Raw genomic sequence first — 172,372 nt, forward strand, 5'->3', positions numbered from 1 at the left:
ATTTTAAACTAACTCCTGTCTATTGACTGTTAAATGCTTACTTATTAACATTATCATCTAGCTTCTCTCCCTGCTCCCTGCTCCCGACTCCCGACTCCCGTCTCCCGACTCCCGACTCCCGTCTCCCGACTCCCGACTCCCGACTCCCGACTCCCGACTCCCGACTCCCGACTCCCGACTCCCTATTCCCTATTCCCTATTCCCTTTGCTATCATGACCCAAATATCCTTAATTATTCCAGTTAGAAATAGGCAACACTATACTCAGAATATTCTGAGTCAAATTTTTCAGCAAATTCCTCAAGCAAATACCGATAATACCTTAGTTATCTCAGTCATCATAGTAGATGATGATTCCACAGATGGCACCCGAGACATGATTAGACGTCAATTTACCAATGTTTACTTAATTGAAGGAGATGGCAATCTTTGGTGGACAGGTGGGATTTGTCTCGGGATGAACTATGCCATAGATAAATTAGACTCCGATTACCTAGTCTGGCTAAATGATGATATTTCTCTGTCAGACAATTTCCTTAACAACCTGATTGATATTTGTCAGTCTCCACTGTACAATAATACAATTGTTGGGGGTATTGTCCGGGATAAAACCTATTCCGATTGGATTGTGTTCAGTGGAATGCATCAAAAACAGCCAATTCGGAGTATGGATTATTTTGCTACAGCAGAAGCTAGGTCAGTCGATACCCTAAATGGTAATATAGCTATCATCCCCAGAGTAGTCGTCGATAAAATTGGGTTTCCAGATGCTGATAGATTCCGGCATTACGGCGGTGACTTTGAGTTTGTTAGTCGTGCTAATAAATCAGGATTTAATGTAATTTTGTCAAGTAAACTCCAAGCCACTACTGATTATAATTTAAATGACTTGATTCGTTATATGCCCCCTTTACTACAATGGTATCTCCAACCGAATACAGCCAAAAGAATCAAAATTTTGAAAGGATTCACTAATTTAAAGTCAAATTATAATATCTGGCATATGGTCAATATAATTTATCAAGACTCACAACATGTCCCTTTCTGGAGGTATGCTATTTTATATGTTAGGCAAGTTATTAAACTGTTAGTCAGCGATTTTTTATTAAAAAATCAAACCGAAACAACTCTCAAAACCTATTTGAAGCAGCAAAATGCTCCAGAAGAAACTATTAAGGTGCTAATGAACCATATAAATAATTCAGGATAATATGGTTTTAATATCTATAATTATACCAGTTTATAATGACGAAAAAACTATCAAACAGACTATTCAATCTGTTTTAAATCAGACATTTGCGGATTTTGAAATAATTGTTATTGATGATGGGTCCCAAGACTCGACATGGCAAATAATTTCTACCATCAAAGATGCTCGCTTAAAAATTTTTTCCTATCCCAATGCTGGCGTCAACCGAGCCCGTAATCGTGGATTATCCCATGCTTCAGGGGACTATATTGCTTTCCTAGATGCCGATGATCTCTGGCATCCGGATAAATTAGAGTTCCAGTTAAACGCTTTACAGGCAAACCCCCAAGCCGCCGTTGCCTATAGTTGGACAGATTATATCGATGAATCAGGTCAGTTTTTGCGGCGAGGTAACCATATCACTCTCAATGGTAATGTTTATCCTCAGCTGTTGCTAACGGATTTTTTGGAAAATGGTTCTAACGTCCTGATTCGTAGGAAAGCATTTGACACAGTTGGTCAATTTGATGAGTCCCTGAGCCAGGCAGAAGATTGGAATATGTGGCTGCGGCTCGCAGCTCATTATCCCTTTGTAGCTGTACCATACCCACACATTTTATATCGAGTCTCGGCTAATTCAGTCTCTTCTGATACTGCCAAGATGGAAGCAGGTTGCTTACAAGTAATTGAACGAGCCTTTGCTGCTGCTCCTGATTCTCTACAATATCTAAAAAAGCACAGCCTAGCTAACCTGTATAAGTACTTAATTTTCAAGGCTCTTGAATCCTTTCCACAACGACCCCAAACCCTAGCCGCACTCCGATTTCTTGGCCATGCCCTCAGACATGATCCAACTTTATTACTGGCAAAGGTGACCTTAAAAGTATTGCTGAAAATTATCCTATTACTTATATTACCTGCTCCTCAGTATACTGCTTTACTGAATCGATTTCCAAGATTGTCGAATACTAGCACTATTCTCGGATACCTACGAACAGAACCTTAGAGCATCTTAGTTTTAGGGAGCTTCGGAGCAGGCAAGTGTGGGGAGATGGGGAGATGGGGAGATGGGGCAGATTTTTATTAAGGGTAATGTAAGCATTCAGCCATCAGCATTCAGCTATCAGCATTCAGCTATCAGCATTCAGCTATCAGCATTCAGCTATCAGCATTCAGCTATCAGCATTCAGCTATCAGCATTCAGCTATCAGCATTCAGCTATCAGCATTCAGCTATCAGCATTCAGCCGAAGGCCAAGGTCTTTGGCTGAATGCTGATGGCTAACCTTCAACACTACTAACCTTAAACCTGCTAACCTTCAACACTACTAACCTTCAACACTACTAACCTTAAACCTGCTAACCTTCAACACTACTAACCTTCAACACTACTAACCTTCAACACTACTAACCTTAAACCTACTAACCTTCAACACTACTAACCTTCAACCTGCTAACCTTCAACACTACTAACCTTCAACCTGCTAACCTTAAACCTGCTAACCTTCAACCTGCTAACCCAAAAAAATAGCCGCAGAAATACTTTCCACGGCTAGGAATTTTCGCTTATGCACTCAATTTTCTTACCAATCCGTTCGCTACGCGAACAGACCGGAGCCTTTGCTCTGGGGGGTTTCCCCCCAGAAATTTAAGGTGTTAACGCCAAATCCAGTATCTCCTCATGATCGTAATAAATTGCCCTGGAATTCCAGTGGGCTGAAGAGGACTCCACTCCGAAAGCTGTGCATAGCCCATGGCATTAAGGATATGCATTGTATGGCTTATTTGCTGGCGAGTTCCCTTCAGAATATACGGAACAAGGAATTCTTTTTCGGAAAACTCCTCAGGAGTAATCTTCGCAGTGATATCCTCTGGATTGTTGTCTGAATTTGGCAGAAAATTGTGATGCATAGTCGAAAAAATCTTTTTAGGTTTATAACTATAATCATAATGATTACAAAATAAATTGTCAAGGGTTTTTATAAATTTTTTTTGAGGGATAATTTAAAGGAAACGAGGGAATTTAGAATTTAGAATTTAGAATTTAGAATTGGGAATTTAGAATTTAGCGTAGGGTGCGTTAGGGGCGGGCTATCCCTAATTTTCCACTTCGTAGCCAGTATTGGGATAGCCCGCCCCGTAACGCACCACCAAGTAGAATTGAGAATTGGGAATTGAGAATTGAGAATTGAGAATTGAGAATAGGGAATAGGGAATCGGGAATCGGTAAAAGGGAATAGGGAATAGGGAATAGGGAACAGGGAATAGGGAAAATATCGGAAGCAATCGCGTTTTTTTTAGGAGTAATATTACCGATAAAATCGGTTAGCTAAAATTGTCATAACAAGTTAGCGATCGCGTAGCGTGACCTTTGGTCAATCGCGTTTTTTTTTCGGAGTAATATTACTGAAAGCTTCAACAACAGTAAATTTGTAAAATCCGAAGTTATCTACTCCCGACTCCCGACTCCCGACTCCCGACTCCCGACTCCCGACTCCCGACTCCCGACTCCCTTTTCTATTAATCTACACCGTTCAATCATATCAACATAGGCGGTCGATAACTCCTGCCAACTAAACCGATCATAGACCGTACGATGACAATTTTCGCGCTTACTCTGATTATACCCTTCCCCCAAGACTTGAGTAATTAAATTAGCTAAACTTCCAGTTAATTCAAAATTAGCGAAATAGCCTTCATTGCCTAAAACAAAGTGAGTAATGTCATAATCATGAGCTAAACAAGGTAAACCATGGGACATCGCCTCGACAATTACTCGTGGTAATCCTTCATGGAGAGAAGCTAAGACGAAAAGATCAGCAACCTGATAGTAATCCGTTACTTGCTCACGAGCAACAGTTCGCACTTGAAACTGATTAAGCCCTAATAGCTCTTGGCCAAGCTGAATAATTTCTGCTGATTCAGCATCCTGTTGACCTAATAATAATAGGAATGGTCTAGGTTTTGGTAAACTCGCTACTTCATGAATGATGTAATCCATGCGTTTATGAGACTTGTTAATTGCTGCCACAGAAAGAATTAACGGTTGCTGTTTCGGTAGTCCTAGTTTTTCTCGTAACCCCTCTCGTTCTACTCGTGACAGTATCTGTAATTTGGCAGGGATAAAGAATCCAGAGGGCAGTAGACTTTGTTGATCAGCAGGCTCTCCATAAGTTAACGCCTGTTTCAAGTGAATTGGGGTTAACTGCTGTACATGATCCCAACGGGAAAAAGGAGGGGATAAGGCTCCTCCATTACGGAAAAGTAGCTTATAATTCTGTTTTGTCAAACGCCGCCAGTGCCACAGTAGATAGCCTAAGCCATCATCACTGAAGTAAATTACCTCTGGACGTTCACGATATATATGTGATAATAAACTTAAGATAAATGACGCTTGTTCAATAAAGTAGCCTTCTTGTCTGACAAAGTAGTCACCTTTTTTTAAAAATTCACTTAATTGCTTAACCAATCTTCCCAGTTGACCTGCCATCCAACTATACCGTGGCAGATTCCATAATGTAATCATTTTTTGATCAGACTTACCTCCTCCTTTAAACAGGGTGATATCAAGAGACGATTCCTGAGATAAAGCGGCAAAGCACTCTTGGGCAAATGATTCATACCCCCGCTGGATATGACCCAGACCAGAACAGATTAGAAAAACTTTAGTCATGGTATGGCGGATTGATTTATTCTCGGTATATAGTTGTATAGGGGAGGGAATAGGGAACAGGGAACAGGGAATAGGGAATAGGGAATAACAAAAAATTAATGTATCTGTTTAGCTGCTAATTATCATAATATACTATTTAAAATTAATTTATTTTGGCAAGTTAATCAAGGGAAGGAAAAATTACTATTGCCTTTCCTTAAAGGAGTATGTTCACAACTAAAATAAAAGGTTCTTCAGTACCTACTATGCTAAATTTATATTTAAGAACCACCAAAAAGCTTACTGTGTAAGGGTTATGAGGCTATTTAACCATAAATTTTTCCAATATAGCTGCCTCTTCCTCCTGCTCCCTGCTCCCTGCTCCCTGCTCCCTTTGGCAAAGTGTTAATTTAGCATAACAATTACGGAAGAGCCAAATAAAAATGCTATATTATCTATTCGTCTATCAAAAATGATTCTTAACCAAAACTTCCAGGTAATTGAGAATGCTGCCCAAATTGATGACCACTTTTGTTTAAAATTAGGACCGCAAGCTAAGGCAAAAGTCTACCGAGTATTGATTAACGATACAGGACAAATCCTACTCGACCCAATTCCAGAAGAAGAACAGTGGTTATGGCAAAATCCCGAAACCCTGGCGCAGGTGAAACGGGGTATCCACCAAGCAGCAGAAGGTCAAGGAAAATATTTAGCTACCCCGGCGAGAAGCCCCGCACCATAATCTTTGATTTGGTGTCGGGATGATAGCCGGGACAGGGTTTATGTAAATTAACAGTTATCATTCACCTGGTTTGTGTTAAGATATTTTCATGGTACTAATCATGAACTACACTTATCGAATTTATCCAGATACAGCTCAACAGGAATTAATGTTAAGTTGGCTAGAAACTTGCCGACGACTTTATAACCGTTGCCTGGGAGACTTAAAGGACTGGATGAATAGTCGGAAGTGTGCAGTTGATCGGTGCTCGCTTAATAGGGAATATATCATGTCGCCTGACATTCCATTCCCCGGATACAGGTCACAGAAGCGACAGTTAACGCAGTGGAAAAAGACTGAATCTGACTTGAAAGAAGTTCACTCTCAAGTCACTCAAGATGTAATTAAGCGATTACATACTTCTTGGGAGTCGTTCAGACAAAGAGGAAGAGGTTTTCCAAGATTTAAAAAGTACGGTCGCTATCAATCGTTTTTGTTTCCTCAGTTTGCGACTAATCCAATTAAGGGCGATCAAATCAAACTACCCAAGATTGGGCTTGTAGATCTGAAATTACATCGAGAAATCCCTGAAGGATTTCAAATCAAGGGTGTACGAGTTGTATCAAGATGTAGAGGAACAAAATGGTTTGTTGTTATCACAATTCAAGCTGATATTTCTGTTCCGGACAACCCTCATTTTGGACGAGCAATCGGAGTAGATGTCGGGTTGATTGATTTCCTAGCTACATCAGATAATTTAACGATTCCTAGACCGAGGTTTTTCATAGACCTACAACGCGAGCTGAAATTGCTGCAACGTAGAGCATCTCGAAAAAAGAAACGGTCTAAGAATTACGAAAAAGCACAAATCAAGGTAGCACGGTTACATCATAAAATTGGTAATACCCGTAAAGATTTTCACCTTAAAGTTGCACATCAACTTTGTGACCAGGCTGATTCAATTGTCTTGATGCAGTCGCTCATGGGGGAAACCCCCAAGACCGCGCTGCATCGCTTTTTGTTGAAGACATTGATTACAGAGTAATGGCAAAGGGCTTTCTGGGTAAGCATTCTCTTGATGCTGGCTTTGGTCAGTTCAGAGAATTATTGAAATGGGTATGTTGGAAACGAGGAAAGTTTTTCGCACAAGTTGACCATAAAGGGACATCAAAGCAATGTCCTGAATGTGGAACCGAGTGGGATAATAACCTTTCAATCCGTTGGCATACCTGTGATGAATGCGGGTATTCCAACCATATAATGTCGCTTCAGCGGAAGTAATGCGTAATCGTGGAATCAATAAGTACCCAAGGACAATTGGGGAAAGGAAACTGTCTGCTGACAGCGTACTGTCGGGGGTTTTGTACCTAGATAAGTGCTACGCAGAAACTCTTAATCGTGAGGTTAAGAAGCCCGCGCCGTAATCAAAGATTCGGCGTCGGGAGTATGTCACGTGATTTCGCTCAATATGCTAACCTGGAGATTGATGACTAGTGGATTTTCAATAATTAAACTATCAGCGATTAGCGCTACTTGAGGTGCGATCGCGTTCACCTATCAGCGATCAGCCTATGGGCTAGGGGCATGCTACACGGAACAGCTAAAGGCGAAAAGCCACACTAAACCGAACAGCTGTTGAATAAAATAGCTGACCGCTGACCGCTGACCGCTGACTGCTGACCGCACCTCAAGTAGCGTGGGCGTAGCGCATAGGCTTACAAATTCATTAGTATTCCCCAAAATACGGAAATCCGAATCCCTATCGGTGGACAACCCTATCTGTCGTATCAAAAATAATCCCTCAAAATCGTTAAAGGGACATTCATCATATTAATGTAGCTATACCAACAATGACTGTACTGGAACAAGGCACAATCACGATTCATACTGAGAATATCTTCCCGATTATCAAGAAGTCTCTCTACACGGATCACGAAATCTTCTTGCGGGAGCTGATCTCCAACTCAGTGGATGCCATCCAGAAGTTGAAGATGGTCTCTTATTCTGGGGAGATTGACGGGGATGTGGGAGACCCGGAAATTAAAATTACCATTGATAAGGATAAAAAAACTCTCTCCATCTCGGATAACGGCATTGGGATGACTGCCGATGAGGTGAAAAAGTATATTAATCAAGTTGCTTTTTCTAGCGCTGAAGAATTTATCCAGCAGTACCAAAAGCAAGCTGACCAACAGATTATCGGTCACTTCGGATTGGGTTTCTACTCTGCTTTCATGGTGGCTCAGAAGGTAGAAATTGATACCCTCTCTTATAAATCAGGGGAAACAGCCGTTCATTGGAGCTGTGATGGTTCTCCAGCCTTTGAACTATCGGATTCAGAGCGGACGGAACGGGGTACTACTGTTACCCTCACCATGCAAGAGGAGGAACAGGAGTACTTAGAACCCTCACGGATTCGCCAGCTAGTGAAATCCTACTGTGATTTCATGGCAGTGCCCATCAAGCTTGAGGAGGAGGTGATCAACAAGCATGAGGCACTGTGGAAGAAATCCTCAAGGGACCTGACCAAAGAAGACTATCTAGAATTCTATCGCTATCTTTACCCCTTCCAAGATGAACCCTTGCTGTGGGTACATCTAAACACAGATTATCCTTTCTTGCTTGATGGCATTCTCTATTTCCCGAAACTGAAGCCAGATGTGGATGTGACTAAGGGGCAAATCAAGCTTTTCTGTAATCAAGTGTTTGTCAGTGACAACTGTGAAGAAGTAATTCCTAACTTCCTAATGCCACTGCGAGGGGTGATTGATAGTCCTGATATTCCCCTGAATGTTTCCCGTTCTGCTCTGACCAAAGACCGGACAGTGGCTCGGATTGGTGACTTTATTGCTAAAAAAGTTGGCGATCGCTTAAAGCAACAGTACCAGGATGAGCGGGATGAGTACATCCGTTCTTGGCAAGATGTGGGTACATTCGTTAAGTTTGGCTGCCTCAATAGCGATAAGTTTAAGAAACAAGTGGAAGATATTGTGATCTTCCGCACCACCTATCAACCGGTGGAAAGTTCGGAAGCTCCAAGCACTGACACCCCTAAGGTAGAAGTGCAATCCCAAGATGGGGATGCTTGGGAGGATGTCACCCCGGATGAGGGCACCGAACAGGGCAAGTCTTCCTCTTCTCAACCCTACACTACTATCAAAGAGTATCTAGAGCGCAATAAAGAAAATCACGAAAATCGGGTATTCTATTGCACTGATGAGGCTAGCCAAGCCACTTATGTAGAACTGCACAAAAATCAAGGGTTAGAAGTCCTATTTATGGACTCCTTTATCGACACCCACTACATTAGCTTCTTGGAACGGGAATATACAGAAGCTAAATTCTCTCGGGTGGATTCGGACTTGGATGATACCCTGGTTGATAAGGAGCAGGAAAAAGAGATTGTTGACCCGAAGACCAACAAAACTCGTTCTGACCTGATTAAGGAACTGTTTGAGCAAGCGATTAATAAGCCTAAGGTTAATATCCGGACTCAAGCCCTCAAGTCTGATGACCCCCAAGGCACCCCACCGGCAATGGTATTGTTACCGGAAGCCATGCGCCGTCTACAGGAAATGACTGCCATGATGCAGCAGGAGTCGGTGCAGTTCCCAGAGGAACATATTTTAGTAGTGAATACTACCCACCCACTGATTCAGAATCTAGTCAACCTCAGTCAAGGCAGTATTATTCAGAGTGGCGGTCAGTCTCCCTCAGCGGAATTGGCTAGCATGATTTGTCAGCATGTCTATGACCTGGCACTGATGGCTCAGAAAGGCTTTGATGCCGAAGGCATGAAGGCGTTTGTGGAACGGTCCAATAAGGTTATGACGCGCTTGACGCAATAGTAAAGGCTCGGTTGAAGGTTGAAGGTTGAAGGTTGAAGGTTGAAGGTTCGAGGTTGAAGGTTCGAGGTTGGAGATGTAGAAGATGTAGGGTGGGCAGTGGCTCAGACCGATTCACCAAGCTCGTCATCGGGTGACTAGGCACTGCCCACCAAAGAAGGTAGAAGATGTAGGGTGGGCAGTGGCTCAGACCGATTCACCAAGCTCGTCATCGGGTGACTAGGCACTGCCCACCTACGATTAATCACTCCCCCTACCTCCCCATCTCCCCGCGCCCCCGCCCCACACTACCCACACCTCCCGACTCCCGACTCCCCACTCCCGACTCCCCACTCCCCGCGCCATCTGCGAGATATGATCAAGAACAGATGTGAATCAAGAGGTACCCCATGTCCCGTAGATGTCAGTTGACTGGTAAAAAGGCCAATAACGGCTATGCTGTTTCTCACTCCCACCGTCGGACTAAGCGCTTACAAAACGTTAACTTACAGGTTAAAAGAGTTTGGTGGGAAGAAGGGAAACGCTGGGTGAAGCTGCGGATTTCCACTAAGGCGATTAAGACCTTGCAGAAGAAGGGCCTGCAAGCTATGGCTAAGGAAGCTGGGATTAATCTGAATCATTATTAAATCAGGGAGCAGGGAGTCGGGAGTCGGGAGTCGGGAGCGGTGGGACCCGTGGCGAATTTAATTCGACGACTGTAAGCGCACCGAGGGAGTCGGGAGTCGGGAACATTTTAAATCGGGAACATTTTAAAACAGATTATGATATAATAACCCGATAATTCATCATATCCCTATCTCCCCATCTCCCCATCTCCCCGCGCCCCCGCCCCACACTACCCACACTACCCACACTACCCACACTTCCTACACTCCCCATCTCCCCAAGTTTTTCTCTGGGGATGATGGTTTTTTGGCTTAATGTGGGTAGGTTAAATCTATGAGTTTTTGGTAAAGGGCAATAGTCTGCCTGTAAGCTATCAGCTATCAGCTATCAGCTATCAGCTATCAGCTATCAGCTATCAGCTATCAGCTATAAGCTATCAGCTATCAGCTATTTGCCTTAGGCCACGCTACTAGATCGGTGCTTTTGAATAAAATAAGCTGACGGCTGACGGCTGACGGCTGAATGCTTACGTATGCATTGAGAGGAGGTAGGTGAGTAGGGTGGGCAAAGTAAGATAACCTAGAATACTCAAAACCTCCAAAGGGTTTTTGCCCACCCTACAAGCTGATGATCAGAAATTCTGGCCACAGTTATCCACCATAAGAGGAGGCAAAGTAAGATAACCTAGAATACTCAAAACCTCCAAAGGGTTTTTGCCCACCCTACAAGCTGATGATCAGAAATTCTGGCCACAGTTATCCACCATAAGAGGAGGTAGGAAAATCCTAGGTTAGGTAAACTGTTAACAAATCGTTGTATTTTTCGTAAATCTCGATAGTATAATGAAATATTTATTATTCTCTATTCGTAGGTAGAGGTAACGCTATGGGGTTGACCGTTGATGGGTAACCCTTGGCTTCGTTGAAGCATATTGAACAATTTGGCTCAGGACTTAGGGATTGCCCCCTAAATCCCCCAATAATGGGGGACTTTAAGTACATTACCCCCCAAAATGGGGGGGTTAGGGGGGCAAAAGCAACTAAACTTCGTAAGTCCTATTAATATCATCTAGGGTGCTTGAACTAGTTCGTCTTTAGGAATCTACTCAGGAAATGTGACAGGAAAATCCCTATGTCAACCAGGAAGTCAACCAGGAAGAAGTTAGCGAATGCGATCGCAAAACTACTCAAACAGGTAGTCAAGCTCTCTCAAGCCATCACCAAACCCTTGATGCGTTGGCTGTTGCGTAGCTTATTTATTTTACACCGTCGCTCCCGGGTGACAACAGCAGGGTTTGTGTTGCCTACCGCGATTATGGTGACCTTGGTGGTAACCTTGCTGGTAACTGCCATTGTGTTGCGCTCCTTTGACCGGGTCAAAAATGCCAGTAATTATCGCGTCAATCAAGCGGTGTTCAATGCTGCTGCTCCAGCCATTGAGCGGGCTCAAGCCAAATTGGAAGCCTTGTTTGAGGACCCCACCCTGCCCCGCTCCACCCCATCAGAGGAAGCCTTGGAAAATGCCTTCAATAGTAGCAAATATAACTTTGGTGATGAAACCCGTTTGCTCCTCAAAGACGAAGACAGTCAAGGCAACGAAAGCACCATAAACACTGCCTGGAGGTTTCCGGTTGATACGGATAACAATGGCCTATTTGATAGCTACACCCTCTACGGAATTTACTTCAAAAGTCCAAATCCATTATTAGACGAAAAAGAACGAACCCCTCTACAAGCGAGAACCCCACCTATGGGGGAGTCGAACAACAACAAGGGATGTGAAGCAGCTGCTAGCACTAGCGCTAGCCTAGTAGATAATTCCGGGTGGTTTAGATCTGGGTCAAAGTTAAAGAAAAGTATATTTGTTTACACCGCAACCGTTCCGATTGTGGCTGGGGATACACTACCAGATAATAACACCTATGAAACTTACAAGGGTGAGGCGGGATTTTCAGCTCTAGAGTATCAGCAAGACCGAGCCAGAATTCCCCTAGCCAACAATGCCATTGTCTACGAGGATGATTTACAAATCACTCCTGGAAGTGGCATCCAGATTAATGGCCGGGTTTTTACTAACGGGAATTTTCTCACCGGTAATGGTAACAATCAGTATTTTCAAGTCAGTAGCCCGGAATCTTGCTACTACACGGAAGAAAACAGCAAGATCGTTGTCGGGGGCAATATGGCCTTTGGTCGTGTAGATCAGGAGGAAGATCAAGACGGAGGAGAAATACATCTGTTCAATGGGGAGGGAGCACCGGCAGTCGTCGAGTTAAACAATAATGATAGATCGGTTAATCAACCACCCAATGAGATTGGCAATAACAGCCAAGCCTTCACCGCACGAATTAATGCTCTGGTCACCGATCAGTTAAACAATGGTGAGGATACTGACCCAGAGGAAGTAAAGGAAAGGTACAAAAAGTTTACAGGTGATGAGCGTGAGAAACAACGGAACAAAGCTCTAGAGACATACTTCAAAGACCGCACCCGTCGTGTTCCTTATGGTGAAGTTGGGCCTGAAGTTGACCTGACTGCAAATCCTCCAAAGGCAACTCCACAAGGCAAGGGTGACGAGCTCCGACCCCAGGATGACTGGATATTTCCCTATGACCCAGGTACTAGCAACAGTAACAATGGCCTGACTCTCAATATCAGGGGAAACACCCTCAGTCCTGCAGCAACGGAACCAAGCAAACAACAGGGAGAAGGTAAGGAACTAAAAATTGGCGATCGCGTTTTGATCGGTCATGGTTTACCGGCTCAATGGTGGGATGACACAGCAGGGGCAGGGGACTTCCAGGGTGCCAGAGCTCCACAAGAAATAGATGGGGATAACGTTAAGTGGAATGACAGCGAGGAGAATCGCTTCCGCACTACCCAAGTCACTCCCTTGTCTGACTTAGGGGATACTGACCGCAATGGTTTCTGGGAAATAGCAGCGGCCAGGCAACCAGTTCAACCTCTAGAAGGGTATGGGGGATTGCGGGTAGTCACCGGTGCTGGGATTTATGTGGATGATGATGAGTCTGATCTGTTGCCGAGAACCAAAGGAATTCCTAACTTCAGGCGCAATAATCCTACTAATCCTGACTTAGAGTCTTATTTGCCACCTCCTGGTTGGGATATTAGGTTTGTGGATCCCGCAAGTCAGAGGATTGATGACAGAATACAGCTAAATGACATAACAACCCAATTGAGAGGATTCCCCATACTTGTCTGGCCAGATACCATGCCCATGCATGGTGGGGTAGGTGGTGATTTAAGTGATAATAATGATTTTCCTCCTCCTGGTAATGACATTACTGATTTTGACCAGAAAAGTGACCTATTGATGAGGGCAAGTGCCGTTTATCACTACACCGAAAACCCAGGAAAGAAACCAGAAGAAGAAAATTTTGACCAATTACCGATTGCCTGTGTCAGTAGCTACTATGACCCCACAGATGAACAATCAGCTGAAAATAATGTTGACTATTATCTTAATCCATTGGGGGAGGTAGGACGAAATGAAAATGGCAGGTCTAACAATGGCATCGTTTACACCTTTCCTGGTAGAACTTTTGATAGACCAACACTAGAACGACAAGCCCGATTAGTATTTCCCAATGGGCGTCTTGCCAATGAACCCTTGAAAATAGCCTTAGACAAAGCAGACAATGACCGCACCTTAGCTGATAATTCAGCCATTGATACCGCAATTTGCGCCCTACAAATCTTAGAAAACCCTACAGCTAATCAAAGTGAGGCAGCGATCCCTAATGGGGCAATCTACGAACAGTCCTTTTTGAATGCCAGACAAATCCAGGAAATTGAGGATCCTAACACTGCCGAGCTCTATGACCTAGCCATAGAAGACCGTCAGCCTCTGGAAATCCGGGCGACGGTGTTGGATCTCAATCTGCTCAGAACAAGAGAAACTGGGACATCACCCAACGGTCCGAGCCCAGAATTTCTGCTACCGGATAGTGGGATTATCTACGCCACCCGTGATGATGCGTTACCAGACCTCAGTAATAATGACCCTAATGCTAGCGATGAGGAAAATCTAAGCTTAAGTAGCGTAGACTTTGAGCTTGACCCCACCCGCCGTCCCAATGGAATTATTTTACGCAATGGCACAGTGCTAGCCCGGGGAGGCCAAGGTAACTCATTTGAATTGACCACTCCTGCAGGAGCAGAGAAAGGGTTAATTTTAGCTACCAATGTGCCAGTGTATATCCAAGCAGCGGAAAACGAGATTGGAAATGGGACAACATCTGGCTTTAATTTGCACCAAACCCCTGGGGGAGCTTTGGTGGAAGAGTTTACGGATACACTGGAAAATCAGAAATGGGATGATAATGCAGGTGGCAATTTCTACGGTCGTGACACTCTCGACAGAAACTTTGCTTGTCGCCAAGATGATGATAGATTGCCCGATTGTCAACAGGGGGATTTGTGGCGACCAGCAGTAGTGATTGCTGATAGCGTTACCCTACTGTCTAAGGATTTTAACTTTGGTTACCGCTCCGATGGGGACTATGACCTGAGGGGAATACCAATGGGTATTGACTGGGACAATAATGGTAACTTAATAGACACTGTAAATGAGGCAGAGCCGGGTATTGCTGCTGACCTGAATGGCGATGGTGATGCAACTGACATGGTTCTAGAGTCTCAAATTGTCAAGGGTTATAACTTGAACGGGAATAATACCTTATTCGAGACTGTCAGTGTGAATGGGCAAGCCATTAAGGAGGAAGACATTAACGTTGACCTGAATAGTGATGGTGATAAAATCGACCCTGAAACTTTTGAGTTTGACATAACTGTTGCGGCAAAACTAAAACTTAATGGCATATTTGACAATAATTTTGTCACTAGTGCCAACTGGTGGGATGTAAACGAGGACGGTAATATTGATAATCGAGATAATTTGAGGAACAACCCTCGACCTAGTCTTGAATTAAATCCGAACGGTAGAACTGTAAACAGTTCCTACCTAAGTAATTTTGTGACTCCGATTCAGCGACGGGTGCTATTTCCAGAGTATGTGATGGAAATCTGTCGCAGAGTGCCGGTTTCAGCCTGTAATCCCGGTGATTGGGTGGTTGGCATTGATGATGGTAATCGTCAATTTGATCCAGGAGAAGATGAACCGGCTAGTGACCCTAGGATTTTGACAACTAATGTCAATCTACTTTTGTCCGGCACAACCGCAAGACCTGCCATAGATCCAGCAGATCGACGCTATCCCCGTCGCATTGCTTTCCAACGGGATCCTGCTAATAACTTGGATCTAACTAATGGCGGTCTTCCAACTCTTCTGGGAATCGACGGAACGGATGGAATAGTAGATAATTCAAGGACGGTCGCAGAATACCCATACACTACTTTCAGTAGCACCAACAGACCTCGATTACAAGCACATGCTCTGTGGTACAGAACAGCTAGAAATCCAAATAACCCTACCAATACCGCTCCAAGCTTCGGTACTGACAAACCACTGTTTTACCAAAAGCCATTACAGCAAACAGCTCCAAGCGTAGGAACAACAGAGCAACCGATGTTGGTACCAGTCCTACAAGTTCACTCCCTGACTGCTCAACCCCGAGGAAGAGAGAACAGATTCCCGATAGAAAAAGGGGAATGTGTGGAAATGGAAGATGGCTGGACACAGCGAGCCAATGAAGACGGAGCAACCTTCAATGTAGTGATTGCTTCGGGTGATAGTCCCCCAAGGCCAGAGGAATATAACGGTAGTTTAGAGAACTTCGTACGCTTCCTAGAAAACTGGCGGCAAGCTGGCGGAACCTGCAGAAACAATCAGGGTATCCCGGTGCGGATCAGCGGCTCCCTAATCCAGTTCAAGCGTGCCGCCTATGATACAGCTCCATTCGTCCATGCCAATCAGGACGCTGGTGCACAATCAGTCCCCACTCGATTTGGATACGACATAGATGGTGGAGATCGAGGCGCTGCGACTTCCATGCCCTATGCCACTGCTAGTGGTGAACTGCCCTATTACATGGCACCCACACGTCGATATGGTTTCGATGTCGCTCTGCTGACTCAGTTACCAGACCTGTTCTCCTCCAGGTTTACCACTCCCTCAGCGGGAGACCCCGATGAGTTTTTCCGGGAAGTTTCCCGAGATGACAGCTGGGTGGAAACCTTACTGTGTGCTAAGGAGGAGGACGATGGAGCTGATGCGGTTAACCAGCGCTATTGCCGGAAATAAAAGGTTTTCAGGTTTTCAAGTTGAAGGTTGAAGGTTGTTTGGTTGAAAGTTGAACTATGAATAATCAAGCACTATTGTGATTAATTTGAGGGTGGTGGGCAGTGCCTACCACCCTGATTTGCCAGGAAATGAATTGGTCTGATGCACTGCCCACCCTACATCTATATCTGGTTCCGGTTCCCCCCTTATTAAGGGGGGTTAGGGGGGATCTGTTACTCCCTGGTTGGTGGGCAGTGCCAACCCAAGCTTATGGCAAGCATATGAATCTAACTCCAGCACTGCCCACCCTACATCTACATCTGGTTCCCCCCTTATTAAGGGGGGTGAGGGGGGATCTCTCACTTCCTGGTTGGTGGGCAGTGCCAACCCCAGCCTACGGCAAGCAGATCAATCTAACTCCAGCACTGCCCACCCTACATCTACATCTGGTTCCCCCCTTGTTAAGGGGGGTGAGGGGGGATCTCTCACTCCCTGGTTGGTGGGCAGTGCCAACCCCAGCTTATGGCAAGCAGATCAATCTAACTCCAGCACTGCCCACCCTACATCTACATCTGGTTCCCCCCTTATTAAGGGGGGTTAGGGGGGATCTGTTACTCCCTGGTTGGTGGGCAGTGCCAACCCCAGCTTATGGCAAGCAGATCAATCTCACTCCAGCACTGCCCACCCTACATCTACATCTGGTTCCCCCCTTGTTAAGGGGGGTGAGGGGGGATCTCTCACTTCCTGGTTGGTGGGCAGTGCCAACCCCAGCTTATGGCAAGCAGATCAATCTCACTCCAGCACTGCCCACCCTACATCTACATCTGGTTCCCCCCTTATTAAGGGGGGTGAGGGGGGATCTCTCACTCCCTGGTTGGTGGGCAGTGCCAACCCCAGCTTATGGCAAGCAGATCAATCTCACTCCAGCACTGCCCACCCTACATCTACATCTGGTTCCCCCCTTATTAAGGGGGGTGAGGGGGGATCTCTCACTCCCTGGTTGGTGGGCAGTGCCAACCCCAGCTTATGGCAAGCAGATCAATCTCACTCCAGCACTGCCCACCCTACATCTACATCTGGTTCCCCCCTTGTTAAGGGGGGTGAGGGGGGATCTGTTACTCCCTGGTTGGTGGGCAGTGCCAACCCCAGCCTACGGCAAGCATATGAATCTCACTCCAGCACTGCCCACCCTACATCTACATCTGGTTCCCCCCTTGTTAAGGGGGGTGAGGGGGGATCTCTCACTTCCTGGTTGGTGGGCAGTGCCAACCCCAGCCTACGGCAAGCAGATCAATCTCACTCCAGCACTGCCCACCCTACATCTACATCTGGTTCCCCCCTTGTTAAGGGGGGTGAGGGGGGATCTCTCACTCCCTGGTTGGTGGGCAGTGCCAACCCCAGCCTACGGCAAGCATATGAATCTCACTCCAGCACTGCCCACCCTACATCTACATCTGGTTCCCCCCTTGTTAAGGGGGGTGAGGGGGGATCTCTCACTTCCTGGTTGGTGGGCAGTGCCAACCCCAGCCTACGGCAAGCAGATCAATCTCACTCCAGCACTGCCCACCCTACATCTACATCTGGTTCCCCCCTTGTTAAGGGGGGTGAGGGGGGATCTCTCACTCCCTGGTTGGTGGGCAGTGCCAACCCCAGCCTACGGCAAGCAGATCAATCTCACTCCAGCACTGCCCACCCTACATCTCTCCCGACTCCCTTAATAATTAATAGTTAAATCATGATCAATCCCCAGAAGCAACAACCCCTTTCCCAATCATCAGATGCCGGTTTCACCATCATGGAATCTTTGATGGCAATGATGATAATTACAATTCTGATGCTTGGCATCTCACCCATGATTGTCTTAGGAGTGGCCAATCGAGTCCAGTCGCGACGAGTAGAAATAGGAGTGCAAGCGGCTAGGGCCTACATCGATGGTGTGCGGAGTGAAGCGATTGCTCGTCCGGAAGAGGAGGTAATCATGGACGCAAAAGATATCTTAACAGAAAGAAAGAAATTGGCTGAGGTTGGCGCTCCTGAACCACAGTTGAATTGTCAAACAAATAATAAAAATTATCCCTATTGCAACAAGAACAAGAGTCTCTACTGCGTAGACCTTGATGAAGAGGCGGGCTGTAGCAAGAACAGTTCAAGAGACTTAATCATCCAGGCATTTCGGAGTATCCCGGCAGACGAAAAGGCCATAAATCCTGAGAAAACCTACTTTCTGGGGGTGCGGGTTTACCGAGCGGATGCCTTTAAGGATACAGGTGAATTGACAAGAAAAAAGGATGAGGAGAAGAAGGAGAAGGGTAAGGTGTATAAGGCGAAAGCCGGGGGACCTGGATTAAGCGATCGCAAAGCACCCCTAGTGGAAATGACTACAGAAATTACCACAGGTATACCGAGTTATAGCCGTTTTTGCGATCGCCTAGGTTGTAAATAATCTTGTAACTAATACGGTCACTATGATGAGTTTGACCTGGTGGTGTGTTACGGGACGGACTGTCCCAACACTTGCTACCAGGCGGAAAATCCCCTAACACACCCTACGCAAATATTACTGATATAAATCACAAGCAAAAACCCCAACCATGATTAACTCACTCAGAACCTTACTCATCCATCAACTTAAAAACAATAAGCCTAAGCTCAACCATGGGGGCTTCACCTTAATTGAACTCCTGGTAGCCATGATTGTGGCGGTGCTAATCATCGCACCACTATTGAGATTTATGATTACTATCGTCGATACCGACCGTAAAGAGCAAGCCAAAACTACTTCAGAACAAGAAATCCAAGCGGCTATGGACTACATCGCCAGAGACTTGGAGCAAGCAGTCTATATCTACGATAACTCTGGAGTAGAAAGAGACCATAAGGAAAAAGATGCTAATAATTCTGGAATCAAAAACCAAATCCCACCATTTGCTAAAACAACGGGTTGTGATGATGCAAATACCTGTACACCTGTGCTGGTATTCTGGAAGCGGAAGTATTTTGATAGAACAGACGAGGTCAAGGTCCAGGGCAAAGATAGAAACATTGAGGAGTTAACCAATGGAAATGATACCTTTGTCTATGCTTTGGTTGCCTATTACTTAATTGATGATGAAAATCAGACTTGGTCAAATATTGCTAGAATTGGTCGGTTTGAAATTCACGATAAAGTTGTCAGTGAAAATGACAATATAGGTGATTCCGAGCCTAGCCCAGGCTTTAAAGACTTTAATCTCAACGAGCCAGGAAGCAAGCTGAAGCAAAAATTAAATCAGTGGACAAAAGAGGGTAATTACGATACTCCAGTTCAAATTTTGGTAGATTACATTGACAACAAGCAAACAACGCAAATAACACCAGATTGTCCAAGTGTCTTTCCCAAATCAGATGACAAGGATGATTTGCAAGTTCCAAAGGAGATAAAAGCTGGGTTCTATGCCTGTGTGGATGCAGACAAAAAAATAGCCCAATTATCTTTGAGAGGAAATGCTTTAGCTCGGCTCAAGACTAATCCAAAAGACTATGAATACAAACCAGCACGGTCTAGCTATTTCCCGACCGTAACCATGCAAATTGAAGGACGGGGTTTCCTTAATATTAAATAATAGAGCAGTTTTAATTGGGTGAGGTACGTTTTTTTGAGGGAGTCGGGAGTCGGGAGTAGGGAGTAGGTAAAAGGTAAGATAAAAAAATATTGTGTCTCTGATAGTTATGAAAAAGGTTGTATCATAAATAGTATAGCATTTGTTTAATGTAGCTATCTTGTTTTATTAATTATATGTTGGTTGAAATTTTACAGAAAAATGGAAGATAATAAAACACTAAACCAGAAACTAAATAATGATGCTGGATTCACGTTGATCGAATTAATAATAGTCATCTTACTAGTAGGAATTTTATCCTCAATTGCTGCTCCCAGCTGGCTGGCGTTTGTGAATCGACAACGAGTGGGTAAAGTCAATGAGAGAGTATTAAGTGTTATCCAAGAAGCCCAGCGACAAGCTAAAAATAAGAAACTCAGCTATAGCGTTAGTTTTAGGATGAACGGCAATGATCCACAAGCTGCTGTTCATCAGGCTAAGGATAATCAGGGCAATGCTCAAACACCTGAGACCTTTCAATGGCAGAGTTTAGTTGGTGATTTAGGGGTCAAACCAGACCAAGTTTGGGTGGGGACAAACCTAATTGATGACAACAAATCTGGCGGAACATTATCGAGTTTAAGTGACGATAAAACCATTACCTTTGATAACCAGGGCGTTCTAGAGGATCCAGACATTGGAAATGGCTTAGCTATCGTAGTAGCTGTTCCTGATTCTAAGGATAAAGATAACCCTATTGAAGCTACCAAGCGATGTGTAATAGTAAAAACTATCTTGGGTGCCCTAGAAACTGACAGAAAAGAGGGATGTCCTTAGTCAACATAGTGCTGAGTTTTGCCTAGATGGTCAAGAATTAACTATACCAGTATTAGCTGGTACAGAAATTACTGAAGTTTTGTTGGGTTTACCCTGGCTAGAGGAAAGACCCTTAGTGGTAGACAAAAAAGCTGGTTTGTTGAGTCTGGGAGACTAGCTTATAGACCCGGTGGTGCGTTACGGGGCGGGCTGTGCAAAGGCTGACGACGAGGCGGAAAATGAGTGCCAGCCCGTCTGATCACGCACCCTACGCAACTACTCCCTACTCCCTAATCCCTTCCCAATAACAATAAAGCTAAACTAAAGACAACCGAAAAAGTTCTGAAATCGCTATTTCAGGTCTTTTTTTTTCAGAACATTCTCCCTGTTAGTCGTTCAAAAAATTAAATTAAATCGAACTATATCAAGCAACAATTGTAAGTATTCAGCCGTCAGCCGTGGCCTTTGGCCACGCTACTTGAGGTGCCGTCAGCCGTCAGCCTTAAGCTGATAGCTGATACGCGACACGCTGATAGCTAATAGCTGATAGCTTAGGCACAATTAAACCAAAGGTCAAACTTAAAATCAGGGTGATAGTCCATGCAATTCAATAGCCAACAGGGCGATCAATCCCGAGCTGATGCGATCGCTGGATTCACTCTACTGGAAACTATTCTGATAGTGTTAGTAGTTGGACTATTGGCTGCGATCGCAACCCCCAGCTGGCTTACCTTTATCAATCATCTGCAGCTCAACATAGCCCAAGACGAAATCTACCGAGCCATGCGGATTGCCCAAAGCAACGCCAAACGAGACAAAGCGACCTGGCAAACTAGCTTTCGAGAACAAGATGGTATTGTCCAGTGGTCAATTCACCGAGCGATGGGAAAAACATGCATCTTAGATCAAGTCCATTGGCATAGCCTAAGCCCTACCATTGCCATCTACAAAGACAAAAATAAGAAAGGTAAATCCGAAACTACCCTAGCCAAACCAAAGGGAGACTGTTCAAATACTGGACCATGGCGAGTCCAGTTTAACCACAAAGGAAACACCAACGGACAACTGGGACAAATCACCCTAATCACCAAGAATAATAATAACAATATCACCACCCAACGTTGCGTTTACGTATCCACCCTAATCGGAGCCCTGCGCAAGGGTAGATATCATCCTAAACCGAATAACAGTAAGAAATATTGTTATTGAGGGCAGCAGGGAATTGGGAATTGAGAATTGAGAATTTAGAATTTAGAATCGGGAATCGGGAGTAGCCATACAGGAAAGTTTTGAAAAGTTGTTGATCTGGCTCCCCATCTCCCCATCTCCCCACACTTCCAGAAGTTCCCCACTACTGCAACTCTGCTTGAGTCTTCTGATCATCAAGCTTTAAAATTAACACTCCCAGGGGTGGCAAACACAAATCTAGGGAATAGTAATGATTGTGGAAGAACCATTCATCTGTCCACTTACCCCCTAGATTCCCCATATTACTACCACCGTATTGGCGAGCATCACTATTGAGCAATTCCTTGTAGAATCCCATCTCTGGCACTCCTACTCGATAATGACTATGGGGCTGAGGGGTAAAATTGCACACTGTGACAATAAACTCCTCAGAATCGTAAGCATAGCGAATGAATGACACCACACTATGGCGATTGTCACTACAATCAATCCATTCAAACCCGTCCTGGTCAAAATCCTGAGTATAAAGCGCTGGTTCCCTACGATACAAATAATTCAGGTCAGTAATAAACTGCTTCAAATTTTTATGGGGTTGATATTGCAACAAATCCCACTCCAAATCTCCCCAGACATTCCACTCACTCCACTGACCGAACTCCATACTCATAAATAGAGTTTTCTTACCTGGGTGAGCAAACATATAAGCATACAGACAGCGGAGATTAGCAAACTTGAGCCACTCATCCCCGGGAATTTTCCCGAGCATATTACTCTTGCCATGAACCACCTCATCATGAGATAGGGCAAGCATATAATTCTCAGCATGGTTGTACCACATGCTGAAGGTAACATTATTCTGGTGGAACTGGCGAAACCAGGGATCCATGCTAAAATAATCTAGTGTATCATGCATCCAGCCCATATTCCACTTCAGATTAAATCCCAAACCTCCTAAATAATTTGGCCAAGACACCATCGGCCAATCCGTTGACTCTTCGGCAATGGAGAGAACACCAGGATAATAACCAAAAATTACGTGATGAGTTTGCCTGAGGAAATCCACCGCTTCAAGATTTTCCCGACCCCCATACTGGTTTGGTATCCATTGTCTATCCCCACGTAAATAGTCTAGATAGAGCATAGATGCTACGGCATCCACCCGCATCCCATCAATGTGGTACTTATCAAACCAGAACAAAGCGTTAGCTACCAGAAAATTCCGCACTTCGTTACGGCCATAGTTGAAGACTAAGGTTCCCCACTCCTGATGTTCACCCTGACGGGGATCCGCGTATTCATAGAGATGAGTACCATCAAAGAAAGCCAAACCATGAGCATCTTTGGGGAAATGACCGGGGACCCAATCCAAAATTACCCCAATCCCATTTTGGTGGCACTGGTCGATCAAAAACATCAAGTCTTGTGGGCTACCATAGCGCGAGGTACAAGCATAGTAACCGGTAAGCTGATAGCCCCAAGACCCATCAAAGGGATGCTCCGCCAAAGGCAAGATTTCGATATGGGTGAAGCCCAATTCTTTGATATAAGGAATTAATTTTTGGGCTAGTTCTCGGTAAGTCAGGAAACGGGCTCCTGGTTTGAGGTCTGAAACGGTTACCACCGTTAGGGTTTCACCATTTGCTCCCTGAGGAAGTTCAGCTGAGGACCCATGAAGCCAAGAGCCCAGATGTATCTCATAGACAGAAATCGGTTGCCTCAAGGGGTCAGTGTGACGCCGATGCTCCATCCAGTCATGATCATGCCACTCATAGCCATCCAAGTCGGTAACAATAGAAGCAGTTTTCGGTCTGACCTCTTGTTGGAAACCATAGGGGTCAGATTTTTGATAGATATGACCTTCGGAATTTTTAATCTCGTACTTGTAGGCTGCTCCTACTCCCAGTTCAGGAATAAATAGTTCCCAGATACCGGTGGCTCCTTTGCGCATCTGATGTTGACGCCCATCCCAATCATTAAAATCTCCGATGACTGAAACATTACGAGCATTAGGTGCCCAAACGGCAAAATAGACTCCCTCAACTCGATCAATTTCTGTAGGATGAGCCCCCAGTTTCTCGTAGATGCGGTGATGATTCCCTTCGGCAAATAAGTGCAAATCAAACTCGGTTAGTTTGGCAGAACGGAAGCCATAGGGGTCATAGCTAACCCATTCGCGTCCGCCTTTTTGAATCCGCAGTTGGTAATTAGCCAGCCGAGGTATTTCAATTTCCACCTCAAAGAAGTGAGGATGGTGTACCGATTGCATGGGGTAAGACTTCCTTTCCGTTGGCAGAAGTACCCATGCTGCTTCTGCATTTGGTAGATAAGCCCGCACTACCCAACAAACCTTACCATCCTGCTCAAATTTATGGGAACCAAGCACCTCAAAGGGGTTATGATGTTGGTTTCCTACGATCCGGTCAATTTGTTCGGGAGTAATTCTTGAAGACATTAAGGGTATACAGGTCTGGCAATATCACCGTTAGAAGGGAAGGATTGTCCGAAACAAATCGCTCAGTTGCAGCAGAAAAATCAATTCTCTAATCTTGGGGTCAAGGCCAGGTTTGGTTGAGCGTTGTGCTATGGCATCTTGCAGTTGGGCGTATTCAGCGGCACTAAGTGGCTTGCCATCAAGAGGCGATCGCGCTTCAATAATAATCTCAGTTCTCAACACCTCTTCCGGTACATCCTCCGGAGGTGGTAAACACCAAGCTGGTCTAACTAGAAGTATAGCGATAGTTAATTCTAGGCCAATTCCTAACAATTTCAACAATTTAGCCATGACCAACAGGATTGAGTCGTTAATCAAATCCTATCTCAACCGATTCACGAGTGGGTGTGGCGTCTGGATTTATAAGCTTGGCTGTGTGATTTATTTACAGGGATTTCCATTGATGGGATTGGCCTACGGCCACGCTACCTGAGCGCACACTTTGCGCATTTGTTTCCTGTTTTGGTCTAACCTGAGGGTGATGGCTAGGGTTATGGGTTTTCTCAGGGGTTTGTTTGTGATTTTTACTAATAATTCCTAGGGTATCACAAATCCCCGTCTGTCGCTAACTAAGGATTCCTCCTGAATCTGAGCTGATGCTAAGATAGTTGCGTTCTAGCATCATCTTTCTAGCTAGTAATAACTGCTACCAAGTTAATCCTGGTTAGCAGCGCTTCTTGAGTTAGCTGACCAGCCTAAGACCTCAGAGGTCTAGGTTACTGGTAAGGGTTAAGGTTCCTAGCTTAGGGTCAAATATCCACTTCTTTGCTCTAGAACTAGGTCTTTAAACGGGGAGGAATCTACCGCCAGTAACTTTAGCATGGGCATTGGTTACGTCTTGCTTCAACGGCAAAGGATAGGCATTGTCACGGGCTCAAACCCCGAAACAGTTAAGAACTGCACCTGTTCTGGTTCACCATCAGAAAGTCAGTCAGTAGTCTCGGCCATCAGATAGTTTTCCTGCCCTGATTAAAAGTTACCGGTTTGCCATAGGTGTTTCCAATAACTAAGGAGTTTTTTATGAATGCTGTTCCTCCCTCTGCTCGCACTCAAAGAAATCGGTCTCAGCAATCATTGGCTATTTCAAAAGACAAACGTTCCAGGATAGCACGACCTCCCACACATACTATGATGTCACCGAAAAACCCTAAGCCAAAGGTTGAAAACCTGAGTGTTTTGCAGCAGCAAACACCATTTTTGTTGAAAGCCTTACTATTATTAAAACGTGGCTCAGATCTAGTAACATTTACACTAATTGCTACTGCGGTCACGGTTTATTCTTGGACAGTTTACAGCCAGCAACAATGGAGCCAAGAGTATCGTAAGCTAGAGGAGCTGCAAAGAGATGAGCGCAATATGACAGCAACAACGGAAGTGATCAAAGATCAACTCGCTCAACAGGCTGAAAATCCAGCTACAGGGCTGGTTACTCCCAATCCAAGTAATACAATTTTTATGAAACGAGCTCCTGAACGTCCTCAGCGCCAGCCATTTACCGCTTTCACCAAACCTCCTGAGCCAAAACCCAAGAAAATAACACCCCTGGGTTACTAGTTTTGTGCCTAGGCATAGGGTCTAATGTGATAGACTAGAGATGGTAGGGAAGATAAATTAAGAGCTAACCGCCACCTGCCAACTAAAAGCAAGACTTTTTGTATTGTTCCGGCGCGGAGGGGCATCCCGTGTCGTTAATAAAGCTTACCGAGTAACCGTTCGCGCAGCGTCGGCGAAAGCCGATACCTTTGGGTGGTGTTGGTAAGAAGCCCGCACTGTGCCGATAGGCCAGTGTCGGGAGTATGTCACTTAAGTGTGTCTGTTTAAGTATATTTATTTAGGTATATTTGTTAAACAATGATAGTCACGTAAACCCCTATGAAACCCGGTAAGTCACTGGGAAACAACCGTTTGAGACTGCTAATGATATGGGTAATAATGATGGCAGGCGGCAGTGGGCTGTTGCTAAATTTATACCGTTTGCAAGTTTCAGAGGGATCGTCCCTAGAGGAAAAAGCACGGCGGCAGCAAATGGTATATATGCGGCCGTTTGTACCTCGCCGTCCTATTGTTGACCGGAAGGGGAATGTTTTAGCCATCGACCGACCTGTCTATACATTGTATGCTCACCCGAAGTTGTTCAAAAAATCCTTACAGGAAATTGCTGCTTTGCTGGCTCCGATGATCAAAAAAACACCAACAGATTTGGAGGAGCGGTTCGGTAAACGCAAGAGTGGTATTCGCTTGGGCAATACGATCCCAGAAGCGATCGCTGACCAAATTTCTCGGTTGAACTTAGATGGTTTAGAGTTGATTCGACAATACTCCCGCTTTTATCCCCAAAATGAATTGGCATCGGATGTGGTGGGTTATGTAAACATTTTCGATCATCGGGGTCAAGCGGGTCTAGAATACACCCAAGAAAAGTTCCTAGAACGGGAGATCCGAAACATCCGACTGAGCCGTGCTGGGAATGGAGCCTTGATGCCAGGTCATGTGCCAGAAGGATTCATGCACCTTGATGACCTGCGGCTACAACTAACTATCGATACTCGCCTGCAACGAGCGGCTCGCTCTGCCCTCAAGCAAACCATCAAGAAGTTTAATGCAGAGCGTGGCAGTATCATAGTGATGAATGTACACAATGGTTCCTTGTTAGCCCTAGTTTGTGAGCCAACCTACAACCCCAATCAGTACTCCAAATTCGATGTGAGTTTGTTTAAAAATTGGGCGCTGTCAGACTTGTATGAGCCTGGTTCTACATTCAAACCCCTAAACGTTGCGATCGCATTAGAAACTGGTACCATTACAGCCCAAAGCTTGTTCAACGACACTGGCAAGATTCAAATTGGCGAATGGCCGATTCTCAACCATGACTATAAATCAGTAGGCGCTCGGGGCATGATCAATCCCAGCAAGATTCTGCAACATTCCAGCAATGTGGGCATGGTGCGGATGATCAGAAAGATGAAACCTGAGGTTTACTATGACTGGTTAGAGAAGCTAGGCTTAAAGCAAAAAGTAGGAATTGAGTTACCAGCTGAGACCGCTGGACAGCTCAAAAGTAAGTACAAGTTTAAAGTTTCGCCAATTGAACCAGCTACGGCTTCCTTTGGTCAAGGTTTTTCCTTAACCCCAATTCAGCTAACTCAGATGCTAGGTGCCCTTGCCAATGGTGGTAAGCTAGTGACTCCCCATGTGGTTCGGGGATTGTTTGACACCAAAGGGAATCCCCACTGGCAACCACGGCGTCCGGTACCGAGACGAGTATTTTCCCCCAACACTACTCGGACAGTGGTGGAAATGATGGAAACTGTAGTAACCGATGGTTCTGGAAAGGCATCCCGCATTCCTGGTTATCGGATTGCTGGTAAGACCGGTACGGCTCAGAAAGCCAGTCCTACTGGCGGCTATTACAGCGATGCCAAGATAACTAGCTTTGTGGGAATTTTGCCCGTAGAATCTCCCCGCTATGTAATCTTAGCAGTAGTCGATGAACCCCAAGGCATTGCCTTTGGTTCTACCGTAGCTGCACCATTAGTCAAATCAGTTATAGAAGCACTGATTTCCATTGAGCGAATTCCACCATCATCTCAAAACTTCCGCCAGTAGGTAAACTCTGTCTCTATCCTGCTCCGAAGTTCCCTACTCCCTACTCCCTACTCCCTACTCCCTACTCCCTCCAGGGCGAAGTACCTCACTCAATTGATAAATGCTAGAGAATTCAAGCTCTAGTTTGACTTGTCCGCACCTGTGCTAATAACTGATCAGTGTTAGTTGCTGCTGGTTTACAACTAAGTCCCTGACAAACTAAACCAATAACTGAATCTGGCAGATGGGTATCTAATTGATAAACACTGACGGGGAAATACCCACAGATCAGGGAGGTAAGTTGGTCAGCGCCAGCGCGAATCAGAGTGCAATTGCGGTACCAATCTAAAGCAGTAAATATACTGGGACAGGATTGAGGGGATTTGTTGAGCACGCTACTAAATGCTTTCAAGGCTTGCTCTGCTCGGTCAAGGTATCGGAGATCTTCAGTAAGTAAAGCCAGACGTACTAGGTTTGCGATCGCTACCCCATTGGCAGATGGTGTGGCATTATCGGTATAACTACGCTCGTGTACTAACAGTTGATCACTAGCATCACTGGCAGCATTATAGTAACCACCATTATCGACACTCCACAGCAATTCATCAAACTCCTCCTGAACCTTAATAGCTTTCTCTAGCCAACTGGCCGGTGACAGGTTGGTCGGTTGCAGGTTGGTCGGTTGAAGGTTGGTCGGTTGAAGGTTGGTCGGTGGCAGGTTTGAACGTTCAACTGTTGTTTGCGTAGCGTGGCCTTTTGGCCAAGGTTGTTTAACTGGTGAAGCGTGTTCTACTGACAAACTTGCCTGATGTAAATCCAGTAGAGCTTTGATAAACAAGGCATAATCCTCAGACTGAGCCAGCACTGCCGGTTGACCATCATAGTTTAGTCGGTGGAATCGTCCTGCTACCCATTGATTGTTGAGGATGAATTGAGCAGCAACTGTTGCTAGTTGCCAATAGTCCGGTTCATGGAACACACTATAGCCTCGCCCTAGACCAGAAATCATTAAGCTATTCCAGGCAACAATCATTTTGGTGTCTGTTACTGGTGGAATTCTACCGAGCCAGTTCCGGGTTTTTGCCTCTTGATTAGTCTTGGCTGGTGGAAAGGTTTCCAGAAGATCCGGTTTGGCACCATAACGTGCTTCAAACAGTTTAGCCAAAGCAGCTTCAGTGTTCTGGGAAAACTGATCTGGGTAACGGCGCTGCAACACATTCTTGCCTTCAAAGTTGCCCTCTTTGGTGAGAGTAAATTCCTCCTCAATTGCTTTCAACTCCGATGGGGTTAGCAGTTGTTCTAGTTCTGAATAACTCCAGACATAAAACGCCCCTTCTTCAGGTTCAGTGTCTGCTGGGGTCGCGAAATTATCTGCATCTTGAGCAGCATAAAAGAAACCTTCTGGAGCGGTCATTTCGCGCTTGAGCCATTGAACTGTTCCTGCGATCGCTCGTTTAAAAGCGGCTTCCTGAATCCCTGCACTCCACAAATCTACCAAGTACTCCATAATCTGCCCATTGTCATAGAGCATTTTTTCAAAGTGGGGTACTGTCCAAGTGGGGTCAACTGTGTAGCGATGAAAACCCCCAGCGACATGATCGTAAATACCGCCCTGAGCTAAGTCTAATCCCCGCTTTGCACAAGCCTGCTCTGGGTTATACTCCGATGCCCAATCAAAGCGAGTAACCCGTAGTGCCATACTCGCATAGGGAATCATGGGGAAACGTGGACCTGGATTGAGAGCATTAACGACACCCACACTAACTTGACCACCGATAAAGAGCAAATCATCACCAAGCTGCTCTGATTCGGGTAGTACTGCTGCCTGTTGGAGGTATCCCAGGATGTCTTCTTTGAAAGTGTTAAGCTTGCCTTTTTCTAAATCATAGAAGCGACGAATTGATTGGAGCAACTGCAAAAACCCCGGTCGTCCGTAGCGTGGTTCCAGTGGGAAGTAGGTACCTCCATAAAAGGGTACCAAGTCATCGGGTGTCAGGAAAATATTAAGGGGCCAGCCTCCTTGACCTGTCATCATCTGCAATGCTAGCATGTAAATGCTATCAATATCCGGCCTTTCTTCCCGGTCTAGCTTAATCGGAAGAAAATTAGCATTCATATACTCGGCAATTGCCTGATTGGAAAACGCTTCGCCCTCCATCACCGTACACCAGTGGCAGCTAGAGTAACCGATAGACAGGAAAATTGGCCTATCTTGTTTTTTAGCTGTTAATAGCGCTTCTTCACACCAAGGCCACCAATCGATCGGATTTTCAGCATGCTTACGTAGATAAAGGCTTTGGGATTCGGCAAGGCGGTTAGTCATGACAGCTTCAGTAGTCGCTTCACCTTAAGTCTACCTTGGTGAGTACTGAATAATTCAGGTATTTGTGGTTAGTTATTTGTCGTTATTCCTTTATGATTCACTCTTTGTTCTTAGGGTTGTTAAAAATCACCAATCACCAATGACCAATCACTATGAAACTTTGGTTTCCTCAAGAGTATTACCGAAGTAATAATGATAGTAATCATAGGCTCTGGTTGTGTAACCTTTTAAACCATTAGCAACTATACCCAATACTGTGCTATGAGCAATTCTCAATTCCGAGAGAGCTTCTTTAAACAAAACTTGGTTAGCTTTACCTAAACCTACGACCATCAATATCCCATCGGTATTAGGCTCCAGAAGTCTTGCATCCGCCAGACCAAGTAGGGGAGGGGTATCAAAAATTACCAGCTCAAACCGCTCTTTGAGATATTGAACTAAATTCTGCATCTTTGGGGAATTGAGAAGTCGGGTGGGGTCGGTGGAAATTTGACCAGCAGTTAGGACACAGAGATTTTCCTCCAGAGGCGATCGCTGAATCACATCATCAACCTTGATTTCGCTAGAAAGAACATCGCTCAGTCCCCACAAATTAGGTAAATCCATTTTTTGATGAATCTGAGGAAAGCGCAGATTAGCATCCACCAGTAAAACCTTTTGCCCCATTGCTGCTGCTGCCAGGGCTAAAAATATAGCTGTAGTGGATTTACCATCTGCTGGTTCAGCAGAACTTACCACTATAGCGCTAATGGGTTTCTCAGAATACAGACATTGGAGATTAACTTGAAGAGAGCGAAAGGCCTCTAAAACAGGAGAAATCTGGTAACTACCAGATCCCACGCCGAGTTGTGGAGCTGAGGCTTCCGGCTCAGGTATTATGCCCACACCAGTAACGGTATTGGATTTCTGGAGTTCTTTGTTAAAGGGGATTGTGCCTAATATTGGTAAGCGAGTATACTCTTTTATATCGTCGGTGCTGTTCAGTAAGTGATGTAACTTTTCTGCTAAAAACCCAGCTGTGGCACCTGCAACTATCCCTGCTACTGCACTTAGGAGCAAAGTATCAGGCAAATTGGGGGATATTGGTTTTTGAGGTTGTTGCGGCTCGACAATTGTCTGCCAAGGGATGCTGGTTTTAGCTGACTCAAGTTCCAAAGTTTCCCGAACTGACTCAAAGCGGTTGAGGCTTTCTGTTGCTACCTCAATCTTCTGCTTGAGTTCTGTATATCGATTGGCAATCACAGCTAGTTGTTTGAGTTGTTCACTCATCAGACTTTCCCCTTTAGTGATGGCGGCCTGGCGCATCTCTAAAACCTTGATTTGGTTCGCCGTCTCTACTAGCTGCTGAATCAAATTGAGGCGAAGTGTACTTGAAGAAGCCGATTGAGGATTGCCACCAAACTCCTGAATACGGCTAGTCATCACCCTTTCTGCTTCCTGACTTAACAGGGGGAGTAAATTTTGCTGTTGTTGCCTTAATCCGTCAAAGGTAGATTGGTTTTCCTTGAATTGTGCCAAATCCAACACCATCTGACTTTCTAGGTTAGAAAGTTGGCTGAGCAATTGTTGATAACGGGGTGTTTCTATAAGCTTAGCTACTGCTTCCGCTTGCTGTGACGATAGCCCCAACTGACCTTTGAGTTTCCCATACAGTATAATCGTTTCTCGGAGCTGAGTTTGGGTAGCTTTTCTGTGTTCGACAATAGCATTGACCCGATTTGTCAACAGTTGACCCTGAAGTTGTGGATTAATCAGGTTGTACTTCTGCTGGAGTTGCTGGAGTTGTAGCTGGAGCTGATTAATTTGCCCTTGTATTTTAGGCTGCTGATTCGAGACAAATTGAATGCCTTGTCTGATGCTAGCCTGTTGTTGTTGCTTAGAGTACTCGATGTATCCGAGAGCAACCTTTTCCAAAACAAATTGAATTCTTTCCGGGTCTGAATCTTGGTAGGCAACTTCTAAAATTTTGGTTTCTCGCAGTCGGGATACCATGATTCCTTCCCGGAGAGTATGATAGTTTATTTCTGGATATTGGGTTTGAATTTGCTCCACAATCTCAGACATAACCTGAGGAGAGCTTAATACCTGAATTTGAGTGTCATAGTCGAAACTTTTAGTTGGAGCAGCAATGCTATTTACCCCGGGTTTGCCCTGCAACTCCAACGGGTTTTCACCAGATATGGGTTCGAGTAACAGCTGGAATTTGCCTTCATAGATCGGAACTGCACTTAAGGTTTTGGCAATAATTCCCGATGTCACAGTAAGGGCCACCCCTGCCATCAAGACAGCTCGACGACGAGCAGCAGCTAATATACGACGCAGATCGAGTTTGCTGGCTTCCAAGTCATAGGCTCCCCCCGTTAGTTGTGGAGAAGATCGATACTGCTGTTGACCACTATGGTTAGATAGGGACGGCTTATAAGCTCCTTGGGAACCCATAATTCAAGTTCTTCTTGGTACTTGGGGATTGGGAATTGGAGATTGGATAACTGGTAGGATGCATAAACCCTAGTTACATGATAGTTACAGCAACAGAGGCAATGATGAACGCGGTTGATTGTGATCAGTATCGATTAGCCCGAAGGGCTACGCTACGCGAACAGCAATAACCTTTAATTTTCCTTGCTTGAAGGTGAAAACAAGAAAGTTCATGTAATATCATTCCTCAGCAAGAGGCGATCGCCAACAAAATAGAGGATATCCAATTTACCAAACTTTCCCAATTTACAGATACAAGAGTTATGCCACCCATCAGGATGAATAGGATTAACGAAAAAGGCAAAAGGAATAGTAGCGTCCTAACTTTATCCTTTAACCTTTGAGATCTATCCTGATTGCCAGGGAATGAATGTGCCCAATAGATTTCAGGCACTAGTTGTTGCCAAATTCTCGGATTTTGCTTCCAGCAAGCTCTTATAGAGCTGACTCAGCTGATGGGCAACACCATTCCAGCTAAACATATGTTCTACCCTTGCTCTTGCCCCTAAACCAAGTTGATTTTTCCAGTCGTGATCCGAGAGAATCCGGTCGATAGCAGCCGCAAAAGCACTAGCATCTTTGGGTGGTGCCAGTAAGCCAGTTTCTTCAGATACAACGGTAAACTGAAGACCACCGACATCACTAGCTACTACAGGGGTGCCACTAGCCATGGCTTCGATGGCAACTAAACCAAAAGGTTCGTAGTGACTTGGTACTATGCAAACATCAGCTGCAGCATAATAAGCTGGCAGTAGTTCATCAGCAATGCGTCCAGGAAATGTAGTGATAGTTTGCAGTTCCAATTCAGCTACAATCCCTTCAATGCGATCGCGTTCCATACCATCTTTCTCTCCGGGACGAGAACCACCACCAATAATCAGCTTTAAGTTAGCATCACCCCGTAACTGGGAGCAACCAACAGCTCGAACTAGGGTTTCAATGCCCTTGCGTTCGTCAAACCTTCCCAGGTAAAAGATGATTTTGTTTTCAGGGCTTTGCCCAAGTTTTTGCCGTGCTTCTAAGCGGTTAATCTTGCCAAATCTGTCAATGTCGGTGCCACAGGGAATAATATCAATGTCGCCCTTACTTGAAACTAGCGTACGCATGTGTTCTTCTTCTTGGGGAGATGTAGCAACAATGCGTTCTGATGTTTCTAGCACTGCTTTTTCTATCTCCAAGCGAGTAGCAGCAATCTTCGGAATTGTTTCTACTGACTCGTATTTAACTGCGCCTAGGGAGTGATAGGTGTGAACTTGAATGAGCGATGCAGCGCGGTCTTGGGGAGGCAGCGCGGTCTTGGGGGTTCCCCCCATGAGCGACTGCCGTTGGTTTCCCCCACTCGCTATTGCATCAAGAAGGGATTGACGCTTCTTCCACTCCATACCTACCCAAGCTGAAAGCCAGTAGTTTGTATGTACTATTGAGTAGTCAATGCCTGATTGCTCCTGAAACTCAAGCAATTGGCTTAAAAACTCACCACAGTATTCAAAAATCTCCTGCCGTGGCACAAATGCTTTTGGACCAGCAGTTAGGCGAATAGTGCGACAACCTGGAGTATGTTCAACAATTGTGGCTTGATTGGAACTGGAGAGGCGAGTAAACATATCGACCTGCCACCCTTGCTTAGCAAGAGCTTCACCCACTTGGCGCACATACACATTCTGTCCTCCAGCTTCTTCCTTACCGATTTCTATCGCTGGATCTCCGTGAACGGAGATCAGAGCAATGTGCTGTGTATTTTTCGTATTCATAGGCTTTTTTGATGTTGGAGCTTACAGAAGGTTTTCAGGTATGGGGAGTCTGACCTCTATCCGGCTAAACCCTCAGCGTCGAGCTTTTACACACTCACTTAACAAATTTTAACCTCTCAGGTGTGCTTAACACATCAGTGAACAGAAGTAAATTTTTAACAATTTATTTATATAAATTATAACTTAAGTGGGGACATTATATGGTATAATTTAATATTCAAGATGCTTCTGGGCTTTCACCCACGTATTAGGCTGAATCTCCCTCACTTAAAAATAGTAGATCTCTCAGCGATGCAGGGCGGTCTTGGGGAGGCAGAGGTGCGACCCGTGGCGAATTTAATTACGGGTCAAACGCACCATTACGGTCTTGGGGGTTCCCCCCACTCGCGCTTTGCCGTGGTTTCCCCCACTCGCGCTTTGCATCAAGACAGAGATTGGGAGAGTCCGAGAGTCATCATAAATTTTCGTATTGCATTTTCCTATTGCAGTGGTGTGAGCGATCGCTCATGGTTTCTAATCAGAAAATTTACATTACTAGCAGTTGACAACATCAAAAATGTGCTATTATGGATTGACACCACCTTGGAGAGGTGGCTGAGTGGTCGAAAGCGGCAGATTGCTAATCTGTTGATAGGTTCAGGCCTATCCGAGGGTTCGAATCCCTCCCTCTCCGTTGAGTATCATCAACTAACTTGCAAAAATCTACTTTTGGCAAAAATCCAACTTTCCTTGCTTGGGGAAGCAGTCTACCTAGATCCTTGTAAAAAAGGAGGGATAAGATGGGTCATTACTGAATCTTATCCCTCCTTTGCTTATATAGCAGTCGCCAGGGCAGTTAGGACATCGACATTAGTCTCACACCCTTTGTAAGCGATGCAGAGGTGCGACCCGTGGCGAATTTAATTCGCCAAGGTCAAGCGCACCATTACGGTCTTGGGGGTTTCCCCCACTCGCGCTTTGCATCAAGAAGCGCAAGAGTTTGACTTCTGACTTCTGACTTCTGACTTCTGACTTCTGACTTCTGACTTCTGACTTCTGACTTCTGACTTCTGACTTCTGACTTCTGACTTCTGCTATATTTGTCCCTTTTCTACTTGCCAAAGTTAGAGAAGCTATAACCAATGCCAAAGGAAATTCCGAGATCTGCGGCACCATCAACAAAAATTCCAGTAGTTAAGGCAGCATTGGCCACAAAATTGGGTCCAAATGGCCAATCAACACCACCAGTAACGATTAAACCCACATTGTTGTCATCACCTGTAGAAAAAGCCAAACCACCACCAGCGAAAGCTGAGTAAGTAGGCGGCTCAAACGGTTCATCCTGGAAAATAAAGTTGTAAGTAGCTGGGATCACAAAGGTAGCATCATCATTGATTAGTATGCTAGGACGAACTGATAAGGTGGGGGATAAATCATATTTGCCGTTAATCATAAAGCCACCTCGACCAATATTGGTGCCATCATCAGTAAAACCGATATGACCGCCAATTCCAACATAGTTTCCAACCCCAAGGCTGTTGCCAGTAGGATCAATATTTCTCTGAGCTACAGGGGTGCCTACTTCATAGGAGATGGCTGGTGAGGTGTCAGAGGTGGCTTGATCTAGTTGTATTTTTAGAGCTGCCACAGATGTAGCTAAAGTCCCTGGTCTCGGTGGAGCTACCACAGGATTATTAAACTCTTGAGAAGGTGTTTGGTATTCCTCAGTGATCGGTTCTAGCTCTTGTTTGGGGGGATCAGCAGGATACTCCTGGATAGTTTCTAAATTGGCTAATGGTACCTGCTTCTGTCTGACTGTATAGTCAGCAATTGGTGCAACTGAGCCATTGAATTGGGAGCGGTTGACTAATTCACTAGGAGACCCTACCGACTTACTGGCACGAACCGCTGCTCCTATCCTGTCCAATTGCCCTAAACGGGAATTAGCTCGATGGTCAGTGATAGTGTTGAGATTCCCTGATGGCAGACTAGTTGGTCTGAATATATTTTTAGGAGTTTGTGTAGTTTCCGGATTAAATCGATTAGGGTCAACTGTGATGGTGGAAGTTGCTGCTAATTGCTCAGGTCTGACGGCTGCTGCTGTCTGGGTAAATTGCTTTACCGATGAATTATAGCGAGGTGTTTCAGCAGTAGCAGACAGCTGGTAACTGACCATCGTCAATACTGCCATACTCAGTTGGATCGAAAGGGTCTTAGGAAAATTACTCTTCACACTCACTCCTCAAAAACTACTTGGTGACTGGTTAGGGGTAACAAACTTAGCAGTTAGCCAAAAGCTAAAAGTTATAGTTCTTGGTCAGTAACTTGTAGCTGCTAGTCACATCAGATCAGGTCAGGTACTCAAAAATTTGAACCCTATCCTAGGATAGTCTACTCATCCCTTGAACTTTACCAGATACAAAGAGCAGAATAACCTCATTTTGGCTTTTAGTTTTGCCCTGCGTAAACATCACTAACACAGGACTTAGGCATCTACACCTGTAAAACCTCTGCAATTCTCTATTTCCGGTTGCCCGATCGGAAATTACCGATTGGCGTTGGCCCCTGATTTTTCCTCTGAGTGGGGTAAGTCCACTTGCCAGCTCCTGAGGCGCTCGATCAGAGTAATTTGATCATGAGGCAGTTAGGGAAAGGTGGCTCTTGGGGCAACGGTTGATTTCGCTGCTTAATCTTCCTAGTTGTTTATCCTTCTAGAAAAGGACCATAATCTGAGTGTGAGTTCCCGCTTCCTATACTATGGTTTTGCTTGAGCAATTACGAGCCAATGATTTGGAATACTACTGTCTTGCTAATCTCAACCTCTATGATTCGCCCAACTGTAAGCGTTTAACAACACAAGCAGCTACGGGAAGGCACTTGTGGGTCAAGTCTGTCCCACCTGTCGGTAATGCCTTAGAAGTATGTCTGTGCGAAGATAACTATTCTGGTTGGTTGCCTGTGTCGGATTTGGCTCTACTGGACATAGCTAACACTCCTTATCGCCCCATTTCTCTGTCTCCAGCTCAAATCCAAGCACGAATAAAAGCGGTGATTGGGTTTACTAAAGCAGCAATGCACCAAAATCCCTACTACCTTTGGGGGGGTACAGTAGCTCCCAACTATGACTGTTCAGGGTTGATGCAAGCAGCGTTTGCAGCATCGGGGATTTGGTTACCCAGAGATTCCTATCAGCAAGCAGCTTTCACCCAAACCATTAGAATGGAGGAATTACAACCAGGAGATTTGGTCTTTTTCGCTACCGCCCAAAAAGTGAACCATGTAGGATTGTATCTAGGTGATGGTGATTACATTCATAGTTCGGGTATTGATCATGGTCGTAATGGGATTGCAATTGACCAGCTTTCAGAACAAGGGGATGAGATAACAAAGTATTATTACCGACAGCGCTACGGAGCTGGGCGAGTTGTGGCAAGTTATCAGCCCTAGTCACCTAGCCCAATTATCTAGCCCAATTATCTAGCACAGTTATCTAGGACGGTACTGCTCGAAGAGAACATGCCAATCAGGCTTACTGTAAAGCTCTCAGCAGGGCTTCAGGGCAAAAGACTAAAAAATATTACCACAAAATGTCCTCAAAATTTCCTTTCCTTAGAGAAATCTTCTGAGCTTTCTAAAATACTCCTGCTGATGATCTTGTGATTATACTGATTATTGAGGGAAGACTGTGGGTAGATGTATCCCTAGCTTATCTGTAGAATTTCTGACGGATCGAGCCCAGCAATGAACACCACTCAGTCTCACATAAAAAGTACTGAAACAATGGCAGAGGCAGAGTCCGCCCTAAAGATCTTGTTTTCTTTATCACTTGATCTATTATGCACCTTTGGTCAAAACGGATATTTTCAACAACTCAATCCGATTTGGGAAAAGGTTCTAGGTTGGACTTGCTCCCAATTGCGATCGCGACCTTGGATTGAGTGGATTTATCCAGAAGATCGGGAAGTTACTCTCAATGCCCTTCGTGATTGTGGTCAAGGAAAACTAGTCGAATACCGGAATAGAATTTACCACAAAGATGGTAGCTTGCGTTGGCTGGCTTGGAGAATTTCACAGGATGAACAGGGTCTTTTCTATGCTGTTGCTAAAGATATCACTAGCATTAAAGAGCTAAAATCTGGATTGGACGATGGTAACTCTACTGGCTCCTATGAAGGTAGTAAGGGCTGTGAAAATCTGAATCGAGATCAGCAAAACTTCAAAAATTACTTTGCTCTATTAACCGAATGGCTTTATCGCTATGAAGCGGTTAGTAAAATCAGTGGTCAGTTGCTCTACGAATGGAATACCCAGACAAATGAATTGATTTGGGGTCACAATATTGAACAAGTATTGGGTTATTACCCAGGAGAACTCACCAACACTAGGCAAGGGTGGGATGAATTAATTTATCCTGATGATTTAGAACGATACCGACACACCATAGAACGGGTGATTGTCACTAAGGAGCCTATTCATCTTGAGTATCGGATCCGTAAGAAGGATGGCACATACATCACGGTTGAGAACAAAGGACAGTTTTACCTAGATAGTTCGGGTAATCTCAATCGTGTGCTGGGGTTAATTGTTGACATCACGGAGCGCAAACAGGCAGAAGAGGCATTACGCCTGAGCGAAAAAAGATTTCGCCTAGCAGTGGATAATTTCCCCGGTACATTTATGATCTATGATGCCCAGCGGCGGCTCCAGTTTATCAATCAACAAGGCGTTAAGCTTACTGGAGTGTCTGATTCACCACTACTGGGTCACACTGACGAGGAAATCTATCCACCTGTATTTAAGGATATCTATGTGAAACTGCTACAAAAGGCTGTGGAAACCCGTACACCACAAGTCGAAGAACTTACTCTGACTTTGCCAGAGGTTGGTGAACTCACTGTCCTTGCTACCTATATTCCCCTGCTAAATGAGCAAGGAAATATTTATCAAGTTATCGGGATTATCCAAGATACTACCCAGCGCAAGCAGGCAGAGGTAGAACTACGCCAAGCCTATCAGCAATTGAGACTAAATACAGCAGCGGCTTTAGACGAGAAAGATGCCCAATTTGGAAGGGTGTTTGATGAAGCACCTATCGGAATGTCACTTTCAGATTTGGATTATCAGTTTATTCAGGTGAATCGGGCTTTTTATGAAATGCTCGAATACACCAAGTCTGAACTAATGGCTCTCAATGGTTTGGCAATTACTCATCCTGAAGACCTAGAAAAAGCCAAGCCTTATATTAAGCAGGTCATACAAGGAGAAATTGATAGTTTTAAGTTAGAAATACGTTACCTAAAAAAGAATCAAGATACCCTCTGGGGTAATTTAACCATGATGGCTATGCGAGATCAAGCAGGAGAAATCCTGTGTATTTTGAGCATGGTTGAAGACATTACAGAACGCAAGCAGGCAGAGGAGGCGGTGCGACACAGTGAAGAACGATTTCGTGCCATCATTGAAGATCAAACTGAACTGATCTGTCGGTTGAAACTTGATGGCACCCTAACGTTTGTCAATGATGCTTACTGCCGCTATTTTGGCAAAGACCGATCTGAATTAGTAGGGCAAGTATTTTTGCCAAAAATGCCTCCGGAAGACGAAGACATTGTGACCCGGAACTTCCGTTCTCTTTCTGTAGAGAATCCGATCAACACTTACGAACACCGAGTTCTTCTCGACTCTGGAGAAATTCGCTGGCAGCAGTGGAGTGATCGAGCTATGTTTGATGAACATGGCCACTTTATAGAATGCCAGGCGGTGGGAAGGGATATCACTGAACTCAAGCAAGCAGAAGCAGATATTCGTAAGGCATTGGCTAAGGAAAAAGAACTCGGTCAACTCCGCTCAGGTTTCGTTTCATTAGTTTCTCACGAGTTTCGTACGCCCCTGACTACCATTCAATCTTCTGCTCAAATGCTGCAACGCTATGAGCAAAAATTGTCCGCTGAGAAAAAACTGAAGCACCATGATAAAATCCAGCATGCTGTGCTCCGGATGACTCAACTTTTGGATGATGTTCTAACCATTGGGAAAGCCGATGCCGGGAAACTCAAGTTTGAGCCAGAACCCATGGATTTAGTTGCTTTGTGTCAGGACATACTCGAAAATATCAAAATTAACCTGGGTTTTAACCATAACCTGATATTCCTTAGTCATGGTAGTTGCCAAGATGTCCTAATCGATGAAAGACTTTTGAGTCATGTCGTTAACAATTTGCTCTTAAATGCCATTAAGTATTCTCCAGAAGGAGGTACTATCAAATTTGAACTCAATTGCAATTCTTCGACCGCAGTAATCCAGGTCCAAGATCAGGGGATCGGTATTCCTAAAAAAGACCAATATCAACTATTTGAGTCCTTTGAAAGAGCAAGTAATGTTGGCAGCATCCCTGGGACTGGACTGGGTTTAGCAATTGTCAAAAAATGTTTAGACTTGCACGAGGGTACAATTGCTGTAAACAGTGAAGTTGGGGTGGGAACTACATTTACGGTTACCCTACCGCTGCACTTTGCTACGAACCCAAATAATTAATAATATCAAATCCGGTTAATCACTTCTACAATAGTTGATCGGCTTTAGTTAATTGTTAATTATTGATAATGAATACATAATTAAAGTCTTCTGTATTCCTAATTCTCAGTTCGGTTGACAATCAACGCTCAACAATGACCCCTCAGCTTTCTATCAAATTCTTGCAAGTTCAGGAAACTAGCAAGTCTACTGGTTCCACTCCCAGTTATCGCCTTGACAGCTATATTGCCCAACAAACACCTGACTTGTCTCGCTCTCGTATCCAGAAGCTGATTGAACAAGGCAACGTGCAAGTGAATGATCACGTGTGTATCTCAAAAAAAGCTAAAGTTCAGCTAGGCGATCGGATCTCCTTAACCATTCCTGACCCCAAACCCCTGGAATTACAACCGGAAGTCATCCCCTTAGACATTCTTTATGAAGATGACGTTCTGATTATTATCAATAAACCTGCTGGTTTGGTAGTTCATCCCGCACCTGGCCATGAAAGTGGTACTCTTGTCAATGCCCTTTTAGCCCACTGCCCTAAACTTACAGGTATTGGTGGTGTTCAGCGTCCAGGGATTGTCCACCGCTTGGATAAGGATACAACTGGTGCAATTGCGATCGCAAAAACTGACCAGGCTCATGGACATCTACAAGCCCAACTCCAAGCCAAAACTGCTCAAAGACAATATTTAGGTGTAGTCTACGGTGCTCCGTCTGCTGAGTCTGGCACCATTAACCAACCGATTGGACGGCATCCTGTAGACCGCAAGAAAATGGCTGTCGTGCCAGTAGAAAAAGGGGGACGCCCAGCTATTACCCATTGGCAAGTCCGAGAACGACTGGGCAACTATACCCTCATGCATTTCCAATTAGAAACTGGTCGCACCCACCAAATTCGTGTCCACAGTAGCTATATTGGTCATCCCATTGTTGGAGATCCCGTTTACAGCAGTGCTCGTTCTGTCGGTGTTAATCTACCGGGTCAAGCACTTCACGCTTGGCGACTACAACTACAGCATCCCGTTTCTGGGGAGTGGATTGAGTTTGTTGCCCCTCCCCCCCTAGCTTTGATCAAACTCTTAGACGTGCTACGACTTCGCTTCAGCTAGTTCCTTGTTCTGAGCCCGATATGGCACTAAGGATTCGTAGTCGATGTTCACAGCTGACACTCGTGGGATAGGGTTGCCTTGGGGAGACAGCTCCCGTGCCATGCCCATATACAGAGACGGATCCCCTTCCTTGGCCTTCTTGTCTTGTGGGACATAACTGCGCACCTGGTTCTGCCAAATGATTTGTGGGAAGCCCAGTACTGCACGGTAGTATTCGTTGTAACGTGGAGATTTGATGTTGAATGGTGTTTCACCCTGAGGGCGACCGGGAAGCACTCGACGCCGTTGATAGGGGACGGTGTTGTACCCAAAATTCTCCATGTACTCTTCGCTGTCGAGCAGTTGATCGACGAAGCCTTGGATACCCTTTGTTGCAATTACAATTGACCAGGCTAATTTTTCCCTTTCGCCATAGATATCACGTCCAAGCACCCGCTGCACGCACTGCTCTACAACGCGATAGTTGCTGTTTTTGTCATAGAAACTGGTCTTGAAGGTTTCAGAAAGCAACAACCCACGAATGAAGTCCCGCACTGTGATCTGACCGAAGCGGAGTTGGGACTCCAGGAACGGTTCACGATCCGAAGCAAAGGCATGGAAGAAGATCTGACGGTATCCTGCCTCGATTAGGGCATCCATGTCTCCGGGAGAGAGCAAGTTTTCAGTGGAATAAATTCTGGGTTGCTCTTCTCCTGGTATCTCATACCCATCTATGCGCGCATTCTGCGTCACAGGGGCGTAGCCTAGTAAAGGAATAGCCACGTTTTTATCTCCGTATTCTTAGAAAATCTTACAAACCTTAATCAAATATATAATGAATCCTGTGTCAGTCTATAAAAAAATTATATTTTAATCGATATCTTAATTTCTAAAGCGACTACTGATAGCCGGGACAGCAGTCAATCCTCAATCATCAATCGTCATGGGTTAATCAACTAACCCTCTTCTTGCTTTTGTGATTACTCTGTGTGATTACTCTGTGTGTCCCCCTTTAACTTAATCACCTTAATCAGTAATAGGTTATTAATTTTGATTAATTAAAACGTTAATCAAAGCAATAATTTTTAATATTTTTTAAAATAGCCCGAAAGAATTAGACCAAAGAATTAGAGAATAGCCTATCGCTCCTAGCCTCCATACCCGTACCAAAAAGACAGTGGATTAGTCTTGGATGGACACTCAGGCCAATCCCGTAAGTAAGTTTCCAGATCTACCTGCCAGCGTGGCGGTTTTAATCCCAGACCCAAACAGAGATGGGAAATGACCTCAAAAAAACGCTGATCGTGACCAGGGGCACCTAAATGAGCATGGGCATATTCATGGATGACAATACTCAACCAATCAGACCGTGCAATGCGTCCGACATCAATTAAGATCACCGCCGGAGTGGCTAAGATGTTGCAAAAGCCATCAATTCCAAACTTTTCCCCTAAAGGGCTTGCCAAAATCCGCATTGGGCGGCATACGGAATGATGATAGCAGCTATGACAGGCTTCTAGGCAAGTCTGGAGTTCAGCATTAATGGCATCAATGTGATTGCCAATCCAGGTATAAATGCGATCGCGTTCTTTAACATTATCAGTGATCTCTACCATACTTGGGTCTAAAGCCAACTGACCCACAGCATTCAGATACTGGTAGCCCCGGATTAACGGATCATCGCTGATGGTGGAATCACCAGCCCAAGATTGAATAATACTCTTCCTTTGGCAAGACATTTTGTTGTTGTTGAGATGTCACGCCAATATTAGCCCCAGTATTAGCGCCAGCACTAGCCCCATTATCTAGATTAGAGTCAATCCGGGTTTCGATACAAAATGATGCGCTGCTAAATCCACCAAAACGTTTCACTATACTTGTACGCATCCGCCGAGATGGAGTGATAAACGAGAAACGCTCATGAGCACTCATAGTTTCATATTCAGTAATCAGCACTAGCCCATCTTGAGCATCCATCTGATAAAGACCAGCCACTGGCATGGTTTCCGCGTAACCTTTTTCCCGCAATAACTTCCCCTGTCTAGGAGAGTCCCGATCTGGAACCACCACCATCACCGTCGAGTCTTTGTGACCCTCATCAGTCGGATCCCAAGCCATTGTGCCCTGCCAACTGACCAAAGCTCCACCTGCTGCCAAACTCGGATTAATCTTATGAAGCTCACACAGCTCAATGACTTGGGGATGATCAGCCTCTAAGGTAGCTACATTGATGTCCAACTCTCCCTTCTCTGCTTGTCGGAAGGCTAGGTGGTGGGTTGTGCGTTGCGATCGCCAGTTGCCAGCACTGAGCTGGAAAAATTCCATGGCATCAATAATTGGATCCATATTATGGTATTTGGTTTACCGAGTTTTTACTTAAATTTTACTTAAGCTTGAATTTTTGCATATTCCTGAGATTTTTCCAAACCAGCCATCCATGCCCAAGCTATCAGGACTTCCGCTGGTACGCTACATATACTGATACTAAATGGGATTGTGCCACTATATAGGTGGGTTTGGCCTCAGGTTTTGGGTAATATCATGTCCGAATAATTACTCTTAATCAAAATCTTCCCATCTCCCCATCAATATTTATTTATTATCGGTATTCAAAGAGCTAAGTCCGTCAGACATACAGGCACAAGGGCAAATCATCGCTTTCCGGATTTTTATTACAATTTGTATCTTTGATTACTTATTGCTTGACAGAATCGACAGTATTCTATAAGTGTGCTAGATTGATTAACAACGGCCAAAAAAAAGAGCAGTCGGAACACTCGTCCGTCTGCCCTAATCAACGTATTTAAGCTTAGGAGTAAACCTATGGAAACGCCTGGGAAGCTAAGTTTGGAGCAACAGTTCCAGATGAAAATCTACCAAGACCAAGTCAAGCTCTTGAGCCAGGAGGAGGCTCAGTCCTATCTCTTGGAAGTTTTGCGTCAAATGATGGTTAAGGAGAATCTATTCCGCCATCTACTCAAAAACGCTTAACTTTTAATTAGCTGCGAAGGTTTCACTTTGCTTGACTTGTTTTAAGGGGTGCGTCAGTCGTACCTACATTCTACGAATCTACACTGGCATGGGAACGCCTATAATCTAAACCTTCGCTGCTGATCTGAACCTGCTAATAGCCATCGTAGCGCTTCAACCCTGGCTGGGCTACTACTAGATAATAATAGTGTATTTTAGCAATTTCGACTTACGTAAGAACATATAGATACTCAGGGAATTAGATACTTAGGTAATTAGATAGTCAAGGAATGCTTACCAAGACCCCTTGGCTGTTAATGGTTTAAATTTACAATCTTGAATTTAAAATATTATCTTTACAATCCGTACTAGCTTGCATAGTGCTCACCTTAAGCTTCTTCCGAATTGTAGCACACATGATAGGATTAGTGGTGATTGATTTTTACCTCACTTGCCATTATCCCCCCTTTCAGGTCAATCAGCACTTAGGCAAAATGGGTCAACAAACCCACTGAGCTAGTCGAGCTTATAGCCCACAGAGAGATTCATCAACCTGGCCAAGAGCCAAGCTAAGCACTGCCCACCCTAGATCTTTGGTGGGCAGAGATGTAGGGTGGGCAGTGCATTAGACCGATTCATCAACCTGGTGATAGCCAAGCTAAGCACTGCCCACCCTACCATTAATCCCTAGGAACCATTAGTAATTCTCCTGAGATCCTGGCAAGAGGGGGATTTGCGCCAAGAGTTAGCCCAGGCCTCCGGGGTGGTAGGGAAAGCCGTGAGAATAACGGTACCATCAGGGCCAATCAGCCAACCCTGAGCTTCTACAATTCGCCGCCTGGGACGCTTTCGAGCCGACTCCTCCCTAGCAGCAGGAGTGATCTGACTCTGATCATTTTCTGTTGCCGAGTTATCTATGGTCACCCAATCTGCTATCACCGTCTGGCTGATGATTGGGTCAAGGGGACTCGGAGGTAAGCCACCCCGTCCAGTAATAATGAATTCATCCCCTTTGGAACTGTTTGATCCTACTTTGACATTGTCGGTGCAGCTAGCGGCAATCAGTGTAGATGGATCAACTACAGTAGTGGGGAGTTCTACTAAACCATGAGAGGGATTAACCCCAAGGATGTTGATTTGTATGTCACCGTCTACACCACGCTCAGAACTGGCGATGATATCACTCAAGTTGGTTAGTTGATCCGGAAAGTTGAACCCAAAGATCCCTTCAGCGGTAAGTGTAATATTACCCCCCATGCCCTCAAAGGCATTAGCGGTGATGTCGCTATTTTCTTCCAGGAAGGCCACAATTAAATCAGCATTAATGGTGATATCGCCACCATCTCCTGGTTGGTCTTCGGTACCGGCGCTGGTGGTGATTTGACTACCGTTGCGCAATAGTAATAAATCCTGTAGGGTCAGAGTAATATTGCCACCGTCTCCGCTAACGGTTTCAGTAGAGATATTACTTTCTTCAAGGAAGATAGAGTCAGCCTCTACCAAGATGTCACTAGCATTTCCTTGGCCAGAACTACTAGCAGTCACTTGAGCATTATTGGTTAAGGAGAGCGAGCTTCCCCGAATGATGATGTTAGGGTCTTGGTTTTCTTGAGAGTTAACAACTGCTCTTTCCTCTACAGCTGTAGTAATTCTGCTGTCTGAGAGGGAAATGGAGTTGGCATTGAGTGTGATTGTTCCTATTTTGCCAGTAGTTTCGGTAGTACTTAGAATCTCACTATTGTTTTCTAGGGAGATGGAGTCAACATTAATTATTATTATTCCAGCATCCCCAGTACTGTTATCAATCGTTCTGGTACCAATAGTACTGCCTTCTCTGAGCACAAGTGAGTCAGCAGTAATGGTTATTTTTCCAGCATCCCCACTGCTATTGTCTTGAGTCTCGCTGCCAATACCATTGCGCTGACCTTCCAACAATAAAGAACCGGCGGTGATGGTGATCTCTCCAGCATTGCCAGTACTGTTATTTCTAGTGTTGGTACCAATACCACTTTGTTCTCTGAACACAACTGAGTCAGCAGTAATGGTTATTTTTCCAGCATTGCCCTTGCCTTCAGTATCGCTACCCAAACCACTACTATTTTCGATAACTATAGAACCAGCGTCGATGATAACTTGTCCAGCATTCCCCTCTATGGTTTGTCCAGCATTATCCTGACAGGAATCAGTTAAACAAGCATTGCTACTGATACCAGCGTTTCTGATCAGGGATATAGAGTCAGCGGTAACTTCTACTTGACCAGCATCCCCCTTACCTTTTGTCCTACTACCAATCCCCGCCTCTTCTATGGTAAGGGTACCTGTTTGAACGATAACGTTTCCAGCATTTCCATTATCCCCAGAGGTGAGGCTATTGATTCCAGCACTTTTGAGGGATATGGATTCACCACTGATCACGGTGATTGGTGGGGCCTGATCGCTACGGTTGTTATTTCTGTTGATTCCGAAACTTTCCAATGCGATCGCACCAGCCGCAGTAATGGTGACTGCTCCTCCGCCAGTATCAATGCTCCCATCCATTAATTCCACATCACCACTACCGGAGTTGTCACTATCCGCTTCCAGGACTAGATTCAGGAAACCACTGTTGGCCTTAATATCAAACTTTTTGAGACTAATATCATTGGCCGCTTGCAAACTTAGAGTGACTTCACCGTCTGTAGTTTTGGTAATCCCAAAGTCATCTGCAGTGATATTTCCTTCCTGAGTGCCTGTGTTTCCAGTAGTGATGGTGACATTGGTGCCACCATTGAGTTGAGCTTCAAACAAGCCAACTTGATCTCCTAATACCGTTACTTTGCCGCCGGTTTGTCCTGGAGCGAGGTTGGCAGCGCTTAGGGTACCAGAGATCATCACCGTTCCTGGCTCAAGTGGCACTACAGTACCGGAATCGGTAAGTGTTACCTGACCGTCACTGGAAACTGTTACGCCAGTGTCATGGTCCAAACTACTCAAAAATTCAGTGACAGAGGCCGGAGCGGATGGTGTTAATGGCACCTTTGGGGTGGATAGTGTCAAAATCTGTCCAGCTTGCCCCAATTGCACTAAGGTTTCAGCAGGGACCGCTAATATATTAATCTCACCCCCTGGTGCTAGGATTTGCCCATTGCTAATCACACTCCCACCCACTAAGGTGACATTCTGTCCCTGTCCCACAGCTAAATTGCCAGCATTTACGATTGGCTGAGGCGGATTCTGGCCATACTGCAATCCGGGAGTAATGTTAATGGTTAACAGGGGTGGTTCTTCGGGATTGGTAGCACTAAACTCGGTGCCATTGCCAAAGACTATACTATTAGCTGTACTTCCTACAAAGGAACCGGCTACATCCAATTGGGAATTGGCTCCAAAAACAATGCCATTAGGATTGAGCAAAAACAAGTTAGCGGCACCATCTACTCCTAGGGTTCCGAAGATCTTGGAGATGTTACTACCGGTTACTCGGCCCAGAATATTATTGATGCCAGCGGGATTGGCAAAGTAAACCCGCTGCAAGTCCCCAACATTAAAATCAGAAAAGCTATGGAATAGGTTATCCCCTCTGGTTGCTCCACCTTCAATCAAGTCAGCGGGAAGTCCTTTGACCTCTACATTTGGTTTAACAACAGTTGGGTTATCCCCCAAGGTATGATCCGGAACAATCTGAGCCAGAGCGGGATCGGCTGAATGGGTAATCCCATAGTATCCACTCAGACTTATGCCACCAAAAATTACTAGCGAGTGCAATATTTTCATTAGATTTAGCCTCCTATAGGTAAACTTAGGAGTAATCTAAGTAAATATGCTCCGAGTTGAATTATTTTGATCAGATAATTAAGTTTTAATGACTTAATTACTATTGTGCCGCCATAGCTCTAGCGCGATTAGTTTCAATCATTTGCTCCAGCATTTCCCTAGAAACACAGCGGCGTTCAGAGCAATAAGTCATGAGATTGATACCATTCATCATGCGCACAGTGCTGACTCGCACACGAAAATCATCGGTGACAAACCAACAACGTTCTTGACCCTGATTGTTTTGATAATTGGTATCAATGGTGAGGATGCCGTCTTTGCCAAACCAATACCGACTCACTACCGGAATACTTTCCACATAGCCCTGGTCTCGAATCAATTTACCACTAAGCTTAGTTTCATCGTCTGGAACATCAATCAGAATTGCGGCATATTTGGAATTTGGTTCCCGGTCATCTAAATTGATTTGCCACATAAAGCTCGCTCCCCCCATCGCCTGGCTTGGGTCAATGCTTTGGAGGTCACACACGGCTTTGACTTTAGGGTTATCTTTTTCGATGACTTGAACAATCAGATTGGATTCTCCGGATTCATCGGCAGCGTTATCAAAGTGATGAACTGTGCGTTGAGTAAACCACTTGCCCTCGCTTTTGCGAAAGAAGTCCATCATGGTCATGGGTGGCTTGAGTCGCATTTTTGCTTGAACCTCCTATTAGTGATAGATGGGTAGAGCTAGCCCCTACCCTAGAAATAGTAATGGTTTTTAATATCCTGTGTTCCCACCAGAACGGTAAACTAACCTTGGCAGTTCCAGGTAGAGTTCAGTAATCACCATGAGTCAAACTCGGTTAAGCGATCGCACTAACAACCAAGCTATGGATATCTTAAAACGGTTCCAAGCCGGAGAGTATATCTCTGATGCTAATCTTGAGGGGATTGATTGGAGTCAGAGAGACTTGTACCAGGTTAACCTGAGTGGTGCTAACCTACAGAAAGCTAATTTGAGCCAAGCTACCCTGACTGGGGCTAATCTTAGTCAGGCAATTTTGCGGGAAGCGAATCTAAGGGGAGCTGATCTCAGGGGAGCTGACCTGACTGGCGCTGACCTGACTGGCGCTGATTTGGAAGGGGCTTTTTTAAACCGGGCGGATTTAAGGAAGGCTAATTTGACCATGGCTAACTTAAATGAAAGCAACCTACAAGTAGCCCTGTATGACCGGGAAACCAATTGGCCAGAAGGATTTCGCTACAAAAGTTCTGGGGCTGTTGGGCCTGGTGCTAATCTCAATGGTGCTTTTCTCAATACCGCTAATCTGAGGGGAGTTGACTTGCAAGGGATTAGAGTAATAGGAGGCTATCTCAGCGGAGCGGATTTAACCGGTGCTAATTTGCAGGATGCTGCTTTGAGTGGCTCCAACTTACGGAAGGCTTTGCTGACCGGGGCTTGCTTGCGCAATGCCCGTATGAGTGGCGTGGAGCTGGAGGGAGCCGATTTGCGAGGAGCCGACCTGACTGGAGCAGATTTAAACCATGTACAAAATATTGCTGGCGCTGACTTTACCATGGCTCAAGGCATCAGTGAAGCCACCCGTTCCATGCTCTTGAATCAACCATATAAAGAACTCGATACCTGGAATCCCTATACTCGCAGCAATACTCGGGAAAGCTTAGGGGCCAGTCATCCTAGTTGAAGGTTGAAACGTTGAAGGTTGAAGGTTGAAGGTTGAAGGTTAAAGCGTTGAAGGTTGAACGGTTGAAGGTTGAACGGTTGAAGGTTGAAGGTTGAAGGTTGAAGGTTGAAGGTTAAAGCGTTGAAGGTTGAAGGTTAAAGGTTAAACCGTTGAAACCTGTAACCTGTAACCTGTAACCTGTAACTTGTAACTTGGAACCTGTAACCTGAAACCTGTAACCTGAAACCTGTAACCTGTAACTTGTAACCTGTAACCTGTAACCTGTAACCTTATATAATAATCACGATTTAAAAACGTCACCAAAATGTCTGAGAGTCAAGAAGCCAAGCCATCAGCGGCAGAAATTGAGGAAGTTATTACTGAACTAGAGAAATATCGGGAAAGACTCGTTAATGATGTGATGAAAATAGCCCAGAAGTTGAAATTGCCTAAAAAAGCGGTCATGGCGCAGATCAAAAACCACCCGGAAATTGTAAAGATTGACACTGCTCTGGAAAATCTCCGCCCCCAGGAATCCTCTTTGCCATCATCCTGAAGCAACTGACTCAAGCAACTGAATTACCCATGGTTACGGAAACTCAACCACCAGCTCCCTCTGAAACTGACCGTTTGCTGGCTGATGTCAATAGCCAACTTGCTGAGGGAAACGTTGATATTACTAATGCGCAACAGTTAAAACAGATGGTTGAATCCCTGGCTGATAGCCGGGGCATGGTCAGACTGGGATTCGTGGAAGCCTTCGGCAAAATAGGTAAGGTAGCTTCTCCGTTTTTGCTCGAAGCACTAGCTAATCACCCAAACCCGGTGGTGCGGAGGTCTTGTGGCAAGGCTTTAGCAAAAATCAGGGATCCCCAGGGAGTTCCTACCCTGATTGATGCCTTGTTAAATGATGAGGATACAGTGGTCAAGAGTTCAGCGGCTGGAGCCTTAGCCAGAATGGGAGAAGCGGCTGTGCCAAAGTTGATTGAGGTGTTGGAATCAGCGGATTATCCCCAAACTGCCAAAGGTCATGCCTCGTGGGCACTGGCTTTCATTGGGTCAGAAGCAGCTGAGCACCTTTATCAGGCAATCCACTCAGAATCGGAAGATGTGCGGATGGCAGTAGTCGGAGCGATCGCTAATTTGGTGGATCAACCGGGTAATGACCAGGCTACAGAAATTCTCCTATTAGCACTGAAAGATGAATCTGTCAATGTTCGTGCAGAAGCAGCTACATCGGTGAGCCAACTTGACCCCCAGCTAGGGGTTTCCAATTTAATCCCGTTACTGGAAGACCCTAGCCAAGAGGTCAGGCGCAGGGCAATCTTATCCTTAGGGAAGCTTCAGGATGAAGCGGCTTTACCCGCATTAACAGCCAAGTTATCCGATGACCGAGAGGAAATTCGCCAACTGGTCAAGGTAGCGATCGCACAAATTCAGAAGGGTTGAAGGGTTGAAGGGTTGAAGGGTTGAAGGGTTGAAGGTTGAAGGTTGAAGGTTGAAGGTTGAAGGGTTGAAGGTTGAAGGTTGAAGGTTGAAGGTTGAAGGTTGGAGGTTGAAGGTTGAAGGTTGGAGGTTGGAGGTTGTTCCCGTAGCGTGGCCAATAGGCCAAGGTTGTTCGCCCTGGGTGTTCGGTATAGGGTAGCTTAAAAAAAATCAGAAATCTAGCGGTTATCATATTTATGAGGTACAGAGAATTTTTTTATGTTCCCTGTTCCCTGTTCCCTGTTCCCTGTTCCCTGTTCCCTGTTCCCTGTTCCCTATTCCCTGTTCCCTGCTCCCTGTTCCCTGTTCCCTATAATCACCAAATTGTGTACCTCACCAAAGTAATAAATACACTATAAAACAATCAAAGTTTCTATACTTCATAAGTCATACTTCATAAATAAAACTTTATAATACATACTTTCTAAGATAGTGGTCAGTTTCAATCACAGAGAATCCCAGAAGTTTACAAATCTTGATAATTTAGGGTGATCAGGGCATTGTATAAATAAATGTGTGAAGGTGTAAAACACTGACACAATCTCGCTCACAGGAGCTGTGAGCTCCCAAGACTCCTCAATCAGGAGTCGTAGAGAGGTTATTTTGTTGTTTAAAAGCTTGTAAAGTTTTTTAAACACCCTGAGAAAACCCTGATTAAAAAATTTGTTGCTATCTAGGAGAATCTGTTAATGGCATTCGGACCAGCATCACAGCTAGGTGTCGGCCTATTTGAAGACACAGATCCAATTGAAGTATGGCCAGGTATCTCAAGCGAGGACGCTGAGGCCGTGATTCGGGCGGTCTATCGGCAAGTATTGGGCAATGCTTATGTCATGGAAAGTGAGCGACTCGCTGTCCCAGAGTCTCAGTTCAAACTAGGTGAACTCAGCGTTCGGGAATTTGTGCGGGCAGTAGCTAAATCCGATGCTTACAGCTCCCGCTTTTTCGACAAATCCCCCCGCTACCGGGTAATTGAGCTGAATTTCAAACATTTACTTGGTCGGGCTCCCGATGGCTTCGATGAGATGAAGGCTCACAGTATTATCTGGGATGAAGGAGGCTTCGAGGCAGAGATTGATTCCTACCTCGACAGTGACGAGTACCAGGAAGTCTATGGGGAAGACACGGTTCCCTTCTACCGGGGCTACAAAACCCAAACAGGCAAGAAGATGGTTGGGTTTACCCACATGTTCCAACTGTTGCGGGGAGCTTCTAGTAGCGACTTCAAAGGGAGCTTGGCTGGCAATACTCCCTGTCTAAATAAGAATGTAATTCAAGAAATTCCTACAGCAGTGATTCCCCCGTCTGGTGGGATATCTGGCTGGTCTTTCCAAGAAACCCCATTGGGTGCCAGAACTCGCCATGGTGCTGGAGCTGGTGCTGAAGGTAAGGTTTACCGGATTGAGGTAACTGGCTATAAGTCCCCTGGTGCAGTGAATCGGGTATCCAAATTCCGGCGCAGTAACCAGGTATACCTGGTTCCGTTTGATCAGCTGTCCAAAGAGTACCAGCGGATTCATAAGCAGGGTGGCGTGATTGCCAGCATCACCGTTGTGTAATTAGGATTCAATCGGGATTTAAACATTTATCGCCTGGAAAAGTTCGTGTATTTTTGCTTGCTTTGGCAGCAAACTAGTTGGCTTGCTGCCAAAGAAGGTAGAGGTGCAGTGCAATGAAGCGTTGCTTGCTTTGTTTTGGCAAGGAAAATCCCCTGTATTTTGAATAAGTTTTTTGCAAGGAGAAATTTAAATGGTCAGTACAGCGCCTACTGCCAAGTTTGGTCTAGATTCAGATCTCATCTTTGAACTATGGCCCACTAGCGGCATTGATGAAGTGCAAGCTGTAATTCGGGCAGTTTATCGTCAAGTTTTGGGCAACCCCCACATTATGGAGAGCGAGCGGCTGGTGAATGCTGAATCGCAATTATGCGATCGCAACATCAGTGTCAGGGAATTTGTCCGGGCTGTTGCTAAGTCAGATTTCTATCGCGCTCGGTATTTTGAATCCTGTGCGCCCTACCGATTTATTGAGCTGAACTTTAAGCATTTATTGGGTCGTGCTCCCCTAGATCAGACAGAAATTTCGGAACACATCCGCATCTGTATTGAGCAGGGTTACGATGCTGAGATTGATTCTTACATCAATAGTGACGAGTACCAAGTTAAGTTTGGGGAGAATATCGTACCCTACTATTGTGCTAGTAGCCAAATCGGTCAAAAGCAGGTGGGCTATAACCGTACTCTATCCTTGGTAAGGGGTAATTCAGAAGTTGATAGCTCCATCAAAAGCTCTTGCTTGGTAGAAGCAGTTGCCACCAATAGCACCAGCAAAATTGTGCCATTGGCAGGTGGTCGTGCTGCCGCTTATGCTGATGCTACCGAAAAGACGTTCAAAATTGTAGTGCGGGGTGCGATGTACAGCGGTCGTCGCCGTCGTAGTACCACTGAGTACATTGTTCCTGGCAGCAAGATGACACCCCAAATTCAGCGGATTAATCGCACTAGTGGGACAATCGTCAGCATTACAGAAATCTCCTAATGTCTGGGGTTTGGTCTTTTCGGAAATTTTAAAGGACATATAGAAATGGGAAATTTAACTCGGTCAGCTACTCTAGGCTTGGATGCCTTTGAAGGTGATCCATTAGAATTACGGCCTTTTGCCACTGAAGATGATTTACAAACGGTAATTCGAGCCGTTTACAAGCAGGTTTTGGGCAATGCCCATCTGATGGATAGCGAGCGACTCGCTAATGGGGAATCAATGTTGCGCAATGGGGATATTACTGTCCGTGGCTTTGTGCGCATGGTCGCTCAATCATCCCTGTATCAATCCCGATTTTTCCAGGGGTCTTCTCCCTATCGGTTCATTGAACTTAATTGCAAACATTTGCTAGGTCGTGCTCCCCTAGATCAAGCTGAAATCTCTGAGCACGTCAGCCTTTACAATCAACAGGGTTATGAGGCTGAAATCGATTCCTATATCGATAGTGACGAATATCTCCAGAATTTTGGCGAGAACGTCGTTCCCTACCCCCGCAGCATCCGTAGCCAATTGGGAATTAAGAATGTCGGCTTTAATCGGATGTTCTCCTTACTGCGAGGTGCTCCTACCAGTGATACCGGAAAACCAGCTCAGCTAATCACGTCTGTAGCTAGTAATCTATCTCCAAAAGTAAAGGCTCCAGCGGTTGGCAATGGTGCAGGTTATGGCAACACTGGCAAGCGCTACCAGATTGCTGTTTCCACATGCGCTGGTGCAGCCCGGTTGAATAAATATAGCCAGCTGAACTATCAGGTTAGCTACGACCAACTCTCTGAACAAGTGCAGAGTATTCATAAAAGCGGTGGCAAGATTCTCAGTATTACTGAGTTAAATTGATCCAATTGATCCAGTAGCCCGGTTATCAGTTACTAAGTGAATAGTTAATCAGAATCAATAACAACTGGTAACGGTTAACTGGAAACTAGTAACTGATAACTGAATAGCTGTTTAAATCAGCTAAATCTGCTCAAAGAATCTAGGAGGAATTGAAATGTCACTTTGGGTAATGGATGCTGACCCGGTAGAGTTGCGTCCTGGTGCAACAGAAGATGATCTGCAGACAGTGATTCGGGCAGTTTACAAACAGGTTTTAGGTAACCCGCACTTGCTGGAATGCGATCGCTTAACTAGTGCTGAAGCGATGCTGCGGAATGGGGACATCAGTGTACGGGGCTTTGTGCGCATGGTCGCTAAATCAGAGTTGTATAAGTCCCTGTTTTTTGATTCTGCTTCCCAGTATCGTTTCATTGAGCTCAACTACAAGCATTTTCTAGGTCGTGCTCCCCAAGATCAAACAGAAATTGCCGAACACGTTCTAATTTATAACACTGCTGGCTACGATGCTGAAATCGATTCTTATATCGATAGCGCCGAGTATAACTTGAGTTTTGGGGAGTTGATTGTTCCCTATCCTCGTAGTAATACTACCGAAGTTGGGATTAAGAACGTAGCCTTTAATCGGACATTTTGTTTGATGCGGGGAGATGCTACCAGTGATAGCAGTAACCAAGCCAAGCTGATTAGTGATTTAGCGGCTAATCTGTCTACCAAGATTACTGCTCCTGTTGGGGGTTCAGGTACTTACGCTAATACGGGCAAACGCTTTAAGATTACTGTAGCTAAAGCTGGTGTTGGTTCTCGCTTTAAGCGGAGTAATGCTACCTATGAGGTGGGTTACGAGCAGCTGTCGGCGAGGATTCAAAATATTCACAAAATGGGCAGCAAAATTGTCAGTATTACTGAAATAGGTTAGGTTGACTTTCTGGATTCAGTAGTTGATATGAGCTAAGTCTATAGATGTTATTTTATTTGAAATAAGTTGTGAGCAATCAAAAACTAATTGATCAAAAAAAATAACACTATTGAAGAGTTAACTATAAGAGTTTAGTTTTGGTGAAATATTGGGAGTTTAATTGAGGCTTTTGAAATTCAAAAGTTAGTAAATTAAACGTAGTTTACCGATGTCATTAATGATGACAGATGGAACTAGCAATCTGAGGGATGATAGCGATCGCACAGTTGTACTAGAGGTAACAGGTTTTTGTTGCCAAGATCTAATCGAAGTAACAAGGTTTCTGATAGCTGATCTCAATACACTACTTGCTAATGTTCTAGGTCTCAATAAACCCCAACGAATACATCCGACAGAAACTCAAACAGCCCCTAAGATTCTCACAGAAGCTCAAAAACTCATGCAAAACACAACTCAAACCAGGCAAGGTCAGTATCAAGCCTGGGAAGAAATTGATCCAATTGAGCTGTGGCCAGGTCGTTCGGAAGCAGAAATCGAGACGGTGATTCGAGCAGTCTACCGTCAGGTTTTGGGAAATGCCCATGTCATGGAAAGTGAACGGCTAACTGTCCCGGAATCCCAGCTCAAGCAAGGCGAAATCACTGTCCGTGAGTTTGTGCGTCAGGTTGCCAAGTCACAGTTGTATCGGTCAAGGTTTTTCGATATTTGTCCCCGCTACCGGTCAATCGAGCTGAATTTTAAGCATTTGCTCGGTCGTGCTCCTGATGACTACTCTGAGACTTTCTATCACAGCCAAGTACTTGATCAAGAAGGTTTCGAGGCGGATATTGATTCCTATATCGATAGTGACGAGTACCAAGAGGTCTTTGGGGAGAATGTTGTACCCTTTTACCGGGGCTATAAAACCCAAACAGGCAAAAAGCTCCTTGGGTTTACTAACATGTTGGTGCTGATGCCGAGCGTTTCTAGCTCTGATAAAGACAATGTGTCAGGGAATCCACCAAGGCTGAATAAATCAATTATTTACAATAATCCCCTTGGACAAGCCCCAGTTACTGATATCCAAGCTTTATTGGATGAAGTACTCAAGCCCAAAATCCAACCGCAGGAAGCTCCCACAGAAGCTGAGAAACAACGCTCAGAAGCGTATCAAGCCATCGAACGGAAATGCCAAGAGCAAGAAGAACTGCTGGAAACCTTGCAGCAACAGCTGGCAGAGTTACGACCATTGGCTAGCTTTGGAGAATCACAGTATAGCAAATGGCAGTCTTACAGTTCTTCGACCAATGGTGGTAGTGGTTTCACCAGCATTGCGGACCAAATCCCCATGGCAGCAGCAACTGTAGAGCCAGACAGTTATGAAGCTCTGCAACAAAAGTCTGAAAAACAAACGAACGAAATTGCCACCTTACAAGAAAAGATTGCTGATCAGCGCCGTTTAGCTATGATTGCAGAAACCCAGTTGAATAAATGGCGTCCTCGTAGTTATTAGAGGAAAAACTTAGTACTTATTAGAGCTGCTATTAGCTCTATGGCCAGTTGCCATAGAAATGTGTAGGTTGTTGAAGGTTGACTGTTGAGAGTTTACTGACAGCGGTCAACCTTCAACAACTACCTGGAAAATATAAGCTTTTAACTAAAGCTTTCAACGTCAGCATTCAGCTATCAGCATTCAGCTATCAGCCTATGCGCTACGCGCACGCTTTGCGAAGAGCTTTTGCATAAAAGAGGTCAGCATTCGAATAATGCTGAGTGAAGTCCCAGCGTCGTTCGCACAGCGTGGCCATTCGCGTAGCGTGGCCAACGGCCAAGGCCAAAGCCTGTGCCACAAAGCTGATAGGCTTTTCCCCAGACTTTCAATTTTATTCTAAGCTGACCGCTGACCGCTGACCGCACCTCAAGTAGCGTGCGCGTAGCGCATATGCTTACCTTTCAACTAAAGCTTTTAACGAGGTACTTTTAACAGTAAAATATATAGACTTTAAATAGCCGATCCGGAGGAAAAGCCAATGGCCAAGAAAAGCCGTAAAACTGCTAGCCAGTATTCAGAAGGTAAGTCCAAGGTGGGAATATCCCTGACCCCTACAGGCATTGGCTTGTTAACTCAGATGGCTCAGAATACTGGATTGTCCCGCTCGGAACTAATTGAGCGTATCGCCAGAGGTAATATTGCGATCGCATGCCAGCAGGCAAGGATGACCATCACCGTTGAAAATCCACCGGAGGCAAAGGAAACATCCCCCAACAATGGAGCCACAAAATCTCCAACCAAGATTCAAGTAATAGAGGGTCAACAACCGCTACAACCTGATGTGTCTGAGTCTGGTACTTCTGGTGTATCCCAAGAAGATTACCAGTCTTTACAACAGCAGGCTCAAGAGCAAGCTAATGTGATTGAAGACTTACAGAAGCAGCTAGCTGACCAAAAATCTGAAACTGCTGAACAGACCGAAAGTTATCAGTCTCTGCAACAGCAGGCTAAAGAGCAAGCTAATCTGGTTAAGAAATTACAGAAGCAGCTAGCTGACCAAAAATCTGAAACTGCTGAACAGACCGAAAGTTATCAGTCTTTGCAAAAGCAGGCTAAAGAGCAATCTAATCTGGTTAAGAAATTACAGAAGGAGTTAGCCGAGCAAAAATCTGAAACTGCTGAACAAACCGAAAGCTATCAGTCTTTACAAAAGCAGGCTAAAGAGCAATCTAATCTGGTTAAGAAATTACAGAAGCAGCTAGCCGAGCAAAAATCCGAAACTGCTGAACAGACAGAAAGTTATCAGTCTTTACAACAGCAGGCTAAAGAGCAATCTAATCTGGTTAAGAAATTACAGAAGCAGCTCGCAGACCAAAAATCTGAAACTGCTGAACAGACCGAAAGCTATCAGTCTTTACAACAGCAGGCTAAAGAGCAAGCTAATCTGGTTAACAAGTTACAGAAGCAGCTCGCAGAGCAAGAATCTGAAACTGCTGAACAAACCGAAAGCTATCAGTCTTTACAACAGCAGGCTAAAGAGCAAGCTAATTTGATTGAAGACTTACAGCAACAGCTGTCTGAACAAAAATCTCTAGCAACACAACAGGTAGAGAGTAACCAGGCTCTGCAACAGCAGGCTCAACAGCAAGCTAATCTGGTTAACAAGTTACAGAAGCAGCTAGCTGAGCAAGAATCTCAGGCGGCCCAACAAGTAGAAAGTAAAAGTAATCAGTTTCTACAGCAGCAAACTCAAGACCAAGAGAAGCGTATTGCTGAGTTAGAGCATCAGTTGTCTGAGCAACAATCTCCCGCTAATCAACCTACCGAGAGTTATGAGTCTTTGACACAGCATAATCAAGAGCAAGAGGATCGTATCGCCACTTTACAAAAACAAATTGTTGAGTTAAAGCGTTGGGCAACCCTTGGCAAAGCAGAGTTGAATAAGAGGCGTAGCCGGAGATTGTTTTAGTTAGTGCCCGAAAGCATCAATAATAATGTCAAGTCCCCTGGCTTTCTTAGTTGATAGTTTTGGGGATAGTTTTGGCATTCAAGGACAACAAATAATTGGATTATTCTGGTCTTATTATGGAGATCGTTTTCTGCTTGAACCAAAGTTGATCACCTGTTCCAAGCGTGATATCGAACTAGCCGCTGATTCTCGGATATAGGGGTCGGCTTCCTGATTTTCAGCGGTAGCAGATAGCACTTCCATAGCTCTCTCATCTCCCAAAGAACCTAGGGCATGTAGCACAGCAACTTGAAGGGCAATATCATCGATGTCCAAAGCAGCCACTAGGGCTTCAAAAGCTGGTGGACCAATGGTTCCCAGTGCGCCAACTGTCGATATTTTGACAACGGGATCTGGGTCTTTAAGGGCGGTTTGTAGACTCTGCAACCCCACAGTTGGGAAGGTTTCTTCTGAGTAGTTAAGAGCGATCGCAGCCAGCGCTTTAGCACAGCTAGCTCGTACAGTGTTATTTTCACTGGTTGTTAAAGTTTCTGCCAATACCGGTACAGCATCAAGACCAATCACACCTAGAGTTTGCACTGCTGCTCGCCGATAAACCACATCCTCATCACCCAAAATTGCCATCAACTCAGGAATAGTATTCTCGGTGCGCTCTGCTGCAATCTGCCGCATGGCTCTTTCTCTGAGTCTAGGATTTTTATGTTTTAATTGTTGATATAACTCTTCTGTAGACATTAGTAGATAGTAGTAAATATCAGTATACAAATAGGTAAGCATTCAGCCATCAGCTTATGTGCTACGCACACGCTACGCGAACAGTTATCAGCTATCAGTTATCAGCTATCAGCTTATGCCCATAGCCCACGCTAATTGAGGTGCTTTTGAATAAAATAGGTAAGCATTCGTTTAATCTCTGTTATCTCTGCTGTCAGGGATTCATAAAGCTGACTGCTGACTGCTGACTGCTGACTGCTGACTGCTGACTGCTTACAAAAATATGAGTAGTCATCAGTCTATAACCTGAGTTAGAGAAAACTAACTTGATTCAGGAGTTTCGATAACAACAACTAAGGGGTTCTTAGGAAAGTGCTGAACCTGATTCAGGCACAGCACTTTCCTAAGATCCCCCTTTAGTCCAAAGTACTAGAGGCAGCTAATCACTACAAACAGTGGATAGCAATAATCCTATGACATGGAGTTGATTACATAGTCAAGATAACCCCGGTATTCAACCAAGGCTTGGGCAGACATATCACGAGGAGCGCAACCACGATCCCGGAGGAAGGTCAAACCAGTAACATAGGTAGCTGCATCGATACCTAAGGCTTTGTACACTTCACGAGCGCCAGCAATACCCCACTCATCCAGAGGACCAGTACCACCAACAACTAGGCAATAGTTGATCAAACGCAGGTAGTGAACGATGTCACGCTTGCACTTTTCTTTCTGAGTACCTGCATCGATGTCCCGACCACTACCGTTAGGGAACTTTTTGTAGATAGCATCAACAGCTTCTTGAGCTACTTTGTCGTAGTTACCTGCTAACTTATCAGCAGCTTCCATACGAGCCGCAGAACGTTGCAAGCTACCTTGAACTGATTCTAGGTCAGAAGCGCTAGGAAACCGACCTGCTAGGTCAGCGGAAGCAACAACAGTGGTTAACACTGATTTCATAATTAAGATATCTCCTGTCTTAAATTGATTTCGGCAAAAGGTCAGTGTAATTTAAATTCTCCTGAGCCGGGAGACTAGCTAATAGCACTGCCAACTGCATCGAAGTAGCTACCAACTTCTGCAGCCAAAGAAGCACAATCACCGCTAGTAACAGACTCTTTGCGTTGAGATGCAGTGTTGTTAACAAAAGCCACAGCAGCAGCCTTCATGATGCCCACAGCCCGGGTTGTATTACCAGTGGGGACGCCCAAAGCAGCGTAGGTTTCCTTAAGACCATTCAAGCAACGGTCAGTCAGTACAGAACTATCTCCGCTGAGAACGGCGTAGCACACATAACGCAAAACGATTTCGCCATCCCGTAGACAAGCAGCCATCTTGCGGTTGGTGTAAACACCGCCACCGGGAGCAACTAAACCAGGGTTTTCGCAAACGATACCAGCAACCGCATCAGTAACGATACAGCTAGCATTGCTGGAGATAAAATTCACAGCATCAAGGCGCTTGTTGCCATCAGCAATAAATCCCTTTAGAGCATCTAAATCACCACCGCCAACAAATCCACCTTTGGCATCGGCAGCAACTACGGCTTTTGAAAAAGCGTCTAGCATTAAAATCTCCTTATCAATAACAAGGACTTAATTAAAATTATTGGTCTTGTCGTTCATGAATTGACTAACCAATTTAGACGATAAAAGCTGTTTGACACTCTAGTCCCATTTATGAGAAACAAAGCAACAAAACATTACAAAAATTTCCGTCTAGCGGTCTAATTGTATACTTTTGTATCAATAATCTTTTAAGTGTTTGGTTAAGTGCTAAACAGTATCGTCAAGATCAGGGTCAATACCTGCTGCTCGTAGCTGCTCAGCCAACCGAGCCGCTCTTGCTAAAGCAGCTTGAGTTCGTTGGCGCTCCTGCTCCACTATAGACTCTGCTTCTTCAGCACGTTGTCGCTCTTGTTCAGCTCTTTCCCTTTCTAGTAAAGCTCGTTCATCACCAATCAACAACAGATTTCCTTGTTCATCCCACCACCTTAGCCATAGTTGAGTTTGATTCTGATAACTTCCTTGCCATAAGCCTAGTTCTACACCCAACGGTGAAATAGAATAATGCCCTCGTTCATTAGGGGTTAATTTCTGATAAAACCCACTGATCAAGGTATAGACTTCAAGAGAGCCGTTGTTTATTTGATAAATACCATAGTAGGGAATTCGGATAATTTGCTCATACACCCAAAACTTCCCTGGCTTAGTTACTTCTCCTTGAGTCGAGAGGGATAATGGGGTTTTGTCCCGTTCTTCCTCGCCATTGCCACTGGCGAATTCTAATGCAATTAATGGTGCTATATGTTCCCGCCACACCACATAGGAGCGACGAATTTTACCATCTAGCTGAGGAGGGACATTGGGCACATAGAACCAATCAGGCGCTTCGGCTCCTTTTTCAGGTGGGTCAGTTTCTCGCCAGTAGATACCACAGTCTTGCCCAATGGCATATTGTCCATCAGGATGTCGCTGTTGTAAGATCTCTCCCATCGAATCCGTTAGAATTATGCTTTGGGGATGCTCTTGAAAGTTTTTCACAAATGTTCCATCTGACTCCGGTAGCTGGGTGTGGTCAGGGAAGGGAGGAGGTAATTTGACTCGAGGTACTATCTCAGTCATGATCTGGCCTAGACTATTGCGGTGATGATTCTATATATTATTCTGGCTGCTCTAGTTTGATAGCCGATCGCAATTACCAATTATTAGAGCATGGTAATAGTGCTTAGTACACTAAAGATGCTCTTCCAAGGTTACTAATGACGTCAGCTGTCAGCCGTCAGCTGTCAGCCGTCAGCTATCATGCTTAAAATAAACCTCGTTCGCGTAGGGTGCGCACCTCAAGTAGCGTGCCCCTATGCGCAATGCGCAAACGGTAGAATTTAATAGTTCGAGATTTTCTCGAATTGAAAGTCTGGGGATTTGCCCATCTAAGCATATGCGCTACGCGCACGCTACTTGATGTGACGTTAGCGGTAAGCTATCATGCCAACTTAACTCAGCATTATTCGAATGCTTACCTGTTGTCTTGATCCCAAGCGCGAGTGGGGGAAACCCCCTTTGGCCGACTGCATCGCTTATTCAAAAGCTGTTCGGTGTAGCTTGCCCATAAGCTGATAGCTGATAGCTGATAGCTGATAGCTTACCTAATGACTAATCCTAATGGCTAATGACTAGCAATTGCTTTAGTAACTGCTTTCTCCCGAATCAACCAATCTGAATCATTAGCTGCCAGATCTTGACCACTACTGGTATCCCCTAACTGCTCTAATGCCATTAAACTGGCATATTTCAAGTCAAAAATCTTGGTATTGAGGCTGTTTTGGAGTAAGGGAATTGCCCGTTCATCCCCTAAATTCCCCAAAGCAATAGCAGCACCAGCACGGGATTTCTGAAACTGGGGTGCTTTATTGTGTAGGGCTTCCACTATCAAATCGTACGCATCGGCGTATTTCAGCCAGCCTAAAAGTTTGACAACATGGTAGTGAGCACCATAATCGTTATGGGCTTTGTCAGCATAGGTAGCAAGTAGCGCTTCAGCAACAGCGTCTGGGGACAACTTGAGCAGAGTTTTACTGCCTAGATAACATCGCCCAAAATCTGTGTGGTATAGCTCGTTAATCAAGAATTCTAAAGTGGGCATTTGGTCATATTCATGAACCAGCTCTAGGTGATCAGGATGATCACGAATCACTTGATCCAGTGATGGTTCGATATCCTCAAAGGTGATATCACCGGCTGGCAACCCAGCCTCTGCCAAGAGGCGAATTCCTCGTATTCGGAAGACCATGGAAATGGGACAGGTGGCAATTTTAGGAATTGCTTGGTAGTATCGGGCATCAATCAGGTCTTGAATACAGGCTCGTCGGGCATTGACACTAGAGTGTTGCAGGAATGCCATCACCTTGTGCATTTCGGTGGTATCCCCTGTGAACCGACAAACCGTTGCGATCGCAGCACTGGCTATGGGTTCATTATCGGATTTAGTAAAGGTCTTAATCTTGTCAAGGGCTGGTTTATAGTCCAGTGCGGCCAAAGTTTGGATAATCACCCGATAAGTCTGACCTGGTTTTTCTAGTAACTGGGCTATTTCTTCGAGAATTTCGGGATCTTGAGTGCCAATTTCCCCAATTGCCCAGACAGCATTTTCCACCGTGTAACAATCCTCATCCGTTAGACATGACCGAATGATGGGTAGGGCTACAGAGGCTTTCAGACGACCTAAACTTTCCACTGCCTTGCGTCGAGCGATACGATGGTACATTTCTGAGTTTTGGTCTTGCACCGTTTCCATCAGGGCATTGATTGACTGCTCGCTGGGAAAGTTAATTAAATGGGATGCAGCCAGATAGCGATCAGATTGGTCTTCCAGCTGGTCTAAGGGGGTCTTTAAAAGTGTGATCGCTTGATCTTCGGTCAAATTAAATATATTGGCAAAACGTTTATCCATCAGTGATTTAGTCGTGATTTAGGAATTAACAATAGGATTTACTAAGTTTAGTTGGTTGTAAGCATTGAGCTATCAGCCATCAGCCATCAGCTCTCAGCCATCAGCTCTCAGCCATCAGCTCTCAGCCATCAGCTATCAGCCATCAGCTATCAGCCATTAGCTATCCGCTTTGGGCTTTTGGCCATCAGCCATCAGCTATCAGCCATCAGCTATCAGCTTTGGGCTTTTGGCCATCAGCTATCCGCTTTGGGCTTTTGGCCACGCTACTTGAGGTACTTTTGAATAAAATAATAACCTGACGGCTGATAGCTGATAGCTGTTCGCGTAGCTTACAGTTAGTTTTACCCCCCTAACCCCCCAAAACAATTAGGGGACTCTTTGACGGTACTCAACCAATCCAGGCAAAGCAACGTACTAAGAGTCCCCAGGTACTGATCGAAATGTTAGTCAATCAGCGACGGATTTTCACCGTGATCTCCTTAGGACAGGGAGTTGATTACATAGTCGAGGTAAGCTTTGTACTCAACTAAAGCTTGAGCAGACATGTCACGAGGAGCACAACCGCGATCGCGAGTGAACTCAAGAGCTGCTACATAAGGAGCAGTAGGTAGGTTCAAAGAACGGTAAACTTCACGCTGACCAGCAATACCCCACTCATCTAGAGGACCAGTACCACCAACAACTAAGCAGTAGTTGATCAAGCGTAGGTAGTGACCAAGATCGCGGTAGCACTTGTCAATCTTGACTTGAGAATCCCCAGCTTCACCAGACTCTTTCAGGTAAGGATACTTCTTAAAGCAAGCATCACCAGCTTCTTTGGTTACTTTATCAATGCCTTCTGCTAGCTTTTCAGCAGCTTCCATACGAGCAGCAGCCCGTTGTAGGCTACCTTGAACGGACTCAAGGTCAGAGCTGCTAGGAAAACGACCTGCAGCATCGGCAGCAGTAACAACTGTGCTTATAACTGATTTCATTTTTATATATCTCCTGAATGGGTTTTGACAAAGGTTATACTTAGCTTTTGGCTTCCCCAGCTCACTTTAGCAGGAGCTTGGTATCTTATCCAGAAGGGAAAGACTAGCTGATAGCAGCAACTACTGCATCAAAGTAGCCACCAGTTTCAGCAGCTAAGGAGGAACAATCTCCGGAAATGATGTCAAGCTTGCGCTGGCTAGCGGTGTTGTTAACGAAAGCAACTGCAGCAGCTTTCATGATTCCAACAGCACGAGCTGTGGAGGTGGTGGGTACACCCAGAGCGCTGTAAGTTTCCTTAAGACCATTCAGGCAGCGGTCGCTTAGTACAGAAGCATCACCAGCCAAGATCGCATAGGTGACGTAGCGGAGGATGATTTCACCATCACGCAAGCAAGCAGCCATGCGGCGGTTGGGGTAGCAGTTACCACCGGCTTGAATCAAACCAGTGTTTTCGCAGATCATACCAGAAATAGCGTCGGAAACGATGCAGCTGGCGTTGCTGGCGATACTGTTTACAACATCAAGGCGCTTATTACCATCGGCAATAAAGGTTTTTAGAGCAGCCAGGTCTCCAGCACCGAGACATGCGGTTTTGCTATCTGCTGTAACTACAGCTCTGGAAAAAGCGTCAAGCATTGAAATCTCCTTAAATTAAAGGTACTTAACTAGTTTGCTATCTTGCTGGTTATTTATTAAATTTGACCAGCTCAATATGAACATTAGAGGATAATCGGAACCGCCGTCTCATTTATTAACAACAAAGTAATAATTTGTAATATTCGTTACCAGCTCACCAGTCGATCACACAGGAGTCGCTTAACCGACTCGGCAGCTATATACAAAACTTAATAATTAGATGTACTTACATGTACTTAGCTGTGATCAGGTACCATCCATTAATAAATTGCATGGTTATGACAGGAGGGGAGCAAGGGAGCAGGGGACCAGGGAACCAGGGGGACAAAGGTTTGGTCTGGATATCGTAAGTGTGCGCAATTATCGGCGTTGCTTATATCATGTCGGGATAATTAGTGATCAAAAACCATTACCCTTGAAACCTTACTCCTTTGCTTCAGCATAGCTGCCAAATGCCCTCTGCCTTCGACACACTTTTATTATGAGTATTCAACCGGACTTGATATTAATAATGGAATGATTTTAAAAGTAGGTGCGCGCCTCCAAGGCCGTGAGGGATTGCTCGCGGCCTTGGGTCGCACCTGTAGAATGGGCATCTTGCCCGTTCGAGAGGGTGCATCTCATTTTTGAAAATTTTGCGTAGGGTGCGTTAGGGGGGGCTTCATTTTTCGCCTCGTAGTCAGGGTTATGTTGCTGCCCGTAACGCACCACCATGTCAAACAGCATGCATTGAGATGCACCCGTTCGAGATCTGGTCGAGCGGGCAAGATGCCCACTCTACTCCTATTCATTACTTGGTTCAGCAACGCCGACAGAACAGGGATATTTTCGGGAGGGCAGGATGCCCACTCTACTCCTATTCAGCGCGAAGATTCAGCAATGCCCAATTATCTGGATTTGATATCACAACTGTCACTAGACCTAACGGCTGACCACTAACCACTAACCACTGACCACTAACCACTGACCACTGACGGCTGACGGCTGATAGCTTACCTATAAACTGGTTTAGTGGGGGGATTTTTCACGAACGTTCATCAAATCTGGTACGGAAGCTCCCGTATTTTATCCAGTATTGTTTCAGGTCATGATGAGGTGTATGTAAGCTCGCTTTAGCTTGATACAAAATAACTTGGCGATGGGAGCCAATCCAAATTTTTTTAATGGGTTTAACGGATATTACACTTCCTCCGAGACTCTCGACACATTCCGAGAATCGTTCAACTGTTGTATATTCTACCGTCTCAAAGATAAAAAAGTGACCGGAGCAGATTAAATGTCTGCTCCTAATCCAGCACTGCATCTTTTTTTGAGCTTTCGGCGGTAGCATTAGCTGTACACAAATCATCCTCAACTCTAATGATAATTAATATTTTATGATAGTTGTTTTAGGTTTTAGATTTTGGGCTTTAGGCTAATACCAAATCATCAGTTAGGGAATAGCAAAAAAATAAAATATCAGATTTTAGCTTTTAGGTTGACAAAAAAAATTGGTTATTTTATTTTTAGTAGTCTAGATTAGATGACTTTGCCCACCCTGATTCACTTGGTATTTGTTGGTATTTGGGTTACACCCAAATCCCTTATTGCTGATAACTAGGCACTAGAAATCGGCGCTACAAATCAGGTAATTCGTCAGCAAAACTTTGCCGTTTTTCAAATCGTAAATGACCAGCTGCTGAGCCCCATACGTGCTCATGAGTATTGACATCCATACCCTGATCTAGGCTGCTCCAAGTGGTTTCAGTCAATTCCACATCACTGACCAGATAGGTTTTACGCCCATTACGTTGGATGAAACACTGGCAACCAGGTTCTACACTGCCGCGAAACATGTCACCCTCTCGCCAGAAAATCATTGAACAGTTGTAGCGACGTTCTATAACATCAGGGGTGATGGTTTTGAGAATATCTGGCTCTCGCGCCGCCCCGGCATAAAGAATTGGATCGTTAAGGCTGTAATTTTCTATATAACTATGATCACCTTTATCAATCAGGCGATGCACTCCCTGACGGTAGGGACTCCATAGATCATAGTCATAGGCTTGCTCAGAGTAGAAACCAATACCCGAAAAGAAATCAAAGGGTAAGGGGCGAAAGAAAACATGAATGTGAGCGTAAAGCTGAGGATTATCAATGGCTTGTTTTTGGTTACTAAAATCTCCAGCCATCCAACTAGCGAGAGTCAGTAAATTACTGGTAGTTTTATCGGTAGTACTAGACAACATTGGTGTATTAATTTATTGAAAACTTAGGGTTAAAAAAGATAAAAAAATCTAAATTATGACCTTAACTGTTCAACCGGGTCACTTTCAGCCCGATTGGGATAGGTCACGGATTTCCGAAGAAAACGAGGCTGTAGTCACCCCTTGACCAGAACTGGTTTTAATCAAGGACACCCGAAAACGTAGATTTGGTGTGGCAAACCAAATCCGTTCTTCAGCAGCTGCTCGGTCATACTCCGTTAACAAAGTGAAGGTACCATCTTCACTAATGTGATAGTTGCCCACTGCTGCAATTGTCTCGGCATAGCCTTGCTCTCTGAGCAGTTTTCCCCGATCGGGGTTTTCAGGATCGGGAATAGGGACTAGAACGGAACTTCCAGACTGGATGTCGTCTTCATCCCAATCTGACTCACCTTCCCAACTCATGCGAAAGGGATGCAAGGCAGTTGTGGGATCAATATCGTATAGTTTGCAAATGTCAATCACAGCTGATTCATCAGCCTCAAGGGCAACGATATCAATAGTTGAGCGTATTTCCTCAAAGTGACTAAAGGCTAAGTGATGAGCGCTGCGTTGCGATCGCCAACGTCCAATAGAACGTTCTAGAAATTCACTAAGATCCATCTGCTTATGTGTAGTTTAATTTAAAAAAGTTAACAATTTTGTTGGCCTATAGCAGCTGAATGCTAGGCTCAATGGTGTTGTAGATTACGCAAACCTAGTAAATTAGAGCCTTTACCCGGATTTACATCTTCAGTTATACACCGTGGCTCCAATCCTTCAACATTAGTAATTGTAAACTTTTGTGACAGTTATGTGTGGAGACCAGAATTAGTATCAACGGAAACATAAATGTTAACTGTTTACAGTTAACTATAAACAGTATTTATATTATTTATCATAGTAATGAGGTACACAGGATTTGTTTCCGATTCCCGATTCCCGATTCCCGATTCCCGATTCCCGATTCCCGATTCCCGATTCCCGATTCCCGATTCCCGACTCCCATTAACCCAGAACGAAAGTACCTCACCTAATTGAAAAATGCTAGGCTAATTATCAAGCTTTTTGCTCCACCCCAAATCCTACTAGAACCACCTTGTCTAGGGGTTGACTTTCTGGAGGACGCTGGTAATTGATAATTTTGCGGATTCTTAAGTTGGGATTGATCAGGGTAATGGAATCAACAGATACCACACGGGTATAGTAGGTGGTCATCAAAAGTTCTAGTTTATTGGTATCGAAGCTAAAATGAGCGACTTTAGGTTTAGCTTCTTCGTAGGCGCGATCGCGTAAATAATCTCCCTCTATAATCATTGATTCTTCGACCTGAGGCACAAAAAGCATATTCAGTTGTTGGGACACCCGTTCACCTTTTTCAGAAACTGTCTCGAAACCAAGATGATAACCACACAGGTCATTGATATTAGGTAAGTCAGGTTGCTGATTATCTATCAATACCTTAGTTTTAAGGGGAGAAGACAGGGGTTCAATGGTGAATTCTGTAAGGGAGCGCTCTACCTCCTGGTGAGTCAGATTATGATAGGTACGTTGTGCCACCCAGGTTCCTACACAGCAATCAAAGAAGTATTTAAATTTGGATATAGACATTGCTTTGTTAATTTAAATTTTAAATTTTAATTTAATTAAAAATCATTACTATCTCGTTTAAATTTTATAGTTTATAGTTATTTTGCTGATTTATTGGTTTAGCTAAATTTTTTCAATTTATTAATTAAATGATCAAAATAGGGAGCTATTGTTTCGGGTTCATATAATCGCTTTAAACTAGCTGCCTTTATCTCTTCTAATCCTGATACCATTGCGGCGATTGGAACTTGCAATTCTTTGTACAACAAATTCATATAGTGCAGTCCTTCAGCACTAGTAAAGTTGGTGCTACTGCCAGCAATTCCATAGGTAATACAACGGAGGAAATGCCAAAAATCTCGCCAACAGGCTTCTGCTCGTGGGGGGGGATAAAGACCACCCCCTGGTTTAGTAATATCAGGATATTGAGCCAATACGGTTTCCCGCGCTTCGGAAACGATATCAGAAGCGTTATCCCGCAAAAATTTGGCTGTATTGATTAAGGGTTCCGTATCTGGTGAACAGGCTTTAATCTGCTGCAAGTCATCATCGGTAAGATAGCGACCGTGATCATCAGCTGCCTGGAAATGCTCGATAATCCCTGGGGGATAGGAGTGTTGCCAGTTGGTAAAGCTGACAATTCTGGCTTTGGTAATTAGCTCTTTGATATAGTCGCTTAGTTGAGTCGTCATGGTTGATCTTTGTTGAAGGTTGTTCACGTAGCGTGGCCTATTGGCCAAGGTTTAAGGTTTAAGGTTTAAGGTTTAAGGTTTAAGGTTGACCTTACCATCTCATCAACGCAACGGTTCACAAAAACTATAAAGTGAACTAGCCTTAGCTACTAGGGGAAGCTAGGGTTAGTTCACTTGATGAGAATTATACTAAATTATGATAATCTTTGATTAAATCTGTTAAGAAATGTAAAAAAAGCTGGCTCTGTAGTGCTATGGACATCCGCCAAATCGAAATCTCTCTCAAAAGTCCAAATGCTCAGGATCGCCTCAGGGCACTTACTGCTTTGAGAGAGTATGGTTCAGATGTAGCTGTTCCCCTACTCACAAGTAAACTCAAGGACCCAGAGTTTTTAGTGCGCTCCTTTGTGGCAATGGGACTGGGGAATAAACGGACTGACGAGTCCTATGCTGCGTTATTAAATTTGATGCAATTTGATACCGACCCCAATGTCAGGGCAGAAGCTTCCAATTCCTTGTCCAAGTATGGAGAGGTGTCAATATCTCATCTAGTCACTAGCTTTCAACAGGATGATCACTGGCTGGTGCGCCGTAGCATTCTTGCTGCTTTGGTGGAAATGTCTTGTCCAGAAGAACTCTATAGTATTTGTATTTGCGGCTTAGCAGGGGAAGACCCAACTGTCCGAGAAGCAGGAATTGATGCCCTAGGGTTACTGGCTGGTACTGTTAAGGAAACTGAGGCATTGCAGCAAATTTTGGCTCTGAAAGATTCACAATGGTGGCGTATTCGGATGCATGTTGCCCGTGCCCTCAAACGATTTGATTCCCCCGATGCTAAAGCAGCATTGGCAGAACTGATGAAGGATGAAGAGCATCGGGTGGTAGCTGCTGCTTTAGATAGTTCCCTCTAGAGCATCGGTTTGGTGATCAGATTTAGGGAGTCGGGAGTCGCAAAACAGCGCCGACCTGTGGGGGTTACCCTCATGACCGACTGCATCAAGAGGGGGTAATTGACACTCCCCGTCCTGTAAGAACGGGGATTCTTACTTCAACGAGCCGACTTGCTCAGCCAGGTCGGAACCAGAAAGAGTAGAGGCCGATTCTTCATAAGCGTTCTGATCATAGATCTAGGTTTCGGTGTGCCCCACCGTACCTTCTTTTTTTTTATATAGATAGATAGGTACTTTTTTTATCTAAATTTTTCATAGACGTTCAAGTCGTTAGACGGAATCACGCAATCTGCACTCTTTTGCCGATTTTTTACGTTGTCTACTTATTGTTAGATAATATCTATCTAATCTTTTAGTTTATTGTTTATAATTTTATAGTAGCACACCTAGTACAAACTGTCAATACAAAGTCTTAAGAAAAAGCCGTCCTAGAAGGACGGGGCTTTAAACCCAAATCTTTTGGTAAATTGAATTTACCGAATAATTTTGAAAAATTATATATAAATATGAGGCGTTGCGTCAGTCTTGGAATTAATAGGAGTAGACTGGGCATCCTGCCCGCGCGAAAATAAGCAGGAAACTGGCAAGATGCCAGTTCTACACCTGATGCCCATTCCACGCAAACATGCCCATTCTAGAGGTGCGCTTAAAATCATGCCATTATTAAGCAAGGCCAAAAATTTTACAAGGAGTGGGGCTCGTGATCAGTTCTGAAAATTGGTTGTATCCCATGCTTAATTAACAGCCGTATTATATGGATTGGATAATACAGGAAAGCTAGCACTCTAGGCAGGGACAGTAAGGCCCAATCTGCTTCGTTGGGCATGACGGTAACAAACAAACTGTTTTTTAGCCAATGGAGACAGTACATCACTCTGTCATGCAGACGCTCTCTCATGGTGAAGTAGAAGCGATGATTGTAGGACAAGAAAAAAGCCCAAAACCCTTTTGCTTCTGAGAGCTTAGGGCCGACTTCAAAGTCACGGAAAAGTTGTGATCGTACTTCGATAGCGAGGGATTGGGAGACTGGTTGGGTTTGCAATTTATTTAAGACTATCTGTGGCAATGTGATTCCCAGCAAATCCCTGACTAGGCAAAGGTCAAGCAAGAGCATGCGTTCACAACCGAGCTTTTCAGCCTCTGCCAGTACTCTGCGCCAATCTAACTGCGGATGAGAACGCAGTAGTTCAGCAACGTCGCATAACTGAGCCAGACGTACACTCCAGTGACAACAGTCTTTGCCCAATTGCACACAGAGAATTAACAGCATCTGTTCTGGCGAGATAGTAGAGACTGTCTTACCAGCAAGAGATAGAGGCTGAAGATGCGATCGCAAATACTCAAAATCTAATGGCAAACAGAATAAATCGGGTACAATCCCCTCGTGAAGGTCAATACAGACTCGACTCTTTTTATCGACAAAGTGATACTCCCAGCCTAGGTCTTTTTGCAATTCATACCCTTGAGACAGGAGTAATTCTTTAACTGTGGGGATGTCTTGGTGATCAACTAGGATGTCTAAGTCACCAAACTGCCGCAACCCCAGATTGCCGTAAACTGAAACAGCAAGGGTAGGCCCTTTGAAGGGGATAGCATAAATTCCGTGTTTCTCCAGAAGAGTCAGGAGCTTGAGTAGTTTCTGAATCAGAAATGTGTTGTGTACGACTAAGTGCTGGAAATAATCTCGGAGTTGTTTGAGGATGTTCTGGGGAACCAGGTCTGGGCAGGTATTTTTGAGACTATGGTACAGCAGCGGTAAGACTTTCTGACGGCGAGCTGTTTTGAGCAGATAAGTCCAGTCGATGTCTTGCTCAAGCAGTAAACGTTTGATACACTCAGCAGTCCCTTCGTCGATGCTGGTTCGGACACAGTAGAGGAGTAACTGGAGTTCTGGTTTAGTTTGGAGTTCTCGGTTAGTTATCGATACTGATGCTATAGTAGTTAATGGGGTTAAAGTCATCATCAAAGGTTGATCTAAAAACTCGCGCTGTGGAAACCGCCATTATGGATGTGGCGGATATAATGGCACCTAAAACTTGAATTTTCCCTTCAAAATGGGAAAATTAGCGAATTACGCCTCAAAGGTAATTAATTAAAATAATCTATTCAGTAATCTATTCAGTAATTGATTACTATTTACTTACTACTTACAGAAAAAACTGGGATTTTCAGTACATTTGACTGGTGATTTTGCAAAGTTTTGATGAAGTACCTTGCCATATAACACAATTAAGGATTAGTTTTTAAGTAATCCCTATTGACTGGCAGCGCTTTCCTTGCTAATGCTTTGACAGGGTGGCAAGGAAAGCTTCCCCTTAGGTAGATATGGGTATGGGGATTTGGGTATGGGGATTTGGGTGGCTTAGTCAGGCAAAGGTTAGCTCAGGCAAAGGTTAGATCAGACAAATGTTAACGATTATTTCTTTGTCTGGGAGAAATGAGACAGGAAGTATGGCGATCCTCTATGCTCAGTAAGGGTTTTACTATGTATACGAGCAATATAAATGTATCAGCCTTTCCTGGACTATCTGGAAAAAGAGCTATTCAAGCGGTTTGATTTAAGCAGTCAACCAATTCCCCCAGGCTTAGAACGCCAGGTAAGCGATCGCGCTAAACATCGGTCAATTATTCAAAGCTGGTGTTACCAATGCCCAGAATTGCGGAAGATTCGCTATACCTACATGGATGTTGGACCAGTCTCCCAAGTGTTTAACAGTGTGATGTATCCCAGTCACTGTTACGATCTCCCTTTGCTAGGGATTGACTTCTTAGCCTTTGGGAAAAAGAAGATCCTGGTGGTTCTAGACTTTCAGCCATTGTTCAGGGATGAAGCCTATCAGGAAAAATACATTGAACCAATGCGAGCCATTCGCGATCGCTATCAGGACTTGGCACAAAACTTAGAAATGAAGTTTTATGATGCTAACCAGTACTTCTCTAAGTATCTACTGTTTGCCAAAATCGATTCCTTAGAGAAAGTGCAAACGGAAGTCTTTGAAGCTTACAAAGACTACTTGGCGTTATATTGGCAAATGGTGGAGCAAGCTGAGCCTCTAACTGAGCCAGAAGATATTCAGCGAATTGTTAAGGCACAGAAAGACTACGACCAGTATAGTGCCGACAGAGACCCAGCCCATGGTCTGTTCAGCAGCTACTTTGGTCCCGAGTGGGCAGAGCGGTTCTTATATGAGTTCTTATTTGAAGATGCCATGCCTTTAGCCGTTAGTCAAAGCCAAACATGACTCTCTATCAGCCGTTTCTAGACTACGCGATCGCATATCTAAAAGAGCGCCTTGATCTACAGCCTTATCCCATTCCCTCTGGGTTTGAAAGCAAATTCGCCACAGTGGGGAAAGGGAAAAAGCAGCAAGATGTCCTGACCACCAGTTATGCCTTTGCTGCACCCAAAATTAGACAAATTCGAGCTGCTCATGTCCAGGGGGGAACCGCATTACAGGTACTCAATTTTGTGATCTTCCCCCACCTAAACTATGACCTACCCTTCTTCGGGGCTGACTTAGTCACCTTACCTGGTGGACATCTGATTGCCTTGGATATGCAGCCCCTGTTCCGGGATGATCCAGCTTATCAAGCTCGTTACACGGAACCTATCCTACCGATTTTCAAGGCCCATCAACAGCATTTGCCTTGGGGAGGAGAATTCCCTGAGGAAGCAACACCGTTCTTTTCTCCAGCTTTCCTGTGGACACGCCCTAAGGAAACTGAAGTAGTGGAAAATCGGGTGTTTGCTGCGTTCAAGGACTATCTGACAGCTTACTTGGATTTTGTGGATCAGGCAGAACTAATTACTGATTCTGAGCATCTGGAAGCCATCAAGGAAGCTCAACTGCGTTATCTGGGTTATCGTGCTGAAAAAGACCCAGCTCGTGGTATGTTTCAGAGATTTTATGGCAGTGAATGGACCGAGGAATACATCCATGGTTTCTTGTTTGACCTAGAGCGGAAGCTCGCACAGGCAAGTTAAGCACTACTGGAATTATTAGGATGTTATAACTTCACCTCAGTTCGATGTAAGAAATTGCTTAGTTTTTTCAGGAGTCAGGAGTCAGGATCTTCGAGTCATAAGTCAGGACAAAACTACAAAATTGATGACTACAGAATTGATGGGAATAATACAGAATTTTATTGTTGATAAAACGTCAGCCACAAGCCTTCAGCTAAAGGCTTGTGGCTGACGGCTGAACGCGCACGCGTGAGCTTTTAGCTCACGGCTGACGGCTTATGATAAAACTCTGATTAATTGCCAATTAACTGGGAAATAATTGATTTTGAATCCATTTCTAATGACTCGAAGCTCCTGACTCGATACTCCTAAATGTTAGAGGTTTTAATTGAAGGTGCAAGATCTTAGCCTCGCCCCTAGCAGTGATAGCAAAAGCGCAACAGTAGCCAGAAACAGATTTTTTTGATAAACCTCAAATCCTTGTCTTGATGCAGCCCCTCGCCACTGGCGCTTTGCATCAAGACAAGGTCGTTTAAATGGGCGACAGCTTACTTCATAATTCATAGTTAGTACTTCATACTTCATAGTTAGTACTTCATACTTTTATATACTTCGCTAAAATAACAAATTATGTTTTTTAATTAAGAAACGTAAAAAAAGTTAGGATTGTATGAAGCTTATCCCCTAATCTGTGATTGTGACTGAGGTTTACGATCATAGAGGTGATTAATGACCATTCCTTTGCTAGAGTATCCTCCCTCAACCCAAAATCAGCGTGTCGCTGGATATGAAGTGCCCGGAGATGAGCATCCTAAACTATACACTACACCTAATCTACTCTCTCCATCGGAAATGGATAACTTGATTAGGGCAGCCTATAGTCAAATTTTGAATGAACAACAGATTCTCAAAAGCAACCGCCAAACCTTTTTAGAATCACAGCTGAGATTTGGTCAAATCACCGTGCGCGACTTCATTCGTGGTCTAGCAACATCTGAACCTTTTTGGCAGCGCAATTATCAGACCAACAACAACTACCGTTTTGTCCAGATGTGTGTACAACGCATCTTGGGGCGTGATGTCTACAGCGAGCGGGAAAAGTTAGCCTGGTCAATAATGCTGGCTACCAAAGGGTTAAAAAACTTTATTGATGCTTTGCTCAATAGCGACGAGTACCTGGAAAACTTTGGTGATCACACCGTGCCTTATCAGCGGCGGCGGATCATACCCCAGCGTACTCAAGGCGATCTACCCTTTGCCCGGATGCCTCGTTATGGGGAAGACTACCGCACCCAACTGCAACAGCTGGGTTACTTCAAACACCAACCAATCAAAACTTATTATCCTCCTGCCCCAGTGCGCTTGTTAGGAGCAGTAATCACTACCGCAGGCGCTGTAGTATTACTTGGGGCAACAATTGCGACCGCCTTAGCGGCCTGGGGTATTATCAGCCTGTAGCTGTGAGTGTAGGTTTGATAAGAAATGTTACTTACCTGCCAACCGCTAGACCAATTAGCTGGAGTAAACAGCTGAGCTGTGTCTTGAGCAGGAGGTAAGCAACCAAGAGGCTTCCAGCACCAACGTGGAGCCAATCCACAGGGTAGCCATAGCAAGCCAGTTGTGATCTTCCGTTGCGATCAGGCATAAAAAATCTTAAACTCTTAACAAGATGTAACGAATAAAGGCTCGACATCATTGTATAAAAGTTACCTGAAGGGTAAATAGTGACAGGCGAAAGCCAACCAACCGGTTGACACACAGCATTCCTAGGTCTCTCACCTTTTGGTGAAGTTTTGTAATTTTTCTTAACGATCCGTTTTGTTACCAAACTCATGGGACAAAGACTAGGACAAAGACCAAGACACAGAGATAGGAGTATTGGCTGTGGCTGGAGCATGTTCTATCCCGTTTCAGACTTCTTGATTTAGTTTGATTCAGTCTGAGTCTGTTTAACTGAAGCCCGTTTTGAAACACAACCAACTAACGTAGGAGATTCCGTCAATGTTTGATGCGTTTACTAAGCTTGTTTCGCAGGCTGATGCCCAAGGTCAATACATTAGTGCTGACCAACTAAGTGCTCTTAGCGCTATGGTGAAGGACAGCAACAAGCGGATGGATGCAGTCAACCGCATTACCAGCAACTCTTCCACCATTGTGGCTAACGCGGCTCGCTCCCTGTTTGCTGAGCAACCCCAGTTAATCAATCCTGGTGGTAATGCCTACACCAGCCGTCGGATGGCTGCTTGCTTGCGTGATATGGAAATCATCCTGCGCTATGTGACTTACGCCATTTTTGCTGGTGATGCTAGTGTGCTGGAAGACCGCTGCCTCAATGGTCTGCGGGAAACCTACCTAGCTCTGGGAACTCCTGGTGCTTCGGTAGCAGTGGGTGTAGCAAAGATGAAGGACGCTGCGATTGCGATCGCTAACGACACCAATGGCATCACCCCTGGTGATTGCAGCTCTCTGATGGCTGAAATTGGCAGCTACTTCGACAAAGCAGCTGGTGCGGTTGCCTAAAACGCTAAAGGCATATCACTTGCTGTCTAACTATCACAACTTCAAACGTTTTTGAAAACTTGACAAAATATTAGGGAGATACCTAGACCATGAAAACCCCGCTTACAGAAGCCGTCGCTGTTGCTGACGCTCAAGGTCGTTTTTTAAGTAATACAGAAATCCAGAGTGCCTTCGGTCGATTCAAGGGGGCTACAGATTGCTTAGAAGCGGCAAAAGCCTTAACTGCTAAAGCTTCTACCTTGACTGAAGGTGCAGCCCAAGCGGTGTATAACAAATTCCCTTACACCACTAGCATGCCTGGACCAACCTATGCATCTGACGCTACAGGCAAGGCAAAGTGCTCCCGTGATATCGGTTACTATCTGCGTATGGTTACTTACTGCCTAGTTGCTGGTGGTACCGGACCGATGGATGAGTACTTGATTGCTGGTTTAGATGAAATCAACCGTACCTTCGAGCTGTCTCCGAGCTGGTACATCGAAGCCCTCAAGTACATCAAAGCTAACCATGGTTTAACTGGTCAGCCTGCTACTGAGGCAAATAGCTACATTGACTACGCTATTAACGCCCTGAGCTAATTGCTCTTTTGGCCTGGAAAGGTCAGCAGGTGTTAGCAAGAACTAGCATCTGCTGACCTTTCCGGGCATTGTTTTATCTATGTAGTTTGTCTATAGCAAAGGGAGCAGGGAGCAGGGAGTAGGGAGTAGGGAATATGGCATCAAAAATGCTCACAATTGATTTAGGTACCCTATATCTACCAAGTAATCAGATCAAGGATGAAGGATAAAGTAAGAAATTGGTAGGTTTTTTGAGGATACAGGAGATTTAATTCAGTCTTATCCTCCCTGAGCAAGGAGGTAATTAAAATAAAACTTAATAAGTTTAAATTAACAAGTTTTAAATTAACAAGTTAAAATTAGCAAGTTAAAATGTTGCAGCCTAGTCTTGAGAATTATGTTGAGACTGATAACTCGGAGTCATTAACTGTAGAGCAAGCGATCGCAAATCTAAAAGGCAATGACCAGGGGCTTCGCTATTATGCAGCATGGTGGCTAGGAAAGTTTCGAGTCCGGGAACCACTGGCAATTGATGCCCTAATTGCTGCACTACAGGATCAGGACAACCAGACAGAATTAGGAGGATATCCTCTGCGCCGGAATGCTGCCAGGGCCCTCGGCAAACTAGGAGACGATCGAGCTGTGCCTGCGCTGATTGATTGTTTAGACTGCCCGGATTTTTATGTTAGGGAAGCAGCGGTACAATCTTTAGCGATGTTAGAAGATCGTACCTGTATTCCCAAGCTGATCAAACTCCTAGACGGAGGTTTAGAAGCAGCCCAGCCTATACCCGGATGTCCCCACCTCGCCCAGCCCTACAATGCTGTCATCGAAGCCTTGGGGAATCTTGGTGTAACTGAAGCGATTGACCTGATTGAAATATTCCTAGAACATCCCAACGAGTTGGAACAGTATGCCGCCGCACGGGCGATGTACCAGCTAACTCAAAACCCTACTTATGTTGAACCTTTAATCAAAGCTTTGAGTGCTAATCAAGTGCAACTGAGGCGGGCAGCTCTTTCCGATCTCGGGGCAATTGGTTATTTACCAGCAGCAGAAGCGATCGCTAAGACCTGGGCAGAAAATAGTCTTAGGTTAATCGCGCTCAAAGGAATTCTAGAGAATTACTTAGAAAGCCATCCCACTGATGGTTGCCACCTATCGGAGACTGCAATTAGAATTATCAATTTGATGGATGGTCTTCTTTGAAGTGTGAAGGATAAAGTATCAAATAATTTTATCTAACGATTTGATATAACCATTTATACTAAAATAGTAATTTTATATAACCGTTTATCGAAGCATTACGTCAAAACTGCTAGGTTTTGATAATTTTGCTATTTGCTTTAAACTTACCACTATAAAACCCTTAGGGCAAACAACTTTTAGCTTAAATCATATCAGGATAATTACCCTTAATAAAAATATTCCCATCTCCCCATCTCCCCAAACTCCCCTAGATTATTGGTATTCAACCAGACTTGATATTACACCCCTGCATGACCAACACAACCCGAGAGCAAGAATTAATTCGAGCTGTGAGAGAGGCAGATTCTGCCTATAGTTTAGTAAAAGCAGTGAGAATCCTGGCTAATGCCCATATAGAAGCTGCGATCCCCACTTTAATTGCAGTTTTTAGCTACAACAACCCAGGTGCAGCAGAATTAGCTGCTGGTGGGATAGTGCGATTTGGGAAAACAGCAGTAGCGCAATTGCTAAACCTAATTGATGACTATAACTACGGAGGTAGAGCCTGGGCAATCCGCGCACTATCAGGAATTGGCGATCCTAGAGCCTTCGATACCTTAATCGAAGCTGCTGAAACTGACTTTTCTATGAGTGTCCGTCGAGCTGCTACAAAAGGTCTGGGCAATTTGGACTGGGACGATATGCCTAGAAATAAAATTCCTGCTGCCCAAGAGCAAGCTTTTAAAACACTACTGCTCACCTGCCAAGACTCAGAATGGGTAGTTCGTTATTCTTCCGTAGTAGGATTGCAAGGTCTAGCTACTGCTGTAGTCGTCACCTATCCAGAGCTGGCTGAGACTATCAAAACTCATTTAGCCCAAATGTTCAAGACTGAAACCGATTTAACAGTGCGCACCCGTATCCAACAGGCTATCCAACAACTTGCATGAAGAATAACTAATTAAGAACGCCGAATATTAAAACAACACCAATCCTGATGCTTCCAGAGGGTGGCGACAATCCAGTTATTTTGTTCTAGGGTATCAGCAATTGGTTTCACCTGATCTAATAACACACCACTGATAACTCCCCAGCTAGTGGGTTTCGCTATAGCACTCATTAGTGGAATTAAATCAATAATTACCTCTGCCAGAATGTTGCAGAGGATTCCATCTACTGGTTCACCATTAGTAAGCTTAGACAAGGTTTCTAGACTACCCTGTTCTATCACCAGATCCTGGTCAGACATGTTGTTAAGAGAGCGGTTGTTGCGGGCAGCACCCACTGCTAAGGGGTCAGTATCGACGCCATAGACCTTTGTAGCCCCTAACAACACCGAGGCAATGGAGAGAATGCCCGAACCACAGCCAATATCCACTACCACATTGTCCTGATCACTGCTGAAGCCTAGACGCATCTCTAATGCTTCCAGGCATAACTGAGTGGTGGGATGGGTACCTGTGCCAAATGCTGCTCCAGGATCAAGGCGTAACAACATCCGTTCGGAAGGGTCTGGTAAAGGTAGCCAAGCGGGATAGATCAAAAAGCGATCGCCAACTTCTTGGGGTTCCCAGTATTGTTTCCAACTACTTGCCCAATCTTCCTCATCAATCAGGTGCCACCGAGTTATGGGTACTGGCAGCCCTACAGTAAGGGCGTCCTGATTTACCCAAAGGGCAAGGGCGGCCAAATCCAACAGCTGTGCTTGTATTTGGGGTAAGTGAGCAAGCACTAGTTGAGAATGTCCCTTAAGCTGGCTGGACATTCCTCGACAACCAAACTTTTCTAGTCGCCAGAAGATTAAATCCTCTAAGGCAGAGTCGCACAAAATTTGAATTTCCCACCAGCTATTTGCCATATCTTAGTTCCGATTTGACACTCCCCGCCCGCTTATGAGCGGGGATTCTTAGTTCCTCGACATGCCTTAAAATTAGCTATCCGTCAAAGGCAATACTTAAGCCGAGTACCCGTTTAAAAACCAAATACCTAGCCTAATTTAACTAACCCCAGTGGGCTTATCTCCCTAAGCGTTGAGTTTACTCAGTTTCCGTGTGCCCCACGGTACTTTTTAATCTTTAAGGTTTGCTTTACTGGTTTTCGGTATCTATTAGGATCCATACGTTTTTAATGAGGTTTTTCGCGCCTCAGGTTCTAACATCGCTTTACGTCGTGGAGTTATGACAGTACCGACGAATCCTGTCTGTGTTAGGCCACTGTTTGATAATAACAGATTATTTGAAAGCAGTCCTAGAAGGACGGGGCTTGAAACCCATCTTTTTGGTCAAGAGTGCTGAGTTGAAGAGTGGGGAGTTAGGAGGGGGAGATACGCGCTCCTTGGTTAAGGATCAAGATTTTTTGTACCTATAACCTTTTCCCCATATTCAGCACCCAGCACTCAGCACTCAATAGTGAACGTATTCAGTACTGAACGTATTCAGTACTTAACTTATAAAGTTACCGTGTGAGCATCCCTAATCCCTGGCACCTTCATAATCTCTGTTAAAACTCCCTCCGGTAAGGGGTCATCTAGACTAAGAACCATAACTGCGTCACCCCGCACAATTTTGCGACCCACCTGCATACTGGCAATATTGACATTAAAACTACCCAGCAGAGAGCCAATTTTACCAATAATTCCCGGCATATCCCGGTGTACGGTAAACAGCATATAGTGAGTGGGAGGAACATTAATCGGGAATTCGTCGATACTGGTAATGTGGATTTCCCCATCATTCAACAGAGCACCCGTTACAGAATGTTTTCCCATGGACCCGGTAGCTGATAGATGTAGGGATCCAGAATAGTCTCGCATCGAAGCATCCCTGGTTTCAATTACCCGAATACCCCGCTCTTTTGCCTCAATGGATGCATTGACATAGTTTACCCGCTCTCGCAGTGCCTGGGAAAGTAAGCCTTTCAGGGCAGCAACCACTAAGGGCTGGCTTTCGTTGGTAGCTAACTCTCCCTGTAATCGGACATCAAGTAATTCAATGCGTCCCCCCGCCAGTTGAGCAACTAGGTTACCCAGAGTTTCTGCCAACTCCATGTATGGTCTGAGTTTTTCAATCACATTGGGTGACAATCCAGGAATATTAACTGCTGAACGGGCCGGTAAGCCTAAGAGGACATCCCGAATTTGTTCGGCTACATCAACAGCAACATTAACTTGGGCTTCTGCGGTAGATGCCCCTAGGTGGGGGGTCAAAACTATTTCTTTCCCCAATTCACGCAAGGGAGATTCTCCTAGTGGTTCTGATTCATAAACATCCAATGCTGCACCAGCAATCTGACCCTCTTTTAGTGCCTTAGCCAGGGCTTCTTCATCAATAATGCCTCCTCTGGAACAGTTGATAATTCGGGCAGTCGGCTTCATCTTAGCAATGGCTTCGTCATTAATTAGATGAGTGGTGTCTGGAGTTTTGGGGATATGCAGTGTGATGTAATCAGACTCCCGCAACAGCAAATCCATCTCGACTAAACGACAGCCTAGCTGTTCCGCCCGTTCCACGGAAATGAAGGGATCATAGGCCAGCAACTTCATTCCCATTGCTCGGGCTACGGTTGCCACATGGGAGCCAATTTTACCCAAGCCAACTACACCAAGGTTTTTTTTGTAAACTTCTGTGCCAATAAAAAGCTTACGCTGCCACTTATTGCTTTTAACTGACTGATTAGCATCGGAGATATGGCGAGATAGAGCTAGCATCATGGCCAGGGCATGTTCGGCTGCGGCTATAGTATTTCCTTCCGGAGAGTTAACCACTACAATCCCATGACGAGTTGCTGCTGGAATATCGACATTGTCAACCCCAACACCAGCACGACCAATGATCTTGAGTTGCTTGCCCGCCTCAATTACCTCTTGGGTAACGCGGGTGCCAGAGCGAATCATCAGAGCATCATAGTCTGGGATAATTGTCAATAGTTCTTCCGGTGATACATTCGGATTGAAATTAACCTCAGCAACTTGGGAAAGGATATCAATCCCAGCTTGATCAATTGAGTCAGAAACAAGAACCTTAGACATGACCAGGAGATAGGTTAATGGGCTATACACACGGTGCTGGAGCTATTCGATGAGAAACTAAGATCAACCCCAAGAGTACTAGAGATGAATCATCATCCAATAGCACTTAACTACAAGGAAATGTAGTTGAACAGGTCGATTTGTTCACATTCAGTAGCTCTGACCGCAGTATGCTATCTTAACTGCAAAGGTATCCCTGGATAGCTAGTGATCTAAAAGATTTTAAGTTTCCCCCATCTTTGATGGAAAATTTCTCAAAACTCTCACTGTTGAAAACCCCTGTGCTTGAGGCGGGGGATCAAAACGAGCTCAAGGAAGAGTTCAAGTCAAGTTCATATCTAGATAATCAGCACAACTGGCGATGAAATATGTGATTGCTGTATTCCCCAACCGCATTAAGGCAGAAGAAGCTTATACTGCTTTGGAAAAAGAAGAGTTACCTATGGATCGAGTAAGTATCTTGGGTAGAGGATATAAGAGTGCTGATGAGTTTGGATTCATTGACCCCAAACAACAGGGAATCAAGGGAGCCCGACGCATGGCATATTGGTTGATTCCCTTTGGATTTGCGGCGGGTTATCTGTTCAATGTGCTAACTGAAATAAAACTGTTTGGCTTCTCTAGTGAAATTGGTAACCATCTCCTGGGAGGGGTATTTGGTGCGATCGCAGCAGCAATGGGTAGCGTTTTCGTTGGAGGTGGGGTTGGGTTGAGTGTTGGTAGTGGTGATGCACTGCCTTATCGGAACCGTCTGAATCAGGGGAAATACTTAATTGTGGTTCAGGGATCCGAGAGTTTGACGGAGCTAGGGACTAAAATTCTGGGTCAGTTTCAGCCGGAGACTATTCAAAGGTATGAGTTCCTGGAGAGTAATTAAGGGTTGCGCAATTATTTTTGTGGTAAAAATCCCAAAGGCGCAAAGAGTGGTAAGTAACTAACCATAAATGTAAATAAAAATCAATAAAATTTAAGAAAGATAACTTTTATATTTAGTAATGGGTAATAGATGCTATAGGAAACTAATTACCTATTGCTAAATCGTAAGCATTCAGCTGTCAGCGGTCAGCCGTCAGCTTATTTTATTCAAAAGCTGTTCAGTGTAGCGTGGGTGGAACAGGCTTCTAGCCTGTGACTTAGCGCATTAGCTGATAGCACCTCAAGTAGCGTGTGCGTAGCACATAAGCTGATAGCTGATACGCGACACGCTGATAGCTGATAGCTTACGCTAAATCCTAATTACAATTTGAGGAAATAATTATTTAAAATTTGGAATCAAACGTCTTTAACAAGTTATTATAAATGCTACCTAGAGAAGAACTTTTAAAAAGTGTAGAGAATCGAGAGGATGTGGCTCGTGTGATTGACCAAGCTGATCAAGCAATTAAGACTTGGGAGGTGGTATTGACTGATTTTCTATCACCGCCAGTTTTGGTAGAGGTTGCTCAGCAGTTTCAACGGTTGACAGAGGTGCAATTACTGGCTTGGGGGGGATATCCTCAAGCGGAACGACAACGGTTAGGGATTGCCCGTGAGGAATTGCCTCTGGATCAATCTCAGGTAGAGGTGGTCGGTTTGGATATTGCTGGGAATTTTTTGTTTGATACGGCAACTCACCGGGATTTCTTGGGCGCAATTCTGGGAACTGGATTGGTGCGAGAGAAGATTGGGGACATTATTGTCTTGGGAGAGCGAGGTGCTCAGGTGATTGTCGTACCAGAGTTGGTAGAGTTTCTGGAGCTGAATTTAAATCAGGTGCGTTCGGTACCTGTCAAAACTCAACGGATTGATTTGAGTGAACTCAAAGTTAAGGAACCGAAAAAGAAACTCAGAACAACAACAGAAGCTTCCATGCGTCTAGATGCGATCGCATCGGCTGGGTTTGGTATGTCCCGCAGCAAGATGGTTGATTTCATTACCACTGGGGATGTGCGGGTTAACTGGAAAGAGGTCAAGCAATCTAGCTATACAGTCAAATCTGGAGATTTGATTGCCATTCGTGGTAAAGGACGCTTGGAAGTTGGGGATGTCTCTATTACTAAAAAACAACGATATCGGGTTGAATTAACCAGATACATCTGAACAAGGTGGGGCTTCAACTTTCGCTGTGTTCAATCTCCTGTCTATAAGATAAATTGAGAAAGGTACACATAAAAAGCCTATAGGCTGTCAGCACCCCATACCCTGACTGGGAGTAAAGACTACGGCTGGTTTTTCCTCCCCCGTCGCCCATAGCTGGGGTTTCCAAAATACCTAGGATTTGTGATGAAAATTTATTGATGATTATTACGACTTCCGTGCTGCAAAGCTTACTGCAAGCTATACCTATACTGCGGTCACAGGTGTACTTCAAGTCTTCTTTGACCGCACTTTCCCATGCCATGGAAGATCAGGTATTAGCTGGCTCAGAGCAGCCGTTGGTCATTGCTAGCTTCCAGCGAGAGCGTTTCTACCGTCAGGAAGCTCATCGATATCGACGCATTGCTCAACAGACCCCCCAAGTCTATGTACTAGCAGCACCGGAAACAGAATTTAAGAGTAGTTCAGATTATCACGAAACCGTGGCATTTGAACCCAACGATGCCCTCTCTCAAGAATGGCATTTGGTAGTTATTGGGCAAAGTTACACAAACTGTTTGATTTGTCAAGAACGACCCACACCAATACTAGAGGTTACCAATGGGGAAATAGACTCATCCCGACGTTTTGAAGGAATCTGGACATTTGACCGGACGGTGAGTCAAAAAGCAGCTGAGATATTACTCAATCGCATTCAAATTTACCGACCTGAACTGGCAGCTAAGATTGAACAGGCCAAATCTCAGTATTTAGACGATTCATTAGTAGTTAGTGCTCGATTAACCCAAAACTCCACCAGTAATCTATCCCCTCTCGACCAAACTCAAAGTTCCCCCAATTCTGACCCTTTTGTGCAGCGTTTGGTGACTTACCTACAGGCAGGTCAGTATAAATTGCTCAAAGCCTATCGCTCCATTGCTGCTCAGGGAAAGAAAGAATCTCTGATCAACTCTATTTCCAATGCCATTAGGCGATCCCTTGACCCCAATGCCATTCTTGAAGTCGCTGTGCAAGAGTTGGGTAAAGCCCTTGAAGCATCACGGTGTCTGATTTATCGCTGTAAAGGAACAGATACCACTACTATCATCAATCATGAGTTTTTAAAGCCCCTTAGTAAGGGGGATCAACCATTAGTGCCCACACTAGGAAAAATATGGCCATTGCAAGACAATTGTCTATTCCAAGAGGTTGTCCAGAGTGGAGAACCGATTTATGTAGAAGACACCCAGACAGATCCTCGGATTAACGGTACTAATTCCAAAAATAAAACTGGTAATCCAGGATCAAAAACCTTGCACAATCTAGTCCAAGAGTTTGCCATTCGCTCTTGGCTGAAGGTACCGGTGCTGTATCAGGGTCAGTTATTGGGCATGTTAGATCTACATCATTGTGGCTCCGAACCTTATCAATGGGAAAAAGATGAGTTAGCCTTAGTGGATGCGATCGCAACTCAAGTCGGTGTAGCTCTAATTCAAGCCGAAGCCTACGCCAACCTAGAAGATTTGAATCAGCAGCTAGAAGCTCTTGACCGCACCCGTAGCAATTTAGTCGCGATTACAGGTCATGAACTGCGGACTCCCCTATCCACAATTCAAGTATGTCTTGAGAGTCTAGCTAGTGAGCCAGATATGTCCCTAGAATTGCGTCAGGTGATGCTCAATACTGCCCTCGCTGACGCTGAACGAATGCGGAAACTGATTCAGGACTTCCTGACTCTTTCCCGCTTAGAAAGTGGTCGTGTTGAATGGCACCCAGAATCCCTGTCCCTAAGAGAGTGCATCGACCTTGCCCTGAGTAATGTTTGCGCTCGCCGTTCTGAAGATGAACGACCTAGTTTATCGGCTCAAGTTCCAGATAACCTTCCATTAGTCAAAGCCGACGGAGAGTGGCTAGTTGAAACTCTAGCTAGACTTCTCGATAATGCCTGCAAATTTACCAGCCCACAAGGAGAAGTAAAAATAAGTATCCAAACACTGGACAATTCCATGATAGTAGTTATTATCGAAGATTCTGGACGTGGTATTGAACCCAATCGGCTGGAAGCTGTGTTTGACCGCTTCTATCAAGAAGAAGGTGCTCTGCGGCGAACTACTGGGGGAACAGGGCTAGGTTTAGCAATTTGTCGCCAAATTGTCAAAGGCTGGGGTGGAAAAATTTGGGCAAATTCAGCTGGCAAAGACCAAGGTTCTCAGTTTTACTTTACTGTTCCTATTATCCAAACTCCAAAGTCAAAGCACTCAAAAGCTCGGCGTAAACGTTAGGGGATTCGAGATAGCGAAAGTTTGGGAGTGCTACAAAAGTAGTGATTTTAGCTCCTGTTACCTTGACCAGACCGTAAGCAAATCACCATATCTTTAGCACTACCAATACTTGAACCTTAATCTTTCATCCTTGATCAGCCGTTATACCTCTAAATTAGAGATTATTCAGTTAGAAAAAAAACGTCAAACCCTATTCCCCTGCTCCGGAGCTCTCTGCTCTCTTGCTGTCAGAACCATCAAATTCAAATGAAGACCAGCTTACTAAGGGGACAATCGTTTAATCACCCAATCCCGATCTTCACCACGATTGTAGAGCAACCGATCGTGGAGCCGACTGGGACGTCCCTGCCAAAACTCAATTTCTGATGGAATCACCCGGAACCCTCCCCAGTGGAGTGGACGAAGTACCTCTTTATTTTCATAGTCCTGCTTCAGTTGCTGTAGCCGTTGCTCTAACACCTCACGACTAGGGATGACTTGGCTTTGATCTGACACCCAAGCCCCCAGCTGAGAACCCTTGGGGCGGCTGTTAAAATAATCATCAGACTCAGCGGCTGTTAGCTTCTCCACTCGCCCCTCAATCCGTACCTGTCGTTCTAACTCAGCCCACCAAAACGTGATGGCAGCCCAAGGATTCTCGATTAACTGCTGCCCCTTGTTACTGTCATAATTAGTGTAAAAGACAAATCCCCGCTGATCGTAGCCTTTCAGCAGTACCATCCGGGCAGAAGGTTTACCATCGGGTGTTGCTGTCGCTATAGTCATGGCATTCGGTTCTGGCAATTGGGCAGCCACTGCCTGGTCAAACCAAATTTTGAATTGCTCAAAAGGATTGGGGTGGACATCGATTTCACTCAAACCCTTCAATGTGTATTCCTTACGTAAATCAGCTATTCTAGTATTCATGTGTCTTGCCTTATAATTGACCAGTTTTGGTGGCATTTTTTATACCTCCCTACCAAGCAGGTGTAGGCTTGAAGGAAAATCCAACTGCTGCTATACTGCACACAGTCATAACCTGAGCTAATCCAAGCTCCCCCCAGCCCCCCAAAATAGCGGGGGGAGAAGAGATAAAAAGTTCAGTTGATGACCGTGCCAAGTAGATGTCCTTGACCTGTGGGCGTTGGGACACCTGTGCACGTTCCAGTAATCGGCAAGTTAAAAAAGCCGATTTTTCGTGTTATCTGTTGTAGAAGTAGTAAGCAACTGCAACGGTTTTGGATTAAGCTGATGCGACAGATTAATTTTTTGCTGATTTTCTCTCTATGTCTGGCACTAGTCTTATTTGGCTTGGAAAATACCCAATCTGTTTCCATTAGGATTATTGATGGTATCCAGGTTAAGGCTCCCTTGGCGATTGCACTGATTCTAGCCATGTGGCTTGGAGCAGTAATAGCCTGGTTATTCAACTTGTGGACGCGATTTATCAATTTTATAGGAACTCGTAAGATGGTTGGGCAGATACGCTCGAAGGATGAACAGATTAGACAATTAGAAGACGACATTCAACAATACAAAATTGAGATTGAACAGAAACAGTTTCTCTTATCGGCATCTGACCCAATGGGAGATAATCCACTATTAGACTAATTCTAGGATTACCATAATTCTAGGATTACCATTGGGGATTGGTAAAATGTGAAGGAACTGAATCTCCCCTATACGCTATAGGATTCAATGCCTGAGCAATATAAGTCTAACAACAATGTTGTTTACTCTTGTAAGTACCCTGTTGTAGTTTGCCCTAAGTACAGACAAAAAGTTCTGACAGGCAACCTTGAGAGCACGCTCAAAGAGTTAACTAGAGAAGCTTGCCCAAACATGGACTAAGAAATTATAGCGATGGAAGTAATGCCAGACCATTTACATCTTGGGATCGAACTTAACTCTAAGTTTGGAGTTTATAAAGCAGTCAAACATTAAAGGGATGTCTTCTATAATATCTCAGAAAATAATTGCCGCAACTTCGCTCTAGACTGCCTACGCTTTGGACTAAAAGCTATGGGCGTTTGTCCCGCTGGCGGTGGGTCTATCGAAGTTATTAAGAAGTACATACAAGACTAAAAGCGCCAGTAAGTTGTTCTATTTGAGGAGTGAAATTTACTGCCGATAGAGGAATATAAAGGCTACCATTGCACCAGGAAAAATCGCCAATTTATGGTTTCTATTCAGATCAATCCTGTTTGTTTCAGAGGTGGTATTCAATGTCTCTACAAGAGTGAAAATTTAAGAGGTAAAATTTACGCTTATTTATTTTTGTTGTCCTATTTGTCCTCCCTCCAAATTATACAATACCGATGCTACCAGACTTGATGTGACCCCAAAAAGAACTTCCGCAGTAACTCTACCTGTAGGGTCACCCTACTAGTTATAGCTTATAGGGTTTGGTGCCTAGTTTTGTGTAAGTCCTGCCGTCAGTTAATTGACCAACAGTATCGAACAAGACATGGCTATATATTAGTCAATAGACTTGATCCTATAGATGACTACAACACCTGCTACCGAAGCGATCGCTATTCTCATTGATGTGGCACAGCGGGGAGAAATTGACCCATGGGATGTTCAGGTAATTGATGTCATTGACCGCTATCTAAGTACACTGGCATTAGACAGTGATCCAGAACTTGGATACCGTGACACGGACTTGTCTCAGTCTGGGCAAGCTTTTCTATGGGCATCCATGCTAGTTCTACTGAAAGCCGATACCTTGGAACGTTTAGAAGAACCCGAGGAGTTGGAGGAATCCGAAGAACTGGATGGGTCCGAGGAAATTGATGGCAGGGGAGATAGAGGTTTGCCTCGCCATCTAGAACGTCATATACGCCGTCGCTCTGCTGCCCGACCCCCTAAAAGACGCCCAGTAACCCTGCCAGAGCTAATTCAACAGTTGCAAGAGATGGCAGTCCAACTGGGTGAAAAGCCCTTACCTTCCCCTAAAAAAGGGACTCGCTCTAGTGCCCGTAGTCAGGCAGCTCGTATTGCCCATCTAGCTCACGATGAAAACCTGACCGAGATTGCCACACGGCTGGAGGAATTTCTATGCCGCTACTGGTATGACCTAGCGGCAGACAAAGATTGGCTGAATTTAAATCAGTTGTTAGAGTGGTGGACGTTATCCCCATCATCAGTTGCATCAACTTCCGTTGGTTCTTCTTACCAGGAGGACAAACTGGGAACAGCCAAGATGTCGGCAAAAGCTGACACAGAAACAGCAATCACTCCTATTGAATCACCAATAGGGGACAGAGTTAGTGTTTTCTGGGGACTGCTATTGTTATCTGCTCAGTCTAAGGTTGAGTTATGCCAAGAGGAATTCTACCAAGATCTAAAAATCCGTAAATTGGAGTCATGAACCCCACGCTTAAAAGCAGGGGCTTGTAACATCAACTAGCCTTGTCAGGAAACCAGGAATTCTCAGCTGGAGTCACTCAAAGCATCACTCAAAGCATAGGTTACAGAAAATTCCAGCTTGTTTGCCCCTGTGTAATAGTAGCGGGGATGAAAACGAGTTAGGGACTTTAGTCCCTTGTGCTAATCGTGGGTGAGAGCTCAAGGACTAGTTAGAATCGTACTCAATTGCCCACATCAACCTCTATGGATTTAGTTTAAGGAGAAAAGATACATGAAAGCCATGATTCTGGCAGCTGGCAAGGGAACTCGCGTTCGCCCTATCACTTACACTATTCCCAAGCCATTGATTCCCATCCTGCAAAAACCAGTAATGGAGTTTTTACTAGAACTATTACGACAACATGGCTTCGACCAAGTTGTGGTCAACGTCTCTCACTTGGCTAACGAAATTGAAAGCTATTTTCGAGATGGGCAACGCTTTGGCGTTGAAATTGCTTATTCCTTTGAAGGTCGCATTGTCGATGGTCAACTGGTTGGGGAAGCCCTCGGCTCAGCTGGTGGCATGCGCAAGATCCAGGACTTTTATCCCTTCTTTGATGATACATTTGTGGTGCTCTGTGGTGATGCCCTAATTGACCTGGACTTGACAGCAGCAGTTAAATTCCATAAAGAAAAGGGAGCAATTGCTACCCTAGTGGCAAAACCTGTACCACGAGAACAGGTTTCTAGCTACGGTGTCGTAGTTACAGATGAAACTGGTCGAATCAAAGCTTTCCAAGAAAAACCCTCAGTTGAGGAAGCCCGCAGTACCAATATCAACACAGGAATTTACATTTTTGAGCCAGAAATATTTAAATATATCCCCTCTGGTCAGGAATATGATATTGGGGGCGAACTGTTTCCCAAACTTGTGGAAATGGGGGCTCCTTTCTATGCGGTGCCAATGGATTTCCAGTGGGTTGATATTGGTAAAGTGCCAGATTACTGGCGAGCTGTTCGAGGTGTCCTGCTCGGAGAAATCAAGAATGTACCGATTCCTGGCAAAGAAGTCGCTCCCGGAATCTATACTGGTTTAAATGTGGCCGTAAATTGGGACAAAGTGGATATCAAAGGTCCGGTTTACATTGGTGCTATGACCCACATCGAAGATGGGGCAAAGATTATCGGACCAACTATGATTGGTCCCAATTGCTGGATTTGTAGCGGAGCAACCGTTGAGAATAGCGTAATTTTTGAATATTCTCGCCTTGGAGCCGGAGTACGTCTAGTGGATAAGTTAGTGTTTGGACGCTATTGTGTTGATAAGACTGGTGCGGCTATTGATGTTCAGGCGGCAGCTCTAGATTGGCTGATTACTGATACCCGCCAGAGTTTGCCTGTGACTGAACCAGCAGAACGACAAGCGATCGAGGAAATCCTGAGCAGCAAGAGTTAAAAGGTTCACGTAAATCCCCGTCCTGATAGAAGGCGGGGATTTACCCAGCTAAACAGCGTTAAAGAAATTTTCCAATTCAAGATCACACAAGAGGATCACGCGTATTTGGTAGTTGCTACTTTGAAATATTGACTATAATGGAAAAAGGAAATAACTGCAAGGGGCCTTAATGGTTTCGACGTGTTGGTGAAAGCTGACCCGTGATTCAGGTCGAGAGTGAGTCTTCTCTCGCAAATACCGGACTCAAAAAAATTGTAACTGCGAACAACATCGTTCCTTTTGCTCGTAAGGCTGCACCTGCTGTTGCCTAAACACCTATAAACAGGTTCGAGCGTCTGTAGTTTGACTCCGTTAAGGACTATAGACTTAACCCCAACGGATGCTCTAGTAAGCTGTCTTTGGTCGGTTTGCTAGCTAAGACTTCACCAAAGCATCCTGTCATCCGGGATAAGGGATGATCCCCGCTCCGAGGGTTAAAGGGGCTAAGCCTGTGAATGAGCGATAAGTAAATAACCAGGGCGGACACGGGTTCAATTCCCGTAGGCTCCATTAAAAAATAAATATGACCATAAATATCACCAATTCAGATTGATTTCCCTGAATAAATCCAGAAAATCATCGTTAATTTTATCAGTGTTAATTTTTATTGTCTTAGGAACCATGGAAGTTGTTATTCCGTGATTATAGTTAACTGTAATCACCAATCAATACTTCCACTTCTCTATTGATTAATCTGTTGATAGCAGTTCTCAAAAAGGTTCGGTAAGTCTTGGAAAAATAGGATTAATTTTACTGATAAAAATAATAGGAGTGACTATCCTGTCACTAATTAATCAATCTGTTATCGATGCGTGTTTATTAGCTTAAGCTAACCCCACCTCAATCAAACATTCTCAATCAAACATTGTAGATAGGGTTAGCTTAAGCATTCTGTTCAACCTGGATTTAGTACTATCGGGTTAAGAGCTTATAACGTGATCTTAATAAGCACCATGCCTATTAAAGATTACCATGATAGTTTTCAGAATCAGCTTCAGGTCGTAGCCGATAGACCACTTACGTTGGTAATCCAAGTCCATAAGAACCACATCTTCAAAGTCAGTCACCTTTGAACGACCATTGGCTTGCCATTCACCGGTGATTCCAGGTTTAACTCTTAAACGCTTATAGTGATGGCGCTTGTAGCCCATTACTTCATCAAAGGTAGGAGGACGAGTTCCGACTAGGCTCATATCTCCGATCAAGACATTCCAGAATTGGGGAAATTCATCAAGACTGGTACGACGTAGAAAGCCTCCGATCCGACTGATACGGGGATCATTTTCATTTTTGAATATATGACCTTTAGCTTGGTTTTCTACTAAGTGCTTGAGTTTGTCTGCACCCACGATCATTGAGCGGAATTTCCTGATTTGGAAGGGTTTGCCATTCAGACCACAACGGATCTGACTATAAAATAATGGACCGGGATCGACTATCGACATAGCGAACGCAATGGGAATTGCGATGCTCACGGTAATTAATAATCCAACCAAAGCTCCAATAATATCAATTAATCGCTTGATATTATTGTTAGCTGAATGATGAACCTCTTGCTGAAATAAACAACTGGGTATTCTGTTATCCCAAATTGGTGAATCAACCGAGGTATAAGCAGAAGACTTGGAGATAATCACGGCTTTTTATTAGTTATCTAAAGTTGATTAAACGACGAAATAATTGCTTGAAATACCAAGGCTGATAGAACAGTTATGCTCAAGGGAGCTAACTTGCTTAGGTAGTTTTTGCCCAAACTTTACGGAATAGTCTCCTGCCATTTTTTAAAATATTTGGTAGGCACCCACTAACCCTAAAGTCTTTGTTGTCAACTAAATAGTCTATTAACCAGACCGCTGAAAACTTTAAAAGTTCCCGCTAAAGTAGATATTTTTTTATAAAAGTAACTGATATATAGGTAGATGACCTAGTCATTTTTATTGACCGCCTTATTAATAATTTTTAATCGAAGCCTCTGCTCATAGTATTTTGGTTTGTCAAAAAAGGAGTAGTATATTTTGTATCATTTCACTGAACTTTCACATTGTATCGGCGAATTCGTGAAGGGATTGTGAATTGGGGTTGAATTAATTGACTTCCAGTCTGAATTTTGGTAATAATAGTTAACTATTACTAATCAAAAAATGACTCGAAATGATTAGAAGTTAAAATAATGCAATTGATGTTAAAATGATGTTAAAATGCTAGGTATACATCCCTCAAGACTACTTCTGATCCCAAATCCAAGTTAAAAACCTCCTTTATAATTAAGTCACGGGGCGAAGCCTTGGGTCAAAGGCAGGTAAACGCAAGCTTATCTAGCCGCAACTTCCCTCTCGACTGGGCTAAAAGGGGGCTATAAAAGCGGATTTAAGATCACAGATAAGTAAACACGGCTATAGCTTAGCCATGTTGCCAGCTTGGCAGTAATTTTCAAGAATTTACCGAAAACAGAACAGAAGCGCTTCATCCGAGTCTCTTAAGAGCGTCCCACGGATTGCGAAGGGCTGACGCCCCGCTGCGCGAACACATCTGTTCTGTAATGAAAGAAACTTGCATCGTCAAAAGCCACTATTTTGCTCAAAGCTTTTGAATATTCCGATCCATCCCGTGCCCCCGCCCCACTCCATACCCCAAAAACCCCACACCCTCTCAAACGTTAAAGCTACTTGTCACCCCTTGAGGTAATTCACACCCATCTGTTCACACAAATCTGTCAAGGCATTAATAGTAGCAATGACTTCTGAATGGTCAACGGAGTCATTGGTCCGAGATGTCTTCTGGGACTCTGGCGTAGCATCGGCTAAGTGCGATTGGCCGTAGGCCACGCTACGCGATCGCAATGGTGTCTTTTCTTCAGACAATCCTATGCCCCAGGATTGAGGCAACTCTCCTGTTGACCAATCCATTGCTGGTTCCTGAGTCAAATCTGATTGGCCTTTGGCCACGCTACGCGAACGGTCAGACACCACCTCAGTCATAGTCAGAGAGTTTTTGTGCAATAAGGTTTCCGGATGTAATTGAAAGCTATCCTTATCCTCAAGTTGAACCTGTACATCCGGTGGTTGTTGTGAGGAAGACCATAGGCTTGAAGATTCTCGTCCTAACTGCTGAGCTAGACGATTCACAAAGGCAGCAAAAAACATTTCTCCCTGCATGCCTAAGCTGTGCATTTTTTCAAGTTCCTGAGATAAAGACTCCTGGTAACCTTGAAGATCTCTGTGTAGGGTCTCAAAAATCAACCGCTGGTTAACATCTATATTCTGTATGAGTTGATCAGATTGTTTTTGAAGCTGCTGTAGTTGCTCAATCACCTTTTGTCTTTGGACTACAGCAACAATCTCGTCCTGATTTGAAGGCAATCGGTTGATTGAGTCATCACTAGTGGGATTCTGTTTTAAGTGAGCTTCCCAATTCGCTAAAATTTGAGATAGCTTTTGCGTCAAGCTTTCGACAAGGCGGTTGATTAGCCCTTGTGAGAACTCTGAAGCAATCTGCACATTTGCAGTTTGTTGTTTGGTATAGTAATCCAGCTGCTGCTTGGTACTCTCCAAACGCTGAATTTCTCGTACCAGAGACTCCCGCTGTTGCTGTAGAGCCTCCAACTCTACCTGCCATGGTTTCGTCAAATCGGTACGTAGATGGTTCATTTCTTGATTAACCGCTTGCAGGATTTGCTGCACTTCCTCCTGAACAGATGTGGGTACTCCCGTCTGAGATGGGGTTACTGTAGTACTTGTATTGTCCGATTCTACCCCTAGTTTTTGCTGTTGGGAAACTAGGTAGCTACGAACTTTCCGCAAAACCTGGTGTGCAGCCGCTAGGTCACCAGACTTGAACCATGGTAGAGGAAAGTCAGGCTTATGGAGGATGTGGTCAATATCAGCAATCAGAGATTGAATGTCGGTTTGAGCAGTCACTTTGAAACCCTTGACGAGAACAAATTGAGTCATACAGGAGTGAGAGTCAACCCCCTGTGTCTAATGTTAAATTGCCAGAGTCACCAAACTATTACAAATTGTTCATCATGGAGCATAATAACTGTACTTACCCGATGTGATTATTGCCAAGCCCTCTACCAGAATGAGCCTACCTCAGCTCACTGCAAGTAGTTTAGCTCCAGTAGAATCTTTGTTTGTCAAGGCAATTTCACTCACATCAGTCATTTTCGTTGGTCTACCAAAGGTGGTGAGGTTAAGCAGATCTGTTTCATTGGCTTCTTTTAGTTGACACAGGCAAACTCCCTGACTCACTTGATTTGACAGCGGATCATCTATCTATTCAAGGTGTTTACGAAGCGCTCATGATCCCATGGAAGACCGATACAATTCATCTGAAGTTAACTCTAATGTTCATGATTCGATGGCTAGCACTCCTTTTTTTGCTGGCTTACCAGATTCTAGTGTCAAAAAAGCCATTATTAATATGGTTACCCGTAGCCATCCTGCAAATCGAGTGATTTTACTTGAGAATGACTGGGGGGGGTCTGTCTATTTCATCTTAGATGGTTGGGCAAAGATTCGCACCTATAACCTGGATGGGAAGGAGGTGACCCTCAATATTCTTGGGAAAGGAGAAATCTTTGGTGAAATGGCAGCCTTAGAAGAAGTACCTCGTTCAACAGATGTGATTACCTTAACCCCTACAACCATTGGTAGTATACCCGCTCAGGATTTTACCCAGTTAATTCATACGGAACCTTTGGCTGGTGTCCACTTAGCTCAGTTGATGGCAAAGCGTCTGCGTCAGGTTAACCGACGCCTACGCTTGCGGGAGTCAGATAGTACCTCACGAGTGGCAGACACCTTGTTGTTTCTAGCTGAAGGACAAGGCAAATTGAAACAAAGAGGAACTGAGATTCCTAACTTACCTCATCGAGAGATAAGTAGCCTCAGTGGATTGGCGCGGGAGACGGTCACACGAGTCCTGACAAAGCTGGAGAAGAAAGGCTTGATCATGCGGGATCACGATACCCTTTTTATCTGTGATCTGCCTGCTCTCGAAAAGATGATTATCTAGTCTTGATATATAAGGTATCTGCAAATGAGGAGAAATTTGAGATGGGCTAAGATGCAAGGGTACTTTAACAGTATCTCTTCTGTTATCATCTGTCCCTTTCCTCAAGAGGTTACTAAATTTGCATGAGTGATTCTTTTGATGATGGTCAAGCGGCTTCACAAGATCTCTTTGCCCAATCTAAAAACAAACCCACAAAATCAACAACGGAATTCCCTAAGAGCAATGCTGATGTAACTGAGATCGGGCATCAATTAACTGGGGAGCAAAATCACCCACTAGAAAAGAGGGAACCTAGGGCAGTCTACAAACAATCCACTTCTGCTAACTCCCCTAGCCTGAATAATGGTCTAAACCCTAGACCTCAGACACCTATAACCATGGTAGAAACAGCGTTTCTGGCCAGTACCGCCAGCTTGATTTGGCTGATTAATTATTACTTTCCTCTAGGACCAATACTCAAAATGTTTTTCCCAGTGCCGATTGCTTTAGTCTACCTAAGGAGGGGCAGTAGGGCATCCTGGATGGCAGCACTGGTTTCGGGGTTGTTACTATCAGTGCTGATGGGAGTAACTCGCAGTATTATCTTTTTGGTCCCTTATGGTCTGATGGGGGTGCAACTGGGAGCTTTGTGGAAACGTCGAGCTAGCTGGCTGCTTTCTATTAGCATGGGTACGCTAATTGGTACAATAGGCTTCTTTTTTCGGTTTTGGTTGTTCTCAATTCTATTGGGGGAAGACCTCTGGGTTTACGTGATGACCCAGGTGACAGGATTATTGGATTGGTGGTTTCTCAAGCTGGGGTTGCTATTTCAGCCCAGTCTATTTCTAGTTCAAACCCTGGCTGTAGTAATGATTATTATCAATAATGCCATTTATTTATTCGTGGTGCATATTGTAGCCTTACTCATGCTCGACCGATTAGGAAACCCGATTCCTAGACCACCAAACTGGGTAAAAGTTTTGCTGGATTACGATTGAGCTATTAGTCATTGGTCACTTGTGATGGCGAAGAGACTGTTTGTTATACTTTCAAAGGTCAGCTTACACGCTACTTGAGGGCTACGCTTTCCGCAAACAGTTATCAGCTCTGAGCCCTTGGAGCTTAGAGCTTAAGCTTGATTGATTACCTTTAGCTCAGTTTATGCCCGTGGTAAGTATGGCAATCGTTCTTTTATTTTATGGAAATTTATGGAATTATATGGCTAACTATTGTGTGTGAAAATGTGTGTAAAAAAATAGTAATATTAACTAGTTAACTAGTTAATACTTGATTTGCTACTTTTACAAAACGATTCTGTTACCTTATCCAAAGTTTACTGTTCCCTTTCACCACAATTAATCTATAGTGTAGTGTTTGTTTCTATTTATTTTTATATTTCAGATCAGAACTAAGGACTAAGAATTAAGGACTAATGATCCGAGTTTATACCGAGCAGGTAAAGGGAAAACGGTGGTTACAGCAGTATCAGGGATGCTCACCGGTATTTGCTTGTATTTTAGGATTCACTGCTACTGGCCTGATTCCAGGTATTTCTGCTGCTGGCGCTACCCCAGATGATCGTCAGTATACTGCGATCGCTGATGCTGAGTTTTTGGTCAATGGAGTTACTCCCCAACCTCAATATCCCCTTCCTCCTCTAACTGTGGGAGTATCCCCTGTCTTGATTTCCCGTGCTTTAGTGGAGGCATTTAACCTACCCATCTATCTGTTCAATGCTGGTTTACCTCACCCTCCGACAGTACCAGCCATTGACTTAGGTGGTATTCCTGCTAAGTGCCTAACTTCTGGCAATGCCTTGCCCCTCGAAACAGTGAAACGGCTATTTGAGCAAGGTTTACAGTGGGGAGAAAAGCTAGCAAGTGTGGTTGGTGATAGCTATCTGATTATTAGTGAGTGTGTGGTTGGGGGAACTACCACCGCACTTAGCCTGCTCACTGGCTTGGGGATTGATGCAGCTGGCAAGGTTAACAGTAGCCATCCCCAGTGCAATCATGCTCAAAAGTGGGAGGTGGTGGAGCTGGGGTTACAACGAGCTGGGTTAGCGGGTAGGGGAGCCGGGGAGCTTCCCAAAAGCGAACCTAGGAAGAAAAATTCACCGTCTCACCCCTACCACCCCGCACCTTTATACTCCGTCACCTCCTCATCCTCTCACCCCCTCACCCCCTCACCACTTGATCACTTAAAGCTAGTGGCAGCGGTGGGAGATCCGATGCAAATTGCCGCAGCAGGTATGGCAATGGCAGCTAGTCGTCGCTGTGGCGTTTTACTCGCTGGTGGTACCCAAATGCTAGCGGTTTATACCTTAGCACAGGCATTGGCAGAGTCGGTTTTACCCTACCCCAGTATTACTGAGGGTAATTCCCTAGCATGGCAACCAGCACAAGTAGTTGTGGGAACAACTCGCTGGGTGGCAGAAGACTCGACTGGTGACACGGTTGGATTAGCACAAGATATTGGGAGTGTACCCCTTTTGGCAACACAATTAAGTTTTACCCAGTCTCGTTATCCTCAGCTACAGGCATATGAGCAAGGATATGTCAAGGAAGGTGTGGGTGCTGGAGGATGTGCGATCGCAGCCCACCTTTATAAGGGCTGGAACTCGGCTGAATTACTTCAAGCCATTGAAAACTTGGTCGAGCAATATCGTCTTTCTCTGAGGTGATTGTTGTTGGAGCCAGTGAAAAAACACTTTACAGTCTGACCAAGTTAGGCACGAAAATCACAGAGGTGCTGATTTGTTTTCCCTATTAACCTTCAACCCTTAGACTAATCTGGATAAAACTGCCAATTAGGAATGAATTCGCTGTGCTAGGAGTTGTTCTTCTAAGGCAGCAATCCGATTGTAGGCTGCTGTGAGTTGGGCAGTTAAGCGTTGAACTTGAATATCAGCAGAGATATTATTATTGCTATTTTTAGAGAAACTACCTAGCCCAGAGTTACTATCAATCAGCACATCTTTATGTTGGGTCAGTAGGTTAATGGCACTTTGACTTTCGTGGGTCCGGGGTATCGGTTGGCCAGTTGGTTGAGATTCCTCAGTTTCCTGCCTTGAACTATTTTTGAGTTCAGAAAGGCCTTCTGAAACCTTCAAACTGAGTTTTTCGATGGATTCGCACAGAGTATCTACTCTATGACTTAGAGCCATGATTTGATTTTGATATTCATCCATAGGATTTAAAACTGCCATAACTTAGTTCTATTTTTATCCTAGTCACTTAAGGAAGAAAATCCGATGAATTGCTGATTTATTTAACTATTGTCAAAAATCTGTCAAAAATCAGCTCTAAACTCCTTAGAGTCTGTTTCCCAGAGTAATTTTTTTCAAAAATGCCAGATAGCCGCTGTATATCTTGATATTTACCCTGATTAATTCAGCATTAATTAATACTTGTCTTTTCTCCCAAGTTTCGCACCACAATTAGCACAATCGGTTTTTTCGGAATTAATTCCTTGGCATTAGTGATTTTTAATACATAACGTACGGATGATTTTCCCCATGTCATTACCTTCTCAAACTCCTAGAGAGATGGTCAACTAATAGCAGTTGACAAGATAACCAATAAGTGAATTAACTTCTTGATCGAGATATTTCTATCCCCCCATCACTTTATCTTACAGATTTAGATTTCTTATAGTTAGGTCTAAAACAAGACTGTGTGTTGAGGGCGAGGAGGGGGAGGAAAAGGGAGACATAGCTGGTGTTTTCGTTCTTTTGATCGTGCTTACTCTTAATAAAATTCAATTAATAATAGTCAAACTATTATTGAGGTCAAATGATGTCAAAGTGATGTCAAAGTAGATTCAGATGCCTTAGCCCTTGACTTAGATTAGTTTTGTTAACCAGACTATAAGTAGTTTTTAATTTATTAGACTTACCACATCTAGCAGATGGCTGTTGGTCTAAGAGGTCACAAAAGTCAGTTCATTGCTCATAGCTATAGTAATTGCTATTGAGCCAATGTAAATTAAGGTCAAAGAGTTGGTAACCAAAGGAAATTCAGAAATACTTATGAAGCGACGCTCCTTGATACTAGGTGCTAGTACCATAGCCCTTAGTCAGTTAGCATCTGGTTGTAATATCGGACAACAAGCCTCTTTAAAGGTAAGGCTGTTGCAAAATTCAATACCAGTTCAGCTGTTGGGTGAATTTCGTAAGACCTTAACACTACGGGCTAAGCTAAATTTTGACCCGGAGAAACAACTATCTGCTTTATTCAAACTCCTGACAACCTTGAAAGAGCAAGGCAAACCCAATAATAATCAAGATCGCTCCCTCCTAGATTTGATCCGGATTAGGTCTAGGACACCGATAAGTCCTGATTTAGTTACCTTAGGAGATTATTGGCTCAAGTCAGCCATTGAGCAGGAATTGATCCAACCTTTGAACATAGAAACGTTGCCAGGATGGAAACAACTGCCGCCAGAGTACCAGAAACTTGTTAAACGTGACCAAACTGGTCAGCTAGACAACTCAGGAAAAGTTTGGGGTGCTCCTTATCGCTGGGGTGCTACTGTCATTGCCTATCGCCGTGACAAGTTCAAAGCCTTAGGCTGGACTCCCACTGATTGGAGTGACTTGTGGCGTGAGTCTTTACGCGATCGCATTTCTGTGTTGAACCACCCCCGAGAAGTGATTGGTTTAACCTTGAAAAACCTAGGCTTATCCTATAATCAACAGGATTTAAATCAAGTCAAAGACTTGAAACCAGCACTTCGACAACTGGCTAAACAGGTTAAATTTTACAGTTCGGATCACTACCTAAAACCTCTAGTTTTGGGGGATACCTGGGTAGCAGTCGGTTGGTCTACAGATATCCTGGCACTAAGAACACGCGATCGCCAAATTGAGGCAGTGGTGCCTCAGTCAGGAACAGCCCTGTGGTCAGATGTATGGGTAAAACCGGTATCAGTTAGCTCTGCTTCTGACTCCTCAGAAAGTAACTCTGAGTCGGATTTAAGCAAAAAGTGGATTGAATTTTGCTGGGATAGCAAATCAGCCAAGGAAATTTCTCTACTGACTAATGCTGCTTCCCCGATTCTGCTTAAGATCCCAAGAAATAAGCTACCACAAGATATCCAAACCTTACCTCTACTGCTGCCAGAAGCAGAAATTCTCAACAAGTGCGAATTCCTCCATCCCTTACCAGAGTCTACACAAAAGCAGTATGAATCCTTGTGGAAAGAAATGCGAAGTACGTGAAAATTGCCTGTTCTAGTTTTGTGATAACTGGCAAAAGGCCGAGACTTTCCCAGCTAAAGGGACTTGGCCAGGTATACATACCTCCACCTGGCACATGGAATTACCATCACAGGTATAGGCTCCTAAAGGCTTTCCTCGCTGGTTAAATACTCTGGTATTATAGTTATAATCTCTGGCAACGTTGCCCATTTTGTTAATAAAAGCATACCTACCCAGATAGTTAAGCAGACTCCAGAGTTGGCGATTCACTACCAAATCTACCCGGCGTTTACTCGGATAAGCTAACCAATTATCCAGTAGCTTACCGCCAAACTGTTCATCAGCCCACCAGAAACTTGGAGTAGTGAGCTTAGTTTGAGAGATAGTATCAGCAGTAATCACAGACCCATCATTAGGAAGATTATCTGGCTGCAGGAAATTTAAATTCACAGCTTCTGTGTCCGGCTGCACTCCTACAGTCTTTTGAGCTAAAACTGGTTCAGGCTTCCAGCCAACCAGAAAACAACTCTCTAGAAACACAAGGCAGAATACACAAGGCACAACAGACAAGGGATGTATTTTACTAACGGTGTTTCTTTTATCCATAGGAATGCACTAAAGCATCAGTCAAATCAATAGTGATACCCATTAACCTTCAACCTTCAACCCTTCAACCAACTAACCTTCAACCTTCAACCAACTAACCTTCAACCTTCAACCAACTAACCTTCAACCTTCAACCAACCAACCAACCTTCAACCAACCAACCTTCAACCTTCAACCAACCAACCTTCAACCAACTACCTTATCCCCACAGACGACGCCTAGGAGAACCATTAAGACGCTGGTGGGTATCAGAGAGTAAGGAAGGAATATCCAGTTGTTCGGGGCAACGGGGAAGACACTCACCACACTGGGTACAACGGTTTCCCTTGACCCCCCTAAACCAATGACCAGCATTTTCAAACATTTGATAGCGATATTGACCAAACTCGGTCATGTCGTAAGCCAAAGCAAGATTGCGCAGCCGCAAGACTTCTGGAATGTTAATGGTTTCTGGGCAAGGTAGACAAGCGTAGCATTGACTACAGCGGTCAGTTCCTAGAGCATTGTTCAAGTGGGTTTCCAAACGAGAGAATGCTGCCACTTCCATTGGGCTCAAAGACTCGTCTCGGTTAGCGACACTTAAAGGCAGGGTCACCTCATCTGGGTTAGCCGGTCCAATACTAAGGGTAGTAATGCGGGGATCGCTTAATAAAAATCGATAGTTCAGTTCTAGTGGCGAGAAGGGATGGCACAGTTTCTCTAACGTTGGTGGTGGGGTGTAGAGTTTGCCTCCTTTATCAGCAGGAGATATGATGAAGATACCCATATCCTTCTGATCAGCCAATTCAATCGCCGTAGCATTGCGTTGAAAGAAGTAATAGTAATGCAGGTTGATGAATTCAAAAAAATCTGTTTGAATTGCCCCTAGAATCACTTCTATTGAACCGTGGGTTGAGAAACCAACGTGGCTTATACGTCCCTGGGCTACGGCTTTTTGGACAGCTGCCATACAGCCACTTTCGGACTTTACCCAGGACAGATGCTCTTCAGTGTTAATCCCATGAATTGCTAAACAATCGACATAATCGAGCTGTAGACGTTCTAAGGAATCATTAATCCACTTACTCATCAAATCAGCATCAGGGGTTGGTGGAATCTTGGTGGTGATGTATAGCTGGTCTCGTGGTACTGACAATCCAGCTTTCAGGATGTTACCAAGGTATTCTTCACTCTTGCCGTAACCCCTGGCAGTTTCCAAGTGGTTAATTCCTTGAGCGATTACCTGTTGCACTGTCTTCTGAGCATTTGACTCAGACCCTAAGCAACGCATGGTGCCACAAGAAAACACTGAAAGCTGGAGATTAGTTTTTCCAAACCGCCGATAACGCATGTTCCCCAACTGCTGGAATAATCAAATCTTTGGTTAAAACGTTGCCCAAAAAAACAGTTGCGCAAAAAATTCAGTTGATGGCCATCGATTGTCTTGGGGTATAGCTTGGGGTATAGCTTGGGGTATAGCTTGGGATATATCCATTTATCCCAACGCTCACTTGCGGTATGGCATCAGGGTTAGAGCATCTGGAAAAGTCTCACCAATGGCTAAATGGTAAGGCTTTCAGAAACATCTCCATAATTTTTTGACAGAGCAATTAATATATTGTTGCTGTTAAATCCCGTTTAATCCCAATATTTTGGCTTTAGCTACCACGACTATATCCTCCACGGTGAAGAAAATCTTCTGGGCGGATATTAGATACAAATTCCCGAAAAGCTCGACGCTCCTCTTCATCCTTATCTTGGTCTACAGGTATCGAAGCATCAGCAATAACTTCTTCCATCACCCAAATCGGACTGCCAGTGCGCAGGGCTATAGAAATGGCATCACTTGGTCGAGCATCAATTTCTTTCTTTGTCTCACCCTGACTAACACAGAGGCTGGCATAGAATGTGTTATCTTGGAGAGAGTGTATTATAACACGATCCAGTGTTATGCTCCACTCCTCTAGAAAATTGACCATTAGGTCATGGGTCAGGGGACGCGGTGGCGTTTGTCTTTCCAAAGCACTGATAATTGCCTTTGCTTGATCTTGCCCAATATAGATTGGCAGAGCACGCCGATCTAAGACATCTTTGAGTAACACGATGGGGCTACGTGTTACAGTATCTACTGCAATGCCAGCAACTCTCATTTCAATCATCAGCTTAGCCTCTAGAATACGGTCAGCATCAGGGGCATCAAAGCGAAGCGGTAAACTAGTACTTTACAGACGGGCACCGAAACTTGCGCTTGCCAGATCTGTTCTTTTCACGTTACCGGTCAACGGTAAGATTAGCCCTTGAGAATCCAATTCGGTGAGATCAACAAGATTGTATTCTCCAAGTATGCCTTAGTCTCAGGAAATTTGTTTGGCCACTTCACTAAAAAAACACAAACCTATGCCAGCTCTTTTCCTACTAACAGTCTAGTTACACCAGTTCATCCCCTTACAGAAGAACAGTATAAACAACAGTGTTTACAGGATTAATTCAAGCTCTCGGCACAATTGGACCAATCGGAAGCGATCGCTTTATTGTCTCCGCTACCTCTGATGCTATGGATGTTATCTTACAAGATTTAGAACCGGGTGATAGTGTAGCAGTGGACGGAATTTGCCTAACGGTAGAGAAAGTTTTGCCCACAGGCTTCTCCACCACTGCTTCTGATGAAACTCAGGGGCGCACTACCCTTGGACAAAGGCTACAGACAACTTCTTGCGTTAATTTGGAAACGTCTTTGCGTGTGGGTAGCAAGCTAGGGGGTCATTTTGTAACAGGTCACATTGACGGTATTGGCTGCTTAACGGAATCTTTACAAACACCAAACTCCTGGGAAATGTGCTTTACAGCACCAGCTTCCTTGACGGATGTGTGGCAGCATAAGATAGCTCGTTATCTTGTTCCCAAGGGTAGCATTGCCGTCAATGGGGTCAGCCTAACGATTGCTGAGTGTGACCCCAACGGCAGTTGGTTCAAAGTAGCGGTGATTCCCCATAGTTACAGCTATACGAATCTTAGCCACTTACGGACTGGCAATTGGGTGAATATCGAAAGTGACATTTTAGGGAAATATGTCGATAAGTTGCTGGGTAACCGAGTGCCAACCCCTGAAGGAATGGATGAAATTTCGCCGGAATTCCTGCTAGAGCATGGGTATTTGACATCCTCCCCCGGCTGAAGCCTGTAGGGCTGTTTCATTTTTGTGAAAGATCAGGGAACGCAAAGGTGAACAAATAAACAACCCAACCTTCACACTTCACACTTGAGACTTCACATTCTATTGAATTCCGACCTGGACCGAAACAGAGGCTCAACAAGCACAACAGGCAAGGTTGCTATTAGAGCAAGAACGGCAACGGTCACAGCGGCTAGCAGAGCGGTTAAGGGTGATGGGAATTGACCCGGAGCTTCTGGAATAATCAGGTTCAACAGAAATGCGTTCGCGAAGCGTGACCTTTGGTCAATCGCATTCTGATTAATGTTCTAATTAATGATCTAACTAATGATCTACAAAACTCGATTCCTCAAGTACTCTTCACCCTCTTCCCTTCCCTACTAAACCTTTCCTACTAAAAATCTATAGGCTGCTAGAGTTTCCCTTGCCGTTCTCTCCCAAGAGAATAGCATCGCTCTTTCCTTACCCTTTCTAATCAATTCCTCCCGCAATGGAGAATTACTGATCACCTTGACCATAGCATCTGCTAATTCAATTGGCTGATTAGGGTCAATTAAAATTGCCGCATCTCCCGCTACTTCAGGCAGGGATGAAGTATTAGAGGTAATCACAGGAGCACCCAAAGTCATCGCTTCCAAGACGGGCAGACCAAACCCTTCATAGTAGGAAGGATAGACAAAAACATCTGCATTTGAGTAAAACCAGGCTACTAGTTGATCGGATAAGTAGCCCAAATGATGAATATGGTGTTTCCACGGGGAACTAGCAATAGCAGAAAAAATAGATTCATAGCACCATCCTTTTTGTCCAATCAGTACTAACTGATGCTCAATTTGATGCCGTTGTTTTAAATAATTAAATGCTGCAATCATAGTATTAATATTTTTCCTAGGCTCAAGAGTACTCACAAATAAAATATAGGGTTGGGCGAAGTCGTAATTAACTGATGTCACCAAAGACTGAACCGTGTTATTCGGTAAATCTAGTGTATTGGGTAAATCTAAAGTAGAGTAACGGCTAGCTTGAGGAATAACTTGGATGTTGTCAGGATTTACTCCTAGGTAATTGACGATATCCTGTTTAGTAGACTGGGAAACAGTAATCACTAAATCAGTCCACCGTAAACATTGTTTTACCCGAGCAGTATAGCTTTTAACAATTGAGTTAACATACTGAGGATATTTAATAAAAGTTAGGTCATGAATCGTCATAACCCGCAAGCTTTTTCGACAGGGATAAACCACATGATCAGTACCATGGACGATATCATGATTGCCTAAGTATTGCTCACAATAAGGTAAAATGGGATTAGGTACAGTGGCTAGTAAACTAGAGATAGTAACCGGTAACGGTATAGTTTTAATCTCTAGATTTTTAATCTCTAAATGCCTAGTTAGCACTTCAAGAAATGACCAATCACGAGATAACCATTTTCTTACACTTGGTTGATAGGCGACACTTAACTGAAAGTCTTCCTGACTTTGTAGCTTATGGAGTGCCTGAATTAAATTTAAGGCATACATTCCAATGCCACTTAACTTATGGCGAATTGGTGTAGCATCAACAGCAATTTTTATCATTAGTCAAATAAGAATTGGGAATTGGTCATTAACTAATGACTATAGATAAACTCTGTTCCGGTCAAAATGCCATCACAAATAACATCTAATCCTTTACTTTGACCAGGAATAAATTCATTGAGATCACATACCTGAAGTTTAAATTCCGATGGATTACTAGCTTCGGTTGTCATCTCTAGGGGAATCATGCGGCGGAAGAAAAAGTGATAGGCATACTTTCTTGCTCGTTTTATGATTGCCTCAGGTAAGCCATCCCCTAGGGGTAACTGATCTAAATACTGAACATACTCCTCTACAGAACTGGCATCCATAGTTATGCCTTTATTACGAATCCACGCTTCTCCTGCAACGATTACAGGTATGCCCATGCTAGTTAATTCTACGCCCATTTTAGTGCCGTAGATCAGAGCCGCATTACATTGGAGGATAGCAGCATAGGTGCTAACGGTACTTTCTGGAGGAATCACAAACACATTTGGAGGCAGAGTGGGGAAAACCTGACGAATTTCCTCAAACAAGGGTTGACGCGATCGCAAAGTCCCTCGAATCTCGGCTGGGTGAATCCGAATTAACAACTGTAACTCTGGTCTTTTAGCAAAATACCGAATAGTTGTCAATACCCATTCCAGCATATTAGGAAAAGCATTAACTGGGTAATGGAGTTGAGCATCCCACATCACATTAGTCAGTAACCCAATACAAGGACGAGAAAAGTCTACTCCTACCGCATCAGTAATCTTGGTCAGGTCAAACTGAGGACTTTCATGGAACCAAATCCAATCCTGAGTTCCTTGCCAGCGACTTTTCAAATAGTCCATCAACTGCTGTTCCATCTGGGAAGTCCACGGTATAGTTTCCCAATTACTTACTGGCTCCCACATCAGCTGGTGATGATAGGTTTGATGGTGACTAAAGATAAAGCATTGTTTGCGATAAGCAGGATTCCAGTTCACCACTCGCACCCCTTGCTGACGGGCTACTTCACCAGTCAACCCCTGAGGAACATAAATGCCGTGGTTAAATACAGCACACTCAACCTTAACCGTTTGCAGCAGCCGACGGGTTGCCCAAGTGGTCAGGATTGCGGCTTGGAAGTAACGCTTGAGAATCGGCTCAGCATTGGGTTCCCCTTCCAGGGAAGCACGAGCATAAAATCGCAGAGCTCCCGCTAAAGCGTGTTCTCCTACAGCTACCCCATTTAGGGTGTACTTTTCAATTTCAGCAATAGTGAGACTGCTAGCTATCTCCTTGGCCTGTTGGTAATCTGTATCTGTGAGAAATTCACTGTAGCGATGGATAGTCAATCCTAGAGGCTTATAGATCCGATCGGCTAGGGGAAAGCAGTCGTTACATAAGTCACGTTTAGGACCATGATTTACAAACAAGTCCTGTTTGGGATAAAAACTAACATCACACCAAAAACAAGCCGGTAAAATACCATCACAGAGCAAAATGTGAACTTGAGCACCCCTGAGGGTTAAGCCCACTGCTAGTAGACTTTCTAAAGTGATGGAATGGATTTCCCCACCCACACTAGTAGCTACCAGAATCTTAGAGCCAGTTTGGGCAGCCTTTAGGGCATTTTGCCATTGGTTTAGAGACCCTTTCAAGACCAAATCCCACCTGGGCTGATCTCGAATAATGCGCTGTCTGCGCTTATAGAGCTTAACCCTGCGATGAAGGGATTTGTTCCGCTTGAGAAACTCTTTGATCATTTGATAGTTTACAGTTGACGGTTGACGGTTGAGTGTGAGCAGGTGACACTCAGCTAAGCCGGATTACTAGGATATTACGTTCACCATAGAGGTTTGGAGATAATTATTTTTGTATGTACTTTATGTAATCGTAACTGTAACCCCAAGCCAAAACTATGCGAGAACTCTATCCCCCCATCGAAGCTTACAACCAGCAAACCCTAACAGTTTCTAACCTCCACACCATTTATTTTGAAGAGTCCGGTAACCCACAAGGTCAGCCAGTAGTGGTGTTACACGGAGGACCAGGAGGTGGTAGCCAACCGGTTTATCGCCAATACTTTGACCCACGGAAATGGCGAATTGTCATGTTTGACCAACGGGGTTGTGGTAAAAGTATCCCCCATGCTGAACTTGAGCAGAACACTACCTGGGATTTAGCTTCTGACAAAATTCATCCCACGTCTCAAAGCGTAGCGTGAGCGTGGTCAGAAGTTACCGCAAGAATAGTGGAGCCTTTATAGTTGGCAGTCTGTGAGTTAAGGGTTAAATCTTTTTGTAGTAAGGCTCCACTATTAATCAGGTTTCATCTCCGGGATGAATTTTGTGCAGGGTTTTTGTTGCTCATCTCAGGAGTGTCTTGGTTTTCAATGTACTTTTTAAGAGTAGAAATAGTAACGCCACCACAACTAGCAATAAAGTAAGAACTATTCCACTTGTGCAGGTTTTTTGTAGTAAATTATGGCTAGTTGTTCACCAAATTCTACTCTTATTTTTCGGCTTGAGACACTCTTCAATAGACATCTCCAAAAATTAACCTCAAACCCTTGCACTGCCTGGGTCAAAACCGAGTGTCTGGAGATGTCTAATGAGTTAACCAGTTTACTCAGGTGAATGTCAGGGTGATACTGGAACAGCAGGTTAACATGGTCTTTTTCCCCATCAAGGCTAACAAGCTGACATTCTTGTTGTTGAAGTAAGTTTTCAAAAATTTCATGTAAACGGCTAATCATCTCACCAGTAAAGACTTTGCGACGATACTTGGTCGTCAAGACGAGATGAGCTTTAAGGTCACAGACAGACCGACCCTTGGATAAAAAGTCATTCTTCATAACAATCCTGCTGTTGTCTGCTATAATCAGTGTAGCTTAAAAGTTAACACCAATGAAATACACGTATCAATATCGACTATATCCAGAGACTCAACAAACACTCACACTGAACCAGTGGCTGCGAGTTGGTCGATATTGGTATAACCGGATGTTGGGTGAGCGTTTTGATTGGTGGCAGAAAAATAGATGTCCGGTCAATGCCTGTCCATTAATCTGTTACCTTCCGGAGCTTAAAGATCAGCCCAATTTCTACAGCCAGAAAAAGCAACTTCCAGTTATCAAGAAAGACTTGGTTAAGATTGGATGGTCTGGAGAGTTGATAGACTTTACTGAGGTTTATTCAACTGTTTTGCAAGATGTCTGTACAAGAGTAAAAAACGCTTTTAACAGGTTTATAGCAGATGACAAAAATGGTAAACGCAGTGGCAAGCCTCGATTTAAGAATGTTGCCAGATATCGGACGTTAAACTTTCCAAATGCTGATAATTCTTGGTTAAAGTTCTGTACTGTTAACGGAAAATGGTTGTTTGTTCAAGTTCCTAAAATTGGTTTGATTAAGCTGAGAATACACAGACCGTTACCTGATAGTGCAAACTTAAAACAGCTATCAATTACAAGGAAAGCTGACGGATGGTACTGCAACCTGAGCCTAGAGGATAAGTCAGTGCCGGAGTTCAACCCTGATGACATTATTCCTACTTGGGAAAACTCAATTGGAATGGATGCTGTTCTAGATAGAGGCTTTTATCTAGCAATATCCGATGGCAAGAAACTCCTCTCCCTTAAACCACTTCGTCGGAATCAAGACAAGTTAACCACAGTTTCTCAACGCAAAAATAAGCGTAAAAAAGGAAGTAAAGCCAGACGTAAACTAGCAAAACGGGAAGCCCGTATTCATCAACAGATAGCTAGGAGTCGTGAAGATTTCCAGTACAAAACTGCTCATCAACTGGTGAATACAGGTAAGAAAGTCTTCTTTCACGAGAAGCTGAACCTCAAGGGTTTAACTCGTCGCAATACTCCTAAACGAGGGCGAGATGGTACGTTCTTATCCAATGGTCAATCATCAAAATCAGGACTTAACAAGTCTTGGTTAGATGCAGGCTTTGGTCAGTTCTTTGAAGTGCTGGGTCAGGTAGCCGCAAAAGCTAACGCCAGTGTAGTCGAAGTCAAGCCAAATTACACATCTCAACTCCTCTCTTATCGAGATGAATTTGTGTTCACCGACCGAGATATGCGAGAGTATTTCGATCAGGAATTAAAGCTGATTGTCGATAGAGATGTCAACGCATCAATCAACATAAAGCGAGTCGGGCTGGATGTGTTCCCGACTATAAAACGCCGTAGAGGGAAGCCTGTAGTTGTTGAATCTACTACTAATAGTACCTCAAAGGAAGCTCTGACCGCTCTTTATGAGCATCAGAAGCCCACACTGAAAGCGTAGCGGAGCGTGTGTGGTACATCACTTAGTGATATCGAAAAACTGCGAGTAAAACTGGGTATTGACCAGTGGGTAGTTTTTGGCGGTAGTTGGGGTAGCACTCTTTCTTTAGCCTATAGTCAAACCCATCCTGAACGCTGTCTAGGACTGATATTGCGGGGAATTTTTATGCTTAGGCAAAAAGAAATTCTTTGGTTCTATCAGGAGGGAGCAAGCTATATTTTCCCTGATGCTTGGGAAGACTATATCAAGCCGATTCCACAAGCAGAACGCCATGATCTAATTTCTGCTTACTATCAACGGTTGACCAGTCCGGATCCTTAAACCCGCAATTCAGCAGCTCGGGCTTGGTCAATTTGGGAAGCAAGTACCAGTAAACTCTTCCAAGACCCAACCCTGATCCAAAAGTTTGGTGAGGGTGAATTTGCTGATGCATTTGCCAGAATTGAGTGTCATTACTTTGTCAATAAAGGCTTTTTTGAACCAGAAGACCAGTTACTCAGGAATGTAGACCGGATTAAATCTATCCCTGGGGTGATTGTCCAGGGACGCTATGATGTGGTGTGTCCGATGGTATCAGCTTGGGAATTACATCAGGCTTGGCCAGAAGCTGAGTTGATTGTGGTACCTGATGCCGGTCATTCCATGGCAGAACCAGGTATTCGCAGTGCTTTGATCGAAGCAACGGATAAGTTTTTGACCTGACTGGGTGACAGCAGCCTTGTTAGCCTGACACGGTTAACGGTTGACTGTTAACTGTTATACTGAGAAGTTGGTTGATTTTTACTTAAGTATCTTATATAGCGATGGATATAGACTATCCAGACATTGATATTGCTCCCATAATCGACCATGCCCTGCTTATTCCCACGGCTACACCAGAGCAGGTGGAAAAATGGTGTCAAGAGGCAGACCAATATAAGTTTGCTACAGTGTGTGTCCCGCCAGTTTACGTCAAACAAGCGGCTGAACTCCTCCACAGTAGAGTACCAAAGGTTTGTACCGTGATTGGTTTTCCGATTGGTGCCACAACACCCACTGCTAAGCTTTATGAAGCCCAAGAGGCAGTGGAAAATGGAGCGACAGAGCTGGATGTAATGATTCACCTCGGTGGTTTGAAAGCCGGTAAAACCGAGGAACTTTACCAAGAAATTGCCCAAATCTGTGAAGAAACGGGTAAAACCGTCAAAGTCATCTTGGAAACTACTGTGCTGAGTGATACGGAAAAACGTCTTGCTGCGGAAATCTGTATGGATGCTGGGGCGCAATTTATCAAAACCAGCACTGGCTGGAATGGTGGTGCCACAATTGATGATGTCCGATTTTTGAAAAAAGTCACCAAGGGGCAAGTTGGAATCAAGGCATCAGGAGGTATCCGAACCATCGAGCAAGCTTTGGATTTAGTCGTTGCTGGAGCAACTAGGCTAGGCACGTCTCGTGGTCCTGACTTGCTGCGACAACGGGATAACTTGGAAATTAAAAATTAAAAATTAAAAATTAAAAATTAAAAATTAAAAATTAAAAATTAAAAATTAAAAATTAAAAATTAAAAATTAAAAATTAAAAATTAAAAATTAAAAATTAGCAAGTAATAATGACGAATGAGTCAAACCTACAAAGCCACTGGAATTAATCTGAAAAGTATACCGCTGGGGGAAGCGGACAGGTTGGTGACAATTTTAACTAGGGAGTTGGGTCTGATTCGGGTAGTGGCACCAGGGGCAAGGAAGCAGAAATCGAAATTAGGTGGTAGGAGTGGCTTGTTTGTGGTCAATCAACTACTGCTGGCAAAAGGGCGATCGCTAGATAAAATTATCCAAGCAGAAACTACAGAATCCTACCCAGGATTGAGTCAGGAGCTCAGTAAACTGGCAGCTAGTCAGTATCTGGCAGAATTAGTTCTCTGTCATGCTTTGAGTGAGCAGCCTCAGGAAGAACTTTACGAACTACTTAATGAACATCTACGGCGTCTGGAGCAGTTACCTAAAATTACGGCTAATCCCTCAGGGTTGTCTTTAGTGTTAGCCCATTTGTCCCATGGTGTCTTTCACCTGCTTGCCCTGGCCGGAATAGCACCTCAAGTGCAACTTTGTTGTATCACACAACACACTTTAAGGCCAGATTTGAATGACCCGAATTGGCGGGTTGGTTTTAGTGTAGAAGCAGGTGGCACTATTAGTTTAGTCAGTCATGAGTCCAATATGAAGGATTTACCCAATCCAACTATTCCGAATCGAACTATTCCGAATCGAACTATTCCGAATAAAGTAGAGAGGTTGACTCAAACCACTGGCAACACTGATAGTAATGTCCTACTATCCCCTCCTCCACGAGTAAATCATAGCCTGAATGCTCTGGAATTAACCCTGCTTCAAGAACTGGCAGCTGCTGAATTACCTCAGCTGACTACACTATTAAAAGACCAATTGGCAGGGTGGAAGGCGGCTGAGTCTGTAGATTCACTCTGGGTGAAGCTGGAGCGAATTTTACGAGACTATGCTCAGTATCACTTTGGTCGCTCAATTCGTTCAGCGGCTTTAGTGGATGCGTTGTCGTCTGTTAACTAATACTCATAATCCGGGTCTGTTAATAGGTAATAGGTAATAGGTAATAGGTAATAAATAATGGGTAATAAATAATAGTTAATGGGTAATGACAATCTAATTTTGGTGTTGAAAAGCAGCAAGATTAAGGGATTCAATTATCAATTACTAATTACCATTTACTAATTACAAATTCCCGATTTAATCATCCATTCATAGTAACGGTATGACTATCTAAAAAAGTTGTTACTGGTAATAAAAAAGCCTAACCCATAAAAGCCAGAATGCAATCATCGGAGCCTGGAAAAAAACAAAAACACTCCCCAGACCCCAAGTCTGATTTCACCAAGTCTGATTTGGTGGCAAAACCCTCATCGAGAAGTGATGAGCTAAGGGATCAGGAACTGGATTCATCACCGGATAAAGGATTTCTACCAGTTCTAAAAAATTCCAACTTCTTAGCCCTATGGAGTGGTCAAGTCTTCTCTCAGCTAGCAGACAAAGTTTATCTGGTGTTAATGATTGCGTTGATAACCAGTCGCTTTCAAGACGCTGATCAAACTATCAGTGGCTGGGTATCAGCGATCATGATTGCCTTTACCATCCCAGCCGTTCTATTTGGTTCCTTGGCTGGCGTCTATGTGGATCGGTGGTCAAAAAAAGATGTGCTGGTGCTAACCAATCTGTTGCGAGGGGCACTAGTGTTGTTAGTGCCTGGGTTGTTGTCTTTAACTCAAGGCTCGACATCAGTCTCGAATCTGCCACTAGGCTTTTACGTCTTATTAGTGATTACGTTTCTAGTCTCTACCCTGACCCAATTTTTTGCCCCAGCAGAACAAGCGGTAATTCCCTTGATTGTGAAATCGCAGCACCTACTATCGGCCAACTCCCTATATACTACAACCATGATGGCTTCCTTAATCATTGGTTTTGCTGTGGGTGAACCGTTGTTAGCCTTAGCGGATAGGTTGGGAGCTCAGCTACATGTCGGCGTGTACTTGGGGAAAGAAGTTTTGGTAGGAGGGTCTTATGCGATCGCAGGATTAGTGTTGTTGTTACTGAGAACGGGTGAAAATCGGGGAAAGTCTAAGGCTGAGCAACCTCATGTGTGGGCAGACATTGCCGATGGTCTGCGTTACGTACAACACCATCGAAGTGTCCGCAATGCTATGATTCAACAAGTTATTCTGTTTTCTGTTTTTGCTGCTTTAGCGGTTCTGGCGGTAAGACTCGCGGAAAACCTACCTGGGATCACCGCTTCCCAGTTTGGCTTCTTGTTAGCAGCAGGTGGAATTGGGATGGCGATTAGTGCAGCAATCCTAGGAAACTGGTTTGATGACACCTCCCATGTAGATTTAAGTCTGTCTGGTTCTGTAGGTATGGGAGTAGCCTTAGTAGGGTTGTCCCTATTCACTAACAATCTCTGGCTGGCTTTACTGATGACAATGGTATTGGGGGGGTTTGGGGCTTTGGTGGGTATCCCGATGCAGACTACCATCCAGGCAGAAACACCAGAACAGATGCGGGGCAAAGTTTTCGGACTACAAAACAACGCTATTAATATCGCCTTGAGTTTACCATTAGCCTTAGCGGGGATCGCAGAAACTTGGTTGGGTTTACAACCTGTATTTCTTGGTTTAGCAGCACTTGTGTTCTTAGGTGGGTTCTTAAACTGGTATATTTCCGGTAATAGATTAAATAATTTAAATAAACGTCATCAATAGAGACTTAACTACCAACCGGAATGCATATCGCCTGGCTCGGAAAAAAATCCCCTTTTTGTGGTAACGTCACCTACAATCGAGAAGTGACCAATGCTCTGCTCGACCGGGGCTACCAGGTCAGTTTCCTCCACTTTGCCCAAGAAGAAGAGGACCGGACTTGGTGGGGTTGTCAGGAGGTACCACTGCCTTGCTTGTACAAGTCTCAGATGTATACCATTCCAACCCTAACCGCCAGTAAGGTTTTGAAGCGATCGCTACAGGAGCTCAAACCTGATCTGGTTCATGCTTCCTTAACTTTATCTCCTTTAGACTTCCTGTTACCGGAAATCTGTACCGAACTCAATTTACCCCTAGTGGCGACCTTCCATCCGCCCTTTGATGGTAAACGACGCAATTTGCAATCGGGAACCCAATTGCTGACCTATCAAGTTTATGCGCCGTTTCTCGCCCACTACGACCGAGTGATTATCTTTTCTCAACTCCAACGGGATGTCCTAAGCCGGGTTGGGGTTCCTGATCACAAGCTAGCAGTGATTCCCAATGGAGTTGATGTCCAGAAATATTCTCCAGGATATTCCCAGTTTACCTCTGAGTTTGCATCCGAGTTCAAAGCGGAACGGCTATTTGTTTATCAAGGTCGCATTGCTACGGAAAAAAATGTGGAAGCGCTGCTGCGAGCCTGGAAACAATGTAACCTGGGTGAATCCAGTAAGCTAGTGATTGCTGGTGATGGACCGTTATTAGCCTCATTGAAACCATTTTATGGTGAAGAACACAATGTCATTTGGCTAGGATTTGTGGCTTCCGAGCAAGAACGGATTGAGATTTTGCGGGCAGCGGATGTGTTTATTTTACCTTCTCTATTGGAAGGGCTGTCCTTATCATTACTGGAAGCCATGGCTTGTGGTGTCGCTTGTGTAGCCACAGATGCTGGAGCTGATGGGGAAGTGTTAGAGGATGGTGCTGGGGTAATTCTCAATACCCATGGGGTGACATCCCAACTTAAAACCCTATTGCCCCTATTGCGTGACCACAGAGATTGGACTACTTTGCTTGGTCACAAAGCTAGGGCAAGGGTTCTAGAGCGCTATACCTTAAGTGGGAATATTACTCAGCTCGAAAGGCTTTATGAAGAGGTTGTACAAATCAGGCTTGTGCAATTGAGTGGTCGTGCTTAGTTTTTTTTTGTTTGGCAAGTTACCGATAACTTGACATTGATCCATGAATACCCTTCCGATCAACATTCCTCCCAGCCTCAGAGTTACTGACGAGCAGTTTGAACAACTTGCTGCTGCTAATCGAGACTTACGCTTAGAACGTAGTGCTACAGGAAAAGTAATTGTCATGCCACCCACTGGGGGGAATACTGGAAAACGCAACATTGATATTGAAGGGCAACTTTGGTTATGGAATCGCCAAACTAAACTGGGGGTTACCTTTAACTCCTCTACTGCTTTTCGACTTCCCAATGGGGCAATTCGTTCCCCTGATGCAGCTTGGGTTACTCAAAAACGATGGAATGCATTAACCCCTGAACAACAAGAAACGTTCCCACCCCTTTGTCCTGATTTTGTGCTGGAGTTGCGTTCAAAGAGTGACAATATGGAACCCTTACGCCAAAAAATGCAGGAGTATATTGATAATCAACTGCGTTTGGGTTGGTTAATTGACCCTAATCATAAGACGGTTGAAATTTATCGACTTAATCAACCTGTAGAGGTCTTGAAATCTCCCAGAACATTATCGGGAGAAGATGTTTTACCTGGCTTTGTCTTAGACTTGGAATTAGTCTGGAATTAGCAGGATTTTAAGCATATGCGCTACGCGCACGCTACTTGAGGTGCCATTAGCCTTTGACCACGCTAAGCCATTCGTCACAAGCTAAGGCAGAATGTATTTTGTCAAGGTATTGTTAATTAATCTTTACCTGGGAGGGTGATATGCAAGCTAAAATCCTTACTGGGTAATATGTTCAGCCCATCTGTTACTTCAGGTGCGCTTTCCGCATTAAGAATTAAATTCGCTCAAAGTGCGCTTTCCAATGGGCGAGTAAATCGCCCTTGGGTCGCACTTTCGGGTCGCACCTGAAAGATACATGCTGTTTTGGGCTAACCTTGGACGTAGTTATAAGGGTTTGAGCTTCCAGAAAATGATAGGAGGGTCAATTTGGGAGTTTATCTTTTTTGAGATAATTGGCATCAAAGCTTTATCTAGTAAGCTTTTTAGAGGTCATGTCACCCCCTCAGCTAGAAACCTAATTTTTTCGTTGGTCAAGTTCAATTGGTATGGGAATCGCTGGGGACATCTTATCAAAGGCAACCTAGCTGAAATCCTTGCCACACAAAGCTTACAGGCTAATTGTTTCCCCCCCAGGGTTTCTAGACTTGGCCATCGCAAATAGGGGCGTTAATCAACCTGTCAATCTACCCAATCTTTTTTGGCATAGCATGGCTGAAAAGCTTACCCCAAGCCATTTTTAGCCTGGTTGTCACCCCTTCAGGTTATGCCATCATAGCGATGCAGCGCGGTCTTGGGGGTTCCCCCCACTCGCGCTTTGCATCAAGACAATGATCAGCAGCTGAAAAGGTACCCTCAAGGGTACTGTCAAGCCGGGTTAGATCATTCTATAAATGTATTGATTGAAATTCATTACAGTAAAAGGTAAAACCCATGGCTTAAAAATACTAGAATCCCTGTGTCTTCCAAGTTCCGATCAACTTGGGAGTAGATCAAAGTGGCAGAACAGATGAATTATGTACTATCAGAGCAAGCTAAAACCCATGAGGGGGCTATAGCTAATGTACAAATGCTCAAATGCTCTGCATAAGTGACATGCTGCCATCGCTATTTTACGGATAATTAAGCCCACCTACTTAAATACTGGGGTGGCGACTTTATTCGTGGTATGATCCATTTTCATTGGTGGCAGGCAGCCAAGGCTTAACGTTAACTATTTAACCGGATTTGATATTACTTCATCCTTCCTTAATACTTGATAAATCATCCTTCATAGGACTTGATTTTTTTCCGTAAATGAATTAATATAATATCCAGATAAAAAAATCTCAATGGTCAATGGGTAACAATTTAAATTCTGTCCCCATCCTTAAAATAGCTGTCTTGGCGTTATTCAGGGTGCCATTACTTGCAAAGTTTTAGGTAGCCAAGTTAAACACGGTGCTTAACAATTTCTACAGTCTTGGGTTATGTCAAAACTCAATTATAGGTATGAGTAATTCTAAATAAAAGCCTATAGAGTTAATCACCCTTCAAAGAATCTCCAGGATTCTAGAGTGTGGAGTATGGAAATTATCCTTCAAAAGTCAAGCAATTCTTCACAAGGCAATATGCATCTAAATTCTAGAAGCCTTCTTCAGAAAAAATTTCAAAATTCATAAGCCAAAATACTTATCATATCAATTTCAGTCCAGTAGGCATTTCAACATAAGATGCGTTTACCCTGTTTCTGTTTTCAGAATGGCTTCACCTCAATTCAGTGTCAGGATTCTGACAAAACTTAATCAGAAGCTCCAAGCTTATGGTTCCCATAATTCCATGACCAAGGCTGAAGTCATAGTTCAGCTTTAGATCATTTCCTTCTGGGATCATTACCTTGGCTGTTAGTTTGAAGTTCTACTTTCTCAGAGCATGGTTAAGTTTGAATAGAAAGTTGCAGAGCTGCAAACTTTTCTAAAGGTAAAGTCAAACCTCCAGTGATTAATTTGTGATAAATTTATAAGAGAAGACGAGTAAGTAGTGAATATAAATGGACGTCAACGCAAGAAATTAATCCAAGCCATTATTAGTGCTTATCCAACCAAAGCCGCGTTGGAGATGATGATTGATTTTACTCTAGAGGAAAATCTGAATGTTATTGCAGGTGGAGAAAACTATGAGCAAGTTGTTTTTAAGCTAATTAAATGGGCAAAGGCAAATGGTAAGCTAAAAATACTGATATTATCAGCGTCTGAGGAGAATCCTGGCAATAAAGAACTACAAGCAATTAAAAATGAAATAAACACGAAGCAAACGCCAATTACTCCAAATTATAAACCTGACCCTTTGACTCGAAAAATATTGATTTTGTCAGCCAATCCTAGAGACACAAGTAAACTTCGTTTAGACGAAGAAATGCGCGAGATAAAGGAAGGACTAAAACGGGGAAGAGCGCGTGACAAGTATTCAATAGAGACAGCGGGAGCAGTACGGTATAGAGACATACACAGATACATACTGGACTACGAACCAAACATTGTTCATTTCTCAGGACATGGGGCAGAGGAAGAGGGTCTAGTGTTTGAAGATGAAAATGGTCTTGTAAAGTTAGTCGATGCAGAAGCTTTAGCAGGATTATTCGAGCTGTTTGCTGACGAAGTAGAATGTATTGTTCTCAATGCTTGTTACTCAAAGGTACAGGGGGAGGCGATCGCAAAACATATCAACCATGTGGTTGGAATGAGTAAAGCAATTAATGATCAAGCAGCCATTGAATTTGCTGTAGGTTTCTACGATGCATTAGGAGCTGGTAAGTCCTATGCTTTCGCCCACAGATTAGGGTGTCAGGTAATTAAGATGTCAGGAGCATCAGAGGCTTTAATTCCCTGTATTTTAGGAAAAAGTCACCCCAGAAAGCCAAGTGAATCTGAACCACTAATTATTGAAAATGAAAGTGAAAATGAAGCTGAAAATAAACCTTTGGATGATAGCCAGCTTACTCCATTTGAATTTCAACTTGTGCAGTTAAATGCTCAAGGCCAAGAAAGTGGTAGGCGCTCTATTGAAGCTAAACGGTTTTGTGAAGAAATAACGGAGCACACAAACTTAGAAATGGTTGCCATTCCAGGTGGTGTGTTTCCGATGGGTTCCTCAGAGCTGGAAGAGGGGAGTAAGAAAAATGAATGGCCACAGCATTCAGTAGAATTGTCTTCTTTTTATATGAGTAAATTCCCGATTACACAAGCTCAATGGTATAGAGTTTCAGCTCTTCCTCAAGTTGAAATTCCTCTGAATAAAGTTCGCTCGAAGTTTAAGGGGGAAGAGCTGCCTATGGAGGGAGTTTCTTGGTATGAAGCTCTTGAGTTTTGTGCAAGATTATCAAGACAGGTTGGACGTCAATATCGGCTACCAAGTGAAGCTGAATGGGAGTATGCATGTCGAGCAGGAACTTCTACTCGATATCACTTCGGTGATAGGATAAGTACTTCATTCGCAAATTATAATGGCGCGAAGGTTGATGGCTTTGATTCAAAAGAGATTGATCGTAAACGGACAACTCCTATAAATTCTTTTGGAGTATCTAATGCTTTCGGTTTGTCTGATATGCATGGAAATGTTTTTGAATGGTGCGCAGATCCCTGGCATGAGAATTATGAGGGAGCTCCTGAAGATGGAAGTAATTGGGATGTGGGTGGCCAGAGCTATCGTCGAGTAATTCGTGGGGGCGCGTATAATGAAGGACCCAACGATTGTCGCGCAGCAAGTCGTTATTTCTTAGATCCGAAGAGACGAACTGGCTTCGTTGTTGGTTTTAGAGTTGTTTTTTAATCAAGGAGATTATATCTTATGTTAGGTCTTGAAATTATCGAACCAGGTGAAGTAGGAATTCTTGTAAGGCTTGGAAAAGCACAAGAAAAGGTGTTACAGGAGGGGTTACATTTTGTAGCTCCATGGCTTGATAGGGTTCAAAAATTTGACATTAGAGTACAAAAGTATGAAGTTGAGGTTCCAGCAGAAACTAGGGATTTACAGCCGGTAGATGCCAAATTTGTTATTACTTATCGTGTTAAAGAAAACAAAGTGGTTACGGTTCTACGAGAACATGGAGATTTAAAACATGTTGAGGAAGAACTTGTTTCCCCACAGACAAAAGGAGCCTTCCGGCAAGCTGCTACTAGCATGAATGCTCAAGAAATGGTTACTCAGAGGGCTGAATTAAAGCAGGACTTTGAACGTGAACTTAATGATTCCCTGGACAAGTTCGGAATCAAACTTCTTGATATTTCGATACTCAGACTAGAATTTGGTAAGGATTATCAAGATGCAGTCATTAGAGCACAAATGGCTGAGCAACAAGCGAGAGAAGCAGAGAATATGGTTAAAGTTGCTAAAGCAGAAGCTCTTGCAGAGCAAGAACGTGCCAAAGGTCAAGCTCTTGCAGAAAAAGAACGCGCCGAAGGAAAAGTTACTGCTATCAAAAAGGTGGGTGATGCATTACTATCTCCAGGAGGTAAACTTTTTCTACAAATTGAGATACTAGAAGCTTGGAAAGAAGGAGGATCTAAAGTGCCAAATGTTCTTGTTATAGGTGATGATATTCCTAGACTTCCTTTCTTGGTAAACACAGAGCAAAGCAATAATAATCCTTTAGAGGACTACTAATGAAAAGATTTAACTGAAATGTCCACTAAGTCTGATTCGGTGGGTGATTTATAAAAAATTTTTATATTACAAATTTTAATTACCGCCGAATCATGATTATACTACCTATTTCTTAAAAGTTTAGTAAAAGTTTTACATAGCCAGTTCGGTATAACAAAAAAAGTAAGCATTCAGCTATCAGTTATCAAGCCAACCATTAGTCTTTGACCACGCTAAGCTAAAACTGATTTTAAATGCCTTTTAGCTGATTAGCTGGAAAATTTCCTTAGCAGCGCGATCGCATACGCCCACTTCACCCAATAACTGGCGCATTTCTTGATAATCTTTCAGGGTTTGCTGACGCCGTTCTTGATTAAAAAGGAGTTCCAAGGATTCCCGAACAATATTCTCTGGTGTCGCTTGCTCTTGTAACAACTCCGGCACAATGGAACGCATTACTACTAAGTTAGGGGGAGACATGAAGGGAATCGAAAACTTCAAAAAAGTGCGAGCAAGCCAGTAGGTAAAGGGATTAACTCGGTAGAAAACCACCTGGGGCACATCTAGTAGTGCTAGTTCCAAATTCACTGTACCCGACTTGGTAATCGCTAAATCAGCAGCAGCCAAGATTTCCTTAGTTTGACCAGCTACCACCTTAGCTTGTAAACCATAGCGCTTTACTGCTTCTTCAATGGGATGGCGATAGGCTTCTAAGGATAGGGGAATCCAAAATAGTGGTGAATCAGCTTGACTTTCCTTTAACCATTTACCCTTTGACTGGCTAACCTGGCGTGTTTGCTCAGTATCTAACAATTGTGACTGTAGCTGCTTGGCTGCTTCAAAGACTACAGGCATGAGATACTTAATTTCTTGTTGTCTAGAGGCAGGTAAAAGTGCGATCGCACTTTGTTCTGGAGCTATGCCTAAGGTAGCACGAGCCTCCTCTCGGCTTGGGCTAGATTCCATCCGATCTACTAGGGGATGACCGACCCAAGTAACTGAAGCTCCCTTTTCCACAAAGTAACGGGCTTCTTCTGGGAAAATTGCCAACATTCGATCACTGATCTCCACAATCATCCTGGTGTTGCGCTTAGAGATAGACCAAACCCACTCTTGGGGAGCAATATAATAAACTACCGGTACTTGTGGTAGTTCACGCTTGAGAAAACTACCAATACTCAAATTTGGTCCCATGTAGTCAATCAGCACCACTAGGTCAGGGGTCTGCTGCCGGAGATACTGTTTGGCACGACCTTGGACTTTCAGGGTAGGCAGCACAAAGGGTAAAGATTCCAGAATTCCTACAGAACCAATACTAGTGGTATTATCCAACAGCTTCGCACCAGCTTGAGCCATTTGATCACCGCCTAGAGCAACAATCTCTAACTCTAAGCCAGCTGCTGTTCCCTGACGTTTCAATGCTTCAATCAGTAGAGCCCCTTGTAAATCACCAGATACCTCGCCAGTACTGATAAAGATGCTTTTCAGAGTCATGGTTGATCGGTCGATAGAGATTAGGGAAATAAGAAGTAGACAGTAACCAGATCTAAATTACCTGACCACTGCAACATAGTATCAGTGCCCGGCTAGGGTAAACTGTCACACATTTAAATTGTGAATAAATTGTGAATAAATTATGAATAGGAGCGCTTTGGGGAGATGGGGAGCGGTGCGACCCGTGGCGAATTTAATTACGGGTCAAGCGCACCGAGGGATATGGGGATATGGTAGACCGGCTTTTGCACAAATGCATCGATTGAGCGTTGGTAACGCTACGGAAACAGACATTCAAATCTATAAAAGCTTAATCACTAATTATGTAATTTTTTTATACTTAAGTATTTTCTTTTAAAAAAAAATTTTATAATTCTCTGGAATTTTAAGCAGTTAATATAAACTTCATGAAAACTAGTCATTTAATTCATCCACTTTTCATATTTGTGAAAGCAAAATAAAAACAAATGAAGGAAAAAATAGGTAATTTTACTGAATTAGCGCTAGCTAAAATCACAAGCTTCCTACTATAGGGTGCAATTAAAAAGTATTTTTTAGGAGAAATAAAGATGTCTACTAATTCCACTAACACAACAGTTTTGACTTTCGATGAACTGCCCTTTCAACCCGTTGATGACCTGAGTTTCATGGGGGTCACATTTGATTTCAAAGTAGATGGGGTAGATTCAACGGATGCCAATTATGCTGACGTCGGTCCAGGCTCAATTGTCTTTGTACAGGATCCTACTTTGGAAGGTGATGCCGCAGGAATCCTAAGCCTTGACTTTGATGCACCCATTTCCCAGCTTGAGTTTGGGGTGGCACTGAGTACCTTTGGTACTCTCACACCTGGTTTTACAGTGGAACTGTTTGATGGCTCCACATTGGTAGATGAGATCGAAGTTGATACTAGTTCAATGCCAATCTTTACCGAGGGTCTGTTCTCCTTTTCTGATAGTAATACACCAATAGACCGGGTTGTAATCGATTTCGATGATGCCGCTGCTACCCGCTTCGCTATTGATAACCTTAGCTTCGAGGAAGCTGGTGTTACCTTAATCGGTACTTCCAACAATGACATTCTCGAAGGTGGCGGAGGTGACGATATTATCAAAGGCCTTAATAGTAAAGATCTTCTGATAGGACTTGCTGGAGAAGACTATCTCGACGGTGGTGACGGTGACGATCTACTGTTTGGAGGGGACGGTCATGACACTCTCAAAGGTGGCAATGCTCAGGATACCCTCATTGGCGGGGCTCATGACGATATCCTGGAAGGTGGCAAGGGTGACGATTTGCTTTATGGTCAAGAAGGCGATGATCTGCTTAATGGTGGCCAGGGTCAAGATCAACTATTAGGTAGTTTCGGTAATGACACCCTGATCGGTGGCTCAGGAGATAATATTTTAACTGGTGGCAGTGGCCAAGATACCTTTGTCTTGTCAACAGTAGGCAAAGTTACCATCACTGACTTTACCGATGGTGAAGATCTGTTGCAGTTAGATGGTCTGACCTTTGGTCAGATTTCAATTTTTGAACAAAATGACGATACCATAATTACCACCATCAATAATCAACCATTAGCTGTCTTGAGTGGTGTAGATTTTGGTGATATTACAGAGGCAGATTTTGTGCTTTAATCTTCTGTTTTATTAATTGATAATCTTTAAAATAGGCTAGGAAAGGGTAAAGGTTAAAGGTAAAAATCATTTGAAATAAACCTTGATAACCTTTACCTTTTTCAGCGACGAGGAGGAATCAAACCCCGACGACCTTCCATTACAGACAACTGCAAAAACTGATGCAGGTGCTTAACATGTGGATTATCTGGTGGTAATTCCAGATTTTGGAGGGCTTGAGTGAATGGTTCTCCTGAAAGATAGAGCTTCCGGAATACATTTTTTAGCTGTCTAATTTCACCGCTTGTCAGTCCAGCCCGTTTAAGACCGATTAAGTTAAGCGATCGCACTCGGGATGGATTCCCCTCAACTAGCATATAGGGTGGAACATCCCGGTCAATGCGACTCATCCCACCCACCATAGCTAGACGTCCAATGTGGACAAATTGATGAATCCCCAAGACCCCACTAATTCTGACCTGGGACTCAATATAAACATGACCTGCTATAGCAGTGCCATTAGCGATAATTACAGAATCTTCAATCACGCAATTGTGAGCAAGATGACTATAAGCCATTAGCATATTGTCATTGCCAATTACGGTTGCTTCTCCCACCCCGGTGGCTCGGTTAATGGTGACGTACTCTCGAATTAGATTATTATCACCAATTCTCACCCAGCTAGGAGCACCATCATACTTAAGGTCTTGGGGTTCCGAACCCAGTACTGCTCCTGGAAATATTTTATTCCTGGCTCCGATCTCCATCGGTCCAGAAAGAACCACATGGGCACCAATGGTTGTTTCTGGGCCAACTTTCACATTATCTTCGATCACTGCGTAGGCACCAATCTGAACTGTCGGGTGTAGTTCAGCACCAGGATGGATAACAGCAGTAGGATGAATAAGTGTTGCCAATTTTCCAAAAACCAAAGTGAGCAATGACTAACAATACTGGCAAGTTAAAGGTTGCTGGTTGCAGGTTAAAGGTTGCAGGTTGCTGGTTGCAGGTTGCTGGTTAAAAGTTGAAAGGTTAGGCTTGACTGTTAGGGGTTTTAGTCCTAATTTATAAAATTAACTTTTAACCTCGAAAGTCAAGTATTTCAACGAAATAAGCTACCCTAAATCGAAGGCCAAAGGCGAACAACTAAATAAACAAATAAATAACTTATGGGCTACGCGCACGGGTGCGCGTTCAACCAAATAACCTACCCTAAACCGAAGGCCAAAGGCGAACAACCAAATAACGTTCCTTCGCTCTTACTAATAATGTTTTAATCCACTATAGAGAACATAAGTTCGCCTTCTGCTGCTTTCTTACCATCAACAGTAGCAACTGAGTGTATCTTACCAAAACGACGGCGCTTGATGGATAACAGTTCCGTAGTCATCACCAGTTGATCTCCTGGCACTACGGGACGCCGAAAACGAACTTTGTCAATCCCTGCAAATACGAATAATCCATCAGGACTATCGGGCATTTGGGTTAATACAATCCCCCCAACCTGAGCCATAGCTTCCACTATCATCACCCCAGGCATCAAGGGTCGTCCAGGAAAATGTCCTTGAAAAAAAGGTTCATTGAAGGTAACATTTTTGATACCTACAGCTCGTTTACCTGGAACATAGTCAATAATCCGATCAACTAATGCGAAAGGATACCGATGGGGGAGTAGTTTATGAATCTCTTCAACAGTTAGAACTGTTTTAGTTGATGAGTCATCATTTACATCCTGGGTACTTCCGGTAGAGTTATTTGGCGTGTTAAGGTCAGTCAGTGTGGACATAAGCGTACTTTAATAGAATTACAGATTGCAGGTTAATTTATTAATTTTTAAAGGTTCAACCTTCTGTGTGTTTAACTTGCAACCCATGGGTTCAGCCAGCTTTTTGGCAAGTTGGACATGGAGATGGTGGCTAGCTTTATAGGCCAGGATATGAGCAACAGGAAAACGTCCTAATAAACTCAAATCCCCTACTAAGTCTAAAAGTTTATGACGTACTGGCTCATTTGAAAATCGTAAGGGAGGATTAACCCATCCGTGTTGACCACAAACCAGAGCATTCTCCAAGCTACCACCTTTAATTAAACCGCGATCGCGCAACTGGTCAATTTGATCAGCCAAGCCAAAGGTACGAGCTGGTGCGATCGCATCAGCAAAATTGTCCTTTTCTGGAGTCCAACTATACCATTGTTTACCAATCGCTGGTAACGCAAAGTCAATGCCATAGGTAAATCGAGTTGTGGGTGCTGGTAGAGCCGTTACAAAGGCATCTCCGTGATAAACCGAGACTGGCTCGTTTAATACAAAAGGGATAGGTGTTGTTACTGAGGGAGTTAGGGGGTGAGGGGGTGTTAGGGTACCTCGAACTTGTCCGGGGGTAAAACTCTCATATGCTTTTCCCTCGATTCCTCGAACCCCTGCTGCTACTACTCCCACCTCCTGGATAGCTTCCAGCCACACCTTCGCCGAACCATCTAAAAGAGGCACTTCTGGACCATCAATCTCAATCTGAGCATTATCCACACCACTACCAGCCAGTGCAGCTAAAAGGTGTTCCACCGTACGAACGGTAGCGTTTCCATACTGGGTTGATGTAGCGAGTTCCGTAGACAATGTGGTAGCTGAAACTGCATCTATGTTTGCTGGAATAACCGGTTTACCTGGTAGGTCAACCCGCACAAAATATCGCCCAACTCCCGCAGCTGCTGGTAGTACCCTTACGTTGGTTGAAATACCGCTGTGCAGTCCGACACCAGAGCGTTCAAACATACCAGCCAAGGTGTAATATACTGAAGACATGTTTTTTGGGAAAGTTTCTATCAATAAAGGCAGTAAAATTGAAAATTGAAAATTGAAATTAACCAATCACAAATCCCAATTAACAATTCACAATTAACCACTAACACTTCACAACTAACAACTAACAATTCACAATTAACAATTAAAACTTCTCTCCAATACCAAAGTGAAGACGACTGTCCCCTTCGGTATTTAAACCAAAGTCTACCCGAATCGGACCAAGTGGTGACTGCACTCTAACCCCAAGACCGTAACCGAGACCAGTACCGGGTAAATCTCTCTGCTCACCAGGTTCACCAGGAACAGCACCAGCAGAACCAAGGTCAGTGCCAGCGTCAACAAATAGAGCGCCCCCTATGACTGAGAAAATGGGGAAGCGATATTCTGCAGTAGCCTGAAGGTAGCTACGTCCTGATGCTAGGTCTCCCTCAGCAAACCCCCGCACGGAGTTACTACCACCAATAATAAAAGCTTCATAGGGAGGTAAATCCCCCAAGATAGTGCCCCCTTGAATGTTAAAGGCAAGAGCCTGAGGTCCTTCGGTAAAGTTGGTGAATTCTACAGGGATATAGAAACTATAGCTACCTCTTAACCGATTCATTAAGATGCTGCCACTACCAATAGGAATAGATTGTTCCATGCCCAACCGCAGTAGGGAACCTTTAGTAGGTTGGGTGGTACTATTGCGTAAATCCCGCACTGCCCCTAACTGGACAGTAGTTAGGTCATCTTCACCACTGTCACTAAAGCTTAAAAGTTCTCCATCTGTAGATTCAGGTCTGACATCCCCATCACTATCTTCAATGGCAACATGTTGATATTTCAAGCCTAGGGATGCTGTCCATTCTGACCGTTTAAATACATCTTGCGATAAAGGACGGCGAAAAGTCACTCCACCACCAGTGCGCACAATCCGGGGGCGGTCTCCATCATCATCATCATTAGGAACTTTAATATTATTCTCACCGCTGCCCCCATTAAAGACCAAGGAAATCGAGCGCCGTCGGAATGCATTTACGGTGTAAGAGGTGCGGAAGGGGTCTCCTGCAATCCAAGGGTCTGTAAAGCTCAAATCGAACAATAGCTCTCGGGTTCCCAGCTGAAATTCTCCCCCTAAGGTCTGATTATTACCCCCTAGATTTTGCTGTTGATAGCTCACGGTACCAAAAAAACCACTGGCAGAACTCAGACCTGCACCAGCCGCAATTGAGCCACTACTCTTCTCAATCACGTCTACTACTATCACCACCTGGCGTGGGTCAGTACCGGGTTCAAAGGAAAACCGTACATCATCGAAAATCCCTAAACCAAAAACTCGCTGTAAGTCCCTTTGGGCTTTCTTCCGGTTAAATACAGTACCGGATTTTAACTCCACCTCCCGGGTAATAATAAAGGGGCGAGTATTACCCCCAACCGGTTCCTCCTGGTCAGTCATTGGTGGAATTGGGTTGCCATTTTCATCCACAATCGGGTTACCATCTTCATCGAGAAAACGCACCTTAACGGCTTCAATCACCCCTTCTGCCACGACCAAGGTGACTGTACCATCCGGTGAGACTTGCTCAGCATCAATGACTTGAGCTAGGTCATAACCTTCTTTCTTATACCAATCGTTTAATTGTTTGATTCCCTCTTGGAGGTCTCGCAGATTCAGGATTGAGCCATATTGCTCACCGAAGATTTCATTAATTTTTTCCTGGTTTACGATCCGTTGCCCTTCCCCCGGGGGTTCTGTTTTGACTGCCACCTGACGCAATACTGGGTTAGCTCTGACAATAAAGCTAATCCTAACTCCCAAGGGAGTATCTTCTGGCTGCACATCCACACTGGAAAAGAAACCTGTGGCAAAGATAGCATTCACATCTTCCTGAAGCTGAGAGCGGGTGGTTGCTCGTCCTGGTCGGGTTTTAATCACCCGATAAATTTCCTCTTCCAGTTGGGGAGGTGCGCCAGTAATCAAGACTTCTGCTACCAGTACTCGTACCTCTGAGGAGTCAGAAGGAGGCTCAGTTGAAGGGGGCTCTAGTTGAGTGGGTTCCGGAAGTTGGGACAGTTGATCTATTCCATTCGGAGGTGTTAGTTGAGCACTCCCTTCGATGCTATGGATTGATAAAGGAGGTTGAGTTGAAGGGGGCTCTAGTTGAGTGGCTTCCGGAAGTTGGGACAGTTGATCAATCCGATTCGGAGGTGTTAATTGAGCCATCCCTTCGATGCTATGGATTGATAAAGGAGGTTGAGTTGAAGGGGGCTCGAGTTGATTGGGTTCCGGAAGTTGGGACGGTTGATCTATCCCATTCGGAGGTGTTAGTTGAGCACTCCCTTCCATGCTATCCGGTGATAGGGGTGGCTTTGGAGTAAAGGAGGGTAACTCTGCTGCTGAAGAATCTACCGGAACGACTAGTTTAGTTGGTTTAGTTGGTACTGCCACCTGGGTTGGTGAAGAATTCGACCCTGAGAGAGTGGTAGGCACAGACTGCACAAGCGATGCAGCGCGGTCTTGGGGGTTTCCCCCATGAGCGACTGCATCAAGAACAGTCTTGGTCGGTACTGCCACCTGGTTCCCAGAAGAGTCAAGCACCGAGGCAGTCGTTGGTTTTGCCTGCACAGCAATTGTTTCAGGAACCGCTTGTAATGCTGTTTTTACGTCACTGGAATTCTGTTGAGGTGCATCTGGTAGGGACTGAATGGTTTGCCCACGGGTTGGTTTGGATACACCAATACTGGCAGTAGCAGCGATCATTGCTGCTAACAAGGGAGATAAACGCATTGTGTTGTTTGTTTTTGACACTTCCACACACCATTCCTATTGGGTCATTGGTCATTGGTAAACTCTCAGTAAGCCATTGATTACTGGTTGACGGAGGGCTAACAACTCCAGTGCCATAGGAGCAACTATTATATTAGTTATTAGTTGTCAGCCACAGTACCATGACTGAACACTTGACCTAAGCAAACAATGCCCATGCCTGTTGTCTATTTTCGTTCGTCTGTGGTTATTTTTACCAATGTGCTGATTTTTTTTGGGTTACGGGTTAACGATGGCATCAATCCCGTCACTTGTTTTTACCCGGTCAGGTCTAGTCAGAGGCTGATTAGAGTTTGCTCTCAAGAACTTTTTGTAGCACTTGCTGATAGGCTTGTTCTACATTGCCCAAGTCCTTCCGAAATCGGTCTTTGTCCATGACTCGACGCTCCGGATCAGTTTCGGCTTGGTTCCAAAGGCGACAGGTATCAGGACTGATTTCATCGGCTAATAGTAGTTCTTCAGACGGGGTTAGACCAAACTCCAACTTGAAGTCTACTAGAGTAATGCCACACTGATAGAAGAAGTCAGTCAGAATTTGGTTAATTCGCAACGCTTGCTCAATCAGTTGGTTCAACTGCTCAGGCGTTGCTAGTTCCAGCAGTAGTAAGCGATCGCGTGTTAACAAGGGATCTCCTAAGTCGTCATTCTTTAAATAAAATTCCACTAGGGGCTTCGGGAGTACCCGACCCTCTGGTATTCCAGTTTGTTGACATAGACTACCAGCAGCAATGTTCCTGACTACCACCTCCAAGGGCACAATTTTTACCTGTTTGACCAACATTTGGTTGGGAGTAGGACGGTCAATGAAGTGTGTAGCTATGCCATTCTCTTCTAAGACTTTGAACAAATGAGATGCGATCGCACAATTTATCTCACCCTTCCCAGAAATCTGACCTCGCTTTTGGGCATTAAAGGCAGTGGCATCATCTTTAAAGTGAGTCAGTAGAATCTCTGGGTCATCGGTAGTATATAGGATTTTCGCTTTACCTTCGTAGAGTTTTTGATCAGGGGACATAATCAGTAAGATGATGGTTGACTGACAATATATTGACAGATATACCAGCCCTAAATGATTCGTAAAATATAGTGGCCACAGCCGACGCGATCGCGTTCGCTTTGGCCGTAGGCCAAAGCGAACGCCGAATCGCGCTTAAAGCAAGCCCAGCAATGATTTCAGATTTTGCATGTTTGACAACTGATTTAGGATTGCTATAGATCTTGACCAAAAATTTTGGGTTTAAAGCCCCGTCCTTCAAGGTACGGCTTTGATTTATAATTAAACCTAGCGGTTTTACGCATATATAAAAAGCGTAGTAGGTCGCTTCGGATAGCTTGAGCTCCGGAAGCAAAGTAGCAAAAATACGCGCATTTTTTATAAATGTTGAAGCCGTAGCACGACAATTGAATAAATTTCTCCCGGTGCACTTTCGCGCACCTTTCCAAACGCCGCCGGGCAGACGGTGTATGCTTGTGGAGGGTAAAGTCGTTGGACTCCCCGAGAAGCAATAATCCTCGCTGCGTGATTCAGGAGGAGTGTCAAAGATAGATTTAGCTATATCCGCGATTCATAAGGGGCTGTGTGCGCCACCTACGGGCGCACTTTATAAGCCCCCTCCCACACTAAACCAATCAACAAAAGATGTGGGGTTTATAGCGGATCTAGCTAAAGTTTTTCAGCAAAGCAGAAAGCGATGCAGCAAGGGAACAGGGTACCTAACGCCGACCTGTGGGGGTTCCCACGGGTAAAACAGCGGTGCATTCACCTAGTGTCTCCAAAGGAGAATCGTGGTGTTTCGCAAACAGACACAAAACCACTCGCCCTTTGCATCAAGACAATGCCCTTGTGTTTTGGGCAGTACCGTAAAACCTGATGTCTATTACAGCAATCACAATCAGACAAAATCCGAAATTTGGTGGAGCGTGAGTTATCCTTTAATCAGTTAAGTTAAGGTTAGGTTAAAAACGTCTGGTGCAGGCAATAGCTATGGTAGATCCATCTGATTTTTTACACCCTCACAGTCCCTATCACGGTCAGTTCAAGCCAGAAAACGTGGTTTTTAACGCTAATTTACAGGAATTTGCTCAAAAAGTCAGCTACATCTGTAATCTGGAAACTGCTGGTAAGCTGCCTCCAAAAGAGGCTTACCAGCAGATTAAAAAACTCTGGAAAGAGTTGAAACAAAGCAAAAAGAGCCTGGGTATATAAAGGATGAAATACGTCATTCTTTACTTCGTGGTCATCGTGTAAACTCCATCCCAGGAATCATCAGGAGGATGATCACAATAGTTTTTAGCTCGGTGAATATGGGTCTTGACAGGCCGGTCATTTGGTTGTATATCTAGTGCATCAGTAAAATACTTGAGTGCCTGGTGAAAGTCTCGTTTGATGTAAGCATTACGCCCTGCTTGATACAAATCCAAGAACCGTTTTCTTTTATCGCTAAGGGATACGTCGGTTTTGCCAATTAATTCATAAATCCTAACCGCTTGGTTTTTACCTTTGACCCGGATTTGATCTAACTCCCGCACCACAATGCGATCGCGGCACAAATTATAGGTAGACTCACTCAAGATAATGTCGCAGCCATACTCTTTGGTAACGCTTTCGAGACGAGCACTTAGATTCACCCCATCTCCAATAACCGTATAGTCCATCCGTTTTTGGGAGCCGATATTGCCGGAAACCACTTCTCCAGAACTAATTCCCATTCCAATCCGGATTTCAGGTTGGTTGTTACGACTGCGATTGGAATTAAATTTTGCTAAGCGTGAGCGCATATCTAGAGCTGATTTGACAGCCTTCCAAGCATGATTTGGCAGGGGTAAAGGTGCTCCAAACACCGCCATCAAGGCATCTCCAATAAACTTGTCCAAGGTGCCATCATGATTGAATACAGCCTCTACCATGGTTTCAAAATACTTGTTGAGCAACGATACCACCTCTGTTGCTCCGAGATGTTCTGTTAGGTTTGTGTAGCCCCGGATATCGGAAAATAGAATTGTTACTTCTTGCTTCTTGCCCTGCATTAAGGTATCTTCCCCTAGGGCTAAGACTTGATCAGCAACCCGTGGAGTCATGTAGCGATACATGGCTGTCTTCATACGCTTCTCACGAGTCATATCTTCTAGAACCACTAACCCACCTCGCACACTTCCCTCTGGGTTGAGCAAAGGATTGACGCTTAGGTTGAGACTGCGTTCAATTTCCTGAACTTGGTATTTTGACAAATAATAAGTAGATGAAGATTCCGTGTGGGGTGTTTCATTCCAGGGTACATAAACATTCGGGTCATCCCACTTTGGCATTGCCAGCACCATCGATGGTGATCCTAAATCCCCTTGAGGAGCTTTATACAGACCAATCTTCAGAGTTTGTTCTGGCATATAATGCCGAGTCCCTGTAGCCAAGCTATCTTGCCAACGCCACTGGAGATTTTCAATCGGTACTACATCCCAGATGTATCGACCAGTGAGCTTAGACTGCCAGAATTTCCAATCGGGACTGCCTTTTCTACGATTAGGACCACCTAGGAACTTGATGGCTGCATCATTGATCATCACAATTCGTCCCTGCATGTCAGTGGAAATCACTGCGTCGGTTAGACTTTGCAGGATATCTTGCTGATATTGCTTTTCAATCAGGACCCTTTCAAACAGCTGGGCATTTTCCAGAGCTATGCCTGCCTGAATATTAAACGCCCGCATAAACTCTTGATCAGAGCTGGTAAAGTAGCCTTGGTGCTTGTTGATTAACTGGGTCACACCGATTAATTTATTTTTGGAGTTAAATACCGGCATACAAAGAATACTTTCGGTGCGATAACCGGTTTGTTTGTCAGTGGTCGGGTCAAAACGGTCGTCTTTATAGGCATCTGGAATATTGAGCGGCTCACCAGTGGATGCTACATAACCAGCAATACCTCGGTTGGCTGGTATTCGGATTTCTATGGTGTTTTGTCCATCCGCTGTAGCTACCTTACTCCAAAGTTCGTTGCGTTCTTGGCATAGCAAAAATAGCGTAGAGCGGTCCGCTTGCATTAGATCCCGAGCCTGCTCCATCACTAAACTTAGGGTTTGTTCGAGCTTCAGGCTCTTCCCCAGAGACTCAGTTGCCTTGAGCAGAGCAATCACTCCCCTTTGGTTACGAGCTGCCTGTTGAAATGATTGGCAGGCTTCGAGGATGATGCCAAGGTCGTCGGCAAAGTTCTCAAATTGCTTTTCGTTGGTACTATCGAAGGGCACACCGCCAGTTTTATTCAAAAAATTTATTACAGCAATCACCTGGTTATTGCGATTAAAAATTGGCATACACAGGAGGCTTTGGGTACGATAGCCAGGGATTTCGTCAAATTCTGGGTTAAATAGGGGATGATGGTAAGCAACTGACGTATTGAAAGACTTGCCAGTGGCAGCAACATGACCCACAACACCCTGATTGTGGGGAATCCGGCGTTCTATGGTTTTGTCCGTGTGAGGTTGGGGGATGTTTGCCCATAGTTGACCTGTGTCGGTGTCAACCATGAAAATAGTGGCTTGGTCTGCCTGTAGGACTTGACCAACTTTTAGGGTTAAAGCCTCTATAACCTGCTCTAGCCGAGTTTCCAGAGCATCATTATTGATCAGTGCGATCGCTCCCAGAAACTGTTGAAAATCAGCAGCAAAGAAATCTAACCAGCAGCTAAATTGAGGAATGGATAGGGTTTTGATGCGGTCAATTAGATGGCTGGTTTGTGAGGGTTGAGTTAACTGAGATAATGTAGCAGTAACACTACTGGTATTCGGTCTTGTCATACTTCGTCTGCTCCTGCCTTTGGAGGCGCGTGAGGGCAAGTCAACTGGGCAGATAAGAATTGCTGCGTTGATAAGTCTTCTATCGTCTTTGACTTCAAGAACATGAATTGACACCCTGGCTATAAGTAGATCTGAGGATATACCTATCCTGATTACAAGTTTGGCATATCTCTACAGTCAAAATCAGTACCCTAGGGGGTACTTTCTAGACTATAGGTTTCCCTAAAACTGTTAAGGATTGTACAATTACAATAGTTAAGTTTTCGATAAGATTTTGTAATAAAGTCAGTAAGCTCAACCCCATTACGCCCCCTGAGACCCTGAAACCCTTCCTTGACATGCTCCCTATGACTAGGCATAAACCCTTGAATTAGGCAGGCTTAATTAAGCCTTAGGTGATTAAAACTTCACACCTAACACCTAAAACCGCTACTGGTGTCAGACCTGTGGGATGCTTACCTCAATGTCGGGAGGAGGATGTGGTTGTCTATGAAGATCTCAAGATACAAAACATGGTCAAGAATCATCATTTGGCTAAGTCGATTTCTGATCCAGGTTGGTATCAATTCACCCAATGGTTAGAATACTTTGGAAAAATCTGGGATAAAACTGTGATATCGGTCAACCTCCACTTCACATCTGCCGATTGTTCTAACTGTGGTTATCGGGTGAAAACATCCCTCAGCACCCGGACTCATAAATGTCCTCGTTGTCATCTAGAAATCTGTCGTGATCCCAACGCAGCTCTCAACATTTTGAAGCGGGGATTAGAGGTTTTAGGTGTTGAGTACAACAGTACCCTAGGGCATAGGAAACTGCCGTTAATACGGAAACGCGCAGGCGTGAGTTCGACCGCTGTTGATGAAGGGAAACCTAATTCAAGAAGTTGTCTGATTGAACCTTGAATCACATATTGTGAGAATCCCCCGTTATCATCTCCGATTTAACGGGGGAGTATGTCAAGCAGCGGAAGACATGGATTCGGAAAACACGATAGTCTGGTAGTAATGTTGCAATTGGCGTGTAGCAGCTGACCAACTCCAGCGTTCAGCTTCTGCTCTAGCATTGCGGCGCAGAGTTTCCCGTTCCTGCTGTTGTGCTAAGAGACGCTGGGTTGCTGCGATCGCTCCTTGCTCATCTGCTGGATCGTATAAATACCCATTCATCCCATCCGTGACAATATCGGGAATCCCTCCAGAGTTGGCTGCTACCACAGGACAACCTGCTGCCATCGCTTCTAGTAAGACTAGTCCTAAGGTTTCTGTCCGAGAGGGAAAGATAAATGCATCAGCAGAGGCAAAGGCCGATCCGAGGGTTGTACCGGTCAGGTAACCCACGAAATGAGTTGGGGTTCCAGCAAAGTGTGCTTCTAGTTCCTTACGGTGCGGTCCATCTCCTACTAATGCTAGGCAAGCGTTGGGAATTGCTTCTAGCACTAGCTTGATCCGCTCAATTTCTTTTTCAGCAGAAAGACGGCCTACATAAAGGAGTATGGGGCTGTCTGGATTTCCTTGGGAAAGATGCGATCGCATTTGGGATGAAGCTAACTCTGGTTGGAACGTTTCCGTATCCACACCTCGCTGCCACAAGTCTACTCGCTCAACACCATGGTCTCTTAATTCCTGTACCATAGCATTAGAGGTACACAAATTCAGCTCAGCTTGATTGTGACTAACCTTAATTAACTCCCACATAACTCCTTCGAGCATACCCAATCCGTAGTGCTGGAGGTACTGAGGTAAATGGGTGTGGTAGGAGGCGACCAAGGGAATATTCATCACCTTGGCATAATACAGCCCTCCCAACCCTAATACTGCTGGGTTGACAACATGGATCAAATCTGGCTGAAACTTTTCTAATACCCCACCAATGGAGGGTCGTGGCAGGGCTAGCTTTAATTCGGGATACAGGGGTAGGGGAAAGCCAGAAACACCGTAAATTTTGGCTCCTTTGTATGTTTTTAGTCCCCCTTCTGGGCATATAACTAGCACCTGGTCACCGTTACGCTGCAAATGTTCCACCGTGTGGCGCAACCGGGTCACGATGCCATCAACTTTGGGTAGAAATGTTTCAGTAAAAAAAGCAATTCGCATAATTAGTGATTAGTCATTAGTCATTAGTCATTAATTATTTGTCTTTGATAGTCCCTTAATCCAATTTGCTTGACCCTACTCGCTAAATGTATCAGGTTTGGGGCACTTGTTGAACATGAATTAGTTTCTAGGTATTAGACCATTGGCCATGGCGTTTAGGGATTCCAGGACGCCCTTGACTCTAACCTGATCAGTTTGGTTATAATTGTGGTTTGTATGAAACCTTTTTTGACCTCAAACCCCCAAGGTAAGAGTTAATTCTTCTATAGTTCAGTAAATTCTGGAGTTGGGATCAGCACTTCTGAAGCGAAGCTAGTCCTGGGTGCAAAGTGAAATGCTCCAGCAATCGAACCCCAAATGAGTTCATCGGTTTGGGGGTCACGTCCCCTGTCAAGACTAATCAATTTTTCTTCCATTACTTCAAAGCTGCTATCGAGATAGGTTTCTTTACTATTGCGCACCACCAAGCAAGCTTTACCTGGTTCTACTTCCGCTTTGAAGCTATGACCAGTCCAGGCAACATTGAACGTGCAACCAGGAAGCTTCTCTAGCTGTTGGGCACTCAGGGATTTTAGACGTTCTAAATCACGGGAAGCTCCGTATAATAGTTTTTCATCCTGAACCTTGTAATTTTCGATTTTGATTTGCCCGTCTAGCTCAACAATCTTTAGCACCCGCACTCGGTAGGGGGTGTTGAGCATATAGTCATAGGCTTGCTCAAGGAACAAGCTACATCCATCTAGCACTGACCAAGGTAGAGGACGCATGCAGACGCGGATGTGAGCATACAATGGTGGATTCTCAAACGCCTGCTCTTGGTTACTAAAATCAGCTGCCATCCAGCGAGCTAAAGTAGCGATATCCGTAGAATGAGTCATTACCAGAAGTGTTGAACTTAGAATAGCGCGAACTTCGGATGAAGTAGTTTTTGATGCAGTTAGTATCTTTACAATACATCGTCTTGATGCAGTCGCTTATGTTTGGATTCTGCATCAAGACCAATGTAAGTATTCAGCTATCAGCTATCAGCTTTCAGCTTATCGGCTACAGATGGTGCTACTTGAAGTGCTTTTGAATAAAATAAGCTGACGGCACCTCAAGTAGCACCATCTGTAGCGCATATGCTTACAAAATCTCGAACTATTAAATTCTCCCGTTCAAGGTTTATCTTAAGCACCTCAAGTAGCGTGAGCTTTTAGCTGACGGCTGACAGCTGACGGCTGAATGCTTACAGACCAATTGCTAAAAGCTTTAGTTGACAAGCGCCCATCATTACCATGATCCGAAGTTCCCTATTCCGTATTTGCTGTCCCCAGCGCTATAGCTGATAGCTTACTGGCAAGAGCTTGGGAATACCTCTGGTTTCTTTGGGTTATTTCAAACCTTTAATCCCAAACAATAGAAACTGTGTCACCTGAGCCTCACTAAAATTGTTATCACTCACCAAAATTAAACTCTGAGTTCCATCACTCAAGCGCGGACCAAGGGTCATTCCCTCTAAATTATCTAAGTAAATCCCCAATTCACTCAAATCCAGCAACAACTTTTTTTGCAGTGGCTTAATCTTGGAAACATCACCCTTGAGACTAGCAATTTTGGTGGTATCGGTTGCTCCACCGGTCACCACTTGATAAAGTTTGGCACTGAATCCAAATAAACCATAGGTACGCTCCAAACTCAGAAAATGTCCTGCGGTATCCACTGCTAATAACTCAGTTAAACCGTGAGAAAGGGTGTTAGGGGGGTCTGGGTCGAGTAAGTAAAGATGTTCACTAACCAGCATTGGAGGAGTAACGTCTCCAATCAAATAGTGCAACCAACGAATTCCCGCTGCTTGTTCGGTATCTGCTTCTGGCTGGTCTTGGTGTAGGGAGTACTCACTGGCACTAAATAAGCGAAATGACTCTTGCCCACTTGCTGCAGCTAGGCTGATCGGTTCTAAGGTCAATGCCTCAAAGCCTAAGTTATCCTGGATACCATTACTGACTGTTCCTAGGTCAGTGTCATTCGGTAGATAACGCTGGGGAATTTTTAAGTTTTGCAACTGTTGTCCTGTTGCTATATCAAACTGCCGAATGAATGGAGCAATGCCTTGATTAGTAGCCCCTTCACTAGAGATAAATACAGAATCTTTTCCAGACCAAGCAATCCCTTCTGGATCCAGGGTACCCCTTACAAAGGTCTCACCATTTTTATCTTTGAGGAAAGTGACATCTTCCACTTCTACGTTTTCAATCCCTATGTTTCCTGTATCGGTGGGATTGAAGGTTAGTTTTAGGGTGTAGAATCGAGCCGGAGCTAATCGAGAACGATCATCAGAAACAGCTAAAAAGCGATCGCGTTCCCGATCATAGGCCAATCCTGACAACCCTCCCACTACGGTATTTTTGAATTCCGTTTGGGGGAGTTGATACTCCCCTAAGAAGTTCACGGAAAGGTTGAGGAAGGTGCGTTCCTCTGCTGTGATGGCTGGTAAAAAGCTACAGGTAGTGGTCAGGCTACCCAGGAATATTATTACCACAACCCATAGCATATTTGATAGTTTTTTAGGTTTTCTTAACATTAGGTCAGTCTACCAGTACCTTAACTTACTTGTATTATTACTTGGTTCGACCAGAAGTGTTGATTGTTATAAATTAGGTCTAAAAAAAAGTACCAAGCTGTCTACTAACTATTGGTGCTATTTAAAAATTAAATTATGCTCGCGTCATGTTTTTAAAACAGTTTACAAAACGAGTCTTGGATAGCTTAACATCTATCCCTAAAAATTACTACCCTGTCTCTTGATGCAGTCGATCATGGTGCATCTCATATTTGTCAAAAAGAAGGTAATTGTGGGAAGTGTGGGAAGTGTGGGAAGTGTGGGAAGTATGATAATTTTATGATAATTTTGCCTAATTTAATGCATTGAGATGCACCCTTATGCGTTCTGCCCTCTGCCTTCGATACACTTTTATTATGGGTATTTAACCGGACTTGATATAAAATCCTAATGACCGAACAATTGGCAAGAAGTTGACTAGTTTACGAGATGTCTATTACAAACAGACACAAACTATTCACCAGATTGGAACCAAATCCAAAACAAACCTTGGCAAAACATCCTATCCTCTCCTGATAATGTTTGTGGACTAGTTAAAATTTCCACATCTCGATCGGGAGGATAAATTTATACTTGCTGCTGTTGGCGATTAATTAACCATCCCAGTCTTGCGCCATTATCCCTATATTCCCTCATTTTGGCCTGTGTCTTTTCCAGGGAATAACTGGGAGACATTAATTCAACCACAAAATCGGGGCACAAAGGAGCAAATCTTTCTTTTTCCGCTTGAGTCAAAGCATTCCACCGTTCAATTTTCACCCAAGACGCATCTGGAGAGCGCTCTGCACCCGAGGAAAGTTTGAAACCACCGGAAGAGTCAAAGGATTTTCCTAGCTGATTTTGGCGACTCCAAGCTCTTAACTGATACGTTAGATCAGCATTGCGTACGCTAGTTTTGCTACCCGTAGGTGGCATAATAATTAATTATCCTTTAGCTGTACGCTCGAATCTCAAGTCACGGTTAGTTTGACAAAGCTGAAAAAATTGCTTGTCAGTTAAGTCAATAATTAATTCGAGCCTAGCCGGTAAACTGACGGTATTAGGGTTCATCTTATCAGTTTAGATAGTAGCAATAGTTTTCTCAATTATAGTATAGCGCTTTTTAAGCTAGTAAGGTACATTTTTTTTGGTTTTAGGAAGCATGGAGCTAAGGCCGTGGGCCACGCTTTCGGGCTTTGCCCGACCCTGCGCAAACGCCAACGGAGCTTCGGAGCAGTAAAGTTATAAGAGGGAAAATGTAAAAAAAAATTGTACTTTATTATGCTAAAAAAAACGATATTTCATATCATCCATACAGACACGGTTTTAAAGGGATATTAGCTTAGTCCAATCATCGTGTAAAATCCCAAGGATAAGCATAAGACAGTTGGGGGTAATGCTCTGTTAAACTAAATTTTTATTCTCTGTAACAGGGTAATAAAAATCAACATTAAACGTTCAAGATACCAATTTTTTTTTTAGGCATTTTGAATTTAAGCTGTTGCGCATTTAAATTGGATATTATTCAGTTAGCAAAAAACCTTCAAACCCTCTCCAATGCTCCCATTCCCCCCTTACTAAGGGCAGGGCTGTTTCATTCTTTGGGATAAATTGTCAGGTCAATAAGCGTGAAAGGGATGAAACCTTGAAGAGGGTAGCCTTATTACAAAAACTTAAACCTGTTGCCCATAACCTGCCGACCATAAATGCTACCCTCAACTACTGTAACTTCAAGGGAAGTGGGGTGCTGGGGAGAGGATATTTTTAAGGTGAAAAATACCTAAGGTGCGCTTGACCCATTAAGAATTAAATTCGCGCTATAGGTGCGCGCCAAGGGCGATTTACTCGCCCTTGGGTCGCACCTTCGGGTCGCACTTTTTATTAATAAAAATTCCCCACGGTGCGCGTTCACACCGCTATCTCCCTATCTCCCTATCTCCCTATATCCCCACCAATCACATTTTAGTCCGACAATGAAACAGCCCTGGCTTACTAAGGGGGGTTAGGGGGAATTGATGCTCCCCTGCTGTCAGAACCATGGAATTTAAATGAAGACCAGCTTAAGGCTCTGCCTTGATATCTGGAAATGGTGACAAATCCTGAAAAAAATGGTTATAATATCCCTGTGAAGACAAAACATTGATTAACCCTAACAGGTTGATTAACCTTGAGGAATTTACTTAGAATTGCAGAGGTGGTCTATTCTCTATAAGTAGATTTACGGTTACGGCGGTCAACTCAGCAATTCTATAATCCCATCAGTTATTTAAGGGCAGTAAGGCAATGTATAAGAATTGCGTAATTGACATTAACTCCAAGCCTAATAAGGTTGATAGCGTTTGGCGTCTAGCCGAAACATTATCTGTAGAGGAAAAGGCTGAATTGATTGAGCGCTTGCTTGACCAAGAATCGGGGTTGATTGTGCTTTCAGCAACTACCCACTTCGCTGATTATATCCTGGCCCAGATGAGTCTTTTGTCATCAGAGGGCTTGGTGTACGTATTCAGGAAAGTTGCGGCTCAGCTGTCTAGCAAAGGGAATGGTTTGTAGATTGTTATCATTAATCACCCAGAATTTCCAGTTTGTTATTTGTTGTTGGTGGTTAGTAGGGGCGAACAGTTGTTGGCCCCTACAGTAGTTAGTAGAGATCAAGACACTCTGACTAACGACTAACCACTAACTTCTTTGAGTAAGTGACCAGCATTCAACCAGATTTGATGTAACCTCTACATAGACATACTCCAGCCGCACTGGCTGACGAGCAATGGAATCGAGGGGAATCCCATCAAAACAAGCAATAATATCCTTCAGGTCTAAAGACTCTGGTAGCCAAAAGGCTAAATCATTTCCATAGCGGCGATGAGTAAACCCTAATTCTTGGGCACGAGCGATCGCTTGTTCTTCTTGAGGGGTATCTACTACTACAATTTCTTGAGCGGGAATCTTTTGCCGTAACTCAACCAAACTCCCCTCTGCTACAATCTGTCCCTGTTTAAGAATGCCAATTCTCTGGCAAAGACGTTCTGCTTCATCAAGGGAATGAGTCGTCAGCAAAATAGTAATTCCCTGGCGCTGAAGACGTCGAATCAAGTCCCAAATTTCATATCGGGCTTCAATATCTAAGCCTGTGGTAGGCTCATCTAAGATAAGTAATTTCGGTTGATGAACTAGAGCAACAGCAATATTCATCCGTCGCTGCATCCCACCACTGAGGGTTTCCACTGGACTTGTTGCCCGCTCTAATAAATTTACCGCAGCAAGGGCAGCGTAAACTTGTTTAGAGCACTGCTGAGCATCTAAACCATACAGACGAGCAAAGAAATACAAGTTTTCTTGACAACTAAGGGTTTGATACAGTAAATTCTCTTGGGGGGCAACCCCAATCAGCTTTTTCGTTGCCTCGGACACTGGTTGGTTATTGATTGCGATCGCACCACTATCCGCTCGTAGTAAGTTACAGATGATATTGATAGTAGTTGTCTTACCTGCACCATTGGGTCCGAGTAAACCATATATTTCTCCCGCTGGAATAGTTAGGGTTAAATCCCGCAGAACGTTTCGATTACCGTAAGACTTACTTAATTTATGGATATTTAGCACTAGTTAAACCTTCAGCAATACTAAGGCAATTTAATCAGACTTTTTTTACGCGGGGACGTACAAGTCGAAAGCCCCGTGTTTTTAAACCGGGGATGAAGACTCACAGCGACTAAAGTCGCCTAGAAAAATAAGCGTAGGTTTCCGGAATCATTGGAAAAGATGATATAGTCTAATATTAGGTACAGGCTGAAAAACCGTTGGCTCAGACGGGAGAGAGACCCGCAACTGATTGACCACAAAGTAGTAATGCCGTAAGGGCAGGGAGAATCCTCTTTAAAAACCCAATCGTCAACTAGCAATTGGCGTGTGAACCCAGGAAAAATCACTTTTTAACAACAAGGTACGGTGGGGCACACCGGAACCTGGGGCAATGGTTAAAGTACCCGTTCGCGTAGCGTCGGCTTTGCCGATACGCCAAAGGAGAACTGCCCTCTGGGTCTGTCGTGAATCGACTAGGAATTTGGCACAGCGGATTCTTGGTTTGAGTACTGTCCTGTTTTTGGCGGCGTCAAAGATGGAACACGACGGTTATAGGATGCTCGTTGATCTAGGAATCCCCGTCTCGCGATTAGCGGGGAGTGTCAAGATAATCGGATGATTTTATAGGAGTACTAGGGTAAGCATTCAGCTATCAGCGGTCAGCTATCAGCTAATGCTTCACAGGCTTCTAGCCTGTGAAGCATTAGCTGATAGACTTTTCCCCAGACTTTCAATTCTCATTAATCTCGAACTATTAAATTCTCTCGTTTTAGGTTTATTTTAAGCTCGTGAGCTAAAAGCTCACGGCTGACGGCTGACGGCTGAACGCGCACGCGTGCGCGTAGCGCATATGCTTACCTACTAGGTAATAGATAACTGACCCGACTATACTTAAGTTTATTTGTTTGTGCAAACCTCCTCATTTTTCAATAGTTTAAACTAAGTTACCCTGCACCAAACTCCCGTGGGTAATCACAATCTCCTCTCTACCTGAACCATCCCCTGGTATGACAACCATCCGACTATCACCATCACTGAGGCAAAGCCAAACAAAAACCAGAAATGGGACTCGATTTCCACCAAACCCTTGCCATCAGCCCATACTCCCAGCAAGGCTTCGTTCATATGATAAATTGGGTTAAACTTAGCGATTTCCAGTAACTGTTCCGGAAACAAAGCAGTTGGTAAAAACGCACCCCCCAAAATTAATAGAGGTACACCGAAGGTTCCCACTAAGGCATTAACGTCCTCAGTCCGCCGCGCTAATTGAGTTCCCAGAAAAAATCCCACTCCCACATAAGCAATAATACTCAGGACAATAATCAATACCCCTAACAACACCGAACCTTGAAACCTTGCCCCCAAAAATGCTGCTATGGTATAAACCACTAAGGCTTGACCTGTACCAATGCAGCTGTGAGCCAAAAAAATTCCTAAGAAATAGGATATGCCGCCTAATGGAGAGAGAAATAAACGCTTGAGCATTTGCTGTTCTCGTTCTGAGACTACCGTTGCGACGCTACCCCCTAAGCAGCTAAAAAACAAAGCAGCACCGACAATAGTAGTTGGGGCAGCACGTTCAAATGCTTCAGCGGTTGATAGCTGAGCCTGTTCTGCCATAATTAAACCGTTGAGAAATAGCACAGTAATTGGAAAAATACTCCAAAATAATAGGCTACGCTGCCTTCGCCATAGTTCAATCAAGATTCGCTGTGCTACAGCCCAGGTTTCCCGCCAATATTTTATAATTATCCTGTGTATCATTTTTCATGTGGTAATTGTTACTTTAAACTTTAAACTTTAAACTTTAAACTTTCAACTTTCAACTTTCAACTTGAACCCTAGATTTTATCTTTAAATTACCGATCGCCTATCGATTACAAACAGCGTATCAAGGTCTCTGAGATAATAAAGGGCAAAGCAAGCTGCTAACATTGGCCAGGCTGCAAAAAATAGCAAGTTCGGATCATTAAAGGGGCTTATATATTGCTTATAGGATGAGAGAGTTGATCCCCCATGAAATACTAATACGCTACCATAAGTAAATCGTTTTTTCCACCCTATTAAAAAACTGATGATGATGACTAGCTGGATAGCGCCAATAATAATAAAAATGCTGTTACCGAGTCCACTAATAAAGTAAAAGTTTTCATAGACCGCAGCGGGAGCATCCCAATTTGGCACGTTAGCTCTTGTTAGGGGGCTGAAACCCTTGAAATATAGTTGCTTTGGGTAATATTGTTTCCAAAATGAGATGCTCCCACCGCAGCTGCATGTTCAGGACGCACGAATTTATCGATTGTCCACATCAGCATTACTATAAAAACACTGAGGCGCAGTAGAAACAAAACTAGGGGAATTCGATTAGATGCTCTCATGGTAGTTTCAGAAGTAATAGATCGGAGGTAATAGATTCCATAAAAGAATGATAGATCAGATTATATCTGGTAGCGTTGTTATGTTATACCTAGGCTTGACAATAGCTATGGTAAGCATTCAGTTATCAGCCGTCAGTCGTCCCTACTATGAATCCATGACTTCCGTGACAGAGTATAGTTCCTAAAAGAGGTTGAAGGTTGAAGGTTAAACAGGTTGAAGGTTAAACAGGTTGAAGGTTAAACAGGTTGAACGCGATCGCGTGGCCAAAAGCCAAGGTTAAACAGGTTGAAGGTTAAACAGGTTGAACGCGATCGCGTGGCCAAAAGCCAAGGTTAAACAGGTTGAAGGTTAAACAGGTTGAAGGTTAAACAGGTTGAAGGTTAAACAGGTTGAAGGTTAAACAGGTTGAAGGTTAAACAGGTTGAAGGTTAAACAGGTTGAAGGTTGAAGGTTAAACAGGTTGAACGCGATCGCGTGGCCGAAAGGCCAAGGTTTAATAACCACCTAACCGATAACCTGTAACCGATAACCGATAACCTGTAACCGATAACCGATAACCTGTAACCGATAACCGATAACCTGTAACCGATAACCGATAACCTGTAACCGATAACCGGTAAAATATAACCAGATTGCGATCGCATTTCCTAAAATTCTGCTAATATCATTCATTGAAGGTAAATTAACCAGCACCCTTAATCATAAGGATTGGTCAACAGCTCAAATCCTTGATCGTATCACCATTACCGATTCAAATCTCTCGGAAACCGCAAAGCACCTAAAGTAGCCTGGCCTTTTGGCCATCCCTGCTACTTGATCCGATTAGCTAACAGCTACCGCTAGCATCTACTAAAACCATCCTGATACCAGGGAATTTCTACCGTAAGTACTACCGTATGTCATTTAACTGTGACATGCTCCCTCTTAAGAGGAAAATCAACAGGAAAAAACTACCCTCTTAATGGCCTAGTCATACCCAAATTCCCTAATGACCTGCCAGTATGATCTGCTGTCTTAATCCTGATTGCCAGAATCCCATTAATCCGGATGATAACCAGTTTTGCCAAAGCTGTGGTAACAAACTAGTACTCCTGAAAAACCGCTATCGTCCGATTCGACCCATCGGAGATGGGGGATTTGCCAAAACTTATTTGGCAGAAGATAGGGACAAATTGGATGAACAGTGTGTGATTAAGCAGCTAGCCCCCCAAATTGAGGGAACAAAGGCACTCAAGAAGGCACGAGCATTATTTGACCAAGAGGCAAAACAATTGCAAAGGCTGGGACAACATCCCCAAATCCCTACTTTGCTAGCTTACTTTGAAGAAGATCAGCGCTTATATTTGCTCCAAGAGTATATCGAGGGGAAAACCTTAGAGCAAGAGTTGGCAGAAGCAGGACCGTTCAATGAAGACAAGATTAAGGATGTTTTATTTGAACTGCTAACTATTCTCAAGTTTGTCCATCAACAGAAGGTGATTCACCGAGATATTAAACCAGGTAATATCATTCGCCGTCCTGCTGCGGCTCAAGGATCTGAAAAAAAGAGTCAGCTAGTACTAATCGATTTTGGGATAGCCAAGCAATTGAGGGCTACGGTAATGGCTAATATCACTGGCACCACTATCGGTTCCTTTGGCTATGTGCCTATGGAACAAATGGAGGGAGGTAAAGCCTATGCTGCTAGTGATTTATACAGTTTGGGCACGACGTGCTTTCATTTGCTGACCAATGTTCATCCTTGGGATTTGTGGAAGAAACAAGGCTATCGCTGGGTAAATAGTTGGCGAAAGCATTTAAAGCAACCGGTGAGTGAAAAATTGTGGTGGATAATGGATCGGCTGCTCCCAGAAAGCTATCAGCACCGTTATCAGTCTGTAGACCAAGTTTTGGAGGTGTTGGAGCTTCAGTCTGCGCCCTCTGCTAATCCCTCTCAATCAACGTCTAATTATCACGAGTCTTTTCGGAATTTTTTAACGTCATTCAGACAAAATGACCAGTTAAAAAAACAAGTGATGATGGGAGGATTTTATTTATTATCTCTAGGATTAATTACTCAAGGATATGGATATTTTCGGTATCAAACCTTTCCCTCTAATCTAAGTTTTTTGATTGCTGGATTACCCAGCAGTACCTACCTCAAAACTACTCTGAGTGGACACTCTAACTCAGTGCGTTCTATTGCAGTTAGTCCTGATAGTCAATATTTGGTCAGTGGTAGTAATGATCATACTATAAAAATTTGGGATTTGCCGAAAGGTGAGTTAGTCAGAACCCTTAATGGCCATGATGGTAATGTTTATTCCGTCGCTATTACTCCTGATGGAGAAACTATTGTTAGTGGTGGAGATGACAACACTGTAAAGATTTGGAATTTGAAAACGGGTCAGCTAAAAAAGAATCTCACTGGTCATCAGGGTTTTATTAGTTCTGTTGCGATTAGTTCTGATGGACAAACGTTAGTAAGTGGAAGTTATGACCAAACTATCAAAGTTTGGAATTTACCGACGGGTAAGCTTAAACAAACCTTAACGGGGGAAACGAATTGGGTTAGTTCGGTGGTGATTAGCCCTGATGGCAAAACGTTAGTTAGTGGTAATGGGGGCAATACGATCAGAATTTGGGATTTGGATACAGGTAATCTAAAAAAGACCCTCACCGGTCATAGAGATTCCGTTGTTTCTATAATCATTAGTCCTGATGGTAAAACATTATTTAGTAGTAGTCTAGACCGTAATATTAAGATTTGGGATTTAACAATTGGTGAATTCAAAAATACCTTGACTGGACATATATACTATGTTCATTCTCTGGCGATTAGCCCAGATGGTAAAACCTTGGTTAGTGGTAGTGCTAATAATACCATTAAGGTTTGGAATTTAGAAACGGGTGAGTTGAAAAATACCCTCACTGGTCATACAAACTGGGTGAGTTCTCTGGCGATTAGTCCCGATGGAAAAACCTTAGTCAGTGGGAGTAGAGATGATAGTATTAAACTTTGGAAGTTGCCTTAATTTATGAGAGTAAGCTGGTGTTAATTTAAAATTTTAGGTTATGAGAGCAAGGGAACAGGGAGCAGGGAGCAGGGAGCAGGGGTAAAGAGTTTTATTTTTTTGATAACTAAATAATATCTAATTGAAATGCACAACAGCTTAAAGGATAAAGTGTAAAGTCTAAGCTGTAAACTGTAAAGTGTAAACCGTTAATAAAATTTAAATGCATACCTGGCACTGGCACACTTGGAACAATTTGCCCTATTTAACGAGTAGCCTATTGAAGCAATGGAATCACGGCTTCTTTTCCTCAGCATTTTCTCCCCGTTCTCCTGAAGAAATGGTCGATGTACTCCAGCCTGATGCCCAGGTGTATCGAGTTAAACAGGTCCACGGCAATACAGTACTGACTCCTGGGGAAATTGAAAGTACCCAAAACGGTGAGCCAGACTCCGATAAACCACCGGCTGATGGTATTATAAGTGAGGAAGCTAACCAAGGTGTTTGGGTTTGTACGGCAGATTGTACGCCCTTACTGATTGGGGATATCGAAACGGGACAGGTAGCAGCAATTCATGCGGGCTGGCGGGGTACTGCTCAAAAGATTGTTCCTAATGCGATCGCACGATTGCTAAACAATGGTAGCCGTAAAGAAAATTTACGCATTGCTCTCGGTCCAGCAATTACAGGGGAATGCTATCAGGTATCAGAAACGGTGGCGGCTGAAGTGGGAGCTAGTATTGTATCTACTGATCAAGGGAATACCACTGAATCAATTATGGGGGTTTTGCAGCAGCTAGACGACTCCCCAATATTAGAGGACCCGAAACCCGGACGAGTACGCTTGGATGTGCGGCGAGTGAATGTCTTACAGTTGGAACAATTGGGCATTGATTCAGAACAAATTGCGATCGCACCCCACTGCACTTACTCTGAACCGGAGCGTTTTTTTTCCTATCGCCGTAATCAACTTAAGAAAGTTCAGTGGTCTGGTATTATTAGCTATTGAAGCGTAAGCTATCAGCGTGTCGCGTATCAGCTATCAGCTAATGCACTACAGGTTGTGCTACTTGATGTGCTTATGGGCTATTAGGAAGCTACACCGAACAGCTTTTTAATAAGCCATGCAGAGGTGCGACCCGTGGCGAATTTAATTACGGGTCAAGCGCACCATTACCGACCTGCGGGGGTTTCCCCCACTCGCGCTTTGCATCAAGAAAACAAGTAAGCATTCGAATAATGCTGAGTTATGGAAAGCACCTCAAGCAGCGTGATCCAAAGGCTGACTGCTGACGGCTGACGGCTGAATGCAACGGAACCGGTACGACAATAGCAAAGAAACGTCCTTGAATCCATGCCACGCACCCCTAGATTAACGTTTGACCGGGGAACTCTGATTTTGCATCCACCACCGAGGGGTAAAGCTTGGGTGGAGTATGCGACTTGGGATGATCGGGTAGAAAAGTTTCGGATTAGAGGAATTCACTATCGTCCTCTGGTAGAAAGCTTACTCAGAGACAAGGTTGATTTTATTGATGATGCTAGGGAATTTGTGCCTCTGCCACTAGTATCTAGTTTTGAGATGGAACCTTATCCCCATCAACTGGAAGCTCTATTGGCATGGAAGCAAGCCGGTCGTAAAGGGGTAGTGGTGCTACCAACCGGAGCAGGTAAGACTTATCTGGCACAGTTGGCAATGCAAGACACTCCTCGTAGTACCATAGTTGTGGTACCAACCCTAGATTTAATGCACCAGTGGTATGCTCAACTGGAGGCAGCCTTTCCAGATGTGGAGGTGGGAGTGTTGGGGGGTGGTTCTCGCGATCGCACGCCTATCCTGATCGCCACCTATGATAGTGCCACTATTCATGCGGAAACCTTAGGGAATCGGTACGCTTTGGTGATTTTTGATGAGTGTCATCACTTACCTACGGATTTTTATAAGGTGATTGCGGAATATGCGATCGCACCCTATCGGTTAGGACTGACAGCAACCCCAGACCGCTCCGATGGCCGTCATTGGGATCTTAATGGTTTGATTGGACCGGAGGTTTATCGGAAAAGCCCTGATCAATTGGCGGGTTTGGCCCTAGCTGACCATAAGGTAATTCAGATTAAGGTCAAGCTGTCCCAAAAAGAACGCGATCGCTATAATTATTGCATGACGTTGCGCAATGATTTTTTGCGAGCCTCTAACATTCATCTCGGCAGTATTAAAGGTTGGCAGCACTTTGTGATGGCAAGTGCGCGATCGCAAAGCGGACGCCGTGCCATGTTAGCTCACCGGGAGGCCAAGGAAATTGCCTTAGGTACCGATGGAAAATTAAGGATTTTGCTAGATTTACTGGCTCAGCATTACCCAGAGAAGATGTTAATTTTTACCAATGGTAATGCTACACTTTATCGCATTTCTCAAGAGTTATTGATTCCCGCGATTACTCATCAAACCCCAGTCAAAGAGCGTCATGATATTTTGAAGCGATTTCGGGAAGGAGAGTATCGCTGTTTAGCGGCATCCCATGTGTTGAATGAGGGAGTCGATGTACCCGATGCGCGAGTGGCGATTATCTTGTCAGGAACTGGTTCATCTCGGGAGTATATCCAGCGCTTGGGTCGGGTATTGCGTAAAGGTAAAGATGGGGAGAAGGTAGCGTTATTGTATGAAGTGGTAGCTGAGGATACCTCTGAAGAACGAACCTCTTGGCGTCGCCATGGTGGTGGTAGCAAGAATGAACCGCGAAGGCGCAAACAGCCGGAAGGTGCCAAGACCGGTAAGCAGTTAGAGTTATTGCCAGAGCAGGGTTATCAGGTCAAGCCTAGGAGTAGCCCCAGGGCGGCTGAGTCCAAGGGGAAGTGGTCAGAAGAAGAAGATGATTTTTGAGTAGGATGATTAGGTGATCACTGAGTATTGCCCCCATTCCCAAATCTAGGGATTAGGGGGCAATACTAACTCAATTTACTAAGTCTTATTCAATCTAAAATATTGCATCAGAGCTAATATTAAAACTGGTGTCATCTTGTAAGACGGCAATTAAGTCCCCCTTGTAATATAGCGTTGTATCCAGTGCTGAGGTACCACTAACATCAATAAGCTTAAACACAATGTAATCACTGATCACACCGCCGAGCTGAACTTTATCACCTTCTGTCTGATTAAAGTCAGTGATTGTCGCAAATCCTGAGCTAGTATCACCAAAGTAACCAATCTCGGTGCCAACACCATTTTTACCTAAGACGAAAGTATCCGCACCCGTACCACCAGTTAGGGTGTCCAGTTCACCTTGACTACTACCTTCATAACCTTGGATAAAGTCATTACCAGATCCACCGGTCAGGGTATCGTTGCCAGAGCCACCATCAAGGGTGTCATTACCACCATTCCCATATAAGTAGTCATTCCCAGATTTACCCCAGAGGACGTTGTTGGAATTGTTACCACTGATGCTGTTGTTGAGGCTGTTACCGTAGCCGTAGTCAGCACTACCAGTCAGGGTCAAGTGTTCCAGGTTATCTCCTAGGGTGTAGCTGATGGAGGAGTTTACATTATCAATACCCTGATTGATATATTCAGTCACCACATCCCCGGTGCTGTCAACTACATAGCGGTCATTACCCGTCCCACCATACATCCAGTCACTGCCTGTACCACCATCCAGGTAGTCGTTGCCAGAGTTACCATAAAGGGTGTCGTTGCCAGAGCCACCATAAAGGGAGTCGTTGCCAGAGCCACCACGGAGGTAGTCATTACCTAGATCACCGCTAAGGGTGTCATTACCAGCATTCCCATACAAGTAGTCACTGCCAGAATTCCCCCAGAGGTAGTTGTTGTAACTGTTACCACTGATGCTGTTGTTGAGGCTGTTACCGTAGCCGTAGTAAGCACTACCAGTCAGAGTCAAGTTTTCCAGGTTAGCTCCTAGGGTGTAGCTGATGGAGGAGTATACTGTATCAATACCCTGATTAAAGTATTCGGTGACCACATCCCCGGTGCTGTTAACTACATAGCGGTCATTACCCGTCCCACCATACATCCAGTCACTGCCTGTACCACCATCCAGATAGTCGTTGCCAGAGCCACCATAAAGGTAGTCGTTGCCAGAGCCACCATAGAGGTAGTCGTTGCCTACATCACCGCTAAGAGTGTCATTACCATCATTTCCATATAAGTAGTCATTGCCAGATTTACCCCAGAGGAAGTTGTTGGAACTGTTACCACTGATGCTGTTGTTGAGGCTGTTACCGTAGCCGGAGTAAGCACTACCAGTCAGAGTCAAGTTTTCCAGGTTGGCTCCTAAGGTGTAGTTGATGGAGGAGTAGACTCTATCAATACCCTGATTGAAGTATTCGGTGACCACATCCCCCGTGCTGTCAACTACATAGCGGTCATTGCCCGTGCCACCATACATTCGGTCACTGCCTGTACCACCATCCAGGTAGTCGTTGCCAAAGTAACCATAAAGAGTATCGTTACCAGAACCACCATAAAGAGAATCGTTGCCAGAGCCACCACTGAGGTAATCATTACCGCCTTGACCAGAAAGATTGTCGTTACCATCATCACCATAAATGGTGTCGTTTTTCGGGCCACCAATCAGGGTATCGTTGCCACCATTGCCGGACATTGTCCAAGACTTCCATCTCTGGAATATAAACCGACGTTCTTTGTGTGCTTGTTTGTAGTTGTTTAAGTCGTTACCGGTGTAAGTTCCCATATCATTTGCTCCTTACCGATTGCAATTGTTTGAAAATTTGTGGATTGTTCTATTCGGAAAGATTCACTCTATTTGTCTGAGTTGTATCTAGAAAAGTTATTCAAGAAATACTCATTATCAATAGTGGAACCTAAGACACCCAGTTTATGGGTAAATCAAGGGTAATTTTGATCAACAATCCTGATGTTGACCATTACATATTTCCAAAAAATCACAAAAATAATCTATTAATAGCGTAAATAACTTGATTATTAAACGCTACTACATCGTGATTTTATTGATAATCCCTTGATGAATTAACAGGTCAGTTCATTTAACAATCAAGTCGATCAAGTCAATTGGTTAGAACCTATAGACCCCTTGATTAATGGAGCACCATGAACTGATATATCCGAGACAGATAGTTTGAATCTGGATCTAAGTAATTAGGAGTTAAATCAACTCTTACTATTGATGGCTTAATTAGCTCCAATCTGATTATAGATCTTACTAAGATAAAAATTATAACGTTTACAAAAAGTTCACTATTTTTTTAAACTACATAAAGCTTTGAGAAAGATGAGATAAAATTATGCATAACAGTTATCAATTCGGTCCAAAGGTGCCCAGACAGTTAAGCAGTTGGAGTTCCAGAGGTGATCAGGTTAAGCATAAAAGTACCCCCAGGACGGCTGAGTCCAAGGGGCAGTGGGGAGATGAGGATGATGAGTTTTAGTATTTCTCAAAAGGTGATAGGGTGATCTGGTGATGGGGTGCTAGCTATGAATGAAAATTGGTATCAACACCCCTCTGACTAGGTATCCCATCAGCAGCTTTCCCCTAAACTCAGAGAGCCAGTAAAGCAAACAATCCTACTTGTCACCCCGTCAGATCAAGTCCTTTGGCGACTAGACTGAGATAAAGTCAGTAGCCGTCAGTAAACCACTAGAATCGACATAAGCAATGATCTCTGCACCTAAGTTGATTCGAGTGCCATTGGTAATAGAAACACCAGATCTTGTACCTGTGAATGAGCTTAAGCTGTAATTGGACAATGACCCGGAAATCTGGATCTTGTCAGAGTCAGTTTCCCCAGCGAAGCTAAATCTGTCGAAATTGTCAATCACAGCGTAATCTAGACCAGCACCGTTGTAATAGATCGAGCCACTGGTGCCTAGGATAATCAGATCCCTGGCACCAAAATCACCAGGATCAAGGATATCAATTTCACCAACACCGTCCAGAATACTGTTAGTACCGTTCAGGGTATCTGAGCCCAAACCTCCAACTAGGGTATCGTTACCACCTGCGCCAGTGAGGGTGTCATTGCCAGAACCACCGTTGAGGCTATCATTGCCAAAATTTACAGTCGAATCATCACCCGTGAGCCGATCATTCCCACTGCCACCAAGTAGAGTGTCGTTTCCGGCTTCTCCCTGAAGTGTATCGTTACCCGCACCGCCATCTAGACGATCACCAATTGTATCAACACTTCCGAGAGTATCTGAGTCCAGGGAATCATTGCCACTACCGCCAATCAAGGTATCCGCTCCCCCTTGACCTTGAAGAGTGTCATTACCACCATTACCATCGAGGCGGTTTGCGCCGCTGGTACCGATAATTGTCTCACCCCCCTGAGAGCCCTCGACGTTCTCAAAACTGCGAATTGTTTCGGTATTACCTCCAGAAACTGAGGTGGTCTCAGTTGCCAGGTTGATGGTGACCCTACCGGAAGTAAATGTGACATTGGAATAATCGATAGTGTCGATTCCTGAACCGCCATTGTGGATGTCGAAATTCACCAAATCGGCGTCGATTATCCGATCATTACCACTACCACCATTGGTGGTGTCGGCTCCAGCTCCACCATTGAGTATGTCGTTACCAAAACTACCATTCAGAATGTCGGTTCCAGCTCCACCATTCAGAATGTCATTCCCAAAACCACCGTTGAGGTTATCATTTCCGGCATCTCCATTCAGAGTATCGTTCCCAAAACCACCATTGAGTGTGTCATTACCACCATTACCATCGAGGCGGTTTGCGCCGCTGGTACCGATGATTGTCTCACCCCCCTGAGAGCCTTCAACGTTCTCAAAATTGCGAATTGTCTCGGTATTACCTCCAGAAACCGAGGTGGTCTCAGTCCCTAGGTTGATGGTGACCCGACCGGAACTAAATGTGACATTGGAATAATCGATAGTGTCGATTCCTGTACCCCCATTGTGGATGTCGAAATTCACAAAATCGTCGTCGATTATCCGATCATTACCAGAACCACCATTGGTTCTGTCGGCTCCAGCTTTACCATTGATGGTGTCATTGCCGCCAAATCCATTCAGAGTATCATTCCCAGCTCCACCATTAAGTGTGTCGTTGCCAGGACCGCCAAATATGAATGCCATTGTTTTCTCCTTAGAGTAAAATTTTTAATTTAGTTAGAGTAAGTAATTCTGCTTTATGACTTACAGAACCTATAATCAGTTTTGCTATCAAGAGCATCAAGGCTTTTTGATTGCCCTCACTATGTTAATCACTCCGAAAATCCAATTTTTCTACAATTTTATATAAAGTTTTGTAACTATTCCAAAATATAAAGTTTTGTAACGAATTTCATAAAACTTGGAAACTACCCTGATAACTAATTACACAAGCATTCCTGAATGGTCATGAGCAAGCAAATTCAACATCTGGTGATTAAATCAAAACAAGATACGATTGAAAATCAACAGCGGTATCAGGTTTTGGCAGAACTAGTTGAGCATATTTTGCGTACCCGTAAAGTGTGTCGCCCACGGCCAGGTCACCCTCTATCTGGCATCTATCTAGAGATATATCAGACCGTACAGGAGCAGCTCAACCATCAACTTGAGGAGGATATTGATAGCCCATATCTACAAATGACTTCTGAAAAGGAGTGGGCCTCTTGGCGGGATAGTCTTTTTAAGAAGGTACTCGACGAGAGTCGTCTTCAGCAGCTAGCCCTAGAAGCACAACGGCATCAACCCCATAGCCCAGAGCGATTTTATGCCTTAACGGAATTGCTCAATGCCATTAAGCTTTCCGGTAAGCTTTGCTATCGAGGCAAATTTTCCCCTGAGGTCTATGATGATGCTGTGAATCGGACATTGTATTATGTCTATCAAAACCTCAATCACTACAATCAAGCAAAAGGGAAATTTATAGCCTGGGTCAATTATCGCCTTGATAAGATGTTACAAAAGGCTCAACAAGACCTCAATGACCCATTTATCCAAGCTCAATCTGGCAAAATTGTCAGAATCAAATATCAGTTGAACGCTCTGATTAAAAGCACCAAACTAGATTCTGTGATTTTTTGGATCACACTAAGCATTAAAGGCTTAATTATAGACAAGACCCAGATCAGTAACGTTACTAAAATTATGATGGTCTTATTGTTGTTGTCCCAGTTAATCGCAAAAGACCGGACAAAGGGAGATTCATTAGTGTTTGAGATGGCTAAAGCCTCTCTGCCTTTCTCCTCAAACTTTTCTGAGCTGACTGGGGAATCGATGACCATAGAGACTGTGGCACAACCGGAAACAGAACTGACGTTGTATGACCAGCTCAGATACTATTTTAAAGCAGACCCGGAAAAGCTCTTACAGAAACATATCAAAAACCATCCTTCCGCCACATTGCAAGTGATAGGGTTAGCCTACCTCGACGGAAAAAAATGGCAAGAGATATCGGATTCTTTAGGAATTAAAATTTCATCCCTGAATAACTTCTTTCAACGTAATATTAGGAAATTATCCCCTGAAATCAAGAGATATATAGAGGAAGAGCTGGGCTGAAAATTGTATAAACAAATACAGGCTTGTCCAAATCGGTGCTTAATCTGCTCAATACATAAACTTAGATCACCTGTAGGGGTTAAAGGGAATTATTCCTCTACCTATAGGATGATACCTATTATAGTTGATAATTTATTGGTAAAGCTAAACTAGAGGGATTGCTCAGTCACACTAGTCTGTCAAATTATGGTCACACTACCAGAAGCAGCCCATCAGCTAGCAGAAAAGCGTTGCCAACAGCAATCTAATCTGGAAAAAGCCGAACAGGTTTATCTCAATACCTTGGCGGTGTATGCAGTCAATGAGTACTTACAGGGTCTAGGATTTGAAACTGACTTAGAGTCTAGTGATAGCCAGAAAGAGATCATGCAGACATTCCTAGATGTGGCTGATTTAGTGGTTAAAAATTACGGCAAGCTCGAATGTAAACCAGTCTCACCAGATGCCGAGTTTGTTTACGTCCCAGAAGAGGTTTGGCAAGATAGAATTGCTTATATAGCAGTGCAACTGAATGACTCCTTGACAGAAGCGAAACTGCTGGGATTTGTGGAAAATGTCGCAACTAATGAGTTACCGTTAAGGAAGTTGCAGCCGATGGCATATTTTCCAGGATACCTTCAGGATTTACCGAGAAAATCAACTGATAGTCGAGAGGTTGTCTGTTGAAGGTTGTCTGTCAGAATGGAGAATGCAGAATGGAGAATGCAGAATGGAGCATGGAGCATGGAGCATGGAGCATGGAGCATGGAGCATGGAGAATGCAGAATGGAGAATGCAGAATGGAGAATGCAGAATGGAGAATGCAGAATTACAAATTCTAAATTCTAAATTCTAAATTCTAAATTCTAAATTCTAAATTCTAAATTCTAAATTCTAAATTCTAAATTCTAAATTCTAAATTCTTAATTCGGCACTGCTCACCCTACAATGAATCACTTGGGATCTGGGGATAATAATTAACTCAAACGATTGATGTCTGGTGGGCACTACCCACCCTACGATTCTAGAAAAAAATAAAGTTTTGTAAATTAACCCATAAAAATTTCAGCTCAGCCAGATAAGTAAGCAGGTCAGTCTTTCTAATTGATAGCCATGAAAGAGCAAATTAGGCAGCTGGTATGCCAAGTGCAAAGGTACCCACGAGATACTCAAGAGCGGCAGCAAGCTTTAGGAAAACTGGTTAAGCAAATTTTGCGATCGCGTAAAATTTGCCGCCCATCCAAAGGTCAACCCCTATCTGGTATTTATTTAAATACTCTGGCAGTGTATGCAGTTAACTTTTACTTGCGGTGTTTGATACTCCCATCGCTAAATCGAACGCGCCCCGCGTCGGGCAAAGCCCGAAGATTATAGCGTTCCCGTAGCGGCTCCTAGGTCGCTGGGATTATTAAGAGTATAAAACCCTTAAAGGCTGAACCAAACAGCCTCTACACCCTCCGTTCGCGTAGCGGCGACCTAGGAGCATCAAATCATCGGGCTTACTTTTTCAAGATTTTTGATGATTTAAGTTTCTAGCAGAGGCTTTTCAGCTTGCACCTAAATCGACACTCAAAGGAGCGTAATAATATATCTATGATAACAGAAACTATCAACGACTCGCAACAATTCTAGTCTCCAATTCCCAAGGGGCTGTGTGGGTCAGCTGCGGGAGCACTTTATACGCCCCGTCTCCCGGAGACAAAACCTTGAACAGGGTCGCCTTATGCCAAAAGTTTTAACCCTTTTACCTATAGCCAGTAACCCATTTTGGCGACCCTGTTCTGGCGGTAATTTCGTTCCCGCGCTTGTCTTACTGGCAGTGTCAGACGCTGCGCGAACGACTATAACGGGAGGGGAATTGGAGTTGAAAGATGGGATTTGAGACAAACTTAGAGGAAAGCGACAGTTGGAACCCAGTGATGCAAACCTTGATGGATGTTGCGGATCTGACTGTGAAAAATCATGGTAAGTTGGAGTGTAGACTTATTTTACCTGAGGCTAAGTGTGTCAAAGTTCCAGCAGCAGTCTGGCAGGAACGAATTGGTTATGTGGCGGTGGAGCTTGATCAAGCATTGGAGGAGGCAACTCTGGTAGGATTTGCTGATAAAGTGGTAACAGAACAATTCCCCGTGAACCAATTGCGAACCCTGAAAGAGTTACCGCGACACATTAAAGAGTATCGGCAATGTGGCCAATCCCAGGCAGGGGCAAAGCAGTGGAGCCATAGTCATGCTCTCAAACCCAAGGTCTTCTGTCCCGATGCTTCACCGTCCAACACTATGGAAACAGACTCTAGCCAACAACAGCAACCACAAAGCCAGACAGCAGTAGTGCGATTAAGGCAGTGGTTAGACAATAGTTTTGAGGCAGATTGGAAGACTGTGGAAACTATATTACAGCCAGCACCGGAGCCAATGCTGGATTTCAGAAGTTTCCCCTTTGACCAACCTAGTAAAGGATTGCATACTACCGTGGGAGTAAAACGAGGTAAGCTACTCGGTTCGGAAATCGCCTGGGGTGCCGAGAAGGTAGCTTTATTTGTGGAGCTACATCCAACGGATTCACCCAAAATGAATATATTCATTGAACTGTATCCTGGTGGTGGTGGAGACCGTCTTCCCAAGAATCTACAGATTATGGTGCTGGATCACGAGGGCATTGCGGTGATTCAAACCCAAGCCAGAGAGACGGAAAATATTAAGTTGCAAGTCAGTGGCGAACCGGGAGAACGTTTTAGCATTAAGTTAGTTTTGAATGATGTCAGTATTACGGAAAATTTTTTAATCTAAAGTTAGCGGCGATTGCGCTACCGGTATGCTTCGTAAACCCAGCCTTGTATTAATCCGATTATTAATTAGATATAATATTACTATAGCAGTTGTCAATTCGGTGAGGTAGATTTTGGCTTATAGGAAGTAGGGGTAATAAAGGGGATTTGGTATGATTATAGGAAAGCCCGAGTAAGTAGGGCTGGTTTTTTAGTGAGAAACTGACTCAGGGAAAGCATCGTCTATAAATCCATCCCTATTGCATAAAATTTATTCTCAAGTAAGGGGGAATGGGTAAGATTGTTAGTAAGTATTCAGCGGTCAGCGGTCAGCCGTTGGCCTTTAGCTGATAGCTGATAGCACCTCAAGTAGCACCATCTGTAGCGCATCAGCTGATAGCTGTTCGCGCAGCGTGCGCGTAGCGCATAAGCTGTTCGCGCAGCGTGCGCGTAGCGCATTAGCTGAATTATTACGATTGTTATCCATTCCTAATACCTAATACTTAATAGCTAATAGCTAATAGCTAATAGCTAATACTTAATACTTAATACCTAATACTTAATACCTAATACTTAATACCTAATAACTAATTACCAAAAATGGGAAAGTTAGTTGTCCTGAGTCTAGATGGTGATTCCCAGCAGCAGGGGTTTCAGGTACGCTTAGAAATTGCTGAAGAAGGGTCACGCGCAACACTGGAAATGACCGGTTACTTGCCTGCAGCTTCACAACTCACTACTTACTTACAATACCATTGGCGCGAAAAATATCGGAGCCTAGGTTCACCCGCGAGAATCCAGCCCGGAAAAATTATCTATGGTGGTTCCATTAACCAACAGCTCAAGGAATGTCGGGATTCAGCCCATGAGTTAGGTAATATACTGAAACGATGGCTGGATTCTGAACAGTTTCGTCCCATTGATAAGCGATTACGGGAAGAGTTAAACCCAGAGGAAACCATTCGGGTGCTGATTCGCACGGAAAATACCCAGTTACAAAAGCTGCCTTGGCATCTGTGGGATTTTTTTGACCGTTACCCCAAGGCTGAAGTTGCTCTGAGTGGAACACAGTTTAAGCGACCCCATCAACTCCCTACACCTACCTCGAAATCTAAAGTGAGAATTTTAGCAATTTTAGGTCATAGTGCTGGTATTGATATTAAGGCAGATCGACAACTGCTGGAGAATTTACCTAATGCAGAAACCGTCTTTTTAGTAGAGCCCAAACATCACGAAATCAATGACCAGTTATGGGAGCAAGCTTGGGATATTATCTTTTTCGCAGGACATAGTGAGACAGAGGGGGAAACAGGTCGAATTTATATTAATCCCACCGATAGCTTAACCATTGATGAACTGTGGTATGCCCTCAAAAAAGCCGTGGCCCAGGGCTTAAAACTGGCAATTTTTAATTCTTGTGATGGGTTGGGATTGGCACGGAAACTCCATGATTTACAAATTCCCCAAATGATTATAATGCGGGAGTTGGTGCCAGATCAGGTCGCTCAAAACTTTTTGAAGTATTTTTTGAAGGGATTTGCTAATGGTAAGTCTTTATATCTGGCAGCGCGGGAAGCACGGGAGCGATTGCAGGGGTTGGAGCGTCAGTTTCCCTGCGCCAGTTGGTTACCAGTAATTTACCAGAATCTAGCACAAGAACCACCAGCTTGGGCAGATTTGTGCCAAGAGCAAGAAAAACGGAAACCCAAGTGGCCTAGTTTCCAGAGAGTGCTGCTATCTAGCATAGTGGTCACTAGCTTGGTAATGGTAGTGCGATCGCTTGGCCTATTCCAGCCCTGGGAACTGCAAGGGTTTGACCAGTTGATGCGGCTGCGACCCAATGAAGGACCAGATCCACGACTGTTATTAGTCACAATCACTGAAAAGGATGTGCAGTCCCAACCTAAGGAAGAAAGAAGAGCCGCCTCCTTATCCGATCGTTCCTTGGCCAAACTGCTGGCAAAGCTGGAACAGTATCAACCGAGTGCCATTGGTTTGGATATTTATCGGGAGAATCCTGTGGCAAGGGAATACCAGGATTTAGCGACTCGGATGCAAACTAGTGATCACTTGTTTGCCATCTGCCATTATGGTGACCCCGGAGTTCCCCCACCTCCAGAAGTACCAGAGGTTCGCCAAGGCTTTAATAATGTTTTACTCGACCCCGATGACATTATCCGTCGCCATCTGTTGGCTGTAGGGTCACCATCTCCTTGTCAGAGCTACTACTCATTTAATTTCCAATTGGCAACAGGTTATCTGGCCGATCAAGCAATCCAGTTGGAGGTGACAGAAAATTACTTAAAGCTTGGCACTACAGTTTTTAAGACCCTAGAAAAGGATTCTGGTGGATATCACAATCTAAAGTCCGGTGGTCACCAAATATTACTGAATTATCGAGCTTCCGATCAAATTGCTGAGACCGTTTCCCTTGGAGAGGTTCTCAGGGATGACTTCAATGCCGACTTAGTCAGGAATCGCATTGTCGTGATCGGTACCATTGCGCCCAGTTTTAATGATAATTTTTGGCGCACACCCTACAGTGGTGGTCAGTGGTCTGTTGAGAGCATGAGTGGGATAGAAATTCAGGCGCAGATGATCAGTCACATCCTCAGTGCAGTGCTGGATAATCGACCATTAATTTGGTGGTGGTCTGAGCCTGGTGAAGCCCTGTGGATTTGGTGCTGGGCTGTGGTGGGGGGTATGGTTGCTGGAAACTTTAACGTGCTGCGTCCCGTCCTATTGGGTACTGGAACTGCTTTGGTTGTTTTATATGGAAGTTGCTGGGTTTTACTGATAGTAACCGGTGGTTGGGTGCCATTAATTCCCGCTACTATAGCATTGGTGGCTACTAGTGTGGTTCTTTACTTTGGTTTACAAAGTGACCAAAGTAATTGACTCGTCATTAGTCATTAGGTAAGCATATGCTTACGTCATTAGTGATTAGTCTTTGGTGAGCTACATTAAATCTCTTGATAGTTACAAATGACCAATGACCAATGAGCCAAAATCCCCTTTGATAACCCCCCTTTAGCCGCGACTTATAGTGCTTGGGGCGATACTAACTTGGGGCGATACTAACAAGTTGCGCCTAGGGCGTGTCTTCTTGCCTCGGAGATCCCCCATTATCCCCCTTAAAAAAGGGGGACTTTGAGTATGGCTCCCCCCTTCCGCGCGGGGGGCTGGGGGGGATCTAAATCTTGCGGAAAACTTTGAAAACACGCCCTAGGCATACTGAATAAATGGGATTTTTAACCCGGATTTGGTATGACTAATTACTAATAACTAATCACAACACTTGACCGGATTTTGATCTGGAAATAGTGGTGATATACAGGGGTGTTAATCTGAATCCAAAAATTGGATATATCAGGTAAACATCTGTCGATGTTGATCTGAAGGTTGAGTGATGATGTTAACTAAATTATTTCGGCTTCAATACCTATTTCCCTTTAATTTAATGGTTGTTGGCTGGATTAGTTGTTTCTTGGTCTCCCGAGTAGAAGCTGATCAATCCATCAATGTTGGCCAAGCACAACAAGGACCAATTGAGTATACCAAGCCCAAACCCCCAGACAAGGGTACTCCTGATGCTGCCCAGGGTACAGGAACCCGTGGTCCTTGCCTATACAAGGCAGAGCTTCCAACACTGACTTCTTTAGTAGGTTTTTATCAGCCAAATTTAGATTATTCATATTTAAAGGTTACTCATGATTATCCAACCTTTTGGATATATCTACCTTATACCTCAGAAGATGGAGATTATAACTCAGAGGATGAAGCGTCCTTAGAATTTTCCTTGCAGGATAAATATGGTAAAAAAGATATTTACCGAACATCTTTCAAGCTACTAGATAAGCCTGGCATTGTGGGTATTCGGCTTCCTGAGAAAGTAAATTCCTTGGAAGTTGGTCAAACCTATCGTTGGAATATAGAGATCAATTGCCCTGCTTGGGAATTATCCAATAAACCAACAACCGTCTATTTCAAAGGACGAGTTAAACGAGTTGCCCACTCTCCAGACCTAGAACAGGATTTAAATGAAGCGAAAACTCTTCAAGAGAGAATCGCAGCTTATGATAAGCATGACATATGGTTTGATCAGTTAACTGAGTTAGCTGAATTAAGGCGGCAACAGCCCCACGATAGGACTCTTAAAGAAGCTTGGACTGAGGTATTGACCCCTCGTTTGGGGAAAACCATATCTGAACAACCCCTTTTGGGTAACCTTGAGGAAATTACACCGGTGCTGGTTAAAAAATAGGGAAAAAGAGGAGAGTGTCGGAATTTTATAATTAAGAATTAAGAATTGAGAATTAAGAATTGAGAATTGAGAATTGAGAATTGAGAATTGAGAATTGAGAATTGAGAATTGAGAATTGAGAATTGAGAATTGAGAATTGAGAATTCTGTCTTCTGTCTTCTGTCTTCTGTCTTCTGTCTTCTGTCTTCTGCCTTCTCCCTTCTGTCTTCTGTCTTCTACATTCTCCCTTCTCCCTTCTGTCTTCTCCCTTCTCCCTTCTCCCTTCTGCCTTCTACATTCTCCCTTCTGCCTTCTACATTCTCCCTTCTGCCTTCTACATTCTACATTCTACATTCTACATTCTACATTCTACATTCTACATTCTACATTCTCCCTTCTACATTCTACATTCTACATTCTACATTCTACATTCTACATTCTACATTCTCCCTTCTCCATTCTACATTCTACATTCTACATTCTCCCTTCTACATTCTACATTCTACATTCTACATTCTCCCTTCTCCCTTCTCCCTTCTACATTCTCCCTTCTCCCTTCTACATTCTCCCTTCTGCCTTCTACATTCTACATTCTACATTCTACATTCTACATTCTACATTCTACAGCCAATTCCCAACTAAAATAAATGGTGCCCAATGATAAGGAAGAGTGTAGTCTTTGTTAGGATCTTCTTCTTCCATCTTTAGAAACTCTATTTGAGCATTTCGCAGGGCTTCCGCTTTAGTCAACTGTGGATTATTTAACTGTTGGTAGAACTGATTCATAAATTCCGCTGTAGAGGCATCATTAACTTGCCACAAGGTGGCTAGGGTACTGCGTGCTCCTGCTCTAATCGCTATCCCAGCTAGTCCTAAAGCCGCTCGTTTGTCCCCAGTAGCAGTCTGACAAGCACTCAGTAACAATAGTTCAATGGGGGTGGTGCCACTGGGGTCACTCATCCGTAGTAAGTTATCTAAATCCTTGACTTTGATGCGTTCATCCCAGTCTAAAATAAATGTTTGCTCTGGGTTGGAACTGAACTGGCCGTGAGTGGCAATATGAACAACATTGAAAGACGCTGCGGTTAGTTGATTTTGCAGGTTTTCTTTGATAAATTCCTGATTTTGCAGTTTCTGACTACGGTTGACCTGTTCCCCAATTTTTGTTAACTCGAATGCGACGTTATCGATTGGTCCTAAACCTTCTTTTTTAAAGCTGGGAGCGTTAGTAGCTCCAGCAATTAGGGCTGTGAGCTGTTGCCTTGGCAATGGTTTGGGGTCCACTAGCTGTAAGCCAGGGGTCACAGCTACAGCATACCGTTCTATTAAATACTTGTCCTTTTCTCGATCATAAAGGGCTGCTACAGGAATATTTCGTAATGACCCATCTAGGATAAATACTAGGGTTTTTATTGGGCTTTGGTCTCTGTCACGGTTAGTCTCTAGTTCTTCTTCAAAGGGTCTGATTAGCAAGTCATAAATTTGGGGTAATTCTTTTTTGATAGTGTGATTAGCACCGGTAGGTTTGGTTATGATTTCTTGGAACTTTTTGACCGCTTCGTCTACTTGATCGTCTGATATGTTTTGATGGAAAGAGTACACCAAGTCATTTTGCTTAGGCAATTTGAGGATTACCGCTAAGCCGTCTTTTAAGATAATCGGGTAAATCACCGCTGCTCTAGGGTCTACATTATCAATGTTGACTTTTTCTGGCTTGGCGCAGGCGTCTCGAAAAAAGTTGTCGATTTCAGCAAGCTGGAGTGCTTCAATAACCTTACGGGCCTTTTTGAGATTATCGTTACTCGGTTCAGGAGAACGCAAGAGTAAATCAACTAACTCTCGATAGACAGGCTCTACTTGTTCTCGGAAGGAAAACTGGATGTCCGGATTGAGAGCAACTAAATCACTGCGTAAATTCGTTAAGGTATTAGAGGCTTGGGTATAATAAGCGATCGCATGATCGATCAGTTTCGTTACTGCTTCGGTATCACCATTGCTGGTGGTAGTGGCTTGTTCTGCTTTAGCCTTAAGTAGACGTCCCATTTGCCACTGCCACTGATAAGCAATATCCGGTGCATTAATCCCTTGGGCAATCAGAAGCGCTGACTTGGTAAAGGTTATGGCATTTGACCAATCCTTGGTTTGTTCAAACCAGTTACCAAGGGTGCCCAGGGCATAGGATTCTGCTCGTTTGTCTTCTAGGGTTTTAGCTTGCTCAATGGCAGTGTTGAGTTGTTGAGCAATGTCTGGGAAATTGGGAATTTGCGTGGTAATTGGTTTGGTAAATTGCGTACGCAATTTTCGATTTCTGATCAAGATCAGACTTTGAGCGAAATTTACGTGGGCGTAAACTGATGCTCTACTGGATGGTAATTTAGTGAGCAATGTCTGGATTTGTGGCAACAACGCTTGAACAGATTTCTCCTGGTCTGTCTCGATGAGTAAACTTAGCTGATTCAATTGTGCTTGAATTTTGGTAATGGGTGAGGTGGTGGTTGCTGCTGCTTGTTGATAGTGAGTTATCGCCTCTTGGATATGCTGCTTGGATGCCTTGTGGTTATTCGTGTCTTTTGCTCTTGTGGCTAAGGCTCGCTCAGTATTACCTAAACTCAGTAACGCTTGACTCTGGGATTCTGGAGATTGTATTCGTTGTGCGACTTTCCAACTTTCGGTTAAGGTCTGTTTAGATTGCTCTAAATCCCCTGCTTGGCGAAACACATTACCAAGATTGTGTAAGCCAATAGCTTTTAGAGGAGAATCCGGTTGTGCCAGCAGGGTTTGTCTTACCTGAGTCAATAGCTTCTTGGCTCGACGGTAAAGTCCCAAAGATTGCATCCCTTGGGCTTGATTAATCTGGCTACCAAGCACACCAACCCGATCATTGGCTTGAGCATACAGTGCTTCAGCATTTTGCCAGGTGTTCAGGGCAGCTTCAGCATTTCCCTGTACCAATTGCAAACGCCCTTGAGTGTTCAACACTTTAGCCAATACTCCCTCACCTCCCCTGGATACGGTTTCTAGCAACGACAAACTGGAGTCAATGGCTGCTTGGGCTTGATCCCATTCCCCAAGTTGCTGAGTCACTAAGGACAGCAAACGCAGGGCTTGGGCTTGGTTGAGGATATCTCCTGTGGCTTGATAAGCTTGTGCCGCCTGCTGCAATACTCGTGCAGCATCAGCATACTGTCCAGCATCGTAGTATTGTTTTCCTGTTTCCAGCAGCAAGTAGTGCTTCGTGCTTCCTGCTTCCTGTTGCGTCCTGCTTACTGTTGCGTTCTGCTCACTGTTACTGAGTGCTGATGGCTGATTGCTGATGGCTGAGTGCTGATGGCTGATTGCTAATGACTGAGTGCTAATGACTGATGGCTGATGGCCAGCCGAGAAGGGTAGTGCGTGTACACCATGGCTTAAGATTAGCCCCAACAAGGTCATTAAAATAAACTGAATCAGGCGCTTCATTTATCTGAGTTATCTTTCGCGTTGGGAACAGCGAACAGGGAACAGGGAACAGGGAACAGGGAAAAGCGATCGCATAGCTTCCCCCTTGTTAAGGGGGACGGGAGGGGGATCTATCTTGTTAAGGGGGACGGGAGGAGGATCTATCCTCTGGCTTCCCCCTTGTTAAGGGGGACGGGAGGAGGATCTATCTTGTTAAGGGGGACGGGAGGAGGATCTATCTTGTTAAGGGGGACGGGAGGAGGATCTATCCTCTGGCTTCCCCCTTGTTAAGGGGGACGGGAGGGGGATCTATCCTCTGGTTTCCCCGGAAAACTCACCGCAGCTGCTTAAAGGTTTGGTGAAGCATTGGACAGTCTACTTTATGTAACCAGGTACCCTTCGGAGTCACTATGACTGGATGAGCGGTGAGAATTACCTCCCCGTTGGCACCGATAACCCAGCCTTGGGCTTCCACAATTTGTTTAGGTTTAGGATTACTGGTCTGTGGTTGATTAATCTGTAGTTGATGCTGCCTTGACCTTAACCGACGCCTTTTGATCCTAGTTTGAGGTTGCTCAGTGATACGCCAATCGTCCCATGTAGCATTGGGGTTCAGGGTTTCGTTGGGAGAAACCGGTAAGCCACCACGACCTGTGGCAGTAAATTCACTCCCCTCACCCGCAGCACAGAGGTTTTTTTCAATCAGTTGAGAGGCATCAATTATATCGGTTGGCAATTCCGACAACCCTCGGCTGGGGTCAATTCCAGGTGCATTGATGTTGACGGTACCATCTAGACCAAACTCAGAGCTAGCGGTAATGTCACTGAGGGGGGTGAGCTTTTCTCGGAACTCTAGCCCAATGATACCTTGGGTGGTGATTGTGATATTGCCGCCATTGCCTTCAAAAGCATTAGCGGTAATGTCGCTATTTTCTTGACGAATGCCTAGGATAAAGGGAGCATTAATCTCAATATTGCCGCCGTTTCCACCAGCTTGAGCAGTGCCTGCGGTAGTAGAGATTTTACTGTTGCGTCGCAAGAACAACAACTCGTCAATGGTTAAGGTAATATTACCTCCTTGGGTGCTAGCCGTTTCTGCGGATAGCTCTGCTTTATTATTAAGGGTGAGTGTGCCTGCCTCAAGTGTAATACTGCCCCCTTTTCCCTGGCCTTGGCTATCTACAGCTATCTTGGCTTTATCCCGAATGGTCAAAGTTCTGGGGTCAACGAAAATATTGCCACCATCACCGCTAGAACCACGAGTAGTGTTGGCAAACAACCCACTTCCAGCTCCAGCTAGAGTTATATCATCACGTACTTCCAGAGTAATATTACCAGCCTGCTTATTACCTTCGGTGGTGGTTCTGACGTTCCCACCGTCGGTAGCCTCAAACCGATTGGCCTCAATTATGTTAATGTTGCCACCCTTACCCCGGTCAGTATTGGTAACGCTGGAAGTAGTGGCTGACACCTGTGAGTCTCCCTGGATGGTCACTTGATCAGCCTGAAGGGTGATGTTACCGGCATCTCCATCACCAGCAGTACTGGCAGTTATTTCAGAGTCATTGGTTAATTTTAGCGTACGCGTTTTAATATCTACATCCCCACCATTGCCAACTGCACCAGTGTTTACTGCTGTCGAAATCGAACTATTCCGATTAAGGGAAACCTCCTCAGCGTCTGGGATTGTGATACTACCGGCATTTCCGGTACCGGCAGTACTTGCTTCAATTTTCGAGGTGTGATCTAGGGATAGAGACTCGGTTTTTAGATCAATATTGCCACCATTCCCAACTGCACCAGTATTTACTGCGGTGGATATGGAACTGTTGAGATCAAGGTTAACCTGTTGAGCATCTTGTATGGTGATACTACCGGCATTCCCAAGCCCAGAGGTGCTGGCAGTTATTTGAGATTCATTGGTTAAAGTAAGCGATCGCGTTTTTAGATCAATATTACCGGCTTTTTCAGCATCTGCTCCAGAGTTTACTGCTGTGGATATGGAACTATTCCGATTAAGGGAAACCGAGTCGGTATCTGGGATTTTGATACTACCGGCATTTCCGGTACCGGCAGTACTCGCTTCAATTGTCGAGGTGTGATCTAGGGAGAGAAACTTGGTTTCAATATCGACATTCCCACCATCGCCATCTGCACCAAAGTTTACTGCTGTCGATATCGAACTATTGCGATCAAGGTCAACCTGTTGAGCATCTTGTATGGTGATACTACCGGCATTCCCAAGCCCAGAGGTGCTGGCAGTTATTTGAGATTCATTGGTTAAAGTAAGCGATCGCGTTTTTAGATCAATATTACCGGCTTTTTCAGCATCTGCTCCAGAGTTTACTGCTGTGGATATGGAACTATTCCGATTAAGGGAAACCGAGTCGGTATCTGGGATTTTGATACTACCGGCATTTCCGGTACCGGCAGTACTCGCTTCAATTGTCGAGGTGTGATCTAGGGAGAGAAACTTGGTTTCAATATCGACATTCCCACCATCGCCATCTGCACCAAAGTTTACTGCTGTCGATATCGAACTATTGCGATCAAGGTCAACCTGTTGAGCATCTTGTATGGTGATACTACCGGCATTCCCAAGCCCAGAGGTGCTGGCAGT

At 44.2% G+C, this 172,372-nt stretch carries 140 protein-coding genes, 1 tRNA gene, 1 other RNA gene and 6 pseudogenes; 82 read left to right on the plus strand and 66 right to left on the minus strand.

Annotated features, from left to right (window positions below; translation table 11 throughout):
* Positions 1-213 precede the first annotated feature (213 nt).
* Positions 214-1,209, plus strand: coding sequence for a glycosyltransferase family 2 protein (locus tag F6K63_RS02885; RefSeq protein WP_287310728.1), 996 nt, complete (start codon positions 214-216; stop codon positions 1,207-1,209).
* Position 1,210: 1 nt separating this feature from the next.
* Positions 1,211-2,194, plus strand: coding sequence for a glycosyltransferase (locus F6K63_RS02890; protein ID WP_071106865.1), 984 nt, complete (start codon positions 1,211-1,213; stop codon positions 2,192-2,194).
* A 649-nt stretch (positions 2,195-2,843) separates the two neighbouring features.
* Here F6K63_RS02890 and F6K63_RS02895 read toward each other — a convergent pair.
* The 3 genes from F6K63_RS02895 to F6K63_RS02905 all read right to left on the minus strand — a co-directional run bounded on the left by F6K63_RS02895 (position 2,844) and on the right by F6K63_RS02905 (position 4,860).
* Positions 2,844-3,098: a hypothetical protein gene (locus tag F6K63_RS02895; RefSeq protein ID WP_287310731.1), complete on the minus strand. Its 255-nt coding sequence runs from the start codon at positions 3,096-3,098 to the stop codon at positions 2,844-2,846.
* Between the two features lie 186 nt (positions 3,099-3,284).
* The gene (locus tag F6K63_RS02900; RefSeq protein WP_287266585.1) at positions 3,285-3,473 is read right to left on the minus strand and encodes a hypothetical protein; all 189 of its coding nucleotides are present in this window, start codon (positions 3,471-3,473) and stop codon (positions 3,285-3,287) included.
* 163 nt (positions 3,474-3,636) lie between these two features.
* A complete protein-coding gene (locus F6K63_RS02905; protein ID WP_287266583.1) occupies positions 3,637-4,860 on the minus strand; it encodes a glycosyltransferase family 4 protein in 1,224 nt (407 codons plus the stop codon).
* Between the two features lie 451 nt (positions 4,861-5,311).
* Here F6K63_RS02905 and F6K63_RS02910 point away from each other — a divergent pair, with 451 nt between their 5' ends.
* From F6K63_RS02910 to F6K63_RS02920, 3 genes are all read left to right on the plus strand, one after another.
* Positions 5,312-5,581 carry a hypothetical protein gene (locus F6K63_RS02910; RefSeq protein ID WP_071106862.1) on the plus strand — a complete coding sequence of 90 codons (270 nt, stop codon included), beginning with the start codon at positions 5,312-5,314 and terminating at the stop codon, positions 5,579-5,581.
* Positions 5,582-5,681: 100 nt separating this feature from the next.
* Positions 5,682-6,605, plus strand: coding sequence for an RNA-guided endonuclease InsQ/TnpB family protein (locus F6K63_RS02915; RefSeq protein ID WP_287310732.1), 924 nt, complete (start codon positions 5,682-5,684; stop codon positions 6,603-6,605).
* On the plus strand, positions 6,605-6,841 hold the full coding sequence (locus F6K63_RS02920) for a zinc ribbon domain-containing protein (protein ID WP_287266582.1): 237 nt from the start codon (positions 6,605-6,607) through the stop codon (positions 6,839-6,841). Before F6K63_RS02915 ends, F6K63_RS02920 begins: the two co-directional genes overlap by 1 nt.
* A gap of 306 nt (positions 6,842-7,147) precedes the next feature.
* Here the strand turns inward: F6K63_RS02920 and F6K63_RS02925 are convergent, their stop codons facing one another.
* Complete coding sequence (locus F6K63_RS02925) at positions 7,148-7,351, minus strand: hypothetical protein (protein WP_137985774.1); 204 nt, start codon at positions 7,349-7,351, stop codon at positions 7,148-7,150.
* 59 nt (positions 7,352-7,410) lie between these two features.
* Between F6K63_RS02925 and htpG the strand changes: the two genes are divergently transcribed.
* Entirely contained in the window at positions 7,411-9,408 is a 1,998-nt protein-coding gene (htpG, locus tag F6K63_RS02930) for a molecular chaperone HtpG (RefSeq protein ID WP_071106861.1), read from the plus strand.
* On the opposite strand, the gene F6K63_RS02935 is transcribed toward htpG, so the two are convergent.
* A complete protein-coding gene (locus F6K63_RS02935; RefSeq protein ID WP_158026773.1) occupies positions 9,386-9,550 on the minus strand; it encodes a hypothetical protein in 165 nt (54 codons plus the stop codon). The two genes, htpG and F6K63_RS02935, sit on opposite strands and share 23 nt — an antisense overlap.
* Before the next feature lie 244 nt (positions 9,551-9,794).
* Here F6K63_RS02935 and rpmB point away from each other — a divergent pair, with 244 nt between their 5' ends.
* From rpmB to F6K63_RS02970, 7 genes are all read left to right on the plus strand, one after another.
* Positions 9,795-10,031 (plus strand): 50S ribosomal protein L28, encoded by a 237-nt coding sequence (gene rpmB, locus F6K63_RS02940; protein WP_008183615.1) that lies wholly within the window; start codon positions 9,795-9,797, stop codon positions 10,029-10,031.
* 1,111 nt (positions 10,032-11,142) lie between these two features.
* A complete protein-coding gene (hpsA, locus tag F6K63_RS02945; protein WP_287310734.1) occupies positions 11,143-16,233 on the plus strand; it encodes a hormogonium polysaccharide biosynthesis protein HpsA in 5,091 nt (1,696 codons plus the stop codon).
* A 101-nt stretch (positions 16,234-16,334) separates the two neighbouring features.
* Complete coding sequence (locus tag F6K63_RS02950) at positions 16,335-17,930, plus strand: hypothetical protein (RefSeq protein WP_287310736.1); 1,596 nt, start codon at positions 16,335-16,337, stop codon at positions 17,928-17,930.
* A 17-nt stretch (positions 17,931-17,947) separates the two neighbouring features.
* Positions 17,948-18,655: a hormogonium polysaccharide secretion pseudopilin HpsB gene (gene hpsB / locus F6K63_RS02955; RefSeq protein WP_287310738.1), complete on the plus strand. Its 708-nt coding sequence runs from the start codon at positions 17,948-17,950 to the stop codon at positions 18,653-18,655.
* A 148-nt stretch (positions 18,656-18,803) separates the two neighbouring features.
* On the plus strand, positions 18,804-19,814 hold the full coding sequence (hpsC, locus tag F6K63_RS02960; RefSeq protein ID WP_287310740.1) for a hormogonium polysaccharide secretion pseudopilin HpsC: 1,011 nt from the start codon (positions 18,804-18,806) through the stop codon (positions 19,812-19,814).
* A 198-nt stretch (positions 19,815-20,012) separates the two neighbouring features.
* Positions 20,013-20,627, plus strand: a complete 615-nt coding sequence (locus tag F6K63_RS02965; protein ID WP_287310742.1) for a prepilin-type N-terminal cleavage/methylation domain-containing protein — start codon at positions 20,013-20,015, stop codon at positions 20,625-20,627.
* Positions 20,628-21,206: 579 nt separating this feature from the next.
* A complete protein-coding gene (locus F6K63_RS02970; RefSeq protein WP_008183228.1) occupies positions 21,207-21,815 on the plus strand; it encodes a pilus assembly FimT family protein in 609 nt (202 codons plus the stop codon).
* 42 nt (positions 21,816-21,857) lie between these two features.
* Here the strand turns inward: F6K63_RS02970 and F6K63_RS02975 are convergent, their stop codons facing one another.
* Genes F6K63_RS02975 through F6K63_RS02985 form a run of 3 tightly spaced genes read right to left on the minus strand, consistent with a single transcriptional unit; the run spans position 21,858 to position 24,576 of the window.
* Positions 21,858-21,989: a hypothetical protein gene (locus tag F6K63_RS02975; protein ID WP_267873726.1), complete on the minus strand. Its 132-nt coding sequence runs from the start codon at positions 21,987-21,989 to the stop codon at positions 21,858-21,860.
* Entirely contained in the window at positions 21,958-24,246 is a 2,289-nt protein-coding gene (gene glgB, locus F6K63_RS02980; protein ID WP_287310744.1) for a 1,4-alpha-glucan branching enzyme, read from the minus strand. The genes F6K63_RS02975 and glgB overlap by 32 nt, the downstream gene beginning before the upstream one ends.
* A gap of 30 nt (positions 24,247-24,276) precedes the next feature.
* Entirely contained in the window at positions 24,277-24,576 is a 300-nt protein-coding gene (locus tag F6K63_RS02985; protein WP_008183222.1) for a hypothetical protein, read from the minus strand.
* On the opposite strand from F6K63_RS02985, the gene F6K63_RS02990 reads away from it, so the two are divergent.
* The 3 genes from F6K63_RS02990 (at position 24,575) to F6K63_RS03000 (ending at position 27,891) form a co-directional block, all read left to right on the plus strand.
* Positions 24,575-24,718 carry a hypothetical protein gene (locus F6K63_RS02990; RefSeq protein WP_287248178.1) on the plus strand — a complete coding sequence of 48 codons (144 nt, stop codon included), beginning with the start codon at positions 24,575-24,577 and terminating at the stop codon, positions 24,716-24,718. The two genes, F6K63_RS02985 and F6K63_RS02990, sit on opposite strands and share 2 nt — an antisense overlap.
* Before the next feature lie 587 nt (positions 24,719-25,305).
* Positions 25,306-25,839, plus strand: a complete 534-nt coding sequence (locus F6K63_RS02995; protein ID WP_008183217.1) for a hypothetical protein — start codon at positions 25,306-25,308, stop codon at positions 25,837-25,839.
* A 363-nt stretch (positions 25,840-26,202) separates the two neighbouring features.
* The gene (locus F6K63_RS03000) at positions 26,203-27,891 is read left to right on the plus strand and encodes a peptidoglycan D,D-transpeptidase FtsI family protein (protein WP_287310746.1); all 1,689 of its coding nucleotides are present in this window, start codon (positions 26,203-26,205) and stop codon (positions 27,889-27,891) included.
* A 112-nt stretch (positions 27,892-28,003) separates the two neighbouring features.
* Here F6K63_RS03000 and F6K63_RS03005 read toward each other — a convergent pair whose 3' ends face one another.
* The 3 genes from F6K63_RS03005 to F6K63_RS03015 form a co-directional block, all read right to left on the minus strand.
* On the minus strand, positions 28,004-30,193 hold the full coding sequence (locus F6K63_RS03005; protein WP_287310748.1) for a thioredoxin domain-containing protein: 2,190 nt from the start codon (positions 30,191-30,193) through the stop codon (positions 28,004-28,006).
* A 150-nt stretch (positions 30,194-30,343) separates the two neighbouring features.
* Positions 30,344-32,632, minus strand: a complete 2,289-nt coding sequence (locus F6K63_RS03010; protein ID WP_287310750.1) for a GumC family protein — start codon at positions 32,630-32,632, stop codon at positions 30,344-30,346.
* Between the two features lie 425 nt (positions 32,633-33,057).
* Positions 33,058-34,422: a glycosyltransferase gene (locus F6K63_RS03015; RefSeq protein ID WP_008183208.1), complete on the minus strand. Its 1,365-nt coding sequence runs from the start codon at positions 34,420-34,422 to the stop codon at positions 33,058-33,060.
* A 584-nt stretch (positions 34,423-35,006) separates the two neighbouring features.
* On the opposite strand from F6K63_RS03015, the gene F6K63_RS03020 reads away from it, so the two are divergent.
* Positions 35,007-35,095: transfer RNA gene (locus F6K63_RS03020), tRNA-Ser, on the plus strand.
* Positions 35,096-35,277: 182 nt separating this feature from the next.
* Here F6K63_RS03020 and F6K63_RS03025 read toward each other — a convergent pair.
* Complete coding sequence (locus tag F6K63_RS03025) at positions 35,278-35,523, minus strand: hypothetical protein (protein ID WP_008183206.1); 246 nt, start codon at positions 35,521-35,523, stop codon at positions 35,278-35,280.
* Positions 35,513-36,634, minus strand: a complete 1,122-nt coding sequence (locus F6K63_RS03030; RefSeq protein ID WP_131827235.1) for a hypothetical protein — start codon at positions 36,632-36,634, stop codon at positions 35,513-35,515. Before F6K63_RS03030 ends, F6K63_RS03025 begins: the two co-directional genes overlap by 11 nt.
* A gap of 524 nt (positions 36,635-37,158) precedes the next feature.
* Here F6K63_RS03030 and F6K63_RS03035 point away from each other — a divergent pair.
* The 3 genes from F6K63_RS03035 (at position 37,159) to F6K63_RS03045 (ending at position 42,032) form a co-directional block, all read left to right on the plus strand.
* Positions 37,159-37,848 carry a C40 family peptidase gene (locus tag F6K63_RS03035; protein WP_008183202.1) on the plus strand — a complete coding sequence of 230 codons (690 nt, stop codon included), beginning with the start codon at positions 37,159-37,161 and terminating at the stop codon, positions 37,846-37,848.
* A gap of 294 nt (positions 37,849-38,142) precedes the next feature.
* The gene (locus tag F6K63_RS03040) at positions 38,143-40,935 is read left to right on the plus strand and encodes a PAS domain-containing sensor histidine kinase (RefSeq protein ID WP_008183199.1); all 2,793 of its coding nucleotides are present in this window, start codon (positions 38,143-38,145) and stop codon (positions 40,933-40,935) included.
* Positions 40,936-41,069: 134 nt separating this feature from the next.
* The gene (locus F6K63_RS03045) at positions 41,070-42,032 is read left to right on the plus strand and encodes an RluA family pseudouridine synthase (RefSeq protein WP_287310752.1); all 963 of its coding nucleotides are present in this window, start codon (positions 41,070-41,072) and stop codon (positions 42,030-42,032) included.
* Here the strand turns inward: F6K63_RS03045 and F6K63_RS03050 are convergent.
* The 3 genes from F6K63_RS03050 to F6K63_RS03060 all read right to left on the minus strand — a co-directional run bounded on the left by F6K63_RS03050 (position 42,012) and on the right by F6K63_RS03060 (position 44,357).
* Positions 42,012-42,794, minus strand: a complete 783-nt coding sequence (locus F6K63_RS03050) for a phycobilisome rod-core linker polypeptide (RefSeq protein WP_287295466.1) — start codon at positions 42,792-42,794, stop codon at positions 42,012-42,014. The genes F6K63_RS03045 and F6K63_RS03050 overlap by 21 nt on opposite strands.
* Before the next feature lie 365 nt (positions 42,795-43,159).
* Positions 43,160-43,750 (minus strand): hypothetical protein, encoded by a 591-nt coding sequence (locus F6K63_RS03055; protein ID WP_071106844.1) that lies wholly within the window; start codon positions 43,748-43,750, stop codon positions 43,160-43,162.
* Entirely contained in the window at positions 43,707-44,357 is a 651-nt protein-coding gene (locus F6K63_RS03060) for a phycobiliprotein lyase (RefSeq protein ID WP_071106843.1), read from the minus strand. Before F6K63_RS03060 ends, F6K63_RS03055 begins: the two co-directional genes overlap by 44 nt.
* 477 nt (positions 44,358-44,834) lie before the next feature.
* On the opposite strand from F6K63_RS03060, the gene F6K63_RS03065 reads away from it, so the two are divergent.
* Complete coding sequence (locus tag F6K63_RS03065) at positions 44,835-45,002, plus strand: NblA/ycf18 family protein (protein ID WP_008183188.1); 168 nt, start codon at positions 44,835-44,837, stop codon at positions 45,000-45,002.
* Between the two features lie 666 nt (positions 45,003-45,668).
* Here F6K63_RS03065 and F6K63_RS03070 read toward each other — a convergent pair.
* Both F6K63_RS03070 and F6K63_RS03075 read right to left on the minus strand, forming a co-directional pair.
* Positions 45,669-48,734 carry a two-partner secretion domain-containing protein gene (locus tag F6K63_RS03070; protein WP_287310754.1) on the minus strand — a complete coding sequence of 1,022 codons (3,066 nt, stop codon included), beginning with the start codon at positions 48,732-48,734 and terminating at the stop codon, positions 45,669-45,671.
* A 100-nt stretch (positions 48,735-48,834) separates the two neighbouring features.
* Positions 48,835-49,428, minus strand: a complete 594-nt coding sequence (locus F6K63_RS03075) for a phycobiliprotein lyase (RefSeq protein WP_287248201.1) — start codon at positions 49,426-49,428, stop codon at positions 48,835-48,837.
* 139 nt (positions 49,429-49,567) lie between these two features.
* Between F6K63_RS03075 and F6K63_RS03080 the strand changes: the two genes are divergently transcribed.
* The 3 genes from F6K63_RS03080 to F6K63_RS03090 all read left to right on the plus strand — a co-directional run bounded on the left by F6K63_RS03080 (position 49,568) and on the right by F6K63_RS03090 (position 51,853).
* The gene (locus F6K63_RS03080) at positions 49,568-50,425 is read left to right on the plus strand and encodes a pentapeptide repeat-containing protein (protein WP_287296892.1); all 858 of its coding nucleotides are present in this window, start codon (positions 49,568-49,570) and stop codon (positions 50,423-50,425) included.
* A 304-nt stretch (positions 50,426-50,729) separates the two neighbouring features.
* The gene (locus F6K63_RS03085) at positions 50,730-50,960 is read left to right on the plus strand and encodes a DUF8630 family protein (protein WP_071106838.1); all 231 of its coding nucleotides are present in this window, start codon (positions 50,730-50,732) and stop codon (positions 50,958-50,960) included.
* A 29-nt stretch (positions 50,961-50,989) separates the two neighbouring features.
* Positions 50,990-51,853 carry a HEAT repeat domain-containing protein gene (locus tag F6K63_RS03090; RefSeq protein ID WP_071106837.1) on the plus strand — a complete coding sequence of 288 codons (864 nt, stop codon included), beginning with the start codon at positions 50,990-50,992 and terminating at the stop codon, positions 51,851-51,853.
* On the opposite strand, the gene F6K63_RS03095 is transcribed toward F6K63_RS03090, so the two are convergent.
* On the minus strand, positions 51,819-52,082 hold the full coding sequence (locus F6K63_RS03095; protein WP_071106836.1) for a hypothetical protein: 264 nt from the start codon (positions 52,080-52,082) through the stop codon (positions 51,819-51,821). The two genes, F6K63_RS03090 and F6K63_RS03095, sit on opposite strands and share 35 nt — an antisense overlap.
* Positions 52,083-52,086: 4 nt before the next feature.
* Between F6K63_RS03095 and F6K63_RS03100 the strand changes: the two genes are divergently transcribed.
* The 7 genes from F6K63_RS03100 to F6K63_RS03130 all read left to right on the plus strand — a co-directional run bounded on the left by F6K63_RS03100 (position 52,087) and on the right by F6K63_RS03130 (position 59,623).
* Positions 52,087-52,248 carry a hypothetical protein gene (locus F6K63_RS03100; RefSeq protein ID WP_287310757.1) on the plus strand — a complete coding sequence of 54 codons (162 nt, stop codon included), beginning with the start codon at positions 52,087-52,089 and terminating at the stop codon, positions 52,246-52,248.
* A gap of 330 nt (positions 52,249-52,578) precedes the next feature.
* Positions 52,579-53,448: a phycobilisome linker polypeptide gene (locus F6K63_RS03105; RefSeq protein WP_287310759.1), complete on the plus strand. Its 870-nt coding sequence runs from the start codon at positions 52,579-52,581 to the stop codon at positions 53,446-53,448.
* Positions 53,449-53,638: 190 nt separating this feature from the next.
* Positions 53,639-54,427, plus strand: a complete 789-nt coding sequence (locus F6K63_RS03110; protein WP_287310761.1) for a phycobilisome rod-core linker polypeptide — start codon at positions 53,639-53,641, stop codon at positions 54,425-54,427.
* A gap of 45 nt (positions 54,428-54,472) precedes the next feature.
* Entirely contained in the window at positions 54,473-55,267 is a 795-nt protein-coding gene (locus F6K63_RS03115; RefSeq protein WP_287310763.1) for a phycobilisome rod-core linker polypeptide, read from the plus strand.
* 154 nt (positions 55,268-55,421) lie between these two features.
* Positions 55,422-56,183: a phycobilisome rod-core linker polypeptide gene (locus tag F6K63_RS03120; protein WP_287310765.1), complete on the plus strand. Its 762-nt coding sequence runs from the start codon at positions 55,422-55,424 to the stop codon at positions 56,181-56,183.
* 439 nt (positions 56,184-56,622) lie between these two features.
* Positions 56,623-57,675, plus strand: coding sequence for a phycobilisome rod-core linker polypeptide (locus F6K63_RS03125; protein WP_502708275.1), 1,053 nt, complete (start codon positions 56,623-56,625; stop codon positions 57,673-57,675).
* Positions 57,676-58,192: 517 nt separating this feature from the next.
* Positions 58,193-59,623 (plus strand): coiled-coil domain-containing protein, encoded by a 1,431-nt coding sequence (locus F6K63_RS03130; RefSeq protein WP_008183168.1) that lies wholly within the window; start codon positions 58,193-58,195, stop codon positions 59,621-59,623.
* Positions 59,624-59,737: 114 nt separating this feature from the next.
* On the opposite strand, the gene F6K63_RS03135 is transcribed toward F6K63_RS03130, so the two are convergent.
* The 5 genes from F6K63_RS03135 to cpeY all read right to left on the minus strand — a co-directional run bounded on the left by F6K63_RS03135 (position 59,738) and on the right by cpeY (position 64,789).
* Positions 59,738-60,358, minus strand: coding sequence for a HEAT repeat domain-containing protein (locus tag F6K63_RS03135; protein ID WP_044492899.1), 621 nt, complete (start codon positions 60,356-60,358; stop codon positions 59,738-59,740).
* Between the two features lie 450 nt (positions 60,359-60,808).
* Positions 60,809-61,297, minus strand: coding sequence for a C-phycoerythrin subunit alpha (gene cpeA / locus F6K63_RS03140; protein WP_008183162.1), 489 nt, complete (start codon positions 61,295-61,297; stop codon positions 60,809-60,811).
* A 74-nt stretch (positions 61,298-61,371) separates the two neighbouring features.
* The gene (cpeB, locus tag F6K63_RS03145) at positions 61,372-61,905 is read right to left on the minus strand and encodes a phycoerythrin subunit beta (RefSeq protein ID WP_287262765.1); all 534 of its coding nucleotides are present in this window, start codon (positions 61,903-61,905) and stop codon (positions 61,372-61,374) included.
* Positions 61,906-62,112: 207 nt separating this feature from the next.
* Positions 62,113-62,961 carry a Uma2 family endonuclease gene (locus tag F6K63_RS03150; RefSeq protein ID WP_008183157.1) on the minus strand — a complete coding sequence of 283 codons (849 nt, stop codon included), beginning with the start codon at positions 62,959-62,961 and terminating at the stop codon, positions 62,113-62,115.
* A gap of 544 nt (positions 62,962-63,505) precedes the next feature.
* A complete protein-coding gene (gene cpeY / locus F6K63_RS03155) occupies positions 63,506-64,789 on the minus strand; it encodes a C-phycoerythrin alpha-cysteine-82 phycoerythrobilin lyase CpeY (RefSeq protein WP_287295973.1) in 1,284 nt (427 codons plus the stop codon).
* 51 nt (positions 64,790-64,840) lie between these two features.
* Between cpeY and F6K63_RS03160 the strand changes: the two genes are divergently transcribed.
* A complete protein-coding gene (locus F6K63_RS03160; protein ID WP_008183154.1) occupies positions 64,841-65,071 on the plus strand; it encodes a hypothetical protein in 231 nt (76 codons plus the stop codon).
* 197 nt (positions 65,072-65,268) lie between these two features.
* On the opposite strand, the gene cpeA (F6K63_RS03165) is transcribed toward F6K63_RS03160, so the two are convergent.
* Positions 65,269-65,763, minus strand: a complete 495-nt coding sequence (gene cpeA, locus F6K63_RS03165) for a C-phycoerythrin subunit alpha (RefSeq protein ID WP_044492874.1) — start codon at positions 65,761-65,763, stop codon at positions 65,269-65,271.
* Positions 65,764-65,866: 103 nt separating this feature from the next.
* On the minus strand, positions 65,867-66,400 hold the full coding sequence (gene cpeB / locus F6K63_RS03170; RefSeq protein WP_071106825.1) for a phycoerythrin subunit beta: 534 nt from the start codon (positions 66,398-66,400) through the stop codon (positions 65,867-65,869).
* 687 nt (positions 66,401-67,087) lie between these two features.
* Here cpeB (F6K63_RS03170) and F6K63_RS03175 point away from each other — a divergent pair.
* On the plus strand, positions 67,088-67,339 hold the full coding sequence (locus tag F6K63_RS03175; RefSeq protein ID WP_131827233.1) for a hypothetical protein: 252 nt from the start codon (positions 67,088-67,090) through the stop codon (positions 67,337-67,339).
* Positions 67,340-67,424: 85 nt separating this feature from the next.
* On the opposite strand, the gene F6K63_RS03180 is transcribed toward F6K63_RS03175, so the two are convergent.
* From F6K63_RS03180 to F6K63_RS03190, 3 genes are all read right to left on the minus strand, one after another.
* Positions 67,425-67,730 carry a CpeR family transcriptional regulator gene (locus F6K63_RS03180; RefSeq protein ID WP_071107776.1) on the minus strand — a complete coding sequence of 102 codons (306 nt, stop codon included), beginning with the start codon at positions 67,728-67,730 and terminating at the stop codon, positions 67,425-67,427.
* A 286-nt stretch (positions 67,731-68,016) separates the two neighbouring features.
* The gene (locus F6K63_RS03185; protein WP_008184570.1) at positions 68,017-68,628 is read right to left on the minus strand and encodes a chromophore lyase CpcT/CpeT; all 612 of its coding nucleotides are present in this window, start codon (positions 68,626-68,628) and stop codon (positions 68,017-68,019) included.
* A gap of 84 nt (positions 68,629-68,712) precedes the next feature.
* Positions 68,713-69,249, minus strand: coding sequence for a phycobiliprotein lyase (locus F6K63_RS03190; protein ID WP_287310768.1), 537 nt, complete (start codon positions 69,247-69,249; stop codon positions 68,713-68,715).
* A gap of 282 nt (positions 69,250-69,531) precedes the next feature.
* Here F6K63_RS03190 and F6K63_RS03195 point away from each other — a divergent pair, with 282 nt between their 5' ends.
* Positions 69,532-69,666 (plus strand): hypothetical protein, encoded by a 135-nt coding sequence (locus F6K63_RS03195; RefSeq protein WP_287266538.1) that lies wholly within the window; start codon positions 69,532-69,534, stop codon positions 69,664-69,666.
* A gap of 18 nt (positions 69,667-69,684) precedes the next feature.
* Here the strand turns inward: F6K63_RS03195 and F6K63_RS03200 are convergent, their stop codons facing one another.
* A complete protein-coding gene (locus tag F6K63_RS03200) occupies positions 69,685-70,236 on the minus strand; it encodes a phycobiliprotein lyase (protein ID WP_008184565.1) in 552 nt (183 codons plus the stop codon).
* Positions 70,237-70,334: 98 nt separating this feature from the next.
* Positions 70,335-70,907, minus strand: coding sequence for a bilin-binding protein (locus tag F6K63_RS03205; RefSeq protein WP_008184563.1), 573 nt, complete (start codon positions 70,905-70,907; stop codon positions 70,335-70,337).
* Between the two features lie 254 nt (positions 70,908-71,161).
* Here F6K63_RS03205 and F6K63_RS03210 point away from each other — a divergent pair, with 254 nt between their 5' ends.
* Complete coding sequence (locus F6K63_RS03210; RefSeq protein WP_008184562.1) at positions 71,162-71,818, plus strand: HEAT repeat domain-containing protein; 657 nt, start codon at positions 71,162-71,164, stop codon at positions 71,816-71,818.
* A 721-nt stretch (positions 71,819-72,539) separates the two neighbouring features.
* On the opposite strand, the gene F6K63_RS03215 is transcribed toward F6K63_RS03210, so the two are convergent.
* Positions 72,540-73,820, minus strand: coding sequence for a nucleotidyltransferase domain-containing protein (locus F6K63_RS03215; protein WP_287310770.1), 1,281 nt, complete (start codon positions 73,818-73,820; stop codon positions 72,540-72,542).
* Positions 73,821-74,361: 541 nt separating this feature from the next.
* Between F6K63_RS03215 and F6K63_RS03220 the strand changes: the two genes are divergently transcribed.
* The 3 genes from F6K63_RS03220 (at position 74,362) to F6K63_RS03230 (ending at position 77,279) form a co-directional block, all read left to right on the plus strand.
* Complete coding sequence (locus F6K63_RS03220; RefSeq protein WP_287266535.1) at positions 74,362-75,099, plus strand: 15,16-dihydrobiliverdin:ferredoxin oxidoreductase; 738 nt, start codon at positions 74,362-74,364, stop codon at positions 75,097-75,099.
* A complete protein-coding gene (locus tag F6K63_RS03225) occupies positions 75,096-75,842 on the plus strand; it encodes a phycoerythrobilin:ferredoxin oxidoreductase (RefSeq protein WP_287310771.1) in 747 nt (248 codons plus the stop codon). Before F6K63_RS03220 ends, F6K63_RS03225 begins: the two co-directional genes overlap by 4 nt.
* A 708-nt stretch (positions 75,843-76,550) precedes the next feature.
* A complete protein-coding gene (locus tag F6K63_RS03230; RefSeq protein WP_071106820.1) occupies positions 76,551-77,279 on the plus strand; it encodes a phycobilisome rod-core linker polypeptide in 729 nt (242 codons plus the stop codon).
* 31 nt (positions 77,280-77,310) lie between these two features.
* On the opposite strand, the gene F6K63_RS03235 is transcribed toward F6K63_RS03230, so the two are convergent.
* Entirely contained in the window at positions 77,311-77,466 is a 156-nt protein-coding gene (locus F6K63_RS03235; RefSeq protein WP_158026768.1) for a hypothetical protein, read from the minus strand.
* 356 nt (positions 77,467-77,822) lie between these two features.
* Here F6K63_RS03235 and cpcB point away from each other — a divergent pair, with 356 nt between their 5' ends.
* The 4 genes from cpcB to cpcF all read left to right on the plus strand — a co-directional run bounded on the left by cpcB (position 77,823) and on the right by cpcF (position 81,036).
* Positions 77,823-78,341 carry a C-phycocyanin subunit beta gene (gene cpcB, locus F6K63_RS03240; protein ID WP_287310773.1) on the plus strand — a complete coding sequence of 173 codons (519 nt, stop codon included), beginning with the start codon at positions 77,823-77,825 and terminating at the stop codon, positions 78,339-78,341.
* Positions 78,342-78,430: 89 nt separating this feature from the next.
* On the plus strand, positions 78,431-78,919 hold the full coding sequence (cpcA, locus tag F6K63_RS03245; protein ID WP_071106818.1) for a C-phycocyanin subunit alpha: 489 nt from the start codon (positions 78,431-78,433) through the stop codon (positions 78,917-78,919).
* A gap of 351 nt (positions 78,920-79,270) precedes the next feature.
* Positions 79,271-80,107, plus strand: coding sequence for a C-phycocyanin alpha-cysteine-84 phycocyanobilin lyase subunit CpcE (gene cpcE / locus F6K63_RS03250; protein ID WP_287310775.1), 837 nt, complete (start codon positions 79,271-79,273; stop codon positions 80,105-80,107).
* 290 nt (positions 80,108-80,397) lie between these two features.
* A complete protein-coding gene (gene cpcF, locus F6K63_RS03255) occupies positions 80,398-81,036 on the plus strand; it encodes a C-phycocyanin alpha-cysteine-84 phycocyanobilin lyase subunit CpcF (RefSeq protein WP_287310776.1) in 639 nt (212 codons plus the stop codon).
* Between the two features lie 11 nt (positions 81,037-81,047).
* Here the strand turns inward: cpcF and prmA are convergent, their stop codons facing one another.
* Together prmA and serA are read right to left on the minus strand one after the other, a co-directional pair.
* Positions 81,048-81,944 (minus strand): 50S ribosomal protein L11 methyltransferase, encoded by an 897-nt coding sequence (prmA, locus tag F6K63_RS03260; RefSeq protein ID WP_008184542.1) that lies wholly within the window; start codon positions 81,942-81,944, stop codon positions 81,048-81,050.
* A gap of 588 nt (positions 81,945-82,532) precedes the next feature.
* Positions 82,533-84,113 carry a phosphoglycerate dehydrogenase gene (gene serA, locus F6K63_RS03265; RefSeq protein ID WP_008184540.1) on the minus strand — a complete coding sequence of 527 codons (1,581 nt, stop codon included), beginning with the start codon at positions 84,111-84,113 and terminating at the stop codon, positions 82,533-82,535.
* A 361-nt stretch (positions 84,114-84,474) separates the two neighbouring features.
* Between serA and F6K63_RS03270 the strand changes: the two genes are divergently transcribed.
* From F6K63_RS03270 to F6K63_RS03280, 3 genes are all read left to right on the plus strand, one after another.
* Positions 84,475-84,990 (plus strand): hypothetical protein, encoded by a 516-nt coding sequence (locus F6K63_RS03270; protein WP_008184537.1) that lies wholly within the window; start codon positions 84,475-84,477, stop codon positions 84,988-84,990.
* 422 nt (positions 84,991-85,412) lie between these two features.
* Positions 85,413-86,192: a photosystem II electron transport protein, Sll1252 family gene (locus F6K63_RS03275; protein ID WP_287251568.1), complete on the plus strand. Its 780-nt coding sequence runs from the start codon at positions 85,413-85,415 to the stop codon at positions 86,190-86,192.
* Positions 86,193-86,389: 197 nt separating this feature from the next.
* Positions 86,390-88,450: a DICT sensory domain-containing protein gene (locus tag F6K63_RS03280; RefSeq protein ID WP_287310777.1), complete on the plus strand. Its 2,061-nt coding sequence runs from the start codon at positions 86,390-86,392 to the stop codon at positions 88,448-88,450.
* A gap of 261 nt (positions 88,451-88,711) precedes the next feature.
* On the opposite strand, the gene pdxH is transcribed toward F6K63_RS03280, so the two are convergent.
* Positions 88,712-89,356, minus strand: coding sequence for a pyridoxamine 5'-phosphate oxidase (pdxH, locus tag F6K63_RS03285; protein ID WP_044493265.1), 645 nt, complete (start codon positions 89,354-89,356; stop codon positions 88,712-88,714).
* Between the two features lie 228 nt (positions 89,357-89,584).
* Here pdxH and F6K63_RS03290 point away from each other — a divergent pair, with 228 nt between their 5' ends.
* The 5 genes and pseudogenes from F6K63_RS03290 (at position 89,585) to ssrA (ending at position 93,788) form a co-directional block, all read left to right on the plus strand.
* Complete coding sequence (locus tag F6K63_RS03290) at positions 89,585-90,040, plus strand: LapA family protein (protein ID WP_229419087.1); 456 nt, start codon at positions 89,585-89,587, stop codon at positions 90,038-90,040.
* Between the two features lie 87 nt (positions 90,041-90,127).
* Positions 90,128-90,514 (plus strand): annotated as a pseudogene (gene tnpA, locus F6K63_RS03295) (IS200/IS605 family transposase).
* A 418-nt stretch (positions 90,515-90,932) separates the two neighbouring features.
* Positions 90,933-91,802: a segregation/condensation protein A gene (locus F6K63_RS03300; RefSeq protein ID WP_008180248.1), complete on the plus strand. Its 870-nt coding sequence runs from the start codon at positions 90,933-90,935 to the stop codon at positions 91,800-91,802.
* Positions 91,803-92,072: 270 nt separating this feature from the next.
* Positions 92,073-93,236 (plus strand): nucleotidyltransferase family protein, encoded by a 1,164-nt coding sequence (locus tag F6K63_RS03305; RefSeq protein WP_008180246.1) that lies wholly within the window; start codon positions 92,073-92,075, stop codon positions 93,234-93,236.
* Between the two features lie 160 nt (positions 93,237-93,396).
* Positions 93,397-93,788, plus strand: a transfer-messenger RNA (tmRNA) gene (gene ssrA, locus F6K63_RS03310).
* 428 nt (positions 93,789-94,216) lie between these two features.
* Here ssrA and F6K63_RS03315 read toward each other — a convergent pair.
* Together F6K63_RS03315 and F6K63_RS03320 are read right to left on the minus strand one after the other, a co-directional pair.
* The gene (locus tag F6K63_RS03315) at positions 94,217-94,867 is read right to left on the minus strand and encodes a sugar transferase (protein ID WP_044492349.1); all 651 of its coding nucleotides are present in this window, start codon (positions 94,865-94,867) and stop codon (positions 94,217-94,219) included.
* 1,077 nt (positions 94,868-95,944) lie between these two features.
* Complete coding sequence (locus F6K63_RS03320; protein ID WP_131827231.1) at positions 95,945-97,192, minus strand: DUF445 domain-containing protein; 1,248 nt, start codon at positions 97,190-97,192, stop codon at positions 95,945-95,947.
* 391 nt (positions 97,193-97,583) lie between these two features.
* On the opposite strand from F6K63_RS03320, the gene F6K63_RS03325 reads away from it, so the two are divergent.
* The 3 genes from F6K63_RS03325 (at position 97,584) to F6K63_RS03335 (ending at position 100,953) form a co-directional block, all read left to right on the plus strand.
* Entirely contained in the window at positions 97,584-98,291 is a 708-nt protein-coding gene (locus F6K63_RS03325; protein ID WP_008180239.1) for a Crp/Fnr family transcriptional regulator, read from the plus strand.
* A gap of 122 nt (positions 98,292-98,413) precedes the next feature.
* On the plus strand, positions 98,414-99,268 hold the full coding sequence (locus F6K63_RS03330) for a DUF2232 domain-containing protein (protein WP_008180238.1): 855 nt from the start codon (positions 98,414-98,416) through the stop codon (positions 99,266-99,268).
* A 434-nt stretch (positions 99,269-99,702) separates the two neighbouring features.
* Entirely contained in the window at positions 99,703-100,953 is a 1,251-nt protein-coding gene (locus F6K63_RS03335) for a nicotinate-nucleotide--dimethylbenzimidazole phosphoribosyltransferase (protein WP_008180236.1), read from the plus strand.
* Between the two features lie 126 nt (positions 100,954-101,079).
* Here F6K63_RS03335 and F6K63_RS03340 read toward each other — a convergent pair whose 3' ends face one another.
* Both F6K63_RS03340 and F6K63_RS03345 read right to left on the minus strand, forming a co-directional pair.
* On the minus strand, positions 101,080-101,478 hold the full coding sequence (locus F6K63_RS03340; RefSeq protein WP_008180230.1) for a hypothetical protein: 399 nt from the start codon (positions 101,476-101,478) through the stop codon (positions 101,080-101,082).
* Positions 101,479-101,668: 190 nt separating this feature from the next.
* Entirely contained in the window at positions 101,669-101,794 is a 126-nt protein-coding gene (locus F6K63_RS03345; RefSeq protein ID WP_267871991.1) for a hypothetical protein, read from the minus strand.
* A 506-nt stretch (positions 101,795-102,300) separates the two neighbouring features.
* Between F6K63_RS03345 and F6K63_RS03350 the strand changes: the two genes are divergently transcribed.
* Positions 102,301-103,491, plus strand: a complete 1,191-nt coding sequence (locus tag F6K63_RS03350; protein ID WP_287310778.1) for an extracellular solute-binding protein — start codon at positions 102,301-102,303, stop codon at positions 103,489-103,491.
* A 12-nt stretch (positions 103,492-103,503) separates the two neighbouring features.
* Here F6K63_RS03350 and F6K63_RS03355 read toward each other — a convergent pair whose 3' ends face one another.
* The 3 genes from F6K63_RS03355 to F6K63_RS03365 form a co-directional block, all read right to left on the minus strand.
* Complete coding sequence (locus tag F6K63_RS03355; protein WP_063747921.1) at positions 103,504-104,076, minus strand: hypothetical protein; 573 nt, start codon at positions 104,074-104,076, stop codon at positions 103,504-103,506.
* A 199-nt stretch (positions 104,077-104,275) separates the two neighbouring features.
* Positions 104,276-105,406 carry an aldo/keto reductase gene (locus F6K63_RS03360; RefSeq protein WP_287310780.1) on the minus strand — a complete coding sequence of 377 codons (1,131 nt, stop codon included), beginning with the start codon at positions 105,404-105,406 and terminating at the stop codon, positions 104,276-104,278.
* A 307-nt stretch (positions 105,407-105,713) separates the two neighbouring features.
* Positions 105,714-106,214 carry a bifunctional nuclease family protein gene (locus F6K63_RS03365; protein WP_070396955.1) on the minus strand — a complete coding sequence of 167 codons (501 nt, stop codon included), beginning with the start codon at positions 106,212-106,214 and terminating at the stop codon, positions 105,714-105,716.
* Between the two features lie 138 nt (positions 106,215-106,352).
* Here F6K63_RS03365 and F6K63_RS03370 point away from each other — a divergent pair, with 138 nt between their 5' ends.
* Both F6K63_RS03370 and F6K63_RS03375 read left to right on the plus strand, forming a co-directional pair.
* Positions 106,353-106,541, plus strand: coding sequence for a hypothetical protein (locus F6K63_RS03370; protein WP_287310783.1), 189 nt, complete (start codon positions 106,353-106,355; stop codon positions 106,539-106,541).
* Entirely contained in the window at positions 106,526-107,230 is a 705-nt protein-coding gene (locus F6K63_RS03375) for a riboflavin synthase (protein WP_287310784.1), read from the plus strand. The genes F6K63_RS03370 and F6K63_RS03375 overlap by 16 nt, the downstream gene beginning before the upstream one ends.
* A 377-nt stretch (positions 107,231-107,607) precedes the next feature.
* Here F6K63_RS03375 and F6K63_RS03380 read toward each other — a convergent pair whose 3' ends face one another.
* The gene (locus tag F6K63_RS03380; RefSeq protein WP_287310785.1) at positions 107,608-108,807 is read right to left on the minus strand and encodes a glycosyltransferase family 4 protein; all 1,200 of its coding nucleotides are present in this window, start codon (positions 108,805-108,807) and stop codon (positions 107,608-107,610) included.
* A 32-nt stretch (positions 108,808-108,839) separates the two neighbouring features.
* Positions 108,840-110,522 (minus strand): capsule biosynthesis protein, encoded by a 1,683-nt coding sequence (locus F6K63_RS03385; protein WP_287310786.1) that lies wholly within the window; start codon positions 110,520-110,522, stop codon positions 108,840-108,842.
* 155 nt (positions 110,523-110,677) lie between these two features.
* Here F6K63_RS03385 and F6K63_RS03390 point away from each other — a divergent pair.
* Positions 110,678-110,950: pseudogene (locus F6K63_RS03390) on the plus strand (alpha/beta fold hydrolase); the annotation flags it as partial.
* Positions 110,951-111,087: 137 nt separating this feature from the next.
* Here the strand turns inward: F6K63_RS03390 and tnpA (F6K63_RS03395) are convergent.
* A pseudogene (tnpA, locus tag F6K63_RS03395) lies at positions 111,088-111,613 on the minus strand (IS200/IS605 family transposase).
* Positions 111,614-111,665: 52 nt separating this feature from the next.
* Here tnpA (F6K63_RS03395) and F6K63_RS03400 point away from each other — a divergent pair.
* The 9 genes and pseudogenes from F6K63_RS03400 to F6K63_RS03440 all read left to right on the plus strand — a co-directional run bounded on the left by F6K63_RS03400 (position 111,666) and on the right by F6K63_RS03440 (position 123,699).
* A complete protein-coding gene (locus F6K63_RS03400; protein ID WP_287310787.1) occupies positions 111,666-113,057 on the plus strand; it encodes an RNA-guided endonuclease InsQ/TnpB family protein in 1,392 nt (463 codons plus the stop codon).
* A gap of 21 nt (positions 113,058-113,078) precedes the next feature.
* A pseudogene (gene pip / locus F6K63_RS03405) lies at positions 113,079-113,759 on the plus strand (prolyl aminopeptidase); the annotation flags it as partial.
* 101 nt (positions 113,760-113,860) lie between these two features.
* Positions 113,861-114,541: a deoxyribose-phosphate aldolase gene (gene deoC, locus F6K63_RS03410; protein WP_008180207.1), complete on the plus strand. Its 681-nt coding sequence runs from the start codon at positions 113,861-113,863 to the stop codon at positions 114,539-114,541.
* A 114-nt stretch (positions 114,542-114,655) separates the two neighbouring features.
* On the plus strand, positions 114,656-115,621 hold the full coding sequence (gene recO, locus F6K63_RS03415; RefSeq protein WP_287310789.1) for a DNA repair protein RecO: 966 nt from the start codon (positions 114,656-114,658) through the stop codon (positions 115,619-115,621).
* A gap of 260 nt (positions 115,622-115,881) precedes the next feature.
* Positions 115,882-117,321 (plus strand): MFS transporter, encoded by a 1,440-nt coding sequence (locus F6K63_RS03420; RefSeq protein WP_287310791.1) that lies wholly within the window; start codon positions 115,882-115,884, stop codon positions 117,319-117,321.
* A 20-nt stretch (positions 117,322-117,341) separates the two neighbouring features.
* The gene (locus F6K63_RS03425; RefSeq protein ID WP_287310792.1) at positions 117,342-118,499 is read left to right on the plus strand and encodes a glycosyltransferase family 4 protein; all 1,158 of its coding nucleotides are present in this window, start codon (positions 117,342-117,344) and stop codon (positions 118,497-118,499) included.
* A gap of 43 nt (positions 118,500-118,542) precedes the next feature.
* Positions 118,543-119,121: a Uma2 family endonuclease gene (locus tag F6K63_RS03430; RefSeq protein WP_287265224.1), complete on the plus strand. Its 579-nt coding sequence runs from the start codon at positions 118,543-118,545 to the stop codon at positions 119,119-119,121.
* A gap of 1,956 nt (positions 119,122-121,077) precedes the next feature.
* Complete coding sequence (locus tag F6K63_RS03435) at positions 121,078-122,865, plus strand: SUMF1/EgtB/PvdO family nonheme iron enzyme (protein ID WP_083373967.1); 1,788 nt, start codon at positions 121,078-121,080, stop codon at positions 122,863-122,865.
* 18 nt (positions 122,866-122,883) lie between these two features.
* Entirely contained in the window at positions 122,884-123,699 is an 816-nt protein-coding gene (locus F6K63_RS03440) for a prohibitin family protein (RefSeq protein WP_071106782.1), read from the plus strand.
* A gap of 240 nt (positions 123,700-123,939) precedes the next feature.
* Here F6K63_RS03440 and lpxB read toward each other — a convergent pair whose 3' ends face one another.
* The gene (gene lpxB, locus F6K63_RS03445) at positions 123,940-125,172 is read right to left on the minus strand and encodes a lipid-A-disaccharide synthase (RefSeq protein ID WP_287310795.1); all 1,233 of its coding nucleotides are present in this window, start codon (positions 125,170-125,172) and stop codon (positions 123,940-123,942) included.
* A 184-nt stretch (positions 125,173-125,356) separates the two neighbouring features.
* On the opposite strand from lpxB, the gene F6K63_RS03450 reads away from it, so the two are divergent.
* On the plus strand, positions 125,357-125,530 hold the full coding sequence (locus F6K63_RS03450) for a hypothetical protein (protein WP_287310797.1): 174 nt from the start codon (positions 125,357-125,359) through the stop codon (positions 125,528-125,530).
* A gap of 211 nt (positions 125,531-125,741) precedes the next feature.
* Positions 125,742-126,812, plus strand: coding sequence for a calcium-binding protein (locus F6K63_RS03455; RefSeq protein WP_287310799.1), 1,071 nt, complete (start codon positions 125,742-125,744; stop codon positions 126,810-126,812).
* Positions 126,813-126,913: 101 nt separating this feature from the next.
* Here the strand turns inward: F6K63_RS03455 and lpxA are convergent, their stop codons facing one another.
* The 5 genes from lpxA to purC form a co-directional block, all read right to left on the minus strand.
* Positions 126,914-127,708: an acyl-ACP--UDP-N-acetylglucosamine O-acyltransferase gene (gene lpxA / locus F6K63_RS03460; RefSeq protein WP_287310801.1), complete on the minus strand. Its 795-nt coding sequence runs from the start codon at positions 127,706-127,708 to the stop codon at positions 126,914-126,916.
* 356 nt (positions 127,709-128,064) lie between these two features.
* Positions 128,065-128,577: a 3-hydroxyacyl-ACP dehydratase FabZ gene (gene fabZ, locus F6K63_RS03465; RefSeq protein WP_287310802.1), complete on the minus strand. Its 513-nt coding sequence runs from the start codon at positions 128,575-128,577 to the stop codon at positions 128,065-128,067.
* 18 nt (positions 128,578-128,595) lie between these two features.
* Positions 128,596-129,594 carry a UDP-3-O-acyl-N-acetylglucosamine deacetylase gene (locus F6K63_RS03470; protein ID WP_287310804.1) on the minus strand — a complete coding sequence of 333 codons (999 nt, stop codon included), beginning with the start codon at positions 129,592-129,594 and terminating at the stop codon, positions 128,596-128,598.
* A gap of 142 nt (positions 129,595-129,736) precedes the next feature.
* Positions 129,737-132,361: a BamA/TamA family outer membrane protein gene (locus F6K63_RS03475; RefSeq protein WP_287310806.1), complete on the minus strand. Its 2,625-nt coding sequence runs from the start codon at positions 132,359-132,361 to the stop codon at positions 129,737-129,739.
* A gap of 325 nt (positions 132,362-132,686) precedes the next feature.
* Positions 132,687-133,415, minus strand: a complete 729-nt coding sequence (gene purC / locus F6K63_RS03480) for a phosphoribosylaminoimidazolesuccinocarboxamide synthase (RefSeq protein WP_287310807.1) — start codon at positions 133,413-133,415, stop codon at positions 132,687-132,689.
* Positions 133,416-134,384: 969 nt separating this feature from the next.
* Here purC and F6K63_RS03485 point away from each other — a divergent pair.
* Positions 134,385-134,606: a DUF7219 family protein gene (locus tag F6K63_RS03485; protein ID WP_008180180.1), complete on the plus strand. Its 222-nt coding sequence runs from the start codon at positions 134,385-134,387 to the stop codon at positions 134,604-134,606.
* A gap of 20 nt (positions 134,607-134,626) precedes the next feature.
* Here the strand turns inward: F6K63_RS03485 and F6K63_RS03490 are convergent, their stop codons facing one another.
* The gene (locus F6K63_RS03490) at positions 134,627-137,191 is read right to left on the minus strand and encodes an adenylate/guanylate cyclase domain-containing protein (protein WP_287310809.1); all 2,565 of its coding nucleotides are present in this window, start codon (positions 137,189-137,191) and stop codon (positions 134,627-134,629) included.
* A 395-nt stretch (positions 137,192-137,586) separates the two neighbouring features.
* Here F6K63_RS03490 and F6K63_RS03495 point away from each other — a divergent pair, with 395 nt between their 5' ends.
* Positions 137,587-138,096, plus strand: a complete 510-nt coding sequence (locus F6K63_RS03495; RefSeq protein WP_008180178.1) for an RNA-guided endonuclease InsQ/TnpB family protein — start codon at positions 137,587-137,589, stop codon at positions 138,094-138,096.
* Between the two features lie 54 nt (positions 138,097-138,150).
* Here F6K63_RS03495 and F6K63_RS03500 read toward each other — a convergent pair whose 3' ends face one another.
* From F6K63_RS03500 to F6K63_RS03515, 4 genes and pseudogenes are all read right to left on the minus strand, one after another.
* A complete protein-coding gene (locus F6K63_RS03500; RefSeq protein ID WP_008180177.1) occupies positions 138,151-139,284 on the minus strand; it encodes a glycosyltransferase family 4 protein in 1,134 nt (377 codons plus the stop codon).
* 263 nt (positions 139,285-139,547) lie between these two features.
* The gene (locus F6K63_RS03505) at positions 139,548-140,162 is read right to left on the minus strand and encodes a chromophore lyase CpcT/CpeT (RefSeq protein ID WP_008180176.1); all 615 of its coding nucleotides are present in this window, start codon (positions 140,160-140,162) and stop codon (positions 139,548-139,550) included.
* Between the two features lie 494 nt (positions 140,163-140,656).
* Positions 140,657-141,817 (minus strand): esterase-like activity of phytase family protein, encoded by a 1,161-nt coding sequence (locus F6K63_RS03510; RefSeq protein ID WP_008180175.1) that lies wholly within the window; start codon positions 141,815-141,817, stop codon positions 140,657-140,659.
* Positions 141,818-142,343: 526 nt separating this feature from the next.
* Positions 142,344-142,936: pseudogene (locus F6K63_RS03515) on the minus strand (Uma2 family endonuclease).
* A gap of 1,212 nt (positions 142,937-144,148) precedes the next feature.
* Between F6K63_RS03515 and F6K63_RS03520 the strand changes: the two are divergent.
* The gene (locus tag F6K63_RS03520) at positions 144,149-144,415 is read left to right on the plus strand and encodes a hypothetical protein (RefSeq protein ID WP_008180172.1); all 267 of its coding nucleotides are present in this window, start codon (positions 144,149-144,151) and stop codon (positions 144,413-144,415) included.
* Between the two features lie 126 nt (positions 144,416-144,541).
* Here the strand turns inward: F6K63_RS03520 and F6K63_RS03525 are convergent, their stop codons facing one another.
* The gene (locus F6K63_RS03525) at positions 144,542-145,465 is read right to left on the minus strand and encodes an ABC transporter ATP-binding protein (protein WP_287310811.1); all 924 of its coding nucleotides are present in this window, start codon (positions 145,463-145,465) and stop codon (positions 144,542-144,544) included.
* A gap of 370 nt (positions 145,466-145,835) precedes the next feature.
* On the opposite strand from F6K63_RS03525, the gene F6K63_RS03530 reads away from it, so the two are divergent.
* A complete protein-coding gene (locus F6K63_RS03530) occupies positions 145,836-146,063 on the plus strand; it encodes a hypothetical protein (RefSeq protein WP_287310813.1) in 228 nt (75 codons plus the stop codon).
* A 353-nt stretch (positions 146,064-146,416) separates the two neighbouring features.
* Here F6K63_RS03530 and F6K63_RS03535 read toward each other — a convergent pair whose 3' ends face one another.
* From F6K63_RS03535 to F6K63_RS03550, 4 genes are all read right to left on the minus strand, one after another.
* Positions 146,417-147,190: an ABC transporter permease gene (locus tag F6K63_RS03535; RefSeq protein ID WP_287250279.1), complete on the minus strand. Its 774-nt coding sequence runs from the start codon at positions 147,188-147,190 to the stop codon at positions 146,417-146,419.
* A gap of 108 nt (positions 147,191-147,298) precedes the next feature.
* Positions 147,299-147,628: a hypothetical protein gene (locus F6K63_RS03540; RefSeq protein WP_287310815.1), complete on the minus strand. Its 330-nt coding sequence runs from the start codon at positions 147,626-147,628 to the stop codon at positions 147,299-147,301.
* A gap of 11 nt (positions 147,629-147,639) precedes the next feature.
* Positions 147,640-147,822, minus strand: a complete 183-nt coding sequence (locus F6K63_RS03545; protein ID WP_287265207.1) for a hypothetical protein — start codon at positions 147,820-147,822, stop codon at positions 147,640-147,642.
* A gap of 505 nt (positions 147,823-148,327) precedes the next feature.
* Positions 148,328-148,495: a hypothetical protein gene (locus tag F6K63_RS03550; RefSeq protein ID WP_008180164.1), complete on the minus strand. Its 168-nt coding sequence runs from the start codon at positions 148,493-148,495 to the stop codon at positions 148,328-148,330.
* Positions 148,496-148,824: 329 nt separating this feature from the next.
* Here F6K63_RS03550 and F6K63_RS03555 point away from each other — a divergent pair, with 329 nt between their 5' ends.
* The 3 genes from F6K63_RS03555 (at position 148,825) to F6K63_RS03565 (ending at position 153,697) form a co-directional block, all read left to right on the plus strand.
* Entirely contained in the window at positions 148,825-150,837 is a 2,013-nt protein-coding gene (locus F6K63_RS03555; RefSeq protein WP_287310817.1) for a protein kinase domain-containing protein, read from the plus strand.
* 202 nt (positions 150,838-151,039) lie between these two features.
* On the plus strand, positions 151,040-151,825 hold the full coding sequence (gene pgeF, locus F6K63_RS03560) for a peptidoglycan editing factor PgeF (protein WP_287265204.1): 786 nt from the start codon (positions 151,040-151,042) through the stop codon (positions 151,823-151,825).
* A gap of 345 nt (positions 151,826-152,170) precedes the next feature.
* Positions 152,171-153,697 carry a DEAD/DEAH box helicase gene (locus tag F6K63_RS03565; protein WP_287310819.1) on the plus strand — a complete coding sequence of 509 codons (1,527 nt, stop codon included), beginning with the start codon at positions 152,171-152,173 and terminating at the stop codon, positions 153,695-153,697.
* Positions 153,698-153,791: 94 nt separating this feature from the next.
* Here F6K63_RS03565 and F6K63_RS03570 read toward each other — a convergent pair whose 3' ends face one another.
* Both F6K63_RS03570 and F6K63_RS03575 read right to left on the minus strand, forming a co-directional pair.
* Complete coding sequence (locus F6K63_RS03570; protein WP_287310821.1) at positions 153,792-155,528, minus strand: calcium-binding protein; 1,737 nt, start codon at positions 155,526-155,528, stop codon at positions 153,792-153,794.
* Between the two features lie 887 nt (positions 155,529-156,415).
* Positions 156,416-157,912, minus strand: coding sequence for a calcium-binding protein (locus F6K63_RS03575; protein WP_287265199.1), 1,497 nt, complete (start codon positions 157,910-157,912; stop codon positions 156,416-156,418).
* Between the two features lie 264 nt (positions 157,913-158,176).
* On the opposite strand from F6K63_RS03575, the gene F6K63_RS03580 reads away from it, so the two are divergent.
* From F6K63_RS03580 to F6K63_RS37590, 7 genes and pseudogenes are all read left to right on the plus strand, one after another.
* The gene (locus F6K63_RS03580) at positions 158,177-159,325 is read left to right on the plus strand and encodes a hypothetical protein (RefSeq protein WP_287310823.1); all 1,149 of its coding nucleotides are present in this window, start codon (positions 158,177-158,179) and stop codon (positions 159,323-159,325) included.
* A 186-nt stretch (positions 159,326-159,511) separates the two neighbouring features.
* A complete protein-coding gene (locus F6K63_RS03585) occupies positions 159,512-159,991 on the plus strand; it encodes a DUF1822 family protein (RefSeq protein WP_287298320.1) in 480 nt (159 codons plus the stop codon).
* Between the two features lie 426 nt (positions 159,992-160,417).
* Positions 160,418-160,678 carry a hypothetical protein gene (locus F6K63_RS03590; RefSeq protein WP_008180145.1) on the plus strand — a complete coding sequence of 87 codons (261 nt, stop codon included), beginning with the start codon at positions 160,418-160,420 and terminating at the stop codon, positions 160,676-160,678.
* Positions 160,679-161,175: 497 nt separating this feature from the next.
* Positions 161,176-162,093: a DUF1822 family protein gene (locus F6K63_RS03595; protein WP_008180144.1), complete on the plus strand. Its 918-nt coding sequence runs from the start codon at positions 161,176-161,178 to the stop codon at positions 162,091-162,093.
* Positions 162,094-162,671: 578 nt separating this feature from the next.
* Entirely contained in the window at positions 162,672-164,969 is a 2,298-nt protein-coding gene (locus tag F6K63_RS03600) for a CHASE2 domain-containing protein (RefSeq protein ID WP_287310825.1), read from the plus strand.
* Between the two features lie 511 nt (positions 164,970-165,480).
* Positions 165,481-166,335, plus strand: coding sequence for a DUF928 domain-containing protein (locus F6K63_RS03605; RefSeq protein WP_044492329.1), 855 nt, complete (start codon positions 165,481-165,483; stop codon positions 166,333-166,335).
* A gap of 143 nt (positions 166,336-166,478) precedes the next feature.
* Positions 166,479-166,553 (plus strand): annotated as a pseudogene (locus tag F6K63_RS37590) (hypothetical protein); the annotation flags it as partial.
* Between the two features lie 382 nt (positions 166,554-166,935).
* On the opposite strand, the gene F6K63_RS03610 reads toward F6K63_RS37590, so the two are convergent.
* Both F6K63_RS03610 and F6K63_RS03615 read right to left on the minus strand, forming a co-directional pair.
* On the minus strand, positions 166,936-169,773 hold the full coding sequence (locus tag F6K63_RS03610; RefSeq protein WP_287265194.1) for a CHAT domain-containing protein: 2,838 nt from the start codon (positions 169,771-169,773) through the stop codon (positions 166,936-166,938).
* 313 nt (positions 169,774-170,086) lie between these two features.
* Positions 170,087-172,372 (minus strand): beta strand repeat-containing protein (locus F6K63_RS03615; RefSeq protein ID WP_287310827.1); only part of this gene is annotated, 2,286 nt, incomplete at its 5' end.

Source organism: Moorena sp. SIO1G6 (assembly GCF_010672795.1).
GTDB classification, from domain to species: Bacteria; Cyanobacteriota; Cyanobacteriia; order Cyanobacteriales; family Coleofasciculaceae; genus Moorena; species Moorena producens.

Coding starts and splice junctions, on each gene's coding strand:
- F6K63_RS03070 (WP_287310754.1), bottom strand. CDS start 48,734: ATGAAAATATTGCACTCGCTAGTAATTTTTGGTGGCATAAGTCTGAGT.
- F6K63_RS03085 (WP_071106838.1), top strand. CDS start 50,730: ATGTCTGAGAGTCAAGAAGCCAAGCCATCAGCGGCAGAAATTGAGGAA.
- F6K63_RS03185 (WP_008184570.1), bottom strand. CDS start 68,628: ATGTTGTCTAGTACTACCGATAAAACTACCAGTAATTTACTGACTCTC.
- F6K63_RS03380 (WP_287310785.1), bottom strand. CDS start 108,807: ATGATAAAAATTGCTGTTGATGCTACACCAATTCGCCATAAGTTAAGT.
- F6K63_RS03345 (WP_267871991.1), bottom strand. CDS start 101,794: ATGACATGGGGAAAATCATCCGTACGTTATGTATTAAAAATCACTAAT.
- F6K63_RS02920 (WP_287266582.1), top strand. CDS start 6,605: ATGGCAAAGGGCTTTCTGGGTAAGCATTCTCTTGATGCTGGCTTTGGT.
- F6K63_RS03355 (WP_063747921.1), bottom strand. CDS start 104,076: ATGGATAAAAGAAACACCGTTAGTAAAATACATCCCTTGTCTGTTGTG.
- F6K63_RS03100 (WP_287310757.1), top strand. CDS start 52,087: ATGAGGTACAGAGAATTTTTTTATGTTCCCTGTTCCCTGTTCCCTGTT.
- prmA (WP_008184542.1), bottom strand. CDS start 81,944: ATGGCAAATAGCTGGTGGGAAATTCAAATTTTGTGCGACTCTGCCTTA.
- F6K63_RS02885 (WP_287310728.1), top strand. CDS start 214: ATGACCCAAATATCCTTAATTATTCCAGTTAGAAATAGGCAACACTAT.
- F6K63_RS03225 (WP_287310771.1), top strand. CDS start 75,096: ATGACTCTCTATCAGCCGTTTCTAGACTACGCGATCGCATATCTAAAA.
- F6K63_RS03475 (WP_287310806.1), bottom strand. CDS start 132,361: ATGCGTTTATCTCCCTTGTTAGCAGCAATGATCGCTGCTACTGCCAGT.
- F6K63_RS02890 (WP_071106865.1), top strand. CDS start 1,211: ATGGTTTTAATATCTATAATTATACCAGTTTATAATGACGAAAAAACT.
- F6K63_RS03500 (WP_008180177.1), bottom strand. CDS start 139,284: ATGCGAATTGCTTTTTTTACTGAAACATTTCTACCCAAAGTTGATGGC.
- F6K63_RS03230 (WP_071106820.1), top strand. CDS start 76,551: ATGACCATTCCTTTGCTAGAGTATCCTCCCTCAACCCAAAATCAGCGT.
- F6K63_RS03610 (WP_287265194.1), bottom strand. CDS start 169,773: ATGAAGCGCCTGATTCAGTTTATTTTAATGACCTTGTTGGGGCTAATC.
- F6K63_RS02995 (WP_008183217.1), top strand. CDS start 25,306: ATGAATGCTGTTCCTCCCTCTGCTCGCACTCAAAGAAATCGGTCTCAG.
- deoC (WP_008180207.1), top strand. CDS start 113,861: ATGGATATAGACTATCCAGACATTGATATTGCTCCCATAATCGACCAT.
- F6K63_RS03505 (WP_008180176.1), bottom strand. CDS start 140,162: ATGACTCATTCTACGGATATCGCTACTTTAGCTCGCTGGATGGCAGCT.
- pgeF (WP_287265204.1), top strand. CDS start 151,040: ATGCATACCTGGCACTGGCACACTTGGAACAATTTGCCCTATTTAACG.
- F6K63_RS03055 (WP_071106844.1), bottom strand. CDS start 43,750: ATGTCTTGCCAAAGGAAGAGTATTATTCAATCTTGGGCTGGTGATTCC.
- F6K63_RS03575 (WP_287265199.1), bottom strand. CDS start 157,912: ATGGCATTCATATTTGGCGGTCCTGGCAACGACACACTTAATGGTGGA.
- F6K63_RS03570 (WP_287310821.1), bottom strand. CDS start 155,528: ATGGGAACTTACACCGGTAACGACTTAAACAACTACAAACAAGCACAC.
- F6K63_RS03105 (WP_287310759.1), top strand. CDS start 52,579: ATGGCATTCGGACCAGCATCACAGCTAGGTGTCGGCCTATTTGAAGAC.
- F6K63_RS02990 (WP_287248178.1), top strand. CDS start 24,575: ATGACCAACAGGATTGAGTCGTTAATCAAATCCTATCTCAACCGATTC.
- F6K63_RS03150 (WP_008183157.1), bottom strand. CDS start 62,961: ATGACTGAGATAGTACCTCGAGTCAAATTACCTCCTCCCTTCCCTGAC.
- cpeB (WP_287262765.1), bottom strand. CDS start 61,905: ATGCTAGACGCTTTTTCAAAAGCCGTAGTTGCTGCCGATGCCAAAGGT.
- F6K63_RS03200 (WP_008184565.1), bottom strand. CDS start 70,236: ATGTCTATATCCAAATTTAAATACTTCTTTGATTGCTGTGTAGGAACC.
- F6K63_RS03275 (WP_287251568.1), top strand. CDS start 85,413: ATGCTACCTAGAGAAGAACTTTTAAAAAGTGTAGAGAATCGAGAGGAT.
- F6K63_RS03205 (WP_008184563.1), bottom strand. CDS start 70,907: ATGACGACTCAACTAAGCGACTATATCAAAGAGCTAATTACCAAAGCC.
- F6K63_RS03470 (WP_287310804.1), bottom strand. CDS start 129,594: ATGTCTTCAGTATATTACACCTTGGCTGGTATGTTTGAACGCTCTGGT.
- F6K63_RS03280 (WP_287310777.1), top strand. CDS start 86,390: ATGATTATTACGACTTCCGTGCTGCAAAGCTTACTGCAAGCTATACCT.
- F6K63_RS03080 (WP_287296892.1), top strand. CDS start 49,568: ATGAGTCAAACTCGGTTAAGCGATCGCACTAACAACCAAGCTATGGAT.
- F6K63_RS03510 (WP_008180175.1), bottom strand. CDS start 141,817: ATGCTATGGGTTGTGGTAATAATATTCCTGGGTAGCCTGACCACTACC.
- htpG (WP_071106861.1), top strand. CDS start 7,411: ATGACTGTACTGGAACAAGGCACAATCACGATTCATACTGAGAATATC.
- F6K63_RS03565 (WP_287310819.1), top strand. CDS start 152,171: ATGCCACGCACCCCTAGATTAACGTTTGACCGGGGAACTCTGATTTTG.
- F6K63_RS02895 (WP_287310731.1), bottom strand. CDS start 3,098: ATGCATCACAATTTTCTGCCAAATTCAGACAACAATCCAGAGGATATC.
- F6K63_RS03125 (WP_502708275.1), top strand. CDS start 56,623: ATGCAAAACACAACTCAAACCAGGCAAGGTCAGTATCAAGCCTGGGAA.
- F6K63_RS03360 (WP_287310780.1), bottom strand. CDS start 105,406: ATGCGTTATCGGCGGTTTGGAAAAACTAATCTCCAGCTTTCAGTGTTT.
- F6K63_RS03580 (WP_287310823.1), top strand. CDS start 158,177: ATGAGCAAGCAAATTCAACATCTGGTGATTAAATCAAAACAAGATACG.
- F6K63_RS03005 (WP_287310748.1), bottom strand. CDS start 30,193: ATGACTAACCGCCTTGCCGAATCCCAAAGCCTTTATCTACGTAAGCAT.
- F6K63_RS02970 (WP_008183228.1), top strand. CDS start 21,207: ATGCAATTCAATAGCCAACAGGGCGATCAATCCCGAGCTGATGCGATC.
- F6K63_RS03015 (WP_008183208.1), bottom strand. CDS start 34,422: ATGAATACGAAAAATACACAGCACATTGCTCTGATCTCCGTTCACGGA.
- F6K63_RS03090 (WP_071106837.1), top strand. CDS start 50,990: ATGGTTACGGAAACTCAACCACCAGCTCCCTCTGAAACTGACCGTTTG.
- F6K63_RS03595 (WP_008180144.1), top strand. CDS start 161,176: ATGGGATTTGAGACAAACTTAGAGGAAAGCGACAGTTGGAACCCAGTG.
- F6K63_RS03340 (WP_008180230.1), bottom strand. CDS start 101,478: ATGGCAGTTTTAAATCCTATGGATGAATATCAAAATCAAATCATGGCT.
- F6K63_RS03220 (WP_287266535.1), top strand. CDS start 74,362: ATGTATCAGCCTTTCCTGGACTATCTGGAAAAAGAGCTATTCAAGCGG.
- F6K63_RS03330 (WP_008180238.1), top strand. CDS start 98,414: ATGAGTGATTCTTTTGATGATGGTCAAGCGGCTTCACAAGATCTCTTT.
- F6K63_RS02975 (WP_267873726.1), bottom strand. CDS start 21,989: ATGATCAGAAGACTCAAGCAGAGTTGCAGTAGTGGGGAACTTCTGGAA.
- pdxH (WP_044493265.1), bottom strand. CDS start 89,356: ATGAATACTAGAATAGCTGATTTACGTAAGGAATACACATTGAAGGGT.
- recO (WP_287310789.1), top strand. CDS start 114,656: ATGAGTCAAACCTACAAAGCCACTGGAATTAATCTGAAAAGTATACCG.
- F6K63_RS03550 (WP_008180164.1), bottom strand. CDS start 148,495: ATGAATGATATTAGCAGAATTTTAGGAAATGCGATCGCAATCTGGTTA.
- F6K63_RS03075 (WP_287248201.1), bottom strand. CDS start 49,428: ATGCGACTCAAGCCACCCATGACCATGATGGACTTCTTTCGCAAAAGC.
- F6K63_RS03455 (WP_287310799.1), top strand. CDS start 125,742: ATGTCTACTAATTCCACTAACACAACAGTTTTGACTTTCGATGAACTG.
- rpmB (WP_008183615.1), top strand. CDS start 9,795: ATGTCCCGTAGATGTCAGTTGACTGGTAAAAAGGCCAATAACGGCTAT.
- fabZ (WP_287310802.1), bottom strand. CDS start 128,577: ATGTCCACACTGACTGACCTTAACACGCCAAATAACTCTACCGGAAGT.
- F6K63_RS02985 (WP_008183222.1), bottom strand. CDS start 24,576: ATGGCTAAATTGTTGAAATTGTTAGGAATTGGCCTAGAATTAACTATC.
- F6K63_RS03190 (WP_287310768.1), bottom strand. CDS start 69,249: ATGGATCTTAGTGAATTTCTAGAACGTTCTATTGGACGTTGGCGATCG.
- F6K63_RS03350 (WP_287310778.1), top strand. CDS start 102,301: ATGAAGCGACGCTCCTTGATACTAGGTGCTAGTACCATAGCCCTTAGT.
- glgB (WP_287310744.1), bottom strand. CDS start 24,246: ATGTCTTCAAGAATTACTCCCGAACAAATTGACCGGATCGTAGGAAAC.
- F6K63_RS03010 (WP_287310750.1), bottom strand. CDS start 32,632: ATGGGTTCCCAAGGAGCTTATAAGCCGTCCCTATCTAACCATAGTGGT.
- F6K63_RS03335 (WP_008180236.1), top strand. CDS start 99,703: ATGATCCGAGTTTATACCGAGCAGGTAAAGGGAAAACGGTGGTTACAG.
- F6K63_RS03520 (WP_008180172.1), top strand. CDS start 144,149: ATGTATAAGAATTGCGTAATTGACATTAACTCCAAGCCTAATAAGGTT.
- F6K63_RS03590 (WP_008180145.1), top strand. CDS start 160,418: ATGAAAGAGCAAATTAGGCAGCTGGTATGCCAAGTGCAAAGGTACCCA.
- F6K63_RS03135 (WP_044492899.1), bottom strand. CDS start 60,358: ATGTCTACAGAAGAGTTATATCAACAATTAAAACATAAAAATCCTAGA.
- F6K63_RS03605 (WP_044492329.1), top strand. CDS start 165,481: ATGATGTTAACTAAATTATTTCGGCTTCAATACCTATTTCCCTTTAAT.
- hpsB (WP_287310738.1), top strand. CDS start 17,948: ATGATCAATCCCCAGAAGCAACAACCCCTTTCCCAATCATCAGATGCC.
- F6K63_RS03440 (WP_071106782.1), top strand. CDS start 122,884: ATGTTAGGTCTTGAAATTATCGAACCAGGTGAAGTAGGAATTCTTGTA.
- F6K63_RS03385 (WP_287310786.1), bottom strand. CDS start 110,522: ATGATCAAAGAGTTTCTCAAGCGGAACAAATCCCTTCATCGCAGGGTT.
- F6K63_RS02910 (WP_071106862.1), top strand. CDS start 5,312: ATGATTCTTAACCAAAACTTCCAGGTAATTGAGAATGCTGCCCAAATT.
- F6K63_RS03060 (WP_071106843.1), bottom strand. CDS start 44,357: ATGGATCCAATTATTGATGCCATGGAATTTTTCCAGCTCAGTGCTGGC.
- F6K63_RS03095 (WP_071106836.1), bottom strand. CDS start 52,082: ATGATAACCGCTAGATTTCTGATTTTTTTTAAGCTACCCTATACCGAA.
- F6K63_RS03555 (WP_287310817.1), top strand. CDS start 148,825: ATGATCTGCTGTCTTAATCCTGATTGCCAGAATCCCATTAATCCGGAT.
- F6K63_RS03430 (WP_287265224.1), top strand. CDS start 118,543: ATGAATACCCTTCCGATCAACATTCCTCCCAGCCTCAGAGTTACTGAC.
- F6K63_RS03325 (WP_008180239.1), top strand. CDS start 97,584: ATGGAAGACCGATACAATTCATCTGAAGTTAACTCTAATGTTCATGAT.
- F6K63_RS03300 (WP_008180248.1), top strand. CDS start 90,933: ATGACTACAACACCTGCTACCGAAGCGATCGCTATTCTCATTGATGTG.
- F6K63_RS03425 (WP_287310792.1), top strand. CDS start 117,342: ATGCATATCGCCTGGCTCGGAAAAAAATCCCCTTTTTGTGGTAACGTC.
- purC (WP_287310807.1), bottom strand. CDS start 133,415: ATGTCCCCTGATCAAAAACTCTACGAAGGTAAAGCGAAAATCCTATAT.
- hpsC (WP_287310740.1), top strand. CDS start 18,804: ATGATTAACTCACTCAGAACCTTACTCATCCATCAACTTAAAAACAAT.
- cpeB (WP_071106825.1), bottom strand. CDS start 66,400: ATGCTTGACGCTTTTTCCAGAGCTGTAGTTACAGCAGATAGCAAAACC.
- F6K63_RS03120 (WP_287310765.1), top strand. CDS start 55,422: ATGTCACTTTGGGTAATGGATGCTGACCCGGTAGAGTTGCGTCCTGGT.
- F6K63_RS03600 (WP_287310825.1), top strand. CDS start 162,672: ATGGGAAAGTTAGTTGTCCTGAGTCTAGATGGTGATTCCCAGCAGCAG.
- F6K63_RS03585 (WP_287298320.1), top strand. CDS start 159,512: ATGGTCACACTACCAGAAGCAGCCCATCAGCTAGCAGAAAAGCGTTGC.
- cpeA (WP_044492874.1), bottom strand. CDS start 65,763: ATGAAATCAGTTATAAGCACAGTTGTTACTGCTGCCGATGCTGCAGGT.
- F6K63_RS03420 (WP_287310791.1), top strand. CDS start 115,882: ATGCAATCATCGGAGCCTGGAAAAAAACAAAAACACTCCCCAGACCCC.
- F6K63_RS03270 (WP_008184537.1), top strand. CDS start 84,475: ATGAAATATGTGATTGCTGTATTCCCCAACCGCATTAAGGCAGAAGAA.
- lpxB (WP_287310795.1), bottom strand. CDS start 125,172: ATGACTCTGAAAAGCATCTTTATCAGTACTGGCGAGGTATCTGGTGAT.
- F6K63_RS03485 (WP_008180180.1), top strand. CDS start 134,385: ATGGTAGATCCATCTGATTTTTTACACCCTCACAGTCCCTATCACGGT.
- cpeA (WP_008183162.1), bottom strand. CDS start 61,297: ATGAAATCAGTGTTAACCACTGTTGTTGCTTCCGCTGACCTAGCAGGT.
- F6K63_RS03215 (WP_287310770.1), bottom strand. CDS start 73,820: ATGATGACTTTAACCCCATTAACTACTATAGCATCAGTATCGATAACT.
- F6K63_RS03035 (WP_008183202.1), top strand. CDS start 37,159: ATGGTTTTGCTTGAGCAATTACGAGCCAATGATTTGGAATACTACTGT.
- F6K63_RS03000 (WP_287310746.1), top strand. CDS start 26,203: ATGATATGGGTAATAATGATGGCAGGCGGCAGTGGGCTGTTGCTAAAT.
- F6K63_RS03115 (WP_287310763.1), top strand. CDS start 54,473: ATGGGAAATTTAACTCGGTCAGCTACTCTAGGCTTGGATGCCTTTGAA.
- F6K63_RS03130 (WP_008183168.1), top strand. CDS start 58,193: ATGGCCAAGAAAAGCCGTAAAACTGCTAGCCAGTATTCAGAAGGTAAG.
- F6K63_RS02905 (WP_287266583.1), bottom strand. CDS start 4,860: ATGACTAAAGTTTTTCTAATCTGTTCTGGTCTGGGTCATATCCAGCGG.
- F6K63_RS03110 (WP_287310761.1), top strand. CDS start 53,639: ATGGTCAGTACAGCGCCTACTGCCAAGTTTGGTCTAGATTCAGATCTC.
- cpcE (WP_287310775.1), top strand. CDS start 79,271: ATGTTGCAGCCTAGTCTTGAGAATTATGTTGAGACTGATAACTCGGAG.
- cpeY (WP_287295973.1), bottom strand. CDS start 64,789: ATGGATAAACGTTTTGCCAATATATTTAATTTGACCGAAGATCAAGCG.
- F6K63_RS03365 (WP_070396955.1), bottom strand. CDS start 106,214: ATGATTGAAATGAGAGTTGCTGGCATTGCAGTAGATACTGTAACACGT.
- F6K63_RS03180 (WP_071107776.1), bottom strand. CDS start 67,730: ATGCTACCGCCGAAAGCTCAAAAAAAGATGCAGTGCTGGATTAGGAGC.
- serA (WP_008184540.1), bottom strand. CDS start 84,113: ATGTCTAAGGTTCTTGTTTCTGACTCAATTGATCAAGCTGGGATTGAT.
- F6K63_RS03045 (WP_287310752.1), top strand. CDS start 41,070: ATGACCCCTCAGCTTTCTATCAAATTCTTGCAAGTTCAGGAAACTAGC.
- cpcF (WP_287310776.1), top strand. CDS start 80,398: ATGACCAACACAACCCGAGAGCAAGAATTAATTCGAGCTGTGAGAGAG.
- hpsA (WP_287310734.1), top strand. CDS start 11,143: ATGTCAACCAGGAAGTCAACCAGGAAGAAGTTAGCGAATGCGATCGCA.
- F6K63_RS03210 (WP_008184562.1), top strand. CDS start 71,162: ATGGACATCCGCCAAATCGAAATCTCTCTCAAAAGTCCAAATGCTCAG.
- F6K63_RS03065 (WP_008183188.1), top strand. CDS start 44,835: ATGGAAACGCCTGGGAAGCTAAGTTTGGAGCAACAGTTCCAGATGAAA.
- F6K63_RS03175 (WP_131827233.1), top strand. CDS start 67,088: ATGTTGCTGCCCGTAACGCACCACCATGTCAAACAGCATGCATTGAGA.
- F6K63_RS03195 (WP_287266538.1), top strand. CDS start 69,532: ATGAGGTACACAGGATTTGTTTCCGATTCCCGATTCCCGATTCCCGAT.
- F6K63_RS03400 (WP_287310787.1), top strand. CDS start 111,666: ATGAAATACACGTATCAATATCGACTATATCCAGAGACTCAACAAACA.
- F6K63_RS02965 (WP_287310742.1), top strand. CDS start 20,013: ATGGAAGATAATAAAACACTAAACCAGAAACTAAATAATGATGCTGGA.
- F6K63_RS02915 (WP_287310732.1), top strand. CDS start 5,682: ATGAACTACACTTATCGAATTTATCCAGATACAGCTCAACAGGAATTA.
- F6K63_RS03490 (WP_287310809.1), bottom strand. CDS start 137,191: ATGACAAGACCGAATACCAGTAGTGTTACTGCTACATTATCTCAGTTA.
- F6K63_RS03530 (WP_287310813.1), top strand. CDS start 145,836: ATGGTTAAAGTACCCGTTCGCGTAGCGTCGGCTTTGCCGATACGCCAA.
- F6K63_RS03305 (WP_008180246.1), top strand. CDS start 92,073: ATGAAAGCCATGATTCTGGCAGCTGGCAAGGGAACTCGCGTTCGCCCT.
- cpcA (WP_071106818.1), top strand. CDS start 78,431: ATGAAAACCCCGCTTACAGAAGCCGTCGCTGTTGCTGACGCTCAAGGT.
- F6K63_RS03040 (WP_008183199.1), top strand. CDS start 38,143: ATGAACACCACTCAGTCTCACATAAAAAGTACTGAAACAATGGCAGAG.
- F6K63_RS03235 (WP_158026768.1), bottom strand. CDS start 77,466: ATGCCTGATCGCAACGGAAGATCACAACTGGCTTGCTATGGCTACCCT.
- cpcB (WP_287310773.1), top strand. CDS start 77,823: ATGTTTGATGCGTTTACTAAGCTTGTTTCGCAGGCTGATGCCCAAGGT.
- F6K63_RS03545 (WP_287265207.1), bottom strand. CDS start 147,822: ATGAGAGCATCTAATCGAATTCCCCTAGTTTTGTTTCTACTGCGCCTC.